184 protein-coding genes, 1 tRNA gene and 1 pseudogene (1 of these 186 running past the window's edge) are annotated in these 230,686 nt (G+C 41.5%); 95 read left to right on the forward strand and 91 right to left on the reverse strand.

The annotated features are described in order from the left end of the window. Nucleotides 1-141 precede the first annotated feature (141 nt). The 3 genes from PDL71_RS16405 (at nucleotide 142) to PDL71_RS16415 (ending at nucleotide 4,575) form a co-directional block, all read left to right on the forward strand. Nucleotides 142-684, forward strand: coding sequence for a heme NO-binding domain-containing protein (locus tag PDL71_RS16405; RefSeq protein WP_407523036.1), 543 nt, complete (start codon nucleotides 142-144; stop codon nucleotides 682-684). Continuing rightward, on the forward strand, nucleotides 684-3,806 hold the full coding sequence (locus PDL71_RS16410; protein ID WP_407523038.1) for a response regulator: 3,123 nt from the start codon (nucleotides 684-686) through the stop codon (nucleotides 3,804-3,806). The genes PDL71_RS16405 and PDL71_RS16410 overlap by 1 nt, the downstream gene beginning before the upstream one ends. 115 nt (nucleotides 3,807-3,921) lie before the next feature. Next, complete coding sequence (locus tag PDL71_RS16415; protein WP_407523040.1) at nucleotides 3,922-4,575, forward strand: response regulator; 654 nt, start codon at nucleotides 3,922-3,924, stop codon at nucleotides 4,573-4,575. A 24-nt stretch (nucleotides 4,576-4,599) separates the two neighbouring features. Here the strand turns inward: PDL71_RS16415 and PDL71_RS16420 are convergent, their stop codons facing one another. Further along, nucleotides 4,600-5,307: a LytR/AlgR family response regulator transcription factor gene (locus PDL71_RS16420; protein ID WP_407523043.1), complete on the reverse strand. Its 708-nt coding sequence runs from the start codon at nucleotides 5,305-5,307 to the stop codon at nucleotides 4,600-4,602. 409 nt (nucleotides 5,308-5,716) lie between these two features. On the opposite strand from PDL71_RS16420, the gene PDL71_RS16425 reads away from it, so the two are divergent. Beyond that, complete coding sequence (locus PDL71_RS16425; RefSeq protein WP_407523046.1) at nucleotides 5,717-6,388, forward strand: family 16 glycoside hydrolase; 672 nt, start codon at nucleotides 5,717-5,719, stop codon at nucleotides 6,386-6,388. A 61-nt stretch (nucleotides 6,389-6,449) separates the two neighbouring features. Here PDL71_RS16425 and PDL71_RS16430 read toward each other — a convergent pair whose 3' ends face one another. Further along, nucleotides 6,450-6,965, reverse strand: a complete 516-nt coding sequence (locus tag PDL71_RS16430; RefSeq protein WP_407523048.1) for a fasciclin domain-containing protein — start codon at nucleotides 6,963-6,965, stop codon at nucleotides 6,450-6,452. Between the two features lie 429 nt (nucleotides 6,966-7,394). On the opposite strand from PDL71_RS16430, the gene PDL71_RS16435 reads away from it, so the two are divergent. Then, nucleotides 7,395-9,902 carry a DUF5916 domain-containing protein gene (locus tag PDL71_RS16435; RefSeq protein WP_407523051.1) on the forward strand — a complete coding sequence of 836 codons (2,508 nt, stop codon included), beginning with the start codon at nucleotides 7,395-7,397 and terminating at the stop codon, nucleotides 9,900-9,902. 53 nt (nucleotides 9,903-9,955) lie between these two features. Here the strand turns inward: PDL71_RS16435 and PDL71_RS16440 are convergent, their stop codons facing one another. From PDL71_RS16440 to PDL71_RS16450, 3 genes are all read right to left on the reverse strand, one after another. Continuing rightward, a complete protein-coding gene (locus tag PDL71_RS16440) occupies nucleotides 9,956-13,030 on the reverse strand; it encodes a WD40/YVTN/BNR-like repeat-containing protein (protein WP_407523054.1) in 3,075 nt (1,024 codons plus the stop codon). A 136-nt stretch (nucleotides 13,031-13,166) separates the two neighbouring features. Continuing rightward, nucleotides 13,167-13,892 (reverse strand): hypothetical protein, encoded by a 726-nt coding sequence (locus PDL71_RS16445; RefSeq protein WP_407523057.1) that lies wholly within the window; start codon nucleotides 13,890-13,892, stop codon nucleotides 13,167-13,169. 68 nt (nucleotides 13,893-13,960) lie between these two features. Next, a complete protein-coding gene (locus PDL71_RS16450) occupies nucleotides 13,961-14,710 on the reverse strand; it encodes a hypothetical protein (RefSeq protein WP_407523060.1) in 750 nt (249 codons plus the stop codon). 185 nt (nucleotides 14,711-14,895) lie between these two features. Between PDL71_RS16450 and ade the strand changes: the two genes are divergently transcribed. From ade to PDL71_RS16465, 3 genes are all read left to right on the forward strand, one after another. Beyond that, on the forward strand, nucleotides 14,896-16,560 hold the full coding sequence (gene ade, locus PDL71_RS16455) for an adenine deaminase (RefSeq protein WP_407523063.1): 1,665 nt from the start codon (nucleotides 14,896-14,898) through the stop codon (nucleotides 16,558-16,560). A 97-nt stretch (nucleotides 16,561-16,657) separates the two neighbouring features. Beyond that, the gene (locus PDL71_RS16460) at nucleotides 16,658-16,861 is read left to right on the forward strand and encodes a hypothetical protein (protein ID WP_407523065.1); all 204 of its coding nucleotides are present in this window, start codon (nucleotides 16,658-16,660) and stop codon (nucleotides 16,859-16,861) included. Nucleotides 16,862-16,945: 84 nt separating this feature from the next. Beyond that, the gene (locus PDL71_RS16465) at nucleotides 16,946-17,317 is read left to right on the forward strand and encodes a hypothetical protein (protein WP_407523068.1); all 372 of its coding nucleotides are present in this window, start codon (nucleotides 16,946-16,948) and stop codon (nucleotides 17,315-17,317) included. Here PDL71_RS16465 and PDL71_RS16470 read toward each other — a convergent pair. Both PDL71_RS16470 and PDL71_RS16475 read right to left on the reverse strand, forming a co-directional pair. Beyond that, nucleotides 17,314-18,009, reverse strand: coding sequence for an SAM-dependent methyltransferase (locus PDL71_RS16470; protein ID WP_407523071.1), 696 nt, complete (start codon nucleotides 18,007-18,009; stop codon nucleotides 17,314-17,316). The two genes, PDL71_RS16465 and PDL71_RS16470, sit on opposite strands and share 4 nt — an antisense overlap. After that, nucleotides 18,009-18,770, reverse strand: coding sequence for an EI24 domain-containing protein (locus PDL71_RS16475; protein ID WP_407523074.1), 762 nt, complete (start codon nucleotides 18,768-18,770; stop codon nucleotides 18,009-18,011). The genes PDL71_RS16470 and PDL71_RS16475 overlap by 1 nt, the downstream gene beginning before the upstream one ends. Nucleotides 18,771-18,834: 64 nt before the next feature. Here PDL71_RS16475 and PDL71_RS16480 point away from each other — a divergent pair, with 64 nt between their 5' ends. Continuing rightward, a complete protein-coding gene (locus tag PDL71_RS16480) occupies nucleotides 18,835-19,458 on the forward strand; it encodes a DNA-3-methyladenine glycosylase (RefSeq protein WP_407523077.1) in 624 nt (207 codons plus the stop codon). Between the two features lie 16 nt (nucleotides 19,459-19,474). Next, on the forward strand, nucleotides 19,475-20,938 hold the full coding sequence (locus PDL71_RS16485) for an SLC13 family permease (protein ID WP_407523080.1): 1,464 nt from the start codon (nucleotides 19,475-19,477) through the stop codon (nucleotides 20,936-20,938). A gap of 23 nt (nucleotides 20,939-20,961) precedes the next feature. On the opposite strand, the gene PDL71_RS16490 is transcribed toward PDL71_RS16485, so the two are convergent. Beyond that, nucleotides 20,962-22,038, reverse strand: a complete 1,077-nt coding sequence (locus PDL71_RS16490; RefSeq protein ID WP_407523082.1) for a PorP/SprF family type IX secretion system membrane protein — start codon at nucleotides 22,036-22,038, stop codon at nucleotides 20,962-20,964. Nucleotides 22,039-22,052: 14 nt separating this feature from the next. Further along, nucleotides 22,053-22,703 (reverse strand): uracil phosphoribosyltransferase, encoded by a 651-nt coding sequence (gene upp, locus PDL71_RS16495; protein ID WP_407523084.1) that lies wholly within the window; start codon nucleotides 22,701-22,703, stop codon nucleotides 22,053-22,055. A gap of 76 nt (nucleotides 22,704-22,779) precedes the next feature. On the opposite strand from upp, the gene PDL71_RS16500 reads away from it, so the two are divergent. Together PDL71_RS16500 and PDL71_RS16505 are read left to right on the forward strand one after the other, a co-directional pair. After that, a complete protein-coding gene (locus PDL71_RS16500; protein WP_407523087.1) occupies nucleotides 22,780-23,364 on the forward strand; it encodes an anhydro-N-acetylmuramic acid kinase in 585 nt (194 codons plus the stop codon). A 64-nt stretch (nucleotides 23,365-23,428) separates the two neighbouring features. After that, nucleotides 23,429-23,833, forward strand: a complete 405-nt coding sequence (locus PDL71_RS16505) for a hypothetical protein (RefSeq protein ID WP_407523089.1) — start codon at nucleotides 23,429-23,431, stop codon at nucleotides 23,831-23,833. On the opposite strand, the gene PDL71_RS16510 is transcribed toward PDL71_RS16505, so the two are convergent. From PDL71_RS16510 to PDL71_RS16525, 4 genes are all read right to left on the reverse strand, one after another. Continuing rightward, nucleotides 23,834-24,574, reverse strand: a complete 741-nt coding sequence (locus tag PDL71_RS16510; RefSeq protein ID WP_407523091.1) for a LytR/AlgR family response regulator transcription factor — start codon at nucleotides 24,572-24,574, stop codon at nucleotides 23,834-23,836. Further along, on the reverse strand, nucleotides 24,567-25,619 hold the full coding sequence (locus PDL71_RS16515; RefSeq protein WP_407523093.1) for a sensor histidine kinase: 1,053 nt from the start codon (nucleotides 25,617-25,619) through the stop codon (nucleotides 24,567-24,569). The genes PDL71_RS16510 and PDL71_RS16515 overlap by 8 nt, the downstream gene beginning before the upstream one ends. Nucleotides 25,620-25,643: 24 nt before the next feature. Further along, complete coding sequence (locus PDL71_RS16520; protein ID WP_407523096.1) at nucleotides 25,644-26,027, reverse strand: DUF4288 domain-containing protein; 384 nt, start codon at nucleotides 26,025-26,027, stop codon at nucleotides 25,644-25,646. Between the two features lie 67 nt (nucleotides 26,028-26,094). Further along, entirely contained in the window at nucleotides 26,095-26,853 is a 759-nt protein-coding gene (locus tag PDL71_RS16525) for a LiaF transmembrane domain-containing protein (RefSeq protein WP_407523099.1), read from the reverse strand. Nucleotides 26,854-27,054: 201 nt separating this feature from the next. Here PDL71_RS16525 and PDL71_RS16530 point away from each other — a divergent pair, with 201 nt between their 5' ends. Then, nucleotides 27,055-28,608: a peptide ligase PGM1-related protein gene (locus PDL71_RS16530; RefSeq protein WP_407523102.1), complete on the forward strand. Its 1,554-nt coding sequence runs from the start codon at nucleotides 27,055-27,057 to the stop codon at nucleotides 28,606-28,608. A gap of 8 nt (nucleotides 28,609-28,616) precedes the next feature. On the opposite strand, the gene PDL71_RS16535 is transcribed toward PDL71_RS16530, so the two are convergent. Next, a complete protein-coding gene (locus PDL71_RS16535) occupies nucleotides 28,617-29,990 on the reverse strand; it encodes a M20/M25/M40 family metallo-hydrolase (RefSeq protein WP_407523105.1) in 1,374 nt (457 codons plus the stop codon). 108 nt (nucleotides 29,991-30,098) lie between these two features. Here PDL71_RS16535 and bshA point away from each other — a divergent pair, with 108 nt between their 5' ends. Beyond that, complete coding sequence (gene bshA, locus PDL71_RS16540) at nucleotides 30,099-31,235, forward strand: N-acetyl-alpha-D-glucosaminyl L-malate synthase BshA (protein WP_407523107.1); 1,137 nt, start codon at nucleotides 30,099-30,101, stop codon at nucleotides 31,233-31,235. On the opposite strand, the gene PDL71_RS16545 is transcribed toward bshA, so the two are convergent. The 6 genes from PDL71_RS16545 to porU form a co-directional block, all read right to left on the reverse strand. Then, the gene (locus PDL71_RS16545; RefSeq protein ID WP_407523110.1) at nucleotides 31,221-32,546 is read right to left on the reverse strand and encodes a murein hydrolase activator EnvC family protein; all 1,326 of its coding nucleotides are present in this window, start codon (nucleotides 32,544-32,546) and stop codon (nucleotides 31,221-31,223) included. The two genes, bshA and PDL71_RS16545, sit on opposite strands and share 15 nt — an antisense overlap. A gap of 68 nt (nucleotides 32,547-32,614) precedes the next feature. Then, nucleotides 32,615-33,427 (reverse strand): DUF4292 domain-containing protein, encoded by an 813-nt coding sequence (locus PDL71_RS16550; protein ID WP_407523113.1) that lies wholly within the window; start codon nucleotides 33,425-33,427, stop codon nucleotides 32,615-32,617. Nucleotides 33,428-33,441: 14 nt separating this feature from the next. Next, nucleotides 33,442-33,876 carry a dUTP diphosphatase gene (dut, locus tag PDL71_RS16555; RefSeq protein ID WP_407523115.1) on the reverse strand — a complete coding sequence of 145 codons (435 nt, stop codon included), beginning with the start codon at nucleotides 33,874-33,876 and terminating at the stop codon, nucleotides 33,442-33,444. A 5-nt stretch (nucleotides 33,877-33,881) separates the two neighbouring features. After that, on the reverse strand, nucleotides 33,882-34,358 hold the full coding sequence (ispF, locus tag PDL71_RS16560; RefSeq protein ID WP_407523118.1) for a 2-C-methyl-D-erythritol 2,4-cyclodiphosphate synthase: 477 nt from the start codon (nucleotides 34,356-34,358) through the stop codon (nucleotides 33,882-33,884). A 75-nt stretch (nucleotides 34,359-34,433) separates the two neighbouring features. Next, nucleotides 34,434-35,582 (reverse strand): type IX secretion system outer membrane channel protein PorV, encoded by a 1,149-nt coding sequence (gene porV, locus PDL71_RS16565; RefSeq protein ID WP_407523121.1) that lies wholly within the window; start codon nucleotides 35,580-35,582, stop codon nucleotides 34,434-34,436. 65 nt (nucleotides 35,583-35,647) lie between these two features. After that, a complete protein-coding gene (gene porU / locus PDL71_RS16570; protein WP_407523123.1) occupies nucleotides 35,648-39,064 on the reverse strand; it encodes a type IX secretion system sortase PorU in 3,417 nt (1,138 codons plus the stop codon). A 154-nt stretch (nucleotides 39,065-39,218) separates the two neighbouring features. Here porU and PDL71_RS16575 point away from each other — a divergent pair, with 154 nt between their 5' ends. Next, on the forward strand, nucleotides 39,219-40,775 hold the full coding sequence (locus tag PDL71_RS16575; RefSeq protein WP_407523125.1) for an SUMF1/EgtB/PvdO family nonheme iron enzyme: 1,557 nt from the start codon (nucleotides 39,219-39,221) through the stop codon (nucleotides 40,773-40,775). Between the two features lie 296 nt (nucleotides 40,776-41,071). Here PDL71_RS16575 and PDL71_RS16580 read toward each other — a convergent pair whose 3' ends face one another. Next, entirely contained in the window at nucleotides 41,072-41,698 is a 627-nt protein-coding gene (locus tag PDL71_RS16580; protein ID WP_407523127.1) for a hypothetical protein, read from the reverse strand. A gap of 115 nt (nucleotides 41,699-41,813) precedes the next feature. Here PDL71_RS16580 and murF point away from each other — a divergent pair, with 115 nt between their 5' ends. Together murF and PDL71_RS16590 are read left to right on the forward strand one after the other, a co-directional pair. Further along, nucleotides 41,814-43,094 (forward strand): UDP-N-acetylmuramoyl-tripeptide--D-alanyl-D-alanine ligase, encoded by a 1,281-nt coding sequence (murF, locus tag PDL71_RS16585; protein WP_407523130.1) that lies wholly within the window; start codon nucleotides 41,814-41,816, stop codon nucleotides 43,092-43,094. Nucleotides 43,095-43,236: 142 nt separating this feature from the next. Beyond that, entirely contained in the window at nucleotides 43,237-44,316 is a 1,080-nt protein-coding gene (locus PDL71_RS16590; protein WP_407523132.1) for a T9SS type A sorting domain-containing protein, read from the forward strand. Nucleotides 44,317-44,368: 52 nt separating this feature from the next. Here the strand turns inward: PDL71_RS16590 and mce are convergent, their stop codons facing one another. Then, nucleotides 44,369-44,770, reverse strand: a complete 402-nt coding sequence (gene mce / locus PDL71_RS16595) for a methylmalonyl-CoA epimerase (RefSeq protein ID WP_407523135.1) — start codon at nucleotides 44,768-44,770, stop codon at nucleotides 44,369-44,371. A 54-nt stretch (nucleotides 44,771-44,824) separates the two neighbouring features. Here mce and PDL71_RS16600 point away from each other — a divergent pair, with 54 nt between their 5' ends. Next, the gene (locus PDL71_RS16600; protein ID WP_407523137.1) at nucleotides 44,825-45,973 is read left to right on the forward strand and encodes a cysteine desulfurase family protein; all 1,149 of its coding nucleotides are present in this window, start codon (nucleotides 44,825-44,827) and stop codon (nucleotides 45,971-45,973) included. Nucleotides 45,974-46,066: 93 nt separating this feature from the next. Next, on the forward strand, nucleotides 46,067-46,393 hold the full coding sequence (locus PDL71_RS16605) for a HesB/IscA family protein (RefSeq protein WP_407523140.1): 327 nt from the start codon (nucleotides 46,067-46,069) through the stop codon (nucleotides 46,391-46,393). A gap of 48 nt (nucleotides 46,394-46,441) precedes the next feature. On the opposite strand, the gene PDL71_RS16610 is transcribed toward PDL71_RS16605, so the two are convergent. The 5 genes from PDL71_RS16610 to PDL71_RS16630 all read right to left on the reverse strand — a co-directional run bounded on the left by PDL71_RS16610 (nucleotide 46,442) and on the right by PDL71_RS16630 (nucleotide 54,739). Then, the gene (locus PDL71_RS16610) at nucleotides 46,442-46,855 is read right to left on the reverse strand and encodes a type II toxin-antitoxin system VapC family toxin (RefSeq protein WP_407523143.1); all 414 of its coding nucleotides are present in this window, start codon (nucleotides 46,853-46,855) and stop codon (nucleotides 46,442-46,444) included. Next, the gene (locus PDL71_RS16615) at nucleotides 46,855-47,094 is read right to left on the reverse strand and encodes a hypothetical protein (protein WP_407523145.1); all 240 of its coding nucleotides are present in this window, start codon (nucleotides 47,092-47,094) and stop codon (nucleotides 46,855-46,857) included. The genes PDL71_RS16610 and PDL71_RS16615 overlap by 1 nt, the downstream gene beginning before the upstream one ends. Nucleotides 47,095-47,298: 204 nt before the next feature. Beyond that, nucleotides 47,299-52,239, reverse strand: coding sequence for a T9SS type A sorting domain-containing protein (locus PDL71_RS16620; protein WP_407523147.1), 4,941 nt, complete (start codon nucleotides 52,237-52,239; stop codon nucleotides 47,299-47,301). Between the two features lie 373 nt (nucleotides 52,240-52,612). Next, a complete protein-coding gene (locus PDL71_RS16625) occupies nucleotides 52,613-53,374 on the reverse strand; it encodes a GDSL-type esterase/lipase family protein (protein ID WP_407523150.1) in 762 nt (253 codons plus the stop codon). Between the two features lie 12 nt (nucleotides 53,375-53,386). After that, nucleotides 53,387-54,739, reverse strand: a complete 1,353-nt coding sequence (locus PDL71_RS16630; RefSeq protein ID WP_407523153.1) for a hypothetical protein — start codon at nucleotides 54,737-54,739, stop codon at nucleotides 53,387-53,389. Between the two features lie 435 nt (nucleotides 54,740-55,174). Here PDL71_RS16630 and PDL71_RS16635 point away from each other — a divergent pair, with 435 nt between their 5' ends. The 6 genes from PDL71_RS16635 to PDL71_RS16660 all read left to right on the forward strand — a co-directional run bounded on the left by PDL71_RS16635 (nucleotide 55,175) and on the right by PDL71_RS16660 (nucleotide 62,865). Beyond that, on the forward strand, nucleotides 55,175-55,903 hold the full coding sequence (locus PDL71_RS16635; RefSeq protein WP_407523156.1) for an ABC transporter permease subunit: 729 nt from the start codon (nucleotides 55,175-55,177) through the stop codon (nucleotides 55,901-55,903). A 2-nt stretch (nucleotides 55,904-55,905) separates the two neighbouring features. Beyond that, the gene (gene gldG, locus PDL71_RS16640) at nucleotides 55,906-57,732 is read left to right on the forward strand and encodes a gliding motility-associated ABC transporter substrate-binding protein GldG (RefSeq protein ID WP_407523158.1); all 1,827 of its coding nucleotides are present in this window, start codon (nucleotides 55,906-55,908) and stop codon (nucleotides 57,730-57,732) included. Nucleotides 57,733-57,756: 24 nt separating this feature from the next. Beyond that, a complete protein-coding gene (locus tag PDL71_RS16645; protein WP_407523161.1) occupies nucleotides 57,757-58,713 on the forward strand; it encodes a TerC/Alx family metal homeostasis membrane protein in 957 nt (318 codons plus the stop codon). 18 nt (nucleotides 58,714-58,731) lie between these two features. Beyond that, on the forward strand, nucleotides 58,732-61,197 hold the full coding sequence (locus PDL71_RS16650; protein ID WP_407523163.1) for a bifunctional UDP-N-acetylmuramoyl-tripeptide:D-alanyl-D-alanine ligase/alanine racemase: 2,466 nt from the start codon (nucleotides 58,732-58,734) through the stop codon (nucleotides 61,195-61,197). A gap of 103 nt (nucleotides 61,198-61,300) precedes the next feature. Further along, nucleotides 61,301-62,002 (forward strand): lipoprotein signal peptidase, encoded by a 702-nt coding sequence (locus PDL71_RS16655; RefSeq protein WP_407523166.1) that lies wholly within the window; start codon nucleotides 61,301-61,303, stop codon nucleotides 62,000-62,002. Between the two features lie 14 nt (nucleotides 62,003-62,016). Next, entirely contained in the window at nucleotides 62,017-62,865 is an 849-nt protein-coding gene (locus tag PDL71_RS16660) for a hypothetical protein (protein ID WP_407523169.1), read from the forward strand. A gap of 72 nt (nucleotides 62,866-62,937) precedes the next feature. Here PDL71_RS16660 and PDL71_RS16665 read toward each other — a convergent pair whose 3' ends face one another. Both PDL71_RS16665 and PDL71_RS16670 read right to left on the reverse strand, forming a co-directional pair. Beyond that, complete coding sequence (locus PDL71_RS16665; protein WP_407523172.1) at nucleotides 62,938-66,717, reverse strand: hypothetical protein; 3,780 nt, start codon at nucleotides 66,715-66,717, stop codon at nucleotides 62,938-62,940. Between the two features lie 387 nt (nucleotides 66,718-67,104). Continuing rightward, a complete protein-coding gene (locus PDL71_RS16670) occupies nucleotides 67,105-69,870 on the reverse strand; it encodes a T9SS type A sorting domain-containing protein (protein WP_407523175.1) in 2,766 nt (921 codons plus the stop codon). An 814-nt stretch (nucleotides 69,871-70,684) separates the two neighbouring features. Here PDL71_RS16670 and PDL71_RS16675 point away from each other — a divergent pair. After that, nucleotides 70,685-73,357 (forward strand): PQQ-dependent sugar dehydrogenase, encoded by a 2,673-nt coding sequence (locus tag PDL71_RS16675; RefSeq protein ID WP_407523177.1) that lies wholly within the window; start codon nucleotides 70,685-70,687, stop codon nucleotides 73,355-73,357. A 65-nt stretch (nucleotides 73,358-73,422) separates the two neighbouring features. Next, on the forward strand, nucleotides 73,423-73,641 hold the full coding sequence (locus PDL71_RS16680; RefSeq protein WP_407523180.1) for a hypothetical protein: 219 nt from the start codon (nucleotides 73,423-73,425) through the stop codon (nucleotides 73,639-73,641). 30 nt (nucleotides 73,642-73,671) lie between these two features. Here the strand turns inward: PDL71_RS16680 and fumC are convergent, their stop codons facing one another. Continuing rightward, nucleotides 73,672-75,072: a class II fumarate hydratase gene (gene fumC / locus PDL71_RS16685; RefSeq protein WP_407523182.1), complete on the reverse strand. Its 1,401-nt coding sequence runs from the start codon at nucleotides 75,070-75,072 to the stop codon at nucleotides 73,672-73,674. Nucleotides 75,073-75,153: 81 nt separating this feature from the next. Here fumC and PDL71_RS16690 point away from each other — a divergent pair, with 81 nt between their 5' ends. Continuing rightward, a complete protein-coding gene (locus PDL71_RS16690) occupies nucleotides 75,154-76,575 on the forward strand; it encodes an alpha-L-fucosidase (protein ID WP_407523185.1) in 1,422 nt (473 codons plus the stop codon). A gap of 4 nt (nucleotides 76,576-76,579) precedes the next feature. On the opposite strand, the gene PDL71_RS16695 is transcribed toward PDL71_RS16690, so the two are convergent. After that, nucleotides 76,580-77,356: an enoyl-CoA hydratase/isomerase family protein gene (locus tag PDL71_RS16695; protein ID WP_407523187.1), complete on the reverse strand. Its 777-nt coding sequence runs from the start codon at nucleotides 77,354-77,356 to the stop codon at nucleotides 76,580-76,582. A 71-nt stretch (nucleotides 77,357-77,427) separates the two neighbouring features. After that, entirely contained in the window at nucleotides 77,428-78,114 is a 687-nt protein-coding gene (locus PDL71_RS16700) for a hypothetical protein (RefSeq protein ID WP_407523190.1), read from the reverse strand. 126 nt (nucleotides 78,115-78,240) lie between these two features. Here PDL71_RS16700 and PDL71_RS16705 point away from each other — a divergent pair, with 126 nt between their 5' ends. Beyond that, nucleotides 78,241-78,843 carry a trimeric intracellular cation channel family protein gene (locus PDL71_RS16705; RefSeq protein ID WP_407523192.1) on the forward strand — a complete coding sequence of 201 codons (603 nt, stop codon included), beginning with the start codon at nucleotides 78,241-78,243 and terminating at the stop codon, nucleotides 78,841-78,843. On the opposite strand, the gene PDL71_RS16710 is transcribed toward PDL71_RS16705, so the two are convergent. Next, nucleotides 78,840-79,247, reverse strand: coding sequence for a cobalamin B12-binding domain-containing protein (locus PDL71_RS16710; protein WP_407523195.1), 408 nt, complete (start codon nucleotides 79,245-79,247; stop codon nucleotides 78,840-78,842). The two genes, PDL71_RS16705 and PDL71_RS16710, sit on opposite strands and share 4 nt — an antisense overlap. Nucleotides 79,248-79,308: 61 nt before the next feature. Between PDL71_RS16710 and PDL71_RS16715 the strand changes: the two genes are divergently transcribed. Then, the gene (locus tag PDL71_RS16715; protein ID WP_407523197.1) at nucleotides 79,309-80,298 is read left to right on the forward strand and encodes an aldo/keto reductase; all 990 of its coding nucleotides are present in this window, start codon (nucleotides 79,309-79,311) and stop codon (nucleotides 80,296-80,298) included. A gap of 8 nt (nucleotides 80,299-80,306) precedes the next feature. On the opposite strand, the gene gltX is transcribed toward PDL71_RS16715, so the two are convergent. Beyond that, a complete protein-coding gene (gene gltX / locus PDL71_RS16720) occupies nucleotides 80,307-81,827 on the reverse strand; it encodes a glutamate--tRNA ligase (protein ID WP_407523200.1) in 1,521 nt (506 codons plus the stop codon). Nucleotides 81,828-81,962: 135 nt separating this feature from the next. Here gltX and PDL71_RS16725 point away from each other — a divergent pair, with 135 nt between their 5' ends. Together PDL71_RS16725 and PDL71_RS16730 are read left to right on the forward strand one after the other, a co-directional pair. Next, on the forward strand, nucleotides 81,963-82,904 hold the full coding sequence (locus PDL71_RS16725) for an ARPP-1 family domain-containing protein (RefSeq protein ID WP_407523203.1): 942 nt from the start codon (nucleotides 81,963-81,965) through the stop codon (nucleotides 82,902-82,904). Nucleotides 82,905-82,925: 21 nt separating this feature from the next. Beyond that, nucleotides 82,926-83,552, forward strand: a complete 627-nt coding sequence (locus PDL71_RS16730) for a polysaccharide deacetylase family protein (RefSeq protein WP_407523206.1) — start codon at nucleotides 82,926-82,928, stop codon at nucleotides 83,550-83,552. Nucleotides 83,553-83,667: 115 nt separating this feature from the next. Here PDL71_RS16730 and PDL71_RS16735 read toward each other — a convergent pair whose 3' ends face one another. Beyond that, a complete protein-coding gene (locus PDL71_RS16735) occupies nucleotides 83,668-84,573 on the reverse strand; it encodes a hypothetical protein (protein ID WP_407523208.1) in 906 nt (301 codons plus the stop codon). Nucleotides 84,574-84,818: 245 nt separating this feature from the next. Between PDL71_RS16735 and PDL71_RS16740 the strand changes: the two genes are divergently transcribed. Together PDL71_RS16740 and PDL71_RS16745 are read left to right on the forward strand one after the other, a co-directional pair. Continuing rightward, nucleotides 84,819-85,646 carry a TatD family hydrolase gene (locus tag PDL71_RS16740; RefSeq protein WP_407523210.1) on the forward strand — a complete coding sequence of 276 codons (828 nt, stop codon included), beginning with the start codon at nucleotides 84,819-84,821 and terminating at the stop codon, nucleotides 85,644-85,646. Nucleotides 85,647-85,678: 32 nt separating this feature from the next. Continuing rightward, nucleotides 85,679-85,765 (forward strand) — tRNA-Ser (locus PDL71_RS16745). A 284-nt stretch (nucleotides 85,766-86,049) separates the two neighbouring features. Here the strand turns inward: PDL71_RS16745 and PDL71_RS16750 are convergent. The 8 genes from PDL71_RS16750 to PDL71_RS16785 all read right to left on the reverse strand — a co-directional run bounded on the left by PDL71_RS16750 (nucleotide 86,050) and on the right by PDL71_RS16785 (nucleotide 92,909). Continuing rightward, nucleotides 86,050-86,469, reverse strand: a complete 420-nt coding sequence (locus PDL71_RS16750) for a hypothetical protein (protein WP_407523212.1) — start codon at nucleotides 86,467-86,469, stop codon at nucleotides 86,050-86,052. Between the two features lie 18 nt (nucleotides 86,470-86,487). Further along, the gene (locus PDL71_RS16755) at nucleotides 86,488-87,267 is read right to left on the reverse strand and encodes a hypothetical protein (protein ID WP_407523215.1); all 780 of its coding nucleotides are present in this window, start codon (nucleotides 87,265-87,267) and stop codon (nucleotides 86,488-86,490) included. 32 nt (nucleotides 87,268-87,299) lie between these two features. Continuing rightward, nucleotides 87,300-87,851, reverse strand: coding sequence for an RNA polymerase sigma factor (locus PDL71_RS16760; protein ID WP_407523217.1), 552 nt, complete (start codon nucleotides 87,849-87,851; stop codon nucleotides 87,300-87,302). Nucleotides 87,852-87,968: 117 nt separating this feature from the next. Then, nucleotides 87,969-88,928: a transketolase family protein gene (locus PDL71_RS16765; protein ID WP_407523219.1), complete on the reverse strand. Its 960-nt coding sequence runs from the start codon at nucleotides 88,926-88,928 to the stop codon at nucleotides 87,969-87,971. Between the two features lie 113 nt (nucleotides 88,929-89,041). After that, nucleotides 89,042-90,097 (reverse strand): UDP-glucose 4-epimerase GalE, encoded by a 1,056-nt coding sequence (gene galE / locus PDL71_RS16770; protein ID WP_407523222.1) that lies wholly within the window; start codon nucleotides 90,095-90,097, stop codon nucleotides 89,042-89,044. Nucleotides 90,098-90,125: 28 nt separating this feature from the next. Next, complete coding sequence (rfbA, locus tag PDL71_RS16775; protein WP_407523225.1) at nucleotides 90,126-90,992, reverse strand: glucose-1-phosphate thymidylyltransferase RfbA; 867 nt, start codon at nucleotides 90,990-90,992, stop codon at nucleotides 90,126-90,128. Between the two features lie 51 nt (nucleotides 90,993-91,043). Next, nucleotides 91,044-92,168: an inorganic phosphate transporter gene (locus tag PDL71_RS16780; protein WP_407523228.1), complete on the reverse strand. Its 1,125-nt coding sequence runs from the start codon at nucleotides 92,166-92,168 to the stop codon at nucleotides 91,044-91,046. 90 nt (nucleotides 92,169-92,258) lie between these two features. Next, on the reverse strand, nucleotides 92,259-92,909 hold the full coding sequence (locus tag PDL71_RS16785) for a DUF47 domain-containing protein (RefSeq protein WP_407523231.1): 651 nt from the start codon (nucleotides 92,907-92,909) through the stop codon (nucleotides 92,259-92,261). A gap of 178 nt (nucleotides 92,910-93,087) precedes the next feature. Here PDL71_RS16785 and PDL71_RS16790 point away from each other — a divergent pair, with 178 nt between their 5' ends. The 4 genes from PDL71_RS16790 (at nucleotide 93,088) to PDL71_RS16805 (ending at nucleotide 98,837) form a co-directional block, all read left to right on the forward strand. Further along, entirely contained in the window at nucleotides 93,088-93,447 is a 360-nt protein-coding gene (locus PDL71_RS16790) for a hypothetical protein (RefSeq protein WP_407523234.1), read from the forward strand. Between the two features lie 24 nt (nucleotides 93,448-93,471). Continuing rightward, nucleotides 93,472-94,557: a pyruvate kinase gene (locus PDL71_RS16795; protein ID WP_407523236.1), complete on the forward strand. Its 1,086-nt coding sequence runs from the start codon at nucleotides 93,472-93,474 to the stop codon at nucleotides 94,555-94,557. A 69-nt stretch (nucleotides 94,558-94,626) separates the two neighbouring features. Continuing rightward, complete coding sequence (locus PDL71_RS16800; RefSeq protein ID WP_407523239.1) at nucleotides 94,627-97,437, forward strand: outer membrane beta-barrel protein; 2,811 nt, start codon at nucleotides 94,627-94,629, stop codon at nucleotides 97,435-97,437. Between the two features lie 32 nt (nucleotides 97,438-97,469). Then, on the forward strand, nucleotides 97,470-98,837 hold the full coding sequence (locus PDL71_RS16805) for a hypothetical protein (RefSeq protein ID WP_407523242.1): 1,368 nt from the start codon (nucleotides 97,470-97,472) through the stop codon (nucleotides 98,835-98,837). A gap of 222 nt (nucleotides 98,838-99,059) precedes the next feature. Here PDL71_RS16805 and PDL71_RS16810 read toward each other — a convergent pair whose 3' ends face one another. From PDL71_RS16810 to PDL71_RS16820, 3 genes are read right to left on the reverse strand one after another with little or no spacing between them, the layout of a single operon-like run. Beyond that, nucleotides 99,060-100,319: an amidohydrolase family protein gene (locus PDL71_RS16810; protein WP_407523245.1), complete on the reverse strand. Its 1,260-nt coding sequence runs from the start codon at nucleotides 100,317-100,319 to the stop codon at nucleotides 99,060-99,062. Between the two features lie 31 nt (nucleotides 100,320-100,350). Further along, complete coding sequence (locus tag PDL71_RS16815) at nucleotides 100,351-101,409, reverse strand: sensor histidine kinase (protein ID WP_407523248.1); 1,059 nt, start codon at nucleotides 101,407-101,409, stop codon at nucleotides 100,351-100,353. A 24-nt stretch (nucleotides 101,410-101,433) separates the two neighbouring features. Then, nucleotides 101,434-102,120 carry a response regulator gene (locus PDL71_RS16820; RefSeq protein WP_407523251.1) on the reverse strand — a complete coding sequence of 229 codons (687 nt, stop codon included), beginning with the start codon at nucleotides 102,118-102,120 and terminating at the stop codon, nucleotides 101,434-101,436. Nucleotides 102,121-102,276: 156 nt separating this feature from the next. Here PDL71_RS16820 and PDL71_RS16825 point away from each other — a divergent pair, with 156 nt between their 5' ends. The 11 genes from PDL71_RS16825 (at nucleotide 102,277) to PDL71_RS16875 (ending at nucleotide 120,990) form a co-directional block, all read left to right on the forward strand. After that, nucleotides 102,277-104,466, forward strand: coding sequence for a hypothetical protein (locus tag PDL71_RS16825; protein ID WP_407523254.1), 2,190 nt, complete (start codon nucleotides 102,277-102,279; stop codon nucleotides 104,464-104,466). Nucleotides 104,467-104,642: 176 nt separating this feature from the next. Then, the gene (locus PDL71_RS16830) at nucleotides 104,643-107,903 is read left to right on the forward strand and encodes a SusC/RagA family TonB-linked outer membrane protein (RefSeq protein WP_407523256.1); all 3,261 of its coding nucleotides are present in this window, start codon (nucleotides 104,643-104,645) and stop codon (nucleotides 107,901-107,903) included. 19 nt (nucleotides 107,904-107,922) lie between these two features. Continuing rightward, nucleotides 107,923-109,515 (forward strand): SusD/RagB family nutrient-binding outer membrane lipoprotein, encoded by a 1,593-nt coding sequence (locus tag PDL71_RS16835; protein ID WP_407523258.1) that lies wholly within the window; start codon nucleotides 107,923-107,925, stop codon nucleotides 109,513-109,515. Nucleotides 109,516-109,608: 93 nt separating this feature from the next. Next, nucleotides 109,609-110,688, forward strand: a complete 1,080-nt coding sequence (locus tag PDL71_RS16840; protein ID WP_407523261.1) for a hypothetical protein — start codon at nucleotides 109,609-109,611, stop codon at nucleotides 110,686-110,688. 85 nt (nucleotides 110,689-110,773) lie between these two features. Then, nucleotides 110,774-113,212, forward strand: coding sequence for a bifunctional YncE family protein/alkaline phosphatase family protein (locus PDL71_RS16845; RefSeq protein ID WP_407523264.1), 2,439 nt, complete (start codon nucleotides 110,774-110,776; stop codon nucleotides 113,210-113,212). 13 nt (nucleotides 113,213-113,225) lie between these two features. Beyond that, nucleotides 113,226-115,244 carry a TonB-dependent receptor plug domain-containing protein gene (locus PDL71_RS16850; protein ID WP_407523267.1) on the forward strand — a complete coding sequence of 673 codons (2,019 nt, stop codon included), beginning with the start codon at nucleotides 113,226-113,228 and terminating at the stop codon, nucleotides 115,242-115,244. Between the two features lie 52 nt (nucleotides 115,245-115,296). After that, nucleotides 115,297-115,887: an HD domain-containing protein gene (locus PDL71_RS16855; RefSeq protein ID WP_407523270.1), complete on the forward strand. Its 591-nt coding sequence runs from the start codon at nucleotides 115,297-115,299 to the stop codon at nucleotides 115,885-115,887. A 112-nt stretch (nucleotides 115,888-115,999) separates the two neighbouring features. Beyond that, entirely contained in the window at nucleotides 116,000-116,674 is a 675-nt protein-coding gene (locus PDL71_RS16860) for an HAD hydrolase-like protein (RefSeq protein ID WP_407523271.1), read from the forward strand. Nucleotides 116,675-116,676: 2 nt separating this feature from the next. Next, the gene (locus PDL71_RS16865) at nucleotides 116,677-117,972 is read left to right on the forward strand and encodes a DUF5690 family protein (protein ID WP_407523274.1); all 1,296 of its coding nucleotides are present in this window, start codon (nucleotides 116,677-116,679) and stop codon (nucleotides 117,970-117,972) included. Further along, nucleotides 117,965-119,092, forward strand: a complete 1,128-nt coding sequence (locus PDL71_RS16870) for a TIGR03364 family FAD-dependent oxidoreductase (protein ID WP_407523277.1) — start codon at nucleotides 117,965-117,967, stop codon at nucleotides 119,090-119,092. The genes PDL71_RS16865 and PDL71_RS16870 overlap by 8 nt, the downstream gene beginning before the upstream one ends. Before the next feature lie 110 nt (nucleotides 119,093-119,202). Then, nucleotides 119,203-120,990, forward strand: a complete 1,788-nt coding sequence (locus tag PDL71_RS16875) for an ABC transporter ATP-binding protein (RefSeq protein WP_407523279.1) — start codon at nucleotides 119,203-119,205, stop codon at nucleotides 120,988-120,990. A 58-nt stretch (nucleotides 120,991-121,048) separates the two neighbouring features. Here the strand turns inward: PDL71_RS16875 and PDL71_RS16880 are convergent, their stop codons facing one another. Continuing rightward, nucleotides 121,049-121,348 carry a hypothetical protein gene (locus tag PDL71_RS16880; protein WP_407523282.1) on the reverse strand — a complete coding sequence of 100 codons (300 nt, stop codon included), beginning with the start codon at nucleotides 121,346-121,348 and terminating at the stop codon, nucleotides 121,049-121,051. Nucleotides 121,349-121,519: 171 nt separating this feature from the next. Between PDL71_RS16880 and PDL71_RS16885 the strand changes: the two genes are divergently transcribed. From PDL71_RS16885 to PDL71_RS16915, 7 genes are all read left to right on the forward strand, one after another. Next, entirely contained in the window at nucleotides 121,520-121,771 is a 252-nt protein-coding gene (locus PDL71_RS16885; RefSeq protein ID WP_407523285.1) for a hypothetical protein, read from the forward strand. Between the two features lie 78 nt (nucleotides 121,772-121,849). Next, nucleotides 121,850-122,977: a F0F1 ATP synthase subunit A gene (atpB, locus tag PDL71_RS16890; RefSeq protein WP_407523288.1), complete on the forward strand. Its 1,128-nt coding sequence runs from the start codon at nucleotides 121,850-121,852 to the stop codon at nucleotides 122,975-122,977. A gap of 86 nt (nucleotides 122,978-123,063) precedes the next feature. Continuing rightward, nucleotides 123,064-123,300: an ATP synthase F0 subunit C gene (gene atpE, locus PDL71_RS16895; RefSeq protein ID WP_407523290.1), complete on the forward strand. Its 237-nt coding sequence runs from the start codon at nucleotides 123,064-123,066 to the stop codon at nucleotides 123,298-123,300. 93 nt (nucleotides 123,301-123,393) lie between these two features. Then, on the forward strand, nucleotides 123,394-123,888 hold the full coding sequence (atpF, locus tag PDL71_RS16900; RefSeq protein ID WP_407523293.1) for a F0F1 ATP synthase subunit B: 495 nt from the start codon (nucleotides 123,394-123,396) through the stop codon (nucleotides 123,886-123,888). Nucleotides 123,889-123,963: 75 nt separating this feature from the next. Beyond that, the gene (gene atpH / locus PDL71_RS16905; RefSeq protein ID WP_407523296.1) at nucleotides 123,964-124,527 is read left to right on the forward strand and encodes an ATP synthase F1 subunit delta; all 564 of its coding nucleotides are present in this window, start codon (nucleotides 123,964-123,966) and stop codon (nucleotides 124,525-124,527) included. A gap of 24 nt (nucleotides 124,528-124,551) precedes the next feature. Continuing rightward, complete coding sequence (gene atpA, locus PDL71_RS16910; RefSeq protein WP_407523299.1) at nucleotides 124,552-126,132, forward strand: F0F1 ATP synthase subunit alpha; 1,581 nt, start codon at nucleotides 124,552-124,554, stop codon at nucleotides 126,130-126,132. An 81-nt stretch (nucleotides 126,133-126,213) separates the two neighbouring features. Next, nucleotides 126,214-127,215: a Fic family protein gene (locus tag PDL71_RS16915; protein WP_407523302.1), complete on the forward strand. Its 1,002-nt coding sequence runs from the start codon at nucleotides 126,214-126,216 to the stop codon at nucleotides 127,213-127,215. 88 nt (nucleotides 127,216-127,303) lie between these two features. Here PDL71_RS16915 and PDL71_RS16920 read toward each other — a convergent pair whose 3' ends face one another. Further along, nucleotides 127,304-130,666 (reverse strand): vitamin B12-dependent ribonucleotide reductase, encoded by a 3,363-nt coding sequence (locus PDL71_RS16920; RefSeq protein WP_407523305.1) that lies wholly within the window; start codon nucleotides 130,664-130,666, stop codon nucleotides 127,304-127,306. Nucleotides 130,667-131,111: 445 nt separating this feature from the next. Between PDL71_RS16920 and PDL71_RS16925 the strand changes: the two genes are divergently transcribed. Together PDL71_RS16925 and PDL71_RS16930 are read left to right on the forward strand one after the other, a co-directional pair. Further along, complete coding sequence (locus tag PDL71_RS16925) at nucleotides 131,112-131,867, forward strand: geranylgeranylglyceryl/heptaprenylglyceryl phosphate synthase (protein WP_407523307.1); 756 nt, start codon at nucleotides 131,112-131,114, stop codon at nucleotides 131,865-131,867. A gap of 50 nt (nucleotides 131,868-131,917) precedes the next feature. Beyond that, nucleotides 131,918-132,337, forward strand: a complete 420-nt coding sequence (locus tag PDL71_RS16930; protein WP_407523310.1) for a clan AA aspartic protease — start codon at nucleotides 131,918-131,920, stop codon at nucleotides 132,335-132,337. 7 nt (nucleotides 132,338-132,344) lie between these two features. Here the strand turns inward: PDL71_RS16930 and PDL71_RS16935 are convergent, their stop codons facing one another. The 3 genes from PDL71_RS16935 to PDL71_RS16945 all read right to left on the reverse strand — a co-directional run bounded on the left by PDL71_RS16935 (nucleotide 132,345) and on the right by PDL71_RS16945 (nucleotide 134,867). Then, a complete protein-coding gene (locus tag PDL71_RS16935; protein ID WP_407523313.1) occupies nucleotides 132,345-132,977 on the reverse strand; it encodes a peptidylprolyl isomerase in 633 nt (210 codons plus the stop codon). A gap of 82 nt (nucleotides 132,978-133,059) precedes the next feature. Beyond that, a complete protein-coding gene (locus PDL71_RS16940) occupies nucleotides 133,060-133,794 on the reverse strand; it encodes a LytR/AlgR family response regulator transcription factor (RefSeq protein ID WP_407523316.1) in 735 nt (244 codons plus the stop codon). 20 nt (nucleotides 133,795-133,814) lie between these two features. Further along, nucleotides 133,815-134,867 (reverse strand): sensor histidine kinase, encoded by a 1,053-nt coding sequence (locus tag PDL71_RS16945; protein ID WP_407523317.1) that lies wholly within the window; start codon nucleotides 134,865-134,867, stop codon nucleotides 133,815-133,817. Nucleotides 134,868-135,121: 254 nt separating this feature from the next. Between PDL71_RS16945 and dxs the strand changes: the two genes are divergently transcribed. Further along, entirely contained in the window at nucleotides 135,122-137,050 is a 1,929-nt protein-coding gene (dxs, locus tag PDL71_RS16950) for a 1-deoxy-D-xylulose-5-phosphate synthase (RefSeq protein ID WP_407523320.1), read from the forward strand. A gap of 610 nt (nucleotides 137,051-137,660) precedes the next feature. Here the strand turns inward: dxs and PDL71_RS16955 are convergent. Both PDL71_RS16955 and PDL71_RS16960 read right to left on the reverse strand, forming a co-directional pair. Beyond that, nucleotides 137,661-138,098 carry a hypothetical protein gene (locus tag PDL71_RS16955; protein ID WP_407523322.1) on the reverse strand — a complete coding sequence of 146 codons (438 nt, stop codon included), beginning with the start codon at nucleotides 138,096-138,098 and terminating at the stop codon, nucleotides 137,661-137,663. A 223-nt stretch (nucleotides 138,099-138,321) separates the two neighbouring features. Beyond that, the gene (locus PDL71_RS16960; RefSeq protein WP_407523325.1) at nucleotides 138,322-138,891 is read right to left on the reverse strand and encodes a hypothetical protein; all 570 of its coding nucleotides are present in this window, start codon (nucleotides 138,889-138,891) and stop codon (nucleotides 138,322-138,324) included. Between the two features lie 308 nt (nucleotides 138,892-139,199). On the opposite strand from PDL71_RS16960, the gene PDL71_RS16965 reads away from it, so the two are divergent. After that, nucleotides 139,200-139,826, forward strand: coding sequence for a murein L,D-transpeptidase catalytic domain-containing protein (locus PDL71_RS16965; protein ID WP_407523328.1), 627 nt, complete (start codon nucleotides 139,200-139,202; stop codon nucleotides 139,824-139,826). 48 nt (nucleotides 139,827-139,874) lie between these two features. Here the strand turns inward: PDL71_RS16965 and PDL71_RS16970 are convergent, their stop codons facing one another. The 4 genes from PDL71_RS16970 to PDL71_RS16985 all read right to left on the reverse strand — a co-directional run bounded on the left by PDL71_RS16970 (nucleotide 139,875) and on the right by PDL71_RS16985 (nucleotide 143,095). Beyond that, nucleotides 139,875-140,666, reverse strand: a complete 792-nt coding sequence (locus PDL71_RS16970) for a segregation and condensation protein A (RefSeq protein WP_407523331.1) — start codon at nucleotides 140,664-140,666, stop codon at nucleotides 139,875-139,877. A 191-nt stretch (nucleotides 140,667-140,857) separates the two neighbouring features. Beyond that, nucleotides 140,858-141,787, reverse strand: a complete 930-nt coding sequence (locus PDL71_RS16975; RefSeq protein ID WP_407523334.1) for a DUF3078 domain-containing protein — start codon at nucleotides 141,785-141,787, stop codon at nucleotides 140,858-140,860. A gap of 67 nt (nucleotides 141,788-141,854) precedes the next feature. Next, nucleotides 141,855-142,226, reverse strand: a complete 372-nt coding sequence (gene mscL / locus PDL71_RS16980; protein ID WP_407523337.1) for a large-conductance mechanosensitive channel protein MscL — start codon at nucleotides 142,224-142,226, stop codon at nucleotides 141,855-141,857. Between the two features lie 122 nt (nucleotides 142,227-142,348). Beyond that, nucleotides 142,349-143,095, reverse strand: coding sequence for a PPK2 family polyphosphate kinase (locus tag PDL71_RS16985; RefSeq protein WP_407523339.1), 747 nt, complete (start codon nucleotides 143,093-143,095; stop codon nucleotides 142,349-142,351). A 74-nt stretch (nucleotides 143,096-143,169) separates the two neighbouring features. Here PDL71_RS16985 and PDL71_RS16990 point away from each other — a divergent pair, with 74 nt between their 5' ends. Further along, complete coding sequence (locus tag PDL71_RS16990; protein ID WP_407523342.1) at nucleotides 143,170-144,036, forward strand: DMT family transporter; 867 nt, start codon at nucleotides 143,170-143,172, stop codon at nucleotides 144,034-144,036. A 136-nt stretch (nucleotides 144,037-144,172) separates the two neighbouring features. Here PDL71_RS16990 and frr read toward each other — a convergent pair whose 3' ends face one another. Both frr and PDL71_RS17000 read right to left on the reverse strand, forming a co-directional pair. After that, complete coding sequence (gene frr, locus PDL71_RS16995) at nucleotides 144,173-144,745, reverse strand: ribosome recycling factor (protein ID WP_407523345.1); 573 nt, start codon at nucleotides 144,743-144,745, stop codon at nucleotides 144,173-144,175. Nucleotides 144,746-144,830: 85 nt separating this feature from the next. Then, entirely contained in the window at nucleotides 144,831-145,976 is a 1,146-nt protein-coding gene (locus PDL71_RS17000; RefSeq protein WP_407523347.1) for an MraY family glycosyltransferase, read from the reverse strand. 169 nt (nucleotides 145,977-146,145) lie between these two features. Between PDL71_RS17000 and PDL71_RS17005 the strand changes: the two genes are divergently transcribed. After that, nucleotides 146,146-146,985, forward strand: coding sequence for a transketolase (locus PDL71_RS17005; RefSeq protein ID WP_407523350.1), 840 nt, complete (start codon nucleotides 146,146-146,148; stop codon nucleotides 146,983-146,985). 49 nt (nucleotides 146,986-147,034) lie between these two features. Here PDL71_RS17005 and PDL71_RS17010 read toward each other — a convergent pair whose 3' ends face one another. The 3 genes and pseudogenes from PDL71_RS17010 to arfB form a co-directional block, all read right to left on the reverse strand. Then, complete coding sequence (locus PDL71_RS17010) at nucleotides 147,035-147,421, reverse strand: hypothetical protein (RefSeq protein WP_407523353.1); 387 nt, start codon at nucleotides 147,419-147,421, stop codon at nucleotides 147,035-147,037. Nucleotides 147,422-147,432: 11 nt separating this feature from the next. Beyond that, complete coding sequence (locus tag PDL71_RS17015; protein ID WP_407523356.1) at nucleotides 147,433-148,467, reverse strand: cytochrome-c peroxidase; 1,035 nt, start codon at nucleotides 148,465-148,467, stop codon at nucleotides 147,433-147,435. Beyond that, nucleotides 148,468-148,857, reverse strand: a pseudogene (arfB, locus tag PDL71_RS17020) (alternative ribosome rescue aminoacyl-tRNA hydrolase ArfB); the annotation flags it as partial. A 70-nt stretch (nucleotides 148,858-148,927) separates the two neighbouring features. Here arfB and dtd point away from each other — a divergent pair. The 4 genes from dtd to PDL71_RS17040 all read left to right on the forward strand — a co-directional run bounded on the left by dtd (nucleotide 148,928) and on the right by PDL71_RS17040 (nucleotide 151,658). Next, nucleotides 148,928-149,380, forward strand: coding sequence for a D-aminoacyl-tRNA deacylase (dtd, locus tag PDL71_RS17025; protein ID WP_407523359.1), 453 nt, complete (start codon nucleotides 148,928-148,930; stop codon nucleotides 149,378-149,380). A gap of 33 nt (nucleotides 149,381-149,413) precedes the next feature. Beyond that, nucleotides 149,414-149,752, forward strand: a complete 339-nt coding sequence (locus PDL71_RS17030) for a nucleotide pyrophosphohydrolase (protein WP_407523362.1) — start codon at nucleotides 149,414-149,416, stop codon at nucleotides 149,750-149,752. Nucleotides 149,753-149,823: 71 nt separating this feature from the next. After that, entirely contained in the window at nucleotides 149,824-151,281 is a 1,458-nt protein-coding gene (locus PDL71_RS17035) for a glycine--tRNA ligase (protein WP_407523364.1), read from the forward strand. Between the two features lie 80 nt (nucleotides 151,282-151,361). Beyond that, nucleotides 151,362-151,658, forward strand: coding sequence for a hypothetical protein (locus PDL71_RS17040; RefSeq protein ID WP_407523367.1), 297 nt, complete (start codon nucleotides 151,362-151,364; stop codon nucleotides 151,656-151,658). Nucleotides 151,659-151,698: 40 nt separating this feature from the next. On the opposite strand, the gene PDL71_RS17045 is transcribed toward PDL71_RS17040, so the two are convergent. Next, a complete protein-coding gene (locus PDL71_RS17045; RefSeq protein ID WP_407523369.1) occupies nucleotides 151,699-157,098 on the reverse strand; it encodes a S8 family serine peptidase in 5,400 nt (1,799 codons plus the stop codon). Between the two features lie 146 nt (nucleotides 157,099-157,244). Here PDL71_RS17045 and mfd point away from each other — a divergent pair, with 146 nt between their 5' ends. From mfd to PDL71_RS17065, 4 genes are all read left to right on the forward strand, one after another. Continuing rightward, nucleotides 157,245-160,652 carry a transcription-repair coupling factor gene (mfd, locus tag PDL71_RS17050; protein ID WP_407523372.1) on the forward strand — a complete coding sequence of 1,136 codons (3,408 nt, stop codon included), beginning with the start codon at nucleotides 157,245-157,247 and terminating at the stop codon, nucleotides 160,650-160,652. Between the two features lie 38 nt (nucleotides 160,653-160,690). After that, on the forward strand, nucleotides 160,691-161,806 hold the full coding sequence (locus tag PDL71_RS17055) for a hypothetical protein (RefSeq protein WP_407523374.1): 1,116 nt from the start codon (nucleotides 160,691-160,693) through the stop codon (nucleotides 161,804-161,806). 42 nt (nucleotides 161,807-161,848) lie between these two features. After that, nucleotides 161,849-162,217, forward strand: coding sequence for a DUF4870 domain-containing protein (locus PDL71_RS17060; protein WP_407523377.1), 369 nt, complete (start codon nucleotides 161,849-161,851; stop codon nucleotides 162,215-162,217). Nucleotides 162,218-162,364: 147 nt separating this feature from the next. Next, the gene (locus PDL71_RS17065; RefSeq protein ID WP_407523380.1) at nucleotides 162,365-163,021 is read left to right on the forward strand and encodes a hypothetical protein; all 657 of its coding nucleotides are present in this window, start codon (nucleotides 162,365-162,367) and stop codon (nucleotides 163,019-163,021) included. 75 nt (nucleotides 163,022-163,096) lie between these two features. Here the strand turns inward: PDL71_RS17065 and PDL71_RS17070 are convergent, their stop codons facing one another. Together PDL71_RS17070 and gyrB are read right to left on the reverse strand one after the other, a co-directional pair. Continuing rightward, the gene (locus PDL71_RS17070; RefSeq protein ID WP_407523383.1) at nucleotides 163,097-163,294 is read right to left on the reverse strand and encodes a hypothetical protein; all 198 of its coding nucleotides are present in this window, start codon (nucleotides 163,292-163,294) and stop codon (nucleotides 163,097-163,099) included. 225 nt (nucleotides 163,295-163,519) lie between these two features. After that, nucleotides 163,520-165,526, reverse strand: coding sequence for a DNA topoisomerase (ATP-hydrolyzing) subunit B (gene gyrB / locus PDL71_RS17075; protein WP_407523385.1), 2,007 nt, complete (start codon nucleotides 165,524-165,526; stop codon nucleotides 163,520-163,522). A 232-nt stretch (nucleotides 165,527-165,758) separates the two neighbouring features. On the opposite strand from gyrB, the gene PDL71_RS17080 reads away from it, so the two are divergent. Both PDL71_RS17080 and PDL71_RS17085 read left to right on the forward strand, forming a co-directional pair. After that, the gene (locus PDL71_RS17080) at nucleotides 165,759-166,691 is read left to right on the forward strand and encodes a helix-turn-helix domain-containing protein (RefSeq protein WP_407523388.1); all 933 of its coding nucleotides are present in this window, start codon (nucleotides 165,759-165,761) and stop codon (nucleotides 166,689-166,691) included. Nucleotides 166,692-166,780: 89 nt separating this feature from the next. Further along, nucleotides 166,781-169,012 carry a TonB-dependent receptor family protein gene (locus PDL71_RS17085; protein ID WP_407523391.1) on the forward strand — a complete coding sequence of 744 codons (2,232 nt, stop codon included), beginning with the start codon at nucleotides 166,781-166,783 and terminating at the stop codon, nucleotides 169,010-169,012. A gap of 50 nt (nucleotides 169,013-169,062) precedes the next feature. On the opposite strand, the gene PDL71_RS17090 is transcribed toward PDL71_RS17085, so the two are convergent. Further along, nucleotides 169,063-169,779 carry a hypothetical protein gene (locus PDL71_RS17090; protein WP_407523394.1) on the reverse strand — a complete coding sequence of 239 codons (717 nt, stop codon included), beginning with the start codon at nucleotides 169,777-169,779 and terminating at the stop codon, nucleotides 169,063-169,065. A 211-nt stretch (nucleotides 169,780-169,990) separates the two neighbouring features. Here PDL71_RS17090 and PDL71_RS17095 point away from each other — a divergent pair, with 211 nt between their 5' ends. Beyond that, a complete protein-coding gene (locus tag PDL71_RS17095) occupies nucleotides 169,991-172,138 on the forward strand; it encodes a TonB-dependent receptor plug domain-containing protein (protein WP_407523397.1) in 2,148 nt (715 codons plus the stop codon). A gap of 7 nt (nucleotides 172,139-172,145) precedes the next feature. Next, nucleotides 172,146-172,823: an HmuY family protein gene (locus tag PDL71_RS17100; protein ID WP_407523399.1), complete on the forward strand. Its 678-nt coding sequence runs from the start codon at nucleotides 172,146-172,148 to the stop codon at nucleotides 172,821-172,823. A gap of 151 nt (nucleotides 172,824-172,974) precedes the next feature. Here the strand turns inward: PDL71_RS17100 and PDL71_RS17105 are convergent, their stop codons facing one another. After that, entirely contained in the window at nucleotides 172,975-173,439 is a 465-nt protein-coding gene (locus tag PDL71_RS17105; protein ID WP_407523402.1) for a PepSY-like domain-containing protein, read from the reverse strand. Between the two features lie 362 nt (nucleotides 173,440-173,801). Between PDL71_RS17105 and ileS the strand changes: the two genes are divergently transcribed. From ileS to PDL71_RS17120, 3 genes are all read left to right on the forward strand, one after another. Continuing rightward, nucleotides 173,802-177,221, forward strand: coding sequence for an isoleucine--tRNA ligase (gene ileS, locus PDL71_RS17110; RefSeq protein ID WP_407523405.1), 3,420 nt, complete (start codon nucleotides 173,802-173,804; stop codon nucleotides 177,219-177,221). A gap of 1 nt (nucleotide 177,222) precedes the next feature. Next, nucleotides 177,223-178,086 carry a TraR/DksA C4-type zinc finger protein gene (locus PDL71_RS17115; RefSeq protein WP_407523407.1) on the forward strand — a complete coding sequence of 288 codons (864 nt, stop codon included), beginning with the start codon at nucleotides 177,223-177,225 and terminating at the stop codon, nucleotides 178,084-178,086. Between the two features lie 639 nt (nucleotides 178,087-178,725). Continuing rightward, complete coding sequence (locus tag PDL71_RS17120; RefSeq protein WP_407523410.1) at nucleotides 178,726-179,736, forward strand: toxin-antitoxin system YwqK family antitoxin; 1,011 nt, start codon at nucleotides 178,726-178,728, stop codon at nucleotides 179,734-179,736. A gap of 1,081 nt (nucleotides 179,737-180,817) precedes the next feature. Here the strand turns inward: PDL71_RS17120 and PDL71_RS17125 are convergent. Then, complete coding sequence (locus PDL71_RS17125; RefSeq protein ID WP_407523412.1) at nucleotides 180,818-181,171, reverse strand: RNA recognition motif domain-containing protein; 354 nt, start codon at nucleotides 181,169-181,171, stop codon at nucleotides 180,818-180,820. A 219-nt stretch (nucleotides 181,172-181,390) separates the two neighbouring features. After that, a complete protein-coding gene (locus PDL71_RS17130; RefSeq protein ID WP_407523415.1) occupies nucleotides 181,391-183,214 on the reverse strand; it encodes an ABC transporter ATP-binding protein in 1,824 nt (607 codons plus the stop codon). A 52-nt stretch (nucleotides 183,215-183,266) separates the two neighbouring features. Here PDL71_RS17130 and rbfA point away from each other — a divergent pair, with 52 nt between their 5' ends. Both rbfA and PDL71_RS17140 read left to right on the forward strand, forming a co-directional pair. Continuing rightward, entirely contained in the window at nucleotides 183,267-183,629 is a 363-nt protein-coding gene (gene rbfA, locus PDL71_RS17135) for a 30S ribosome-binding factor RbfA (RefSeq protein WP_407523418.1), read from the forward strand. Nucleotides 183,630-183,684: 55 nt separating this feature from the next. Continuing rightward, the gene (locus tag PDL71_RS17140) at nucleotides 183,685-184,905 is read left to right on the forward strand and encodes an FtsX-like permease family protein (RefSeq protein WP_407523421.1); all 1,221 of its coding nucleotides are present in this window, start codon (nucleotides 183,685-183,687) and stop codon (nucleotides 184,903-184,905) included. Here the strand turns inward: PDL71_RS17140 and PDL71_RS17145 are convergent, their stop codons facing one another. After that, a complete protein-coding gene (locus tag PDL71_RS17145; protein ID WP_407523424.1) occupies nucleotides 184,906-185,550 on the reverse strand; it encodes a coiled-coil domain-containing protein in 645 nt (214 codons plus the stop codon). A 165-nt stretch (nucleotides 185,551-185,715) separates the two neighbouring features. Between PDL71_RS17145 and PDL71_RS17150 the strand changes: the two genes are divergently transcribed. Beyond that, nucleotides 185,716-187,230 (forward strand): lipopolysaccharide biosynthesis protein, encoded by a 1,515-nt coding sequence (locus PDL71_RS17150; RefSeq protein WP_407523426.1) that lies wholly within the window; start codon nucleotides 185,716-185,718, stop codon nucleotides 187,228-187,230. On the opposite strand, the gene PDL71_RS17155 is transcribed toward PDL71_RS17150, so the two are convergent. Beyond that, the gene (locus PDL71_RS17155; RefSeq protein WP_407523428.1) at nucleotides 187,221-187,547 is read right to left on the reverse strand and encodes a hypothetical protein; all 327 of its coding nucleotides are present in this window, start codon (nucleotides 187,545-187,547) and stop codon (nucleotides 187,221-187,223) included. The genes PDL71_RS17150 and PDL71_RS17155 overlap by 10 nt on opposite strands. 45 nt (nucleotides 187,548-187,592) lie before the next feature. Next, nucleotides 187,593-188,231 carry an MBL fold metallo-hydrolase gene (locus tag PDL71_RS17160; protein WP_407523431.1) on the reverse strand — a complete coding sequence of 213 codons (639 nt, stop codon included), beginning with the start codon at nucleotides 188,229-188,231 and terminating at the stop codon, nucleotides 187,593-187,595. Nucleotides 188,232-188,296: 65 nt separating this feature from the next. Here PDL71_RS17160 and PDL71_RS17165 point away from each other — a divergent pair, with 65 nt between their 5' ends. Further along, the gene (locus tag PDL71_RS17165) at nucleotides 188,297-191,758 is read left to right on the forward strand and encodes a hypothetical protein (RefSeq protein ID WP_407523434.1); all 3,462 of its coding nucleotides are present in this window, start codon (nucleotides 188,297-188,299) and stop codon (nucleotides 191,756-191,758) included. A gap of 103 nt (nucleotides 191,759-191,861) precedes the next feature. Here the strand turns inward: PDL71_RS17165 and PDL71_RS17170 are convergent, their stop codons facing one another. From PDL71_RS17170 to PDL71_RS17195, 6 genes are read right to left on the reverse strand one after another with little or no spacing between them, the layout of a single operon-like run. Beyond that, nucleotides 191,862-192,482 carry a DUF1361 domain-containing protein gene (locus tag PDL71_RS17170; protein WP_407523437.1) on the reverse strand — a complete coding sequence of 207 codons (621 nt, stop codon included), beginning with the start codon at nucleotides 192,480-192,482 and terminating at the stop codon, nucleotides 191,862-191,864. Between the two features lie 48 nt (nucleotides 192,483-192,530). Next, nucleotides 192,531-192,878, reverse strand: a complete 348-nt coding sequence (locus PDL71_RS17175) for a diacylglycerol kinase family protein (RefSeq protein WP_407523440.1) — start codon at nucleotides 192,876-192,878, stop codon at nucleotides 192,531-192,533. After that, on the reverse strand, nucleotides 192,875-193,315 hold the full coding sequence (locus PDL71_RS17180; RefSeq protein WP_407523442.1) for a hypothetical protein: 441 nt from the start codon (nucleotides 193,313-193,315) through the stop codon (nucleotides 192,875-192,877). The genes PDL71_RS17175 and PDL71_RS17180 overlap by 4 nt, the downstream gene beginning before the upstream one ends. Before the next feature lie 18 nt (nucleotides 193,316-193,333). After that, the gene (creD, locus tag PDL71_RS17185; RefSeq protein ID WP_407523444.1) at nucleotides 193,334-194,662 is read right to left on the reverse strand and encodes a cell envelope integrity protein CreD; all 1,329 of its coding nucleotides are present in this window, start codon (nucleotides 194,660-194,662) and stop codon (nucleotides 193,334-193,336) included. A gap of 59 nt (nucleotides 194,663-194,721) precedes the next feature. Further along, on the reverse strand, nucleotides 194,722-195,024 hold the full coding sequence (locus PDL71_RS17190; RefSeq protein ID WP_407523446.1) for a winged helix-turn-helix domain-containing protein: 303 nt from the start codon (nucleotides 195,022-195,024) through the stop codon (nucleotides 194,722-194,724). A 23-nt stretch (nucleotides 195,025-195,047) separates the two neighbouring features. Then, nucleotides 195,048-195,707: a hypothetical protein gene (locus PDL71_RS17195; protein WP_407523448.1), complete on the reverse strand. Its 660-nt coding sequence runs from the start codon at nucleotides 195,705-195,707 to the stop codon at nucleotides 195,048-195,050. Nucleotides 195,708-195,873: 166 nt separating this feature from the next. Between PDL71_RS17195 and PDL71_RS17200 the strand changes: the two genes are divergently transcribed. Then, entirely contained in the window at nucleotides 195,874-198,408 is a 2,535-nt protein-coding gene (locus PDL71_RS17200) for a DUF5686 family protein (protein WP_407523450.1), read from the forward strand. A 2-nt stretch (nucleotides 198,409-198,410) separates the two neighbouring features. Here PDL71_RS17200 and PDL71_RS17205 read toward each other — a convergent pair whose 3' ends face one another. Together PDL71_RS17205 and PDL71_RS17210 are read right to left on the reverse strand one after the other, a co-directional pair. Next, nucleotides 198,411-201,854: a TraB/GumN family protein gene (locus tag PDL71_RS17205; protein WP_407523452.1), complete on the reverse strand. Its 3,444-nt coding sequence runs from the start codon at nucleotides 201,852-201,854 to the stop codon at nucleotides 198,411-198,413. A 134-nt stretch (nucleotides 201,855-201,988) separates the two neighbouring features. Next, a complete protein-coding gene (locus PDL71_RS17210; RefSeq protein ID WP_407523454.1) occupies nucleotides 201,989-203,173 on the reverse strand; it encodes an aspartate aminotransferase family protein in 1,185 nt (394 codons plus the stop codon). Nucleotides 203,174-203,365: 192 nt separating this feature from the next. On the opposite strand from PDL71_RS17210, the gene PDL71_RS17215 reads away from it, so the two are divergent. Genes PDL71_RS17215 through PDL71_RS17225 form a run of 3 tightly spaced genes read left to right on the forward strand, consistent with a single transcriptional unit; the run spans nucleotide 203,366 to nucleotide 204,469 of the window. Beyond that, on the forward strand, nucleotides 203,366-203,899 hold the full coding sequence (locus PDL71_RS17215; protein WP_407523456.1) for a gamma carbonic anhydrase family protein: 534 nt from the start codon (nucleotides 203,366-203,368) through the stop codon (nucleotides 203,897-203,899). 26 nt (nucleotides 203,900-203,925) lie between these two features. Further along, complete coding sequence (locus tag PDL71_RS17220) at nucleotides 203,926-204,117, forward strand: hypothetical protein (RefSeq protein ID WP_407523458.1); 192 nt, start codon at nucleotides 203,926-203,928, stop codon at nucleotides 204,115-204,117. Between the two features lie 37 nt (nucleotides 204,118-204,154). Beyond that, nucleotides 204,155-204,469: a hypothetical protein gene (locus PDL71_RS17225; protein WP_407523460.1), complete on the forward strand. Its 315-nt coding sequence runs from the start codon at nucleotides 204,155-204,157 to the stop codon at nucleotides 204,467-204,469. On the opposite strand, the gene rsgA is transcribed toward PDL71_RS17225, so the two are convergent. The 5 genes from rsgA to PDL71_RS17250 all read right to left on the reverse strand — a co-directional run bounded on the left by rsgA (nucleotide 204,466) and on the right by PDL71_RS17250 (nucleotide 209,284). Next, nucleotides 204,466-205,392, reverse strand: coding sequence for a ribosome small subunit-dependent GTPase A (rsgA, locus tag PDL71_RS17230; protein ID WP_407523462.1), 927 nt, complete (start codon nucleotides 205,390-205,392; stop codon nucleotides 204,466-204,468). The two genes, PDL71_RS17225 and rsgA, sit on opposite strands and share 4 nt — an antisense overlap. A gap of 54 nt (nucleotides 205,393-205,446) precedes the next feature. Next, complete coding sequence (locus PDL71_RS17235; protein WP_407523465.1) at nucleotides 205,447-206,454, reverse strand: vWA domain-containing protein; 1,008 nt, start codon at nucleotides 206,452-206,454, stop codon at nucleotides 205,447-205,449. Beyond that, nucleotides 206,451-207,335, reverse strand: coding sequence for a hypothetical protein (locus PDL71_RS17240; RefSeq protein WP_407523468.1), 885 nt, complete (start codon nucleotides 207,333-207,335; stop codon nucleotides 206,451-206,453). Before PDL71_RS17240 ends, PDL71_RS17235 begins: the two co-directional genes overlap by 4 nt. Next, a complete protein-coding gene (locus PDL71_RS17245; RefSeq protein WP_407523471.1) occupies nucleotides 207,332-208,204 on the reverse strand; it encodes a DUF58 domain-containing protein in 873 nt (290 codons plus the stop codon). The genes PDL71_RS17240 and PDL71_RS17245 overlap by 4 nt, the downstream gene beginning before the upstream one ends. 78 nt (nucleotides 208,205-208,282) lie before the next feature. After that, nucleotides 208,283-209,284 carry an AAA family ATPase gene (locus PDL71_RS17250; RefSeq protein WP_407523474.1) on the reverse strand — a complete coding sequence of 334 codons (1,002 nt, stop codon included), beginning with the start codon at nucleotides 209,282-209,284 and terminating at the stop codon, nucleotides 208,283-208,285. 254 nt (nucleotides 209,285-209,538) lie between these two features. On the opposite strand from PDL71_RS17250, the gene PDL71_RS17255 reads away from it, so the two are divergent. The 4 genes from PDL71_RS17255 (at nucleotide 209,539) to PDL71_RS17270 (ending at nucleotide 213,314) form a co-directional block, all read left to right on the forward strand. Continuing rightward, on the forward strand, nucleotides 209,539-209,883 hold the full coding sequence (locus PDL71_RS17255) for a hypothetical protein (protein ID WP_407523477.1): 345 nt from the start codon (nucleotides 209,539-209,541) through the stop codon (nucleotides 209,881-209,883). Nucleotides 209,884-209,953: 70 nt separating this feature from the next. Then, a complete protein-coding gene (gene gcvH, locus PDL71_RS17260; RefSeq protein ID WP_407523480.1) occupies nucleotides 209,954-210,331 on the forward strand; it encodes a glycine cleavage system protein GcvH in 378 nt (125 codons plus the stop codon). Then, a complete protein-coding gene (locus tag PDL71_RS17265; RefSeq protein WP_407523483.1) occupies nucleotides 210,331-210,711 on the forward strand; it encodes a VanZ family protein in 381 nt (126 codons plus the stop codon). Before gcvH ends, PDL71_RS17265 begins: the two co-directional genes overlap by 1 nt. A 317-nt stretch (nucleotides 210,712-211,028) precedes the next feature. Then, on the forward strand, nucleotides 211,029-213,314 hold the full coding sequence (locus tag PDL71_RS17270; protein ID WP_407523485.1) for a DUF5916 domain-containing protein: 2,286 nt from the start codon (nucleotides 211,029-211,031) through the stop codon (nucleotides 213,312-213,314). A gap of 47 nt (nucleotides 213,315-213,361) precedes the next feature. Here PDL71_RS17270 and PDL71_RS17275 read toward each other — a convergent pair whose 3' ends face one another. Further along, nucleotides 213,362-213,940 (reverse strand): hypothetical protein, encoded by a 579-nt coding sequence (locus tag PDL71_RS17275; protein ID WP_407523487.1) that lies wholly within the window; start codon nucleotides 213,938-213,940, stop codon nucleotides 213,362-213,364. Between the two features lie 86 nt (nucleotides 213,941-214,026). Continuing rightward, complete coding sequence (gene prfA / locus PDL71_RS17280) at nucleotides 214,027-215,091, reverse strand: peptide chain release factor 1 (protein WP_407523489.1); 1,065 nt, start codon at nucleotides 215,089-215,091, stop codon at nucleotides 214,027-214,029. 132 nt (nucleotides 215,092-215,223) lie between these two features. Between prfA and PDL71_RS17285 the strand changes: the two genes are divergently transcribed. Next, nucleotides 215,224-216,399, forward strand: coding sequence for an amidohydrolase family protein (locus PDL71_RS17285; protein WP_407523491.1), 1,176 nt, complete (start codon nucleotides 215,224-215,226; stop codon nucleotides 216,397-216,399). Here the strand turns inward: PDL71_RS17285 and recO are convergent. Then, the gene (gene recO, locus PDL71_RS17290; protein WP_407523494.1) at nucleotides 216,396-217,136 is read right to left on the reverse strand and encodes a DNA repair protein RecO; all 741 of its coding nucleotides are present in this window, start codon (nucleotides 217,134-217,136) and stop codon (nucleotides 216,396-216,398) included. The genes PDL71_RS17285 and recO overlap by 4 nt on opposite strands. 74 nt (nucleotides 217,137-217,210) lie before the next feature. Then, nucleotides 217,211-219,508, reverse strand: coding sequence for a two-component regulator propeller domain-containing protein (locus PDL71_RS17295; protein ID WP_407523497.1), 2,298 nt, complete (start codon nucleotides 219,506-219,508; stop codon nucleotides 217,211-217,213). Between the two features lie 195 nt (nucleotides 219,509-219,703). Between PDL71_RS17295 and PDL71_RS17300 the strand changes: the two genes are divergently transcribed. From PDL71_RS17300 to PDL71_RS17320, 5 genes are all read left to right on the forward strand, one after another. After that, nucleotides 219,704-222,046, forward strand: coding sequence for an efflux RND transporter permease subunit (locus tag PDL71_RS17300; RefSeq protein ID WP_407523500.1), 2,343 nt, complete (start codon nucleotides 219,704-219,706; stop codon nucleotides 222,044-222,046). 190 nt (nucleotides 222,047-222,236) lie between these two features. Beyond that, entirely contained in the window at nucleotides 222,237-225,329 is a 3,093-nt protein-coding gene (locus tag PDL71_RS17305; protein WP_407523503.1) for a SusC/RagA family TonB-linked outer membrane protein, read from the forward strand. A 20-nt stretch (nucleotides 225,330-225,349) separates the two neighbouring features. Beyond that, on the forward strand, nucleotides 225,350-226,882 hold the full coding sequence (locus tag PDL71_RS17310; protein ID WP_407523506.1) for a RagB/SusD family nutrient uptake outer membrane protein: 1,533 nt from the start codon (nucleotides 225,350-225,352) through the stop codon (nucleotides 226,880-226,882). A 17-nt stretch (nucleotides 226,883-226,899) separates the two neighbouring features. Then, nucleotides 226,900-227,466 carry a hypothetical protein gene (locus PDL71_RS17315; RefSeq protein ID WP_407523509.1) on the forward strand — a complete coding sequence of 189 codons (567 nt, stop codon included), beginning with the start codon at nucleotides 226,900-226,902 and terminating at the stop codon, nucleotides 227,464-227,466. A 34-nt stretch (nucleotides 227,467-227,500) separates the two neighbouring features. Further along, nucleotides 227,501-228,520: a fasciclin domain-containing protein gene (locus PDL71_RS17320; RefSeq protein WP_407523511.1), complete on the forward strand. Its 1,020-nt coding sequence runs from the start codon at nucleotides 227,501-227,503 to the stop codon at nucleotides 228,518-228,520. A gap of 70 nt (nucleotides 228,521-228,590) precedes the next feature. On the opposite strand, the gene PDL71_RS17325 is transcribed toward PDL71_RS17320, so the two are convergent. Then, nucleotides 228,591-229,730: a redoxin domain-containing protein gene (locus PDL71_RS17325; RefSeq protein WP_407523514.1), complete on the reverse strand. Its 1,140-nt coding sequence runs from the start codon at nucleotides 229,728-229,730 to the stop codon at nucleotides 228,591-228,593. 25 nt (nucleotides 229,731-229,755) lie between these two features. Continuing rightward, nucleotides 229,756-230,686, reverse strand: partial view of an Asp-tRNA(Asn)/Glu-tRNA(Gln) amidotransferase subunit GatB gene (gene gatB, locus PDL71_RS17330; protein WP_407523517.1) — the 3' portion only. It continues 515 nt past the right edge of the window; the window shows 931 of its 1,446 coding nt (coding positions 516-1,446); the start codon falls outside the window, past its right edge; it ends in the stop codon at nucleotides 229,756-229,758.

Raw genomic sequence — 230,686 nt, forward strand, 5'->3', positions numbered from 1 at the left:
TAATGGATTATTGTAAGACCATTCATTAGTCGACGAAATGCAGGATTAATCGATGAAGACACAATACATGTTTTTAATGGCTTTCCCGTTTTATCTTTATGAACTTTTAAACCCATTGCGCAAACTTTTAAGAAAGAACCTATGTACGGAATTGTAAACAAAGCCATCGAAGAACTGGTAAAAGAAAATTATGGAATTGAAGTTTGGGAGCGCATTAAAAAAAGGAGCAATATTTCAGTTGATTTTTTCATCAGTAATGAAACGTATGACGACCGTATTACCTATGAACTTGCAGGTGCTGTTGCAGATGAACTGAAAACAGATCTTTCAGAAGTCCTCATCAGTTTTGGAGAATACTGGGTATTAAAAACAGGCCGTCAAAAATATGGAGCATTGCTTGAGGCAGGGGGTAGTACGTTAAAGGAGTTTCTTTGTAACCTGCCGAATTTCCATAACAGAATCATGCTGATGTACACGCATCTTACGCCCCCAGAATTTATGGTTTCCGATGTGGCTGACCGATCGCTGCATGTACACTATTATTCAAAAAGAGAAGGACTCCAGGATTTTGTACGTGGCCTTTTACAGGGGCTTGGTAAAATGTATAACACCCCTGTAACTATAGAACTGCTGCAATCAAGAGACGAACAGGCAGATCATGAAATCTTTAAAGTAAACTGGTAATGTCATTACAACTTACAACAGAGCAACTAAACAGGCTGTTTCCGTTTTTTATACAATTGAACAGGCAGTTGATCATTACAGCCTGCGGAAGCTCTGTTAAAAAGATAAGCACTATTAAAACCGGCAGTTCTTTTACTGATTTTTTTGAAATAATAAGACCCGGAACTGAAATTATCAATGATTCATCCATCCATGGTTTGCAGAACCAGCTTGTAATACTCCAAAGTGTAACTCCACCATCTGCAAAGCTGAGAGGGCAATTTGAAATTACTGATACAGGCGACTATCTATTTCTCGGCTCACCCTGGATCAGTGGCATGCATGAGTTAAAGAAGATGGGATTACTCCTTTCGGATTTTTCTTATCACGACCCGTTAATTGACTTATTGCATGTAATTAAAACAATGGAAATTGCCAATGAAGACATCAAAGAAATTGTAACGATATATAATGAACAGCGCATACAACTGAAACAGGCACTTAAAGAAAAAGAAGAAATGGCCATGTTTGCCATGCAAAGCCCCTTCCCTTTTTTCAGGATTGATACCAATGGAAGCATTCTTGTTCAAAACCCTGCTTCCGAACAGTTAAGCGGAACCATCTATTACGGAACTCAAAAGCTGTCGCTCAATGATTTTGCAGTACGTCTTGTTCAGGACCTGATGCAAAAAAAAGAACAGGGGCCTATCATCATAAAATCAAATAAAAGAATTTACTCACTGCTTTCAACTTATGTAGCTGATACCGGTTATTTTAATGTTTATGCCAATGATATTACAGAGCAACAACTGCTTCAAAGTGAAGTCATCAATTCTGCCAACCGTTTAAACACACTCATCACCAACCTGCAGTCAGGTGTACTTTTAGAAAATGAAAACAGAACCATAGCATTAGTAAACCGTCAGTTTTGCCGGCTTTTCGGAATTCCTGCACAACCGGAACAACTGCAAGGTGCTGATTGTTCTGATGCAGCCGAACAAAGCAAACATCTTTTTAAAGACCCTGATGCATTTGTAAAAAGAATCAATTTTATTTTAAAAGAAGCAAGGGTTATTATTGGGGATAAACTGGAATTAACGGATGGGCGTATTTACCAGAGAGATTTTATACCGATCTGGAATGAAAATGAGTACCTGGGTCACTTATGGGTTTACAATGATATTACAGAGGAAGAAACAGCAAAAAGCAGGATTGAAGAACAACGATTGTTTTACGAGGAAATTTTAAATAACATTCCTGCTGATATAGCCGTTTTTGATCCTGAACACCGTTACCTGTTTCTGAATCCAAGAGCAATAGCCAATCCTGAGTTAAGAAGCTGGTTAATTGGCAAAACAGATAAGGATTATATGGAGCTGAAAAAAAAGCCCCAGGCCATTGCAACTGAAAGAAGTCGTTTTTTCAGGAGCGTTATGGAGTCTAAAGAACTGAAAAGTTTTGAGGAAGAATTAATTACTCCGCAAGGAACTAAACAATACCATCTCCGCAATTTTTATCCTGTTCTTGATGCCGGTAAGAATGTATCCCTCGTAATAGGTTATGGCTTGAATATTACAGAACGTAAACTTATGGAAGATGAACTTCGGAAAGCAAAACAGGAAACAGAACAAACGGCTAAAGCAAAAGAGCAGTTTATAGCAACCATGAGCCACGAAATAAGAACACCACTAAATGGTATCATCGGCATTACTGAGTTGCTTGAAAAAACCATTCTTAGTCCGGCTCAGAAAAAACAAGTAGAGCTGTTGAAGTCTTCAGAAGATCAATTGATGCGAATTGTAAATGAAGTGCTTGAATACGAGCGTATCATTAATGGTCATGTACACCTTGAAGAAACCGGCTTTGATGTGGTGAAGTTAATTAATGAAATAGTAAAAACTTTTCAACCAAAAGCTAAGGAGAAAAAACTACTATTTACCGCTTCTTGTAATGTTGCCGGGCTTTCTGTAACCGGTGACCCCTTCCGGCTGAAGCAGGTCTTGGGAAACCTTGTAAGCAACGCACTTAAATTTACCAAAAAAGGGAAAGTTGAATTGGTGCTCGCTGTTAAAAAAACCAAGAATACAAAAGTACTTTTATCGTTTTCAGTTATTGATACAGGTATTGGTATTGAGAAAAAACACCTGGCTAATATTTTTGATCCCTATAAACAGGAAAAGGCATCTACTTCAAGAGAGTTTGGCGGTACCGGGCTCGGTTTGGCCATCAGTCAAAACCTTCTTAAGTTATTCAACAGTGAATTAAAAGTTACCAGCAATCCAAAATCAGGCTCAACATTCAGTTTTCGACTGCAACTTCCTATAAACAATAGCGTTCAACCCGCCAGGAAAACGGAGATGAAAGCAGGAGTTATGTTACCGGACCCTGCCCAGTCTCTCCATGTTCTGATAGCTGAAGACGATCCTATGAACCAATACATCATAGAACAAACCCTTCTTAACAGCCATATTAAATGCAGGATTGTAAATAATGGTAAGGAAGCGATTGATGTTCTCAGAAAAGAACATTTTGATCTTGTACTGATGGATGTGGAAATGCCGATAATGGGCGGTATGGATGCTACGGTACGCATCCGTAAAGTGAAAAATAAGAAACTCAGCCAAATTCCTATTATAGCTATTACGGCCAATGCTTTTAAAGAAGACAGGCAGGAATACCTGAGAGCAGGTATGAATGATTGCATTACCAAACCCTTTACACAAGAGCAGCTACTTTCTGTGATAGCTGCTTACAGCAACTATCAACCATTGAAAGAGTCATCGCCGGCAAAAACAGCTTCTACTAAACAGTTGTTTGACCTTTCGTATATAAAAAGTCTTTCAACGGATCCTTCGTTTATTGAGAAAAGCCTGGCTATTTTCTGTACTAATTCAGAGGAGCTGACAGAACAACTGGAACATGCCCTGCAAACAAACAAATTGAAAGAAATAACCGCCATTTTGCATAAACTCAAAAGTTCAGCAGGAGTAACGGGTATGCAGCGCACCAGAAATCTGATTCTGAAAACAGAATTAGATTTGAAAAAGAAAAAACTCAGTAAAGAAGCTATAAAAGTTATGAAGGAAATTATTGCTGATTTCAAAGAGTGCATACTAGCAATAAAAGGTAAATCGTACGGTTGATAAAGTATAGGTATATTATTTTATTATTTGTAAGCCGGAGAGGAAATTTAAATAAATATTTCAAAGAATTAAACCAAATAATAGAATTTATAGTTTATTTGCAAATAACGGAACTATGGAACAAAAAAGGATCGTATTCGCAGAGGATCATTCTCTCATCTCCGAAATGTGGGGAGAGCTGATCAAGAATACAGGGGAATTTGTAATACTGGCAAAAACAAAATCAGTAAAGGAGTCTTTACACTCAGTTTCCTCCCTGCAACCAGACCTGCTGATACTTGATGTTATGCTGTCAGACGGCTCTTCAATAGACAGTATCGAAACATTCAGGCAATCATCACCCGCTACAAGAATCCTGGTGCTTTCAGGAAACGCAGAACTTCATACTATTAAGAAAGCTTTTGGTAAGGGAGCTAACGGCTACATAACAAAAACCGCTGGTTATGAAGAAATCATGAAAGCCATATCACTTGTACTGGATGGTAAATCATATATGAGTTATGATGTTCAGCAAAAAATAACAAATCAGTTTACCGATACTGGCAACTCAATTGAGTTGTTATTAAACACCCTCACCAAACAGGAAATAAAAATCTGCAGGTTTATTTATAAAGGTCTGAGTTCTAAAGAAGTTGCAGAGGAGTTGTCAATCAGTGTAAAAACGGTACAGATTCACCGGCACAATATTTATAAAAAACTCAATATTCATAAACTGTCACAATTAATGCTGCTTGTTCAGGATCACCAATCATTTTTTGATACAGAATAAAATATTGACTGTAACCGTCTGTAATCAACGTAACCCTAAACTATTTTTAACGAGCTGCAAATAAATGCGGCTTACAGGAATTTTATTCTTACCCACAGAAAGCTCATTTCCTGAAAAATCTTTTATTTGGTTCTTATTAACGATGTAGGATTTGCCGGTACGTACAAATTTTTCGGGATCCAGTTTTGTCATCATTTCCTGCATCGTCATCAGTACCATGATGGACTGATCTGTTGTTACAATCCGTATATAATCCCTTGATCCTTTTAAGAAAAGTATATCACTGATAACTACGCTTTTAAAAACACGCCCCACTTTAAAAAACATCCTTTCATCCTCCTTATACGGGGTTGCTGTCGTGGGTTTTTCAGCAACATGTTTCAGCAACCGGTCAATTGACCTGTTAAACCGCTCTTTTGTAAAAGGCTTTTTTAAATAATCAATAGCGCCTAATTCAAAAGCTACAAAGGCAAACTCTTCATGCGAAGTGGTAAAAATAACATTGGGTCTCTGCTTCAGCTTTCTGAATAATGAAATACCGGACGATCCGTTTATATCAACATCCAGAAAAATAAGATCCAAATCATTGTGCATGGCTAAGAATGCTGACGCTTCTTCAACAGAGTTCAGTGAAGTGATCAGACGTAATTCGTTTCTCTGCCGGGCTAATTCCTGGAGTACTGAGCAGGATAACGGATCATCATCAATAATAATACATTTCAAAAGCTGCATTATTTGATTTTGTAAAAAGTAATGTGAAGGTAAATAAAAAAGGAGTTGAAGAATCAACTCCCGCTTATTATTAACCTATAAACCTATAAGAGAATCTATATTACTTTTTTATCAGCCGTTTTGTTTTACCAGGTTATGAATATTTTCAATCAATCGGACTGCCGAGTTTACAGGTTGCATAGGCGCCGTTAGTTAACAACTACTGTATCATCGGCTGGACAAAGAAATAACAGTATGCAATAGGGATACTGTTTAATCGATCAAATGAGCTTAAAAATCGATAACAGGAAGTGTAGCACCATCAAAACTGCTCATAATCAAAAGTTTATATTTCGTAAGAAGATAAAGTACAGTTAGTCTTATTATTTCAGAAAGCTTCCCTGCAGTAAAAAGGCAGTAAATTGCGGGTATGAACCGGATTATCATCAGCTTTTTATTCTTATTTGTCCTTACCTCATCTGCAATAGCACAAAAGATAAGGCCGGAAGAAAAAAATTTTACTGCCTCTAAAGTTTTTATGCATATTCAACCGGTGTATGGTTATAAAGCAATACAGGTAGTAAAAGACAGCAGCATAAAAGCTGTTGATGAACCTACGTTTGCCATCATCAACAACCTGGAGTTCAGCAATGGGAGTATTGAGATGAAAGTACTCAGTAAACGATTGCCTACTGCCGGGCCCAACGACCGGGGATTTATCGGCATTGCCTTCCGCATCAATGAAACCAAAACAAAATTTGAATGCATCTATATCCGTCCGGCCAATGGCAGAGCAGAAGAGCAGGTACGACGGAATCACTCCACACAATATTTTTCCTATCCTGATTATAAGTTTGACCGTTTACGAAAAGAAAGCCCTGAAAAATATGAGTCGTATGCTGATATGGGTTTGAACGAATGGATTACTCTTAAGATTGTAGTAAAAGGAAACAACGCCCGTTTGTTTGTAAACAACCGGGAAGAGCCGGCACTTATTGTAAATGATCTGAAACATGGCGCTGATGCTTCCGGTTCTGTCGGTTTGTTTGTAGATGTGGGAACAGAAGGTTATTTCCGTGATATTAAAGTAATAAAGGAATAATCAGACGCATAAAAAAAGAGAGAACAAAATTGTTCTCTCTTCATAATCAATGGGGGACTGATTATTTAGGCAACACTACTCCATCAATTACATGAATCACACCATTGCTGCCTTTTAAGTCAACAGCTGTAACAAAGGCAGTGCCTCCGTTCTCATCCGTTAATTTCACTTTTCCGTTATCTAAAGAAGCAGTGAGTTTACCACCACTTACAGTAGTTAACACGGCTTTACCCTTTCCTTTTTCAATAGCAGCTACTACTGCTTTTGAATCAATATTACCGGCTACTACATGGTAAGTAAGGATTTTTGCAAGAGTTGCTTTGTTTTCGGGTTTTAATAAGTTTTCTACGGTGCCTGCGGGTAATTTAGCAAAAGCATCATTCACTGGTGCAAACACAGTGAATGGTCCGGCAGATTTTAAAGTACTTACAAGATCAGCCGCTTTTACAGCAGCTACGAGGGTTGTATGTGCCTGAGAACTTACAGCAATGTCAACAATATCTTTTTGTTGTTTCACGGCCGCAACAGTTACTAAAAATGCAGCTGCAAGAACAGATGCCTGGAAAAACTTTTTCATACGCTTGAGTTTATTTTTTTGATGAGCATTAATGAACAGGATTCAGAGCAAAAGGTTTTGAAAATGCTGTTATGTTTTGAAGACTTTAGCAGTTGTGCGGGAGAAATCTCTTGATTCCACATTAAGCATTCCACAAAAAACAAGTAGAAAGCCGATCCTTAAAACAGTTCCTTACTGCCGTTCATCCAGATTCCTGATTTTTTTAACATCTGCTTACCGGATGCATGTGATTCCACCTTCACATTTATTTGTGCCTGTTTTTACAACTCATCCCTGTTATCAACCACTGATCAAGCTGTGTTCCTGACATTGAAAACCTGTATAACATTTCATCAATAGTTCGGTGCATTTCATCAAAGTTTCCCTTTTTTCAGCATGCAACATTTCTATTTTTACACCGACTCTTGATTATAAACCTTATCAATCATCATGAAGCAACTAACGCTTATTGCAGGCTTTTTGCTCACTGTGTGCAGTATAAATGCGCAAACCAGTGCAAAACCCAAACCGGAGTTTACCGGTAAAATTCCTCCCAAGCAACTTATAGCCAAACGAACGACACAAAAAATAGTTATTGATGGTGAACTGAATGATGAAGCGTGGAAGGATGCATCCATTGCTACAGACTTTGTGGAGTTTCGCCCTACAGTAGGCGCCCCCGAAGATGCTGCTGCAAAAACCGTTACTTACATCATGTACTCTGATGACGGTATTTACTTTGGCGGCTATGTGCACGAAAGAAGTAAAGACAGCATTGCTACTGAATTAAAAGGAAGAGATGGTTTTGGTAACAATGATTTCATCGGTTTAATTCTGGATACGTATAAAGACAACCTCAACGGTTTTGAATATTTTATTACACCGCTTAATGAACAATGGGATGCGAAAGTAGCTCCCAATCCTAATGGCAACCAGGAAGATTTCAGCTGGAATGCTGTGTGGCAAAGCGGCGCTAAGATTCATGAAGATGGATGGAGCTTTGAAATGTTTATTCCCTATGGCGCCATTCGTTTTGGAAAAAAAGAAGTGCAGGACTGGGGCATTAACATCACCCGCCGTCGTCAAAAAACAGGACAACAGTTTATGTGGAGTCCTATTGACCCCACGGTGAATGGTTTTTTAACACAGGAAGGTTACTGGAACGGACTTACCAATATTAAGCCGCCCATACGTTTACAGTTTTCACCTTATTTCTCTACTTATGTCAATCATTTTCCTGCCAATCAACCCGGCATCAAAAACACTACCACGCAGGTGAACGGTGGCATGGATGTGAAATACGGTATTAACCAGGCGTTTACTTTGGATGCAACATTGATCCCTGACTTTGGCCAGGTGCAAAGTGATAACCAGGTGCTCAACCTTACGCCGTTTGAAGTTCAGTTTAATGAAAACAGAACATTTTTTACGGAAGGAACAGAACTGTTCAGCAAAGGAAATCTTTTTTACTCCCGCCGCATTGGTGGTTCGCCGCTTCATTTGTATGATGTATATGGCCAGCTCAACAGTAATGAAAAAATCATCCGTAACCCAACGGAATCAAAACTCATTAATGCTTCAAAAATTTCCGGACGTACACAGAAAGGTCTAGGTATTGGTGTATTAAATGCCATCACCAAAGCACAGCATGCTACCATTGAAAATATCAACTCCAAAGAACAGAGAACCATTGAAACAGATCCGTTAACCAACTACAACATACTGGTACTGGATCAAACATTGAAGTATAACAGCAGCATTTCACTTATCAATACGAACGTAATGCGGAGCGGCAATGATTATGATGCCAATGTAACCGCAGGTCTTTTCAGCCTGAACGATAAGAAAAACACCTGGAATGTAAGTGGTAAGTTGGCTTACAGTCAGCTGTTAGGTTATTTACCGGAAGGCAAAAACAAAAACGGCTACAATCATAACCTGAGCTTTGGTAAAACCAGCGGTCGGTTAAATTTTAATGTATGGCAGGAATTATCTGATACCAAATACACACACCGTGACCTTGGTTATTTTACAAATAACAATTTTTTAGATCATGGTTTCTGGGCTAATTACAGATGGATTAAACCGAAAGATTGGTACAACCGCATCTTTCTGAACATGAACGGGCGTGTGAGCAAATTGTTTACTCCCTTTGAAGGCATTAAAGAAACCTATCAAAATGCCAGTTTGAATTTTAATGCTGAAGTGCAGAGTAAAAAATTATGGTGGATTGGTACATTCATCGGTTTTAACAGTAAGCAAAATGATTTTTATGAGCCACGTGCAACCGGTTATTATTTTACCCGCAAGCCAAGCCTGGCAATAGGCGGCTGGGTTTTCAGTAATGAAGCAAAGAAGTATTCTTTTTCCGCACAGGTGTTTACGAGGAGAATTTTCCAATTTTATAATTCACAGGGCGTAGATGTATTAACCAATCAAACGTACCGGTTTAATAACAAATTATCCGTAAGCAACCGTTTGAACTTTTTACCACGTTTTAATAATATTGGTTTCAGCGCTCTTGATAACGGCACTGTTGTATTTGCAAGAAGGAAAGTAAACACTATTGAAAATATTTTGAATGTAAAATACAGCTTCACTAATATGATGTGGCTTACCTTCCGTATGCGGCATTACCTGAGCAGTGTGGACAATAAAGAATATTTTACATTGGAGAAAAACGGTTTACTTACTGCTAATCCTTCCTTCAATAAGAATATGAACCGCAATGTAAACTTCTTCAACATTGATATGGTTTATACCTGGCAGTTTGCTCCCGGCAGTTTCCTGAATGTTGTATGGAAGAACTCCATCTTTACACAGGATTCATTTATTGAGCAGAACTATTTTAAAAATTTCGGCAACACATTGGAAAGTGATCAAAACAATAATCTTTCTTTGAAAGTGATTTACTTCCTCGATTACCTGCAACTGAAGCGAAAACCAAAACACTCGTAATAAAAAGAGCGGCGCCAAAGGCGCCGCTCTTTTTATTTATTCTGTAACCATCTTTAATTCTTAGACGGTACATTCACTGTAGGCCGTCTTGAACTTTCTTTTAAGATTGCATCTATTGCTTTCTTTTGAAACTGTTGCTGCAAGGCTGCATTTTGCTGCTCCGCTTTTTCTATCTCCGCTTTGAGTATTTGTACACGCTGCAGTTGTAAATTACCCGGTTTGGATTCCTGTGTAATTACAGCCACATATACATCTGTTATTTCATTACGCAAACGTATTAAATCGCCGGTGCCTTTCATTACCGGGGGTACCAGTGTTAAACGTAATGTTTCCAGTTTATCCCAGTACTCCTGCAGAAGTTTTTTGGTTTTTATATTTTGGATAGAGTCTATATTCTTTTTCAAAAAATTCTGTGTGGCCAGAATGCTGTCAACCAGTTTAGCCAGGCGTTCATGCATTCCACGTAACTCCATGCCGGTATTGTATTGAAGCTCCCGGTCCTGCAGTGTAAAATCCTTATTGGTAGCATCATGCACCAGTGTAATCGTTTGTGCGTACTCTTTACCGTTTAATTTGGTTTTGATTATATAATCACCGGGCAGTACCTGTGGTGCTATGGCTCCGCCAATTTCACGGCTATTGCCACCTTTAGCAACTTTTGGAGGAATACCACGCAGGTTCCAGGAAACCTTGTTATAACCACGGCGGTTAGTGGGCGACAATTTCTGAACCAATTTCCCATCCTTATCATATACTTCCATTGTAATTGAATTAGGACGGTCTTTTAAATAATACTGGATAGGTGTGATATTTCCTGAAAGTGAGCCACCATTCCAATCGCCCGATGCATTGGGAAATTGGCCGCCATATTTTCCGTTGGATAATGTAATGGGCTTCTCGTTGAGGAAAGCAATTTCTTTACCGGCCAGTTCCGGTGTAATGGCACGCATTGGTGATATATCCGGCACTACTATAATGCTGCGGCCATGCGTTGCCAGTACTAAATCATTTGTTTGTTCATGTATTTTAATATCACGCACCAAACAATACCAGGGAATGTTATTTTTCATACGGAACCATTCTTTACCACCATCAACACTTGCAAACAATCCCATCTCCGTTCCAAGGAACATGAGATTTTTATTTACAACATCTTCCTTGATCTTGTGTGCAAAACCGGTGAACTCTTTGCTTTCAAATTTCTTCCAGGTCTTACCCATGTCTGTACTTACACCGGCATAAGTTGCATGATCTCCATACATGTGATTATCAAACGTAGCATATACTACATTCTTATCAAACATGCTGGGTTCAATACTGCTTACCCAGGTTTGTTTGGGTATACCTGCAGCAGCATAGTTGTTTGCCATATTGGTCCATGTTTTACCTCCATCCGTTGTTAGTTGCAGGTTGCCGTCATCAGTACCCACCCAAATCATATTTTCATCCAGCGGACTTTCTGCAATGGTAAAAATGGTACAATGATTTTCAGCGCTTGTAACATCCATACTTAAACCACCGCTTTTTTCCTGCTCCTGTTTCTTTTTATCATTAGTCGTTAAATCAGGAGAAATTTTTGTCCAGTTGGTACCACGGTCTGTACTCTTGTACAGGTATTGTGATCCGGTATATAAGTTTCTTTTGTTTTTGGCACCAATCACTATAGGCGTATTCCAATTGTAACGAAGTTTTTCATCACCTGTAACTGCTTCCGGCTTTATGGAAACAGTCGTACCATTTTTCATATTGATGCGTGCCATCGTACCGCCTTGAGCTTCTGCATATACAAGAGACGCATCAAAAGCATCGGGCTGCACCCAAAATCCATCACCTCCAAAAACACTTTTCCAATCTCCGTTAAGCACACCACCGGGTACAGCACTTGGTGCATACCAACTGCCGTTATCCTGTAACCCCCCGTAAATTCTGTAAGGCTCCTGTGCATCTACACTCACATGATAGAACTGACCTACGGGCAGGTTATTACAAAACTTCCAGGTAACGCCTCTGTCTAAACTAAAATATACGCCGCCATCAGTACCTAAGTATAAAATGTTTGTATTATCAGGATTGATCCATAATGCATGATGATCGCTGTGCACCCATCCACCTTCATTGCTGGCTTCAGCAAAGGAATAGCCTCCATCAGTAGAGTATGAAAATGAAGTTGCAGGACGATACACCCGCTTGGGATCTTTAGGATCTACTTCCAAGGTTGAAAAATAAAACGGACGGGAACGGATGTTATCAGTTGCACTTTGTTCTTTCCAGTTTTCACCGCCATCCGAAGAAATGTATAAACCGGTGTTCTCACTTTCAACAATCGCTAATAAATTTTGAGGTGCAGAAGGTGCCAGTGCAATAGCTACACGTCCGAATGGTTTTTTAGGCAAGCCGTTTGACAATTCTTTCCATGTTTTACCACCATCGGTACTTTTATACATACCGCTACCATTACCACCACTGTTAAACGCATAAGGCAAACGACGGAACTCCCAGGTAGTAGCATATAATGTATTAGGATTGGTGGGATCTATTTCAAGATCAGCCACACCTGCTTTATCGCTGATGTATAAAATTTTTTCCCAGCTTTTGCCGGCATCTGTTGATTTATACAAACCACGGTGTGTACTGTTACTCCACAAAGGACCGGGTGCTGCCACATAGATGGTGTTAGAATTAGAAGGATCAATCAACACTTTGGAAATATGTTCGGTGCTGTCTAATCCAAGTTTGGTCCAGTTATCACCCGCATCAGTTGATTTGTAAATGCCATCACCAATGGAAACAGAGTTACGCATATTGCTTTCACCCGTGCCGGCATAAATGATTTTGGGGTTTTTCTGATCCACAGCAATAGCACCAATGCTTTGTGTGTATTTATCAAACACCGGTTTAAAGGATGCACCTGCGTTGGTGCTTTTCCAGATACCGCCACCTGCCGTTCCTATATAAATGGTTTTTCCGCCGTCATTATTTACACCTTGTATATCAGTGATGCGGCCGCTCATAGTAGCAGGGCCAATCTGCCGGGCTTCCATCATACCAAAGGTGGAAGCATTGATACTCACCTGTGCTGAGAGCGCCCCGGTAAGCAGTATAAAAGCAATAGAAAGAATCGGTTTCATATACAACTTGTTATTGGCTTAAAATTTTCAACAACCGAATAATGGATTGAAAAAATTTTACAGCTCTATGTACAAAAAGAGTGATTGAAAAAAAGCCCCGACGTTTCAGTCAGGGCGGAGAATATTTAAAGTTTTATTACTTAGCAGGTTTGAAGATGGATTCATCCACTGCTTTGTTGATTTCAACTTTTGAGATAGTAAGATCTACATTAAAACCGGGGCCTAAAGGAATGTTCATACTCATAGGTACCACAATACCTTCGGGCAACTTTTGATAGTTGCTGTAACTGGTAGAAAGCTCCGCTTCCTGGCCGTTTGCCTTCAAAGTACTTACTGATTTTACAAGGTAATAAGAAGACGCATCAATAAAGTAAGTGTCTGCTTTACCACCTTTGTGTGTTATTTTAAGTTTAAAGCAGTCTGTACCATCAACATCTTCTTTACCTAACAGTTCAACTGCATGACCTTTAGCTTTGTAATCAACCAATATACCTTGTGCATCCAGTCCGTCCTGTGATTCTTTTACATCATCAGCCGTCATTGCTTCCGGAGCCTGTTGGCCTTGTACAGGAAAAAAGCGCCAGCCTTCATTGGGGGTAATGATGATATAATTGTTCATCCCCATTGCATTAATATCCTGGCGGGAACCTTTACTGTTCAAAACTGTCATGGTAATATTGAGTTCCATACCCTGTACGGTCATTGAACCTGTTTGAACTACAGAGTTTACTTTTTTCCAGTTTTCCAAACCACCAATAGCCTGCACATGTTTATTAATGATTTCATCGGCTGTTTGTGCCTTTACAGCAGCTAAACTGAAAGAAGCTGTAAGGAATAAAGCGAATAAGCGAAGCGTTTTCATGTTCATTTGAGTTTTTGTGATTGATATGTAGTTGAAAATAAGAATATGTTACAGTGCCCTGAATTTTTTTATTGCATTACTTCAGGTTTGTAGGCCTTGGGGTCTACCGGTTTGTTTACTTCAATCTTTTCGTAAAAGATACCGCCGCCCATTCCTAATGGTGTTATTTTAAAGGGAAAGACAAAACCATCCTCTGTTTTTTTGAAATCAGAAAAGTCGGTACTGCGTTCCTGGTCAGCGCCTCCGGCACCACCACGGCCTCCACCGCCGCCCATTCCCATACCACCGCCACGGCCGGTCATGCGTATAATGTAATAAGTAGCCGCATCAAAAAAGAAGCTGGCTTCCTGTCCGCTTTTATAAGTGATTTTGATTTTATAAGCCGCCACGCCTTCTATATCTTCTTTGCCTATCAACTCCACCTTGTGCCCTTTAGCTGCATAATCCACAAAGGCCCCGGCACAATCCATTTGCACCTGCATATTAGCTACCTGCTCAGGTGTCATTGGTTCAAAAGCTCCGCCATTACGGGGATTCTGGCGCCAGCCTTCCTTATCTGTTACCACCATTGCAAAATTGAACATGGCGCTGTTAATTTCCTGGCGGTATAATTTGCCATCTACCTTCCATGTTTTCTGGCTTATTTCTGTACCGTTCTGCATCACGCTGGTTCCTTCCATGTAAATGCTCTTGATAGAAAGCAATTTAGCTTTACCGCCCATTGCTTCTATATGTTTGTTGATGATTTCATCAGCGGTTTGGGCTTTTACTGAAACAAACCCCGCTGCTGCGAATAAAAGCAAAGCAATCTTTTTCATTTCTGATTTTTTTGTGTGTACTCCGCAGGATACCTGTTTTCAATCGAAGATAGCCGGTATCCTTTATGAGCATTTCATTTTATAGAGTATTATTGCCAAACAAATGTAAGACAGGGCTGCCAACGAAAAATTGTTTTGTTCGATTAAATTGGCCGGCTCTTTTCAACCATCCAAACAAGGACGTTATGAGTGCTTTTACCGTTGCAGGTACGATTGTAAACATTTTTGAACGCAGTTTCTTTACCGGGGAAATAGTGGTAGAAAACGGAAAGATTGCCGCTATAAAAAATCTGGCCCCGGCAAGTGAACCGCTGCCTGGACCTTTTGTGCTACCAGGCTTTACAGATGCACATGTGCATATTGAAAGCTCTATGCTGGTGCCCTCAGAGTTTGCAAAGCTGGCGGTGGTACATGGTACGGTGTCCACCATCAGTGATCCCCATGAAATAGCAAATGTATGTGGTATGAAAGGTGTGGAGTTTATGATTGAGAACGGCAAAACCGTTCCGTTTAAATTCAATTTCGGTGCTCCCAGTTGTGTACCTGCTACAAACTTTGAAACCGCCGGTGCCACACTTACTGCTGCGGATGTAAGAACATTACTTGAAAGAGATGATGTATTATACCTGAGTGAAATGATGAACTTTCCCGGTGTGCTTCATGGTGATGAAGAGGTGATGAAAAAAATAAAAGCGGCACATGAGTTAGGCAAACCGGTGGATGGACATGCACCCGGGCTGCGTCCTCCATTATCAGACCAATACATAGCGGCCGGCATCAGTACCGATCATGAATGTTTTACGGCTGAAGAAGCACTGGATAAATTAAAATCCGGAATGAAGATCATCATCCGTGAAGGCAGTGCGGCCAAAAACTTTGAGGCGCTCATTGATTTGATAGATACACATGCACACATGCTTATGTTTTGCAGTGATGATAAACACCCTGACAGTTTAGTGGAAGGTCATATTAACCAACTTTGTGCAAGGGCTGTGGCAAAAGGCAAAAATGTTTTTGATGTACTGCAGGCTGCCTGTGTAAATCCCGTATTACATTATAATACCAATACCGGATTGTTACGCCCCGGAGATGCTGCTGATTTTATTGTGGTGGAAGACCTGCATCAATTTAAAGTACTGCAAACTTATGTACAGGGTATGCTGGTTGCTGAAAACGGCCAATCATTGATTCAAACAAAAAAAGCAACCGCTATTAATCAATTTCATTGTGATGAAAAAACGGTTCATGAGTTTGAATTCAATCTTAACCGTTTTGGTACTGCTGATGAAGAAAATTTTGAACAGGTATATGTGATAGAAGCGCTGGACGGACAGATTATTACCAATAAACTCAAAGAACCGATTTCATCCTTCTCCGTTAACAACGGTATTATCAATGCCAATACAGAAAAAGATTTATTATATATGGTGGTGGTAAACCGCTATCAAAATGCGCCTGTAGCTAAATGCTTTGTAAAAAACTTCGGTTTAAAAAAAGGAGCCATTGCTTCATCGGTAGCACACGACAGTCATAACATTATTGCCGTGGGTGTTGATGCTGAAAGTATTGCCCGTGCCGTGAACCTCATTGTCAAAGAAAACGGTGGAGTGAGTGCTGCAGACGAACATAGTGAACATATCCTTCCCTTACCTGTGGCAGGGTTAATGAGCGCTGATGATGGTTATAAAATAGCTGCTGATTACAGTCGGCTTGACCGGCTGGCCAAAGAGATGGGTTCTTCTTTATCAGCTCCTTATATGACACTTTCTTTTATGGCCTTACTGGTAATACCGCATTTAAAACTGAGTGATTGCGGCTTGTTTGACGGAGACGCCTTTCAGCTTGTGTAAAAACTGTGGAAGAAATCTTCCGCTTTTTTTGAAAAAAAGCAAACAAAATAAATCCATCGCTGTTTAGCATTTCCATTCCTCATCTAAACCAACCAAAATGGAAAAGTTATTACAGGACATTGAAGCCGTGGTGGATCTTTCCAAACACGAAACAGAATTGCTCATAGAAGCATTCAAACAATTCATTGACCGCAATTTCCAGGTAGATCCTTTGGTTTTAGAACAGGTTTTTACGCTTCGTCGGGGTGTTGTTTTAAATCAACAGGAAGATGAAGATAATCTCCATGCCCTTTGGTATTAATCCGGCCCTTTAAGGCCTTCCCTCGCTTCGTTGAATTTCCAATGTCAGATTAATGCATTATTTTGAGGCTGAAACGCTTAACACATGAAACGATTTGTGGGTATCTTCAGCCTCATTTTAGTTATCGGGCTCGCCCTTTTTATCTACTGGAAATATTTCTTTACCTACAGCACCGGCTACCGCAGCGGACTGCTTCAGAAATTTTCACACAAAGGCACCATTTTTAAAACCTATGAAGGAGAAATGATTCTCAGCAGCATACGCAGTAATGCTAACGTAGCGCTTGCCAGTGAAAAATTTCTTTTTTCTGTTACCAATGAACAGATTGCCAAACAAATGGAACTGTTACAGGGCCGCATGGTAACAGTACATTACAATAATAAAAACGGAACACTGCCCTGGCGGGGTGAATCAGCCTATATTGTAGATAGTGTAAAACTGGAAGAACTCCCCTAACCCATCAAACAAAAAATAACCGGCCGTTTATGCAAATCCGGTTTTTGGGTTTTCCATTGTGCAATGGTCTTGGTTTGTACCATCTCTTTGTCACCTGTGAGATCGGCAGCAATACAGAGTTTTGTGTTCGGTTTACAGGATTTTAAAATCGTATCCAGCAATTGATTATTTCTGTAAGGTGTTTCTATAAATACCTGGGTGCTGTTTTGTTTGGCTGATAGTTCTTCCAACTGCATCAATCTTTTTCTCCGCTGTTGTTCATCTACCGGCAAATAACCCGCAAAAGCAAACTGCTGACCATTCATGCCACTGGCCATCAAAGCCAATAAGACAGAACTTGGCCCCACTAATGGTTTCACCACAGCTCCCTGTTTATGTGCCACATCAACCAATAGCTGGCCGGGGTCAGCAATACCCGGGCAACCGGCTTCGCTGATGATGCCAATGGTTTGATCCTGTTTGATGGCGTTGATAAAATGCTGTTGTACTTCCTGCTCGGCTTTATGAATGGTATGCCATATAAAATCATCAATCACAATCTGCCGATCGAGTTTTTTTAAATAGCGCCGGGCAGTGCGTTCGTTTTCAACAAACAATACCTTACAGGATTTTATAGCTTGCAAAATATAAGCGGGAATCGGTTCCAGGTGTTCCTCATCCAAAGGAGCAGGTATTAAAAAAACAGTAGCCATCAGGGTTCATCATTTTGATGATACAAACTTAAAGTAGCAGCAATAACTGCATAAGCAGGAGCCAGTACCCAACCTAAAAACGGAATTAAATGCATCAGGTAAAATACCATACCATTGCCAATGGCCAATCCTTTGCGCTGCCCGATGAATTCAATACTTTGTGAGGGAGATAATTTATGACGCTCTGCACTGTAATCCATCATAGAGAAACCATAGTAATAACATTCCACCATAAAAGCTACCAACGGACTGATCCAGCCTACTACCGGAATTAATGAAAACAATAAGATGCTGATGGTGTACACAGTTTGCCACAATGTATTACGTAAGGCCAAACGAACTGCTCTTACAATATCATTCAGCAGTTGCTGTAAACTGATGGGGTATTCTTTGCCTTCAATGATGCTCTCCACTTTTTCGCTTAAATAAGCAAATACCGGCGAACCCACAATGAGGAACAGGTATTTAAACAGTGAAAAGTAAAAGAACATGAGGATGAGCTGAAAAATAATAGTACCAAAGATGAACAGAAAGTTGAGGAAACTATTATTCATGGCATCCAGCCAGCGTTTGATGCCTACTACATTAAACAACCAATCCAGGAAATCGCCGGTGGTGGTCCAGAAAAGATAAATACCGCCGCTGAACAGGAGTGCATAGATGAACCCCGGAATCAATATCCATTTCCATAACTTGTGCCGCTGAATAAAATCATGTGCACGGAAATAAGCCTGTATTGCTATGACCAGTTCTTTCAGCAAATCAAAATCAATTTAAATTGTACAACAGGCGTTTTGCAGTGATGCAACGCAAAATAACCATTAAATGCAAAAGCTCAACAAAGAATTTTACCTGCATACAGATGTGGCTTTGCTGGCCCGTATGCTGCTGGGCAAAGTAGTGGTTACAAAATTCAACAATACCTATACTGCAGCACGTATTGTGGAAACAGAAGCCTATGCAGGTATTGTTGACCGTGCTTCACATGCTTATAACGGAAGAAGAACAGAACGCACTGAAGTGATGTTTGGCGAAGGAGGTGCTGCTTATGTTTATCTCTGCTATGGCATTCATCACATGTTTAATATTGTTACCAATCAAAAAAATATTCCTGATGCTGTTTTGATAAGAGGCGTAGAACCATTGGAAGGAAAGCAATGGATGCTGCAGCGTTTCAACAAAACAAAAATGGAAACATCCATCGGCCGTGGTCCGGGTAATGCAGGAAAAGCGCTGGGCATTTTTACACAACACACCGGTCATTCACTTTTGAGCAAACAGTTTTTTATTGCAGATGATGGTTTTGCTTCCCCCGCAATTATGACGGGCAAACGTATTGGTGTTGATTATGCAGGGCTACATGCCCAATGGCTCTACCGCTTTTTTATTAAAGATCATCCGCAGGTAACAAAACATGCCTTTAATAAAACAGCGATTGAACTGCTGTAATACTTATTTTTAAACAATGGATCTGCTTAAAACCAAACAACAACTGCTTTCATTTTCGGCAGGATTAGTCCTGAGCCTGTTTTTATTTTTTGCAAACCCTTTTTCACTGCAACCAGATGCCTGTAAAGCTGTTGCCGTTGCAGCATTAATGATTTGCTGGTGGATACTGGAAGCAATGCCCATGCCGGCAGTTGCACTCATCCCTTTGTTTTTATTTCCCTTATTCAAAATTTCAACGATTGAAGAAACCAGTAAAGCTTACAGCAATCCTGTGATATTCTTATTCATGGGTGGCTTTATGATTGGCCTGGCCATTGAAAAATGGAACCTGCATAAACGGATAGCATTGCAGATTGTAAAACGTACGGGCACCGGTGGTAATAGAATTATACTGGGCTTTATTATTGCTACTGCTTTTTTGAGTATGTGGCTGAGCAACACTGCCACCACTATGATGATGTTTCCTATTGCACTGAGTGTAATTGCGGTAATGAAAGAGCATGAGCAGCCGGGTACTAACATGCAAAACTTTGCACTGGTACTAATGTTGATTGTAGCTTATGCCAGTAATATTGGTGGAATGGCCACAGTAATCGGTACACCGCCTAATGTTGCTTTTGTAGCCTTCATTGAAAAAAAATACGGTTACACCGTTGCGTTCAGTGACTGGATGCTGGTTTGTACACCTTTGGCCATTTTACTTTTACTGAGTCTTTATTATGTACTCACGAGGTGGATGTTTCCCAATCATATTAAAAGCAGTTCTGAAGCAAGAGTTTTCATCAATGATGAATTGAAAAGCCTGGGACCTGTTTCTACATCTGAAAGGAGAGTACTGCTTGTTTTTATTTTCACAGCCTTGCTCTGGATGTTCAAAGACCTCATCAACAAACAACCCTGGTTTAAGCTGGATGATAATATGATTGCTGTACTGGGCGGTTTATTACTCTTTGCCATCCCTGCCGCTAAAGATGAAGAAGGAAAGAACCGCATGCTGCTGGAATGGAATGATACTTCTAAAATGGCATGGGGCATTCTGTTATTGTTTGGAGGAGGTATTGCCCTTGCGAATGCATTGGAAAAAGCCGGAGTGATGGCACTGATCGGAAAAGGATTAGCCGGCTTTAGTACCGGAAACGGACTGTTACTGGTACTGCTCATAACCGTTGTATCTATATTTTTAAGTGAAGTGATGAGCAATATTGCCCAGGTGATTGTTTTATCGCCTGTACTGGCGGCCCTGGCTGATGCATTACATCTGGATCCTTTGTTATTAGGCATCCCTATGACGCTTGCTGCAAGTGCTGCCTCCATGTTGCCCATGGGTACACCGCCCAATGCAATTGTATTCAGCAGTGGTTATATAAAACTGAAAGACATGCTTAAAGCGGGACTGGTGCTGAACATCATCAGCATTATTCTTATTACAGCTTTTTGCTGGTGGGTATTACCAATGGTGATGCAGTTATTGAAACATTAATAAACGTTTCAGCATAATTGCTTTTAAAATTTAGGACAGGCCAGTTTCTTTTTATTGGGATCAGCGTGTTTGGTAATGTAGATCAATGATACTTCCATGCCACCTCTTCTTTGTGATGCGGCTGCTAAACGGGATGTGTTTACATCATACGTAATTCCCAACCGGAAATTACCTGTTTCCAAACCAATGTAAGGTATGATGGCATCGTTCCAGCGAACCCAGGAACCGGCGTAGAGTTCTGTAGCATTATCATAATCACTGTTAACAGTAAGACCCACCGCTGCACCAAAAATAGTTTCAGTAGCACCTGCCTGGCGTTGATGCAACGCACTGGCAAAAACGGTTGTACCATCAGCCACCGGAAAATAACCACCGCCATGTACGGTGAAACGTGGATTCATTAAATAGGTAGCCCCCTGGAAACTTACCTTGGGACGGTTGATATGGTATAAAGAAGCTCCGATGTAAAAATTGTTATAATCAGTAGTGGCACCGGTATATAAAAATCCGGCATTCACATCCATATAATTCACGTTTAAAAACTGTCCGTTACCGTTAAAGACTTCGCTGGTAACACCCGTAAAACCAAGTGATGTGAGCTCATCTTCAAAATTCAACTTGGAAAGATCAAGTCTTCTCTGAGCATAGTTCACACTAAAACCGGCACCCATGCTGTGGTACCCGTTTTCATCCAGTCCTTTGTGATAGGCCATGGATGCTGCCAGGTAACTGTTTTTCATCACCCCGGCGCCGTTTACATCATACATACCCATTACCCCCACACCAAATTGGTCAAACTCTGGAATACGGTTGGGAATAATATTAAAATCAGCCGAAGCAGTTCCGGTGCGGAAGGCTGTATTGATAGTAGGCCATTGGTTGCGGTAGTTAATTGCCAGGCGACTCACCCCGTTAAATTTGCCCGTCATAGCCGGGTTTAGGGTGAGCGGAGAAGCAAAAAACTGTGAAAAATTGGGGTCCTGCCCATAGGAGGTAGCAGCAACAAAAAGCAGTATCAGGAGTAAGGATCTTTGCATCAGGAATGGACGATTTTGGTTTCTGAGTTTTTTAGTTCCGGTATTTTTCAGGTTATAACGCATAAAATATTGTTTTCTTACATCTGGACTTTGGTTCCGTATGCTAAATCGCCGGCATCTCCTAATCCCGGTACAATATAACCCTTAGCGGTGAGCTCATCGTCAATGGCGCCGCACCAGATTTTTACTTTCGGTTCATTGCGTTTTACATATTCAATGCCCACCGTACAGGCAATAGCACAAACGATGTGGATTTCAGAAGGCTGCCCTTCATCCCGCAGATACTGCACTGTTTTTACCAGCGAACTGCCCGTTGCCAGCATGGGGTCGGAAATAATGATCACCCTGTTTTCCAGCGAGGGACAGCTTACATAATCAAGACTTATTTCAAAACTTCCATCCCGGTGGTGTTTGCGGTAAGCTGAAATAAAAGCATTATCTGCTTTGTCAAAATAATTGAGCAAACCCTGGTGCATGGGCAATCCGGCCCGTAAAATAGTGGCCAGAACCGGCTGGGCTTTCAGCATTTTGCAGGTAGCAGTTCCCAGTGGTGTTGTAATTTCTTTTTCTTCCCACTCCAGCAGTTTACTGATTTCATAACCGGCTACTTCGCCGATACGCTCCAGATTACGGCGGAAACGCATACGGTTATCCTGAACTTCTGTATCACGCAACTCTGCTACCCAATTACTCACTAATGAATGCTGCTCACTTAAATTAATCACCATAAAAAAAATTTGAAACGTAGAGCGTAAGGCTAACGTACTTTTACAAATCTAAACGGAAAAAAGAAAAACAGAAAAAATGGTTTACCGGGTTGCAGGAATTACAGAGCTGAACAACGATGCGCTACAGGTAGCATTGGTACAATTTGAAGTAAATGGTAAGAACTGGTCGTATGAAATAAAAGCTGTTTCCCAGTATCCTTATACTGATGACTGGAAGCAGCAACTCCAGGCTGCCATTGATTTACCACTCGCTCCTTTTTTTCAATTACACCAGTCTTATGGTGAATTGATGGCAAATACCCTGCTGGAGTTTATTGAAGCACATCAACTGCATTACCAGGTTCAATTAATTGCATGCCCCGGCAAACAATTACCCGCACCTGTTGATTTTTCACTGGGCGATGGCGGTGCTGTGGCGGCACTTACCGGCATTAATACCGTAAGCCATTTTACCAATATTGATACGGCCTTGGGGGGCAGCAATCAAGCGCTCTCCTTTCCTCAACTGCCGGCTGCAGGTACCCCATCAGAACAGGCAATTGTAAACAGTTGTTTTTTTGCAGTGCTCCGCTGGAGAGAAGAAAATAATCTACAGGCACAAGATACCGGCGCCTCCCGTAACAGCATAGGTGGTGCTGTTTGGATCGGGCAGGAATGGTAAACACTTTCCTTTTTTTACAGAAGCAACGTTTCTGTTCAAGCCCAAGTCATTCATAAAAAGGGTTATGAAAGAATTAATGCTTGCCGTATTGTTGCTGGCTTTTAGTTCCTGCACTAAAGAAAAGCTTGACCCCATTCAATTGAATCAACCTTTTACAATGAGTACAGGCAATAAACTATGTGCTGATGATAAAAGTTTCTGCCTTGTGATGGATCGTATAGCGGCTGATTCAAGATGTCCTTCTACAGCCATGTGCATCTGGCAGGGTGTGGCTGAAATAAATTTTACACTTATAAAAGACGGAACCGCTTATCCATTCAGCTTATATACAACTGAGTGGCAGCAATATTATACGGATACTACTGTGGCCGGTTATAATTTCAAATTACAAACTCTTACTCCCTACCCTGATGGATTAAAACCCATTGCACAGAAAGATTATAAAGCAGAACTCATCATCCGGAAATAATTACAAACCAAGTGCTGCTTTTAATTTAGGATACCCTGTTTTACTTACCGGCACTTTTGCGCCAGATTTTAAAACAGCTACATGATTTTCTTTTTCATAGGGGTCAATACGGGTGATGTATTGAATGTTGATGATATAGGAACGGTGTGTACGGATGAAATGCGTTGTATTTAGTTGCTGCTCCAGTAAAGACATGGTTTGCTTTTTGAGAAAACTTCCTTCATCCGTAAAAATTTTTACATAATCATCAGAGGCTTCGAGGTAATGCACCTGCTGCACCGGAATAATTTTGATCCTGCTTCCTGTTTTTACCACAATACGCTCTGCATGCAAGGGATGATGAACTGCTTGTGCCAATAACGCAGGAATAGAAGAAGATGCAGGAGCACTTGCTGCATCCCGCCATTTAGCAAGCGCTTTATCAAAACGATCCTGTGTAAATGGTTTTAAAAGATAATCAACGGCATTGGCATCAAATGCTTTTAATGCATACTCATCATAAGCTGTGGTGAAAATGACAGCAGGTGGCTCATCCAGTAACTCCAGCATTTCAAAACCGGTGATCTTGGGCATTTGTACATCCAGAAACACGAGGTCCGGCTGGCATTGCTGAATGGCTTTCACACCGTCCAATCCGTTACCGCATTCAGCTACTACTTCCAATTGCGGATGTGTTTGCAGATATTCTTTTACGACACTGCGGGCCAGGGGCTCATCATCTATGATAATAACTTTATGCATTGGCTTTATTCACCGGTTGAGGTATACAAACTGTTGTTTTAAATATATTTCCATTCACTTCTGTCTTCAGCAAATCACTCCTGTTATACAATAAAAATAAACGACGCTGTACCGAGCTTAATCCAAAACCGGTTCCTTTTTGAGGAAGACTCGTTGTGGCATCAAAAGGATTCTGAATGGTGATGATAAGATCGTTATTGATGCAGTTGGCAGTAAGCTCAATCAGTATATCATCGGTAGTATCATACAACCCGAATTTTATGGCGTTCTCTACCAATGGCTGCAATAACAATGGCGGCAGTTGTGCAGCATTGCAAGCTTCTGATGTGTGCACCGCAGCCGATAAACGATTACCAAAACGTACTTTTTCAATTTCTAGATACAACTCCAGAGTTTGCAGTTCATCACTTAACAGAATAAGCGTTTCCTTTTCTTTTTTTAAAGTATGCCTTAAAAAGTCACTTAACTGGTGCACCATAGTTCTTGCCTGTACCGGCGCCACTGTAATCAAGGCATTAATGGAGTTGAGTGCGTTGAATAAAAAATGCGGTTGTAACTGCTCCCTCAATTTAAAAAGCTCTGCTTCTTTGCTCAGTTGCAGTGCTTCGGCTTTCTGTTTTTCTGCAGCGGTTTGTTCCTGCCAGTTAAAGTAAGCATAAGCAATCACACTCATTACACTGTTTACTAAAAAACCAACAGCAGCCCGTAAAGGCCAGGAAGCAGAAAGCAGATCTGTGTACTGTTTATCGGGCAGAAAGCGAATCAACAACTGATGACAGGTAAAAAACCATGCAACAGTTAACAACACAATCCAGATAAAAATATTTAAAAAACCATGTGAACGGGGCAGGTAAAAACGAAAGATGGTGAATAACAGTAAGGCAATAAAAATCAACAGGCTATTGCTTATAATACTATCCGTTAAAGCAGTAAACCAACCCACACCCATGTAATACAATGCCAGTTGATGCACACTAATCCACACAATCCAACCGATGGAAAACGGAATCATGAATTGTGTGGATCGGAAAGGAGATGCAGCCATAATAAACAGTTAAGATAATAAGGTTTAATGGTATGGAATAAACTGCCTGTTTTGAAGTGCTTTTTGTTTTAACTCCTGTGTTTGTATAAAAGCGGCCCCGTACTCTGTTTCTGTAATTTGTGAAAATAACTCAGCGCCATCCATCAGGTTCGTGAAAAGATAGATATCGGTAATGGCCACAAATTTCCATACTACTTTTTCAAAAGGAATTCCTTCAGCTAAAATCAACTGTTTTGCTTTGTCAGTTGCTGCAACGGGTGATGCTGCTATAATCAACCGCAATTGTTCCTCAAACTGCGGCTTATGATTTCCGCTTCCGCAAATAATCTGAAAAACAATTTTTACCAGGTACCAGTTCTCAGCCGGTTGGTCAACAGCAGCTGACTGTATAGGTTGTTCTTTTCTCATACAACAGTTCGGTTAGAGTGTAGTTGGTTGCAGTGTTTATTTACACCACATCTTTTTATCAAAGTACTTAACGGCTTTTAATATCAATACCGCCAAACAAAACAAATCCTTCAATCATCAACACTTTATCCGTTTGTACAGCAGCCGGATCTCTGCGTTTATCTTCAATAGCACCCAGTATGGCTGCTGCTTCGCTCTTGATTTGCCAATGAGCCGGTACAATCAAGGTAGTTCCGCCAAATACATTTACAATCTCCAGTTTAGCAACACCTGTAAAGTCAGCGTACATCAGGTTGATTTCTGTACCACCGAAAATTGATACCACTTCTCCCCCTTTAAAATTTTTGGAGTAGATATTTTTTTTCACAGAACCGAAAATTGCTGCGGCATCCACCACTGTTTCATTTTCGTTGCCGGTTGTTGCTGAAGCGTTTGCATCAGCAGCAATAGGTTCAGGCGTGATGATTGTTTCAGGTTCTGATTCTTTTTTTCTGCTCTTGCCTTTACTTAATAAAACAGAAAGTCCAATACCAAAAATCAACAGTGGCCAGAAAAAATCGCCAAGATCAAATTCTTTTAATTGTCTGTTCAAGAGAAAAAAACCGCCGATACCCACCAATACCCACCATCCGTTATTCCGGAAGCCTTCCCGCAAACCTAAATACAGACCAATAACAATTAAAATCATGGGCCATGTAAATAAAAAGGAAGGAAACCAAAAACCAAGATTTCTTAAAAGCAGTAAAACGGCTGCACCAATTATAAATACACCTAAGAGTACACGATCATTCAATACTCCGCCTTTCTTTTTTGTTTGTTCGTTCATATTCTTTTCGTTTAATAATGCAAACCTACTGCTGCTTCTTTCTTCAGACAATAGAAGAGCGGCATACAAATGCTGCCCGTCGGTAAACAACAGGTTTTTATCGGTAAAAATGCAGGGGCAGTTACAACTACCTGCATCAGTGGTGCTGATGATGTGCATCATCAACTTACAAAAAACCTTGTTTTACTTTTCTAACTTCTTATGGGTACGGACAGCGTTCAGCAAATTCAGGGGTTTTCAACTGATGTTCAGGCTACGCCTGCGCAGGAGAAACTTATTTTCCATCAACTGCAATCCCAGTTTGTAGAACAGTTCCAAACCACTTTTCCTGATAAACTTGCGGAACGTACTGTAATTGTTGTACCCAGTCTTACACTGGACCAGGAAATTCTTTCTAAGATCAAAGGACATTTTTATTATGAGGAACGTTTGTTGTGCATGCTTATGCTCCTGCGTATGCCACGCACACATGTCGTTTATCTCACCAGTGTACCTGTTGATCCGGGTATTATTGATTACTATCTGCATCTGTTGCCGGGTATTACCGGAGAGCATGCCAAACAACGTTTAACATTACTTAGTTGTTATGATGCTTCCTCCCGTTCGCTCACAGAGAAAATACTGGAACGGCCCCGTCTTATGAAACGCATTCAGGAACACATACTGCCGCACCGCCCCGCTCATATCACCTGTTTTAATGTTACAAGGTATGAACGAACACTGGCTGTAAAACTTAACCTTCCTATTTATGGTTGCGATCCGGATCTTGCCTTCCTGGGAACAAAGAGTGCAGCCCGTAAGCTTTTTAAAAAATGCGGTGTTATTGTACCGGATGGTTTTGAAGATGTAACCTCCCGCCGGGAAGTAGTGGATTGCTTAACTCAATTAAAATACAAGTACCCTGCGTTGCGGAAAGCGGTGATAAAAATGAATGACGGTTTTAGTGGAGAAGGTAATGCAGTCTTTAATTACAAAGAAGCTCCGTTAGATGAAACACTGCATGCATGGATTACAGCCCACCTGTTCAGCAACCTGAGTATTGTGGCTGATAACCTGGATGCTGAACGTTTTTTTGAAAAATTTGAATGGATGGAAGGAATTGTAGAAGTGTTTTTAGAAGGCGAAGAAAAAGCTTCTCCCTCCGTACAATGCCGTATTAACCCTGCCGGTAAAATTGATGTGCTATCCACACATGACCAGGTGCTGGGCGGTGAAGATGGGCAGGTGTTTTTAGGTGCACGCTTTCCTGCTAATAAAGATTATGCAGCAGAAATAGGCAGTTATGGTGTAATTGTTTCAGAAGCATTACAGCACTTAGGGGTGCTGGGTCGCTTCGGAATTGATTTTATGAGTATTCAGGAAGAAGGCGTATGGAAACATTATGCTATTGAAATAAACCTGCGTAAAGGAGGCACTACACATCCTTACCTCATGCTTCAGTTTTTAACAGAAGGCGATTATGATGCAGCTACCGGAAACTACTATATGAAAGATGGCAAGCAACGATATTATTTTGCAACGGACAATCTGCAGCATGAATGTTTCAGAGGTTTAACACCTTATGATCTTATTGATATTGCCATGTGCAATGGTCTGCATTACAGCAATGCCACAGAGGAAGGAGTTATGTTTCATCTCATTACCACACTTTCACAATACGGCAAAGTAGGACTGGTGGCTATTGGCAGCAGCCCGGAGCGTGCCAAAGACTGGCATGATGAGGTGATTAAAGTATTGTTGAGAGAATGCAGGTAAACTGCCCCTTACAACCCATATTGATCCACTACGTACAAAAGCAACACCATATTCAACGCACCCAGTTCCAGTTCTCTCTTGCTCACCCATTCAAACGTATCATTGGCTGCATGATGATGATCAAAGTAACGTTGTGAATCAGGACGGAAACCGCACAACAAAGTACCCAACGGACGAAGCGGACCGATATCGGCACCACCACCACCTTCACTAAACTCATACACACCATAAGGTTTGAAAAGTGGTACCCAGTTACGTAATCTTGTTAATGTATCTCCACCTATGGAAAAACCGAATGCTCTTGGTGTAAAACCACCGGCATCACTCTCCAGTGCAAAGATGAATTTCTTATTCTCCGCTTTCGCCACTTCTGCATATTTACGACCACCACGCAATCCGTTTTCTTCATTCATAAACATCACAACACGAATGGTTCTTTTGGGTTTAATACCTGATTTCTTATACACGTTAATCACTTCCATACTCTGTACACAACCGGCACCATCATCATGAGCACCTTCTGCAAGATCCCATGAATCCAGGTGACCTCCTACAGTAATTACTTCATCAGGAAATTCAGTACCTCTTATTTCACCAACTACATTATAACTCTGTACATCAGGCAACATTTCACATTCTGTACGGAAATACAATTGCAATCCGTTTTTCTTTTTCAACTCATTGCTTACATACTCAGCGTGTCTTGTAGAAACTGCAATAGCCGGAATTTTTGGAAATGAATCATTATACGTAGTGGCACCTGTGTGCGGAAAATCATCAATATTACTGGCGAGTGAACGAACCATTACTCCAAGTGCTCCGTATTTAGCCGCCATGCTGGGACCCCGACCACGAAACTGTCCTGCTTCACCGTATGCACGGAAGGTTTCAATATAAGTTGGGTTCATCGGGAAATTATAAAACACAATTTTACCTTTTACCCCTTTCTCACCCAAACTATCCAGTTGCTTAAAAGAACGCACTTCAATCACTTCAGCTTTAATGCCCGCTTTACCGGTACCCACACTATTGCCCAGGGCACATACATTCAATGGAATGGATTGACCACCTGCATTCACCAATACTGCATTTTCTTTTGCACCACGTACCCAATGCGGCACCATGCAAGGTTGCAGGTAAACCGTATCAGCTCCCATTTCTTTCATCATCCTTAAGGTTTCTTTTACTGCTTTTTCAGCCTGTGGCGATCCGCTCAGGCGTGGCCCTACCTGTTTGCATAAGAAACGGAGATTTTCATATGCTTTTCCGTTGCTCAAAACAAGGTCGGCTATTCGTTTGAACATTAAAGAGTCTTTACTTGTTTGTGAATGCAGTTGCCCAGCAACGAAGAGACTGATGAGAAAAATGAAAACAATACGCATGATGAATGTTTTGTGAATTGTTACAAACCTACTTAAAGCAGGATTAATGGCAATGGATAAAAAAGGGCAGTGAATTTAAAATCCTAACTTCGTTTATTATTCTATAATATGAAAATCGGAATTGTTTGCTATCCCACTTTCGGCGGAAGCGGTGTTTTGGCCACAGAACTTGGAAAAGCCCTGGCAGAAAAAGGACACGCTGTTCACTTTATTACCTACCAGCAGCCGGTTCGTTTGAGCGGCTTTTTTACCAATATATTTTATCATGAAGTAAGGGTGCCGCATTACCCTTTGTTTGATTATCCGCCTTATGAAACCACACTGGCCAGCACCATGGTGGATGTGGTGCTCAATAATGATCTTGACTTACTGCATGTGCACTATGCCATCCCTCATGCATCTGCTGCCTATATGGCCAAGCAGATTTTAAAGAAGAAAGGAAAAGATATTCCGGTGATTACAACCTTGCATGGTACTGATATAACATTAGTGGGAAAAGATAAAACCTTTGAGCCGGTGGTAACTTTTTCCATCAATGAAAGTGATGCGATTACGGCGGTTTCAGAAAATCTCAAAAAAGAAACCTATCATAATTTTTCTGTTGAAAAGGAAATTGAAGTGATTTACAATTTTGTGGATGTAGAACGGTTTTCCAAAAAACCGCTGGATGCATTCAGAAAAGTATTGGCGCCTAATGGTGAAAAAATCATTGCCCATGCCTCTAACTTCCGTAAAGTAAAACGGGTAAATGATGTGATCCGGATTTTTCATGAAATCAATAAAGCCATTCCCAGCAAATTACTGATGGTGGGCGATGGACCAGACAGGCCCGATGCAGAAGAGCTTTGCCGTGAATTGAATTTGTGTGATGAAATCCGTTTCCTTGGTAAGCAACAGGAAATGGAAGAAATTCTTGCCATCTCTGATCTGTTTGTACTTACTTCTGAATATGAAAGTTTTGGATTATCAGCGCTTGAAGCCATGGCAGCAGGTGTGCCTGTACTTTCTACCAATGCAGGTGGTTTGCCTGAAATCAATCTGCATGGACAAACCGGTTATATGGCCAATGTGGGTGATATTAAAGCACTGAGCAAACTGGGTATTGATTTGTTGAAGGATGAAACAGAATTAGCAAGTTTCAAACAGCATGCAAAAGAACATGCGGCGCAGTTTGCCATTCATCGTATTGTACCGAAGTATGAAGAGTTATACGAACGGTTTGTACCCGCATCAACGACTGCGTAACCAACCTGTAGGATTGATGAATTGAAGTTCTCTTGCAAGAATAAAATTCAACTCTCCGTCACCATCGAGGTTTTCGCCTACTCTTCCTATTAATTGTCCCGTTTTTACCTGCTGACCTTTTGATACGGTTGCAGATGCAAGATTGCTGTAAGTAGTAAAATATTTTCCGTGCTTAATAGTAACAGCAGTCATTCCGCCCACATCATACACACTCATTACTTCTCCGTCAAAACAAGCTTTTACAGATGTACCAACAGGTGAAGTGATAGTGATAAAATCCTGTTGATATTTGACTGAAGTACCCGGTACTGTGTTTGTACCAAAGTTGCCGGAGATATAACCATTATCTACCGGAAAAGGCAACCGACCTTTATTGCTTTCAAAGCTGGCACCCAAAGCAATATCTTCTTTATTATACTCCAGGTAACTGGCCGGCTTTTTGGTTTCTTCTTTTTTTACAACGGTGGTTTTATTGGTAGTTGCAGCATTCGTATTAGGCGTGGTAACAGTTGTATTATTCTTTGCTTCCTCTTTTATTTTTGCTTCTTCGGCTTTCGCTTTGGCTGCCGCTTCTTTTCTTGCATTGGCAATTTCCCTGTTAATTACAGCAGTGATGGATGCCTGTAATTGTTGCGCCTGTTTCTTTTTAGCTGCAAGTGTTTTATTGATTTCTTTTTCCTTCTTTTTGATTTCATCTACCACAGCAGCCTGCTCGTTTTTATCTTTTACCAGCTCGCCCATTTCTTTGGTTTGTTCACCCAGCACCTGTGTTTTTTCTTTTTTGTTGTTGGTAAGCTCTACAATTTTTTCTTTATACAGTTTTTCTGTTTTTACAATGGCATCTAATTGCTGAGAGCGGTAGTTGCGGTAAGCACGCATGTATGAAATACGCCGGATGGCATCATTAAAATCACTGGCTGAAAAAAGGAAGTTGAGGAAATCATAACTGCTGCGGTTCTTGTAAGCATACACTACATTCTGTGCATAGTTCATCTTTAGTGTATCAAGATCTTTCTGCAGGCGACGCATTTCCTTATAGGAATTATTAATGTTTTGATTAATCACATTAACCTGTTTGTTGATATCGCCGATGATTTTATTACGCAGTTGCAGTTTCCGTTGTATTACTGCCAATTGACCAAGACTGGCCTTTTTGTTTTTTTTGATTTCGTTATACTGGTTGGTTAAGATGTCAATCTCTTTCTGTGTTTCTCTTTTTTTACGTTCCAGTTCGGCACGCTCATTAGGCTGCTGGGCAGTTGCAGATAATTGTATAGCTAAAAAGAGAACAAAGGCCAGTAAACGCTGCATAGGCTTGGGTTTAGTTACAAAAATAAGGCTTCCCTAGGAGAACGGCACCTGCAGTAAAATCGTATGCCTTATTGTATTCTTTTGAATTTTTTAGGAACTGTAAAAGGAAAACTCAGCTCTTCATTAAACCTGTAATCTTTAAACTTGAGCTGGATGTCCATTTTATTCTGCTGCGATAAAAACAATTCCCTGTAAGTAGAAAATACAAAACCGCTTTTTGTTTCATATTCAAAATAACTGAGATCAGCTGTTCTGTTACGCATTACATCTTTATCATCCAGTTTGCTTTTTTCAAAATTATAGCTGTTACTGAAGGACAAAAGATTTTTAAAAACATCGCCGGAACTGAGCAGGGTGTATCCTTTTTCTGTACGATTATACGCCACTACACTGTCCCTGTTAAAAAAAACAGGATTACCTACCAGCAGTTCCTGTAAATCAGTAAACGAAAACGGAATCTGTGCAATGTCCTGCAGACTTGTTAATGGTTTTACCTGGTAGGTATTGGCCAGTTTATCCATCACACGGATGCTGTCTTTATTTATGAGCACCCGAAAACCTTCAATACCAATATCATTACTGATGGAAATCCAGATGATGCTGTCTTTACGCATGCGTATATTGGCTACAAAGTCAGGCTGCTTTCCTTTACTGTTGAAGTAATCAACTTTTATTTTGGCAGCAAAGGTTTTGTATTCAATCGGTTTATAACCGTTAAACACATTTGCTATCAACTTGAGAGTGTCTTCATGTGTGGGCGTATCTACAGGAATAACTACAGCAACTGTATCTTTTTTCTCAATAGCCTTCTGAATGTTTTTGGTAGAGCGGCATGCAAAGAGCAACAATGCCATACAACCGGTAAAAATGAATACTCTCATGTGTTTAACTATGTTTAATGTTTGCCGGTACTGCCAAAGCCCCCGGTACTACGTCCTGAATCCTGCAACTGCTCAACCGGTTCCCAGCTTACCTGTTCTACTTTCTGAAACACCATCTGTGCAATACGCTCACCGCTTTGCACCACTTGCGTTTCTGTACTGAGGTTAATTAAAATAATTTTCACTTCACCCCTGTAATCAGCATCAATAGTGCCGGGTGTATTTAAACAGGTAATACCCTGCTTAATGGCCAGCCCGCTTCTTGGACGTATCTGCGCCTCATAACCTTGCGGTATTTCTAAAAACAAACCCGTAGGAATCAGGGTACGTTCCATCGGCTTCAGTTCCACCGGCACTTGTAAAAAAGCACGGATGTCCATACCACTGGAGCCTGTGGTTGCATACTCCGGTAAGGGGTTATTGGAATGATTGATAATTCTGATCTTCATGCATTTTATTTTTCAAGCAATACAGTAGCCTGTGCCATCAATCCTTCTTCTCTTCCCACAAAACCCATTTGTTCGGTAGTGGTAGCTTTTACGGATACATCAGTTACTTCAATTTCAAGAATGGAAGCGATGGCTTGCTGCATCTGAGCAATATAGGGTTTGATTTTGGGCGCCTGTAAAGAAAGGGTACTGTCTACATTAATCACCCGGTAGCCACGCTCTTTGATAAGGTCATAACTCCGTTGCAGTAATATGCGGCTGTCAATATTTTTAAACTCAGCAGAAGTATCCGGAAAATGAGTGCCGATATCACCCAATGCCAAAGCTCCGAGCAGGGCATCGCACACAGCATGCAGCAATACATCAGCATCGCTATGACCAACCGCTCCTTTATGATGCGGTATTTCTACACCGCCAATAAATAATTTTCTGCCTTCTGCCAGTTGATGATAGTCAATGCCCGATCCGATTCTCAATCCCATATACCTGTATTTATGCAAAAAAGCGAAGGTAACGTACCTCCGCTTTCTGCAAAACGTTTTTATGAATTGATTTTGTTATTCATCTCCATCACCACCTAAATCAAACAACAATGAAAAACGGGTGGTGTTGCTCAACGGGTTACGGTTGATACCCTGACCGGTAGGTACAAGGTATGAAAAGTTAAACCCGAGCTTATTGTACTTGATACCGGCACCCAAACTAAAGAAACGGCGGTTACCCTTTGTTTTATCTTCATAAAAATAACCGGCACGGGCAAAAAACAAATCATTGTAAGAATACTCAGCACCTACTGAAACCTGGAACTCTCTCATTTCTTCACCAAAACCACCGGGAGCATCTCCAAAAGAAGAAAACCAGCTTCCTACCACATTCTTGTTGCGGTATGCGGCTATTTCTTCAGGTGTGCGTACACGACCGGGAGGTGTTGGCACCATCAGTTTATTGATATCCATTCCAAAACTGAGTTTGCTGGTTTCATCAATTACTGCATGATACATCACACCTAAACCAAGATTAGCAGGGATATAATCTTTTGCATTTGCATCCTGTGTATACGTAATCTTGCTGCCCAGGTTGCTCATTACGGCACCGGCAGTTAAACCTTTGCCTGTTTCATTACGGCCATCATAAAAGAATGAAAGATCACCGGCAACAGCAGTACCGGGCTTTAAAGGCGTACCCTGGAACGTACCGTTACCAAGGTTGGAGTAAATAAAACGGAGGGCAACGCCCACACCTATTTTATCACTTAAGCGGCGGCTGTAGCCTGCATCAAAAGCCCACTCACGGGGTGTGAAGCGTTGCAGATCGTTACCGGCAAAATCTGTAAACTGAATATTACCAAGACTGAAGTAACGGAGTGATCCTGAAAGCGCCTGGTCTTCTGTAATCTGGTGATAACCGGCAGCAGAAATAAGATACACATCATTCAAACCCAGGTCTTTTAACCAGGGAGTATAAGTTACAGCAATCGCTGATTTTTGAGTGGCAAAAGGAATCTTAGCCTGGTTCCAGAAAGAAGCGTTGGCATCAGGCGTAGAGGCAATTCCCACATCGCCCATACCGCCTGCACGGGCATCCGGTGAAATACGTAACATGGGAACTGCGGTTGTAACCACATTGATGGAATCCTGTGCAAAGCCTGGGCTACTAAAAACGGAAAGGAAAAAACAACAGAAAAGCAGTTGGTTGATTTGTCTCATTAGCATATTTGATTTGGGCATAAAAATAGAAGAATTTAGATTTCAGCAATCAGCAGGGTACTTGTTTATAGTTTCACTAATTTTTGAAGGGCCGATTGCCTGTTACCGTTTGAATCTTTTACCTCCAGTTGGTAAATGTAGGTGCCACGCCCGATTTTGTTTCCAAAATCGTCTGTACCGTCCCAGTTCAACTCAAAAGAACGGTTTCCGGGGTTGTTTATTGTGCTGAAAATAGATTTCACCAGTTTTCCTGAAACAGTAAAAATGCGGAGCGTTACACGCAGGTCATCACCGGGCCGGTTATGCTCAAACATAAATGTAGTACTGGTAGTAAATGGGTTGGGATAGTTATACACCCGTTCCAGTTTCAACTCCCGGTCTTTTACCACCCTGAACTCCAGTTTATAATCGCTGCTGTTATTGGCCACATCCCATACTTTAATGGAAAGCTCATGCAATCCTTCTTCCAGTTTGGGCATTTGAAACCGTACTGTGCCACGTTGGTAGCTGTCAGCATCAGCCTCATAAAAATCATTCAGGATAAAAAAGCGGTTGTTACGGTCCAGCGTGGCAGTTATGTCGTGCCCGATTCCGGTACCAACCGTATTAATGCCGCTGGAATCAAACAGTTTCAGTACCAAAACAGGCTGCTCATTGGTAATACCACCGTTTACAAATTTCTCATCATTGAGAAATGCTTTTACCTGCGGACCTGTTTGATCAGTGAGTGGATTATTGGAGGCGCCACCTACAACAATAGTTGCTTCCGTACCATTACCATCAGTTAAACCATTTTCAGCATAATAACTGATTTTACCATTGCCGAACTGGTAGTTGATATCTTTCGGCACCACAAACGTATAGCTGAATTCCCCATTGGTCACTTTTGCTTTGCCTTTGAACACAACGTTGTTCTGCAGGGCAATATTCACCGGCAGACTACCCGGGTCATTGGCCAGTGTACGCACATTCAGCTCCTTATCATAAATAACAGGATACACATTTCCGTTAAAGGAGCTGAGCTTGATACCATTCCTGTCCGTTACTTCGCCTTTGATGGTGTAACGGTCTAATGCCTTGAGTGTATCGGTTGAAGGTGGCCTGTTATTGATAAGGGTGGTACGTACTTTCTGCTCGGGAAAAGCAATACGTACAGCAGGATCACCGAGCAAAGTAAACTTGCGGTTGTTAATGATATCACCAAAGTTGGTATAGGTAACGTTCTTGGTCAGGCGAACAGCATCTCCCAGAGCCGGGTACACACCGTTAGCATCCGGTGTAAGCGCCTGCTGAAAATAATTACTGTTGATGATGCGGTTGCTGAAGGCAAATACAACACGGGTAGTGGTCATTAATGCAATAGCGCCTGTACGTTCCCGTAATAGAATATTTTCTCCGATTGATGTAATGGTGGGATTATCATAAGGTGCAAAATCGCAGGTGGCTGTGATAAATAAAGGCAACTTATCAGGATTACTCCAACTGTTGACCATTTCCTGGTCCAGGATAGCTTCTTCTGCCAGTCTTCTGAAACCACCATGACCACTGTAATTCCAGATCAATGTTCCCGAAAAAATCCGGTTGTTGATGGCCTGGTTTACATCGGGATAACGGCTGCCGCCACTACCACTTTGCTGGCGAAAGGCATCGAGATAAATCTTATTCGTTTGAAACAGGTTTTTACTTTTGATAATGGAGGCGTGCAGCTCCGCATCATCCTGGTGCAGGTTATTATCTTCATCATCGGCTACCAATGTAATTTCATTACGCCAGGGTCCCATTGCTTCTTTTGTATGATAGCGGATGATTTTGTCCACTGCATTTTTAGCTTCTGCAGCCGTACGGGCAGGTATGCGTCCTATGCCGATGTCAAGCAAAGGTGCCGGGAAAAAAGAAGTCACATTATCTGCATCATCCAATAAACCAAAGAAATCATCAGACGTATAAGTTTGTAAAGGATCCAGTGAGGCATCACTTTCATAACAAGGCACCAGGTTGGTATTGCCTGCTGTTCGGTCTTTATAATCAAAGGAAGCATCCCCCATCAGGAGCAGGTAACGGGGCCGGTTGGCCGTAACAGTACCGGCTTTATCATAATACATTTTTACAAAATCACGAATGGCAGAAGGATCCGGCGTACCGGAGGCAAATTCATTGAATATCTGTTCGGTGGTAGCCACGAAGGTTGAGAGACCCCGCTGACGATGCCAGGCAGCCAGGCGTTGTGCTTCACTCAGTAATGAGCTATGGGTAACAATGAGGTATTGAACCGTTGTTGAATTGTGCAGGTCCTGGTTCGTAACCCTGCCAACTATTGAAGGCTTGGGTATGTTTTGATGATTTTGAAATGCGATGAATTCTTTCAACCGTTCGGTTGTTTGTGTAAACCTGAATTCACTTCCATTCAGATTTCCGGTTTGATTAGCGGGTGACAAAGGATTGGTAATATCCCAAATCATCACACCGTTTGTTGCTCCCTGTAACCTGAACTCAGTGCTATTACCGGGGCCTACCGTATTCCAATCCCTGAAGGATAATTGATCAACACCGTTTAAACTTAATTGCCGCTGCGGAAATAACTCAAACCAATTAAGCCAGCCCTGTGCGTTCACGCTGGTTGGCTGATACACATATTGTACAGAAAGCGCTGATTGGTTTACAGAAAAAGAAGCAGCATTTTCATTCACAATAGCAGCAGGGTCATAAATACCTGTGCCAATGGGATTGATGCTCTGAAGCAAAACGTTATTATTGTTCACCCGTACGGAAAAGCTGCTGCTGCTGCCGGTACTCCTTGCCAGCACCTGCGAAACTATATTAACCGGGCTGCCTGTAACGAGGTTGGGAAAATTAATCGTAAATGTTTTGGTTAAACTGCGTCCCGGCGCATTGCTGAATTCTTCTCCAAACCACTCCTTACCGCTTTTTAAAAAATTAAGACTGTCCAGTTCATAAAAATACCGGTCTCTGAAAACAGAAACCTGTCCATTGGGCAAAGCACTTATGGATTGATTGGATATTCGTAACCCGTTGCCTGCCGCACCTACTGTAAGAAAATAATAAGACTCAGATGCATAGAGATTTTTACGATGCCGGAATGTTTGATTGGCGGAGTCTTTTACCCAGCCATCAGGGCCGGGTGCATAAAATAAAAAATAATCAGTGCCATTAAATACCCCATCGCCGCCATCTACCATCCAAATGGCATTTTCAGCCAGATCATCATGACGAAAAACGGCATTGGCTTCGGGTAACATTTGCCCGCCATTTCCATACAAACGAATAGAGTTGCTTGAGATAGAAGTTGAAGTAATGCCCAGGGATTGCAGTAAAGGCAAATCCACTTTATAGATACCGGCTGTTTTAATGGCCAGTTTGTACCAGCTGCCCGTAGCCAGTACCGAACTGTTTTTATAGGTTCGCTGTGCCTGCGCCGGCAAGTAGAGGAACAGGGATATCAATAAAGCTAAAAAGCAGCGCATAATAAGGGATACCCTCAAAAGTAACTGAATTTTGGGCTGCAGATTTATTTTGATGAATAAAATGATTATGTTTGCTTTGCACCGGATTTTTAATACGGTGTTGAAATCCAATACAATAATTTTACAAGTCCCTCGTTAAACAAAAAACGAAAAGATGAAAAACCTTTTCCCACTGAAACTGACCGTATCCATTTTATGCGGCACCCTGTTGTTAGCCTCCTGTAAGAATGGAGGATTATTCAAGAAAAAGAAGTACGATAAGTCTACCAATACCGGATGGACCTATAATGATCCCAATGGTAGTGGCTTTCGTGTAGCCAAGGAAAAAGAGCAGGCCAAAGGCCCCGGTCTTGTATTTGTACAGGGCGGTACTTTTACCATGGGTGCAACGGAGGAAGATGTAATGCGTGACTGGAATAATATTCCCCGCCGTGTTACAGTTGCTTCTTTTTACATGGATGAAACAGAGGTAGCCAACGTACACTACCGTGAATATTTATTCTGGCTTAATAAAGTATTCCAGGATACAGCCATTACCAACCGTGCTTTACCTGATACACTGGTTTGGCGCAGTGAGTTGGCCTATAATGAGCCTTATGTGGAGTATTATTTCCGTCATCCTTCTTATAATAATTATCCTGTAGTAGGTGTAAGCTGGAAACAGGCTTATGATTATTGCTTATGGCGTACAGACAGGGTGAACGAAAACATTCTCTGGGATAAAAATATCGTAAACAAAAAAGCTGAAATACAAAAACAACTACAGGGCGGTGGCCAGGAGAACTTTAATACCAAGGCCTATTTGCTGGGTGAATACCAGGCAACTCCCGGTAAAGGTATCAGTACCTTCAAAGACCCTGTAACCAAGCAGGTTCCAACAAATATCAGTTTTGAAGAAGGTATCATCCTTCCTGATTACAGACTTCCTACAGAAGCTGAATGGGAATATGCTGCTTACGGTTATATCAACCAGAACCCTAACCCCCGCAAAAGCGAAAAACGCCGTGGTGAAGAGTTAACAGCCAACAAACAGGTATATCCGTGGAGCCAGAATGTAAATGGTTTGCGTGATGCACGTCATAGCACCTGGCAAGGTCAGTTCTTAGCCAACTTTAAAAGAGGTGCCGGTGATAATATGGGTGTGGCCGGTGGTTTGAACGACCGTTCTGCTATTCCGGGTCCTATCAAAGCTTTTTACCCCAATGGTTTTGGTTTGTATAATATGGCCGGTAATGTAAGTGAGTGGGTAGCGGATGTGTACCGTCCATTAAGTCCAACAGATGGTGATGATTTCAACTACTATCGTGGTAATAAATTCCAGCGTATGGATCTGAGCACCGGCAAACCGGAGAGAGATTCTATGGGCCGGGTTAAGTACCGTGATGAAACTGAAGATGAAGTAAAGAACCGCCGCAACTACCAGAAAGGTTATGCGATTGACTATCTTGATGGTGATTCCCTGAGCGGTGTTCAATATGGCTATTCTGTTACCACTTTAATTGGCGATAAGAGCCGTGTGTTAAAAGGTGGTAGCTGGAACGACCGTGCTTATTGGCTCAGTCCCGGTACCCGTCGTTTCCTTGAAGAAGATCAAAGCAGTTCTACCATTGGTTTCCGTTGTGCTATGACACGCTACGGCAGCCAGGAAGGAAACGGATTTAAAACCGGTAACTGGTTCCAGAAAAGAAAACAAAACAGCCGCAAACGCTGATAGAGGATATTGATAAAAGAATCCCTGTACAATTGTGCAGGGATTTTTTTTTCTCTCAACATTCCTAAGTGTATTGACAATAAATGGTAGTGATTGGTGCCGTTGTAAAAAGCCTCTCTTGTACCGCTATTCAGGCACTGTTGACAAATAAATATTATTGAATGTATCACCTGCTTAATAATTTCATTCATACCCTTAAGAATCATCCTTATTGCTTTATGTTACAGAAACTAACATAATAAAAGGAGCCGGATTCATAAGAACCCGGCTCCTTTACAAAAGAGATAAATGACTTATTAAAGTTCAAAACGAAGACCTGCGCCTAATGCAACTACATCAGCATTGGTCTTTACTTTATTTTCTGTAATACGTCCCCATGTTTTATCAAACGTCAATTCAAAACGAACACTTTTGGAGATTTTTAAATCTACGCCGATACCTGTAAATAACCCAAGACGGGTTTCATAAGCATCTACAAAACGCTGAGGGTTTGTTTTATAGGTTTCCTGTCCATTGTAGAAAATCAAACCAGGACCAACTCTTGTAATAAAGTTCACATCATGCTTGTCACTGATGGACAGAAAATTCTGAACAGCGAGTGATACCATTGATAAGCCTTCTTTTGATTCAAGTGCTACTCCATTGCTGGAACCTTCCGCTTTAGAACCAAAACGACTGTATATTACGGAGATAGCTGTTTTTTCAGTAAAACGATAGCCGATCTGAAGATTCGTGTTCATGCCGTTACGCAGATTTTTGTAATGCTTCTGGCCGGCGGCATCCAATTGAGGGGGGATCTGTGCGAGGCGTAAACCATAACCTGCACCTACCCTGATGAACAGGGCTGAGCCATCTTCTTTATCCTGGCTGATTGCAGTAATAGCAGGGAGAATAAGACCCAAAAAGAGTATTAATTTTCTCATAATAGTTTTTTTAGATGTGCGAAGATAAAGGATAAGCTCTTACAAAAAGCTTACAGTGATTTACAGTTTTTTTAAGGCCTCCCGCAGGAATAAACGGCTTCTTTATCTTTGACGCATGCAAACAGAACAACTCTACCGGCTTTTCCTCCAGCATCCTTCTGTACAAACAGATACCCGCCTGCTTCAACCCGGCGATTTGTTCTTTGCCTTAAAAGGTCCCAACTTTAACGGCAATCTTTTTGCAGGCCAGGCGCTTGAAAAGGGGGCAGCGGCTGTAATTGTGGATGAAGCCACCGGCATTGATTCTCCAAAGATTATCCGGGTAGATGATGCCTTAACTGCCCTGCAGCAACTGGCAAAACATCATCGCCTGCAATTCAAAATACCTTTTCTGGCTATAACAGGCAGCAACGGAAAAACCACCACCAAGGAACTGATTCATGCCGTTTTATCAACCCATTTTAAAACAAGTACCACGCAGGGAAATCTCAATAATCATATCGGCATACCACTTACTTTATTACGCATTCCCGCAGATGCAGAAATAGCCGTAATTGAAATGGGTGCCAATCACCAGGGTGAAATTGCTTCTTACTGCCAATATGTATTACCCACTTATGGACTCATTAATAATGTAGGTAAAGCCCACCTCGAAGGTTTTGGTGGTATTGAAGGTGTAAAAAAAGGTAAAGGCGAACTCTATGATTTTATACGTGCCGCCGGGGGCAGTATTTTCATGAATAATGATTACGATTATTTAAAAGATATGAGCCGGGGCATCACACTCTGCATCAGCTATGGCACTTCGGATGCCGATGTAACCGGGCATTTATTACAAAGTGACCCATTCCTGGCAGTTAGTATAGATAACAATCCGCAGCTCGCCCGTATTGATACTCATCTCGTGGGCGACTATAATCTACCCAATGTATTGGCAGCAGTAACGGTAGGTTTACATTTTGGAGTACCGGCTGAAAAAATCAAATCGGCTATTGAGTCGTACACACCCTCTAACAGCCGCTCCCAGCTTCTGGAATATAAAGGCAATAAAGTAGTGTTGGATGCTTATAATGCCAACCCCAGCAGTATGAAACTGGCCATTGAAAACTTTGCTAAACTCAACGCTCATCATAAAATATTAATGCTGGGCGCCATGGCCGAGCTGGGTGTGGAAAGCATTGCCGAACATGCTGCTATCGTTTCACTTTTACAGGAAACGAACTGGGATGCCGTGGTGCTGGTGGGCGGTGATTTCCTGAAACTCAATCATCCCTACCATTCCTTTGCGAATTCAGAAGAAGCAGGTAAATGGCTTCAGCAACAATCAGTTACAGACGCACACATTCTCATCAAAGGAAGCAGAAGTATGCGTATGGAAAAAATACTAGGCCAATAAATACAATTGCTTATAAAAAATACTATTTTTACACCCTCCCTCTCCGTATATCCTCCTGAAACATCAGTAATCCTTTTCTAAGAAATAAGCCGGAATACAATTCCTATGCAGAGCTATTTACACACAAAAAAAATAGTACTGTATGAAAAAAGTTTTACTCGTTTCGCTGTTTGTAACAGCATTTACCTCTTTGAGTTTCAGCCAAGGTATTAACTGGCCCTTCGCATTCTCCAAACCTACCTGCAGCAATATGCCCAATGCAGGAAGTAACTGTACCAAGTGGGTGGTGACTAACAATGGTGACTGGAATGATGGTTCTACCTGGAATGGTGGGACACTTCCCGGTCATATGGACATTGTTTGTATTCCTGCCGGCATGACGGTACAGGTAAACAATCCTACTTACAGCAATGGTGGTACCAATTGCCCTGTTGCCAATACAGCCGCTACTCCCACACTTTATGTATTTGTGTGCGGAACCATTGATTTTAAAGCCGGCGGTAAACTTTATACCGGCTGCGGTACAACTTTCAACGTGTTATCCGGTGGTAGAGTACTGGCTGCAAACGGTAACAGCGAATTGATTTCTATTTCCCCTACAGGTATTGTATGGGGTGGTTCTAACAACACTAACCTGGTTGGTCCTACCGCTTTAACTGCAACAGGTCAAGGTCCTTTGCCTGTAACGTTGGATAAGTTCAATGCAGATAATAAAGTTCCCGGCCAGATCCGTTTAACCTGGCTCACTTACCAGGAAATCAACTCACTGGAATTTGTAATTGAAAGAAGTGCTGATCTCAACAATTGGGAAGTACTGGGTTCTGTAGCTGCTGCCGGCAGTTCGGGCTCTGTTAAGAACTACAGCTTTACGGATGACCGTCCGATTAATGCTGCTGCGGTATTCTATCGTTTACGCCAGGTAGATGTGGATGGTAAGTTTGGCTATTCCGGTGTAGTGCGTGTAAGCAGCAAGGCAAAGATCAAGTTGTTGCTCTTCCCCAATCCTGTAGTAAACACTGTGAACGTACAGATTGGTGAAGGTATCCAGCGTAACCAACAGATCCAGATCTTCAGCACACAGGGTAAACTCATGAAAACAATTACTCCTACTTCCGGCAATCTTGTACAGATCAGTGTAGAAGGTATGCCTGTGGGCAGCTACTTCCTCCGTTTAGTGGAGAATGGTTCTACCCTGGAGCAGGTTGCTTTCATCAAACAATAAGCATTCAACTTTCTGCATAAAAAAATTCCGGCTGTATGGCCGGAATTTTTATTTATACGATTTCCTGGCAGATTTCGATGAGTACACTGTTGGTGGTTTTGGGATGCAGAAAAGCCACAAGCTTATTATCAGCCCCTTTCTTGGGTTGTTCATTCAGCAATATAAAACCGGCCTGCTGCAGTCTTTTCATTTCTGCTTCAATATCCTCTACTTCAAAAGCAATGTGATGAATACCTTCACCTTTCTTCTCAATGTATTTAGCAATCACCCCATCAGCAGTAGTACTTTCAAGCAACTCAATCTTGGTGGTGCCTTTCTGAAAGAAGGCCGTGTTTACATGTTCGGATGCTACCTGCTCCTGTTTGTAGCAGTTCGTATTGAGCAATTGTTCAAAGAGCGGAATGGAAACAGTAAAGTCTTTTACGGCAATGCCGATATGTTCTACCTTGAGCATGGTTTGATTTTGACGGAAAGTTACAACCAACGATGCTAACTTTGTTGCTCACACATGCAGGTTCCTGTTTACCTTGATTATTGCTCCACGACTCCCGTTGATGAAACGGTGGTGCAAACCATGCTTCCCTTTTTTACAAAGCAATTTGGCAATGCCGCCAGCAGCACACATGCTTATGGCTGGCAGGCAGCAGAAGCGGTTACGGTGGCCCGTGAGCAATTAGCTGCTTTGATTCACGCAGAAAAAGAAGAACTTCTTTTTACCTCCGGTGCTACGGAGAGTTGCAACCTGGCCTTGCGGGGTGTAGCCGAAGCTTATGCTTCCAAAGGCAATCATATCATTACCTGTGCTACAGAACATAAAGCGGTACTGGATACCTGTGCCGCTCTTTCCAAAAAAGGAATAGAGATAACCGTACTGCCGGTTGATAAAAATGGTTTGCCAGATCTTGAACTCCTGCAACAAAGCATCCGCCCCACTACCCTGCTTATTGCGATGATGTATGCCAATAATGAAACCGGCGTTATCAATCCCATTGAGCAAACAGGCGCTATTGCCAAACAAAACGGTGTACTGTTTTTCTGTGATGCCACGCAGGCCGTAGGCAAAATCTCAGTCAATGTGCAAACCGCCAATATTGATCTGCTGGCTTTTTCTGCCCATAAACTTTATGGCCCCAAAGGATGCGGTGCTCTTTATGTACGCCGCAAAAATCCCCGTGTGGTTTTGAAAGAACAAATAAGCGGGGGCGGTCATGAACGGGGTTTGAGAAGCGGCACGCTCAATGTGCCCGGCATTGTTGGTTTTGGAAAAGCAGGCGCTATTGCTGCTGAAGTAATGACAACGGAAGCGGCCCGTATGCAGCAACTGAGAGACCGTTTTGAAACAGCTATATGTGCAGCCACCGGCGCCATCGTTAATGGCGGAGGCCCCCAACGTTTACCACAGGTGAGCAATCTCTGTTTTCCCGTGCCTAATGGAGCCTCTCTGCTCACAGCACTCAACCGGGTGATGGCCGTATCAGCCGGCAGCGCCTGTACCAGTGCCCAACCGGCGCCCAGCCATGTATTAAAAGCTATGGGGTTGACGGATGCACAAATCAAAAGCAGTGTACGTTTTAGTTTTGGAAGAATGACCACGGAAGAAGAGCTGCAGTTTGCCATAGAACAAACCATCCGGATTGTACAGGAACAAATGGCCTGACAGAACTCCTGAAAACCGGTAACTTTGTGACAAATTGAGCAGGGAGCCGACAATGGCCTGCAACTTGCTCTTTATTTTTTAAATGGATGTGTTATGATTTATGTAAGTGAAAAAGCCAAAGAAAAAGTAAGGGATCTGAAACAACAGGCAGCCATCGGTGAAGATTATTTTCTCCGTGTTTCTGTTGTGGGTGGTGGCTGCAGCGGGTTGAGTTATAAACTGGATTTTGATAATGAAGATAAAGCCACTGACCAGGTATTTGAAGACAATGGTGTGAAGGTGGTTACTGATATGAAGAGCTTTCTCTATCTCTATAATACCACGCTGGATTTCAGTGATGGGTTAAACGGCAAGGGATTTCATTTCAACAATCCCAATGCCTCCCGCACCTGTGGCTGCGGTGAGAGTTTTGCGGTGTAATTTTCGGTTGAGTTTTAAAAAGAGTGTATACCGGGATGATTATTTCGGTTACAATTCTGATTTTCTTTTAAACCAGTTTTCCAACTTTATACCATCGAGTCGCTCAAAATCTTTGATATTATCTGTAACAAGAGTGAGTTTATGTTCAATAGCTGTTACACCGATTAGCAAATCAAACTCATCATTCATGGGCTTTCCTGCTTTTCTGAGCCTCACTTTTTCTTTGGCATAACGCTTTATAGAACCGTAGATGGGTATGATAGAAAGACCGCTTACAAATGCATCCACTGCCTTGTGTGATTTTGCAGGGGTATCGCTGTTTTCTGCCCCATAACGTAATTCAAGAACTGTAATCTCAGAAATAAAACAGTTTTCCAAACCTGCTTTCTTAATTATTTCATCCAGGTTAAGCTTTCCCCGCAAAAAGAAAACACAGGTACTCGTATCAAGCAGGTATTGCATCAGAGCTTTATTTGCTTTTTCGTGAATTTTCTGCTTGACTTTATATCTGCAATAATTGATTCAGCAGATTTTTTTGAAGAAAAAGCTCCGAACGATTTAAAGAATTTATGGTCACGGGTTTTCTTTCCCGTTTTTAATGACTTAGATAAATTTTCAATCAACTCCCGTTTACTTGTATCGCTAAGCCCGGCAAACAGACCAGCATAGGTTTCAACAATATATTTATCAGTATAAGTCATTCCCCTTTTTCCGTAAAGTTAGAAAAAATTAAGATTGATGGTTCGCTGTTAGTAAAAGCTTGTTGTTTGTACAGCCCGTGCATGCCTTACGCTTTAGAGTGGCCTTTGACTGGCCTTTGAGTGGGCTTTGACCGGGAGTTGACCGGCAACAAAAAATCCCGCCGGAGCGGGACTTTTTTCAGCAGTTGGTTTCGGGTGAGATCCTTATTGTTTTACGAACGTTTTGGTTACGGCTCCGTTTTTCCCGATTAAACGGATATAATAGATTCCTGCTTGCAGTGAGGAAACATTTACTTCATTTACAAAACTGATGGCCCTGAACTGTTGCAGCAACTGGCCGTTACTATTGACAAGCTGTATTTGTTGAATGCTGCTTGGGTCTGACAGATTAATGACAATTTTTTCTTTGGCCGGGTTGGGCAGCACACTCACCACCGCTTCTTTACCCCACCAAACTTTGATGATGGAAGAGCTGGCGGTTATATCCTGTTTATCACGGGCACGGAGGCGGTAATAGTTCCAGCCATTGAAAGGTTTGAGATCGTCCAATGCATAAGAAGCCGTGCGGGCTGCAGTAGCTGTAACAGTACCCACCGGTTCAAAGAATCTTCCATCCCGGCTGCGTTCAATGGTATAGGCTTCCTGCAAATCATTGTTGCTTACTTCCCAATCCAAAGTAATACGGTCTTTCTTACCGGTGGCACGGAAAGCATTGAGTTCAAAGGGCAATGGATTATCATTGGCATTGATAGAACCAAGAGCAAAAGGACCAAAGGCATTCACACCATTCCAGGTAATGGTACCGGCGCCGGTAGTACCGGTTGTAGTGTTGGCGCCAATGCGGTTCCAGTTTCCTGAACCGGTAACATAAGAGGTAGCATTATAAGTAGTAGAAGTATTACCTGCAATCACCAGTCTTGAAAGATTGGTTACATAGGAAATGTTACAGTTACTGCTGGCATTCCAGGAAAGGGTAACATTCACGGTTGCTGCAGCCGGTGTATTTTTTTCCAAACGCCAGTATTCACAGCGGCTCACCCAAACTAACTGCGGTGCCGCAGGTGCTACAATGGCACCAACAAGACCGGCACTCGCTACATAGAACTGTGCGGTAAATTCATCCGTTGTATTAGCCGGAGCTGACATTGCAATCAAACGATGACCACCCACGGGGCTGCCACCTAAAGGATTAGATGCATACAATTTACCAACGGGGAACACGAATGCATCGTTACCGATTTTTTTCATCGGGCCATTTACAAAAGAGTTATCGGAGCCGCCGGAGGTGAGCGTACCATAATTCATACCTGTCACCGTACTGTTATCATACATTACCAGTAAGTTGGTATTGCTGCTGGTAATGGTACCGTTTTGCAAACTGAGTTCATTATTAATACCCACCGGGCAATTCAATGTAAGATCAGCCGACGGCATTGATTTGTTCATGATTGCATAACTGAAATTCTGCGTGGGCACACCAGGTGTGATGGTTACATTGGGTGTATTCACCGTAGCATTAGCAGCGCCTATGAAAAAGATAGCCCGTGAATTATCTGTATAAAAACTGTTATTATAACGGGTGAAATTACCGTGCAACCATAAATCACCGCCGTTAACTGTTGAAAGCGTTAACTCCGAACTGTTGGCATTTGCATCAGTATTACCAATGGTGAGATTGCCACGTACCTGGAGCGGTTTAGCCATGCCTCCGTTTAATAATACTCTGCCATAACCGGTGCTGTTACCAAGTGTTAAGTCACCGGCAATAGATAATTCATTTGGTACAATCGGGTTTGTATTTAAGTTAACGATTGTATTAGCCTGCACAATTACATGATGCGGATAACCCTGTGCACTGGCACTGCCCCACTCTACGTTACGGTTATAAGTTCCGCCGGTACTATACACCAATGAAGAACCAGTGTTATAAAACGGTGCATCTGTTACATTGCTTCCTGCATTTAATTGCAAACGATTCAGAATGGTAGAAGAGTTGGTATTAGGATTACCATTAAAATCAACCGAACCATTTATGATAACAGAGTAGAGTTGTGGTAATCCCGGTGATGTGCCAATAGTTTGTCCGGCCCCTTCAAATACAATATTACCGGCTGATACGTTATCCGGATTATTACCGCCTGCACTGTACACTGTACCGTTATTGGCAATACGTAGATTGTTACCTGTACCTGCAAGGAATAAACCTGTATTTAAATTGATACGGTCAGTAAGTGTATTATTAGTAGTTAATGTAACCTGTGTGGGATTGGAAATGGATATCAAATTAACGGTGGCGGGCAGGCCGGTACCTGTAACCTGGTTTACTGATCCATTGTAGAGATAATGTGCATTGCTGATAAAGTTACGGGTTGTAGTACGCACATTACCTGCTGCAGTACCCGCTGTGGTTATACCTGCTGCCGAACCAATACCCAAGGTTGAATTTGCCTGTACTGAAAACGTACCTGTGCCCGTTACAATATTTTCATCTACAAACTCAAGACGACCATTTGATGCAACGGTAAGTGTACCGGTACAGTTGATATTCTTTTGTACTAATACAGCAGTTGTGTTTGAAACACTTATTGTTGAGTTTGTGTTGATGTTAATGGTACCTGCCCCTGAAATTGTTTGTGTAGCTGTACCCGATAAATTGATAGTGCCTGCACTTGAAGGTGTAAAATTCAATGTTGCTCCTGCTGCCACAGTGATATTACCACGAATTGCATGACCGGGCGTACCTGCAAGATCCAGATTTAAAGTTCCCTGAGTAATTGTAAGATTATCTACAATCATCGGGTTAGAAGATGCATTCATGGAAGCGAGTGCCCCGTTATAATTCAATTCAAAATTTGCATAGGTTACACCATTGGATGCCGGTAAATTCAAGACATTATGACGATACAGGCTGCCTGTTTGAAATACTACTTTTGAACCGGTTGGATTTGTTCCAAAAGGATTGGCACCGTCAAAATAATCATAGATAGAACCCGATGCAAAAACAACAGTATTGCTTACACCTGAATTGCCAAATGCATTTCCTGAGAAATTTGTCCCTGCTTCAAAGCGGCTACCGGACTGGAACGTAATTGCATTGGCTGCTTCACCTGTGAGACGATGTGCAGCAGCAGCCGTACCGCTGAAGACAATAGTGCCGCTTATTGTAGCTGTGAAACCTGATTTGATATTGAGCACAATATCATTGCCTGTTCCGGAGAAATTAAGTTGTTTACCTGCTGCCAGGCTAAACACAGGATTTGCCGCACCTGTAAAACCTACATTAACGGTACGGTTGGCGCTTGACTGCCATGTAACAGCACCTGCACCCGTCATGGTAACAGAACGGAGGTTTACAGAAGGCACTGCTGTAACAGTTACAGCAGTAGCATTGTTAAAAATAACTGCATCACCATTACCGGGGAAACCGGTGTTAGGCGTCCAGTTTGTATTTACATTCCATGCTCCTGCAGCACCGCCCGCCCACGTGTACGTTGTTGATACAGGAATGGAATAGGCAAAGTTGTTATTGGAGTTATCTGCCACACGCAGGGCTGCTAATGATTTATCACTTTCGCTGTAACCGGTAAGCGTGCCATTGGCAACAGTGGTACTGAAAATATAGTAATAAACCGTAGCTCCTACCACTTGTGGTGGAATATTAAAAGTTACAGTATTTAATGTGACATTACCCTGCACCAAAGAAGTACCTGCTGTAAAATCATTTGTGCCTACACGATAACGCAGATAAAAACTTTCTTGTAAAGAAGGATTTGCACTTAAAGTAGCATCTACCGTAAGCGAATAATCTCCGTTGAGTGTAACCTGTGTAGCTGTGGTATGCGAAATACTTACCGGTGCGGCTGCAGTATAGCCTACATAAAAATTACTGTTGGCATAACCGGCATCACGAAGTACAAAGGTGTAATAACCGGCGGTGGACATGTTTAATCCCATGTCTTCACTGCCAGTTGTATTAGACACATTGTACCAGTTGTTTCCGTTAACAACATCTCTCGTGGCAGAAGCAAGTCCTCCAAAAACCCATTTATTGTCATAGGTTCCAGTAGCCCCGCAAGTACCACCTGAAGTAAAAAGAAACCCACTGTTCGTACCACCAGTCATGTTGGTTGTGGAAACATCTGCACCACTTGCCTGTGCATTGAGCGTTGTAGTCCATTGACCACGACCATCTGAAGGATTGTTTGCGGTAGTTGCAACACGACGGTATTTTAAAACATAAGGGGATGTTCCGCTGCAATTGATGGGTTGTGCATAAGTTGTTGGTGTTTGATTAGAGCCTACCCAATTTATACCGGGATTAGAAGCAATATTCGTAGGCAAAGAAGTATATGATGCTGTCAGGGCAATATCATCCAAACCAAATTCATCTCTTGAACCAGCACCACCGACATCTGCACTTGACCAACGAATGTAAATGGAAGCACCCGGTGCAATATTCAATCCGGTGATAGTGGTAGAACGGGATGGAGCTGCACCGCCCACTAATACCCAACCCAAACCATCCGCAGCTATTATTGACGTATAGTCTAATGTACTTATTTGGGTATAAACAGCATCATCAACTGAATATGAGAAATTAAATGAATTACTTCTACCTTGATCATTACGTACAAAAAGATTATAGGAGACTGCAAGACTTGTTATAGGAGCAGTACCATTATTCACCATTCTTAAAGTAATTGTGCCGGGAGCAAAATCACTTCCACCGGGTTGCACCATTAAACAAGGATTTGCTGCAGATTGTGGTATGCCTGTATAGGCATAGATACCTCCAGTAGTTACGGCTACAGCTGTTGCACCTCTTGTAAAATCAGTAGTTGCTGTTGCTTGAGTTCCCCCAAAAGCTAAATTACCGTCACTCCAACCTGTAATTGCCCATGCATTGGAATTTAATCTGCCGGCTGTTGTTGGATTTGGCTCAAAACCACTTGCATTGAATGCAGATGAAGGATTGGAACCAACTGTACTTGGCATGCTGTTACTGAAGTTAATAGTAGCAGAAGGTGCTGCATTGGTAAAAAACACCTGCGCATTGGTAATCAAACCGACAAGCAAGAACCCCGCAAGAAGGCCTGCTTTTAAAAATGATACCCGTAAAAAAAGGGAGCGTAAAGTTTTAATCATAGCTGTTCAAAACGTTTTCTGTGTACGTGTAAAATGTGTGGATGATGAGGAGGAGTCTTTACACGGATTTGGTACAGCTACGGTTTTGAACAGGGTTGGATGGAGAAACCGAAAAAACGCTACGCAATATAAGTGTTTTTGTTTAGTACAAAAGCAGGCCCGGCAGTTTTTGCGGGCTGTTTTTAAAAATTTAATGCAGGGGCTCTGCGGGTAAAAAAACCGCCCCGTTGCCGGGGCGGAGTAAACCAAATCATCAAGTGAGGAGAGGCTTTTCACAGGAAGCCCCTGTGAACCATCGCACTGTAACCTTGCTTCTACCTCATTGCCCGTAGGTATAACAGGCTTATTGTAAAATTGTTTTCAGGAGTTAAAACTACAAACCCTCATACTTTAAGATTTTTTCTATCTCTTCTTTCCAAATCAGGTAAGCAGCGGCTGTAAAATGCACCCCATCCTTTTGTGCATACTCCGCTTTTAAACGGTTGCCTTCACTCAACCTTTCATTAAGATCAATTAAAGTTATCCTGTGTTGTACTGCTAATTGTTTTAACTCCCGGTTTAGTTCCGTTATTCTGAGATTAAATGAATCTGCATTCGTAAAAGGTGGTCTTACATACGTAATGGCTGTTAACACCGGCTTAATTCCGTTTTTATGAAACGTATCAATAAGTAAACGCAGATTATATACAATACTATCCTTTGGCACACGAACTCCTAAATCATTAACACCACCCTCAATAAAACAAATACGAGGTTTGAGTTTAAGAATTGTACCCACCCGTTTCACAAAACCTGCTGTAACATCAGATCCTATGCCCCGATTAGCAACATCGGGACGATTCAGCAATTCAAACCAGTTCATTCGAAATGTTATAGAGTTTCCCAGCATTACAATTTTTTTAGGTGTTTCAAAAAGACTATGAAATTCTGTCTGCTCCCAATAGCTATCATTTTCATGGTAAGAATAGCTAACTGGCGGTGTTGTTTGAACTACCGATTTAGAGCCTGTCAATTTACGGATTAACCTTTGATGATAGCCTCCATAAAAAAACAGCCACAGGAAAGCTGCAGCTGAAATGGTATTTGTTATAATTAGTTTTTGGGTTGATACAGGGTGTAAAAAGTTAAGCTTCATAGTTGGTATTATTTATTCCAATAAAGAGTAACTAAGCAGTAAAGTTTTGCCCCGTAAAACTATCCGATAAATTCCTTTCGTCAAAACAATTTTTTGATTGATCATAAACGTTCTGTTAGAACCGTCATGCACCAGGTTTTGGCTCCAAAGCAGTTGCCCGCTGTTGTTCATTACACTTAATTGATAAGTGCCTGCACGCACACCGATTAACTGCAGGGCCAGCGCATTGCCGGCCGGTATTACTTTGAATTGAGGTTTGGACTCATTACCCTCTACCCTCAAAAGCGGTGAGTAGCGAAGATTTCCATTAGCACCATGGGCTGCAATACGGTAAAAAACCTTGCCGCTGCCGGGCGCCTCATCCACCCATGTATAACTGCCACGGCCGCTGTTATTGCCCCGCTGCAGTTTCTGCACCGGGCTGAAACGGGTGGCATCAGCAGAGCGTTCCACTTCATAGTATTGAAGGGCTTCTGTTTCTTCGGCCTGCCAGCTCAGTTGCACGGTATTGCCGTTACGCTTTGCTTCCCACTGTGTAAAACCCACGGGCAGGGAACTGAAACCGGTAAAGAGTGTGGACGCCTGGCCGGAGAGATTGGCATCGCAACCGGGGTTGCCGCCGGTGATGGTGCCGGGAATGCTTTCATCACTCATAAAACCAAAGCCATTGGTAATAACTGCAAAAAAGCGAACCTGGTCTAAATAATTCACACCGGGTAAAGCGGTATAAGGAATCATCAGTTCAATGCCCCGCTCCGTTGCGGTAGAAGGATCATAATCATTACGGTAAGCAAAGATGATATTACCGGTACCGCCCAGGTTGAGTGCTGTGGTTACAGACCCGCCTGTTTGATTGGGTGTTTGCCCGATAAACGTAGTGGTGATATAGCCTGCACCGCCGCTGCCAAAACGCACCCCATCGAGAAAGAGATTGGAAGTACCATTGCCTTCGTTAAAAGCGAGGGCATAATCAGCATCAAAACCGGCATCCATGATGGCGCCGTTTAAACCACCGTTACCGCCGCAATCACCCGGCGCTGTACTGGTGCTGAACACACCGCTGCTGCTGGAAGAACTGCCGCCGAGTGTATTGCCTCCCCGGCCGTTGTAATTGTTGAAATCCATAAACAGCACAATATTGTTGTTGCTGTTGAGTCTTCCGGTAATGGCTACATACAATGCGGTTGTGGAGGCATAGGATTTAATCACACCCAGGTCGTTGCCGGTACCGAATCCGTTATTGGCAGAAGCGGTGCCCTGCACCGTGTAAAGAGCATCGTTGGTAACGCCATCTATAACCGGTTGTGAAAATGAGGTAAGCACACAGGCAAGCATGCCTGCGAGCAGGAGTAAAGGTTTGGTCATAATCAATATAAGTTTTAGTTTGACTGAGAATCTGTTTCAAATATAAAGGCCTCTATCATTTTTTCAAAAAGCCCCGGTGTTTGAAATAAGATATGGCTTGTAGTGGCTTTCAACGATTATTTTAAATCAAGGTGCGCTGTAAACCTGTTACTACATCAGCCGGTAAAGCATTTGATACTCTCAAGGAGTAAAGTCTGAGTAAAAAACAGGCCCATAAACGCTGTTCAACCCCTGCGGGGTTGAACAGCAAGTTCTCATAGTTTGTTATTCAATTTATACCCCTCCGGGGTAAGAAAAGCATTTAAAAATCTCAACTTCTTCCTTCAATTGAACGTGCATGAAAATTTTTAAAGCAGGACAGATGAAAACTTTAAACATTTTCTGTGCAAGAATGTTCGGGCAGCACAATGGTTTATCCATTATTTTTGCCCCTCTATGTGGGCCATCTGTAAAAAAGAATTCCGCCAGTTTTTTTCCAATCTCACGGGTTATATCACCATTATTCTGTTCCTGTTGCTGAACGGGCTTTTTCTGTTTGTGTTTTCTGATTACAACATACTGGACTATGGTTATGCCAGCCTGGATCATTTTTTTACACTGGCACCTTATGTACTGCTGTTATTGATACCGGCCATTACCATGCGCTTGCTGCCTGATGAATGGCGCAGCGGCACCATGGAAATTTTAAAAACCAAACCACTCACTGCCACGCAGATTGCAACGGGTAAATACACGGCTGCCTTGCTGGTAGTTGTAATGGCCCTGCTGCCTACGCTGGTCTATGTGGTGAGTTTAAGAGCACTGGCGGAGCAGGGCACGGTGTTAGATACCGGCGGGTTGATCGGTTCTTATACCGGGCTTTTGTTTTTAAGCGCTGCGTTTACAGCCATCAGTCTATGCACGGGCAGTTTTACCAATAACGCCGTGGTAGCTTTTTTAACGGCTGCTTTTTTCTGTTTTGTATTGTACAGCGGGTTTGATGCACTGGCAGGTTTGCCGGTGTTTCGTAACGGTGCTGATTATTTTATACAGCAACTCGGTATGCAGGAACATTACCGTTCTTTAAGCCGTGGTGTGATTGATGTAAGTGATGTGGTTTATTTTCTGAGTCTGCTGGTTTTCTTTTTAGTGATCACCATTCAACGCATCAGCCGCAAATCATAACGATGAAGAAACTTTTTTCGCATAAGTACAGTTGGTTGTTGGCAGCCGTTGTTCTGCTGCTGCTGAATTTTGCGGCATCACAACTTCGGGTACGTTTTGATATGACGGCGGAGCAACGTTATTCCCTCAGCGCTCCTACCCGCAGTTTGCTCAAAAATTTAAAAGAACCGGTTACAGTAGATGTGTTGTTAACGGGTGAGTTCCCTGCAGTGTTCCGCAAGCTGCAGAACAGTACCGATGATCTGTTGCATGAAATGAAGGCTTATGCCGGCAACCGCCTCACCATCCGTTATACCAATGTGGAGGAGATCATTCCTTTAGAGGCAAGGGAACAGTTGTTTTATAATTTCATCAATACACAACGGCAGCAAGGTTTTAATGTAGACAGTCTTTTGAAAGTACAACCCAACCTGCAGCAGGAAGTGATGCAGCAGATCATGAATGATTCGTTGAAAGCATTGGGTATTTTACCGTATAACCTGCAGGTGCAGCAAAAAGAAAATGAAAGCAGCCAGCGTTTGATTTTTCCTTCGGCTATTGTACGTACCGGTGATCAGTTGCTGGCGGTGGATCTGCTGAGTGGTAAAACCATTTTCAGTCCCAATCCTGTTACAGGTGTGAACGAACCTGACCCTGCAAAAACAATCGGCAATGCAGAAGCATTACTGGAGTTTAAGTTTGCAGATGCCATTGCCAAGCTGCAACGGAAACAAAAACCACTGGTGGGTTATTTAGTGGGCAACGGAGAACCTACGGGTCCTGAAACCTATGATCTTGTACAAACGGTGGAGAAGAGTTATCAATTCAACATCATCAATCCCAATACAGCGCCGGTAATACCTAAAGAGTTTGCAGCGGTGCTCATTGTAAAACCGGCTGTTCCCTTCAGTGATTCTGTAAAGATGAAACTGGATCAGTATGTGATGCAGGGCGGTAAGCTGTTGTGGTTTGTGGATATGTTGTATGCGGAGAAAGACAGTCTTGCTTTTACCTCACGTACGCTTGCGTATGACCGTGGTTTGAACATTGATGATTTATTGTTTAAGTACGGTGTAAGGGTGAACCGTGATTTATTGCAGGACCTGCAGTGTGATAAGATGCGTTTGGTGGTAGGTTTTGAAGGTGGCAAGCCACAGTTTGGTAATGTACCGTTTAACTATTACCCGCTTTTAACCGGCACCAATCATCCGCTTACCAAAAATTCAGAACCGGTGTTGAGCCAGTTTGCCAATACTGTTGATACGGTTAAAGCAGAAGGCATACAGAAGAGTGTAGTGCTTACTTCATCAGAAACAGCAAAGACACTCAGTACACCGGCGGTGATCAGTTTAGATGAATTAAAGACGGTTGAAACTCCACAACTTTATAAACAATCCTTTTTGCCCGTAGGTATTTTGCTGGAAGGAAAGTTTCAGAGTTTGTATGCCAACCGTGCCAGTGCTGAAATGAGAAGTTATTTTGAAAAGTATTACGGAAGCTTTGCTGTGGCAACGGCAGAAAACAGTCAGCAGTTAGTAGTAGCAGATGGTGACCTGGTGCTGAACGGTTATACACAGGAGCAACCGTATGGTATGGGTTTCAGCCCGGTGGCCAATATTACCTTTGCCAACAAAGGATTTTTACAAAATGCATTGGAGTATATGACGGGGAATGCTTCCGTTATTTCACTGCGCAGTAAAGAAGCAGCCGTACGTTTGCTTAATAAAGAAAAAGTGGAATCAGAAAAACTGCAATGGCAACTCATTAACATAGCAGCACCGGTGGTGCTGGTGTTGCTGGGAGCTTTTGTTTTTACCTGGTGGCGCCGAAAAAAATATGCAACTGTTTAAACACGTTGCGGTTTCTATACGATCATGACAACAACACAAATTACGTATCTCGTTTTTGGCATTGTATTAATCCTTGCGGTAGTATTTGATCTTGGATTGATGAGTAAGGGTTCTAAAACCATGACCATTAAACAGGCTTTGTATCAAACCTTGTTCTGGGTGGCGCTGGGTTTAGGTTTTGGTGCTTTTGTGTGGTTTGAAGAAGGTAAGCAAACCGCCCTGGAATATGTGAGCGCATACCTGATGGAATGGAGCCTGAGTATTGATAATATTTTTGTGTTTGTACTCATCTTCAGTTTTTTTAAAGTAAAAGAACAATACATTCCCCGTGCCTTACTCATTGGTATTTTATTAGCCATCCTGTTCCGTGTGATTTTTATTACGGTAGGTGTAGAACTGGTGAACCGTTTTCACTGGCTGCTGTACATTTTTGGTGCATTTTTGATTTACACCGGTTTTAAAATGTTTACCACGGATCATGATGATGAGTTTGATCCGCAGGATAGCTGGGTATTGAAACAACTGAAACGTTATCTGCCCATCACTTTGGAAGATGGGCATGGTCACTACCGCATCCGCCGCCATGGCAAACCGCTTTATACTGCGTTGTTTGTAGTAGTAGTGATGCTGGCTACCACCGATATTGTATTTGCCTTAGACAGTATTCCTGCTGTAATGGGCATCAGCCGTAATGTGCTGGTGATTTATACCTCTAATATTTTTGCGGTGCTTGGTTTACGCTCCCTCTTCTTTTTACTGCGTGGTGCGGTGAGCAAATTTGATTACCTGCAACAGGGCATTGCCATAGTACTGGTGTTCATCGGGTTAAAAATGCTGGGCGAAGAATTGATTGGTACGTTCGTTAATAAAAATCAGCAGGTAGTTATTTCATTGGTTGTTATTGTAGGGTGCATCGGCGGTTCCATTGTATATTCACTGTACAACCGCAAACCGGGTGTACCAAAAGACAAAGAAGAGTAACGCAGTTCACAACCATTCATGAGTCATTATTCCATTCATACCATTGCAACAGTTGTTCAGGCACAGGTGGTGCAGGAAGGAATGATGGATACACCCATTGAACATCTGTGTATTGACAGCCGCCGTATTATTGATGCACCGCACTCCGTTTTTTTTGCACTGCATACTTCCAAACGCAACGGTCATGATTACATCCATGCCTGTTATGAAAAAGGCATCCGTTGTTTTATTGTAGAGGAAGCAATTGATACATCTGTTTTAAAAGAGGCAACTGTTTTACAAGTGAGCAATTCATTGCATGCGTTGCAGCAATTGGCCGCTTATCACCGCCACCGTTTTTCTATTCCCGTGATTGGTATTACCGGCAGTAATGGTAAAACGATTGTAAAAGAATGGTTGTACCAATTACTGAGCGATCGGTTTGCGATTGCAAGAAGCCCCAAGAGTTATAACTCGCAGGTGGGTGTACCACTGAGTGTGTGGCAACTGCAACCGCATCATACACTGGGTATTTTTGAAGCCGGTATTTCGCAGCAGGATGAAATGGAGGCATTGGCTTTCATCATTCAACCTACCATTGGTGTATTCACGCATTTAGGCGATGCACACCGTGAAGGTTTTGAAAACAAAGAACAAAAACTGCAGGAAAAATGGAAGCTGTTTCAAAAAGCTTCCGTACTTATTTATTCACCGGATGTATGTGGCGGCGTAAACATTCCATCAACATCAATACAACAGTTGCAATGGGGCAAGGATGAAACCAATGAACTGCAGATCGTATCTGTAAAAAAAGAAACACAGCATACAGATATTGTTTTGAAATGGAAGCAACAAACACACCATTTGCAACTTCCTTTCACCGATGAAGCTTCTGTGCAGAATGCACTTACCTGTACCGCCGTATGTCTTTATTTAGAAATACCTGTAGAAGTTTTGCAGCAAAAGCTGCTGCAGTTGAAACCGGTGAGTTTACGATTGGAACTGAAGAAAGGAAGACATCAATGCACACTTATTAATGACAGTTACAGTGCCGATCTTGATTCCTTTGAAATAGCACTTAATTTTTTACAACAACAACAGCAGCACAGCCGCCGGAGCATCATCCTTTCAGATCTTGCCGTAGGCACCGAACAGGAAGCGGCTACTTATAATGCATTGGTTCGTTTGATTGCATCTCATCATGTACAAAGAGTGGTAGGTGTGGGAACGGTTCTGCATCATTACTTCAAAGAACAGCTACCCGCCACCGTAAGTTATCATGCATTTGGCAGTACGGAAGAACTGATTCATCAGTTGCCTTTATTACAACTGCAGGATGAAGCCATCCTCATTAAAGGTGCCCGCAGTTTTGAACTGGAACAACTGATGCCGTTACTGGAACAGCAGGTGCATCAAACTGTTCTGGAAATTAATCTTTCTGCTATTGCACATAATATACAAAGCATACGCCGCAGGCTGCAGCCCGGTGTAAAGCTGATGGCGATGGTAAAAGCATTTTCCTACGGCAGCGGCAGTTATGAAATTGCTAACCTGCTGCAATACCATGGTGTTGATTATTTAGCTGTTGCTTTTGCTGATGAAGGAGTGGAACTGCGGAGGGCGGGCATCCGTTTGCCTATTATGGTCATGAACCCCGAATCCGTTACGTTTGATTTATTAACGGCTTATAACCTGGAGCCGGAGTTATACTCATTGGAAATGACGGCTGCCTTTGCGAATTACCTGCAACAGGAAGGGTTTACGTATTACCCGGTGCATATAAAAATTGATACCGGTATGCACCGTCTTGGTTTTATGCCTGCAGAATGGACGCAGTTGTTGCAATGGCTGCAGGGGAAAGATCTGTTTGCAGTGCAAACCGTGTTCAGTCACCTGGCAGCAGCAGAAGATGCGAATGAAGATGATTTTACAAAAGCACAGGCCCGATTGTTTGATGAAGCCTGTACCTTGATAGCGCAAGCCACCGGTCAATCATTTTTGAAACATATCTGTAATACCTCCGGTATCATGCGTCACCCGCAACTGCAATATGATATGGTGCGGATGGGTATTGGTATGTTTGGTGTTACAGGCTTTGAACCAACAGAATTACAGGAAGCACTTTGTTTAAAAACCACTGTTGCCCAGCTCAAACAACTGCAACCGGGTGAAACGGTGGGCTATAACCGAAGAGGAATCATTGAGCAACCCTCTGTTATTGCGACGGTTCGTATCGGTTATGCTGATGGCTATCCCCGTAACCTGGGTAACGGAAAAGGATTTATGCTGGTGAAAGGTGTGCCGGCGCCGGTAATTGGTACCGTATGTATGGATATGACCATGCTGGATGTAACGCATATAGCCGGTGTAAAAGAAGGAGATGAAGTGATGGTGTTCGGGCCGCAGCTATCTATAGAAGAAGTTGCCAAAAGGAGTGGTACCATTGCTTATGAAATCATGAGTGGCATCAGCCAGCGGGTGAAGCGGGTTTATTTTGAGGAATAGTGAACGGGGCAGCAGTTCAGGTTGTTAAAAAGACGGTTCGCTGCAGGAAGCGGTATTCTGCAAACACTGAAAACTTATCTTTGCCGCACTAAAAACATTCCTTGTGAAATTAAAACATATAGCACTTCTTATTTTATTGATTCTCTGTGCAGACCAGGCCCTGAAGATCTGGGTGAAAACACATATGCTGTATCATGAAGAACGGTTCATTATCGGTAACTGGTTCCGTTTGTATTTCATCGAAAATGAAGGCATGGCTTATGGCTGGAAGATTGGCGGTGAGTGGGGCAAGATGGCCTTAACGCTGTTTCGCCTGGGTGCGGTGATATTCGGTACCTGGTACCTGGCGCATATTGTAAAAAAGAAATACCACAGTGGGTTTATTATCTGTGCCGGTTTGATTTATGCCGGTGCTTTGGGTAATCTTATTGACAGTTTATTTTACGGGATGATCTTTGACAAAGGAATGCGTTTTGATGCCGCCCTTATGAGCCAGATGCCTTATGAAGGGCTGGCTGCTTTTTCTGATAAAGGATATGCCGGCTTTTTACACGGCAACGTAGTGGATATGTTGTACGTACCCATTATTGATGGTAAGATGATGCCTTCCTGGGTACCTTTCCTCGGCGGTAAACCTTTTACTTTTTTCGCCCCGATATTTAACATAGCTGATGCTGCTATTTCTGTAGGTGTTATTGTAATATTACTGTTTCAAAAACGATTCTTCAGGCAGCGTACTGCAGAAGAAACAGGAACTACTGTAGAAACAAGCACCACGGTGAATGATGAAACACAGGTGCTCTGATAAACTAAATGACCATGCTTAAAAAAATCACCCTTGCTACCCTGCTGCTGGCTATGCTGGCCTCCTGTAAAAAAGAAAAAAGCCTGGATACCATCCGTGACGGTGAACCACCTGTATTTGTAGGTAATAACTGCACCATCAGCCAGATACTTACAGTTGATTCATTAACCGGCATCGGGCTGGAAGCACATAATATCAGTTTTAATGCAGCCGGTATTGCCAGTCGTGTAACTGTGATTGACAGTATTCTCAATGATGTGTATGTAGATGATATCCTCACCAACCGGAATGATACGATTATTGTAGGCAATCTTGGTTTTTTTGTAAAGAACAGTAACGGGCAGGTGCGTTTGTTCCGTTTTAAAGAAGACCCCACTGATCCTGCTACGGAACTGATTGATATGACCTTTTCGTATAACAGCGCCGGTTATCTTATCAAGACAGAATATGCGTATGCTGCTTCTTTCTTCCCGCTGCTGCGTTCTACATACACCTACACCGGAAATAATCTTACCAAGGCTGTAACGGAAAGTTTGTTTCCCGTAACAGAAAAAATCATTGAGTCTGATCTCACTTACAGTTCACAAACCGTACGCAATTTTATTTATACGTTTCCGGATGCGTTTTATACTGCTGCTTATTTGCCGGCGGTTCCGTTTGGTAATAAATCAGCCAATGCACTTCAGAAAGTAGCAACCCGTTATTATGACAATGGTACTGTTGTTGATTCTGCCATCACTACGTATAAAAATTACAAACTTTCCAATGATGGTTATGTGCTGGAGTTTTATGCAGATGGCGATTACCAGGATGGCATGGGTTTGTACTTTGAGCGTACGAAGTTTAAATATTTCTGCAGGTAATCATTCAATAGGATTGATAAAAAAAAGACCATGAATTGTTCATGGTCTTTTTTTATGCTTTCAGAAGTCTTATTAATGTTTCTGGATAATGCGGTTGATGGTACCCGAAGCACTTACCACCCGTAAGAGATAAGTAGCACGTTGCAGGTTTACCGGAAGATCAAGACGGATGGCATTGGATCCTTTATTCACCATCATTTTCTGTCCGATGATCTGATGGCCTAATGCATCCATCACCTGTACCTGTATTTCTTCTGTTGCTGAAGTGAGCAACTGGAAGGAAATCTTAGAATCAAACGGATTGATGAGGTTGGTAATTTCAATAGCTGATTTGATATTGCTTACAGAAAGAATATTACTGTAAGTGGATGTGTTATTGGAAATCAGTTTCAAACGGTAATAAGTTTTTGTACTGATATCTTCAGCGTCATTGAACAGGTAGCTGGCGCTGCCGCTGCCCTTTGCCGCTACGGTACCAACATAGCTGAAGTTACGGCCGTCCTTGCTTTTTTCCACTTCATAACGCAGGAGTCCCTCTTCATTACGGCTGTCCCAAGTTAACTGGGCTTTACTATTATTTAAACGGATGTTGAAATTAAGTACTTCCGCATTGAGAGGTACACAGTTAGGATCAACAGTAATGGTAATAACGTCAGAAGAATTATAGATTGAACAGTTATCATTTGAAAGATTGGCAATAATGGTAGCCGTTCTGATACGGTATTTATAACCGTTCATAGCCGAAGTGGCAATGAATGTGGGAACTGCTACGGTATCCCTGTAATCAGAACCGAAATTGGTATAAGTAAAGGTTTGTGTACCGGGCATTTCAGGTGCATTATGCCATGTAGCTCCCCCATCCGTACTTCGTTCCCATTGATAGTACAGGTAATTGTTATAGAAAGAAGATACGGCTACCGAAAGATCAATGGAGCCATTGCGGCAATAGGTTGGAGTATTGTTAGGCCGCATGGTTAAGCCCGGCAAGCAGGTAGCAACGGCAATGTCATCAATAGCCCAGTCATTACCACCACCACCTTGTGCACTGTTACGGATGGAGAAGGTAGCACTTGTTTGTGAGGGGCCTGTTAAGAATACAAATCCCTTTTTAATCCATCCAACAGTATCAATTTCACCTGTATTATAAATGTCCACATCATTCATGAGGAAAGAAAGATTGGGCAATACACCGGGATCAAATCTTGCCGTACCGGTTGAGTCTATACCACAGGTAGGACATACGTTTCGAACCCAGGCTGAGAATTCATAATAAGTGCTGGGACAAAGATTGGTAACGGTATGACGATAAATTTCTGATGATACATAATCAGCATTTACCAGCAGCATATATCCACCATTAGTAGTGGGGCCCGGAGGTGTAGTTCCTGCTGATCCGTTGGTGGTACCTCCATGATCACCATCAATATACCAGTGACCATTAAACATCCTGAAATTACAGGAATTGGGATCAGTTGGAGCCCAGGGGAAACAGGTTGCCGGTGGATTCCTTGCTGCATTCCGGTTGGTACCACTGCGTGGACTTATATTTTTTACAATAGCATACCGGCCATCGGGGATATTAACATTGGCAGACACATCGCCTATGAATGTATAGCCATCAATCGGATCGGTTAGATCTGTACTTCGGTTCAATGTTGTACCCGTGCCGAAAGTTCCTCCAAATTCAGATGCATTATTTATTCCTGTACTGTTAGAACACAAGGTTAATGGTGAACTGATCACAATTTTATAAGGTATTCCGGTAAGTGTAGTATCAACGCCTAAACCACCTTGTGCTGTATAAATAAATCGTGGTGGATTTAATGTAATGGTATCCCCCACAATACCGGTTACTCTTACCCTATAAGCAATAGCAAATAGCAAACCGCCTCCTGCAAAAGGTTTATCACTGTTAACAGTGGAGCCAAACGCAACCATTCTTCCTGTTGCAGAAGCAGATTCTGTAGCAGTATTATTAAGAGGAATACCTGGAGTGGTACCACCAAACCCTAAATTTAGACGAATATTAAATTCACCAAGACCAGGTGAAGCGACATAAGTAGCAGCGTCGTCACTTGCTGCCAGTGTATAACGTTTGTAGGTTAAACCCTCATTGGTACGGATCCAGATAGAATCATGACCACTACCCGCCGTGGCAATAGTTGTATTCGTTGGCACATTATCCACAAAGCGAATATTCTGCTTGATACCCTGTACATGACTGATGGTCATGCGTATTTCAAGAATATCATTCGGTTCTACCACACCACCTGTTGTACGCTTAGTAACGTTTACGTATGTATTACCATAACGTACAGGTGCATTACTTGTAGTAACACAAATATTAAAACGTGCATTCCCATTTTGCAAGGGTGTTGCTGTAGAATACACACGTATATAGTAGGTTTGACCGGGTACTAACCCCGTAGCATTTACAGGACTTGTACCACACGCAACTTGAGTAAAGGAACCGCAGTTACCGGAAAGTACCTGAATATTCCTATTGATGAAATTATTGGAATTCCCTACAGCAGCTAAGGTTACGGTAGCGGTTGTATTAACGGCCACAAACCTGTACCATACATCATAAGTAGCACCGGTGGCACAATTAGGCCCCACAATGGAAGTGGCTGATAAAGTAGCACCGCCCATATCACCCGGGACGTTACTACAGGTATTCCAGATAGGAAGATTCACAGCTCCGGAACAATTATCATTATGAGGGGGTGGTTCTACAGGATCCGTTACACAAATATTAAACCCCGCATTAGTGGAACTACCGGGAGCGGCACTTGTTGAATAAACCCTTACAAAATAGGTAGTACCGGGAGCTAAATAATCGGCATTAATAGAAGTTGTACCACAAAACAGAGAGGTTAAAGTACCTCCGCAAGTACCGGATAATAATTGCATACGGGGATTAACGAAAGCGCTTCCAATACTACTGAGTGTAATCGTAGGGTTTGTAGTTTGCGCTACAAAACTGTACCAAAGATCGTAGGTAACACCTGTTGCACAGTTTGGTGCGGCAACAGTAATCGCTGAAAGTGTAGCGCCAAAAACATTTCCTGCTGTGTTTACACAAGTGGTTCCGGAAAATAAAGGAATGGCATTTGTACATTCATCATTTGAAATCTGGCGCCAGCTTATTATGGTACGACGTGCATTCGTTGCAACAGAAGGGGTTTGGCTTACATTGCCTGTACCACCAGAACCACCTATTCTATATGCTGCTGAATGTCCTTGTAAACCTGTTCCATTATTTCTATACTCCGAAGAAAGACCTGCTTTTGTCCAACCAGCTGTTAAACTACCCCATGTAATGAGGGAAGCCGTGCTCCAAAACGCCATTGTTACAGTATTAGCACCACCATTAGTTACACCTGTTATGCTATTAGGAGATGTTGCTGAATTATTTGGACCCGGACTTTGATCAATGGCCCATGAAACCAAATTACTTGTAGGTCTATAAACATACATTGTAGCTGTAAGTGCATTGGTGTTACCCGACGGGACAGATATAATAGGATTTCCATTCCACGCACCATTGAAACGACACCATGCAACAAATGTACTCTGGTTTGCACCGTTTCCAGCCGAGTTAGTTGTCCAAGTTTGTCCTGCTGTATAACTAACCGATAAGGCTACCGCACCTCCGCTGTTATAATGGCCATACACAACTACCAGATCACCGTTTTGCATACCACCCGGTGGTACAATGGTTACATCAGGTCCGTTTTGTGTGCCGTTATCAGCCGGTGTGCTGGAGGCACCCACAAATGTCTGAGCATTCAGTTGCAACGAGTTGAATGCAAGAACAGAAATGATAAAAATTTTTTGAAATGGTTTCACAGGATTTGATGGTTATAGGGTTTGTAACTAGGTTGGTTAGTTGGTGTAATTAAGTATCGGTTCTTTATATATAGATACGAGCTATTGGATTTAGTTAGATTACTTTTTTGTTGTTGTGAGTAAAAAGCAGAAATGAAATGCCCGTTGTATAATACAAAAGCAGAATTATATGTACTGTTCTCAATGAAACAAGAGAATGCAGGCTCAGTAATAAAGCTACCAGGGCACATAGACATTTGTTTTACTCAGGATAATAGATAATACTTATGTAAAAGTAGAAATAGGCAGAGAGGGAGGCAATAGTAAATACCGCCTTTTTTGTGTAGGTAAATTTCACAAAAAGAAGGCGGTATGTACCGTAAAACCCCTCGTAAAACTTCAGTTTCTTTATTTTACCTGCAGCACCTGACTCAGTTTGCCGGTACTGGTAGTGATGCTTAATATATAAGTACCTTTTTGAAGTGATGCCGACACAGGAAATGCATGGGTATTTATTCCTTTGCGCAAACTTAACTTCTCCTGTTTTACACAACGGCCTGCTACATCCATCAACCTCAGTTCTACTGTTTCATTTTGTGGTGCTGAAACCTGGAAACGCAATTCCTCACGGAATGGATTCACCACATTGAGCAATTCAAAATTTTTAAGACCTCTTATCGAGAGTTGCAAAATATTGCTGTATTTAAATGTATTACCCGCAGCAGCAATCATTTTAAGACGATAATAAGCCTTGCCGCTTAATGCATCAGGATCTCTGAAATTATAATTTGACTCAACACCTCCCTTGACAGTTACAGTTCCGATCTTTTCAAATTGTACTCCGTCCAAACTCTTTTCAATTTCATAAACTGCAAGGTTATTTTCATTTTTAGCAGTCCAGTTCAACACACCATGCTCCTCATTAATAACAGCACTGAAATTGAGGAGGTCAATAGGCAGAATATCACAGGAAGATTTGATATCAAGTGTAAATACTTCGGCACTGTTATATACAGAACATCCGTTATTGTTGAGATTCACAGAAGAGGTTGCTGTTTTTACACGATACTTCCAGCCGTTCTTAGTAGCTTCTGATAAGAAGGATGGTAACGCAACAGTATCTTTATAAACACCTGCTGTATAATTATAAGAGTAATTACGAACGCCGGGCATTTCCGGTGCCGAGGTCCATGTGACGCCACCATCTGTACTACGCTCCCATTCATAAAACGTATAGTTGTTATAAAAGGAAGTTACAATTACTGAAAGATCTATCTGTGCATTCAAGCAATACGATGGATTAGGACCGGGTCTTAATTCCAGTGTAGGCAAACAGGTACCGAGGTTGATATCATCCATCACCCAGTCGTTACCACCACCACCCGGTGCATTATTACGGATCGTAAGTACCGCAGATGTTTGTGATGAATTGGTACGGAACAGAAAACCTTTCTTCATCCATCGCTTGTTATATGGAATACTTCCGGTGGTGTAATAATCCACGCCATCCACCTGGAAGGTAAGATCAGGTGTAACACCGGCACTGTCATCCAGGTTTTTGGGACCGGGTTTATAATTCTTAAATTGAGCACTACTCACACCACGTCCGGAGGTATCGCAACTGCAACCAATACAGATATTTTTAAACCAGCTTGTAAACTCGTAATAGGTATCTGTACATAATCCTGTAACTGTTTTTTGTACCGCATTATTAATACCATAAGCAGCATTTACCACCGCCATATAACCACCATTGGTACCATACGGAGTAGCAAAGTTTCCTGAGTCAACGTTAGCTGCGTTGGTATGATCGCCTATAATATCCCACAAACCAAACACACGGATGGTGCTGTTACCATAAGCCTGGTATTTATTGGTACTCAGGTTTACACTGCTGTTATTGGCCACGTTAAAGAAACCATCATTAGGAGCAGAGCTGGCAAAAGGTGCCCATGTATAACCGGGTGCAATGGTCAATTGAGAGCTATCATGTCTTGTAGCACCACGGCCGAAATCACCTCCGGTATAATTATTTAAACCCACTGCACTTTGGCACAGCAAGTTTGTTTCAGAAACAAATACGGAGAAGCGTGGCAGTTGCCGAACCACCTGCGGGAAGGTAATATCATTTGTATTACTGGTGGCTGTTTTATAACGGAAGGTACCAAAGGCTGTAGTAAAAATAGTTCCTGTAGCTGCTGTTACTCTTACACGATAGGTAATCATAACAATTGCTGTACCGCCATAAAAACTGGGGCGACCGTTGGAACGGATTTTTCCGCCACCTGTTGAAGCAGTTGTGATAGGCGTAGTGGCCGGTGATGCCTGGAAAACTGTTTGGCCTCCTGTGCGTGTTAAACTGGCCACATTCACACGAATAATATTACCTGAAAAAACGGCTTCATCATCACCCGATGCGTCGGTAAGATTTACAAGACCAGTGATGCCCGATTCATATTTCATGCCTTCATTCGTAGAAAATTTGAGTGAGTTGGGTATATATTGTAACCCGGTTGTAATTGTATCATTATATACATTATTATAGATAACACCACTGCTCACGGCAATTACGCTTCTGAACTCCAGCGTGTCTCCATTTTGTATAACACCACCAAAAGGTTTAGAAATGTTCGTATACGATTTACCTACCTGGATAGTAGGAGAATTGGTAACAGATGTGGTGGTAACACAAATACTGAAGCCACCGTTGGCTGTAATAGGTGTAGCGACTGTGTTAGAAAAGATGACCCTTACAAAATATTGTGTGCCCGGAGAGAGGTCAGTATTACTTAAAGCCAATGAGGTACCGCTGGTTTGCACGGCCGTACAGGCCACATATTGTAAGCCTGTACAGCTGCCCTGGTAAATCACCAGTTGTCTTCTTGTGAAAGAAGTACCATAACCGGAGATTGTAATGGTGTGGCTGGAACTTACAGCAGTAAAGGAGTACCAAACATCGTATAAGTTGCCACTGGTACAAGCGGCAGGTACACCTCCGCTGATGGTGGCATTGTTTAATGTACCGGTAGTATTAGTACATGTGGTGTTAGGTGTTAAACTTGTGGCACCTGTACAGTTATCATTAACAGGAGCCTGGGCATTAGTGTGGATGAAGAAGAATACAGCGAGTACACAAAACACCGCAAACCGGAGCAATACTGGATTCGTTTTCATAGTGATACGTTTCGGATGAACAATTGGTTTTGATCTGTATTCCGAATAAACCGGTAATACAAATACTGAACAGATCAGAAAAGAAACAATTCCTTCTGCAAAACCCGGTAACACCGGGTGGGCCTATTGTACATGGAAACAGAAACAGGAGAAAGTAAACTTAGTTTCATAAGGAATGGATTTATAAAATTGGTACGAATAATTCTTCTATAAAAGTACTGTGAAACCTTAAAATAAACTATAAGCAGTAACCCTCAATTTAAGGTACCGTAAATTGTGCATACCTGTCTTTTATATGTAAGAAAACCGCACCGTATATTCCGCATAAAATGTAATAATTGTACTATATGAACTAAATATTTCCTTCTATACCTTTGAAACATCCAATAATTCAATGTAAACCATGAAACAACTGACGCTGCTTCTCTGTACATTATTATTTCTTTCAATTGAAAGTATTTCCCAATCAAATGTATGTACCGCTCCAACGGCCATAACCTCAAATAGCTCATGTAGTTTTACTTCAGGTACCCTTGCAGGTTCAACCTATACTGCATTTCTAACTCCTTGTGGTAATTCAAGTGGGAACAGAAATGATGTTTGGTATAGATTTACAGCTGTTGGAAATCAAGCTACTATAACTATCAATAGCACTGGAACCTTAGGGGGAACTGCCGCACCAAGATTTCAGATTACTGATAATAACTGTACTAGCCCAACGACTGTTTACTGCAGCAACAACAATATTGGAACTGTTACAGGGCTTTCGAATGGGACACAATATCTGTTGAGAGTATACTGTAACAATAACCAAATGACCACTTTTAATATTTGTGTTCAAAGCCTTCCTGATAATCCATTACCTACCCGAATGAATGAAGTATTTAAGACAGAGGTGTTAACGATTTCTCCATCCAACTCTGGTGTTTTAGGTGGAGGCGCAGACAATAATGGAGCATGGGAGATTACCTATTTACCCGGTGATGACTCTTTGTGGGTAACAGAGAACAGAACATACATCATCCGTAAAGTTCATCCGGGCAATGGCGGATCAAGAGTTGTTGCAAACTTTGCCAGTACAGCTGATGGAGGAACCATTACTCCCACCGGTTTCCGACGTGTATTTAATTCAACACAGGCAAATTGGCCTCAGGGAGGCATGATGGGCATGGCTATACATCCTGAGTTTATGACCAACGCTGCAAAACGTTTTGTTTATGTAGCTTATGTGCATACTTATGATGGAGATTTATGGACATTATCAGGCAACACGCAGACAGGTTATAAATACACGAGCAGAATTGTGAGACTTACTTACAATACTTCAAACGGGCAATTAGAAAGCCCCGTTAGCTTATGTGATACACTTCCCGGAAGTAACGATCATAACAGCGGGAGAATGATTATAGCACCCGTAGGTGGTACTGATTATCTGTTTTACACATTAGGCGACGTTGGTGCCGGGCAATTTGCAAATGTTGCCAGAACTATTAAGTCACAACTACTCAATAGCTATGAGGGAAAAGTATTACGATTTAATCTTGAAAGTACGGGTAGTGGTACAGGTTTAGACCCATGGATACCGGATGACAATCCTTATAATAATGTAGCCCCGGTAACCGGTAAGAGTGCCGTTTGGAATATTGGTCACAGAAATATTCAGGGTTTTGCATTCGGAAATAACAGATTATATGGCTCTTCACACGGTCAGTTCAGTGATGATGAAGTAAACGTATTAGAAGCTAATAGGAATTATGGTCACCCAAGAATCCAGGGATTTGCAGATGGTAACTATAATAACTGTCATGCCTCACTTCCTACAACTGACCCTGACGGTGGTGCCGGCCCTATTCCTACACAAAACACCTCGTTACCTTTCATTACAAATGAAGTGACTGATGCCGCAACCATTCCTAATTACCAAGATCCCATCTTTTCCTTTTTTGCAGCACCTAATGGACCCGACGGAACAGCAGGCACAGTGCGGAATATTTATACAACTAGCCCACCTAATTCAGGATGGCCTTCCATAGCACCTTCCGGTATGGACTTGTACTCCGGCACTAAGATACCAGGCTGGAAAAATTCATTATTACTAGCTTCACTTAAGCGTGGCTATATGATGCGTCTTAAATTAAACGCTGCCGGTTCTGCTGTAATACCAACCGCAGGGTTTGATACTGTTTCTGTGTTTAATACACAAAACAGGTTTAGAGATCTCGCTATCAGTCCGGATGGAGGAACTATATTCGCAACCATTGATAAAAAGGGAAGTACATCCGGCCCAACTGCAACCAATTCAGTAAGCAGTAACTGTTCCGGTTGTATCCTTAAATATACCTTCCTTGGCTATGCACCTTCAGGAACATCGCCTTTCCCAAGTACAATTCCAACAAGTATTCCTATTGATTCCAGTACCTCTGCAGGATGTGTTACAGCTACAGCAGTAACCATCAATAATGCTAATAACAATACCAATCTTTGGGTACCCATTACCGGACCTAACGGTAATATCATTGCTGAAATCAACGCTAATGGAAATGAACTTGGTGCAGTGTCCACTTCTTTCTTTACCAGAACTGGTGTACCCGTGAGAAGCTGGGGATCAAATCATTATCTTAACAGAAACGTTACGATAAACGTTGCTACACAACCGCAACCTCAACCCATTCCTACAAACCCCGTGAGTGTGCGTCTTTATATTACAGCAAAAGAATTAGCAGATTTAGTTACTTCCTCAGGCGGAACTATTTCAACTGTTAATGATATTGGTGTATTTAAAAATAATGATGCCTGCGGAACCGTTTTTGGCAATGGCGAAGAAACAGGACAAACTGTAACGGGAAGATATACACAATCAACTTTCGGCCACGCTATTCAGTTTAATGTAACTTCTTTCTCCAGCTTTTATTTCTTCAGAAACGGTATTACGCTTCCCTTTGAGTTAATTACACTCAACGGTAAAGCGGTAAACGATGCCGCAAGATTAGAGTGGATTGTGAAGAATGAAAAAGACATAAATAATTATACCATTGAACGCAGTGCTGATGGTGTACAGTTTACACAAATCGGTACCGTTACCGCTAAAAATGGTTCAGGTGAGTTGAAATACCAGTTTACTGATTTTAATGCAGCTAAAACAGGTACGCTTGTTTATTACCGCATCCGTTCCAATGAAGCTTCAGGAGTTGGAAAATATACCAATACCATCAGTGTAAGCTTTGCAATTGTATTGAAAACATCACTGGCCGTAGCACCTAACCCGGCGAAGGATAAGACTACAGTAACTATACAATCAACAGCTGATGAAACAGTTCAACTGAAAGTAATTGATAACACCGGACGTTTAATAAAAGTACTCACTGTAAACCTTGTAAAAGGTAAGAACAATCTTATACTGGAAATGAGTGATCTCAAAGCCGGCTTGTACTACATAGATGTCACCGGAAAATCTATCAACGAAAAAACAAAACTCATCAAACAATAACACCTGATCTGACTCAGCCTCCTGCCACGTGCAGGGGGCGGGTTATTTATCCGAAACCCTTTGTTATGCATCAACAGGTATTACCCTCTGCACTCATTAATCATGCTTTTAAAGCGCAGGTAAATGATGCCCTTCAGAAAATAGTTACCCGTAAGAACAACAAGGCTGTTGCTTCTTATTTGCACAGCTTATTATTTGAAAAGGTTGAAATGATGCATGAAGCCGAACGGCAACAGCTGAATGATGAACAGGAAGATCCAAATGAATTCAACAGTTATGAATAAAAAAGGAGCAGATGAACTGCTCCTTTTTTATTATCCGATTTTTCCAACCATGTTTGCAGGTACTACCCACTCATCAAACTGTTCGGGTGTAACATAGCCCAGCTTCACGGCCATTTCTTTTAAGGTTGTCCCTTCCTTATGTGCCTTCTGTGCAATTTCAGCAGCCTTGTAATACCCAATTTTTGTATTGAGTGATGTAACGAGCATCAAACTGTTATTTACATGCTTTTTAATATTAGCCTCGATAGGTTCGATGCCAACTGCACATTTATCATTAAAGCTTATACAGCCATCGCCAATCAATCTTGCACTGTGGAGGAAATTATAAATCATTACCGGTTTAAATACATTGAGCTCAAAATGTCCGGTAGCTCCGCCAATATTAATGGCTACATCATTCCCCATTACCTGTGCCGCAATCATGGTTAACGCTTCACACTGTGTGGGATTTACTTTACCGGGCATAATGGAAGAGCCGGGTTCATTGTCCGGAATAAAAATTTCGCCTATGCCACTACGTGGCCCTGAAGAGAGCATACGGATATCGTTTGCGATTTTCATTAAACTCACGGCTACCGTTTTTAAAGCACCGTGGGCTTCAACGATTGCATCATGGGCAGCCAATGCTTCAAATTTATTCTCCGCCGTTACAAAGGGTAATCCTGTTAATGCTGCAATATGTTTTGCTACATTCTCTGAATAGCCTTCAGGAGTATTGATGCCGGTTCCTACGGCAGTTCCGCCTAAAGCTAACTCACTCAAATGTGCCAATGTATTTTTAATAGCCTTTAAACCATGATTGAGTTGTGATACATAACCGCTGAACTCCTGCCCCAGTGTTAAAGGAGTAGCATCCATAAAATGGGTACGACCAATCTTTACCACATTCATAAACGCTTTACTCTTGGTCTCCAATGTATCTCTCAACTTCTCAATTCCGGGGATAGTTGTCTCCATCAAAATTTTATAAGCCGCAATATGCATGGCTGTGGGGAAAGTATCGTTTGATGATTGTGATTTATTAACATCATCATTGGGATGAAGAAATTTTTCTTTGTCTTCCAGTTTGCCTCCATTAAGCACATGACCCCTGTAAGCAACTACTTCGTTTACATTCATATTACTTTGTGTACCGCTTCCTGTTTGCCATACAACCAGGGGAAAGTAAGCATCGAGTTTGCCATCGAGAATTTCGTCACATACTTTGCCAATCAAATCAGATTTTTCTTTAGAGAGCACACCTGCTTCAAAATTGGTAATGGCAGCAGCTTTTTTGAGATACGCAAAAGCACGAATGATTTCTTTCGGCATACGGTTGATATCCTGTGCAATTCTGAAATTATCAATGCTGCGTTGTGTTTGTGCACCATAATAGGCATCCACAGGCACTTTTACTTCACCCATGGTATCTTTTTCTATCCTGTATTCCATAACCTGAATTTTATATTTTTGAAGGAGCACAAAGGTAGGAGTTATGAAAATTCAATTTCCTGCTCAATTTTTCTATTTCGCATGACACGAATACATTGTTTTCTGATTGCTGTTACTGTATTATCAAAATCTGTGTTCAGCCAGGATGTTCTACCCGTACCATCGCAGCAACAGTTAAAATGGCATCAAACCGAGTTCAATCTTTTTCTTCATTTCGGCCCTAACACATTTACAGATAAAGAATGGGGCGAAGGTGATGAACCCGAAGATATCTTTAATCCCACCAGGCTTGATTGCAGGCAATGGTGCCGTATTGCCAAAGCTGCCGGGGCCAAAGGCATCATCATCACCGCCAAACATCATGATGGATTTTGTTTATGGCCCAGTAAATATTCCAAACATACGGTAAGGGAAAGTAAATGGAGAAACGGTAAAGGTGATGTTTTGAAAGAACTATCAAAAGCCTGTAAAGAATACGGTTTGAATTTTGGAGTTTACATTTCACCCTGGGACAGGAACCATCCTGACTACGGAACAGAGAAGTACAATACCATCTTCATGAATATGATGAAGGAGTTGTTTACACAGTACGGCCCCATCCATGAACTGTGGTGGGATGGTGCTAATGGCGAAGGCCCCAACGGCAAAAAACAAATCTATGACTGGAAAGCATTTGTATCAACTGTCCGTTCACTTTCTCCTCAAACAGTAATATTCAGTGATGTAGGTCCGGATATCCGCTGGATCGGAAATGAAAAAGGATTTGCGGGAACCACTAACTGGAATTATCTGAATACAGAGGGATTTACACCGGGCATCGGCGCACCTCCAACTGATACATTAAATACAGGAAATAAACATGGCGCCTATTGGATACCCGGCGAATGTGATGTAAGCATCAGGCCCGGATGGTTTTATCATGCCCATGAAGACGACAAGGTAAAAACGCCGGAGCAGTTGTTTGATATTTATTTAAAATCGGTTGGTCGTGGTTCTGTATTACTACTGAACGTACCACCGGACAGAAGAGGCCTTATTCATAAAAATGATTCTGCTGCGATAATGGCATTTAAAAAACTGCGGCAGCAATTGCTTCCCTCGGCCGGGATTATTGAAAACAGTTCTGTCAATGACTTTGCATTTCGTTTTCAAAAACCGGAGGCATTCAACCTTGACGATAAAACACAAACAATTGAAATCAGTGACTTTGAAGACAACTATATTTCTGCTGACTTTAAAAAACCAATTGAAGTGAATTGTATAGTACTGAAGGAAAATCTGGGCAAGGGTCAAAGAATCGAAGAATTTTACATTCAGATTCTTGATACAGCCAACAGAAGTTACTTTATTAAAGGCGCCACTATTGGCCATAAAAGAATCCTTACATTTCCAAAGATTAAAACACAACTAATCATTCTCAGGATTACAAAATCAAAGGGAAACCCCATGTTGCTTCCCTTTGATTTTTACCTGATTGATGATAAGCTTGTAGAAAAAGAGTAAGCTTTTAACTGAAATCAGGTTTTCTTTTTTCCATGAAAGCGGCTACTCCTTCTTTCATTTCATCCGTTCCAAAACAATCGCCAAAGAGTTTAATTTCTTCTGCAAAACCGTTTTTGCTGTTATCATAGTAAGCGTTCACAGCTGCAATCACTTTACCAACAGCATAGGGGCCTTTGGTCATGATGATTTCGAGTATGTTTTTTGTTTGATTGAGCAATGTATCTGCTGTGGTTACATGATTCACCAGTCCGAGTAGTTTGGCTTCATTGGCATCAATCATGTGGGCCGTCATCATCAGCTCCATCGCTTTCCCTTTTCCCACCAGTTGTGTTAAACGTTGTGTGCCGCCATAACCAGGAATCAAACCTAAGTTCACTTCCGGCTGACCGAATTTTGCATTTTCACTTGCCAAACGAAAATGACAACTCATCGCCAATTCACAACCGCCACCCAATGCAAATCCATTAATAGCTGCAACAATCGGCTTCGGGCAATTCTCGATTGTATTGAACACCATGTCCTGTCCTTTTGCAGCAAGAGCGGCACCGCCATTGGCATCCAGACTTAAAAACTCAGTAATATCAGCACCGGCTACAAAGGCTTTGGGTCCTGCGCCTGTAAGAACAGCACATTTGATTTCTTTATTTTGATATACTTCATCAACAGCAGCACTTAATTCTTCAATCACTGATTTATTCAGTGCATTTAATTTATCCGGACGATTGATGGTAATTGTAAAAATTCCGTTTTCAAGTGAAGTGAGTAATGTTTCGTATGGCATCGTTCTGATTTTTTGATAAAGATAAGGCGGGAAATTATCCCGCCTTGCTTCAAAAAAGAAGAAAAAAATATTTATCGTCTCGTGCTGCCGCTTACAAATTCACGCATGGTAAAATCATAACTGAGTGTAATGAAAAACACGTTTGTTTCCATGCCTGCAAAGGGTCTGCTGTTGTCTTTTATAAAATCCTGGTTGAAAAAGTTGTTAGGAAAATACTGTGCCTTTAATCCTACTTTCTTACTGGTGCGGAAGCCTGCAAATACTGAAGGCATAAAAAGCGGTGTTTGCTTGCCAAACCAGTCGTTGCTTTTAGAAACCTTATCACCATTTACAAATTTTTTCTCTTTGTAGTTAATGGCCAGATCAGCCTGTGCACCGATGTAGAAAAAATTACCTTTCTCAAGATTACCGAATTTAAAACCTGCTGGTACACCCAGGAGTAATACCCTTCTTTTCCAGCGGGTATTGGCGGTATCATCATATATAACACCAATGTTTTTTCCGTTGATACCGGTAAAAAAACCAACATGCTTACTGAAGTCAGTATTAAAATTGGTACCCGTATTTAAAAAAGCTGTAAAGCGTGGTACGTTGTTGAGCATTTTTCCGTTGCGGCTTACATTGGAAAAAGATACCAAACCAGCATCACCGCCACGGGTGGTGTACCATTTCTTTTTTTTGGGTTCAGAACTGTATTGTGCTGCTGCCTGTAAAATAACTGCTGTTAAGAGTGTAATTGTAAAAATGATTTTTTGCATATTCATCTGGTTTGAAGGTAATACGATTACCTGTACTGAATGTTACAGTGCTTTCTTAAAAATTAAACTGCCTAAATATCCTTAACATTTTATTAGTAGCCAAGCCGGGCTGTATATTTGGTGTGTATGACACTGCTCACCATCATTACCTACCTGGGTACATTTGTATTTGCCCTTACCGGTGCCTTTAAAGCACGTACGGCAAAGATGGATGTGTTTGGTGGCTTGGTGCTTGCCTTTGCAACAGCTTATGGCGGCGGCACTTTAAGGGACCTGCTCATTGGAAGAACACCTGTTAACTGGATCAATGATAATATAGCGTTGCTGCTGGTGGTTGCCGGAACCTCTTTTACATTTCTGCTGAAAGAAAATGTGAACCGCTTTAAGCGGACCATCTTTTATACGGATGCTATTGGATTAGGATTGTTTACTGCTGCCGGTATAGAGATCAGCATTACTTATGGTTTGAATGAATTGTATGCTCTGGTGATGGGTGTTATCTCCGCCACATTTGGCGGATTGATTGCTGATATTCTCTGCAATGCCGTTCCTAACTTATTAAAACGGGGAGAGCTTTATGCTACTGCCTGTGCCATTGGTGGAACCGGCTACTTACTACTTAAACAAATACCGCTGGAGTATAATCTCAACCTGTTTGTTTGTGTAATCGTAGTAGTAGGTATCCGAATTTATTCGAAGCGGAAACGATTAACCTTACCGGAAATTTAGAAACTGCGGTGCTCTGCTACCCACTGTTTAATATAATCAGCTATTTCATGCGTATGGGTTCCGGGATGAAATAATTTTCCAACACCCATCTGCTGCAGGGCCTGCATATCCTCTTCCGGAATGATACCACCCCCGGTGAGCAGCACATCATTCATTTCTTTCTGTTTCATCAACTCCATTACTTTAGGAAAAACGGTCATATGTGCACCGCTGAGGATGCTGATGCCAATGGCATCCACATCTTCCTGAAGAGCGGCATTCACCACCATTTCAGGCGTTTGACGAAGACCGGTATAAATGACTTCCATACCGGCATCTCTTAAAGCAGTAGCAATCACTTTGGCACCACGGTCGTGACCATCCAATCCAACTTTGGCAACCAATACACGAACAGGTCTGTTCATAATTCGGCAATTGAGAGCGCTAAAATACAGGGTTTCATCCAACAGATTGGTAACTTCGGTCATGCAATACAGAAATTTTGGTTCTACAGACTTACAGGTAAGTGAAATTGGTTTTGGTGCCTGGGCCATTGGTGGTGGCACTATGATTGGTACTACAGCCATTGGCTGGGGTGATGCAGATGATACCGTTTCCATCCAAGCCATTCATGCGGCTGTTGATGCAGGTATTAATTTTTTTGATACAGCAGATATTTACGGTCTCGGACATTCAGAAGAATTAATCGGTCATGAACTGGGCGCAAACAAAAGCATCCTCATTGCTACCAAGGTGGGCAATGTTTCCCGCAACGAACAATTTACAATTGACTATTCCAAAGAATATATCCTTACCGCCTGCGAAGCATCATTGAAACGCCTATGCAGAGATTATATTGATTATTACCAGTTGCATACTGCACGTATGATGCATTTGCAAATCGGTGAATGTATAGAAGCGATGCAATTACTGCAACAGCAGGGAAAGATCCGTTACTGGGGATTATCGCTCAACACATTTGAACCGGTTGCAGAAGCAGAATATCTCATGAATGAAAACCTGGGTCATGGTTTTCAACTGGTGTACAATATCATCAATCAAAAAGCAAGACCGCTGTTGCAAATGGCAAAAGAAAAAGGTTATGGTATTATTGCTCGCATGCCTTTACAGTTTGGATTACTTACCGGCAAGTTTGATAAAGCCATTCACTTTACTGATAACGACCACCGCAAAAACAGGTTAACGAAAGAAGTGATTGATGCTACTTTAAAAGCAACGAGCCCCGTTTGGCAATTATGTGAAAAATATAATTGTACCAAAACGGAATTAGCACTGAGTTATATTCTGAGTTATGACGAAGTGAGCACCATTATTCCAGGCATCCGTACACCGGAGCAGGTGCAATTGAATACAACGGGATTTTTCAAATTAGAAAATGCCGACCGATTGCTTATTGAACAATTGGGCGCAACGGAGTTTGTTGATTTGATGGAGTTGATCAGAAGGCAAGGTTGATAATGCGTCTATGCTTCTAATAAATGAAGTGCCTTCTCTACCCGCTTTACCGTTTCCTCCTTCCCTATCAGCTCCGCAATCTGAAATACTGCCGGGCCAAACTTGCCACCCACCAGCATCACACGCATGGGCAACTGTAGTTCACCGGGCTTGATATTTTTTTCTGTTGCCAGGTTTTTAAATACCGTTTCAATTTCAGCCATATTCCAATTACCAAGCGACTGCAACTGCTTTCCAAATTCAATAAAGAAGTTTTTCTTCTCTTCATTCCACTTAGGTTTTACGGCATCTGCATCAATTGTTTCAGGCGCTTTAAAAAAGAAACCGGCCTGTTGTACAAAATCTGTCAACAATGTGCAACGTTCACGCACTAATTCAATTACTTTTTCAAGAAACGATTCATCATTTACGGGAATGTTATTTGCTTCAAGAAGATTTCGTACATCGTACATCATACTTCGTACTTCTTTCTTCTTCATCCATTCATGATTGAACCATTTTGCTTTTTCATAATCAAACTTAGCGCCTGCTGCATGCACACGCTCCATAGAAAAGTTTTCAATCAACTCTTCTTTGGTAAACACTTCCTGCTCTGTACCGGCATTCCATCCCAAGAGTGCCAGCATATTAATGAATGCTTCCGGCAAAAATCCTTTTTCCTTAAAACCTTCCGTGAACTCATTGCTGCGGGGATCTGTCCAGTTCATGGCGAATACCGGGAAACCGTATTTGGCACCATCACGTTTGCTCAACTTTCCATTAGGCCCGAGTATCAATGGCAGGTGTGCCCATTGCGGCATCTGTTTTTCCCAGCCCAGATATTTCCAGAGTAATAAATGCACCGGTGCACTGGGCAGCCATTCTTCACCACGGAAAGCATGAGTAATTTTCATGAGATAATCATCTACCACCACCGCTAAATGATACGTAGGCATACCATCAGCCTTGAGCAATACTTTATCATCCACGAGGTTGGTATCAAAACTGATTTCTCCCCGGATCATATCCGTAAACTGTATTACTTCATTCTCCGGCATTTTAATACGGATCACATGCGGCGTATTTGCTTCCAGCAACTCTTTTACTTCGTCATCCGTTAAGTTGAGACTGTTCCGCATTTTTTTGCGGATGCGATGGTCGTACTGCGGGCTTGGGTTTTCTGCTGTTTTATTCGCTTCACGCATCTGCTCCAGTTCTTCTTTGGTATCAAATGCATAATAGGCATAACCATGCGTTACTAAAATTTCAGCATACTTACGATAGCTTTCTTTGCGTTCACTTTGCTTATACGGGCCATACTCGCCACCGTGTAATACACTTTCATCAGGTTCCAATCCACACCACTTCAAACAATCAAAAATGTATTGTTCCGCACCTTCCACAAAACGTGTTTGATCCGTATCTTCTATACGAACAATAAATTTTCCGCCATGATGCCGGGCAAATAAATAATTGTACAATACGGTGCGTACACCACCCAGATGCAAACCTCCCGTGGGGCTGGGAGCAAAACGAACTCTTACACTCATGCGGCAAAGATAATGAGGTAAGTTGCTTGGTCAATTCTAAAAGTTTAAATCGGGGTAAGAGAACACGGCTTTTGTGTTTCACTATTATCATATTACAATTCGTCAAAACAATGCAAATAATTATCTTCATTATTCATGACACATCGCTTTGTTTTTATCCTGCTGTTATTGTGCCCGCCATTATATGTTGCTGCGCAGGCGGAGTTTCAAAGTCCGCAGGTTCGTGTGGAGTATGATAGTGTAGTTACAGCTTGCAAACTGCAACTCTTCCCCCTCAAAAGAATGGAACTGATGATGCCGGCTGATACCATTGTCCATCATTCATCTGCCATTACACTTAAACAGGGTATGCAGCAGAAAACAGTACGTGTAAAAGAGCATGGCAACTATATTGTAAACGATATTAACTGGTTACTCATTGAAAATAAAAGCGGAAAAGACCTTATTATCAAAAGCGGAGAAATGGTTGCCGGCGGCAGGCAGGACAGGGTATTTGCAAGAGACACTGTTTTATCTCCTTCTAAATTACCGCACAAAGTACCTGTTTATTGTATAGAAGAAAACAGGTGGAGCAGTTCAGAAAAAAAGTTTATCCATCGTGGTCATATATCCAGCGGGTTACAGAAAATTATTGACAGCACACACAATCAAACCAAAGTGTGGGATGAGATCCGTAAACTGTTGAAGCAGAATAATCAAAACTCCGGCTCCTCTTATGCCATTTTACTTACCAGTAAAAAAATAACAGATACAGCCTACCGCTGCAATTATGAATTATTTCAAAAACTACGTAATGCTGACAGCAGTTATGTTGGCTTTATTGCTGTTACCGGAAACAGAATTTTAGGAGCAGAGCTGTTTATCAATTCAACTTTGTTTTATCAAACATTACCTTTTTTACTGGAAAAGTATGGTACCGAAGCAACCTGGTTCGGGAGCACCCCATCAGCAGGTAAAGAGAAAGTTAAAAACTATGCTGACCAGTTACTGTTGCCAAACAATCAAACAGATTTCATTAATAAACAGGGTAAACGTTTTTTTTACAGAGGGGTGCTTATACAACTCTCGTCTTATTAATTTACTGCCTAACTTCATTCCATGCGTTATATTGTTTCTACACCCTGGTGGTTGCGTTTGTTTTTTCCCCTAGATCTTATCTGGGAATTACCCACGCAGGAAAAAGTAATGTATCTCACTTTTGATGACGGACCACATCCTGAAGAAACAAGCTTTGTTTTAGATGAATTAAAAAAATACAACGCAAAAGCTACTTTTTTCTGCATCGGAAAAAATGTAAAGGATTATCCTGAATTGTATAAACGCATCTTACTTGAGGGCCACCGCACCGGTAACCATACGTTTCATCACCTGAATTGCAAAAAAACAGATGATGGAGTTTGGCTGGAAGATGTAAAAAATGCTGCGGGATGGATTGACAGTGATTTACTGCGCCCGCCTTATGGCCGTATTAATGCATTTTGTGCAAAGGTGTTACAGCAGGCACAGCCCTCTTACCGCATTATCATGTGGACCGTGATCAGTGCAGATTTTGATACAAAACGAACCGGGCAACAATGTTTTGAAGCTGTAAAAAAGCACGCCGGCAAGGGGTCCATTGTTGTTTTTCACGACAGCGAAAAAGCAAAGCCCCGTTTAAGGGAGGCTTTGCCAATGACGTTAGAATACTTTGCTAATCAAGGCTTTGTATTTAAGGCAATTTCTTAGGAACTTCCACAAAAAAGGAAGGGCTTGGGTAGAAACCCAAGCCCGTTTTTAATCCGTACCCTATGAAAACTGGGACTAAGGTACAATTTCTTTTACGTTATTTCCAAACGTTTTTTTATCGGGGTAAGGTGATTTCAACTGTTCTGCCATTCACTGTAAGTGTGGCTTTATTATCACAATCACCATTTCCATAATTAAGCAAACCTGTATTGCTGTTTACCCTGAAACGGATCACACCTTTTGAAATCCAGCGACAAGTGAATTTCTTGATCAAAGGCTCTGTGATTTCATGTGCCCAGGAAGCTCCACGGCTGTTTTCGCCACGACCGGCACCTGTGATTGAGAAAATATCATCCAGCGGGAACATGGGAGAACCGTTACCTTCTACCTGCAACACTGTTCTGGTGCTTGACCATTTAACCCAACGGCCGCTATCCCATGTGAGTTGACCGTTAATTACCTTGGTAGTAAGGCTCAGGTTGTTAGAAGTGCTGGTATTCTGCACCTCGTGTACACCCTGTACCTGTACGCTATCTACTTTATAGCCTACAAACTCAGTAGTGGCTTTGCTGCCGGGTATACGCATCGGGCCGGTATAAATTGTTACAATTTTACCTTTTCTCAATTTACCATCACGACCGAGGCAACCCGTAGTACCGAAATCAATGGTTACGGTTTTGGGAAATACGCCACGTACCTGGGGAAATACGGTTACTGTAAAGCAGCGCTGTGTACTGTCAACACGGCCGGTTATATCTCCATTGGCCATGCGACCGGCAAAAACACCGGCACCGGCAGTAATACCCAATTCTTCGCCACCGGCTTCGGCGCCAATGCCCATAGTGGTATTAAATACTTCATCATAAGCACCATCTGCTTCGGCATCGCTTACTGTACTTTCCACAGTTGCTTCTACTTCTGCACCGGCAGTGCTGTTTTCTTTTTTACACGAGGTAAAGAGCAGGCCTCCCGTGAGCAAAATCGCAAGAGCACCTTTTGTGAACATGTTTCCTGTTTTCATGATATACGTTTTTAGGTTTTTAAAAATGAAACGAACATTAAAGAGACGTTGAAAGAAGGGGCTGGTTTAAGCGTTGTTAAAATATTTTTTTGGAAGAATGGTTACAGAGTCGGTTATGGTGCATTTTGGCCTTTTTACGGGTACAGGAGCCCTAAAAGCTCCTTTTCATTGATTTTTAACGGGTTTAGGGTCGGATTATCCTGTTAATAACGCCCGGTTCCGGTTTCTATTTTGCAAAAATTGGTTTGCCGCCCGGTTTCTTTGAGCCCGGGTTTGATGTAGCCCCAACTTTTACCTTTGCAGCCATGTACATGATTGATACCCATACCCATCTTTACCTCGAGGACTTCAAAGAGGATATGGATGCCGTTTTACAAAGAGCGAAAGAAGCAGGAGTAGAAAAATTCTACCTTCCGAATATTGACAGCAGTTCCATTGATGCCATGCTGCAACTGGAGCTGCAATATCCCGGAGTTTGTATGGCGATGATGGGTTTGCACCCCTGCTCAGTAAAAGAAGATTATAAAGAAGAATTGAAGATGGTGGAGGAATGGCTTGGCAAAAGAAAGTTTGCTGCCGTGGGTGAAATTGGATTGGATTACTACTGGGATCAAAGTTTTGTGGCACAACAGAAAGAGGCTTTTCATCTGCAGATTGAATGGGCCTTGCACTACAATTTGCCCATAGTAATTCACAGCCGCAACAGTATGCAGGATTGTATTGATATAGTGAGACAATATCAGAAAGGAAAACTCCGTGGTATTTTTCATTGTTTTGGCGGCACGATGGATGAAGCAAAACAAATCATGGATTTGAATTTTTTGATGGGCATTGGCGGTGTGGTTACGTATAAAAAAGCGGGGCTGGCAGAACTGCTGAAAGAGATTCCATTGAATTCATTGGTGCTGGAAACAGATGCTCCTTATCTGACACCTGTTCCTTTCAGAGGTAAGCGTAATGAACCTTCTTTCTTAACTTATGTGGCTGATACCATTGCAACAGTTAAAAACTGCAGTTCAGTTGAGGTTATACAAGTTTCTACAGACAATGCCTTAAAATTATTCAATACCTGAACAGGAAACTGTTATTTTTGCTCCCCGTTTATGGAGACGTGTCCGAGTGGTTGAAGGAGCACGCCTGGAAAGTGTGTATACGGGAAACCGTATCAAGGGTTCGAATCCCTTCGTCTCCGCCCCAATAAAAAAAGCCCGGCATGCCGGGCTTTTTTTTGCCACTACCTTACGTATTTAAAGCATTTGAACCGATTGTAAAAAAGCTGCTCCTGCTAACGGAGGAAGACACCTGCACTTAAAGGACCATCTGATGAAGCACCGCCTTGTAATAATTGAAAAGGGGAAACAATTGGGAGGAATACTTACATATAAAAAAATAGGCCAACCCTGAAAAGAGTCGGCCGTTGCTAACCTATGAAAAACACCTATTCGCAAATTAAGAATAAATAATATTATTTTCCAATTAATTTCTGCCCCTTCGTTGCAACATTGGCCTTTGGGGGTTATTTTTTAACCGATTCATTAATGCACGTCTGAAATCACCTTCTGCCTGGAAGAATGTTCGCACTCTCGGCTGACCAATCACACCTGCAAAACGATCACGATACCGCATTTTGATATCAATGATTTTTTTGTCCTTCTCCAATATATCAGCATCCGGATTGTTGCGGTAATTCTTCATCACATCTCTCACATCCCGTTTATAATCATTGTATATGGGCCAGAATTTTTGTGCTTCGTCTGTACTGAGGTTGAGCTTTTGACTGATGTAACCTACTTCCATCGCCTTAATTTTTTCTTCGGCCTTGGGATCAGGTTGTTCCTGCGCATAAGTAGCGGTTACGGCAGTTACAAAAAGTAGTAATGTAAATATCTGTTTCATAATATCGTTTTATAGTTACTAATTGGTGTTCGTATTTGTTTCAGGCATTGCATCCAGTTCATTAAGAATGCTTTGCAAAAGTTCATCTTCCTGTCCTTCTTGCTGTACTGCCGGTTCGTTTATGGCATCTTCACCGGTAATAGAAGCGATGGTTTCAGCATCATTACTTTGTGCAGTTGCCTGCAGGTAAGACACAAGTTCATCTTCACTTATACTTTGTAAACCTTTATCAAACTGCTCTCCGGTGCCATATTGCTTTAATCCAAGGCGAACGTATTGATCTAATTGTGCTGCGGGACGATTGAACAACAAATAAGCGCCGGTTACCATCATGATTACAAACGAGGCCGCTATGGAAAGACGGACCCATTGTTTTCTTACTGAAAGCTTTACAAGTTTTGCCTGTGGTTGCAGTGAAGCAGTAATATCTGAAGAAACTGTTTCAAAATAACCCTCCGGCACGGTGTAAACATTGGTTTTATGGATGGAAGCCAGTACCGGCGAAAGCTGCTGCAACTCATCAGCAACAGATTGCAGCCCCGCCTGTTTCACCTTTGAAAGAATGGAATCGCTCAGTTGTTCAAAATAGTTTTCAGGTACTTCAAAAGGTGTTGATTTGCCTGCCACACTTACTACTGTGTTCTCTTCCTGGCCTCCGGCAATAATGCGGGCCATGATTACTTCACTAAGGTTATTAAAGTAACCGGCAGGCAAATCATAAGGCACAACGGCACTGATTTCAGCAACGGCCGGGCTTATCGCCTTTAATTCATTTAATATGTCAGAATTCCGGGTCATCAAATAAATAGATTGCTTTTTTTAGTGGAGGTTTAACGATTCAGAATAAAATCCTCAATTTTCTTAACGGCATGATGATAACTGGCTTTGAGCGCCCCTTCGCTGGTTTCCAGCACACGGCTCATTTCCTCGTAGGGCATTTCATCATAATACCTCAGGTTAAACACAACTCTTTGTTTTTCAGGCAACTGCTGTATGGCCAACTGAAGCTTCCACTCCAGCCTGTTGGCATCAAAATGCTTATCCGCCTTGATGGTATTGGAAAGTCCGGTTTCCACACTGCCATCAATGGAAATAGCCGCTCTCTTTTTTTGTTGTTCCAGAAAAGTGAGGCTTTCGTTGGTGGCAATACGATAGAGCCAGGTGTACAGTTGGCTATCTTCACGGAAATTTTCCAACGCATTCCAGACTTTGATAAACATGTTTTGAAGTACATCATTAGCATCTTCATGATCTACCACCATGCGGCGGATATGCCAATACAGTTTTTCCTGGTATTTTTTGATAATACGGGTGAAGGCCCGCTCCCGGGTGGCAGCATCCCTGAACAGGAGCAGCAGTTCTTTGTCTTCGGTTTGTACCATACGAATAGCAGTTTATAGGTTTGGATTTATTGATTTTATGTTGAGCATTCAAGATCTGCCATAAAATTAAAAAACCCATCAATCTGACGGGTTTTTAATATAAAAGTTTAATGTGCTTTATTTTCTGCTGATGGCTTTTTCAGCGGCGGCGATAATATCCGGCACATCCAGACCATATTTTTTCAGCAATTCTACCGGCTTACCGCTTTCGCCAAATGTATCTTTTGTACCTACATATTCAATAGGTACCGGGAAGTTTTTAGCTGCAACCTGTGCAATACTATCACCCAAACCACCAATGATATTATGTTCTTCAGCCGTTACTGCACACTTGGTTTTACGGAGGGAGTTTAATACTGCTTCTTCATCCAAAGGCTTGATAGTGTGAATATTAATCACTTCAACCGAGATGCCTTTTTCTTCCATTGCAATACCTGCCTGTACGGCATTCCAAACCATATGTCCGCAGGCAAAGATGGTGACATCGGTTCCATCACTCAGCTTTTGTGCTTTGCCGATTACAAACTCATCTTCAGGCTTTGTAAAAATAGGCCATACCGGGCGGCCAAAACGCAGATACACGGGACCTTCAAAATCAGCAATGGCCATGGTGGCCTGTTTGGTTTGATTATAATCAGCCGGTACAATTACCGTCATACCCGGCAGCATTTTCATTAACCCGATATCTTCCAAAATCTGGTGCGTAGCGCCATCTTCACCCAAGGTAAGACCGGCATGAGAAGCACATATTTTTACATTCTTACCGCTGTACGCAATACTTTGACGGATCTGATCATACACACGACCGGTACTGAAGTTGGCAAACGTGGTGGTATAAGGAATTTTACCGCCGATGGTTAACCCGGCGGCAATACCCATCATGTTTGCTTCTGCAATACCGCATTGAATAAAACGCTCCGGGAACTCTTTCATAAACTGGTTCAGCTTTAATGAACCGGCGAGATCGGCGGTAAGCGCTACAATATTGGGATTGTTGCGGGCTGCTTCAGCAATGCCATCACCAAAACCACTGCGGGTATCTTTATTACCGGTAACCTGAATATCTTTCAATGCCATGTGAAAATGAAATTAGAAGGGGTATAAAAATTTGCTGCAAAGAAAAGGGAAAGTTTTCAGTTGACTTGAATTAATGATGCCTTAGAAATGCACACTGAATATTTGTAGCCTTCTTAGTTGAGTTCGCCCTTCTGTGTAGCATAAAAATCTTCATCGCTCCTGATATTCTGCTCCCATTGCCAGGCAGTTTTCATCATTTCATCTAATGAAAAGTTGGCCTCCCAGCCCAGGAAATCCCGTGCTTTATCATTATTGGCATAAATGGCCACTACATCACCGGCACGACGTGGGCCCAACTGGTAATTGAGTTTTTGACCGGATACCCTTTCAAAAGCATGAATAGCTTCCAAAACAGTTACTCCGTTACCGGTACCGAGATTGTAAACTTCACAAGGCGAAAAGTTTTTTAAGCTGATGAGATAGTCGAGCGCTAATGTATGTGCATGTGCCAGGTCACAAACATGAATAAAATCACGAACACAGGAACCATCCCTCGTTGGGTAATCTGTTCCAAACACCGTTAACTGCTGAATTTTTCCAATAGCAGTTTGGGTAATGGCAGGCACGAGGTTTTGTGGTTTGCCCACAGGAAGTTCACCAATCAATCCGCTGGGATGTGCGCCTACCGGATTAAAGTAGCGTAAAAGTATCGCTGTAGATACGCTGTGTTTTATAGTTTCACTCACAATCTGCTCACCCATCTGTTTTGTATAACCATAAGGACTCTCTGCGGGTTTGGGTGGTGTTTCTTCAGTTACCGGTATTATATCAGGATTACCATAAACAGTACAGGAAGAAGAAAATACAAAGTGCGGAATCTTGAATTCATCCACACATTTTAATAAGTTGATGAGGGAAAGCAGGTTGTTTTCAAAATAAAGCAAGGGCTGTTCTACACTTTCACCTACAGATTTATAAGCTGCAAAATGAATGATCCCTGCCAGGTCAGCATTCTCCTGGATCACTGCATAGGTATCATCATAATTACAAAGATCAACTTTATAATTTTTGATGCTTTTACCAACAATACGTTCTACACCCTCCAAGATTCTGGACGATGAACGGGAGTTATTATCAATGGAGATTACTTCATAGCCATGCTGCACCAGGTCCACAATAGTGTGGGAACCGATATAACCGCAACCTCCTGTAACTAAGATCTTTTTCATGTGTTGCTGCTTACTAAGAAGCGGGATTTTATTTTTGGTTGATAAGATTCATCAAGTATTGACCGTAACCGCTTTTTAAAAGCGGCTGTGCCAGTTCTTTCAACTGTTCTGTTGAAATGAAACCTTTGCGCCAGGCAATTTCTTCAATGCAGGCAATCTTAATACCCTGGCGTTGTTCAATTACCTGTACAAACTGAGAGGCCTGCATGAGTGAATCAAAAGTACCGGTATCCAGCCATGCCGTACCACGATCTAAAATGGAAACTTTCAATTTACCCCGCTTGAGGTATTCTTTATTTACATCTGTAATTTCATATTCACCTCTTGGGCTGGGCTGCAGGTTTTTGGCAATAGCCACTACATCATTATCATAAAAATATAAACCCGGAACTGCGTAATTGCTTTTTGGTGTTGCCGGTTTCTCTTCAATACTCAACACGTTATTTTCCTTATCAAACTCCACTACCCCATAACGCTCCGGATCGCTTACATGGTAGGCATAAATAATTCCACCATCAGGATTGGTATTATTGCTGAGCAATGTACCAAGACCGGCACCGTAAAAAATATTATCACCCAGCACCAGTGCTACTTTATCATTACCTATAAATTCTTCACCAATTACAAAAGCCTGTGCCAATCCGTTAGGCACTGCCTGCTCTGCATAGGTAAATGAAATGCCGAGGTTTTTACCATCACCCAACAGGCGTTTGAAATGCGGCAAGTCATGTGGAGTGGAAATAATCAGAATTTCTTTGATGCCCGCCATCATTAAAATGCTGAGCGGATAATAGATCATCGGCTTATCATAGATAGGCATGATCTGTTTACTGATGGCATACGTAATAGGATGCAATCTGGTACCGGAGCCGCCTGCGAGAATGATTCCCTTCATATTCAATGGTTGTGCGGCAAAGATGCTGAAAACTGGTTAAAATTTCAGTCTTTAGAAAATAAGATTGTAGAGGTAAAAACACAAAGCAGCTAGTACTCCGCTAACCGGAATGGTTAGTACCCATGCCCAAACAAGATTTACAGTAACACCCCAGCGTACAGCGCTTAAACGTTTGGTGGCACCTACACCAATGATGGATCCTGTAATGGTATGTGTTGTACTTACGGGAGCTCCCAGGTTAGCTGCTGTAAACAATGTAATAGCGCCTGCTGTTTCAGCACAAACACCTTCCAGTGGTGTAACTTTTGTAATCTTGGTGCCCATTGTTTTTACAATCTTCCAGCCGCCGCTCATGGTGCCCAGACCAATAGCAGCATAACAGGCAATGGGTACCCAATTAGGCATTTGATCAAAGGTTTGTATTTGTCCGCCGGCGATTAAAGCAACGGTGATAATACCCATCACCTTTTGCGCATCATTACCACCATGACCTACACTAAAAGCAGCAGAAGAAACCAACTGCAGGGATTTGTACATATTAGCCGTGCGGTAAGCAGATTCTCCTTTGATATGATTATAAAAATAAGAAGCAACAAAAATCACCCCGATGCCAAGCAAGGCCCACTTTTCAAAATCCTTTTTAAATGGAATCAAAAACACACAGGCTCCTATCAATACAGTTATGATTCCTATTTTGAGCCAGAAATTTCTTTGTAATGTTACCACCGTAATGAACATGGAGATGAACATACCAATCAAAGGTGCCAGTATAATAAATAATAGTGTTTTGTAAATACTTGCCTGGTCAATACTGTCAAAACCGGCATGTGCTACAGCAGCTCCCGCAAAACCACCGATTAATGTATGTGATGAAGAAGAAGGAATACCGTACCACCAGGTAAGCAGGTTCCAGATGATGGCTGCAATTAAACCGCACAATACTACGGGTAATGTAATCTGATCAGCATGCACGGTTTTAGCAATGGTATTGGCCACTGCATGATCACTGAAAATAAAAAATGCAATCGAGTTAAAAAAAGCTGCCCAAACCACCGCCTGAAAAGGCGTTAATACCTTGGTAGAAACAATGGTGGCAATGGAATTGGCTGCATCATGAAAACCATTGATATAATCAAAAATGAGTGCGAGCGCTATGATGATTACAACTAAAGTCATGTTTTGGAATTTGAAAACTCAGAGATTTGAAAATTTGAAAACAGGTCAGCAGTTGAAGCCTGTTTTCAAATGAATAATTTTCAAATTTCGTTACGCATATTTTACAATGATTGATTCAATAACATTAGCCGCATCTTCGCACTTATCCGTTGCAATTTCCATTACCTGGTAAATCTCACGTTTTTTGATCACCTCTTTGGCATCAGCTTCGGTAGCAAAAAGACGTTCAATACTCAAATCAAAAATATCATCCGCCTGGTTTTCAATGCTGTTCACCCGTACCAGCGCATCAGTTATCTGGCGCATGTTCTTCATATCTTTTAACTCACTTACAGCTTTGGCAATATTGTCGCAACCCTGAACAATCAGCTCCGCCATTTTGCTGAAACTTTCATGAAGCGGATCTACCCTGTAAAAATTGATTTTTTTGGCGGAGGCGAAAATATAATCAGCCACATCATCCATGGCAGAAGCCAGGTAGTGGATGTCCTCACGATCAAAAGGGGTAATGAAATTCCGGCTTAACTCAGTGAAAATCTTATGAGTTATATCATCATTCTTATGTTCCAGGTCTTCTATTTCACGTAAGATTTTTTCACGCTCATCAAAAGAAGGTTCGCTCACCATTTTCTTCAACAATCTTGACATTTCCAGGCTTGTTACTGAAACCTCTTCAAATAACTTGTAAAATATTTTATCCTTCGGCAGGAATAATTTCATGAATGAATTAATAGCAGACATATCCTGTTTTTAAAATTTGAGCAAAAATAGGCTGTTCCATTCCCCAAGCAGCCAAACCCGTTCAGTTAATAATTTCTTAACATAAGGAAAGGTAAGATATTTTATAAGTCAGCTACTTTACTGCCTTAAGTCATTTCCCCCATGCCTGTCAAATTGTTTTTTAGCTAAAATCTTCATTTTGAAAACTTCAAAAAAAAAGAAGCTGGTTCATGAGCTGGAGCTTATAGATCAACTCATGAAATGGGCTGAAAAAGATTTTCTGAGTTATATCGCCAAAGTACATCCTTCTAATCACTTAAATGCTATTAACCTTTTGCACTACCTGGTTTTAAGAAACCTGGATATTCGAAAAGTACAGGATGAATTACATGAATATGGCCTTTCCTCATTAGCCAGTTCTGAAAGTCATATAAGAGGTCAGTTATCAGCTATATTGGAACGCCTTGGAAGTAAACACCCGCAAAGAGGCAATTTATGCACCTATCAAAAAAGTAAAGAATCGCAATTGCGTAAGCTCAATGGTTTATTCGGTAAATAAAGTCTTGAATCCATACCTTATATAATGGTAACCCTGGATGAAAAACATGCTGATGATTATGCAAGCATCAAGGGTCTTTTGCAATCCGGTATGAACGTTGCCCGTATCAATTGTGCACATGATACGGAAGCAGTATGGTTCAGGATTATACAACATATCAAAAGAGCTTCTAAAATAACCGGACTTCATTGTAAAATATACATGGACCTGCCGGGCCCAAAAATCAGAACTGTTATTAAAGGCGGAGAGAAAATAAAAATAAAAGAAGGTGAAACACTGGTTTTTGCCAATAAGAATTTCCGTGCTGCCACTAATGAAAAAGTTATCCGCTGCTCGGCATCACAAATTATATCCCAGTTACAGGTAGGAGAAAGAATTTTGTTTGATGATGGATTAATAGAAGCCAGAGTGGAGCAGTGTTTATCAAAACATGTGCGGATTCAGGTGTTGCGTATTTCCTCCAGGAAGCCCTTTATAAAGGCAGAAAAAGGAATTAATTTTCCCGACTCCTTTTTACAAATAGCTTCCTTAACAGAGTTTGATTTAAAATGTCTGCCTTTTATTCTGAAACATGCTGATATGGTTGGTTATTCGTTTGTTAGGAATGAAAAAGACGTAGCCGCACTCAGAGGGAAAATCCATACCTCCAAAAAAATAGCTGTTATTATAAAAATTGAAACTCCTGAAGCTGTAAAAAATTTGCCGGCCATCCTGTTTGAAAGTTTAAAAGATGAAAATACGGGTGTTATGATTGCCCGTGGCGACCTGGCAGTTGAAATAGGATTTGAAAGAATGAGTGAAATACAGGAAGAAATTTTATGGATTTGCGAAGCGGCACATGTGCCTGTAATATGGGCTACGCAGGTACTGGAAAACTTAAATAAATCCGGCATCGCCACCCGTTCCGAAATTACAGATGCTGCTCATGCAGCCCAGGCCGATTGTGTGATGATTAATAAGGGGAGTCATACCGTAAAAGTCATTGAAACACTACGGGATGTTTTAGAAAGGATTGGAGGGCATCATGTTAAAAAACGTTACACCTTCAGACCGCTAACGATTGCGAAAACTTTCATGGCATCAAAAGCGCCTAAGAAAACAATCAGTTAACAATTCCTTAATACGGGGTTCACTTTGGCGTAATATAGCGAAGGTTCCTTTGCGGCATAATTTGAAACTATGTTAAGGAATGCTTTTGGAAAATCGGTTTTAACCCTCCTTTTATTACTCGGAACCCTCATCGCAACTGCCCAGCAAATTAAATTATCTGGCCGTGTGCTGAACCAGAAAAACGAACCCGTGGCAGGTGCCACTATTGCTGTTTCGGGCATCACCAAAAATATTGCAGCGGATGTAGAAGGACGTTTCAGCCTTACATTGGAACAGGGTAAAAAATATATCATCACTGTTTCTGCTGTGGGTTACCAGGCAAAAGAAGTGAGTGAAGTGGAAGTAAAAGCCGATGACGATAATGTGATTACCATTGTAATGGAAGTAGCGGCAAAGGAAGTAGGTGAAATTGTAATCCGCAGTACAGCCCGTAAAGAAAATACATCCGGCTTATTGAACTTTCAACGTAATAACGTATCCCTTTCCAGCGGTTTGGCGGCTGATTTCATCCGTCGTACACCCGATAAAAACACCAGCGAAGTATTACGCCGTGTAAGTGGTGCTTCCATCCAGGATAATAAGTTTGTGGTAGTACGTGGTTTGAGCGACCGTTACAACCAGGCTTTGATTAATAATGCCATGCTCCCTTCTTCTGAGCCTGACAAAAAAGCATTTTCGTTTGATGTGATTCCTTCCCAGTTAATTGATAATATCATTATTAATAAAACAGCAACTCCTGATTTAACTGGCGAGTTTGCAGGTGGACTGGTACAAATCAACACCAAAGATATTCCTGCCAAAAACTTTGTAACAGTGGGTATCGGTTTTGGATTTAACACACAATCGATCGGTAAAGATTTTATCAGTAACGAAAGAGGCCAATATGACTGGCTGGGATTTGATGACAGAAGAAATATTCCCGCCTCCTATCCTATGAAATACGGAGTGTATAATACCTTACCTGTTGAACAAAGAAGACAAATAGCTGCTGATTTCCGTGATGATGTTTGGAATGAAGTTACATCTGTTGCCGGACCTATTCAATCGTATAATATTACATGGGGCAATTCTGTACGTGGTAAAAAGGGTGGCACTTTTGGTTCAGTTGTTGGTGTTACTTATCGTAATTCCAAATTGTTGTACACGGCTACTAAAGAATTGTTTGAACGTGGCCAGAACAGCCAGGAGTTTTTTGATTTTACTGACCGCCAAAACAAATACAGCACTAACCTGGGCGGTATTGTAAATCTTGCCTGGACAAAAGGAAAAAATAAAATTGCCTTCAAGAATCTCTTCAACCAATTGTTTGAAGATAACTATTATCAACGTACCGGTATCAATACAGAAAACCTTCAGGATGTAAGTCTTCGTTCTTCTGTACTGAATCAAAGAACTTTGTTCTCCTCACAATTAGAAGGTACACATACATTCTTCAGCAAGTTAAAATTCAACTGGAATTTCAACTATTCATATAACAATAAAGAACAGCCTGATCTGCGTGTTATTACATACGGAAAAAGCATTGGCACTAACAATCCTTTCCAGGTGAACCTCCGAGGTAACAATACCAACCGTTTCTTCAGCAATCTTACGGATCATGCTTTTGGAACCAATGGTTCAGTTGCCTATGATTTTAAAATAGGCGAACAAAAGCAAACAGTTAAAATTGGCGGAAGTGCTACCGTTCGTCTGCGTGATTTCAGAGCTACTATTTTCGGTTATTCAGAACCATCTGATATTTCACTCATCAACCTTCCTTACAATACCATTTTCAATAAACAAAACTTTACCAAGAATAACAGTTTTGAAATGATTACTGCGTTGCAAAACCCGCAGGATAAGTATTACGGTATTTCTGCATTGTCTGCAGGTTATGTAATGTTTGATAACAAACTGGCTGATAACTGGCGCCTGATCTGGGGTTCAAGAGTTGAAAATTTTGAACAGTTCCTTAAGTCAAACCAGCAGGGTTCAGATAAAGCACAGATTGTACTCACTCAAAAATTTGACTTCTTACCTTCTGCCAATCTTACGTTTAATGCGGGCAGCAAATCTAACCTGCGTGCCGGTATTTCCAGAACAGTAGCCCGTCCTGAATTCAGAGAAATTGCACCATTTGCGTTCTTTGATTTTGAAGTGATTGCTTCTACTGCCGGACAGCCAAACTTAAGAAGAAGCAGCATCATTAATGCTGATCTCCGCTACGAGTGGTATCCCAAAGCAGGTGAAGTTATTTCAGCAGGTGTTTTTTATAAAGATTTTACCGATCCTATTGAGTTGCGTTTAAACAGTGCCAGTGTGGCCACACGCCGTCAATATGAATTCCAGAATGCGGCACAGGCTACTTTGTACGGAACAGAGTTTGAATTCAGAAAGAATTTATCCTTCCTTTCCAAATCAAAGCAATGGCTGGAGAAATTATTCTTTACCGGTAACGTATCTGTTATTTATTCTGAAGTATTGCTGAGCAATGTTGATGTTAATGGTAATCCAGCTGCTCCTACTGCCCGTCCGCTGCAAGGTCAATCGCCTTATCTTATCAATGCAGGATTTCAATATGATTCAAAAGGCGGAAGCGGATTTTCACTCTTATACAACAGGATCGGTCAACGTTTGGCTTTAGTAGGTAACTCCGATTTTGGTGATATCTATGAGCGTCCCCGTCACCTGCTCGATTTCCAGTTCACTCAAAAAATACTGAAACGTAAAGGCGAATTACGTCTTACCATTAGTGATCTCTTTAATCAGCCTGTTGAAACTTACGAAAACAGGAATGAGCAAAAAGCATATAACAGTGACGTTGATAAAACCTTCAGCTCTTTCAAACCTGGTACGACATTTACCATTGGATTTACATACGACTTTGATTTTAAAAAATAAGCAACAACTAAAAAAACAATAAACAGGATATTATGAAACAAGTCCTTACTTCATTAGCAGCCATCAGCCTTTTTGCAATTACTTCATGTATAAAGGTTGATATTGATGATTCTGTAACTAACTCAGGTACTAATACCCCTGTAGGTACAACTCTTCAGGAACGAATCATTTCATCAAAGATTTTAACCGGCAACATCAATGAAAACGTAGAGTTGCCTAAAGGTAAATACACACTGAAAGGTTATGTGTATGTAAACAACCGTGCCCGTTTAACCTTTGCACCCGGTTCCATCATTGTCGGTGATACCATAAATAAAGGTGCATTAATTATTGAGCAAAACTCAAGATTAATTGCAGATGGCACTGCAGCAGAACCTATCGTATTTACATCCGGTAAGCCGGCAGGACAACGCAAACCCGGCGATTGGGGTGGTATTGCCATTGCAGGTAACGCTCCCACAAATCGTACTACGCCTCCATTGCTTGAAGGTGGTATTAATGCTGTGTATGGTGGAAGTTTAGCAAATGATAACAGCGGTATTCTCCGTTATGTACGTATTGAATTTGCAGGTATTGCTGCTGACCCCAACTCCGAGATTAATGGTCTTACATTGGGCGGTGTTGGTAGTGGTACTATCATTGAAAATGTTCAGGTATCTTATGGTAATGATGATGCTTTTGAATTTTTTGGCGGTACCGTAAATTGTAAAAACCTGATTGCCTTTGCAACTGCAGATGACGATTTTGATTTTGACTTTGGCTATGTAGGCCGTATTCAGTTTGGTGTTTCTTTGCGTGATCCTTTGTTTGTGGATGGTGGTGATGCTGGAAATGGTATTGAGTGCGATAATGATGGTGCAGGTACCACAGCTTCTCCAAGAACACGTCCTGTATTAAGCAACTTTACTTTCTGCGGACCTAATGGTGCAGCAGGCACATTAGCTAATCACAACTTTAATACACGCTTCCGCCGTTCTACTCATTTTGTGCTAGTTAACTCTATCCTGATGGGTTATCAAAAAGCAGGTTTCCAGTTTGAAAGTGATTCAACAGCTGCTGCTTACTTAGATGGTCGTTCCCTTTTCCGTAATAACCTGGTTCATGCAGTAACTGAACCTTATCGTGTAAACTCTACCACATTAACGAATGCTGCAACTGTACGCACACAAGCAGAAGGACAAGGTTGTATCACTTATACTGATTGGAATGCAATTCAATTAGAAAATCCTTTCAATCTTGCTGCTCCTAACTTTTTACCTAAGGCAGGTAGTCCTGCTTTAAGTGGAGCCAGCTTTACAGGCATCACAGGCTTTACTGCTACTACTTATGTTGGCGCCTTTGGTACCACTAACTGGGCTGCAGGCTGGGCCAGTTTTACACCGCAAACAAACGTGTACTAAAAAAATATAAACAATTTTTCCTTAAGCAAGTATCCTTTAACGGCCCCCTGTTCCCAGGGGGCTTTTTCATTATAAGAATTCATCATTCGTTCATCCGCAGTTAATAATAGCATTACACAGGCATTGCAATTTTACACCGGCAAGTTTTCTCATACAACGGTTTTCATCAGCAACTCTTTTTCTCATGAAACCTACCACCTGTATTTTTATACGGGTGTTTTTTTACCATAACAGTTTGCCCTGCTTTACCCGTAACTGAATCTTGAAAACAGTTTGAAAATGTTCCAACGGATTTTCTTTTAGCACCAGGAAGCTGGCTTCATATCCTTCCTGTAGAGCTGCAATTTTGCGATCAGGAAAAATAACCTGTGGTGTGGTGATGCACCACATATTCAACAGTTCACGGTTAGTATATACGCCGAGCTGGTATAAATATTCTGCTTCTGTTTTGGATGTTTGGTTATAACTGTCGCTGGCAATAGTTAAAGGCACAGCAAAACGTTTCAGCAATCGCAGGTTCTGTTGTTGTACCTGCCGGCGCATCCGGTACTGTGCGGAATCTGTTTCTATCAGCTCTGTTGCTGCCAGAGAATAAGTAGGATCAGCATGAACTCCCTTTTTCTTCATTTTTCTTACCAGCGAAGAAGTTAACGTATAATAGGAAGCAGGGTATCCTTCTTTCCATAGAACCTGGTAACCGGGCAGGTGATTGATTTCATCCACACCTGCTTTTACTGCATACCATACATCTTTTGGTGTTTCAATATGGCAACTTACTTTGAGCCCGGCACTATGAGCTTTGCTTACCACGAGTTGTAAAAGCTTTGGATTCATCCCTTTTCTTCCGTTATACAACGTATCGTTTTTTCTTTGTTCATACTCCTCACTGTTCAGCAAATACACTTTTATAAAGCCGGGTTTATCATTGAGGATGAAAGGCCATTTTTTTTCAAGGTCTTCTTTTGAATCAATAATATAATAAGCATTGCCTTCCATGCTCCTGTACGTCCACCCTTTGATGGCTTCTTTGTACCTCGTTTCAATCATGTATTTATAAAGAGGAACCGGGTGCCCGCCGCTACCGGTAAGTCCGCCATTGGCAAAAACAACATCCACTGAACCGGGTTGATTGATACGATGGGCAATTTTTTGTGTAGTGAAAGGAATACTGTTAGGATTTTTAATATAAAACACTCCATCACTTAAATAGCGTTCATTAAAAATATCAAACTCAATTTCGGTATCGGGGGAATGATTGTGTGCTTCACCAAAAGGGGGAATAATGTATTGCTGCTTCAGATCAATGATGGTATCAACTGTTCCGGGTTTTGTTTTTGTAAGCAATCCATTTACACTGTAAAAAGTTTGCGGTTCAAAACTATTACCGTTATACCAATAACCATTTGTAAACAGGATCGTTTTCTGTTGCGAAAAAACGCCGGTACAAAAGAAACAGATGCAGCAGGTAATCAAGTACTTCATAGTTGGTACTATAAAGTAACTAAAAAACTTTTTACGCTGCTGTTCTGGATTTACTGTCCAGTGTAAATCCGAAGGTAGAACCTACATCAATGGTGCTGCGTACATGAATGCTCTTGCCGTGTGCTTCAATAATATGTTTGCAGATGGCCAGCCCCAAACCGCTTCCTCCTTCCTTACGGCTGCGGGCAAGGTCAGTTCTGTAAAAGCGTTCAAATATACGGTTGAGATGTTCTTCTGCTATGCCGTAGCCGTCGTCGCTAATTTCAATCAGTACAAGATCGTTGGTGGTTTTATATGCGCTGAAAATAATATGACCGTTTTGTTTGCCGTACTTAATGGCATTATCCACCAGATTAATAAGCACCATTCTTATTTTTTCTTTATCAGCATAAACGGCAATGGGCAACTCGCATCCTTTTTTAATAGATGTTTTGATGTTTTTTTCTGTTGCTTTAATACTCAGACTTTCAAAAATATCTTCCACCAGTTCCTGGATAATGAAATTTTGTTTCTGAAGTTGGAGCTGACCGCTTTCGAGTTTTGAAATTTCATCAAGGTCGCCCACCAGGTTTACCAGTCGCTCAATATTACGGGAGGTGTTGAGGAGAAATTTCCGGGCCACTTCTTCCTTATTCATTGCTCCGCTGAGTAATGTATCCACATAGCCCTGCACGGCAAAGATGGGCGTCTTTAACTCATGGCTCAGGTTTTGCAAAAATTCTTTGCGGTATTGTTCGTTCTGCTGGAGTTGCTCCACTTCCTGCTTTTTCTGCTCGGCCCACTCTTCCACTTCGGCACTTACTTCCTGCAGACTTTTTTCAGGCAACACTGATTTATTAAAAAACTCTTCCCTTTTAGTAGCCTTGGTTTGCGCAATGAATTTGTAAATGAGTTTGATATGGCGGTAAATAAACCGTTCCGTAAAATAGCGGATGAGCAGGTAAGAAATGAGAAAAAGAATCAGGAATGTAAGAAGCGCAATCCACCAGTTGTGAACGAAAAAAAAGTTGGCCAGACCTACCAGTAATGAAATAGCAAATGCATTGATAGCAGCTATTTGTACCGGTGTTAAGTATCCTTTATTAAACATGATTGTAACAAAGGTAATAAGCCGTTAAGAAGCGGAAAGCTCAAACTTATACCCAACTCCTTTTACCGTGGTAATACAATCCACATTGAGTTTTTGGCGGATTTTACGGATGTGTACATCAATGGTACGATCGCCCACAATTACATCGTTACCCCATACCTGGCTCAGGATTTCATGACGCAGAAATACACGGCCGGGCTTGGAAGCCAGCAGCGCCAGCAGTTCAAATTCCTTTTTAGCTAAAACAATATCTTCTCCTTTATATTTTACGAGGTATTGTTCTTTATCAATCTGCAGTTCGCCCAGCTTAATCAATGAATCATCTGACCGGAAGCTTCTGCGAAGCAAAGCATTTACACGGCTGATGAGCACTTTGGGGCTGATGGGCTTGCTTACATAATCATCTGCACCCATTTCCAATCCTTTGATATGGCTGGCTTCATCATTTAATGCGGTCAAAATGATGATTAATGTTTGCGCATACTGGGGCTGGCTGCGCAGGATCTGGCAAACTTCCATCCCGGTTTTACGGGGCATCATCACATCCAGGATCATTAAATCCGGCTGATGCAGTTTGGCAAGATCTAATGCCTCATCACCGTTTTTTGCTTTGACTACCGTAAATCCTTCTGCCAATAAATTGTATTCCAGGATCTCCAGTATATCGGGCTCATCATCAGCAATGAGGATCTTTTTTCCTTTGGGTTCCATTGTTGGTTGCAAATTTAGCGGCAGCAACCCAAGCTTACCAAAACATAATATTATGTTATTGTTAACGCAACAGCGGCGGTAGCTTTTGGCTTGCAAAGCATCTGTAAAGGAAGCGTTTATAAACGGAATGTATTTTGAAGCTAATTTTGCGTGAGTATGCAAAAAATCCTTATTCTGGTTCTAACCCTTTTTTGCCAGGCCGGTCTTGCCCAAACCCGTGTTGCCTCGTTTGATACATCAGGCCCCATTGAGATACCCATGAGCAGGGTGCTGCGGCATGAAAATATTATCAAAGAACAAAAACGGATTGACAAACTGGATGGCAAAGTAGATCAGTTCATCAACCTGAGTGCTAATGATGATATCAACACACAGGTTACCGATGTGATTTACCGTAAAACGGATGTGATGCGTTATGAAATTGAACGCATGACGGCCGATAACAATACGAAAATCGGCTACCTGCGTTCCCTGCATGAGCTGCTGCAGGCGATTGGTTTGAATGTAAAAAACAAAAAAGAAATACTGCCTTCTGTGCCGCTGATGTTTGAGAGCTACAAAAGCATTATGCAGCTAACGGCCGAACAGAAGACCATTGTACCTGTTTTTGAACAACTGCCGGCAGAAGCGGGAGAATTGTTGCTGCCACTTTTATTACAGAACAAAGAAGAACCCGCCATCAGAAAGCTCCTCTTTCTCAAAAAAGTAAAAGCAGATCCTTCTAATATCATCCAGGGTATTGATGCGTTTATGAATGATCCCTTTGCAGATAGTTTAATTTCTGTAGCAGCGGTTAAAATTCCTTTGCAGGTGTACACTTATGCACAGGCTACAAGAACCAATGCCTCAAAGATCATACGCCGCAGCTCAGATCCTAAAGTGCAGATACTGGTTCAGCTGAGTGACCTTACCAACGGTACTTTGTACCTCCCGTTCCTGGATGAATTGCTGAGTAAAAATTTAACCATTGATGATATAAAGGCTGTGGCCGAAAATGAATTGCTGTATTACCGTCTTTTAGTAAAAACACAGACGAAGTATTTTATGCGGATGAATAATGCCGACACGCCGCTACTGGCAAAAGAACTTTTTAATATGCTGGAGCGTAAAGCCACCGATGCTTTTGTGAATGTGATGAATGAACTGCATGATTCACCTGACCCTGTGCGTATGCGTGTAAGCGACCCGTTAACATCAGAAGAAATTTACTACCTGCTTGTAACCACGGAAGAAATTATTTATACCAGCACTTATACGAAGTTGTATGATCGTATGATGACCCGTTTTTCAAACAGGCGTGGTGATTCCCTGCTGATGGCGGTACATTTTGATAAGTTTAAAAAGTTTATCAAGATGGCAGCTAACTATAACCGGCTCGATGATTTTTTAAAATCAATGCCGGAGATCAGAAGCAATCAATTGATGTTTGCGTTTGTACAAGGGCTCCAAAAAACAGGCACACTGGAAGATGCAGTAGATGTAGCAGACAGTTATGGAAGTATTACTGATGTAAAACTGCAAAACTTCCTGATGGACCAGGTGAAAGAAAACTATGAAACGAGTTTAAAGAAACAGGACCGCAGGGGTGAAGTGATTTATAATATTCTGCAAACACTGTTCCGCTCTTCTTTAGATTCTACATTGAATCTTTCTACAGCACTTGGCATACCACCTGTTTATAAAGTAGATTACAACAGTATTGCAGACAGCACAGGAAAAGTAGTGCAGCAGGTTTTCTTTTATGGTGATGAAGATGGTATTATTTCTTTCAGAAGTTTTATGGGTTTATTTAACGGCAAACCGGAATGGAATGTAGCAATGGGACCTGAATGGGTTACCATCACTGCCACCAAAGGAAAGCCTTATGTGATTTATGCCAATCGTCCGCTTGATTATAAACAGGACCTCGATCAACAGGCACAGGAGCATTTAATTGACTATTTAAAGAAGAATAAAATCAACCCCACATTTGTAGTACACCGTGGTCATAGTTATCATTTAAAATACACCATTCAGCAAATGATGCCTTCCTCCCGTATTGTGATGCTGGGCAGTTGCGGAGGTTATCAAAACCTGGCGAAGATTTTAAATGTGAATGAAGATGCACATATCATTTCTACCAAGCAGGTGGGCAGCTTTAGTGTGAATGAACCGATTCTGCGTGCCATCAATGATAAAATAAGAAACGGAAACAGTATTGAATGGATTCCGTTATGGCAGCAAATAGGCACTTCCGTAAAAACGGATACCCGTGCTACAGAATTACTGAAAGATTATGTGCCGCCACATAAAAATCTCGGTGCCATTTTTATTAAAGCCTTCCGTAAAGCAACCGGTGAAATGTAAAATCGTTTTCATTGTTATGTGAAGAAATTGTTTACGAAATCATTAATTGTTGAATTGTTTTAGCTCAACGCCTGTTTCAGTAATGATTTGTTAATTGCAACATAACCTGTTGCTAATATTCCCGTCACAGGCTGGTAACATCAGATGTCAAGTTTTGCATCACAAAACTTACATCTATGACTCTTAAACTGCCGATGAGAAAACTGTTAGCAGTGCTTTTTCTCACCGCATTTTCATTTACTGCTTATTCGCAACAGGTTACCGGTAAAATTATTTCCAAGGTTGATGCTGCAGCTATTGCCGGGGCTTCAGTAGAAGTAAAAGGTTCTTCAAAAGGAAGTTCCGCTGATCCTTCCGGTGCTTTTACTATCAATGCCAAGCAAGGTGATGTACTCATCATTTCTGCACTTGGTTACAAACAAATCAACTATAAGGTTGATCAAACATCCGGCATTCTCATTGAAATGGAAGCTGATGCCAAGTCGCTCAACGAAGTAGTAGTAACAGCTCTTGGTATTAAAAAAGAAACCAAGAAACTGGCCTACGCTATCCAGGAGGTAAAAGGCGCTGATCTTGTGAAAGCCCGTGAGCCCAACCCCATCAACAGCTTAAAAGGTAAAGTAGCCGGGTTGATAGTAAACATCAACAGTGAATTGCTGCGCCAGCCTTCTATCAACTTTCGTGGACAGGGTAATATTTTATTTGTAGTAGATGGTGTTCCCATCCGTACAGATACCTGGAACATCAGCCCGGATGATATTGAAAGCTACAGTTTCTTAAAAGGACAAACCGCCGCCGCCTTGTACGGCAGTAATGCTGTAAACGGCGCCATCATCATCAACACTAAAAAAGGAACCAAAGACAAACGTGGTTTTTCCATTGAGTTTAACTCCAGCACCATGTTTGAAAGCGGCTTTCTTGCTTTTCCTAAAGTGCAGGATCAGTATGGCCCCGGCTCTACCGGTAAGTATGCATTTAAAGATGGTGTAGGTGGTGGTGTAAATGATAACGACTATGATATTTGGGGTCCACGATTTGACGGACAGTTGATCCCTCAATACGACGGACAGTTTACACCCGGTCAAACTCATACCACAACGTTTGCTGATGGTTCTACTTTCACCGGTAACATCAGACCCACACCCTGGTTAGCAAGAGGTGTAAATAATCTTGGCCGTTTTTTACAAACAGGATTGTTAAGTACCAATCATCTTTCCATCGCTTCACAAACGGATAAATATGATCTGCGTTTTGGTATGGGTCATACCTATCAAAGAGCCATCATCCCTAATATGGGATTGAATATTACCAATTTTAACATGGCAAGTGGCTATAACTTTTCAAAGAAAGTAAGGCTGAGTGCAAACATTAACTACAGCCGTCAATATTCTCCCAACTTTCCGGATGTGAACTATGGACCTAACAGTTTAATCTACAATATGTCCATCTGGGCAGGCAGTGACTGGAATGTAGATGATATGCGGAACTACTGGCAGGATGGTAAAGTAGGTATTCAGCAGAAGTATGCAGAATACCAGCGTTACAACAATCCCTGGTTTATGGTGAAGGAATGGCTGCGTGGTCATTACAAAAATGATTTGTATGGCTACATCACACTGGACTGGAAGTTTGCACCGCATTTTAATTTCATGCTGCGTCCCGGTATTTCTACTTACAACTTAAGCCGTACAGAAAAAATGCCATACTCAGCAGGTTCTTACGGACGTGACGACCGCCGTGGTGATTACCGTGAAGACAACCGCAATCTTTTTGAATCAAATAACGAAGTACAGGTACGCTATAACAACAAACTGTTTAACCGTTTACAGATAGATGGTATGGTTGGTGGCAACCTGCAAAACGTACGTTACAACAGTGTGTATGCTACTACCAATTATTTAAATGTACCCGGTGTATATAATTTAAATAACTCCTTACTGCCTTTACGTTCATTCAACTGGCAGGCAGAGCAAACCGTTGTAAGTGGCTATTATTCTTTTGATTTTGGTGTTGATAAATATCTCACCATTTCAACAACAGGAAGATTGGATAAACACTCTAACCTGCCCGATAATAAATACAAGCAACAATACTTCTATTTTTCAGCAGGTGGTGCTACTGTTGTTTCTGATTATGTGAAACTGCCGGAAGTGATTTCATTTTTGAAATTTAAAGGCTCTTATGCTACCGGTCGTAATCCTCAAACTTTTGCTACTATTGGACCACTTGGTTTCTTAGGTGGCAACCCGCTTGATTATGGTGATACTTATCAATCACCGTATGGTTTAGGTGCATATTCTTTTGCAAAATATACGTACAGCCTTGGCTTTGGATATAACAATGCAGTAGGTGCTGCATTCAGTAACCGCTTAAACGATCCGGACATTGCTGCAGATAATCGCAAAACAACCGAGTTAGGTGCTGATATCCGTTTCTTTAAAAATCGTTTGGCATTAGATGTTACCTACTTTAATACCATCAATGAAATCTTAGGTAACAGAAGTATTTCTGCTGCTACCGGTTATGACGCCATTACCGTAAACAGTGGTAAGATTCGTACACGTGGTGTGGAAGTAGTATTGAATGGTACCGCCATTCAGAAAAAAGATTTTACATGGAATGTGCTGGTAAACTGGAGTACGTTTAAAAGAATATGGGTTGAAAATCCCAATCCTACTCCGTGGATCAAAAATGGCGACCGTGTAGATTTAGTAGTAAGTCAAGGCTTTGTAAAACTGCCTGATGGTCGCTATTTGCACAATACCGATGGATTGCTCATGCGTATGCGTGATGCTGTGAATGGTGGCCAGGCACAGCGCATCTTTGGTCATGGTGATCCGGATTTCATTTGGGGTGTTACCAACACATTTAAATACAAAAACTTCTCACTTGGTTTTCAGTTTGATGGTGTAGTAGGTGGTTTGTTGTGGAATCAAATCAGAAGAAGAACGATTTCAGGTGGTCGTCACATTGAAACTGTTGAAGGTGAGTGGGGCGTGCATCGTCCAAATGATGTAACCGGTGGTTCTTATGTGGCCAATGGTGTTACATGGACAGGCGTAAGACCAATTGTTGATCCAATTACAGGTGAAATCACCAACTTAAAAGACCTCACGTTGGTTCCCAACACAAGAAGAGTAACCGTTCAAAACTATGCCAGCCGTTATGCCAGCAGCAGTGAGCGTGAGTTTATGTACCAGGATAAAACCTTTGCCAAGCTGCGTGAAATAACCTTAACGTATAACGTGCCGCAGAAATTTCTGAAACATATTAAAGGCATCAATTCAGCCAACATATCGTTTGTGGGTCGCAACCTCTTCCTCTTCTATGGTGGCAGCAAAGATGTGGATCCGGATCAGTTTACCCAGCAGGTAAACTCTGACATTCAAACACCATCAACCAGGAGATTTGGTTTTAACGTTAACATCATCTTCTAACACATAAAAATTAACTGAGATGAAAAAAATAAGTTTAATGGGTATGATGATTCTCTTCATCCTGTCCATTCAATCATGCAAAAAGCGATTTGAAGATTTATTGATCAACCCCAATCAACCGGTAAGTGTACCGCCCTACCTGGTTATGGGCAAAGAGCTGAATGATATCGTAAACAATATTGGCGGCAATGCGCCTTGGGACGCTGTTATGCGTTACAACCAGTATTATTGCCGTAACTATCAGTACTACGGTGATAATGCTTACAGTTTTTCAGGAACATTTGGAAATTATTCCAATGACCTCAAGAACATTCAGCAAATGGAAATTGAAGCAGCCAATGCAGGTGCACCTGCACGTAATGCCTATGCTGCTGTTGGTAAGTTTTTGAGAGCGTATTATTATTATCACCTCAGCTCTTTAATGGGTGATGTACCGATGAGCGAAGCGCTGAAAGGCTTAACCAATATTTCAGGGCCTAAGTATGACACGCAGAAAGATGTATTTCTGCAAATATTAAAATGGCTGGATGAAGCCAATGATGATTTTAATGCATTGAAAGGAGAAGCAAGCGACAGAAATTTCAACAGCAATGATATTTATTACAAAGGTGATTTAGCCAAGTGGCAGAAAATGGTGAATGCATTTAAACTGCGTGTTTTAATTTCATTGAGTAAAAAGGCCGGTGATGCAGATTTAAAAATCGGCCAACGATTTACTGAAGTGCTCACAAACAGTACCAAATTTCCATTGTTCAGCGGCATGACAGATAATTTCAGCTACAAGTACAATGCTGATTTCAACCGCTACCCGTTAAACCCATCCAACTTTGGTTTTGATGCACTTCGTTTGAATATGGCAGGCACTTGGGTAAGCAATCTTACAACATTACAAGACCCACGTGTGTTTGCTACCTGCGAGCCAGCGTATAAGTTGATTGACCAGAATGGTTGGAGCTTAACTGATTTCCGTGCATTTGCGGGAAGCCCTACTGCAGAAAATCAAACTGACATGGAAAACAAAGCACAAAGTGGTTTGTACAGTTTGATTGGACGTTATCGTTATTACAGAACCTTTACTGCAGAGGAAGGAATCATTGTGGGCTATCCTGAAATGTGTTTCAACATTGCTGAAGCTATTAACCGTGGATGGGCTGCCGGTGATGCAGAGCAATGGTACAGAAACGGTATTGATGCCATGATTAAGTTTTATGGCATTGCAAATGGCAACAATACTTTTTATTTCCTGAGAAGCGGTAATCCCACCAACCTGGCTGATTACAGAACAGCTGTTTACAATTTTGATTTCAACACTTACTACAACCAGGCCACTGTAAGATATGAAGCAGGTACAGCAGGTTTAAATAAGATCTTATTGCAGAAATACCTGGCCTTCTTCATGAACTCAGGATGGGAAGCTTTCTTTAATCAAAGAAGAACAGGCATTCCCACTTTTTCAGTGGGTGCCGGTATTGGCAATGGCGGTGTATTACCTAAAAGATGGACTTACCCTGTAGCAGAACAAAACGTAAACAATGCTAATTGGAAAGCGGCAGTTGACCGTCAGTTCAGCGGACAGGATGTTGTAGGTGGTGAATTATGGATAAATAAATAAAGCAGTTTTTTCTCATAATCAATAGCAGTCTTTCTTAACAGACATCGGCGGAATTATTCTTAGTTCCGCCTTTTTTTAAACCAAATAATTTTTATGAAACAAGTACTCATTTCATTATTACTCATTATAGCCTTGCATACAACAGCACAACAAAAAACGGAGAATGTTATCGTCATTACGCTGGATGGCTTTCGCTGGCAGGAAGTGTTTGGTGGTGCAGACAGCATACTCATCAACCATGATAAATTCACAGAAGATAAAAAAGGATTACAGGAAAAGTTCTGGGCAGCTACAACTGATGAACGCAGAAAAAAACTGCTCCCCTTCTTTTGGAATACGATTGCACAACAGGGACAACTCTATGGCAACCGCTGGCATAACAATTTTGTAAACAATGCCAACCCTTACTGGTTTTCCTATCCCGGTTACAATGAAATTTTTACCGGCATTCCTGATACGGCTGTTAACTCCAATGATAAACGCTGGAATAAAAATGAAAATGTACTGGAGTTTATCAACAAACAAAAAGGATTTGAAAACAAAGTAGTTGCTTTTACTTCCTGGGATGTTTTTCCGTGGATATTACATGAAGAGCGCAGCAAAGTATATGTAAACAGTGCATTTGAAAGAATCGGGTTTCAATCACCCACCTTTAATTTGCTTAATGAAATGCAGATGACAGCTCCACGTTTTTTAGGTGATGGTGTTCGTCCTGATTTACTTACCTTCTACATCGCCAAAGAATATCTAAAAACTTACAAGCCACGTGTGCTGTATATCGGTTTTGATGAAACAGATGATTTTGCACATGGTGGTAAATATGACATGTACCTGCACAGCGCTTATATGGTAGACCAGTTGATTGCCGACTTATGGGGATGGTTGCAAATAGACCCGCACTATAAAAACAAAACTACTATCCTCATTACTACTGACCATGGGCGTGGTGATGCTAAAAAAGAACAATGGACCAGTCATGGCGCAAAAATTCCTGATGCCGGGCAAATATGGATGGCAGTGATGGGCCCTGATACAGAAGCAAAAGGCGAATTGAAAACAAAAGGTCAGTTATACCAGAAACAGATAGCATCAACCATTGCTTCCTTTCTGGGTTTTACATTCAAATCAGCTAAAACAGTTGCAGAGCCTGTGAGTGATATGTTGAGCAAATAATCACATAGAAATAATATCAAATCTGTAAAGCAATTTTTCCGAAAGGTTAAATTGCTTTACCTTTTTATCCCTTAATCAACACAACATGAAACGAATTTCAGTACTGCTGCTTTTGTCGTTTATTTTCAGCAACTCGTCATTTGCTCAAAAACAAGTTCAGCTCCCTAATGGCTGGAAACTTTCGCCTGCAGGAAGAAGTTTGCCGCTGGGAGATTTGCCTTTGAACATTGCTGTAAGCAAAAGCAAAAAGCTGATGGCTGTCACTAATAACGGGCAGAGTACCCAAAGCCTGCAACTCATCAATCCTGCAACAGAAAAAGAATTAGACAGGGTTATCATTCCCAAATCATGGTATGGCTTAAAGTTCAGTGCTGATGAAAAGTTTTTATATGCAAGCGGCGGTAATGATAACTGGATTTTGAAATACAGCATCATCAGCAATAAATTAAAATTGATTGATTCTATCAAGCTCGGTGCCAAATGGCCTAATAAAATTTCACCGGCAGGTATTGAAATAGATGATGCAAAACAAATCATGTATGTAGTAACCAAAGACAATTTCATGCTTTATGTTATCAATCTTGCTAACAAGCAAATACTGCATGAACAAAAGTTGGGTGCGGAAGCTTACACCTGCGTTTTATCAAACAACAAAAAAGAACTCTATGTTTCTTTATGGGGTGGCGATAAAGTTTTGGTGTATGATGTAGATGCAAAAAGCATTACAGGCGAAATTGCAGTGGGTGATAACCCCAATGAACTATTGCTCAACAAAGCCGGAACTGTTTTATATGTAGCCAATGCCAATGACAATTCCGTATCAGTCATTGATACCAAACAAAAGAAAGTACTGGAAGTATTAAATGCCGCCTTGTATCCAAATGCACCGCAAGGGAGTGCCAGCAATGGACTTGCATTGAGTGCAACTGAAAAAACATTATACATCGCCAATGCTGATAATAATTGTTTAGCTGTATTTGATGTGAGTAAACCGGGCTTCAGTAAATCAAAAGGTTTTATTCCTGTGGGCTGGTATCCAACCAATGTAAAAGTAATCGGCAAAAAAATATTTGTAAGCAATGGAAAAGGATTTGAAAGTTATGCCAATCCTTACGGACCAAACCCTACACGCCGAAGAGAAGAAGTAGTTTATCAAAAAGGTGACCCAACTAAAAAACAGGAAGTACAATACATTGGTGGTTTGATGAAAGGGATGATGAGTATTATTGATGAACCAACAGATGCATTATTAGCAACGTATTCCAAAAAAGTTTATAACAACACACCTTACACAAAAGAAAAAGAAACAATTGCTGAAGGTGAAGCAGGCAATCCTGTTCCCATGAAAGTAGGCGACCCGTCTCAGATTAAATATGTGTTTTACATCATCAAAGAAAACAGAACGTATGACCAGGTGTTGAGTGATGTACCTGGTGGTAATGGTGATACAAGTTTGTTATTGTTTGGCGAACGCATTACACCCAATCAACACAAACTGGTAAAGGAATTTGTATTGCTTGATAATTTTTATGTAGATGGTGAAGTAAGTGCTGATGGTCATAACTGGACACTCGGTGCCAATGCAAATGATTATTTAGAAAAAAACTGGGTTACAAGCTATGGCGGTCGTGGTGGTACCTATGATGCAGAAGGCACAAGAGAAATTGCCAATAACAAAATGGGGTTCATCTGGGATTTTTGTAAACGTGCCGGCATCAGCTACAGAACCTATGGTGAGTTTGCTGATGATTACAAAGCCAACATTCCTGTGTTGGAAAATCATTTCTGTCCTTATTTCACCAGTTGGGATGAAAGTGTAAGAGATACTACCCGTTTCTATCAATGGAAAAGAGAATTTGATTCTTTGCTTGCACAAAATGCAGTGCCTCGTTTTAATTCGCTACGTTTCATTAATGACCATACAGAAGGATTACGTATTGGCCGCCCCACTCCTTTTGCACATGTGGCTGATAATGATTGGGCAGTGGGTTTATTTGTGGAGTATTTATCAAAAAGCCCCATCTGGAAAGAAACGGCCATTTTCATAGTAGAAGATGATGCACAAAACGGGCCCGACCATGTAGATGCTCATCGTACTACCGCTTATGTTGCAGGTGGTTTTGTTAAACGAAATTTTGTGGACCATACCATGTACTCCACTTCATCTATGCTGCGAACCATTGAATTGATTTTGGGTTTACCACCTATGACACAATATGACGCAGCAGCCACACCTATGTGGAGATGTTTTTCATCCACTCCCAATCTTACACCATTTGTATCTGTTGCACCGAATGTGAATCTGAATGATGTGAATCAAAAAGTATCAGCCTGGAGTCAATTGAGCGAAAGTTTTGATTTCACAAAAGAAGACCGCATTCCTGATTTGATTTTTAGCGAAGTAATTTGGAAAGCAGTGAAAGGCGAACACAGTGTTATGCCTGCACCACGCCGAAGTGCATTTGTAAAAACTATAGAAGAGGAAGAAGAGGAAGAAGAAAGAAAAGTCAAAATGAAAAAGTAAAAAATGGCTCACTATGAACGCAGGCATTCTTTTAGCTTTTTACTTATTACTTATTACTTCTACTGTTATTGCACAGGAAGACACGACCGTTCAATCATTATCAGAAGTTGTAGTGTCAGCAACACGTACTCAACAGCAGGAAATACAACTTCCCTATGTAACCAATACCATCAAACGAAAAGAACTTAACCGTTTTCAGCCACGCACTACTCCTGAAGCATTAAACGGAATGACGGGTGTGTTTGTGCAAAAAACAAATCATGGCGGCGGTTCAGCATTTATTCGTGGGTTAACAGGTAATCAAACATTGCTATTGATAGATGGTATCCGATTAAATAATTCCACGTTTCGTTTTGGCCCCAATCAATACCTCAATACCATTGACATGTTTACCATTCAGCAAATTGAAGTGGTGAAAGGAACAGGTTCTGTACAATACGGCTCTGATGCATTGGGCGGAACTATTCAGGTGCTTACAAAAGATGCAGTACTGAGCGAAACAAAAAAATGGGACGGTGCTGCACAGGCGAAGTTCATGAGCGCCGGCATGGAGCAAACAGGCAGAGGGGAATTCAATTACAGCAGCAGCAAATTGGCGGTAACAGGCGGCATTACCTACAGGAACTTTGGAAATCTTTTAAGCGGCGATACAACAGGATTTCAAAACCCAAGCGGATATAAAGAATTGGCTTATGATGTAAAGCTGAAATTTCTATTAAAGCAAAACATAGAGCTTACAACAGCACATCAATTACTGCAACAAAAAAATGTTCCTGTTTTTCATAAAGTAAGATTGGAAAATTTTTTACTCAACGAAATGGACCCGCAGCAACGCATGCTTTCTTATGCAAAATTGAAAATTCAAAACACAAATCCACTCATTAAAACTATTGAATTCACTGCTTCACATCAGCAAACAAAAGAAGGAAGAAACAGTCAGAAAAACGGCAGTGCTGTTTTAAGAAAAGAATTTGACAAAGTGAATACGTTTGGATTTACTGCCGATGTACAATCTGTTTACAACAAATACTGGAGTTCTAGCTCAGGAATAGATTTGTATATGGATAAGGTGAACAGTATAAGGGATGATATCAACACCATAACACAAGCTGCAGTTTCAAAACGTGGTTTGTATCCTGATGAATCAGTGTACGGTAATTATTCATTGTTTTCGCTTCATCAACTGCAGTGGCGCAAACTTCGTGTGCATGGCGGCATCCGTTATAATCTGTTCAGCATAAGCCTCAGCGATACCAGTTTGGGAAAAGTGCAATTAAATCCTGCTGCATTCGTATTCAATGCAGGACTTGTTTACAACATCACAGCACATCAATTTGTATTTGCATCATTCAACAACAGTTTTCGTGCACCCAATGTGGATGATATGGGTACGCTGGGTATTGTTGATTTTCGATATGAACTGCCTGCATACAATTTGAATCCAGAACGTTCATACAACTATGAAGCGGGTTATAAGTTCCGTAGCAGCAAATTCAATCTCACCGCTACTGCTTTCTACATGCAGTTGCAGCAACTTATTACAAGAGTTCGTAAGCAAGGTGAGCAAATCAGCGGTTACAATGTCTATATAAAAGAAAATACGGACCGTGCTTTTATCCGTGGTGCCGAAGCAGAAGCAGATGTTGAACTCATGAAAGGTTTTCGTTTGCAAGGCGGTGTAGCTCATGCATACGGACAAAACAAAACACGTAATGAGCCCCTGCGCCGCATTCCACCATTCAATGGAAGACTCCGCAGCACTTACACAAACAACAAATGGTTTGCGGCGGCTGAATATTGGTTTGCATCCAAACAAAATCGTTTGGCGCAGGGAGATAAAGATGACAACCGCATACCTCAGGGAGGTACGCCGGGTTTTAATGTGTTTAACACGGTAGTTGGTTATGAGTTGAAACAGGTACGTGTGCAAACAGGCTTGCAAAATCTGTTCAACAAAGATTACCGCACGCATGGCAGCGGTATGAATGGTTATGGCCGAAGTGCATGGCTTCACATACAATTCATGTTTTAGTAACACAGAGTTGATAATGTCATTATAGTTTTCGGTTTTAAATCAATGTGCAATGAACAAAGAAAAAGCCATGAGTTATGCTGATGAAATAATGGAGCTCTATCAAAAACACGGCGGCAATGAATACTATGGCGAAGCAGTTACACAACTGCAGCACGCCTGTCAGAGTGCAGAACTTGCAAAACAGCAGGGTTGTGATGATGAAATGATACTGGCTGCATTCCTGCACGACATCGGGCATATATGTGTAGCGCATCATAACGTACAGGTGATGGATAACTATGGCGTGATGAACCATGAAAAAATAGGCGCTGCTTTTTTGCGCAACAGAAAATTTTCTGAGCGATTGATTGAATTGGTGCAGGCGCATGTAAGTGCCAAACGATACCTTACTTATAAAGATGAGAATTATTACAAGCAACTTTCAGAAGCGAGTAAAAAAACATTGGAGTTCCAGGGTGGCAAGATGAGCAGAGATGAAGCATATATTTTTGAAGGCAATCCATTGTTTGAACAAATGATTGCCATGCGCAGGATTGATGAACTGGCAAAAGACGAAACCTTTGAGACTGGTGATTTAAACTATTATCATCAATTAATTATTCGCCATTTAACCGAGCAACCATCACCTGTAACATTTTAATCCGTGAGTAGCAAGATGTCTATCCCCTCCAAGGAGGGGCGGCTGGGTGTTACACATAAAAGATGATTAACAGGGGTGGGTTTCATCAGAACAAAAATTTTAAAATAAAAATATGTCTAACTACTCTCTCGTTGTTTTTGATATGGCCGGTACCACAGTTCGTGATAAAGGCAATGTAGCCGAATCTTTCATGAAAGCATTAGCTCAGCACAATATTACCGTGCCGTTAGAAGAAGTAAACAAAGTAATGGGCTGGCGCAAAAAAGAAGCCATTAAAATACTGTTACAGAAATTTCATACGGTTGATGAAGCGTTGATAGAAACATTGCATGAGCAGTTCACCCAAAACATGATTGACTTTTATAAAACAGATGAAACCCTGCAACCACTTCCCTTTGCTGAAGATGTGTTTGCAACACTTCGCCATCAAAACATCAAAGTAGCGCTGAACACAGGTTTTACAAGAGCTATTACTGATGTACTGCTGGAACAACTCAACTGGCAAAACGGAAACATGGTGGATGATGTGATTGCAAGCGATGAAGTGCAGGAAGGAAGGCCGCATCCTTTTATGATAAATGAACTGATGAAACGACATAATATAACTGATGCAGCTACAGTGGCAAAAGTGGGTGATACGGAAGTGGATATACTCGAAGGAAAAAATGCAGGATGCGGTTTGGTGATTGGCATTACCACAGGCGCTTATACAAGAGACGCATTGCAACCATATCAACCCGATAAAATTATTGACAGCTTACATGAGCTTCCTTCCTTAATTTTATGAGCGTGAGTGTAACACAAACTTCTTCATCATCATCGCTTTCATCCAAACAAATTCAAACGGCTTTGTATGCAGCGTTGATTGCATTTTTAACGTATGCATCTGTGTATGCGTATCGCAAACCGTTTACAGTTGCAGGCTTTGGCGACTTGCAATACTGGGGCATCCGCTATCAAACACTGCTTATTATTTTCCAGGTAATCGGCTACATGCTCAGTAAGTTTTACGGTATCAAGTTTATTTCTGAGTTAAAACGCATGGGGCGGTGGAAAACAAGTATCGTGCTGATTGGTATCGCCTGGCTCAGTTTGCTACTCTTCGCCTTACTGCCGCCGTTAGCAGGGTTGTTTTGTTTTTTAGTGAATGGATTTGTACTTGGCTTTATGTGGGGTATTGTGTTTAGCTATGTAGAAGGAAGAAAGGCAACTGATTTTATCGGTTCGGCCATGGCAGTGAGTTTCATCTTTGCAGGAGGTTTCACCCGCAGTGTAGCCAAATGGTTATTGGTAGAATGGAAGGTGAGTGAGCACTGGATGCCATTTTTTACAGGGTTGATTTTTGCTGCTCCGTTAGCCTTATTCATTTACCTGTTGGAAAAAATTCCTGCACCATCAGCAGATGATGAAGCAGAACGCACCAAACGTGTGCAAATGACAGGTGCAGACCGTAAACATATTTTGAAACTATTTGGTGGTGGTGTTATTATGATTACGGCTACTTATGCATTTCTCACCATCATCCGTGACCTGCGTGATAATTTTATGGCCAATATCTGGAATGATTTAGGTTATGGCAGCAACTATAAAATTTTTGCATCTACTGAAACGATTACCTCCATTGTAGTGCTACTTATTATGAGTCTGCTAGTATTGGTTCGCAGAAATATGAAAGCATTTCGTTTGATTCACCTGGTGATACTGGCAGGTTTTTTATTAGCAGGTATTTCTTCATTTCTTTTCAAATTCGATATGCTGGATGGTGCATTATGGATGCAGTTGGTGGGCATGGGTTTATACATGGCTTATATTCCGTTCAACTGTATTTTTTTTGAACGGATGATTGCTGCGTTTAAAATCAGTGGCAATGTTGGTTTTTTAATTTATATAGCTGATGCGTTTGGTTATTTAGGAAGTGTGCTTGTAATGCTCAGTAAAGAGCTGTTGCATATTGAAGCTAACTGGTCATCATTTTACAGCAATGCTGCCTTACTCTGCGCTATCATTGGCATTGCAGGAACGTTCTTTTCACTTTCCTATTTCAATAAAAAATATCTGAAAAGCAAATCACCTTATTATGAGTAGCAAACAGGCAATTGTAATTGGTGCAGGCATTGTGGGTTTAGCTACTGCACGTGCGCTGGCATTGAAGGGTTTTAGTGTAAAAGTTATTGAACGCAGCAGTAAAGCAGTTGGCGCTTCAGTTCGCAATTTCGGAATGGTGTGGCCTGTTGGTCAGCCTGAAGGTGAATTGTATGAACGTGCATTACGAAGCAGAAGTATCTGGAAAGAATTTTCGGACAAAGGTGTATTCTGGAGCGATGCAGTTGGAAGTATGCATGTAGCTTATAATGAAACAGAATGGAAAGTGTTAAATGAATTATACGAAGTTTATAAAAAAGACCGACCCTTACAACTGTTGCATCCTGATGAAGTTTTAAAAAAATCAGAAGCTGTAGTGCCATTGAATTTAAAAGGAGCTTTGTACAGTGCTGATGAATTGATTGTGGACCCACGTGAAGCCATTGGCGCTTTGCCCGCTGTGTTAGAAGAAAAGCATCATGTAGAATTTCATTGGGATAAATGTGTGAGTTATATTTCTGACGGTACCGTGTATATTGGCAATGAGGAACAGTTTGAGGCTGATATAATATTCATTTGCAGCGGTGCTGATTTTGAAACACTTTATCCTGAATCGTTTAACGAATACCCGCTTACCAAATGCAAACTGCAGATGATGCGTATGGCAGCACAGCCCAATGACAGGCGTATTGGTCCTGCATTATGTGGTGGTTTATCACTCATTCATTACAACAGTTTTAAAGCAGCTCCATCCTTGCCTGAGTTAAAAGCAAAGTATGAAGCGGAGATGAGTGATTATCTTGAATGGGGTATTCATGTAATGGTTTCTCAAAATGGTGCAGGTGAATTAACAGTAGGCGATTCGCATGAATATGGTACTACACTTGAGCCCTTTGATAAAGCATTTATCAATGAATTCATTCTGGATTACTTAAAACGATTTGCACAGTTTAAAGACAGTCGTGTTATTGAAACATGGAATGGCATCTATCCCAAACTCACCAATGGGGATACGGAGTTATTTTTTTCACCTGAAGCAGGCGTGTATGTATTGAACGGATTGGGTGGCGCAGGTATGACGTTGAGTTTTGGACTGGCAGAGGAAGTGGTGAAAGGATTGTAATTTATAATTGAAAGAATTTAAAACCGTTCATCCACAGCAATTCCCATCAGCAACAGATTTCAATCATAAGCTTCAAAGCATTTACCTTTGCCCATTAAATTTGAAAGGCTTTGAGCGATAGTACAGGTAAGAAAAAATTATTTGATTTCAGTTTGCTGCGGCGCATTCTGGCCTATGCAGCACCTTACAAAAAAAGATACCACGCCTCTATTGTATTGGCGATTGTGCTGGCGGTAATGTCGCCCCTGCGTCCATGGCTCATCAATAAAACGGTGAATGATTATATCCAGAACAACGTGGCGCAAATGGTGATAGTCATTACCATAATTCAAATCGGCATCATCATCATTGAAACAGTGCTTCGCTTTCTGTTTTCCTATTTTACTGCATGGCTGGGGCAAACCGTGGTAAAGGATTTGCGTACACAGGTGTTTCAGAAAATTCTGCATCTCAACCTGCGGCAGTTTGATAAAACACCCATCGGCACGCTTACTACCAGAACAGTAAATGATATTGAAACCATCAGTGATATTTTTGCAGAAGGCTTTATTCCCATACTTGCCGATCTGCTCACCATTATTGCCGTGCTCTTCACTATGTTCTTTCTCAACTGGCAATTAACCCTGGTGTGTTTGATTCCGTTTCCTATTCTCATTATTGCCACATATTATTTCAAAGAAAGTGTGAACAAAAGTTTTCATCGTGTACGGAATGCAGTGGCTGCTCTCAATGCGTTTGTACAGGAGCATATTCAAGGCATGCAGGTAGTACAGGCTTTTGCTGTAGAAGAAAAAGAGTTCAATAAATTTCAGAAGATTAATAAGGAACATCGTAATGCCAACATCAAAGCCATTTTTGCATACTCGGTGTTCTTTCCTGTGGTGGAGATTATTTTAGCCGTTTCATTAGGTTTATTGGTTTGGTACGGTGCCGGTCAATCCATCGGCAATATCAACACCAACGGTACCAAACTGGCAGGTGAAGTAATGGCCTTTATTTTATTGCTGAATATGTTATTCCGTCCGCTGCGGGTGATTGCGGATAAGTTTAATGTATTGCAAATGGGAATGGTAGCGAGTGAACGGGTGTTTGGTGTTTTGGATAATAAGGATTCTTTAAACCCACCCGCTCAGGGTTACAACCAGGCTGCACAAATCACCAATGGTAAAATTGAATTCAGCAATGTATGGTTTGCGTATGCAGATGAAAACTGGGTGTTGAAAAATGTTTCCTTTAAAATTAATCATGGTGAAACGGTTGCTCTTGTAGGTCATACAGGCAGCGGCAAAACATCCATCATCAGTTTGCTCAACCGTTTGTATGAAATTCAGAAAGGAAGTATTTTAATTGACGGTCATTCTGTTTCCACCTTTGAGCCTGATGCCTTGCGGAGTAAGATTGGAGTTGTGCTGCAGGATGTGTTTTTGTTTGCAGGAAGTATTACTGAAAACGTTACGCTTCGTAATGAAAACATCAGCAAAGAAAAAGTAGTAGAAGCTGCCAGGCTCATCGGCATGCATGATTTTATTATGCAGTTGCCAAATAACTACGATTACAATGTGATGGAGCGTGGCGCTACCATCAGCCAGGGACAACGACAGTTGCTGAGTTTTATGCGTGCACTCTTGTACAACCCCTCTGTTTTAATTTTGGATGAAGCTACTTCATCTATTGATACCGAATCAGAGCAATTGATCCAGCATGCCATTGATACATTAATTGAAGGAAGAACGTCCATCGTTATTGCCCATCGTCTTTCCACCATCCGCAAAGCAGATAAAATCATTGTGCTGGATAAAGGTGAAATCAAAGAAATGGGTACCCATGAAGAACTTTTGCAGCACAACGGGCATTATGCAAAATTGTACAACATGCAGTTTGCAAAAGCTATGGCATAAAAAAGTCATCCCGCAGAAGCGGGACGACTATCAAACACTGCTTATGGAGTAAACAATATTATTTGAGTTGTTTTTCTGAAATAAAGCCACCTGCTGCACTGAATATGGCCTGCCATCTTTGAGCGCCTAACCAGAATTTTACTTTATAAGTGTTACCATCCTCCCGCTGCCATTCAATTTCGCCACCGGCGTTGGGGTATTTTGCTTTAAATGCATCCATTACTGCGGCAGGTACCTGTGCAGTTGATAAAGCAACAGATCTGGAAGAAGAATCATCAACACCCGCCGGGTTATCAATACTTTTTGAGCAGGAAGTCATAATCAAGAGGAAACCAAGCATCGCTAATAAGTTTTTCATGTTTTGAAGTTTAAAAGTTGTAAATGAAAGAACACTGTAAATGTAAAAGCGCTTACAAACCGTAACAACTGATTCGAACTGAGCGGGAAGAGCAAGAACTTTAACAGGAGAAAAACCGGTATGAAAGTTTAATAGCCGTAAAATATCATCAGGATTTTATAATTTGTAACAATGCCAGAAAAAGATGAAAATAATAAAAACCAAAAGCCACATGTCATTTCCATCAAACATATTCCTTTTGAAGAGCAGGGAGCATATGAAATCGAAAGAATAAGAAAAGCAATTTTAATGAGTGATATGGAAAAGTTTCGGTTATTCTGCCGTATGCTCAGAATTGGGATTATGTTCAAAAATGCTATAATAACCCACAAAAAAGAATGGGTAGAAAATGACCTTAAAACGCCTCCTGATTCCCCTGAATAACTTTTTTCAACTTTCCCCGTTTCCGCCCCTTTTTTTCACACGCCCACCCTTATCTTTGCGCCAAATTTCAGAACGGGTATGCGTCATTTGAGTTTCAAATCCTTACTGGTAGCGGTTTTCAGCACAATTTTCATGTTTTCTACGGTTACTGTTTCAGCTCAGCATGAGCCGGAAGGGCACGAACCTGCCACCCATGAAACCGGGCATGAAGGCGAGCACGCCCCAAAAAAGGAAGGATTTGATGCCAAAGAAGTGATTTTTGGCCATATCATGGACGGTCATGACTTCCATTTTTTCGATTGGAACGGCCATCCGGTTGGTTTTCCCCTTCCCGTAATTCTTTATTCCCAGCAAAAAGGTCTTTCCGTGTTTCTCTCCTCTAAGTTTGAACACGGCCATGCTGAATACAAAGGTTACAAGCTGGTTAAAGAAGAAATCGGCGAAAAGATCGTTTCAACGGATCCCGCTGAACAGGTGTACGACTTCTCCCTTACCCGTAACGTGGTGCAGATGATTATCGCTTTGGTATTGCTGGTGTGGATCATGGTAAGCATTGCCGGTTCTTACAGCAAAGGACAGGGTGTGAAAACAGCGCCTAAAGGCAAGCAGAATTTCTTTGAACCCATCATTACTTTTGTTCGTGATGAAGTGGCAGTGCCAAACCTGGGGCCAAAAGCATCAAAATATCTGCCTTTCCTTTTAACCGTATTTTTCTTTATTCTTATCAATAACATTTTTGGGTTGGTCCCCGGCTCGGCTAACGTAACGGGCAATATCGCCTTTACAGTGATCCTGGGTGTAATTTCTTTCATCGTAATTCTTTTCAGTTCCAACCGTCATTACTGGGGTCATATCTTCAATCCGCCGGGCGTTCCTTTGGGTGTGAAGTTCATCCTCGTACCGGTGGAATTGCTTAGTGCGGTGCTCATCAAGCCGGGTGCATTAATCATACGTCTTTTTGCCAACATGGTGGCAGGACATATTATCATCATCTGTTTGATCTCGCTGATCTTTGTGTTCACCGAAAAATTAGGACAGGGCTTCGGTATCGGTTCTACTGTTATCTCCATCCCCTTCACCATTTTCATTTATTTCATTGAAATATTAGTTGCATTTCTTCAGGCCTTCATCTTTACCATGCTCAGTGCTGTATTCATCAGCCAGGCCATGGAAGGTGAACATCATCATGAAGAAGGAGCGCATTAGCCTCTATCCCCTCAAGGGGGGCGAAAGGCAACATTGAAATAAAGCATAAACTGTTTTTTATTTTTCACAATTATAAATTCACAAACATGGATTTAATTCTTTTAGAAGCGGTAGCAAATGCTGGTGGTGCTGTAGGTGCCGGTTTAGCAGCTGTAGGTGCCGGTATCGGTATCGGTCAGATTGGTAAAGGTGCTTTGGAATCAATTGCACGTCAGCCGGAAGCTTCCAATGATATCCGTGCAAACATGATCTTAACTGCGGCCCTCGTAGAAGGTGCTGCCCTGTTTGCTATTATCGTGGGCTTCCTTGCAATGGTACTCTAATCATTGCCGCTTAAACATTTTACTGCATCCAATGCACAGGGCGGCGGATGCAGTATTTTAAAAAAACGTTGAACGATTTAAAATAAAAAAATCATGGGTTTACTTACTCCTGCTTTTGGTTTGTTATTCTGGACCTTATTGGCTTTCCTGGTTGTGTTTTTCATTTTGCGTAAATACGCATGGCCTGCCATCATCAAAGGATTGAGTGAAAGAGAAAAAGGCATTGCTGATGCGTTAGAAACTGCTGAAAAAGTAAAAGCTGAAATGGCGCAGTTGAAAAACGAAAATGAAGCCTTGCTGGCGAAAGCCCGTGAAGAAAGAGCGCAGCTTTTAAAGGAAGCACGTGAAACAAGAGATAAGATTGTGAACGAGGCGAAAGAACAAGCCAAGGTAGAAGCCAATAAAATTATCACCGATGCACAAGCTGCCATCAACCAGCAGAAGATGGCTGCTATCACTGATTTGAAAAATCAGGTAGGTAACCTGGTGATTGAAGTGAGTGAAAAAGTATTGCGTCGTGAGCTCAGCAATAAGAACGAGCAGGAAGCTTACATCAACACGCTGGCGAAAGAAGTTAAATTAAACTAATTTGAAGATTTGGAAATTTGAAAATGTCTTAATTGATTTTCAAATTTTCAAATTGATAAATTTTCAAATTCAAACATGCAAAATCCCCGTCTTGCAGGCAGATACGCAAAGTCACTGGTGGTGATAGCCCAGGAGCAAAACCAACTGGAAACGGCGTATGCTGATATGAAATACTTACAGGATTTGTGTAAACAAAGCAAAGAGTTTGCAAATGTGTTACGCAGCCCTGTTATCCGTGATGAGATCAAAGAAAAAGTACTTACAGAAGTAGTGAGTAAGAATATCAGCCCTTTAACCAATTCATTTTTGAAGTTACTGGTTAAAAAGAATCGTGAAGCAAACCTTGCTGAAATTGCCGGAGCTTTTGTAGATCAGTACAATGAAATCAAAGACATTCACCGTGTGAAGCTCACTACTGCAGCACCCGCAAGTGAAGAAGTGAAAGCGGCGATCATTGCTAAAGTAAAAGCAGATGCAGGCCTGGCCAATGTTGAATTAGTAACAGAAGTAAAAGAAAGCATCATCGGCGGTTTTCAGTTGGAATACAAGGGAAACTTGATTGATGCCAGCATTGCACGTGATCTGAGAGATATCCAAAAGCAGTTTCAGAAAAATATATACGTTCAGAATATTCGTTAATCAAACTTTTTAAAATAAAGCGTCATGGCAGATATTAAACCAGATGAGATTTCAGCGATACTTCGCCAGCAGTTAAGCAACTTTAACGTTGGTGCTGATTTGGAAGAAGTAGGAACCGTATTACAGGTGGGTGATGGTATTGCCCGTGTATATGGATTGAACAATGTACGTTACGGTGAACTCGTTGAATTTGAAAACGGTGTTCGTGCAATTGCATTGAACCTGGAAGAAGACAATGTGGGTGTGGTAATGATGGGTGAAGGCAAAAACATTAAAGAAGGTTCTACTGTGCGCCGTACAGGTCAAATCGCCTCTATTAAAGTAGGTGAAGGCATGAGTGGCCGTGTGATCAACGTATTGGGTGAACCTATCGATGGTAAAGGTCCCCTCACAGGTGAGTTGTATGAAATGCCATTGGAGCGTAAAGCGCCGGGTGTAATTTACCGTGAGCCGGTAAAAGAACCACTCCAGACTGGTATCAAAGCCATTGACGCCATGATCCCCATCGGCCGTGGTCAGCGTGAGTTGATCATTGGTGACCGTCAAACAGGTAAAACAGCCATTGCTATTGACACCATCATCAACCAGAAGGAATTCTATGATGCGGGTAAGCCTGTGTACTGTATCTATGTAGCTATTGGTCAAAAAGCTTCTACCATCGCCGGTGTAATGAAAACACTGGAAGATAACGGAGCAATGAAATATACTACCATTGTTGCCGCTTCCGCCAGCGATCCTGCTCCCCAGCAGTTCTACGCTCCTTATGCAGGTGCAGCCATTGGTGAATTCTTCCGTGATACCGGACGCCCTGCTTTGATCATTTATGATGATCTTTCTAAGCAAGCGGTAGCTTACCGTGAGGTATCTCTGCTGCTGAAGCGTCCTCCGGGTCGTGAAGCATATCCTGGTGACGTTTTCTATCTCCATAGCCGTTTGCTGGAAAGAGCTGCCAAAGTGATTGGTGATGATAACGTAGCTAAGAATATGAATGATGTTCCTGACAGCATCAAGCATTTGGTGAAAGGTGGTGGATCTTTAACGGCATTGCCAATCATTGAAACACAAGCGGGTGACGTATCAGCTTATATCCCTACAAACGTAATCTCTATTACAGATGGTCAGATCTTCCTGGAAAGTAACTTGTTCCTTTCCGGTATACGTCCGGCCATTAACGTAGGTATTTCTGTAAGCCGTGTGGGTGGTAACGCTCAGATCAAATCCATGAAGAAAGTGGCAGGTACATTGAAACTTGACCAGGCACTTTACCGTGAAATGGAAGCTTTCTCTAAGTTTGGTGGAGACCTCGATGCTGCTACAAAGGCTGTAATTGACAAAGGTGGACGTAACGTAGAAATTCTGAAGCAGGCGCAATACACTCCATTCTCAGTAGAAAAGCAAATTGCGATCATCTACCTCGGTACAAATGGTTTATTGAACGCCGTGCCGGTTAAGCGCATCAAAGATTTTGAAGAACATTTCTTACAGGAAATGGATAACAAACTTCCTGATGTATTAGCTGAATTCAAGAAAGGTGCATTACCGGAAGATGGTATTAAGAAAATGGTGGATTTAGCTAACAGCTTAATTCCCCAGTACAAAGCTTAATTCATTTTTTGAAATAATACAGGAGCGTTTATAAAACGCTCCTTTTTTTTGGTCACTTCTTTAATATCGGATATTATAATTATGAATTTATCCGATTATTTTTATCTTTGTGGGGTGAACGCTGACTTAAGAAATATTGCTCCTTTAGAATCTTCCATTGAGCGGCTCTTTGAAAAACGCAGCCGGATTCAAAAAGGAAGGCCTTTGCCCAGTGCTTCCGTAAATCGAATACGGGATGATTTTGCGATGGAATGGACATACAACAGCAACAGCATTGAGGGTAATACACTTAGCCTGAGAGAAACCATTATGGTGCTGAAAGATGGTATTACAATAGGCGGCAAATCATTACGGGAGCATTTTGAAGCTATCAATCATGAAAAGGCCATTGATTATCTGTACAGTATTGTAAACAGCAAGTATGTGCTGCGCAGTATTGATATTTTAAATCTTCACGGCCTGGTGATGAAAAATATTGAAGATGAATTTGCAGGCCGCATCCGAAATGGTGCTGTACGTATTGTAGGTGCCAATTTTACCCCGCCTAATGCTTCCAGAGTTTCGGACCTGCTGGATGAGTTGATTGAATACATTAATACAAACCCACAGGGTTTAAATGATGTATTGCTGGCTACAGTATTTCACCATAAGCTGGTTTGGATACATCCGTTTTTTGATGGCAATGGAAGAACCGTTCGCCTGGCAATGAATCTACTGCTTATACGTACCGGCTTCCCTCCTGCCATCATTTTAAAAAATGACCGTAAGAAATATTACGACGCTTTGAATACTGCTAATAAAGGTGATTATTCAAAGTTGGCATTACTCATGATCCAGGCATTGGAACGTTCACTCAATATTTATATCAATGCCATTCCGGGTAATGATGAAACCTATGAATTGATCTCCAATATTGTAAGTGAAGACCAGGCTCCTTATGGCCAGGAATACATCAGCCTGCTTGCAAGACAGGGCAAAATTGATGCATACAAAGAAGGACGTAACTGGCTTACTACCAGAAAAGCGGTAGAAGCATACATAGAAGGAAGAAAACGAAAACGTGTGGTGAAGAAAACGAAGTGATTTCTTACTCTTTAGTCAAGCCCCACTTAACAAAAAGCCCCCTGCAAAAGCAGAGGGCTTATACCTATAAGGAACCAAGAATCGTCTATTAACTGCAACCCATACTGTTACCACAATTCAAACACTTATAACAGGTACCGCTGCGGATGGTAATGTGACCGCAGGTGTTACAGGCAGGCGCATCGCTTTGCATGCTTTTCGCTGCCATGTTTACTGCATCCAAACCCACTTCAGCTTTTACAGTGCTTGAGTAACGCTGTGTTTTCTGAACCTGTGGTGTTGTGGGCACCGCACCTACTACTCTCACATCACTTAACTCCGGAGTTTTTTTTTCGTATTCCAGACCCGTAGGCACATCATCCCAATCATCCATACCTGTGTTCATTACATCGGGCTTATCCAATACATGAACTAAGTCTGTACGACCTAAGTATTCATATGCCAAACAACGGAACACAAAGTCAACGATTGAAGTGGTTGTTTTAATGTTCGGATGGTCTACCATACCGCTTGGTTCAAACTTGGTGAACACAAACTTCTCTACAAACTCTTCTAACGGTACACCGTATTGCAAACCTACTGATACAGCGATTGCAAAACTGTTCATCAAACTGCGGAGTGTGCTTCCTTCCTTCGCCAGATCAACAAAGATTTCACCTACCGTTCCATCAGCATACTCACCGGTACGCAGGAAGAGTGTTTGTCCGTTGATCTTTGCTTTTTGTGTAAAGCCACGACGCTTCGCCGGTAATGTTCTGCGTTCTACAATGCGTGCCAGCTGACGCTTCAATTTTGTATCAGGTGATGCCTGTACACGGTTGTGCAATTCTTCCAGCAGTTCTTCTACTGTGAGTTTGCCCATATCAATCATCATGCTTTCAGTAGCAGCAGTTGTTTCTTCAGCCGCTGCATCTGTTTTCTCTTTCTTCTTATCACTCTTGGTGCTGAGTGGCTGAGAGAGTTTTGAACCATCACGATACAGTGCACATGCTTTTAATCCCATCTTCCAGCTTTCGTAATACGCTTCGGCAATTTCTTCCACACTTGCTTCATTGGGCAGGTTGATGGTTTTAGAAATAGCACCGCTTAAAAAAGGTTGTGCTGCTGCCATCATACGGATATGACCCATGTGGTGGATGTAACGCTCACCTTTCTTACCGCACTTATTGGCACAATCAAAAACAGGATAATGTTCTGCTTTGAGGAACGGAGCACCTTCCATGGTCATGGTGCCGCAGATATAATCATTGGCTTCTTCAATCTGCTTATCAGTAAAGCCCAATGCTTCTAATAAACTCCATTCAAAATCATTGTATTGCTCTGCACTGAAACCGAGACGTTGCAAACACTCTTCACCCAAAGTGAATTTATTAAACACAAATCCAATTTCAAAAGCAGAAGCCATAGCAGCATCCAGCTTTTTAATTTCTTCAGCAATAAATCCTTTTTCGCTGAGTGATTGTGGATTGATGTGTGGCGCACCATTTAATGAAGCAGCGCCTACTGCATATTTTACAATCGCATCAATTTCTTTTTCACTGTAACCAAGTTTTACCAAAGCTGCAGGCACAGATTGGTTGATGATTTTGAAATAACCACCACCGCTCAGTTTCTTAAATTTCACCAATGCAAAATCAGGTTCTACACCGGTTGTATCGCAATCCATTACAAGACCAATCGTTCCTGTAGGAGCAATTACTGTTGTTTGTGCATTACGGTAACCATGCTTTTCACCAAGCGCTACAGCATCATCCCAGCTTTTGCAGGCACTTGTCAACATATAATCAGGACAATATTGTGCTTTGATACCTTGTGGTTTGATGCTCAGTCCAACGTATGCATCTTCTGCATCATACGCAGCAGCACGATGGTTACGCATTACACGCAGCATATCTTCCGCATTTTCTTCATAGCGTGGGAACGCACCGAGGAAGGAAGCCATTTCAGCTGATGTTTTGTAAGAGATACCCGTCATGATAGCGGTGATAGCACCGGCAATACCACGGCCTTCTTCACTATCATAAGGAATACCCATTACCATCAACATAGAACCGAGGTTGGCATAACCAAGACCTAATGTTCTGTAATCGTAAGAAAGTTGTGCTACTTCTTTGGATGGGAACTGTGCCATCAATACAGAGATTTCCAGCACAACTGTCCATAAGCGACATACATATTCAAAACCTTCTACATCGAATGTTTGTGTTGCTTCATCAAACAAACGACGAAGGTTTACTGATGCCAGGTTACAAGCTGTATTATCAAGGAACATATACTCACTGCAAGGGTTAGATGCATTGATGCGTCCGCCCTTAGGTGAAGTATGCCATTCGTTAATTGTTGTATCATATTGTGTACCGGGGTCAGCACAACGCCATGCAGCATATGCAATTTGATTCCATACTTCCTGAGAAGGAATCTTTTTCATGGTCCGTCCGTCTGTACGTGCTTTGAGTTCCCAATCTTCACCTTTTTCCAGTCTTTCAAAAAACTCGTTGGGGATACGAACAGAGTTGTTACTGTTTTGTCCGCTCACAGTGCGGTAAGCTTCCCCTTCATAATCATGAGAATAGCCGGCAGCAATCAAGGCACCTACTTTCTTTTCTTCTTCCACCTTCCAGTTGATGAAGTCCATGATTTCCGGATGATCTAAATCAAGGCAAACCATTTTGGCAGCACGACGTGTAGTACCACCGCTTTTGATAGCACCTGCAGCACGGTCGCCAATTTTCAAAAAGCTCATCAATCCGCTGGAAGTGCCGCCTCCGCTGAGTTTTTCACCTTCGCCACGGATAGTAGAAAAGTTAGTACCTACACCTGAACCATATTTAAAAATGCGTGCTTCACGAACCCAGAGATCCATGATGCCACCATCGTTTACTAAATCATCGCTCACACTTAAGATAAAGCAGGCATGCGGCTGAGGACGTTCGTAAGCTGATGTTGATTTCTTTAACTCACCGTCATTGGCATCTACATAATAATGCCCCTGTGGCTTACCCTTAATACCATAGCTTTCATACAAACCTGTATTAAACCATTGCGGGCTGTTGGGCACACAAACCTGGTTGAGGATACTGTACACCAGTTCCTCATAAAAAATCTGTGCGTCCTGCTCGCTGTTAAAATAGTTATAACGCTCACCCCATGCTTTCCAGCAATTGGCCATACGATGTGCTACCTGCTTGGAGGAGGTTTCTCTTCCGAGAGATCCATCTGCCTGGGGTACTCCGGCCTTACGGAAATATTTCTGGGCAAGGATATCCGTAGCAATCTGACTCCAGTGCTTGGGTACCTCCACATTATTCATTTCAAAAACCACCTCACCGCTGGGGTTACGGATAATAGAAGTACGGTAGTCGTACTCAAACTGATCGAAGGGTGAAACTCCCTCCTTTGTAAAGCGACGCTGGAACTGCAACCGCTGCTGATTTTTTTGTTTGCCTGCCATAATGGTAATATCGTTTTGGTTAGTAAGGTTACGAAATCGTTAACGAACGAAGACAACGAAAATATTTTTTGATACGATACAGGCAAAACCCTAAATATTAACAAGGTGTGGAAAATAGCCAAAACCCTTGCCAGCATTGAATTTTTAAGTTTCTGCTTAAATTTTTTTGGCAGATACCATCAAATTTTCTAAAAGTAAGCCCGTACGGATGCGAATTGCTGCCGCCCTTGCCAGTATTGGGTTTGAGAGGCAGTGTAGTCGAAAAATATACTAACGGTTTTTATCAGGCGAAATATGTGCCGGCAGCTTTCAACCGGGTTGAGTTTCATGCCGGTAACCTTGCTCTGCTTTTTCATTCAAGTAAAAATTTACCGTTTCTTAGGCATGAAATTAAGATTGGTCAGGTAGCCCTTTTTTTGCATTTTTGCAGGGATCAGAACCATTAATGAATAACAGCATCTACCATATTCTCACCTCCCGCAAGCAAAACGGACAAAAATCTTTTGCCGTACTCATTGATCCCGATAAAGTGGATGCAGGTGCGGTGCAGCAATTGGTACAATTAAGCACAGAAGCAGGCGTGGATTATTTCCTGGTAGGTGGCAGCCTTGTTATTTCGAACCGGCTGGATGAAGTGGTGCAGCATATCAAAGCTTCCTGTAACATACCGGTCATTCTCTTTCCCGGAAGTCCTTCGCAGATTTCAAAATATGCAGATGCGTTGCTCTATCTTTCACTCATCAGCGGACGCAACCCGGAACTGCTGATCGGTCAGCATGTAATCTCAGCGCCTTTTGTAAAGCAAAGCGGGCTGGAAATTATTTCTACCGGTTATATGGTGGTAGATGGAGGTGCTCCTACTACTGTTTCCTATATCAGCAACGCCACTCCCCTTCCTTCCGATAAAAATGAAATAGCCATGTGTACGGCTATGGCAGGCGAAATGCTGGGCATGAAAGTAATTTATATGGATGCCGGCAGCGGTGCCAAACGCCCCATTACTGAAAGCATGATTCAAAGTGTGGCTAAAGAGATTACAGTTCCGCTTATTGTAGGTGGCGGTATTACGGATCCTGAAAAAGCATACCGCAATTGCAAAGCAGGTGCAGATGTGATTGTGATTGGTAACGCTATTGAAAAAGATGCTTCACTTATTAAAGAGATGGCAGCTGCCATTCATAGTGTGCCGGTGAAAGCATAACACAACTTATTTTCCTTTTTATTTTTTGTAACTTTATTCAAATTGCTTTTATGGGCTTAGTATATGCAGAAATAGAGTTGATAAATGGCGAAGACCTTGCACTGAAAAGAAAACACATTATCGGAGAGGATGAAGTAAAGCGCATGACCGTTTCCGCTTTAGTTGATACAGGAAGCTATATGCTTTGTATCAATGAAAACATACAGGAGCAATTACAACTGCCGGTAGTTGAAAAAAGAAAAGCTCAATTAGCTAACGGAGAAATTGTTCAGTGTGATGTAGTGGCACCCGTAGAACTTCGATTTAAGAACAGAGCTACTACCTGCAGGGCTATGGTATTACCGGGAGATAGTGAAGTTTTATTGGGAGCTATTCCCCTGGAAGATATGGATGTATTGATACATCCGCTCAGACAAGAGTTAATTGTAAATCCTGATCATCCCTACTTCGCACAAATGAAATTGAAATAAAAACAAATCATTTGTTTTTTCTTCTAACCAAATACGCCTTCTTCACTACATCCAGTTTCGGAAACTTTTTAAAGAACGCTTCTTTGTTTCTGTACATCGTATCCAATTGATTCATGGTAGTACCTCCATAACCATTGTATAAAGAATCAACGGTTTGCATGCCTTCCACTACTTTACCCAGCACCGGAAATCCTTTTACACCATTGTAGTTAATAGTATCCAATCTTGGATTATCAACAAGGTTGATGAACAGAACCGTACCTCTTGTTTCTTTACCACTTCGTGCATAACTGATGGTGCCACGAACATTGCTTGCTTTTACTTCTTCATCAGGCAGCTTGAATTTGCTCCATGACTTCTCAAGTGCTGTATCACCCGTGCCGAACTGTGCTACAAACTTCGGCACTACCCGGTAAAACACAACACTGTCAAAGAAACTGTGTTTTATTAATTGATATAACCGATCAGCACCCGCAGGTGATAACTCTCTTTTAATTTCAATATCAAAGTTTCCTTTGGTGGTTTCGAAGCGGGCCCAAAAAACAGCAGGAGCTGTTTCTTTGGTCCATTTTTCTTTGAACACCGGCCTGGAGCAGGAAGCGAGGACCCATAAGAAGAGCAGAAGAAATAATCGTTGCATAATAAACATGACAGCATTAGTAAAAAAAATCCCGTCGCATATGAATGTAAGACGGGATCGGAATATCTGAAAGTAAAACTGATTACAAACTCATCATCTCCTTAAACTTCACTGCCTGTCTTCTACTCACTTCAATTTTATCGCCGCCATGAATTTCCAACAGTAAACCTCCGTTAAAATAAGGTTCTACTTTTTCAATCATGCGCAGGTTTACAATGTGCTTACGATTAGCACGGAAAAATACTTTTTCATCCAATCGTTCTTCCAGTGCATTGAGTGATTTTAAAATCAAGGGCTTGTTAGGACCAAAGTAAACTTTGGCATAGTTGCCCACACTTTCAAACAAACGGATTTCACTGAGCTTTACAAACCAGCAACGTTCACCATCTTTTACAAATACCTGGTCACTCTCACTGAGGATACTTTTGTTTACGGATGCCGTAATTTCTGTTTCTTCAGCCGCATCTTCTTCTTCCAGTTTATGAATAGCATCAGCAAGGCGTTTAGGTTCAATGGGTTTTAATAGATAGTCTAAAGCATTTACTTCAAAAGCACGTAAAGCATATTCATCATAAGCCGTGGTGAAAATTACTTCGGGTGTGCGGTTGAGTTCACGCAGGAGATCAAAACCGGTTTTACCGGGCATTTGTATATCCAGGAAAATCAAATCAGGATTTTGAGCTTCAATTTTCTGAATACCCTCATCTACATTGGCTGCTTCATCCACCACTTCTATCTCAGGATACTCACCCAGCAGTTTTTTTAACTCGTTGCGGGCCAAACGTTCATCATCAATTATGATTGCTCTTTTATGCATGGATTAAAGTTTTCTGAAAATTATACATTCACAGGCATTTGTACAATGGCTTCCACCTGTGTATCATGAGTATTTTTTAAAACAAAGGATGCTTTATCGCCAAACATCAGCTTTAACCGATCCATTGTACTGCTTACGCCAAATCCTCCGTTATTATAACTGCCGTTGAGTTTACCCGTGTTCCGCACAATCAGTACATGATGGAAATTATTGAACCTTGAAACAATCTGCACTTCACCACCTGCAATATTTTTACTGATACCATGCTTGATGGCATTTTCCACCAATGTTTGCAGCATCATAGGAGGCACCGGCTGGTCCAGTGTATCTTCGTCAATATCAAACTTCACCTTGAGCCGTTCTTCAAAACGCATCTGCTCCAGTGCCAGGTAATCTTTTACAATATTGAGTTCTTTTTCAAAAGGAACTGTTTCGGCTTTCTCTGCCTGCATACTGCTGCGTAAAATATTACTCAGCTCTGTAATGGCGGTACGTGCCCTGCTTGGGTTTTCATCCACTAATGCACGGATACTGTTGAGCGAATTAAAAATAAAATGCGGATTGATGTGCGACTTAATCGTTTGCAACTGCAAATCACGAATGAGCGATTCTGCCTTTAATGATTCAATCTGCTGATTACGTACACGCTCCACATAGTGATAAATAAAGTAAATGAGATTCCACACCAGCAGGGTTACAAAAGAATTAAATGTATTACCAATTAACCGGCTGGTAAAGCTGAATTTTATTTCGTTGGGTTCATACAGGTTAAACTTACTGTAGCACATCTGTTGCAGGAAGGCCAGTAAAAAAGAAACCGAAGCAGTAATGGCTACAAAATAAACAGCCTGCTTTTCAAATGATTTCTGCAACACATTCAACCGCAGCAATACCGCACGCATGAGGTGTGTGAGTACTAATCCAAGTGTTGTAAGAATCAAAACCCGCCACAAAAACAAAGTTGTTATTTCGCCCCGGAAGGTCCAGGAAAAGAACACATTCACCAGCAGGTTAGCACCCCATCCGGCAATCTGGCACCACCAGTAAGCTGATATTTTTTTTAAAGCCTGCATAAATTAAATCCTCATTCAGTTTGGTACGGGTAGCTGTTTTAAACCTGTTATCTGCAAAGCTACCCTCACCCTCCGCAACAGAGGGTTTAAATGTACAAAGGGTTGATTACTTTTGTAAATGGAATAAATGAGGGATAAGACCCTTAAAAAGAAGCCGGCAGTTTTACAACCTTTATAGCGATAGGTTGTTAAATTATGCTCCCGCTGTAAAAAGGCGCTCATTTTTTCTATTTTTACCACTTATTCAACTCATTATGGAAATTAAACCCGGATCGTTGCTCAGTAAAATCAATAACCCGGATGATCTGAAGCAGCTCTCCATGGACCAACTGCCCCGGCTTTGTGATGAACTGCGTCAATACATTATTGATATCGTAAGTGTGCACGGCGGGCATTTTGGTGCCAGCCTGGGTGTGGTGGAACTTTCTACAGCCCTGCATTATGTGTACAACACGCCGTACGATCAACTCGTATGGGATGTGGGTCACCAGGCCTACGGTCATAAGATACTCACCGGCCGCAGGGATAACTTTCATACGAACCGTAAGTACAAAGGCCTGAGCGGTTTTCCTAAACGCAGCGAAAGTGAATATGATACGTTTGGCGTGGGTCACTCTTCCACTTCCATTTCTGCAGCACTGGGTATGGCCATGGCCGCCAAACTGAAAGGTGAAGACCGTAAAGCGGTAGCCGTAATTGGTGATGGCGCTATGACGGCCGGTCTGGCTTTTGAAGCCATGAACCATGCAGGCGTGGCAGACAGTGATGTGCTCATCATCCTTAATGACAACTGCATGAGCATTGACCCCAACGTGGGCGCTCTCAAAGAATACTTAACTGATATTACTACTTCACCGGCTTATAACCGTTTGAAAGATGATATCTGGAATGCCCTGGGCAAATTACCCGTAGGCAAAAACTTTACCCGTGATATGGCCAGCAAGCTGGAGCACAGCATCAAGGGTTTTGTAAACAGGAACAGTAACCTGTTTGAAGCGCTCAAGCTCCGCTACTTTGGTCCTATTGACGGTCATAATATTACCAAGCTGGTAGATACGTTGAAGGATCTCAAAAATATTCCCGGCCCCAAGTTGCTGCATATTGTAACCGTTAAAGGAAAGGGTTATGAGCTGGCCGAAAAAGATCAAACCAAGTGGCATGCACCCGGACTGTTTGATAAAGTAACCGGCGAAATCCAGAAGAAGAAGTTTGATACACCTCAGCCGCCCAAGTACCAGGATGTGTTTGGTCATACCATTATTGAGTTAGCTGAGAAGAATGAAAAGATCGTTGGTGTAACACCTGCTATGCCCAGCGGTTCTTCTTTAAAGTTCATGATGGATAAAATGCCGCACCGTGCTTTTGATGTGGGCATTTGTGAGCAGCATGCGGTTACACTCAGTGCCGGTATGGCTACGCAGGGTATGAAAGTATTCTGCAATATTTACTCTTCCTTTATGCAGCGTGCTTATGATATGGTGGTGCATGATGCAGCCATTCAAAAACTGCCGGTGATCTTTTGCTTAGACCGTGCCGGTCTTGTAGGTGAAGATGGACCTACCCATCATGGTTGTTATGATATTGCTTATATGCGTTGTGTGCCTAATATGATTGTAGCCGCTCCTATGAACGAAGCGGAGCTGCGGAACATGATGTACACAGCTCAGTTAGATACCCATACATTACCCATCTCTATCCGTTACCCTCGTGGTGAAGGTGTGATGCCGGAGTGGCGCACAGAAATGAAGGAGATTGAAATCGGTAAGGGACGTAAGCTGAAGGATGGAGAAGGTATTGCCATTCTTTCGTTTGGTCACCCGGGCAATTTTGCGGCCAGTGCTATACGTGAGTTAAAGAACGATGGTATTAACCCGGCGCATTATGATATGCGTTTTGCCAAGCCGTTGGATGAAGCATTGCTGCATGAAGTGTTTGCAAAGTATGAGAAAGTAGTTACGGTGGAAGATGGTTGTGTACAGGGTGGATTTGGCAGTGCGGTGCTGGAGTTTATGGCCGAACATAATTATAAAGCCGAAGTAAAGATCCTGGGCATACCTGATCGTTTGGTAGAGCACGGCACACCTAAACAGTTGTATGATGAAATTGGTATTGATGCCAATGGTATTGCAAAGACGGTACGGGAAATGATGAACGTAACGGTGAAGGTGCTGGTGAATGGATAATTAATTGCATTGATGATAATGATGTCCCGGAGTTGAAACAGCTCCGGGATTTTTTATGATGGTTCGTAGCAGTTACATTAACTTTTGTTCTTTCGTTGTTTTTCTTACTGGTTGGTGTCTTCACCAACTACATCAAATCATAAACATTTCTTACGCCGTTGTTGGTCGCCTGACCAATCAACAAGTAGACGGAAATAATTTCCCGGCGGTTCCCTCCTAACGTCGGGATGACAGCTCTGTGGGGCTATGAAACAATTATTAAATGTTGTACAAACTCAATCTTGTTTGTACTGCTGAATACTTACGCCGTTGTTGGTCGCCTGACCAATCAACAAGTAGACGGAAATAATTTCCCGGCGGTTCCCTCCTAACGTCGGGATGACAGCTCTGTGGGGCTATGAAACAATTATTGATTGTTGACAAACTCAATCTTGTTTGTACTGCTGAATACTTACGCCGTTGTTGGTCGCCTGACCAATCAACAAGTAAACGGAATTAATTTCCCGGCGGTTCCCTCCTAACGTCGGGATGACAGCCCTGCGGAGCCATGAAACAATTATTGAATGTTGTACAAACTCAATCTTGTTTGTTCTGCTGAAAACTTCATCCATCAATACACCAATACAGGAACTCCGCTGCTGCAATCAACTGCTTTGGGCTCCGGCAGTACACGGCAATCAGAGCCTACTGCATACTTTACATTATAGAAGCTTTGTTGCTCGTTGTAGTGCCTGATTTTTTTCATGAGGCAATCTACATCTCCATTCAAACGGTAGGGCAGGTAAGTCCAGGGACCGCCGCAGGGTTTAGCACCCACGGGTGTAATACCCCAGCCATTGGCCCGCTGGCAGGTTGCCGAGCCGGAGAGCGCTACAATATCATCCCAAAGTTGATTGAGTAACTGTTGATCCTGCTGCACTGTACTTACAGCAGTAATAACCTGTGCAGGAATACATTCATCTGTTTTGGTTTTGCCTGTATTTTCTTTTTCGCAGGAACTGAGCAACGCAAGGGTCAGCAGTGTGAGCAGCAGGTATTTTAAGTTCATGAGCTTTTTATTACCTAACAGTTGCAGGTGAGGGAACGTTGCATGGTTTTCGTTTTTTATAAAGATGCTGCTCCTGCAACGCATCCGGATTATCACTTAAGATGGTACGCAGGTTTTTCTTCCGTTTGTGCTGCAGCACCAAGAAAGGTGAAAAGAAAAACAACGAGCAGCGATTTTACAGCATGTGAATGATGCTTTAAAGAAAGTTTATGAATGTAAGGGCTTAAAACACTCCCGAAAAAGTCAACCCAATCGCATTGGCTGAGTAAGAACGGGAGGTGTTGTCTTTATACGTCATGAAGGTATAAGAAAGCGCCACCAATCCATAGCCTGCTTCTACTACAACACCGGGCGAAGAAGTAAGTTTAGCATTCTCTCCTAAACCATCAAAGTTGATACGGATGGCTTGGTGCGTTACCAATCCTGCGGCCACTCTTATTTTATCAGGTGATATATAGTTAGCCGTTAGTTGCAGGGGAATACGGGTGAGACGGATATGAGCATTATCAGCTTTAGTGGTTACATATTTAATACCCACACTGCTGCGCAGAAAGAAGGTTTCTTTTTGATTGAGCCGGAACTGGGCACCTGCATAAACAGTTCCACCCTGCCCTGCTTTAATGTCTTGTGTACTGCCATCTGTAAAATAAACTTCGGCTACTTTATCACCCCCCAGCTCTAAGGCGCCACCTAATAAAAAACGAACCGGCTTATTAGTGTTTTTCTTTTGCTGTGCGGTTGCTGTAGTTACAAGGGCTGAGATCATTAAAAGGGTCCAACAGATTTGTTTCATGGTATTTAATTAGGCTGCAAAATAAAGGGAAGTTTCACAGGCCTGTAAAAATGTTCAGTCCTTTTTATTCATTTACTGTTTGATGGCCTTAACAACCAGATTGGAATCATTATTGTTTTATCCTGCACTCCATCACCTGAAAAAAAATTTGGAACGCCGTCAGACGAGGGCGTCAGACGTCGACAGTTCCTTTTTTAAATCCTAACACCCTCTTCTGAATTATTTTCTTAACGAGAGTTTAAGAAGCTAACCTGTATTGGTTTATGGAATAGTTACGTTTTGGTATCTCCGCTTTCAACCAACCGATTATGTTGTACAAACTCTGTTTTGCATTGCTGCTGCTTGCCTGCATTCATTGCTCCGGCAGAAAAGAATCCAACACCAACCGTAAAAGAACTGCTCCTGCTGCCACCATAAAACCTGCTGATGAAGAGCAAAAGGTTCAGAACTATGCCAACCAACTGCTGGCCTATGCCAAACAGAATAACTATGCTACGGATTATGCGTTCCTGTTTGATGTAAAAGCCCACAGCGGCAGCAAACGTTTTTATGTGTACAGTTTCAGAAAGAATAAGATCATTCACAAAGGATTGGTAACACATGGCAACTGTGGTGAAGCTTTTTTAACAGGCCGCAGGTATAGGAATACTGTTGGCTGCAACTGCAGTTCGCTGGGTAAATACAAAATCGGCAACAGTTATTACGGCAGGTTCGGGCTTGCTTATAAACTTCATGGATTGGAAAGCAGCAATAACAAAGCCTTTGAACGGTTTGTGGTTTTGCATGCACACAGTTGTGTGCCGGATGATGACGTGAAGCCTTACCCCATTTGCCAGAGCAATGGCTGCCCTACGGTGTCGCCCGGCTTTTTACAAACGCTGGCAACTTATATTGATAAAAGTAAAAAGCCGCTGCTGTTGTGGATGTATGAATAAAAAATGGTTCCAATTTACAGGAACCATTAAATCATTTATTCAAAACAATTAATTCAACTCCGGGTTGATAATAATCTCTGCAGCATCAGGCTCCCGGTTCTCATTCCATTCAATGATGAAATTGTTTTTGCCTTCGCCTACCAGGAGTGTCATATAACGTTGTTGTGAAAGCTCCAGTAATGATAAAAAAAGGAAGATGGCATGGATGCGGTTTTCGCACACTTCAAATAACTTTTCAAAAGCCATCGTCTTTTCTTCCTTCACCATGTGGAGCATATAATCACGGCTGCCCTCCATGGTGTAGTTGTACTGCACTACGGTATGCACCGGTTTATTATTACGGTCGTGCTGCTTCTTTATCACCCGCTCAAATGTTTTCATCAATTTGAACAGTGTGATGGTTTGTATTTCTGTTCCCTCACCGGCTTCTTCACCAATCTGCGCCAGCTCTTTGGTGATGTTGCCACGTTTTACCATGTACATACGCTGGGCTTCCATTTCGGCCATTTGCAGACTGGCTTCTTTAAAGCGTTTGTACTCCAGGATTTTATCCACCAGTTCCTGGCGGGGGTCAATTTCATTGCCCTGCTCATCCAGTTCTTTACGGGGCAGCAATAATTTCGCTTTAATACGCATGAGCGTGGAGATGAATAAAATAAACTCACTGCTGAGTTCAATATTCAACTCTTCACTGGTATGAATGTAGTCCAGGAAATCGTTGATGATTCTGGTAATGGGAATATTGTAGATGTCCAGTTCATCCCGTTCAATGAAAAACAATAACAGGTCAAAAGGACCTTCAAACTGGGGTAATTTAATCTGGTAAGCTTGTGTATGCACGAATCAAAAAATTTAAAGGTTCAGCAACCGGCCGAACCTTGCAAATGTAGGGGAAGCGGCTTAAGAAAAGAGGGTGGGTTTTCCCCATAAAAAGAGGCGGGTTTGAAACCCACCCCTTTTCATTCCCCTGATTTTTTAAGCGTTCTCCTCCCCTCCCTGGAGGGGACATATAGCCTGCAAATGCGAGGGTTTTAAAATGTTGCTGTGAAACCAACACCCAATAAGGATTTCCATTGCGTGCCCAGTTTGCGGCCGGGACGTTTGGCATCATTTACATCATCATCATAAATTAAATCGAAGTTGTAGGTAACACCGATGTATTTATTCACCTTCATGCCAATTACATTGGTCCAGAACACATCTACATTTTTTGGATTGTTGCGGTAGTTACTGAACAGATCCAGGCGGCTGGTAAGGTTGATGTTTTTGGCAATATCCCTTTTGAGATTGGCGGTTAAAAAAGCACCGATTTCATTGATAGAGGATTTGGTGGTATCTGTAAAACCAAAGATGCGGCGCAGATCTTTATGACCACCACTTACCACTACCCAGCGGGAAGTAACCGGAGATAGAAACACATCAAATGTTTTATTAGGCTTGTACATTAAACCCGGTGAAAGCAATACATAAGCAGGTGCAAAAAAAGCGGAGTTCTGCTTTTTAGGTGTGGCGGAGTAATCAAAACCATCTGTAAACTGTGTACGCACATTACCCAATACAGATACATACCATTTGGGATTTTTCAATTGGTATCCGTATTTGCTGAGCAGGTCAATACGATCATCATTTTTACGGGTGCCAATGCTGGTGGCATTTACAATACCGTATTGCAGGTTAGCCGTATTATCCCAGATATTTCTTCCTTTTTTATAATAAGCAAAGCCATTGGTAATTGCATTGATGGAGAAGGAAGCACGCTCTGCACCAGCTGCCCAGTTACGGCTGGCGCCCTGTGAAAGGTTAAGGTTGAATACACCACCTTTGGTCCAGCCTTCTTTTTGTTGTTCTTCTTTTTTTACTTCACGGTTGGCTTCTTTTTTCATGTTTTCCACCTGTTGATCCTGTGCGAATGTCATCAATACAAGAAACAAGGCAGTTGAGGTGAGCAAAATCTGTTTCATAAAATCTGTTTTGAATTATAAAAAAACGGCAATGGCTACGCCGTTGCCGTAAAACAATACTGTTACATTATTTTCTGAGTGCGTCTCTTATTTCACGCAGGAGCACAATATCTTCCGGTGTGGGAGGTGGTGCGGCCGGTGGTTCTTCTTTTTTGGTTTTGTTGAGTGCTTTAATAATTAAAAAGAGGAAGAAAGCAATTACAACAAACTTAACGGTGGCGGATATGGCCATACCGTATTTAAGTTCTGCTTCTCCCACTTTTACAGACAAGGCATCAAAATTAATGCCGCCTGTAAGCATCCCCACAACGGGCATTAAAATGTGATCAACAATAGCACTTACGATGGCGCCGAAAGCACCACCAATTACTACGCCGACTGCAAGGTCGACTACATTACCTTTCATAGCGAATTCCTTGAATTCTTTAAGCATACCCATAACGATTGGTTTTTGTTGGTTAATAAAATGTATGTGTTGAGATGAGAAGGTCAGCAGTTAACAAGTGGGAGGGATGGTACAAATCTTACAAAAAACAAACCAAATTGCAAATCTCAAGGCCATCATTTTTTTAAACCGGGGTATTGCATCCTCAATGCTTTGAGTGTATCGTACACTTTTTGGGCCACCAGGTATTCTTTATACCAGTTCTGATCTGCCGGAATAATATGCCAGGGAATACGGTTGCACTGATTGAAGCAGACTTCATAATACTTCAGGTATTGCTTCCACAATTTTGCTTCTTCAAAATCTTTTTCGTTGTACTTCCACATTTTGCGGGGGTCGTGGGTGCGTTCTTTCAGTCGCTCCTGTTGTTCCTTTGGTGAAATATGCAGATAGAACTTGAGAATTTTGGTACTGTTATGCTCCGCCAGCAACTGTTCAAAATCATTAATGGATTTGATCCTTTTTTCAGCCGTTGCATCATCACACCAACTATGTACACGGGTGATGAGAATATCTTCATAATGACTGCGGTTGAAAATTTTGATCATGCCTTTGGCGGGTGCTTCTTTATGTATCCGCCATAAAAAATCATGACTCAGTTCTTCGGGTGTGGGTGCTTTCCAACTGGCTACTGAAACACCGAGTGGATTTAAAGAACCAAATACGTTCCGCAGTGTGCCATCTTTACCGCTGGCATCCATTCCCTGGATCACCACCAGCAGTGCATGTTTGCCTTCCGCAATCAAACGGTTCTGCAACTCATCCAGTTCTTCCAGCAGCTTTGCCGTTTTTGCTTTTGTTTTTTCTTTATCGAGACCTTTGGGAGCTCTTGTGCTGATGGAAGCGAGTTTGATGGATGCCATGGTTGCTGTTTGTGCTACGAATATAAATAATCCATCTTGCCATTCCGTGTATTTCGCCCACCTTTGCAGCTTCTATGAACGGAAAACTCATCAGCTGGGCTTTGTTTATTGTACTCTGTATCATCTGGGGCAGTTCTTTTATTCTGATGAAAGAAGGACTGCAACAACTAACTGCCTACCAGGTAGCAGCTGTGCGTATGCTCAGTGCCGGTGTAATTTTATTGCCCTTTGCTTACCAAGGTTTTTTGCAGGTAGAACGGAAGAAACTGGGTTTGATTGTACTCACGGGTATCATCGGCAGTTTTATCCCGGCCATACTGTTTTGTGTAGCCGAAACAAAGATTGACAGCGCTCTCGCCGGGATGCTCAACGCTTTAACACCACTCTGTGTGATTTTGATTGGTGTACTTTTTTTCAAAAGCAAAACTGCCTCTAAAAAAATTGCCGGTGTTATTGTAGGTTTTGCCGGTATGGTGTTACTATTTCTTACTAAAGAAGCAGCTGCACAGGATATGCATTGGTTTTATGCGTTCCTCGTTTTTCTTGCCACGCTCAGTTATGGTTTGAATGTAAATATCCTCAGTCAGCATCTTAAACAGGTTTCATCGCTGCACATCGCTTCCATTGCGTTTGTATCACTCATCATTCCTGCAGTAGCTGTATTGTGGGCTGATGGTTTTTTTAATCATTCCTTTACGCAAAAGAAAGTGTTATGGTCAGTTGGTGCCAGTGCGGTGCTGGGTGTATTTGGCACCGCCATTGCTTCTGTTTTGTTTTATATGCTTATGAAAAGAGCCGGGGCTTTGTTCAGCAGTATGGTTACCTACGGTATTCCTTTTGTGGCCGTAGGCTGGGGTTTGATTTATGGCGAAAGTATTACACCGCTGCAACTGCTGGGTTTACTTATTATTCTTTGCGGAGTGTACATTGCCAATAAATAATTCTGATTCCTCATGTTTTGAAGCTATTGGTGTCAGGACGCCGTGGAGGCGTCAGACACTTTGAACGAAAAGCAATATCTATCAAAAAAAAAGGAGATGCAGTGCACCTCCTTTCCTCAAAATAAATTCTTATTGATTATACGCTCATGATTTCTTTATCCTTCGCTTCAAGGTGTTTATCAATCTGAGCGGTGTATTTGTTGGTTAAGTCCTGGATGTCTTTTTCTGCATCTTTAGCAGCATCTTCACTCAAACCATCTTTCTGTAATTTCTTAATATGTTCAATGGCATCACGACGGATGTTGCGGATGGCTACCTTGGTATGCTCTCCTTCCCCATTCACTCTTTTTACCAGTTCTTTCCGGCGTTCTTCTGTAAGCGGGGGTAAAAACAAACGGATGATATTACCATCGTTCTGCGGTGTTAAACCAATATTGGCATTGATGATGGAACGCTCAATAGGCTGCAGCATATTTTTTTCCCAAGGTTGAATGGTGATGGTTCTTGCATCACTCACACTGATGTTTCCTACCTGGTTGATGGGTGTAGGTGAGCCGTAATAATCCACTACAATTCCATCCAGCATATTAGGATTAGCTCTTCCCGCACGGATTTTCACTAATTCTGTTTCCAGGTGCTGGATTGCTTTTATCATATGCTCTTCTGCATCGTTGAAAACCAAGGTCAACTGGCCACTCGTATCTGACATATAAATTTTTTTTGAATTGCAAACCTAATAAAAACATGCTATTCTGCCGCAGGAGTAGAACTGAAAATAAGAAACTGCAACAGGATTATTTTGCCATTTCCTCCGCTTCCATACCGGTTGTGCCGGTTTTGAGCGTGATAACCTTGGTTTCAATATCCAAGCCTTTTTCACCACGGAGTGTATGATACAACTGGCGGCGTTTGGTACGGTTGGTATAGATGAGCAGGCTGATGGTGGAGAAACCAATACTAACAAGACCTAAAAGCAAAATGGTATTACCTAATGTGCGGCTGAAAAACGTAAGGGCAATGATGAGCACATTAAAACTCACGGCCAAAAAAGCAACCATGTTATGACTGCATCCTTTTTCCAATAACAAATGATGCACATGGTTACGATCGGGACTGAACGGTGAGCGGCGTGATAAGATGCGATAGGAAAAAATACGAAGTGTGTCAAATAAAGGAACAAACAACACTGCAAAACCGATGGCCGGAGCAGCCGGCAAATAAATAGCAGCCGTTGGCACGGTTGCAATCTGTATAAACTTGATGACTAAAATTGAATTAACAGTACCCAGCAATAAGGAGCCCGTATCGCCCATGAAAATTTTGGCGGGAGAAACATTGAAAATCAAAAACGCTGATAAAGCTCCTGCCATACTGAAAGCCATTACGGAATACAAATGCTGGTTTACCAGGAAAAAGTAAACTCCTAAACAGGAAGCAGCTAATAAACCAAGTGAACCGGCCAGCCCATCTACCCCATCAATCAAATTAAAAGAGTTGGTAATAACGATGATGGTAAAAATGGTAATAGCTACACTAATGGCATATGGCATTTCATGAATTCCCAGGAAACCATGCATACTGTTAATGAGCACACCGCCTTTAAAAACAAGAATAGCTGCTGCTACTACCTGGCCCAAAAACTTTTTGAAGGGAGTTAACACCACAATATCATCTTTAATACCCAGGAAGAAAATCACCATAAATGCAGCGGTCATAAACTGGAGTTCCAGTCCGCCAAAAGGCACAGCCATTAAAAGCGCTAATATGAATCCGGCAAAAATTCCGATACCACCCAAAGAAGGAACAGGGTTTGCATGAAGTTTACGGTCGTCATCGGGCACATCAAACAAATGCTTCATCTCGGCCACCCTTATAATAATTGGTATAGCAGAAAACGTAATAAGAAACGCTATAACAGAGCCAATCAAAAGGTGATCCATACAGTTGTTTGTTTTGGGACTATAACGGCAAAGCTATAAATATAATGTCAATATCAAAATCCAACTACGGGATTTAGGTGCAACCATTTACTCACATGATCCCCTGAATGTTGAAAAAGTTTCCTCACCCCGCTAATTTTCCTATAGATTTGCCGCAATTTTTAAAAACATGCCCGAATTAAAAGAAATAGCCACCCAACTGCGTCGTGATATTGTGCGGATGGTGCATGGCTGCCAGAGCGGACACCCCGGCGGCTCCCTGGGTTGTACTGAGTATTTTACTGCCCTTTATTTTAAAGTGATGAAGCATAACCCGTCTTTTGATATGGATGGGCGTAACGAAGATTTGTTTTTCCTGAGCAATGGGCATATCACTCCTATTTATTATCCGGCGCTGGCCAGAAGCGGATATTTTCCGGTGGAGGAACTCAAAACCTTCCGTCGGCTGAACTCCCGTTTACAGGGCCACCCTACCACGCATGAGCACTTGCCCGGGGTACGTATTGCATCCGGTTCATTAGGCCAGGGAATGAGTGTGGCTATTGGCGCAGCACTTGCAAAAAAGCTCAATAATGATCCGCATATTGTTTATTCCTTACATGGCGATGGCGAGTTGCAGGAAGGCCAGGTTTGGGAAGCTGTGATAGCGGCAGCGCATCATAAAGTAGATAATCTTATTTCAACAGTTGATTGGAATGGACAGCAGATTGACGGGCCCACCAGCAAGGTGATGAATATTGGCGACTTGGGTGCAAAGTTTTCAGCGTTTGGCTGGGAAGTGCTGCACGTAGAGGATGGTAATGATATGGACCAGATGGTGGCCGGCCTGGAAAAAGCAAAAACTTATGTGGGCAAGGGCAAGCCGATTGTGATTTTGATGAAAACAGCCATGGGCAAGGGTATTGATTTTATGGAAGGCAGTCATGAGTGGCATGGCATTGCACCCAATGATGAGCAACTGGCAAAAGCATTGGCTCAATTAGGTGAAACCAGTTTGGGTGATTATTAAAATGGTTTTTGATTGAAATAGAAAATCCGCTTGATAAAGGCGGATTTTTTTATTGTAGGTATCGAATAGCACTTTTTACTTTGAATGAATAAAAGTGTTGTCTTTTTTCTGAAGAGCTAGGGAGTTGATAATTTGATTGAGACTTAGGATTATATATTACTGTTACTATATAAGTTCCAACCATTAGATTGGGAGAATGACTTCTTTCGTTAACAAATTGAAGATTTACTTTTTCACCCCATAAAATCTTATCCGATTCACGAACTATTTCTGCTGTAAGATTTAAAGGCATTTGACCATAACAAGAATTAGAGTAATTTGAGGCAGGCCAATATGATAATTTTACAACTAATGTAAACTGCTTTTCTGAACTATCTGTAATTTGTGCATTAGCATGACTAAAGAATAGATAGGAAATAAAAATAAAATACTTCATAGCCAATAGTTTTAATCTATTTTCCAATACCTACCGTCCCTCACAAACTTCTCATCCGTTAAGGTTCTTAAAAAAACAATCAGTGCATTTTGTTCTGCTGCAGAAAGCGGAATTCCATTTTTTAAACTTGCGTCCAATGTAAAACTTTGCTGCACACCCGAGTTGTAATGGTCAAACACCTGGCTGAACGCAACAAATCTTCCATCATGCATAAATGGATAACTGTAAAACAAATTGCGGAGTGATGGCACACGAAATTTTAATGAGTCTTCTCTTTTACCAGTAACATCCATTCTTCCTTTATCATTGATGGCAGTATTTATTGGCAACCCGATATTCCTGAAACTATCATCTGCAAACAATGGTTCTTTATGACAGCTACTGCATTTGTTTTGAAACACCGTATAACCTGTTTGCTCAAGAAATGTATATGTGGTAAGTCCTTGTTTTACTGAATCGTATTTTGTTGCTGCGCTCACCATTGTAGCGGTAAATGTTGCAAGCGCATTGAGTAAACGTTCTTTGGTAATATCATTACTTCCATAAGCTGCTTTGAAATAGGGTTGGTACTTATTCAATGCTTCCAGTTTAAGATGTGCATGCTGTGCACTACCGCCCATATCAATATGACTGTTGAGATGTGCTTCAATCATATCTTCCATGCGGTTGTAACGTCCGTCCCATCCAAAAGATGTGCGCCATAATAAATTAAACAGCGGCGGTGCATTGCGGTTGCTGTGTGCACCATTGATGCCGTGACTTAAATCATGATCATAAGTTCCAAATGTTGCTACCTGCTGATGACAACTGCCGCAACTGATGGAACCATCAGCTGAAAGAGCTCCTTCATAAAATAATCTTCTGCCCAGCTCAATGCGTTCTCTGGTCAACGGTGTTGTTGTAAACTGCACCTGTGCAGGAAAGCCGGGCGGATTGGGAATGGTTACAACAGTGCCGCCTTTGTAGTCATCTTTTCTGCACGCATCTGTTACCATTGCCATTGCAAATGCAACTACTAAAAACAATATGGTGTTTTGTTTGCTCACTCAAAAATCTCCTGGTTTTAATTTTCTGCGACTGGCTTTTTGTTCACCCTGTTTCTTTTTAGACTCAAAACGTTTTTCTTTTGCTGCTTTGGAAGGCTTGGTTGCAATCCGAGCTTTCTTGGGTGTGAGCGCCTGTGAAACGATGTAATTCATCTTCACCACTACTTCTTCCTTATTACTTTGCTGGGTACGGTGTACCTGGCTTTTTATCTGTAGCAATCCTTCTTTGGTAATACGGTTGCTGAGTTTATGCAGCAGCAGTTCTTTTTGTTCATTCGTAATGAATGCAGAAGCAGCAATGTTCCAATAGCCCATCACCATGGTTTCTACTTTGTTTACATTTTGTCCGCCGCTGCCGCCGCTTCGGGCAGTGGTGAATTGTATTTCGCTGCTGATGTCTATGTTCATGCTGCTGAACCCTTAATTTTAGGCATTAAAAATACAACGAAACATTGGCAACATGCGAGCAGTAATACAAAGAGTCAACAAGGCCTCTGTTACAGTAGAAGGAACCATTACCGGACAAATTGAAAAAGGATTGCTTGTACTGCTGGGTATTGAAGATGCAGATGGCAAAGAAGATATTGAATGGCTGAGTAGTAAAATCTGCAACCTCCGCATTTTTGATGATGAACAGGGCGTGATGAATCTAAGTGTGAAAGATGTTGGTGGAAGCATTTTATTGGTGAGCCAGTTTACATTACATGCTTCTACCAAAAAAGGAAACAGACCATCTTACATACGAGCCAGTAAACCGGAGATGGCCGTTCCTATGTATGAGCAGATGCTGCAACAGTTGAAGATGGATCTCGGCAAAAAAATTGAAGCGGGAGTTTTTGGTGCTGATATGAAAGTGGAACTGCTGAATGATGGTCCTGTGACGATTGTGATGGATACGAAGAACAAAGAATAATTGATAATTGGTTAACGGATAAATGATACTATTATGAATGCAGACTTAACAATAAAACAAGCGCAGCAACAAGTTGATGAATGGATTAAGACTGTGGGTGTGCGTTACTTTAATGAATTGACCAACCTTGGTATTTTGATGGAAGAAGTGGGTGAATTGTCACGGTTGATGGTGCGTACCTATGGTGAACAGAGTTTTAAAGAAAGTGATAAAGGCAAAGAGCTGAGTGATGAAATGGCAGATGTGTTGTGGGTACTGATTTGCCTGGCCAATCAAACCGGTGTTGATTTAACCACTGCACTGCAACAAAATTTTGAAAAAAAGATGAACAGGGATAAGGAGCGGCATCAGCAAAATGAAAAGTTGAAATAAAGCTTTCCCTTTCTTTCCATCGCTCCCCTTGCCTTCAAACGCTTATCTTTGCCACCTTTAAAAAGTGATACATGGCAAGCGAAAAACTCTTTGCAAACATCATCTCCCACGCCAAAGAATACGGCTATATTTTTCAATCATCTGAAATCTATGATGGTTTAAGTGCCGTATATGACTACGGCCAATACGGTGCCCAGCTCAAAAAAAATATCCGTGATGCCTGGTGGAAAAGTATGACCCAACTCCACGACAATATCGTTGGTATTGATGCGGCCATCTTTATGCATCCTACTACGTGGAAAGCCAGTGGTCATGTGGACAATTTCAGCGACCCGATGATTGATAACAAAGACAGCAAAAAACGCTACCGTGTTGATCATTTGATTGAAGCACATGCGGAGACACTTCCTAAAGAGCAAGGTGCTGCACTCATTGCTGAAATGGAACAATTGTTGAGCAAAGATGATTTTGCGGGTATCAAACAACTCATTGAAACCAATAAAATCAAATGTTCCGTAAGCGGCACCAGCAACTGGACCGATGTACGCCAGTTTAACCTCATGTTTTCAACAGAGTTTGGTGCGGTGAGCAGTGATAACCCGGATGATAATATTGTGTACCTGCGGCCGGAAACGGCACAGGGCATTTTTGTAAACTTCCTCAATGTGCAAAAGACCGGTCGTATGAAAATTCCGTTCGGCATTGCACAAACAGGTAAGGCCTTTCGTAATGAAATTGTAGCCCGTCAGTTCATCTTCCGTATGCGGGAGTTTGAGCAGATGGAAATGCAGTTCTTTGTTCGTCCCGGTACAGAACTGGATTGGTACGCCAAGTGGAAAGAAACTAGAATGCAATGGCATAAAGACCTGGGCTTACCGGCAGAGAAACTTCGTTTTCATGATCATATCAAATTGGCACATTATGCCAATGCAGCTGTAGACATTGAATTTGAATTCCCGTTTGGATGGAAAGAATTGGAAGGTATTCACTCACGTACGGATTATGATTTACGTCGCCACCAGGAGTTCAGCAAAAAGAAACTACAGTATTTCGATAATGATTTAAATGCAGATGGTAAACCCTATGGCAATTATATTCCGTATGTAGTAGAAACATCGGTTGGTTTGGATCGCCTGTTCCTCACGGTACTCAGCAATGCGTATCATGAAGAAGTGGTGCCTACGGCTGAAGAAGGAAAAACAGATACAAGGGTGGTGTTGCGTTTACCAGCCAAAATCGCCCCCATTAAACTGGCTGTTTTTCCGCTTACTAAAAAAGACGGGCTTCCTGAACTGGCTGATTCAATTATTAATGATTGCCGTCCTCATTTTCATTGTTTTTATGAAGAGAAGGATGCCATTGGCAAACGTTACCGCAGGCAGGATGCTATTGGTACGCCCTTTTGTGTAACAGTGGACCATCAAACAAAGGAAGATGGAACTGTTACCATACGTGACAGGGATAGCCTGGAGCAACAACGCATACCTGCAACCGCTGTAAAACAATATGTTATGAATAAAATTGTATAATTGACGTTCATGGGCTTACTTTGCACCTAAGCGTACGGCAATAGAATCAACCCTGTTAAATTCACTAAACCCAATTAAAAATGAAACTTGCCAGTTCAACACTCGAAATTCACCTGCTTATTTTCCTCGGCTTTATGTTGGTTGCTGTGATCATTGGCTACCTCATAGGCAAGCGAAAAGAAGCTCAATTAAACAAAAGAATCCTGGAAGTGGAAACAGAAATGTTACATGCCAACAGTGAAGTTTTGCAGTATGCTGAAATCAATAAACAATTAACAGATGCATTGGAAAAGGCAAAAGTACCATTGCCTTCGATTGCCAAGCATAAAGAGGAAGAAGAAAAATTACGTTCCATCCCTCTCGGTAAAATAGGTTAAAATAAAAAACCCCGCCGCTGGTGGGGTTTTTTATTTACGGTTATTGTTTAATAAACTTTTGTGTAAATACATCTCCTTCCCTGCTTCTTATTTCAATAAAGTAAATACCGGCAGCCAGCGAATTGATGTTGATGAATGCATTACTGTAATTACGCTGTTGTTGTAATACTGTTTGCCCGGCAGCAGTAGTAATACGGATATTCATTTCACGGATGCCTGTTTTAGTTCCTGTTACTATCTGCAATTGTGATCCGCTGTTATTGTATACGTTTTCAATAAACATTCCGTTTGATGAAGATTGTATTGTTACAATTGGTGAATAGCTGTACTTGCCATCGAGGTCTACCATTTTCAAACGGTATTGTAAACGCTGCCCTTTTAACAAAGCATCTTCATCGGTATAAGCATAGTATTGAGGTTGTGCCGTAGTGCCCGCTGCTTTTACTTCTTTTATTTTTTCAAAATTGGTTACAGCATCAATACGTCGCTCCAATTCAAAATGACTGGTGTTGTTTTCAGTTTGTGTTTGCCATTTCAGATCCACATGCGATAAACGTTTGCTGCCGGTGAACTCAACCAATGTTACCGGCAACGGTGTGGATTGATTGCTACCGCCGCTGTTAATCCAGAACTCAGAAAAACTCCGCACTTTAAACTCCGCATAGTAGCCATTGTTATACGGAATGATATCCACTTCTGCAGGAGTTAAGAAGGCATAGCTGCCGCTGTTATTATCCAGCAATGTTCCGTTTTCTGTAGACGGATTGGAACCGGTGAACTTGGTAACACCCGCAATAAATGCATCCGTAATATTGGTACAGGTACCACAATTCGTAGCATTGATCATAGTTGTTGCTTCCTGTTCTGTAAAATAAAAACGTACCGCTACACTATCTGTAAGCGGATTCGCAGGTTTAATTACGATGTTACGATCCAGGTAATATTGATTGTTTGCAGTTCGAACTACACCGCTGGTATTAAAATAAACACTCGCTGTTGTATTACCGAGGTTTTGACCGAGCGGATTAATAGCGGCAATCATATTACCACCGCTTGTAAATGGAATCCAGTTGTTGCCACCTGTAATATTCTGCGTTAAACCGTTAACATCTGCCCCGGTATAAATCGTTTGAGCTTCACCAATGTGAATGTCATCAATACCAATACCTTCCCGCTGAACAAGCACATCAGAATAAAGCAGAAAGCGAAAACGTACAGAAGATGCCGTGGTTGGTATGGCTACACTGGAAACATGCCAGCGTTGTAAACTGGTGAGCCATGTATTTACCGGAGAAGTAAACCAGTTGGTACCGCCATTCTGTACCCCCAACCGCTGCCAGGTAACACCATTATCAATAGTATATTCAACTGTGTGAAAATCGAAGTTATCTTCCTGCTGAGATATATGTGCAAAGCTCAGAACAGGATTGGTTAAGCTGCTTAAATCATAACAGGGTGAGTAGAGATATGAGTTTTCATTGTTCTTATACGTACCGGACAAAGCAGTAAACCATGCATTGTTACCATTGGCAGCCCTGCGTAACCTGCTTCTCGTAAGAGGATCTGTTTGCCCCCATTTCCAGGAACTGTAACTACCTATTGTAAAAAAGTTTCCGTCATTGGCTTCAAAACGTTGGAGGTAAGGATAAGAATTGATAACAGGACTGTTATATACTTTCCAATTGTTAACACTATCATTCAATGGATAATTATCTGATGGCAGTTGCGTCCATGCATCAATTTCATAAGTTCTGAATTGCGAAAGATCAGCCGAGGTAGTAAAGCTGTAATCAATGGTACTGTTACCGGCAATTGCAGGAATGGTACCGGCCACAGCTACTCCATTATCAATACGATAATAAACAGGAACATTGTTAAATGTTGTTGCCGATGTATTCTGAACTCTGATAGTGATCGTAGCAGCAGCACCTGCACTGCAATTGAAAACGGAAGGAGCAACGATTTGCGTTACGGTTAAATCATTCACAGCAGCACTGATCCGGACATCATCAAACGAAAAACCATCATCAATATCCGATCCTTCGGCCAGGTACGTACCATTGTTAGAAGAAGCCATTCCTGTTTGATCAAATCTTAATTGAAAACTGGAGCTGAGACTTTGCCCGGCATTAGCCAATAGTTCTTCTATATTCAATGACACTTGTTTTATTTCACCGAGTTCACCCTGGTTATTGCTGAGGTTGTAGGCTAATACCCATGGCTGATTGTCCTCTCCACGCATCCATACACCTGTTGCATTCAGGTTTAACTGTCCCTGGTTGCGGAATTTAAAATCAAGCCGCAAACCGGGCGTTGCCAGGTGATTGGTCATATTGTAAGTGGCCAGTAAGCTATTGGTATTTAATGTGCCGATAAACTGATTGGCATCGAGGTACAAAGAACGGTTGCCATTGATCTGCATCGAAGAATTGATATAGGTACGCAATCTTCCATTGGTAGTATTGGGTTGAAAATCGAAACGCTCTGCATTGGTTAACCCGATCCTGTTTGTTCTGTAGATGTCATCACCCGTGCTTTCAAAGCCATCGATATGAGGCAAAGCAACAGGAGCGTTATCCAGATGACGGACCGAATAAACAACCTCATCATTTTCTGTACGCAGATCATTAATTTGTTTTACAAACACACGGAGTGAATAAATACCTGCTGCAGAAAAATCATAGGTAGCGCTGAACGTATAATCAAGCGTTCCGCCGGCCGCAATACTGATACCCGGATTCTCATTTACAATAGCTCCCCCATTTACCTGGTAAGAAACCGTATAAGTTGCAGATGAAGCAGCGTTATCCAGGTTTTTAATCCGTACAGTTACCGGATGTGCAGCGTTGAGTGCAGTAGAAGTAAGTCTTCTTCCAATAATGGAAGAAAGAATGGTATCTATTTTAAGATCATTATCAAAAAATGCATCCGTACAGGGAGAACTGCTCCTCGGCAAAATACTTCTTGCATCAGCTCTTCTTGAAACAGAATCTGTTAATCGGGGGCGGATCGAAAACCAATAAGTTGTATTTCTGTCAAGACCACTCACACGATGATTAAGCGATGCAGTGGTAGCAACATTGGTTAACACACCGTTTACCAACTGCATCACCTGGTAATCTGTAGCACCCGTTACTGCTGACCAGGTAAGATCCACATATCCTTCGCAGGGTACGGTAGCCGAAAGTGTGGGTTGATCGGCAATAACAAAATTGCCGGGTGATGTTGAATAAACAGAGCCTGAAGTTCTCTTGATACGCACTTTAGCTTTGTTACTGTTTACGGCAGGTACCGTCCAGAAATAACGGAAATCAGTAGCTGCAATACCATCAGCAATTAATTGCCAGGTACCACCATCATCCAGTGAATATTCCAAACGATACGTATCAGAGCTTCCATCATTTGCTTCCCAACTGATTGCTTCCTGTCTTCCGGAAGAAGCAAATGAACTGAACCGTTCGCCACCGTAAGGATAAAGCAAGGTAAGCTCAGGTTGAATGAATTCGTACGTCACAAAAAACTCCTGCGAGCCTGTAACATTAAATCCATTTACATTAATGCTTACAGAAGTGCCGGGATTATCAATAGTTACCTGTTCAATATTGTTGAGATGATCTGCTCCTCTTACTGCATTGTTATTGACGGAAGCAGGTGCCGGATTGAGAATCCATGGCTCATAAACAGATCCATCCGTAACCGTAAGATCCAGATCATTTTCCAATGCATTCATATTATTGGGTAATCCTTCACGGTCGTGCCAGTAAAGCATTAGTTTCAATTGTTTGGTACCTGCCGGTACTGCAATCACCTGTGTATGATTTCCACCTGTTGATACTGAATTGCTGTAATACCTGTTTTGCTCCAGCATCTGCACAGCACGTTGTGCATTTACAAAACCAAAACCGGCACGGTAATCAGGACCGGGATTACCGATATCGTTAGCTGTATTACACAAAACATTTTTTAATAATCCTGATTTGGGATTGCTTCCATTCAATTGTTTGTAACGTTGTGTGAGCAAAGTCCAGATACCTGTTACACCGGGTGCGGCAAAACTGGTTCCTGTGTTATTGTAATAACCATTGTTGATATTAGTTCCCTCAACTTGTCCGCCTGAAGCAAGAATCTCCGGTTTGATACGACCATCATTTACAGGTCCTTTACTGGAGAAACCGGAAATAACATTTACGACTACATTATAACTTCCAACAGATAAAACATTCTTGGCAGCCTGGTAACCGCTTTTTACTGTACCAAAACCGGTGGGATATGGTGTACAGGTCAATGTTCCATCATTACCCACTGCAAAAATGTGCTGCAGGTAAGGATTGGCAAACAGTTGACCATCGATATACGCACTGAGTTCATTGTAATCTCCGTTACCATTACAACCGCTCAACCCATTAAAGTAGGAGTTATTGGTTACCGTTAGTCCATAATCTGTTACATAAGTGGGCGATTTGGTTACAATGAAATCAAAAAAATCAGTGATAAGAAAACTGGCCGGCGCCACACCTGTTAACCGCTCCTGTATAATACCATCTCCTGAAACTACACTGCTCACCAGGGTACCATGTGCAGAGCTGCTAATGAGCGATGGATTTCGGTTAACAGCATTGGTTGTGTTATCAAGATGCGAAGTTGGATCTGCATTATCACCTACACCCGCTGTTATTCCACTACCATTCAATTGACGGGCCACCCCCTGGTTTGCTGTGAGCGCTGTTAAACCATACACTGCACGCTCCCGGTGATTTAATTGCTGTGGCGTAAAATGAGCCTGGTTGAGATAACTGATAAAAGGCAGTGATGCAATTTCTTTGACATTGGTGCCGGAGATGGTACCAACTAATAAACCACGATTGATGAACTGATCACTGGTAAGCGAAAAACCGGATTGCTTTAAAACAGGAAGCGCTTCTGCAACATCAACACCGGGCATGAGTTGTACACTTAGCTTAACGGTTGAAGCTGTAAGAAAGGGCTGTTTTAAAAACAAAGACAACGCTCTTCCGTACTTATATTCACCGGGCAACTGCACCACACTTTTTACACCGGCATCTTTTAACACCACAGCTGATGGATACACTTTGCTGCGAACCTGGTAAGCATGGTCAGGAAGATAGTGCAGGAATTCAACACCATTTACTTCCAAACGTTTCAATTGTTCAGCTCCCGGTTTTGCATCAAAGACCAAAATGAAATAACCTTCCTTCTTCCACCAGCCTTTTTTTACTTCGTTCCGCACACCTTCTTCCGAAGTATTTTCTTTTATGAGCACATCACCCTGTTTGAGATGCAATGATCCAATTGCTTTTTGAGCATGAAGTAAGGAGGAGGAACTTAAAAGAAAAAGTAGAAGAGAAAAACGTAAGATATAAACACGTACATAGCTGAACATGTACATAAGATTTGTAAGAGGATTGGATTTGTAATTCATAGCTATCTGGATTTACCGGAAATTGGTAGCAGTAAAAGTACTCAAATAAGCCAAAAAAGATAATATTTCCGCTGTTTTTATTCTAGTTACGATGGTTAGTTCAAAACAGGGTTTCATTATCTTTGCACCCCGTGAATTTTGAATCGTTGCTGAAGAAATTTTCTGATGATCCCCGTGTTTTTCAACTGGCGGACAGGCTCTCTTTTTCCTCTACGCAACGTATCTGGCTGAAAAACCTGCAGGGAAGTGCTTCGCAGTTTATTGCAGGCGCTGTATTTAACCATCCCAGCCAGGAGCAAACGAATCATTTGTTTATTCTTAATGATGCAGAAGAAGCTGCTTACTTCCACAATTCACTGGAAAGTATTACCAAGGAGCTCAACCTGTTTTATTTTCCATCTTCGTTTAAACATCCCAAAAACTTCAAGCTGCTCAACGCTTCACATGTAATGTTGCGCACAGAAGCGCTCACTAAATTTTCAATGCCTACCGGTCAACGGGTAGGAGCGATGGTTACCTATGCTGAAGCTTTGTTTGAAAAAGTAGTACTGCCCAAAAAATTACAGGGTAATATGCTGCTCATTAAAACCAATGATACATTGGATGTAGATGGCATCATGCAGTTTTTAGTTGATCTTGGGTTCAGCCGTACTGACTTTGTGTATGAGCCTGGGCAGTTTGCATTGCGTGGCGGGATATTGGATATTTACTCATTTGGAAATGAAAAGCCTTATCGTGTTGAATTGTTTGGTAATGATGTAGACAGCATCCGCATTTTTGATCCGGAAACACAGCTGAGTGAACGGAGACTGGCACAGGTAAGTATCATTCCCAATGTAGAAACACAATTTGAAAGCGGTGAAAAAGTTTCATTGTTTGATTTTCTTCCGGAGAATACAGTTGTATGGCTGAAAGACTGGGATGTGATTAAAGAGCGGCTGTTAACGATGGAAGAAGAGCTGGAGCAGTTTTTAAAAATTGCTGCTGTTCCATCCAGAAATCAATACGAGGAGGAAGACCGGCTGGAGAAAACAGAAATAACAGCTGCAGATTTTATTACTGCAGAAACAGCAGAGCAACAGTTGCAGCGAATGCATACGATTGAGTTTGGTTATGAACCGCATTTGCTGTCAACCGTTGATGAAACAAACCAGGTTACCATCAGATGTCATACCAAACATCAGCCGGCGTTTAACCGGCAGTTTGAATTACTCATCAAAGACTTGAAAGGATGGGAAGCCAAAGGATTTGAAGCATTCATTTTTGCCGAGAATCCAAAACAACTGGAACGCCTTTACAGCATTTTTTCCGATTTAAAAGCTGAGATACAATTTACTCCCATCAACAGTGCGATTCATGAAGGCTTTATTGATGAAGACCTGAAGATGGTGTGTTATACCGATCATGAAATTTTTCAACGGTATCATAAATATAAAGTAAAGCAGGCTTACAATAAAAGTAAGGCGCTTACCATTCGTGCACTGAAAGAATTACAACCGGGTGATTATGTTACGCATATTGATCATGGTGTGGGTGTGTACAGTGGTTTACAAAAGATTGATGTAAACGGTGTGATGCAGGAAGCAGTGCGTTTGATTTATAAAGACAGTGATATTTTGTATGTGAACATTAATTCACTGCACAAAATTTCAAAGTACACGGGTAAGGAAGGAAGTGTACCCAAGGTGAATAAACTGGGCAGTGATGCCTGGAACCGACTCAAAGAAAAAACCAAGACCAAGGTTAAAGAAATTGCTTTTGATCTCATTCAACTCTACGCACAACGTAAAGCACAGGAAGGTTTTGCACATACACCTGACAGCTATTTACAAACAGAGCTGGAAGCTTCGTTTATGTACGAAGACACACCGGATCAAAGCAAGGCAACTGCCGATGTAAAGAAAGATATGGAATCACCATCGCCTATGGACCGGTTGGTATGTGGTGATGTTGGCTTTGGCAAAACAGAGATTGCCATCCGTGCTGCATTTAAAACCGTGTGTGATGGAAAGCAGGCAGCCATAATGGTGCCCACTACCATTCTTGCCTTTCAACACTATAAAACATTTAAAGAACGGTTGAAAGATTTTCCTGTGACGGTTGATTATGTGAATCGTTTTAAAAGCGCCAAAGAGAAAAAAGAAACCTACGAAAAAGTAAAAGAAGGCAAGGTTGATATCATTGTTGGTACCCATGCACTTTTGGGTAAAGAAGTAAAGTTTAAAGATCTTGGTTTGCTGGTGGTGGATGAAGAACAGAAGTTTGGTGTGGGGCACAAAGAAAAAATCAAAACTTTTAAAACAAATGTTGATGCCCTTACACTTACGGCCACGCCCATCCCAAGAACATTGCAGTTCAGTTTAATGGGTGCACGAGATTTAAGTATAATGAATACACCCCCGCCCAACCGTCAGCCCATTCAAACAGAAGTGCGGGTGTTTGAAGAAGATTTTATCCGTGATGCAGTTTACTTTGAAACGGAAAGAGGCGGCCAGGTTTTTTTCATTCACAACCGTATTGCCGGTTTGGCGGAAATGGCAGCGATCATTCAGCGATTGTGTCCGGATTTGAGTATTGGTTTTGCACACGGGCAAATGGAAGGTCATGAACTGGAAGAAAAAATCTTAGACTTTATTGATCAGAAATATGATGTATTGGTTTGTACCAATATTGTGGAGAGCGGGGTTGATATTCCCAATGTAAATACCATCATCGTTAACAATGCCCACCAGTTTGGTTTGAGTGATCTGCACCAGTTGCGTGGTCGTGTAGGCCGTAGCAATAAAAAAGCATTCTGCTATTTACTGGCACCGCCGATGAGTACCTTGCCGAACGACAGCAGAAAGCGTTTACAAACCCTGGAACAACACAGCGAACTGGGCAGCGGTTTTCAAATTGCCATGCGTGACCTGGACATACGTGGAGCCGGCAATTTATTAGGTGGTGAGCAAAGTGGTTTTATGGCAGAGATTGGTTTTGAAATGTATCAAAAGATACTGGATGAAGCCATTCGTGAACTGAAGCGTACGAAGTTCCGGGAACTGTTTAAAGAAGAAATTCAGCAGCAGGAAGATTATGTGAAAGATTGTTTGATTGATACTGATCTTGAGATTTTGATTCCTGATGCGTATGTGGAAAGTATTACCGAACGTTTGAGTCTTTATACCCGGTTGGATAATTGTGAAAACGAAGAAGAGTTACAGGCATTTCATACCGAATTACAGGATCGTTTTGGTGCTGTTCCTCCGCAGGTAGAAGATTTGTTTACAACCGTACGCTGCCGCAGGCTGGGTGTAGAACTTGGTTTTGAAAAAATGACCTTGAAAGACAAAACACTTCGTTGCTACTTTATCAACAATCCTGACTCTCCCTATTTTGAGTCAAATATTTTCCAGGGCATCATGCAATTTGTACAAACAGGATTGAACAAAGCCCGTTTAAAACAAACAGGCAAACTGTTTTTATTGATTGTAGAAGATATTTCTTCGATGGAGCATCTATTAAGACTGCTCACCCGTATGCATCAGTCCATCATGAGTTCAGCAACAGCATAATTGTTTTGCTGCTATTTTGTTACTTTACCAAAAAAAGAATGCGGAAGCTATTGAAGTTAATCGGTATTAACCTGCTGGTATTGATCGGTTTGATTCTTATTGCCGATTTAACAGCGTTGATTCTATTTTCCATTCAGGATGCCCGTGCCGCTAAAAAGAAACAACAACTAAGGGAAGAAGGTATTACTGCCATCACTTCACTATCTGCTTATAAAAATGTGAATTGGGCCAAAGATCAATTGAAAGAAGAACTGCAGCAAAAATTTGTGTACCGTTCTTTTGTAGGCTGGCGCAAACTTGCCTTTGAAGGACGCACCATACATGTTGATTCCAACGGCATCAGAAGAACCATTCAAAGTGAACCCGGCAGTGACAGTGCTGCTACCGTGGTATTCCTGGGCGGTTCAACCATGTGGGGTGATAATGTGCATGACTCCTGCACCATCCCTTCTTACTTCAGCCTCTTGTCAAAAGGAAAATACAGGGCGGTTAATTTTGGTGAAGACAGTTATTGTGCTTACCAGGGATTTTTGTTTTTACAGATGCAGTTGCTGCAGGGATTACAACCCAAAATTGTTGTTGCTTATGATGGCGTAAATAATGCACCGGGCATGGTGCTGCGTCCTTTCTCACATCGCCGGGAAGAGCAGATAGCTTATCATATTGATGGTGCAGACCAAAAGAAACCGCATCCCAAATTCAGTGATTACTATTTAAAACCAACCAGGGAATTATTACGTATTGCTCATCAAAAGATTTTCAGTAAAGAAGATTTGCAACCAATTGAAACCAATACCGGAACCATGAGTGATTCTGCCGCAGCCATTTATTTACTGGACTCCTGGTTGGCTGCAAAACAATTATCCAACCTGTATGGTGCAAAATTCATTTGTGTGTTACAACCGAATATTTACACCGGCACGCCCATCATCAGTGAATTAAAAAATCCGGTACGCATTAATTACAGTTACTACAAATTAATTCCGGGTTTACTGCAAACATCTAAATACGAATCACTCAAAGAAAGCTTTCTTGATTTTACGCAGTTGTTTAATAACAGGGAAGGGATTTACATTGATTTTTGTCATCTTGGCCCAGAAGGCAACCAAACCATTGCTCAACAGTTACTCCTGCACCTGGAAAAAAGAAACTGAAACTTCTGATTTTTATTTACCTTAAAGCAATAAAAAAGCTATATGGAACAACAAAACTTTTCGCAATCAAGTGAAACAAGATATACCAATGTAAGCAGCGACGAAAGGACCATGACTATTTTAGTACACATCCTTTCTATCTTCTTCTGGATTTTTCCGGGGCTTATTATTTACCTGCTTAAAAAAGATGAATCATCTTATGTAGCGGAACACGCAAAAGAAGCGCTGAACTTTCAGATATCACTTACTATTTTTTATGTTATCAGTGCAGTATTAATGCTCTTACTGGTGGGTATCTTGTTTTTTGTGATTCTTTATTTTGCCAATATCATACTCTGCATTATAGCTACAGTAAAAGCAAATGACAATATCCTGTACCGTTATCCTTTCAGCATCCGCTTAGTAAAATAAAGCGATCGTTATTTCCACAGGTAGTTTTACGAAGCTGTTAAGCATTTTGTAAAGCAGTTACAATAACTGCTCCTTTCATTCGTTTGGCATAAGTGTTGAATCTTCAAATGTGTACACATTGTATTATTCACATTTAAAACCGAGCTTATGAACCGTACTTTACTCATTCTCCTTTCCATTATTATTTTGGCCTCCTGCGCCCGCAGGCGTACCATGGAGCGGGTACAGAGTTATGGAATCCGCACTATTGCCATTCTGCCCATTGATTTAACGGTAGCAGGTACCAAGCCAACTAAAATCAGTCCGGAAGAATACCAGAAACGGATTGAACGTAACCGCAAGTACATGTACAATGCATTGTATATTGACCTTGTACAATTTGCTGATATCAGGCTCCGCAAATATTCCCAAGCTGAGTTTCAATCACTGGATAAAACAAGACAGCTTTTGGAAGAAAAAGGTATCACTGATTCAGTTGCTCATTTAATGGATGCGGAAGAACTGGCAAAGATCCTAGGTGTTGATGCCATTCTCAAAACAAATATTACACAAAACCGTGTACTGAGTGATGAAGCTGCTTTTGGTGTGGATGTCATTGGTGGTGTTATAAGAAGCACCGGTGCCAATCTTCCATTGCCCACAGGCGCTGCACGCACCAGTGATATTTTTGTAAGCTGTGCTTTAATTAAAAGAGGTTATGCAGTTTGGAGCACCCGTTTCAATAATTCTACTGACTGGAACTACCCGGTAGAAGTAGCCATGCAGGATGTAACAAGAGGTATTGCAAGAAGATTCCCTTTGTAAACATAACCCATTTTAAACAGAAACGTCGTTCTGCATAGCGGAACGACGTTTCTGTTTATACTTGATACGATTGAATTAATCCCATCCTTTCTTTGCAGTACCGGCCGCAATAGCCGCCAGTGCTTTTGCCTCACTCAGCAAAGAAGTGAGTTTGTTGCCTTTACCATCATTACCCTGTGCCATATATCCGCCTCTTGCAGTTTTAGTAATTACGGCGTCAAGCATAGGAACATTCTTTTCTTTTGTCTTTACGTTATAAGCTGTGATTTGCATACGTATTAATTTGAGTTAGTGAATAATATGTTTGTATCAAGGGCCGGCAACGGCTTTTGATTCAGAGCAAAAGTAACAGTTCAGGGCCAAAGGGGGTAATGAAGCTTTTCCACAGTTCTAAACAACTGAAAATCAAATAAAAAAGCGACTTTTCAGTCGCTTTTGCAAGTATTTTATAATGCGTTGAGGCTTTCCGAACCAGCCTGAATGCCCTGCACAGATCCCTTATGCATCAATTTTCGCATACTTCGCATGGCTTTCTATGAATTCCCTGCGGGGCGCCACTTCATCACCCATGAGCATACTGAACACACTATCGGCCTCAGCCGCACTTTCAATAGTTACTTTTTTGAGGGAACGGGTAGCCGGGTTCATGGTTGTTTCCCACAACTGGTCGGCATTCATTTCACCCAAACCTTTATAGCGCTGGAAACCTACATTATCTTCCTTACCACCGCCAATTCTGATGGCAATCGCTTTACGCTCTTCATCCGTCCATGCATAAGCTTGCTCTTTTCCTTTTTTCACCAAATACAAAGGTGGCTGGGCGATATAGAGATACCCTTGCTCTACCAACTCCTTCATATAACGGAAGAAGAAGGTAAGAATCAACGTAGCAATATGACTTCCGTCCACATCAGCATCCGTCATGATGATGATTTTGTGATAACGCAGCTTGCTTAAGTCCAACGCCTTGGGATCTTCAGGTGTACCAATCTTCACACCCAATGCGGTGAACATATTACGGATCTCTTCATTATCATAAATCTTATGCTCCATTGCTTTCTCCACGTTCAAAATTTTACCACGTAGAGGAAGAATAGCCTGGAAACTTCTGTCTCTGCCCTGCTTGGCTGTACCACCTGCTGAATCACCCTCCACCAGGTATAACTCACAACGTTCAGGATCACGGTCAGAGCAATCTGCCAGTTTACCGGGCAAACCGCCACCGCTCATTACGGTTTTACGTTGTACCAGTTCACGGGCTTTGCGTGCTGCTGCCCTTGCCTGTGCGGCCAGAATGATTTTCTGAACGATGTTCTTGGCATCTCTTGGATTTTCTTCGAGGAATGCTTCTAATGTTTTACCAACCGTACTCTCTACAATACCTGCTACCTCACTGTTACCCAGCTTGGTTTTAGTTTGACCTTCAAACTGCGGCTCCGGAACTTTTACAGAAACAATAGCAGTTAACCCTTCACGGAAATCATCTCCTTCCACATCCACTTTTGCTTTTTCAAACAAACCTTCCCGTTTGCCATAGGCCGTAAAGATTCTTGTTATAGCACGACGAAAACCTGTAACATGTGTACCGCCTTCAATGGTGTTGATATTATTTACGTAGGAAAAAATATGCTCGTTGAAAGAAGTGTTGTACATCATGGCCACTTCCACAGCTACATTGGTAGCCTCATCACGGCCTTCCATATACACTACCTTTGGAAGCAACGCATCACGCTTACCATTCTTATCAATCAACTCTACAAATTCAATAATACCACCTTCGCTGTAAAATGTTTTGCTGTAAGTGGAACCATCATCATTCACTTCACGCAAATCATTCAGGTTAATGCGGATGCCTTTATTCAAAAACGCCAGCTCACGCAAACGTGCTTCCAGAATTTCTTTCTTGTAAGTAGTTACGGTAAAGATGGTCGCATCAGGCCAAAAGTGAACACGTGTACCTGTTATTTCACTGGTGCCAATTTCACGTACGGCATATTGCGGAATACCAATGTTATATTCCTGCTCAAATATTTTGCCTTCACGCTGTACGGTTACATGCAGTTTGGTAGAGAGTGCGTTTACACAACTCACACCCACACCATGCAAACCGCCTGATACTTTATAAGAACCTTTATCAAACTTTCCACCTGCATGCAAAACGGTCATTACTACTTCCAGCGCTGAACGCTTTTCTTTACTGTGCATGGCGGTGGGAATACCACGGCCATCATCCTGCACGCTGATGCTGTTATCTTCATGAATGTTTACGGTGATATTTTTACAATAACCCGCCAGCGCTTCATCAATGGAGTTATCTACTACTTCATATACCAGGTGATGTAACCCTTTTTCACTGATATCGCCAATATACATGGCAGGGCGCTTCCGAACGGCTTCGAGTCCTTCAAGAACCTGAATACTGTCGGCTCCGTAATTTTTTTCCTGGTTCACTGCGCTGTTAATGGGGGTTGTTGTTTCAATTGTATCCTGCAATTCTGTGCTCATAAAATGCGTCTCAAAAATCTTGATTGGTGAGAGAAAAAACGATTCTGACAAAAGTAAGGAAAAGGCATGGGTTGACCCGTTTTAAAGGGCTCTTTTTCGCTCTTAAATTTCCCCATTTTTCAAACAGTAAATCCGCAGCAAAAACACTGCGGATAGCGCCTTGGAAAGATGACAAAACAGTGTCATTCAGGTCTCATCATCTACCCTTTGTTTCGCTTATCTTTGCCGGCTGATGGAGCAGTTAAATGAACTTCTTTTATTAGCCAGCCGCAGCCCGGTTCTTACCAGCGAACTGGAGCTGGTATATGAGCAGGAAAAACAAATTCCGGGCTCCGTCAACTACGGCATTTACCGCTATAAGTCGCTGCCCCATATTACCCCGGAAGATACTGCCTTGCTGGTGTACAATTATGCAGCCGGGCGTACCGGTGAAAAAAGCATAGAACTGCGTTTCTGTGTAAAAGGAAATCAATACTGCAGCAGCAAACAATGCAGCAACGGGGTTTGCAAGAAAAGCTCTGCTGACTGCGAAGCAGCACCCACCATTGATCTGTTCTTTTTCCGTTTTTCCCCGGCATATCTAACACCTTTTGTAAAAGGAAGAACCCTCAGCACCAAGAGCGACCGTGTGATTGCATTTAAAGAAAAAGAGTCCTTTACCACTACGGTAAATCTTTGCAACAGAATCAAAACGGTGTTGGATAACCTGCTGCAGCACAATTACAGCAATGCGCTGGAAAATATTTACGTAAACAGCCAGTTGCAAACACTCCTGCTGTACGGACTGGAATGTCTTACAGAGCAGAAAGCCGAAGAAAGCTTTGTATGCCGGTTCCTGGCTACTGATACAGCAAGGGATACGATTCTGCAGGCCCGTGAAATTCTGTTGCAGCGTATTGGCGAACCCATTACTATTAAAGAGCTGAGCCGCAAAGTAGGCACCAATGAATGCTATCTCAAGAAAGGATTTAAGGAGATGTTCGGCACTACCATTTTTGAGTTTTATCAAACACAACGGATGGAGCATGCTAAATACCTGCTGTATGAAAAAGGACTGAGTGTAACAGAAGTGAGCGCTCTGCTGGGCTATTCATCCATCTCTCATTTTTCCACAGCGTTTAAAAAACATACGGGGCTAAAGCCTTGTGAACTCTTATTCCGCTAATTCTTCCCGATCCCGTAAACCCTTTTTCCCATTCCGTAACAATCAGTTCATAGTACTGAATCAAATTTGCGGCGACAAAAATTGATACTATGAAGCATTTGATGATTGGATTAAGCCTCGGATTAATGACCACAGGCAGTTTTGCACAGGAAGTTCAAAGGGATACGGTTCGCACTCACACCAAGTATTTATCAGACATAACCATTGTTGGTCGTAATACAAGAGCTGATATTCATTTCTTACCTGAAATAGTAGGCACCCAAATCAACGCCGGTAAAAAGAACTCATTGATTGTGATGGATAATGTACAGGGCAATGTGGTTACCAATACCATGCGCCAGGTAATGGCCAAAGTACCCGGTATTCAGATCTGGGAAAGTGATCCCAGCGGTATTCAGATCGGCATTGGTGCAAGAGGTTTGAGTCCCAACCGCAGTTGGGAATTCAATGTTCGCCAGAATGGTTACGATATCAGCAGCGATCCTTTCGGTTACCCCGAAGCGTATTATACACCACAATTAAACTCAGTACAACGTATACAGGTAGTACGTGGTGCCGGCAGTTTGCAATACGGTCCGCAGTTTGGCGGCATGGTGAACTTCATTATGAAAAACGGAAGTGAACTCAACAAACCCTTTCAGTTTGAAACACAACAAACTGCCGGAAGTTTCGGACTCTTCAACACTTATAATGCCATTGGCGGTGAAACAAACAAAGCACATTATTATGCGTTCTGGGATAAACGATTGGGCAACGGTTCCCGCCCCAACAGTCGTTTTGATGTAAGCACGGGCTTCGGTTCTTTTACCTGGAAAGCCAGCAATAAATTAAAACTGGGTATTGAGTACACACATTTCAACTATGTGGCGCAACAGCCGGGCGGTTTAACGGATGCACAGTTTGCTGCAGATCATTTACAAAGTTTACGCTCCCGTAACTGGTTTAATGTACAGTTTAACATTCTTGCCCTGAATGCTGACTATACCATTACTGATAACAGCCGCATTAATATAAAAGTATTTGGAATGACGGGCGACCGTAACAGCAATGGCTTTATGTCAACACCTAATATAAAGGATACGGTGAATGCTGCTACCCTTCAGTACAATAACCGAAGAGTAGATATAGACAGGTACCGTAATGCAGGTGCTGAGTTGCGTTACATCAATGAATACAAAATCGGTTCGCTCAAGAATACAGTAGCAGCAGGTGTTCGTTATTTCAGAGGCAATACTGCACGAATGCAAAACGGAAGAGGTGATACGGGAACTGATTATAACATTAATACATCAGCTCCGTTTGGAACGGATCTTGACTTTGTTACGTCCAATACTGCTTTTTTTGCTGAAAACATTATTCATATTGGCAAGAAGCTCATTTTAATTCCGGGTGTACGCTATGAAACGATCCGCAATACGGCTGAAGGAAGAATCAGCTTTAACAGCAACGGAAGCGAAAACAAAGTGAGTAATGAAATCCGTAACAGGAATTTTGCGTTGCTCGGTGTTGGTGCAGAATATCATATCGGCAATACAGAATTGTATGCAAACTGGAGCCAGGCTTACCGCCCTGCATTGTTCAGTGATTTAACGGCCAATCCTACTACGGATGTAATTGATGAGAATTTAAAAGATGCCAAAGGTTATAATGCTGATCTTGGATGGCGTGGCAGCATTAAAGAATTTTTGTTCTTTGATGTGAGTGGTTATTACCTGAAATACAATAACCGTATCGGTTTAATTGCACAGCAACGTACTGATGGCAGTTTTTATAACTTCAGAACCAATGTGGGCAACAGTACCAGTAAAGGCGCAGAGTTACTTGTGGAGTTCAGCCCGGTGAAAGCGTTTGTAAAAAATTCAACATTCGGAAATATTACGCTCTTTGCTTCATTGGCCTTTATTGATGCCCGTTACGGCGATTTCAGAGTGGTAACCAGGAGCGGGAATACATTAACGGAAACCACACTCAAAGACAAACGTGTAGAGAATGCACCACAGCGCATCTTCCGTACCGGTGTTACCTACGCCTACAAAAAGTTAACCGCTACTGTTCAATACAATTACACCGGTGATGCGTTCAGCGATGCAAACAATACGGTTGCACCTGTTACAACAGGTGTAAATGGCCTGATTCCTTCTTACCAGATTGTGGATGTATCTGCTACTTACAAATTCACAGAACGTTTCTTTGTAAAAGGAGGATTAAACAATCTCTTCAACGAAAAATATTTTACAAGAAGAGCGGGAGGTTATCCGGGACCCGGCATCATGAGTGCTGATCCAAGAAATTTCTTTTTAACGATCGGAGCAAAATTTTAAAGCATATAGTTTATAAAAAAAGCCGGGGATCTGAATTCCCGGCTTTTTTATTATGCAGTCTGTAATTGATTAGCGTATAGAGAAGTTGAACTGTCCTTCCGCATGTACATGTACCCTGCAAAAATCAGAATCAATCCTAAAAACTCCGTTACATATAACACCTCAGTAAAACCTGCTTTTGAATAAGAGCCGCCAATACCGGGCAACAGCCCGCCCGCAGCAATGAGCAGGTTACCTGCAAAGCGAACTTTAAATTGTTTTGATTTTGAATATTGAAATGCAGAATAAACAGCACCACCCACCAGAAATATAAATGCATACAGATTAATAAATGGTGTCATATATCTTATGAACTTCCACTCCAGCACTTTGCCGGTTAATTTATTACCCTGTTGTAACTCCAGGTTAAGCGGAGATAAAAAAGTAAGTATTGCGGCCGCAGCAATAATAATGAGAAACAAGCGTGTCATTCGTTTGGCAGTCCTTTCCTTCATCATTAAATAAACAGTGCCGGTTGCCAATGGCCATCCACCAAGCAATGCTCCGGTGATGTACCATAGTCTGAATTTTAAAGGGCTCCATCCCATCAATGTGTTTAAACTTTCAACAAGTGTTCCTGCACCATAACAAGCTACGCCAATCATCCACCATAGTAAATAGGTTGCTCCCGTCTTTTCACGGTAATGCTTTAACATGATTGCGAAAAAAACAACAGAAAGCACGGTGGTTGCAAGAGGAATAAAGTCAATCATTCTTTTTTGCTGCAAATTTTTATAGAAAGTTTTTTACAACAGGTCATGTTACCGTCAGAATTCAGAAAGAAAGAATTGTTTTTACGTTCAATGATTGTTATCATTTTTCAAACTGATTGATGCACAAAAAATGTCATTTGATTGTCAATCCTTCAAAGCAGCTCACATCATGACAAAACTGTGATAAACATTCCCGTGCCACGTTTCACTTTTGCAGCAATTATTTATGCTGCGAAAATTATTATTTATTCTATCCGTCATTCATTCTGTTCACAGCTCTGCACAACAGAATGAAAACAATCTTTCAGATTCTGTAAAATCGTTGTCAGAAGTTGTGATTACTGCCACACGTACTGAAAGAAAGCTGGGCAATGTGGCGGTACCGGTAACCATTATATCTCAAAAACAAATTCAACAGGCGGGTTCTTTGCGGTTGCGGGATATTTTGCAGGAAACAACAGGGCTCTTCTTAACAGCAGGATTTGGAGCAGGTGTGCAAATGCAGGGATTAAATCCTGATTACACATTGATATTGATAGATGGTGAGCCATTGATTGGCCGTACAGCAGGTGTGCTGGACTTAAACCGGATTGCTATAGGCAATATTCAAAAAATTGAAATTGTAAAAGGGCCATCTTCAAGCCTCTATGGTTCTGAAGCTATGGCAGGTGTGATCAATATTATCACAGATCACAGCCGAAAAAAGCAACTCAGCTCATCGCTGCGTTACGGCTTTGGTAATCCTGATAAAGGATGGGCCAGTCCATGGGGCAGCAATACATTCAAACAATCAGACTTTAATCTGAATGCCGGTACCTACTGGAAAAAACTTTCACTCAAGTATGCAGGAAATGCATTTTATAATGATGCCATCACAACCAGGCCGTTTTCAATTGAACGACAGCCACAACCGGTGAACCGTATCACGAACCAGCTTCAACTGGCTTATACGTTTAATGAAAAAGCAAAACTCGATCTCACTGTAAGAAATGCATACGATTACATAAAGAAAGAACTGGCGGTAACCAACAATGGCAATATCAGCTCATCTTACGGAAGAGAAATTAATAACGACTGGAATTTTAATCCTGTTTTTACCTATCGTTTTAATCAAAAATTAAAATCAGCTTTAAGAGTTTATCATACCCGGTTTAATGGTTCGGAAAAGCTCAGGTTCAGAGAAAAGCCCGATAGTATTTATTATGATGCCTTCAGCCAGCGTTTTTACAGAGCAGAAAACCAAACGGATTTATCGTTTAAAAAAGTAACACTCACTGCCGGTGCCGGTTATATTATTGATGAAGCAACATCAACCCGCTATGATAACAGCAGCAGTGTAAAGCAAAATAAAATTGTATATGGCTTCCTGCAGAATGAATGGATGCCGGTTGAAAAAATTACCATTATCGCCGGAATAAGGTATGACGATAACCAGCTCTTTGCGTCTGCATTCAGTCCAAAACTGGCCATTCGTTACGCTGTACATCCAAAGCTTAAATTCAATGCGTCTGTTGGTCGTGGATTTAAAGCGCCGGATTTTCGTCAACTGTATCTCAACTTCACCAACGTGGCAGCAGGGGGATACTCAGTGTTCGGATCAGTGGATGCTGTAAAAATCATCACACAATTACAGCAAAGAGGAGAGATTTCTGAATTGTTGAGTGATTACGCCTTACTTACGAATCTCACACCTGAGTACAGTACAGGTTTCAATTTCAATATCCATTATTCGCCATTGAAAAAAGTAACTGTAAAGCTGAATGTTTTCAGGAATGATATTGATAATTTAATTGAAACAAGACAGGTGGCAACCCGTACAAACGGCTCACAAATTTTCAGCTATGTGAATGTAAAGAAAGCTTACACACAAGGCCTTGACGCTGAAGTGAGCTGGAACATCATCAAAAACCTTACACTAAACGGCGGATACCAATTGCTGTTCACTGCTGATAAAGAAGAACTGGAACGCATCAAAAGCGGTAAGGAATCAGTGAGAGATGCAAACAACATCAGCCGCACACTTTTAAAAAGTGAGTACATCGGCTTGCCAAACCGCAGCCGCCATATGGCCAACCTGAAATTAACTTATGAGAACGGCGAGCGCTTTTTTGCTACCATCAGAAGTATTTACAGAAGCCGTTGGGCCATCAGCAATACAAGCGGAAACAGTGTGTACGATGTAAACGATGAATTTGCAAACGGGTTTGTCCTCATCAATATCTCTGCCGGTAAAGAATTAAAAAAAGGGTTTCGCCTGCAGGCGGGTATGGACAATGTGTTCAATTACCAGGATAGAAACTTTCTGCCCAATCTACAGGGACGAGTGATTTATACCAGTATCACTTACAATTTTTTAAACAACAAAAAAAAATAGATCAAAAATGAAAAAAGCGGTTCAAACAAGTGTTGTAGTAATGGCTGCATTATTCGCATTAGCAGCATGTAAAAAACAAAAAACAGAAGCTCCCAAAACAGAAGATGCAGGAGCGTTTAAAGTAGAAGTATCCGGTAGCATTGTTACAGTAAAAAATCTTCCGGCTGATACAATTATCGGATTATCCTCACAAGGACAGCCTTTTGGTGCCGGTAAGTATTCTTTCTTTAGTCTTGAAACAAATAGCTGGGTTCCAAACAGTGATTCGGCCACTACCAAATGGGATTTAGCATTTGCAGGAACCGTTATACGTGTTAATAATGCCACCAGCGGACCCGGAGCAGGCGGTGCATTTGTACAGGTTGCCAATTTTAGTGATGTTACAAGTGTATCAAATGACTCTACTTTCAGAATTGATAACCATCCTGTAAGTTATGCTATACCACGTGGCTCTGGTCGTGCCTGGTACAACTATGATGGTGTAAATGTTTTATTAACACCTATTGCAGGCCGTACGCTCATCATCAGAACTGCCAGTGGCAAATATGCTAAAGTGGAAATCCTGAATTATTACAAAGGTGGTATTACTCCTTCTGTTACAGCATCGGATGCCGACAAAACTTATAAGCAACGTTTTTATACGTTCCGTTATACGTTCCAGGCTAATGGCTCTAAAAACTTTTAATCAGTTTATCTCATTGCAACAAAAATCCCCGCACCATTCGGTGGGGGATTTTTTGCATCTGTACCCTACAAACTATCAATTCTTTTACAGATAACCGGATGCTTCAAAGGTAAGTTACACTGTAACCGGAGTTTCAAAGGAATCAATACGATCAACTGCTGATGAAACCGGCATCATTTATATACACCGTCTTTGTCTCTTTATCTTTTGTAAGCGTTACTTTATAAAAAACAGAGATGCCTTCACGTTCAATTTTTTTCACTTCAGCTATCTGCATCTCTGCATATTGCTCTTTAAGTTTTGTTTGAGCCGCTTCGCTCAACTGATCAGCCGTGAGCATTGTTTGCGTACTCAGCCATTTGCCTTCTGCATTAAACTCTGCAATTTGTTTGAAACCGTTCTGCTCCACCGCTGCTACAAAATTTCCGTTGGCTTTTTTACTCCATTCAACAACTGCATCCGCCGTATATTTTTGAGTAAATGCATTCAGCACTGCTTCCGGTGGTACTATTTTTTCAATTTTTTGAATCGCTTGTTTTTTGGCAACCGTTTTCTGTGCCATCGTAACACCTGCACACAGCATAGTCATGAGCAGAAGAACAACTGTTTTTTTCATAATGAATCAATTTAAGATGTTTAGAATGCGGCGCCGGGTAATTACTTTTCAGAAACCATGCCAAGCCGATTTTTTGTGGAAAACTTGAAGGATGAACCACAAAGACACAAAGGCACTAAAAAGAAAAGGTCAGGATACAGTTTTTTGATACCTGCTATTTGTTCTATGGGCATCTTCGTTGCGTCGCAATCCTTTCATCGTTCCGTTTGCTATGGCATCTGTGGTCTGCTGCCGTATGGTTATAACTGAACACTTACATCCTGCTATTTCACGCAGTGAACTTTGTGTCTTTGCGGGCCACCAAAACCTTCCTGCATTTTCTTACCTTTGCCCTCCTTAAAAACAAGACAGGATAAGGATTTATGAGCAATAAGTACAGGGAATTCACCCAACTGAACCTGCCCACCATTGAGCAGGAAATTTTAGCCAAATGGGATGCAGAACAGGCCTTTCAGAAAAGTATTGAAGTGCGGGAAGGGGCCAAGCCTTTTGTATTTTACGAAGGACCGCCCAGCGCCAACGGTATGCCCGGCATTCACCACGTTATATCCAGAACGCTCAAAGACCTGGTATGCCGCTATAAAACCATGAAAGGTTATAAGGTGAGTCGCAAAGGCGGATGGGATACACATGGATTGCCTATTGAGCTCGGCGTAGAAAAAGAACTCGGCATTACTAAAGAAGATATTGGTGTAAAGATCTCCGTTGAAGAATACAACAGGAAATGCCGTGAGGCGGTACTGCGTTTCAAAGACAAGTGGGATGATATCACCAAGAAGATGGGCTATTGGGTGGATTTGAATGACCCTTACATCACGTTCAAAAACGAATACATTGAAACCTTGTGGTGGTTGCTCAAGCAATTGTACAACAAAGGACTGTTGTACGAAAGTGTGAGCATTCAGCCGTATTCTCCTGCTGCCGGCACAGGTTTAAGTTCTCATGAATTGAATCAACCCGGTACGTATAAAGATGTAAAAGATACCAGTGCCACTGTAATGTTTCGTGCTGTGCAGAATGAAAAAAGTAAATTCCTTCATGATGCAGTACATGGCGCTGAAGTATTTTTTATGGCATGGACTACTACACCATGGACTTTACCAAGTAATCTCGGCTTAACGGTGGGAGGAAATATTGAATATGCATTGGTGCAAACCTTCAATCCCTACACCCATCTGCCTGTATATATTGTATTGGCAAAAGACCTTGTACATAAGTATGTAAAAGCTGAAGGTGAGAATGGAAACTTTGAAGAATACAACGGCGAACAGAAAATTATTCCCTGGAAAATCATTACAACCTTCAAAGGTTCACAATTAGAAGGCTTGCATTATGAGCAGTTGTTGCCTTACGAAGCAAACAGCATGGAAGTGATCAAAAGCATTTCTCCTGATGCTGATCCGTTCCGTGTTTTAGTGGATACGTTTGTTACTACAGAAGATGGTACCGGTATTGTACACACCGCTCCTGCTTTTGGTGCAGATGACTTTAAAGTGGGTAAGAAATACGGCATCGGCATTTTAACCATGGTGGACAGAGAAGGAAAGTTTGTGGATGGCTTGGGTGAGTTCAGCAACCGATATGTAAAAAATTATAAAGACGACCCCAACTATGTAGATGTGAATGTTGACATCTGCGTAAAACTAAAAAAAGAAAACAGGGCATTTAAAGTTGAGAAATACGAGCACAGTTATCCGCATTGCTGGAGAACAGATAAGCCCGTGTTGTATTATCCGCTGGATGCATGGTTCATCAAAACCACTGCACTAAAAGATAAAATGGTGGAGCTGAATAAAACCATCAACTGGAAACCTAAGTCCACCGGCGAAGGAAGATTCGGCAACTGGTTAGAGAATATGGTGGATTGGAATTTGAGCCGCAGCCGTTTTTGGGGCACAGCCTTACCCATCTGGAAAACAGAAGATGGTGAAGAAGAAAAATGCATCGGCACGATTGATGAGTTAAGAAGTGAATTACAGAAGTCATTCGATGCAGGATGTATGAAGTATGAAGCAGGGATGAAAGACACGGACAATCTTACATCTTACATCTTACATCTTACTTCAGACCTTCACAAGCCATTTGTTGACGACATCATTTTAGTAAGCGATAGCGGCAAACCCATGCGTCGTGTTCCTGATCTGATCGATGTTTGGTTCGACAGTGGTGCCATGCCTTATGCCCAATGGGGACTGGATTATGAAAAAGTAAAACGTGGCGAAAAATATCCGTTCAAACTTCCTGCAGGTGTTGAAAAGTTTGAAAATCTCTACCCTGCTTCCTTTATTGCAGAAGGTGTGGATCAAACACGTGGCTGGTTTTATACTCTGCATGCGATTGCATCACTGGTGTACGAAAGTGTAGCTTATCAAACCGTGGTGAGTAATGGTTTGGTGCTGGATAAGAACGGCAACAAAATGAGTAAGCGTTTGGGGAATGTGGTTGATCCGTTTCATACCATCAGCACGTATGGTGCCGATGCAACAAGATGGTATTTAATTACCAATGCTTCGCCTTGGGATAACATGAAATTTGATATTGAAGGCATCAAAGAAGTACAACGCAAGTTCTTTGGCACCCTTTACAATACCTATCAATTCTTTGCACTCTATGCCAATGTGGATGGCTTTGCATTTAAAGAAGCAGCCATTCCGTTGAATGAACGTCCGGAGATTGATCGCTGGGTTCTTTCCTCCCTGCACACACTCATCAAAAAAGTGAATGCAGCTATGGATGATTATGAACCCACGCAGGCAGGAAGATTGATTGAAGAGTTTGTTGATGAACATTTGAGCAACTGGTATGTGCGTTTGTGCCGCCGTCGTTTCTGGAAAGGTGATTATGAAGCTGACAAGATCAGCGCTTATCAAACTTTATATGAATGTCTGGAAACTGTGGTACGTTTGATTGCACCAATCTCTCCTTTCTTTAGTGATGCACTCTTTAATAATCTCAATGCCATCACCAAACGTTTTGATGCCGCATCTGTTCATCATGTGTTATTTCCTTCGGCTAACGAAACCATGATTGATGCAGATCTGGAAGAACGTATGCAACTGGCGCAGGATACTTCCTCACTGGTATTATCACTTCGCAAAAAACAAAATATCAAGGTTCGTCAGCCTTTGCAGAAAGTGCTCATTCCTGTGCTTAACCTGCATATGAAAGAGCAGTTACAGTTGGTGGAAGATTTGATTAAGACCGAGGTGAACGTAAAAGAAGTGGAATACCTCACGGCGGATAACAGCTTCATCAAAAAGAAAATCAAACCCAACTTCCAAGCATTGGGCAAAAAGCTCGGGGCAAAGATGAAAGCGGTGGCAGCAGCCCTTTCACAGTTCAGCCAGGAGCAGATTGCGGCACTGGAAAAAGAAACTGTGTATAACCTGTTGATTGATAATGAAACTGTTCCTATATATTTGAACGATGTTGAAATTTCGAGCGAGGATGTGCCGGGTTGGTTGGTAGCCAATAAAGGAAGCTTAACGGTGGCACTAGATGTCACCATTACGCCGCAACTCGTCAACGAAGGCAATGCCCGTGAACTGGTAAACCGCATTCAGAAAATCCGCAAGGACAGTGGTTTTGAGCTTACGGACAGGATTGATGTTCAACTGGCAGGGGCCGAAACGTTGGCCGCCTCCATCACTGAATATAAGTCCTATATTTGCGCCGAAATTTTGGCAGACAGCCTTGAGTTAGTGCAGGAAACGGCCAACGGCACTGAAGTTGAGGTAAACGATTTGCTCATTAAAGTACAAGTTTCCAAAAAAGGAGGATAACATGGCTACAAAGAAGAAAGCAGCCAAGCCGGCAGCAAAAAAAGCGGCAAAACCGGCTCCTAAAAAGGCAGCCAAGCCGGCAGCAAAAAAACCTGCGGCCAAACCTGCCCCCAAAAAAGCAGCTCCTAAACCTGCAGCTAAAAAGCCGGCAGCCAAGAAGCCTGCTCCAAAACCAACTCCTAAAGTAACCAAACCGGCCAATAAACCTGTATCAAAAACCCCCGTTAAACCCGTGGCAAAAAAAGAAGAGAAAAAACCGGCACCCGCTCCTAAACCCGTAGTGGAAACAGCCATTAAACCAACCGTAAAGCAAGCCATTCAGAATTTGAAAAAAGAAGCCAAGGAAAAAGCAAAAAAGCCGGCTGAATTAAAACCGGTGAAGACTTCTGTTTCAACTTCTGTTAAATACCAGCCTGATTTTACCCGTTCTGTACTGGATCAATCCCGTGAGGAAGAGAAACCCCAGGGCCCTATTGTTCGTTACAGTGATGCTGACCTGACTGAGTTCAGGGAGCTGATACAGCGTAAGCTGGAAGCGGCCAAAAAAGAACTGGTGTACCTGCAGGGATTGATTACCCGTAAAGATGAAATGGGTGGTGATGATGGTGATGGACGTTATATGACCATGGAAGATGGCAGTGTAAGTATGGAGCGTGAACAACTGAGCCAGATGGCCAGCCGCCAGATCACTTATATTGATCACCTGGAAAAAGCGCTCATGCGTATTGAAAACAAAACCTACGGTATCTGCCGTGTTACCGGTAAGTTGATCGACAAAGCCCGTTTGCGTGCTGTACCACATGCTACCCTGAGCATTGAAGCAAAGATGGGTGTAGTGAAAGGCCCGCAGCCAATTGGTGATTAAGATTCAAAAGCACATTGATACAAATCCCTTCCTCTACCCGGAAGGGATTTTTTGTTGACAGGAAGATGAATTGTTATAGAGCGAATTTGCGACGCTCCTTTCAGGGTTCTGTTTCCAATGGAGCAATGGGGTTCATTCACTTTAATTCTTCCCTCTGCGACTAAAGATTAGTCATTGCATACAAACGATTAGAATCAACTGATCAAAACATATTCATAGCCGATGTCTCCGCCAACGAGCTTTGTGTGTGGGTGGCGGGACTTGGCTTGTTGATTGTTGTATGTTGCTCACGAATTGGTTGCAGTGGGCTTCGGTCTTCGTAATGCGGCAAGTCGTGCAGCTATCACACAAACCCATCCACACAGACGTCGCCTGCGAACGTACGGGTAGGTTCACTCGCCAGAAATAAAATGACCTTGTCAGATCTGTAAAAAAATGCATATCGTATTTTTACCTAAATTTTTAAAAAAATTAATAATTTCAGATTTAATCTCCATCAAAAATAAAATATTATCAGAATAAAGATGTTTAAACCTATTATGCTATAAATGTAAATAGCCAGCCAAGTGAATAAAATTTATTTAGTATAGGGAGAAATAAAAGTATTTTATTTATCAACTAACCATTTCAATATTAACCATGGACAAACTTATCTATTTAGCATTTTTATTTTTACTTATTTCATGTAGTACTGAAAAACAAAATATAGAACATCTGATTTTTAAAAATGAAATTGCATTTAAACCAGATAGTGATAAGCCTTATACAGGAGCTGTGTTTCAATTAAAAAATAATGGCAAGATAGATTTTGAAGGGTACTTTGCCAACGGCAAAAAAGATGGTGAATTTATTACGTATGGAGAAAATGAACTTATAAAGGAAAAAGAAAATTACAAAGATGGAAAGAGACACGGTGAATCTCTTTCTTACTATGAAACTGGCGAACTATGGAATAAAAAGAGTTATATAAATGATCATGAAGATGGATTATTTGAAAGGTATGACGAAAATGGCAACAAAATTTTTGAGGGAAGTTATTCAAAAGGATTTGAAATTGGGAAACATAAGTATTGGTTTGAAAACGGCAACCAGATTCGATTAGAACTGGAGTACTCAGAAGGGTTGATTATTATTGAAAGTGTAAAAGAATATTATATTGAAGGGAAAATTAAATCTGAATTTAAACGGCTTGCGAAAAATCACTTTGAGATGATTGAATACCATTTAAATGGAAATATTAAGCATTACCTCAAATATTTATACGAATCAGATGCATGCGGTATAGGCTGCAGATTTTTCACTTTTACCAACTCGGCTACTATCCATACTCAGGGAGTCTCTTTTGATATAGGAAGTTTTTTTACCAAAAAAATTGATGACGAATACTTTAAAAATGAGTCTGGGAAAATTATTGAAATGACAAAACATTTTTACCCTAATTACGGCTCAGTATCTAAAAAGAATTATTTCGGAAAAACCGATATTAATGATGGTGTAACTAGGTACTCTGAATACTTTGATAATGACGGAATGCTAATAAAAAAATGTGTTCGTTATTATTGGACTGCGGAATTAGATTGTGTTCCAAATAACTGGGAAAAAACTAAGTTGGATGATATACAATTAGTAGGAGTCTCTGGTGGTAAGTAGAAATGTTTCGTCGGATAATTAAACGTATATGATTTTTACCCTTTTTAACCCTGCCGGAATAGAGTGTATTGAGTGAATTCGAACATTTCACCAACAACACATACAAACTTCAAACAACTTTCAACTTCTTTCTTTAATCATCGTTTACTAATACCAGTTTTATTTGTTTAGAATACTGATATCGGGGTAGATGTTGAATTTTTTGTGTTCTACCTAATTAAAAAAAATAAATTTAAGCTTATGAAATCGTACATTCAAATAGTAATTATTGACTCTAAGAATAACTCAAAATGGAAATCGCCTAAACACAGCGAAAATCGAAAAGCAGATGATTTCCATAGAGAAGTAAAGCCAATAATCATTAAAGATATCTGTAGAAAATTGATTGAAATATATGGCACTAATTGCGACATTGAGATTCATGATGGCCTGATAGTTCTAGTGTCAAAAAAGAACACAAAGTCTTCCAAAAAAAGAAAAATTACTAATCTACCTGCAGAGAACTATTTTGATAAAATTAAATACAAGACCATTATCTCCGTACTTAATATCTTTCAATCAATCCAAGTTGACATTTTAAAAATTCAAATAAAAACAATTCCAAATAAACAAGTTAAATTGCGATTTTATTATCAACCCTGAATAAGATTATTTTGTAAACCTAATTATCTACGAAGAAATAATTTTTTGTATTTGTTGTGCTTGCATTTCGTCTTTGCATCTGTTTGTTCCTTTGTTGGTTTAGCACAAAGTTAATCACTTTTCAATAGTTAAAATTTTGATGAAAGTACGCCGTCGTTGTGTGTTTTCACCAACGACACATGCACACAAGTATTTATTAAACACAGGCAATTTTATTCTCTTTTATTTACTTGTAATTTAAAATATTTATTTCAACTATGTAATTATGAATTCCTCGTTGGTGATAACACACAACGAGGGCTGTGTAATTTTTTCATCAGTCTATCAATCATCAACATATAAAAAAAGAGCAAATAAAAACGCCATCAAACATCACCCCATAAAAAAATCCTTCTTTGCAGAAGGATTTTAAAAATATGCTGAGCTGTATCAATCAAGATTAGAAATCTCTGTTGTAGCCACCGCCACCGCCTTTGTAGCCACCGCCGCCACCGCCACGGTAACCGCCGCCGCCACCGCCTTTGCGGAAGCCGCCACCGCCACCACCGCCGCCGAAGCTGCGTTTCTTAAAGCCGCCATCATCTTTTTTAGGCTGGGCTTCATTCACCACAATCTTACGACCCTGAACGTCTGAATCGTTCAGCCCGTTGATTGCAGCCTGTGCTTCTTCAGCATTGTCCATTTCAACAAAGCCAAAGCCTTTGCTGCGACCGCTGAATTTGTCAGTAAGAATTTTGGCAGATGCTACTGTTCCGAATTGCTCAAACAGTGCAGAGAGATCCTCGTTTGTCATTGACCAGGAGAGGTTTCCAACGTAAATGTTCACTTGTAAAAAATTAAAACCAAAAAATCATGAACCAGGTGAGCAACTGAAAACCTTGGGAAAATCAAATACTTTAGAAAATCCTGGTTCAGAAAGGCTGACTGAATTCACATTAACATTTTAAAGATAGTGTAAATTCTTTACCTGCAAGGGTTTCAGGCTTTTTTTCGCAAAAAAATTTACCCTTATTTACTTCACTTCCTGCATTTCTACCAGGCGTTTGTAAAAGCCGTTCCTGGCTACCAGCTCATCATGGGTGCCCCGCTCCACAATTTCGCCCTTCTTTAATACAATGATTTCATCGGCATGCCGTACAGTGGAAAGTCGGTGGGCAATCACCAGGCTGGTACGGTCTTTCATGAGGGTATTGATGGCATCCTGTACCAGGCGCTCACTCTCTGTATCCAGCGATGAGGTGGCTTCATCCAGGATTAAAATGGGTGGGTTTTTAAGCACGGCCCGGGCTATGGTAATCCGCTGCCGTTCGCCCCCACTCAACTTACCGCCCCGCTCTCCAATGTTTTCATCATACCTGTTATCCTTACGGATGATAAACGCATGGGCATTGGCAATTTTGGCCGCATGTTCAATCTCCTCCGGGCTTGCCTCCGGTTTGCTCAGGGCAATATTATTCGCAATGGTATCATTAAAAAGAATGGGTTCCTGGGTTACAATACCCATCAGTTGCCGCAAACTTTCAATAGAGTAGTTTTTAATGTTGATGCCATCAACCAGTATTTCACCGTCCGTTACATCATGAAAACGGGGTACCAGGTCTGCCAGTGTGGATTTTCCGGAACCGCTGGAGCCCACCAGTGCAATTGTTTTTCCTTTATACAGTTGGAGGTTGATGTTTTTAAGTACCGGAACATCATTATAAGCGAAGGATACATTTTTAAACTCAATGCTCGTTTCAAAGGATGGAATGAGAACCGGGTTGGCCGCTTCTTCCACCACCACCGGTGCATTAATAATTTCTTCAATACGTTCAATGGCCGCACTGCCTCTTTTGGTATTGTAATAAGCAGAGGAAAGTGCTTTGGAAGGATTGATGATCTGACTGAAAAAGAGGATATAGGTAATAAATCCTTCTGATGTTAAATCGCCGGCATTATTCCCCAGTACGAGTTTGCCGCCAAACCAAAGCACTGCACTCAATACCAGCACACCCAATACTTCACTAAGTGGTGAAGCCATATCCTTGCGGAAGTTGATCCTGTTGCGGATATGATTGAGTTCCGCATTCATGCGGTGAAAACGGTTACCGATTAATTTTTCAGCGGTAAATGCCTTGATTACCCTGATGCCGCCTAATGTTTCATCAAGTATAGAAAGTACCATTCCGTTTTTTTCACCTGCTTCTGTTGATTGCTTTTTGAGTGATCGGCTTACACGGCCAATGATCAAAGCCATTACCGGCAGAAACACCAGCAAAAACAAAGAAAGCTGCGGACTGATCACCACCATCATCACCAGGTAAAACAGAATGTTCAAAGGCTCTTTAATGAGTACTTCCAGCGCCATCATTACGCTCCACTCCACTTCGTTCGCATCATTACTCATGCGGGACATCAGGTCGCCTTTACGTTGCTCTGTAAAAAACCCAACCGGCAATTGAAGCACTTTATCATACAAATCGCCCCGTAATCTTGTAAGCACCCCGTTACGCATAGGCGCCAGGATGCGGTAGGATAAATAGAGAAAAACATTCTTGAGCAGGATTGCCACCACAATCACAATACAGATAAAGAACAAAGCAGATTCAGCTCCGTTTTCACGAATGAGTGTACTGATATGGTAGAGTAAAAAATCAAGCACATCAGAAGCGGAAAGAATGTTTTCCGGTTTTGTGAGCACAAGATTTTCCTGGTTGAATAAGAGTTTGAGAAAGGGTGCCAGCATCGCCAGCGAAACCATGGAAAAAACAATGGAAAGCAGGATACACAAAAAGTATAAAAGGATTTGTACGCCGTAACCCCGCAGGTATTTAAAAATTCGTTGAAACTGTTTCATGCTGTTAAACCCCGCAAAGTAACTACTTTTACAGCGTTTAAACGTTGCAGATATGTTAGAAGGAAAAAGACAGAAGCAGGTGGCCGGAGTAATTCATGAAGAACTTACGACTATTTTCACCAGGCTGAGCTTGAATATTGTGGATGGCGGACTGGTTTCTATAGCCTCCGTTAAAGTAACACCGGATTTGCTGGAAGCCCGTATTTACCTGAGTGTGTTCCAGGCACAGAACAAACAGGATGTACTCCGTAAAATTGAGGATCGTTCACACGAAATAAAAAGAGAACTGGCGGCTAAATTAAAACACCAGTTACGGCGCATACCGGAAATAAAATATTTCCTGGATGATACGTTGGACCATGTGTTTAAAATGGAAGAATTGTTTAAGAAGATTGATGAAGAGAAGAAGCCCTGAGAATGCAGCCGGTAGTAGAAAGTCATTCGTTATTATCCCATTATAAATTACCGCTTTGAATTTTTTGTTTGCCTGGCGCTATTTCCGTTCCAAAAAAAGTACCAATGCCATTAATATTATTGCATGGGTAACCGTTGCGGCTATGGCAGTAGGTACTGCAGCGCTGGTAATTGTGCTGAGTATTTTTAACGGGTTTGAAGGATTGGTAAAAGATCTCTACTCCTCCTTTTATCCTGATATCCGCATTACTTCTGCTACACAAAAACTGATTACGGTTGACAGTACCACCAGGACATTTATTGCACAACAAAAAGATATTGCTGCCTTTTGTTTTACGGTTGAAGAAAATGCACACATCCAGAACGGAAGCTTTCGTACCAATGCTATACTAAAAGGAGTGGATGATGAATATGCAAGGGTAAGCGGTGTGGCACAACATATTTCCAATGGTGTTTATGAAACCGGGAACATGGAAACACCGGGTATGATATTCGGCAGTGGTATTGAAAATGCACTCAACCTTATGAGTGATCGTGCCATTACTCCTGTTACAGTGTATTTGCCCAAACGTGGTGTACCTGCCGGTGCCGGGCCATTGGAATCCATCAGTACTGTGAATTTTCAACCGAGAGGTGCATTCACCATTCAACAGGATTTTGATAATAAATACGTCATCTCTAACCTGGCTGCCGTGCAGCAAATGATCGGTTTAAAAGAACATGAATACACTTCAGTAGAAATAAAATTGCAAAAGGGTGTGGACGAAAAAAAGATGGTGCAAACATTGCAACAGGGTTTAGGTAATACGTACCTGGTAGAAGACAGGTACCGCCAGAACAGATCATTGTTTGCTGTGATGCAGTTGGAGAAATGGGCCATCTATGGTATCCTTTGTTTGATTCTGATTGTAGCTGCTTTTAATATGATCGGAGCGCTTACTATGCTGGTGCTGGAAAAACAGCAGGATGTACAGATATTAAAAGCCATTGGCGCTACCAATGGCTTTGTACAGATAATATTTTTAAGCGAAGGTGTATTGCTGGCTATGACGGGCAGTATAATCGGCATTATACTGGCGCTTTTGTTTTGCTATCTGCAGGTAACCTTCAAACTTATTCCTTTGCAGGGGTCTTTTGTAATTGATTATTACCCTGTAAAAATATTGATTACAGATTTACTGATGATACTGGCAACCGTTTTATTCATTGCTATCATAGCATCGTGGCTTCCTTCAGCAAAAGCGGCGAAACAACAACTTTCGTTGAAGGCACAGTAACTATACTTTACGTTTTGACCTGAGTATATCCAGTGCTTTACGCTGGTTTTCTACTTCTGCTTTTTGCTTTTCAATATTCTTTTTATTCTCTTCAATATCATCCTGCAGTTTCTTCAATCGTTTTTGTAAACTTTCTGATTCGCTCTGCAAGTCATCCGCTTTCTTTTCAGCACTCTTCAGTTTATCTTCCTGGCCTTTTATTTCACGTTCCAGTGCTTCGGCTTCGGCCCAACTATTGAAGTTGGATGTGTAGGTATGAATCCCTTTTATAAATTCAGCATCACTGTCTTGCTTAACAAAATTTTCATACCCACGTGCCACTGCAAAGTAAACTACAGATTCATCTTTTTCTTTCCGGCTTTTGCGTTCTACTTTCAGGTAAAGATCAACCGTTTCACTGCTTATTTCAGGGATGCGAACAGCTTTGTACACTGTAACACCTTTTGTTTCTTTTCCGTTGTAACCTAACTGGGCCAGTTTTTGTTTGATAGCAGCTTCTGTGGCTGATGCTGATTGGGGAACTTCAATAATGGTAGCCGGTATTTTTGTTTTTTGCCATTCTAATTCACCAAAGCTTTGTGCAGCTGTAAAAAGAACCAACGGCAAAGAAGTGGTTAACAGAATCAGTTTTTTCACGTGTTTCATATTTGTCTTTTAGATTAGAGTTCTTATAAAAATTGAATGAAAGCAGTCTTATGATCAGAAGTATATTATGGTATTTTCATCCGGTACACTAAGATAGTTAACAATAAATAAAGGGTTGCATGCTTTTTGGTAATAAGTTTGAATATTTTTGAGTGATTAACAAGCATGAGCAGTATCAAGCAATTAGCCGGGCAAACAATTTGGTATGGAGTACCCACCATTGCCAGTCGCTTTCTTGGTTATTTAATGAACATGGCCCTGCCTTTCCTGTTTCAGCAACCGGAAAAAACGGCTGATCTTACACAGGTATATGCGCTCATCCCTTTTCTGAATATTTTATTTACTTACGGAATGGAAACGGCCTTCTTCCGTTTTCATGCAGAAAAAAACCGGCAACAGTTATACAATACGCTCAGTGTATCGCTCATCGGTTCTACAGTATTGCTGAGTATTTTTTTATACATCGCAACACCGTGGCTCACAAAAGCAACAGGGTTAGAAGCACACCCGGAGTACCTGCACTGGATGATCCTGATTCTTCTGTTTGATACCTTATCCGTTTTACCCTTTGCGGTATTAAGACAGGAGAACCGTCCTAAAAAATATGCGTTTGTAAGGGTTGCAGGTATTTTAATCAATATCCTTGTTGTGATCATCGGTTTGGGAATTATTCCCTCCTTTACAAAAGACCATCCGGATCATTGGATCAACGGGTTGTTACCGGCAGATATTGGTATCGGTTATTATATCATTGGCAATATTTGCGGTGCTGCATTCACCTGGCTGCTTTTGTACAAAGAGTGGAAGCAAATAAAGTTTGAATGGAACGGAACACTATGGAAAGAAGTGATGCAGTACAGTTATCCGCTCATCATTGTGGGTTTGGGTGGCATGATCAATGATATGCTCAGCCGGTTGGTGTATCAGCATGTGGTAGATGTGCCGCAGGAGCAGGCCCGTCATGAGCTGGGCATCTTTGCCAATCTTTACCGTATAGCGGTTTTAATTACGATTATGATCCAGGCGTTCCGCATGGCAGCGGAACCCTTCTTCTTTAAACAGGCCAAAGAAGAACAGGCGCAAAAAACCTATGCAAGGGTGATGAAGTTTTTTGTACTCGCCTGCTGCTTTATGTTCCTGGGCATTGGTTTATACCTCGATGTACTCAAATGGATTATTACTTTAAAATCAAAAGCATGGGGAGAAGGTATGAACGTAGTATTGCTGCTGGCGATGGGCAATATTTTCCTCGGTATTTATTACAACCTCAGCATCTGGTACCGGCTCACCAATAAAAATCTGTACGGTGCTGCTATAACAATTAGCGGAGCTGTTATTACCATTGCATTAAATATTGTTTTGATACCTAAGCTACATTACTGGGGTGCGGCTATTGCAACTTTTACCTGTTACCTGTTTATGATGATTGTAAGTTATTGGTTAGGGCAGAAATACTACCCGGTGCCATATGCCCGTAAAAAAATCATCGCCTATCTTGTATTGGTAACCCTCATAGTTTTATTGCATAAAGGAATTTTAATGCTCTATGCACCGCTATGGTTCAGTACACTCACCGGTACATTATTTCTGTTACTGTTTACACTCTTTGTTTTAAAAGTGGAGAAGAAAGATTTACAACGTTTACCCTTCATCGGTAAATATGTGCAGGCCTATTTATAAAAACCTTCCTGCGTTAAAACTTCCTCGGAGCCTGAAATAACGGTGATCACATAAACACGACCGGAAGGACAGGTGCAGGCAGCACAATAAACAACACCGGGCGGTGGTAATGTGAGTTCTGCATTCTCAACTTTTACACCTCTTGAGGCAAGATAGCTGGTCATATTCTTTAGTGTTTCTTCATCAGAGCTGCCTCTTGCCCAGTTATCACCACTGCATTGTAACTGCCCTTTATAGAAAAGGGTATTCTTTACCCCATTTTCTTTTTCGCAGGCAATCAAAAACAATAAAGAAATAATTACAATTAATTGTTTCATAGATGCGCTTTACCATTTGAGCTTAGCTGTTTTTAAAACGTTGCATCAACTTAAAAACGGGTTATGCTTTTTTTCATGACCAATGGTGGTGGCAGGGCCATGTCCGCTGTAAACAACTGTTTCATCGGGCAGGCAAAAAAGTTTATTCTGAATGTTGCTGATTAAAGTAGCATGGTCACCTCCCGGTAAATCAGTACGACCGATACTTTCATAAAACAGCACATCACCGCCTATCAGAAATTGTTGCTTTTTGCAGTAAAAACAAAGATGGCCGGGCGAATGACCCGGTGCGTAAATGAGCACCAGTTCATCCTCGCCTAACTGCAACCGTTCGGCTTCATTCAAATAAACCGGTTCACCTGTATAATTATCAAACGGAAGTCCCCACATTAAACCACTGGCCGGGGCATAATCCAGCACCTGTTTTTCATTGGGGTGTATATGAAGCAGCAGATTCCATGTTTCATGAATCCATTTATTTCCAAACACATGATCCAGGTGGCAATGGGTATTGAGCAGGAGTACCGGCCGGAGTTGGTTTTGTGTAATAAAGCTGTGCAGAACATCTCTCTCTTCCTGAAAATAACATCCGGGGTCAATAACAATCGTCTCCCCCTGTTCGTTATAAAGAAGATAGGTATTTTCCTGAACGGGACTGAAGGTAAAAGCTTTAACAGTGAACATACCTTGAATTTTGTACTTTTAAAAACGAATTAACCTCAAACTTGCATTATCTACAATACGAAAATATGCGAATTGAAAAGAAGAACGTAGTTAGCGTAGCAGTATGGCTCCTCCTTTTGCTCTGGCACCACAATCCTGCAACAGCCCAGGTAAACATGGTGGAATTCGGAAAGAACCGGGTACAGCATGTAAAATTCAAATGGCAGTTTTATCAAAGTCCCAACTTTAATGTGCACTACAATCAAAACGGCCTGGAGCTGGCTAAGTTTGTAACACAGGCTGCTGAAGAAGAGTTGCCCTCACTGGAAGATTTTATTGAATACAGTATTCAACGACGGATCAATATTGTTCTGTACAACAGTTTTAATGATTACAAACAATCCAATATCGGCATCGGGCTGGATTGGCCCAACGCCGGTGGTGTTACCAAACTGGTGAACAATAAGATGATCGTTTTTTACAATGGTGATCATAATGATCTGCGCCGCCAGATCCGTGAAGGTATAGCTCGTGTGCTGGTTGAAACCATGCTGTTTGGTGATGACCTGGGCGAGTTTGCTCAGAACCAGGCCTTGCTTGATTTACCCAAGTGGATGGTAGATGGTTATATTTCTTATGCCGCTGAACCCTGGAGTACAAAAATTGATAATGAACTGAAAAGTGCCATGCTGGGTTTTCAGTATAAAAACTTTTATCATTTTGCATTTGAACAACCCAAACTGGCAGGTCATGCTTTTTGGTATTATATGGAAGAAAGATACCGTAAAGAAAATGTAACCTACCTGCTTTACCTAAGCCGTATTTACAAAAATGTAAACCGTGCCACGCAAACCATCGCCAAGAAAAAACTGAAAGATGTACTGAAAGATTTTATGCAGTACAACCGTGATAAATATTTCAAAGACATCCGTGCCCGCCGTAATGTGCCCACCGGACGGTTAACTGTTCCTAAAGAAATCGGTAAAACAGATTACTTCCGTTTCCAGGCCAATCCAAATCCCAAAAGTTTTACCTACGCTGTTGTGGAGTTTAAGCGTGGTCTTACAAGAGTGATCCTGAATGAAAACTTTATTTCAGAAAAAGTATTATGGAAAAGTGGTGTGCGTAATCTTGAGGAAAGACCTGATCCTAATTATCCGATGCTGGCATGGGATCCTAAAGGAACCCGTATTGCAATGGTTGTATGGGAAAAAGGGAAAACGCTGTTGAGTGTTTATGATGCGTTCCGCCGCATCAAAACTATCAAGAATGTACCTCTTCCGTTTGAGCAGGTTACAGATATGCAATACATGCTGGACCCTAACACGCTGCTCTTTAGTGCGGTAAAAGGCGGACAGAGCGATGTATTTGTTTATAAAATTGACGGACAAAAACTGGAGCAGATTACCAATGATGTTTATGATGATAAGGATGCCAGTTTTGTTGCCTTCCCCGGTAAAACCGGCATCATCTTCTCCAGCAACCGCCCTGCACCGGATGCCCCAACTGGTGATACTGTGTTACCTAAAAGCCGTTACAATATTTTCCTGATTGACAACTGGAATAAATCTGAATTTAAACAGATCTCCCAGCTCACGAACATCAAATACGGTAATGCCCGCTACCCAAGCCAGTACAATACCAATCACTTTACTTACATCAGTGATGAAAACGGAATCGGTAACCGCTGGGCCGGTTTCTTCCGCACACAGGCAGCAGGCATTGACACACTGTACCGCATAGGCGAAGACATCCTGCGTAACCCGGAGCGGGCAGAACTGGATTCTACTTTAAAAGCCTGGAACAAATCAGAACCTGATTCAATCGGCTTTTTCAGAATTACCAACGACAGTACTTATACCTTCCCCATTACTAACTATCAAAGCAGTGTACTGGAAACAAGAGTTGCCGGTGAAAACGGACAGGTAACAGAAGTAAACCGCCAGGGTGAGTTTAAATTCTTATATAAACTGAAAGTAGATGAAAACACACTTCGTAAACGGAATGTAACAGCAAGACCAACAGAATTCATTAAGCGTACCTCCCGCCTGGAAAAAACAATGAATGAAGATACAAGGGAGCGGTCTGATCTTGTGGACAGTGTTTCTAATAAACCCGTTACAGTCACTTCTGATTTCTTTGAATCAGAGTTTAAAGTTGATACATCTGCAGCAGGAGCCAAATTAATTGGCAATACAGCACCACCAAGGGATGAAGTGCTGAATAAAATGCGGCTGTTTCCTTACAACAAAAAATTTGCGGTTGATAATATTACTACCAATTTCCTGAGTAATAATGTATTGTTCATTAACCGTTTTCAACCTTATAGCCCGGGACGATTTGTAGTGGATCCAAATGGCTTTGGTGCACCGCAGGTAAATCTTGCAAATGGTAATTCCTTAAATGCACTTACAAGAGTGGGTGTGCTGGAGCTGATGGAAGATTATAAATTCACCGGGGCTTTCCGTTTAAATTATGGTTTCCAGGATAAAGAAATACTGGTACGTTTTGATAATCTGAAACGCCGTATTGATTGGGGTGCTACGTATTACAGAAACACAATTACGGCCAGCACTACGCAGGGTTTTGATGTACGTATTCTCACCAATATCTACCAGGGAAATGCTACCTATCCGTTTAATGAAGTACAGAGTATCCGTTTAGTGGCAGGCTTGAGAAGAGATCAATATATTACCCGTAGTGATGACCTGGTGCCCGGCTCTTTACAACAGCCCACCTTAGACGAAAACTTTTTAAATACCCGTTTAGAATATGTGCATGATAATACCATCAACCCTGCAACTAATATCTGGAACGGTTTGCGGTTTAAAGGATGGTTTGAACTCTTTAACCGGCTTGGCGGAAGTTACCAGGGCGGCGGACGAAGTGCCGGTGGTGACTTTACGTTTAACGTTGGCTTTGACGGCAGAAACTATGTAAAGCTGTACCGTAATATTATCTGGGCCACAAGAGTAGCCGGTGATTTTTCATTTGGTGATAACAAAGTGCTCTATTACCTGGGCGGTACGGATGGCTGGTTTATGCCCGGTAACAATTTCAGAGTTAGAAACAATGTACTGAAGCAACGTTACTTTAATGCGTTCAATACTCCTGATCCGGATGCATCGTATGTTTATGAATCACTGGCTGTAAACCTGCGTGGCTTCCTCCAAAACTCTGCTAACGGTAATAATGCAGTTGTGATTAACAGTGAAATAAGAATGCCTGTATTTGCTACGTTGTTTAACAAACCAATCAACAATGCATTCCTGAGAAATTTTCAACTGGTGCAGTTCTTTGATTTTGGTAGCGCCTGGAACGGAAAGTTTCTTGACTTTAAACGTCCGGAGTTGATTTTTGCAGAACCCGGCAACCCGGTAAATGTTGTTGTTAAAGCGCCCGGTTTAGGACCATTGCTGGGAAGTTATGGTTTTGGTGCCCGCAGTACACTGTTAGGTTATTTCATTCGTTTTGATGCAGGCTGGCAGATGAGTGGTTTCTTTAATACCAAGCCTTTATTACATGTTTCGCTTGGTTTGGATTTTTAAAATTTAAATACCAATAAAAACAAAGGCAGATGTTCATGCATCTGCCTTTGTTTTTTATCAACATCAATTCTTAAACAATTTACAGCTTTGCTTTCTTAGAGTTTTATCGTTGTGATACTGACTGAAGCTGACGCATGGTTTGATACATCAACCATAGTGCTGCTCCAAATAAAACAGTAACGGCCCATGTATGCAGATGTTGCAGTGGCTGCAGCGTATAACGGATGATATCAGTTGCGAGGTCAAATGGCTGTGTAATGATATGCCAACTGTTATACCGGTCAAATCGTCCTAAATAAATACCAAAACCACAGAGCAGAAACAAAACAAAGATGATGCTGTTTACTTTCCATTTGTCAAAGTACATATTCAACTGCCGTTCTATTTGCTGAAAAGAAAGCAATCCCAGTAACAACCCGTTCCATGCCGCAGAAAAGAGCAACACAAGATCAAAGTAATAAGGCACGTAGGGTCTCGGTTCCAGGTGTACAAGATCTGTAATGAGATAGGGTGCATTCGGTAAAAACAAAAGCCAGGAACAAAACCACAGTAATTTCACAGGTATAGTCTGCTCACTTTTCATTTTTGTGCTGAAGTAAAAGGGCAGCCATGCCAGAAATAAATTCCAGGGAATAAAAAGAAACAATAAGCTTCCTGTATAGACCACCCGTACCAAGTATAAGGCAATAGTAAATCCAACCGAAAAAAAAAGAATCCGTTTCATAAAAAGTTTATTAAGTGTTTGAACTCATAAAGAGGATCATATAATGTTCTATAAAAACAGAACGATGATTTTTGGAATAAAAATGATACCGCCTGTAATAGCACTTGCTATTGCTGCCACCAGTACAGCACCTGCTGCCATATCTTTTGCATGACGTATGAACGGGTGAAATTGAGGAACAGCTGCATTACATACATACTCCAGTGCCGTATTCATCAACTCCATGGCAATAACAAAGGAAATGCAGAATAGCAGTATCATCCACTCTGTTTGTGATAGCTTGAAAAAAAAGCCCGCAGTGATTACCAGCATTGCTGCTGCAATATGAATCCGCATATTTCTTTCGCTGCGGACAGCGATTAATAATCCCTGCAGGGCGTAGTGGATGCTTTTCATAAGTTGCTTTCAGTTTTTGCATGAATTTCGTTTTCTAAATCTACCAATGCAAATTCATCCTCATTCAGGATATAAGTTCTTATAGTTTGCCTTGAAAGAAAAATAGAAATTACAGCTGAAGCCCAACCGGCAACAGGAAACAATATCCATTCAACAAATTCATTCCATGGATTTTTGAATGATGCAAAATGCCAGGCAGCACCATATGTGCAAAGAAAGGTTATAAAAAATCCAATGATTACAATCGAAGGAAAATGAAACCACTGCATTCTTTTTTGCAGATACAACAAGCAATGAAATAATGGTAAAGCAAGTGCACCCCAAAGCCAGGCATAAAACTCTGCAAACAAAAACATGGGTGGTAATACAAGTGTTGGTAGCATTAACAAAGCAAAAATGCCTTGTGCTTTTAACCAAATACTGAATGACGTAGTCATAAACTGATATTTAGCTGATTAATTAATTTGCTTTCTGTTCCCATACCAATCAATCTTACGGGAGTAATACATAACCAATGCCAGTATCACAAACAAACCAATACTGCCAAACAAAAGGGAACCATCCTGTAACTGAATGAGTACATAGATCATGCCGTATAGAACAGATAAGAAAACAGCAAACACAACAGCAACACTCCATTTATCAAAAACACTTTTGATGTAAGCCGTAATCAGGGTTACCGTTGCTGCAGCTGCAATGAGATAGGCTAATGTAAATCCGAGGTACTCACTTACTGATAGAAGGAGTGTATAAAAAATACTGAGGGCAAATCCAACCAGTACATACTGCAACGCATGCACAGTTCTTTTTTGCAGTACTTCAATAAAAAAGAAGAGACAGAAGGTTAAAGAAATAAACAGCAACGCATACTTTACACTCCGCATCGTTTTAGCATAGGTATCAACTCCCTGTAAAAGCTCTACACCAAAGGCTGCCTCATCAATACCCGTTTTCTCATCATTCCAGCTTTGCGGAAAACTCCTGGTGAAATGAGAAATACTCCATTTGGCATTAAAACCATTGGTAGAGTTAGAAGGTGTAACGGGCAGGTAATTACCGGCAAATGAAGCGTTGGTATAAGAAGACTTAAGTTCTACCTGGGTTTGTTTACCAACCGGTGTAAAGTATAAACGCTCTGAGCCGTTGAGTTTTAAACGGATAGAAAACGTACAACCTTTGTTTTCATTAAGCAACGCCTGTGGTACTATTGCTGTAACGCCGGTGGAGGCAATACCATTGGCCGGCAAATCAGGATCCATAGCTGCTGCTGAATCATCTAATTGTAACTGTAATTGCTCTGCAATACCCCTGTTATCTGTAAGCCCGATGCAGAACCTTACTTCATTCCAAAGTACAGCAGATGGATTAATGCCCAGCGCTGAAAAATTCAACGGATTGAATGTTCCGCTCAAATTGAGATCTGTTTTGTATAAAACAACTTTGTAAATACTCCGCTTCCGTATTTCAGGAAACAGAGTGCCGTTAACCAAAAGCTTTTCCGGCAAAAAATAAGCGTTGCGTTTTACCTCTGTTACTACACCCTTTTCATTTTTTTCAGCAGTGAGATAAGGTACCAGCAAAAAGGGCCCGCTGATTTTTTGACCTAATGCCCATTTGGAACTTACCTCGGCTATCACCTGCTCCTGCCGCTCCTGCCGTTCCTGTACAAGACCTTGTATAAAAGCAGAGGGAATTAAAAGCACAAGAATCAGGAATCCTACCACAATAGCTTTGATCATGATACTGTTTCGTTGCCAGAACGATGGCGTTTGTTGTGTGTCCATTATTGAGATTTTATATTTTAAAAAAGTACTTTGAATTTCAAAGTTTATGGATAAAAAAATTATTTCCCCATTTGACGGATCATTTGTTCCAACGCTTCCAGGTGCTGCCGGAAGGAACGCTCTCCGGCCTTGGTTACTGCATAAGTTGTGTTGGTTTTACGTCCCACAAAGCCTTTGTTTACTTTAATAAGCCCATTTTCTTCCAGCGCTTTTAAATGACTGGCCAGGTTGCCATCAGTTACCTGGATGAGTTCTTTAAGCTCATTAAAGCTTACCGCATCATTCACCATCAGGGCGCTCATGATGCCCAGCCTTATGCGGCTGTCAAATACTTTTTGTAACTGGTCAATCGGATTCTTCATGAAATCACATTGCGTTTCGCAAATTAATTACGTTCATATTTATTCCACATTATGATGCCATAAAGTATATGACAAATACCAAAACCTGCTGCCCAGAAATACAAACCGTAACCCGGAAACCAGCAGTTAATGATACCGAGCAATAAAATGGTGTAACCGAGATAACGCACTTCGCCCAATGTAAATTTGCTGCCGTTGATTAAAGCGAGCCCGTAAAAAATGAGGCAGCCCGGTGCTATTAATCCAATCACACCGGCTTCAATCAACTTCAACAGAAAAATACCACCCACCATCATGGGCAATAATACATTCCAAACCAGCCTGCGTGCCATAATGCCCCAAACGGGTATCTGTTGCTTACGGCTGCGGATATAGGTAAATAAAAAAGCAAGAACAAATGCTGAGAGAAAGGTACCGGCTGCTATCAGGAATAAACGATCGCCCATAAACGAACGCAGGCCAGGAATACCTGCATCAGTTAACACATAATCCCGGATTGCACCGGATCGCTTTGTTACACCTGCACCACCATTGATTACACCATAAGCAAACCATGCCCCGGTAAGAGCACAAAGCCCTGCAGCTACGCCGCTTAAACCACTAAGACTGATAAACCGGCTGCTGCGGTTCATCATTTCCCTGATTTCCTGTAAGGTTTCGATGGATTGGTTTTGATCGTTCATAAAAGCACTTTGTTTTACAAAGTAAAGACAAGTTTTCGGATATCTCCAAATCCTCAGCCTCTTTTTTAACAGCTTCTTGCATCTTTTACACTTGCCTGTAAAATAAAAGACAAGCAGCAACAGGCAGATTATTTACTTTTACTGTTCATTTAACCCTTGGCTGTACATGCGGAAAGCACTTTGCTTTACTTTACTATTCTGGATCAACTGTTCGGCTGTTGCACAAACTAAAATCATAGCCGGTCTTATTAAAGATTCACACTCTGAGGAACCGATCCCTTTTGCATCTGTCCAAATGAAGAACAGTGGCATCGGAAAATTATCTGATTCTGCCGGTCGCTTTTTTCTTCGGCTCACTACGGAGCAATTTGCTGACTCCCTTACGGTAAGTTATGTGGGCTATACTTATTTTGCCCGAGTACTCTCAGTACCAGCGGGTGATACCCTCTTTTTAACGATCAACCTGGAGCGGGGGTCTATACAAAAAGAAGTTATCATAAAATCTAAAAAAACAAGAGGCTGGTATTTGTGGCGAAAGATTGTACAAAAGAAAGCTGAGAATGACCGTTACCGCTTTGAAAACTTTGGCTATGAACTTTATAATAAGTTAGAAGTAGATCTGAACCGGATTAATACAGATAAGTTTAAAAACATCCGGCTGCTCAGGCCGTTTGGATTTATCATTGAGCAAACAGTGGACAGCACCAGCGAAGACAAACCATTTTTACCCGTATTTCTTACGGAAACAATTTCTGATTACTATTTTCAAAAAACACCGCTTAAGCGAAGAGAAGAAATTAAAGCCAGCCGCACTTCAGGATTAAAAAATGAAAGTGTACAAAAACTGCTGGGCGGCATGGATCAGAATGTGAATGTATATAACAACTATATTCCGGTTTTTGATAAACGATTTGTAAGCCCCATTTCAGATAATGGAGATGCTTTTTATAACTACCGCTTAACAGATACACAATACATTGGCGGTAAACGTTTTTTCCATCTTGTATTTGCTCCCAAACACCAGGGAGAAAACACATTTCTTGGTGATTGCTGGGTGCATGATTCCAGCTTCGCCATTCAAAAGATGAACCTGCGCCTTGCAGATGATGCCAATGTAAACTTTGTGGAGAAGCTCAGCATAATACAGGAATACAAACTCGTAAAAGACAGTATCTGGTTTTTAAGCAAAGACAAATTTGTGATTGATGTGGCCCCCATCGGCAAACAGAAATTTGGAGTAACCGGTCGAAAGACCACCACCTATCAAAATATTTCCATCAATGCCGGATCAGTTTGGGAAGCATTGCAAAAAAATAAAAAGCTGGAAGAAACAGTTTTACTGCCGGGTGCTTCAGAACAAACAGAATTATACTGGCAACAACAAAGACATGATACACTCAGCAAAAACGAAAAAGCCATTTATGCGATGGTGGATACGTTACAGAAAATGCCTTTGTTCAAAAAATACACTAACACCATCACCTTTTTAGCTACCGGCTATAAACCAATCGGTAATTATGAATATGGCCCCTGGTTTAATGTAATCAGCTATGATCGTATTGAAGGGATCCGTCCACGTTTTGATTTTGGTACCAGTACAGCCTTCAGCAAAAAATGGTGGTTGCGTGGTTATTTAGCTTATGGAATTCGTGATCAGCAATTCAAGGGTCGTTTTGAAATAACACATCTCTTCAAAAAAAATCCAAGAGAACGATTGTATCTCTCCTACCTGAATGATTATGATTTTGGACAGGCTTATTACGACGAAGTAGGCCAGGATAATATTTTTTCGTTAGCCATACGCAAACAGGGAGTTCCGCTAAAGTTTTTGAAGATTGAACAACAGAAGATTGAATACTCCAAAGAAACGAGCAGTGGTTTTACATTTGGTGTTATTGCCACACACAAACAATTTAATCCTGTAAGAGCATTACCGTCACTTTCTTATTTTGATGAACCGGGCAACGGTGGCACATTGAATAATACAGAACTCACTTTCAGAGTCCGCTTTGCATATCTTGAACGTTTTGTGGAAGGAACGTTTTTACGCAGCAGCCTTGGAAGCCCCTATCCTATTGCTGAATTACGCTATTCCAAAGGCATTGCAGGTGTATTCAACAGTAAATACAATTACAACAAACTCTCACTATCCATTAATGATTACCAGAAGATAGGAGGTGCAGGAGAAATCTATTACAATATTTATGGCGGTCGTGTATTCGGCACCTTACCTTTTACCATGCTGGAAATTCATCCCGGCAATGAAATTTATTACTACAATAAGTATGCATTTAACCTGATGAACCGCTTTGAGTACATCAGTGATCGTTATGCAGGCATCAACTTTGAGCATAATGTAGGCAATGGAATGTTTCGTTTGATTAAACCTACCCGCAGTTTAAAACTCCGCCAGTTCTGGACAGCAAAAGTATTGTGGGGCAATTTGAGTGACGCTAATAAAAAACTCAACTACACAGATCAGTATTATGATGCCACTGCTATGAAATTTGATGCTGCCACCGGTAAAGGTTGGTTTCCCTTTCAAACACTGGGCGATAAAACCTATATGGAGTTAGGCACCGGTGTTGATAATATTTTTAAAGTGCTTCGGTTAGACCTCATCTGGCGGGTATTACCCAGCGATACTGCACCTGCACAAAAAAGATTTGGTGTATTTGGCAGTTTCAGAATTCAGTTCTGATTTCAATCCAATTCTTTTTCTGCAAAGAATGCTTCAAACTGTTCCTCTACTTTTTTTGATTGAAACACATCCGTCCAGTAAATACCACCATCATCATTGGAAGCATTCAATCCAACTATTTTTGAATCTGCAGCATAAGCTCCGGATATGCCGAGGAAAGTTCCTTCTTCTGTTATTACTTTAAAGAGATAATACAATTTGGTTTCGCCATTCACTGTACGTTTTTTGGTTTGCAGGTACACAACCTCTTCTACTTTGTATTCATCGGATGCCATGCCGTATACATCTGCTTCAGCAATCATTTTTTGTGTTCTGTATTTGGCAGGAAACTGCTTTTGCAGATTTTTTTCTTCCAGCCGGCGATAAAACTGAAAACGGGTAGCAATATCTGCTGCCGCTTCTTCTATCAATGCCGGGGAAACATTATACCCGTTATTTAAAAGGTCAGGAATAAGATACATGTTAAACTGATGATGATTCAATGCAGCCAGTTTTGCCAGCGATGCATTCCCTTCAGCAATATTTAACCTTGCCAGTAAACGCAACACCGGATAGTAATAGGCAACATTATCTTCTGTACCTGCTTTGTACTTTTCATAAATAAATGCAGCAATCTCCAGCAGGTTTTTTTCATAAGGCTTGATGATGTCAAGCTTTATTTTGCCGCTGTCGAGCAAACGGTTTGCAAGAAAACCGGTGAACTCACAGTAGTTGGTATCGCTGCTCAAGCGCATAAGATCAGGAAACAAGGTAGCTGTAAGCTCCAGTGAATCCGTTATGTATTGTTTTACAGGATAGAGATAGCTGGTATACGGTGGCTGGCTCAGTAATAAATCTTTAAGAACTGAATAACTTTCTCTTGTAGTAGTAAGCGCCAGTAAACGCAGCATGGCAACACGTTGTGCTTCGTTATCCAGCTTTACTGAAAAATAATTTTTATTGATAAATGTTACAATGCCTGAATCCTGCAGGTTGTATAACTCATCAGCAAGATTGTTATAAATTTCTGTAAAATCATTTTCAGCATGATCATACTGCTTGAGTAAGGATTCCTTCAGTTGAGGGATTTCTTCTTTTACAAAATTGATTTTAGAAAGACGGGTAGCCGCTTTTGCAAAACGAACTGAGTCGCCCGACCACAGATCACCGAAAAACTCATTAGTCTTGCGTACACTCAAGGTAGTAGGCACGGGTGCTGCATTGAGCCTCCATTCCTCAAAATATTTATTCACCTCCGGCTTATATAGTTGTGAAGGATGCAGAAACGCATACACAGCATAAACTGTATCAGCATTCAACACAAAACGCATTCTGCGTTGGAGTGGTGTTCCTTCCATCTGCAGTACTACTTCCTGCGACTGAAACGGACCATTCTTCGTCATCTTACGTTCAAGAACGGAATCTGTATAAGATTTGATGGCATACAAAGCATCATTAAAAATGGCGCTGTCAGAATTTCCATAATAATAATCAACAAAGGTGATGGGCTGCATTTCATAAGTAATTGCCGTTGCAGAATCATACGATAGATAAGACCATGACTCCGGATCATCTTCTTCTTTCTTTGTACTTTTTTTACGGATTACCGATGGCACATATGCTGAGTATACTTTATCAGGTGATTGCCTCAGTTTCCAATCAGAACCTGCATAATCCAGCAGGCGGAAAGATTGAAAGAACTGATCAATTGCCGGATGATTTTCATTTCCTTTTTCAGCTCCTGCAATGAGCAGGTAAGAACGGCTGCCACGGTTCACCGTCATTGTACGGGTAACAATTTTTTGTTTCCCATCAGCCCGCATCATATCATAACGCATACCTGCGTACCCGCCCATATAAAAGAATTCTTCCTTCAACTTTTGAAACCCTCCGCCACTCCAGTTTTCTTTTAATAATGAAAAGTAATTAGAGTCCCCATCCAGGTAATAACCCGGCACTGTACTTTTTACATTCACCATAAAATACACCTGGCTTTTACTATCAAGACTGTTGAAGCTTTGCGTAATCCATTCAGCACTTGTTTCCGGTTTGGTTACAGAAGGTTTGCCGGGGAAAGCCACAGCAAATGCCAGCTTTTGATTAGTGTATTCCTGCCAGCCTTTTACAGCAGTAGCCTGTTGCGCCAATGGTTGAAATGAAGAAAAAAACCTGGATGCATAATCACCGCTCAAAACATCTTTTTTGGAATCGTGCCCCATCACCAGCAGGTACACATAAGCATCCGATACATAGGCCTGAACTTTTAAGAACGCATCATTTTCAATAATCACTTCCAATCCATTCATTCCATTCAAATCCAGTTTCTTTTTTTCCTGCACTTTTCCTTTATCTGCAAATGCCTTTACCATCTGATCCAGCATCTTCTCTTTATTTTCACCCATTCTTAAATTGGGCAGACTTGCAGAGATATAAAACGTAGAGCTGGGCAGGTCCATACACATTTCCATTTTCACCAATTGCTCTGCCATATAAAAAGTACCGGTGCCTGATGGATAACTTACTTTGTAACTACTGTCTGCCGCAAAAAATGTTTTCCAGTAATCTTTTTTGGTTTTAATGATGTACTCTTCAGGTTTGAGTTTATTGTTTGAAAAAACAGGATCTAATTTATAGCCACGTTTTAAAAGAAGTGAAATAAGACCGGTATCACCTGCAAGATGAGCAGCGCCTACTGCAAAAAAGCCGGAGCGGAGTTGCAAAAGACTATCGATACGAAAAGCCATTTTTTGATTTCGTTTTACCAGCAGTTCGTTTCGTTGTTGATCATCCAGACCGGCAGCATATTGATAAATTTTTTCAATATCACCTGCCAGGTAGGTTTCCACCATTTCATTGAGGGATAATTTTAAAAGCTTCAAATCCGGAAAGAGATCATTGAAGCGGTTGCCTTTCATTTCGGATGCAATTAACCCCATCTGGTCTTCTATATCTTCAATGCCACCGGTCCATTTACCCTGCTGGCGGGCAATGTGGTAGAGGTACACATCCATAAACCCGGGCATATCATCCTGCTTTGTTATTTCATTCATCCAATCGTTACGTGAAAGAAAAAGCTGGCGACGGGTTAGTTTATCTAAACGGGATCCGAATCTTTTTTCCAGTTTTTGCTTAATGCGTTCATAGGTTTCTTTGTCCACTTCATCCTTTACAAACCCGCTGGTATCTTTTGACATAAAACTGCGGATAAGTTCGCCACTCATGGCATCAGGATCCAGCTCAAGAGCAAAGCCATCTGTTTTTTCAATGGCTGCATACAATGAATCTGTAAAATGAAAGATGCGGCGGTCTTTTAAATGAAGTGTACCAAAAAGATACGATGGTTGCTTTAGTCCTTTGCCGCTGATGCGCCAGAGCATGGTTTTAGCCAATGGCTGTTTGTGTTGGGCGGAGGAAACAAGAACAAAAAAAATACAGCAAAGGAAAAGGGCAGGGCGAATGAATTTCATCTGTTTATTAATTAATTGAATCTTATTTGTAACCTTACTGTGTTGCCTGTACAAACGATTATACTATGAATCTTCATTTGATAGAATGCAGTCAGCAGATAGGTTATTTGATGTTAAAAGGTTAAAACTCTAATCTATGGCAATTCATTTAAAACAGAAAGAATTGTTGAACACGCTTTCATAATTTCTTCATCAGTAATGGTTAGCGGTGGTGCAATACGCATACTGTGAGCAGCAAATAAAAACCAATCTGTAAATACACCTTTGGCAATGCATGCGTCAATGATTTGTTTACTCTGCTCAAAGTTTTCAAATTCAACCGCCATCATCAATCCCCTGCTTCTCACGGCTTTAATTTTCGGGTGATGTAAAAGAGAACGGAACAATTGTTCTTTTTGATACACTTTATTGAACAGTTCTTCCTGTAACAACACCTGCATAGCCGCCATGCCTGCTGCACAGCAAACCGGGTGACCACCAAACGTAGTGATATGACCCAACACCGGTTTGTCAGTTAAAGCATCCATCAATTGCTTGTCAGCAATAAATGCACCCAATGGCATGCCGCCGCCCAATGCTTTGCCCAGCAATAAAATATCCGGCACCACACCAAACTGTTCAAAAGCCCATAGCGTTCCGTTCCGTCCAAAACCACACTGTATTTCATCCAGAATCAAGAGTGTACCGGTTGCTGAACATTTATTTCTGAGGGCTGTAATCCATTCTTTCAAAGGAGCATTTACACCCGCTTCTGCCTGTATGGTTTCAGCAATAACACAGGCGGTTTGGTGCGTAATTAAATCCAAAGCCTCCAACGAATTATAAGTGGCATGATGCACACCGGGCAATAAAGGACGAAACTCCCGGCGCCAGTACTCATCGCCCATCACACTTAAAGCACCTTGTGTACTGCCATGGTAGGAATGTTGAAAGGCAAGTATTTCTGTTCTTCCGGTAACACGTTTGGCCAGTTTCATGGCTCCCTCAGTTGCTTCTGTACCGCTGTTTGTAAAATAAACCGAGTTCAGTGTTGATGGAAGATGTTCTATTAACAACCTTGCATAGTGCACCTGAGGACTTTGCACCAGTTCTCCATAAACCATAATGTGCAGGTATTTATCCAGCTGCTCCCGTATAGCTGTAAGAACCCGTGGATGCCGATGCCCCACATTGCATACACTGATGCCGCCGATCAGATCAATATATTCCTTTCCGTCAGCATCCCATAAGCTGCAGCCTTCTGCTTTTACCATTTCAATGGCAAGAGGTGCTGTGGAAGTTTGAGCATTATGCTGCAGAAACAATTGACGCTGATTCATGTAGAGAAACTTATAAAAGACAAATGTAAGTTTATCGTAGAATTACCTATGAGAGGCGGGGAAAATGACAGATATTTGAAGCCTCATCCCGACCTTCTCCAAAGGAGAAGGCCATCTGAGCACAGCCCTCACTTATTAAAGATGATTACATACAAAGGGTTGTTGAAATTTGAAAAGGTTTAAATAAAAATTATGGCTTTAATTCTTCCGGTTGAAGGAGTGTATCCAAAGATGGGCGATGATTGTTTTATTGCACCCAATGCCACTATTGTAGGCGATGTAATTATGGGTGATCAGTGCAGTGTTTGGTTTAATGCCGTGGTGCGGGGTGATGTTAACAGCATACGGCTGGGTAATAAAGTGAATATCCAGGACGGGGCTGTGCTGCATGCCACATACCAAAAAACCAAAACCATCGTTGGTAATAATGTAAGTATTGGCCACAATGCCATCGTTCATGGTTGTACACTGCACGATAATGTACTGATAGGCATGGGCGCCATTGTAATGGATAATGCAGTGGTACACAGCAATTCCATTATTGCTGCCGGGGCTGTGGTGCTGGAAGGAACCATTGTACAGGAAGGAAGTATTTATGCAGGGGTACCGGCAAAAAAAGTGAAGGACATCAGCAAAGAACTGATTCACGGCGAAATCAACCGTATTGCCAATAACTACATTAAATACAGCGGCTGGTTTAAAGAAACCGCTGAAAATTTAGGATGATTATATAAACCTTTTTTGAAAACCAAATGTCTTATAAAAAACCAGTTATGATAAACCTTTTGAAAGCAGCGATTCTTATTGTGAGCGTGTCTTTGCTAACAGGATGCAATGTGTTTAAAAAGCCAAAAGAGGGTTGCCCTACAAATGGCAAAAACGTAGGAGCTGAGAAATTGTTAAGCGGCGAAAAAGTACCCAAGGCAAAGAAGTTCAAAAGTTGACGAAGAGCATTATTTGATAACCATAAAATACCGTGCTATGAACCCAACTCTACGAAACCACATTGGCTACAATGAAGCGATCCTTGATGACACTGCCAGTTTTGAAAACTTTTTTCAATGGGCTGATTTACTGGCTGAAAAACTCAACATTTCCTTCACCCGCAAACTGGATGATTTTGAAGCCCTGTACTGGGATTTTTTGTACAAAGGCACTACCCTCACTCTCAGCTACAATATCTTCAACGGTATTACTGTTTTTCCGGCGCTGGAAGAACGAAGCGATTACTTTGAAAATGCTGCTATTGCTGAACTGGTAGACCAGTTGAAAGATGCCAGCCCGGATGAGGTTTAATACTTCTTTTCTTCAATAGAATCAAGGATGTTTACATAGCTGATGTAACGCAGCGGATGTATGTTTTCCTGTTTCAATGCTTCTTTAACGGCACAGCCCGGTTCATCCAGGTGCAGACAATTATTAAACTGGCAATCCTGTATTAAATCACGCATTTCCGGGAAATAGTGAGAGAGTTCCTGCCTGCTTATATCTACCAGTCCAAATTCCCGAACACCGGGTGTATCAATGATTCTTCCGCCAAAAGGCAGATCAAACATTTCTGCAAAAGTGGTGGTATGCATGCCTTTACCGCTCCAGCCGCTTACTTCAGTTGTTCGTAATTCCAGTTCCGGCATTACATAATTAATAAAAGTTGATTTACCAACACCTGAATGACCACTGAGCAATGTTGTTTTGTTATGAAGCAGTTCTTTAAGTTCATCTACACCCTGCAGGCTCTCCATAGAAATCAGGAACACCCTGTACCCTATTTCTTCATACATTTGTTTCCACTCTTCAAAAGTTTCCATTTCCTTTTTGCGGTACACATCTGCTTTATTAAAAACAATAATGCTGGGTATATGGTATGCCTCTGAAGTGATGAGAAAACGATCAATAAAGCCCTGCGATGTTCTGGGTTCTTTCATTGTGGCAAATAATAAGCTCTGATCCAGGTTAGATGCCACGATATGATGCTGGTACTTACGGTGCGGGCTTTGACGGTTAATATAATTCCGCCGTTCATGAATGGCAGTGATGATGTATGTATTTTCAATATCATGCTCCAGCTCCATTTCCACTACATCACCTACAGCAATAGGATTGGTACTGGTAATATCATCTATTTTGAATTTACCTTTCAGCCGGGCCTGCACAAAGCTACCCTTTTCAGATTTTACCGTGTACCAGTTGCCTGTTGATTTATAAACTAAGGACTGCATTAATGCAAAGAAAATACTTTTAACCCACTAATTATTTTACAGGGAAGCAGCAGCTCAGGGAAACTTGCGAAATACTTTGTAACGAAGCCAAAGTTCAATTAATAATAACACAGCAGCAGCAATGGCTAACCAATAAAACTCTTCAGCATATTTAGCAAAGCGGCTGGTTTCAATTTTGGTTTTTTCGAGTTGATCAATTTGTGAGTAGATATTTTGCAAACTTTCATTGTCAGTAGCCCGGAAATAAGCACCGCCTGTTTGTCTTGCAATTTCTTTCAGGAGTTTTTCATCAATATTTACTTTTTCCTGTGTTCTTGTAATACCGCCGCCTGCAGATTGCTGCGGCATCGTTGCAAACCCCTCTGTACCTACACCAATGGTATAAACTTTTACATTAAATGTTTTGGCAATTTCCATGGCAGTAGCAGGATCAATTAACCCTCCGTTGTTTTCACCATCCGTCAATAAAATCACCACTTTACTTTTAGATTCACTTTTCTTTAAGCGCTCCACACCTGTAGCCAAACCTGAGCCTATTGCTGTTCCATCCTGTAACACTCCGCTTCGCACACCATATACCTGGCTGATTAAAACGCCGTGATCCGTTGTAAGAGGACATTGTGTAAATGATTCACCTGAAAAAATGACCAGCCCGATACGATCTGTTTTTCTTCCTTCAATAAACTTTACTGCCACTTCTTTAGCAGCTTCCATACGGTTTGGTGTAAAATCTTCTGCCAGCATACTGCCGCTTACGTCCATACAAAGCATAATATCAATGCCTTCGCCTTCTACCCGCTCTTCATCATTTTTGGATTGAGGTCTTGCAATTGCCAATATCAATAACGTAACAGTAAGTAACCGGATTACAAAAGGCAGATGAATGAATGTATTCTTAACGGTAGACTGCTTTTTATAAATAGAAAGTGTTGACAGCTTTAAGGCTGATTGCTGTTTTTTTTGTTTGAGAACATACCAGGCAATCATTAATGGCAGCAACAGCAATAACCAGAGCAACCATGGGTAGGCGAAATTGATATGGTGCAGCCAATCGTTAATCATTGTTTCTGCTGTTGATGGATTTGTTGAATAGCTGTTGTTACACGATGCAGGGCGGCAATACAATCCTGTTCAGGTGCTGCAAATTTTGCAAACTTCACCGCATCGGCCAGGCGAAGCACCTGTACAATTGCATTGGTTTCATCCCTGCCTGCTGAAGCAGCGAGATGAAATTGTGTTTCATCGGTTGTATACTTTGTAAAGGGCTGTTGCAGTGTACGCTCCGCATAACGCCTTGTACTGGCACTGAGCTGAGAAAAGAATTCTTTCTGTTGCTCTTGTGTACCCAAGCCTGCCTGCTGTAATTGTTGAATGGCTTTTTCAAATTCTTCCCAGGCACCCAAAGGCGGTTCAAAAGCGGTAACAGTTGATTGTTTTTGCTTCCATTTACGGAAAAGATAAATGAGCAATAATAAACTTAAAACAGCAACTGCCACCACCAGGTAAGCAATCCATCGTTCACCTGTCTGATCGGCTTCAATAATTGGTTTAATATCATTTAACACAGCCTTTCCGGTAGTATCATACTCTACCTGTATGGTAACAGGTGCAAAGGTCAGCGTAACTGGTTTACCGGTTGCATTGGAAGGCACGGTTACTTTCACTCCTTCAAAATTCCAGGCACCGCTGTCCCAACTGGTGATGGTAAGCTGGCGTTTCAATACATCAGACGTATCATATTGCATCAGCTCAAAATGAGCAACACTATCCGGAAAGCGCCATTGAACAGAAGCGTTTCTTTCAATGGCTTTTAATTCAAATGTGAGCAACAGTGGTTCCCCAATGAGAATTTTATTCTTGCTGCCGCTTACCACGGGTGTTATCTGCGCCTGTGTAAGCAGACTCACAAAAAAACTCAGTATCCAGATACATCCTTTCTTCATCGGCTACGGTTAATAAAAAACTTTTGAAGCACTTTTACATAATCATCTCCGGCACGCATGTGCAGCAAATCAGCACCTGCTTTTTGAAACACCTCTTTCACATAATTGTTATGACGATGAAAATCCTGCTCATACTCATGACGCACCAGGGCATTGGAAGTATCCAGCAATCGTTTAGTTCCTGTTTCAGCATCGGCCACTTCCAGCAAACCGATTTCCGGGAGCTTCATATCCAACGCATCATAGATTTTAATACCGATAACATCATGCTTACCTGCTGCCACACGAACCGCTTCTTCAAAACCCGTACCCAGGAAATCACTGATTAAAAAACAGATACTTCTACGGCGGTTGAAATTATTGAACATACGAAAAGCATCTGTGTAATTGGTAGCACCTGCAGCAGCATCTTTTGTGAGCATTTCACGTACGATGTACAAAGTATGCTGCTTTCCTTTTTTAGGCACAATGAGCTTTTCAACTTTCTGACCGAACAGAATAGCGCCTACTTTATCCTGGTTGTTTACCGCACTGAACGCCAGCACTGCTGCAATTTCTGTTACCAAGTCTTTTTTCCGTTGCAGGTGTGTTCCAAAACTCATGCTGCTGCTGTTATCAACCAATAAGAAAACAGTAAGCTCTCTTTCTTCTTCAAACACTTTACTGAAAGGGTGTGCATAGCGTGCACTTACATTCCAGTCAATAAACCGCACATCATCACCCGGCTGATACTCCCGCACTTCCTTATAACTCATACCCTGACCTTTAAAAGCAGAATGATACTCACCCGTAAACATATGATTGGTGAGCCGCTTACTTTTAATTTCAAGCAGACGAACTTTTTTTAATATTTCTTCGGTTGTAAGCAAGGAAAACTTATTGCGTTATTAAATAATTAATGATGTCTTTTCATTAGCAGATTAGCACATTATCAAATTAGCTAATTATCATGGCACTTTCACCGCATTCAACACCTGCCTGATTACTTCTTCTATTGAAATGTTCTCCGCCTCAGCTTCGTAGGTGAGACCAATTCGATGGCGCAAAACATCAGCAGCTATTGAACGTACATCTTCGGGCAGCACATAACCCCTTTTGTTCAGGTAAGCCATTGCTTTTGAAGCAAGTGATAAATTAATGGTAGCACGTGGAGAGCCTCCGTAACTGATCAATGGTTTAATGCTGCTCAACCCATATTGATCAGGATAGCGTGTGGCAAACACAATATCAAGAATGTACTGCTCAATTTTTTCATCCATATAAACAGAACGAACCAATTGTCTTGCATCCAATATTTCACGAATAGCTACCACCGGGTTAACAGGAGCAGCTACAGTTTGCTGTGTATTTTGACGGAGAATGATTTGCTCTTCCTGCTTGGTGGGATAGCCAATCACTACCTTCAACATAAAACGGTCTTGCTGTGCTTCCGGTAGCGGATAGGTTCCCTCCTGTTCTAAAGGGTTTTGAGTAGCTAACACCAAAAAAGGTTCTTCTAAAGGATACGTATGCTCGCCAATGGTTACCTGGCGCTCCTGCATAGATTCCAGCAAGGCACTTTGTACTTTAGCCGGGGCACGGTTAATTTCATCTGCCAGAACAAAATTGGCAAACACAGGCCCCTTACGCACGAAGAATTTATTTTCCTGCTGGTTGTAAATCATGGTACCGATTACATCCGCCGGCAACATATCCGGTGTAAACTGTATGCGGCTGAATTTGGCATTTATGGCCTGGCTTAAACTTTTAATAGTAAGTGTTTTTGCCAGACCCGGCACACCTTCCAGCAAAATATGGCCATTACCCAACAAGCCAATTAAAAGCCGGTCTACCATGTATTGCTGACCCACCAAAACCTTATTCACTTCCGTACGTAACCGATCCAGGAAAGCACTGTTGTGCTGTATTTTTTGATTGAGCTGTTGAATGTCTTCAGCGGTTGGTAACATCTTGTTGATTTTAGGGTGAAAATACAAACTCCCCGTTTGTAAATGCAGTATGCATATGATAAACGGTTAGGTTTGAAAAATAGTTTGTTTGCAAAAACAAAGCCATTTTTGAACTCAGTCGGTAGCCTGTAGCCGATAGTCAATAGCAGTTCAAGTAAATTTTCTAGTCGCCTCTGTATTGACTATTGACTAACTACGGCCGGCTACAGGCTTACAACTATCGGCTTTAGACTTGCTTCAGCTATCTTTGCACCATGGATGTATCAAATGATTTGTTTGTACGCTGGATGAATTTAGAACAAAGGCTGGTAGAGCGTTTTGGAAAAAAACCTGACCTGGAATCAGTGCTTTTCCTTATTGGCATCCAGGAGTTTGGAGCCATTAAAAACAAGTTTACCAAAGAACAGAAACAGGATCTCATCCATGTAGCTGTTTGCAGCCTCCTGAGCCAAAGCGGTTATTTTGAATATGAGCGAACGGATGAAGATGGCTGGCCGCATTTTAAGCAGCTCAAAGCTATTCCTTCCATGAGCCTGAAAGACCAGGAAGATTTTATAAAAGACCACGTGTTGCTTTATTTTCAGCAAAGCGGGTTTTAATTGAAATTTTATTTTTCTTATTCACCCGAATTTTTGAATTTAGCGGCCTCATCACACAAAACAAAAAAGCATGAACTTTCCAAGTAATCTCCGCTACACTAAAGACCATGAATGGATTCAACTGGATGGAAATGTAGCTACCATCGGCATTACTGATTTTGCCCAGCGGGAATTGGGTGATATTGTTTATGTAGATATCAACACTGCCGGACAGAGCTTAGAAGCTGAAACTGTTTTTGGCACAGTAGAAGCGGTTAAAACGGTAAGTGATTTGTTTTTGCCCGTAGCAGGTACTATCACCGAAGTTAACAGTGCTTTGAACGATAAACCTGAAAGTGTAAATAACGACCCTTACGGCGAAGGCTGGATGATTAAGATGACTGTAAATAACCCTGCTGATGTGGAAGCATTAATGGATGCTGCTGCTTACCAGGCAAGTGTAGAATAATGTTTCGTAAGATCAACGCATACCTTCAAACAAAATGGCCGACCATCACCTGGTCGGCTATTGTTTTTGTATTGCTGGCATTTCCTATAAAACCGTTACGGGAAAAGAAAATGCTGCAACTGCCTGAAATGGATAAACTGGTACATGCTTTTTTATTCTTTGTACTGGTTTGGCTTTGGGCAAAATATATCAGTGGGGGGAAAAAACTTGCTTCAGCTACTCTTTTGTACATAGCTGCAGCAGCTACCTTGTACGGTATTTCAATGGAGTATATCCAATTATTTACAGGCAGGGATTTTAGCGTGGGCGATATGGTGGCAGATGGAGCCGGGGCTTTTTGGGCAGCTGTGTTCTTATGGGCAAAAAATAAGCCCCGGTAGAAACCGGGGCCGCAACCAAAACTAACTGCTTATGAGAAAAAAGATTTATTAAATTCTTACTGCAAAGTTCCTGCTATTTGTTCATTCTGCTGCTTATCACTTTGTTAAAGTCATGTCAGGTTTTTGTCACAAGGTTGAAGTTTTTAAAATGGGTCCCGATAGAAATCGGGACCGTAACCAAAACTAACTGCTTATGAGAAAATTTGACTGCTTTAAAGAACTTATAACTAATAGACGCAAAATGGGTTCCTGAGTTTATTTTCTACCTGTTAAAAAATTCTGAAACCATCCGTCACATACATACCCGGCCCAAAATCATGCCAAAGCCTATTTTTGGAGATAGCCAAAAACGATCAGCATTGAGAAATCTTACCCGGCACTTTCTGTGGTGCCTGTTTCTTTTTTTTACAGGGTTCTGTTTTGCCCAGGAAGAAACCTTCAACGAAAAAAATTTCCGTTGCAGCATCAGCAAAACATCAGAAGCCATTAAACTGGATGGATTGCTGATTGAAGCGGCATGGGCAAACTCCCCTATCATTACCCGGTTTAAGCAAAGCTTTCCATTTGATACTTCTTATGCCTTATCCCGCACTGAAGTAAGAGTGCTGTTTGATGATAAATTTTTGTATGTAGCCGCTGTTTGTTATCAACCCAGAAAATACACTGTACAATCCCTGCGCAGGGATTTCACCGATGGTACCACAGACCTTTTTTTAGTAAGCATTGACCCGTTTCGGGATAATCTGAATGGTTTTTACTTTGCCGTAAGCCCTTACAATGTGCAGAAAGAAGGTTTGATTTCAAATGGCAACGGGGTAAGCTTTGATTGGGATAATAAATGGTTCAGCGCAGTAAAAAATTATGATGACCGCTATGAAATTGAAATTGCCATTCCGTTTAAAACACTTCGCTATAAAATTACAGCAGGCGAAAATTTGTGGAATATCAATTTTGTAAGAAACGATCTGCTCCGCAATGAACGCAGTGGTTGGGCACCTGTACCAAGAGGATTCAGAATGAGTGACCAAACTTTTAGTGGTACATTGGAATGGAAAGAACCGCCACCACCTGCCGGCACAAACATTTCCTTTATCCCCTACACCATTCTTGAAACCAATAAGGACAAAGTAAATAACACCGGTAAAACGCTGGCCAATGCCGGTTTTGATGCAAAAGTGGCTGTAACACCTTCCCTGAATCTTGATTTGACGATGAATCCTGATTTCAGCCAGGTAGAAGTAGACCGGCAGGTAACCAACCTCAGCCGCTTTGAGTTATTCTTTCCCGAGCGCCGCCAGTTTTTTATTGAAAACAATGATTTGTTTAACAGCTTTGGTGATGGCAGCACCAATCCCTTTTTCTCCCGCCGCATCGGCATTTTTAATAATACCAAAACAGGTTTGGCTGAAAAAGTACCCATCCTCGGCGGTGCACGCCTCAGCGGACGCATCAACAAAGACTGGCGTATTGGTTTTTTAAACATGCAAACGGCTTATGTAAAAAGCGATAGTACACCCTCCACCAATTTTTTGGTGGCTACTTTGCAACGGCGCATTTTTACCAGAAGTAATATTGCTTTTCTTTTTGCCAATAAAGAAAATATCATCAATGAAAAAACCCGGCCCATCAATCAATACAACCGTGTGGCGGGTTTGGATATGAATATGGCATCGGCTAATGGTTTTTGGCAAGGCAAATGGTATTATCATCAATCCTTTCAACCCAATCAACCAAAAGGTGCTTACTCTTCCGGTGCTCTGGTACGATTTTCAAAACCTACTCTAAATTTCGAAGTCAATAACTATGCTGTAGGAAAAGGCTATCGTGCCGAAATGGGCTTTGTACCCCGCACCGGCTTTTTAAGAAGTGCGTCTACAGCCAACAGAGTATTCTTTCCAAAAAATGGTTTATCAAAAATCATCAATAACTGGAGTGTAGGTTTGGATTATGATATCATCTACAGCTTGTTTGACAATCGTATTACTGACTGGGATGCCAATCTCTTGTTCAACATCCGTTTTCAAAACCTGGCTCAACTGAATGCACGCCCATTCCGGAGAGAATACACCTACCTGTTTGATGATTTTGACCCGACAAATAAAAACCAACCCGGTTATTTGATATTGAAAGAAGGTACTTCTTATTATTACAACACTACACGTATTACGTACAACTCTAATTTTCGTAAACCATTCTTCTATAATATTCAGACAAGGATTGGCGGCTATTTTAACGGTAAGATTCAAAGTGTAACGGCTGATATCAATTATCGTTTTCAACCCTGGGCATTGGTACAGTTAAGTGCTACGTACAATCGTATTCGCATGCCGGCGGGTTATAACAATGCTGATTTCTGGATTATCGGACCAAGAGCTGATATCACTTTTTCAAGAAGTATGTTCTGGACTACGTTTGTACAGTACAACAATCAAATCAATAACATCAACATCAACACCCGTTTTCAATGGCGCTTTAAACCAATGAGTGATTTGTTTATTGTTTACACCAATAACATGTTTGCCGAAACCGTAGGAGCCGATAATCGTTTTCAGCAGAAAAATCATGCATTAGTAGTCAAACTCAACTACTGGTTTAACTTATAAAAAAACGCCGCTGAAAAATCAGCGGCGTTTTAATTTCATGCAGCATCTTATCTGCCAAATAATCCTTTTGCAATATCCATCAATCCTCCACCGCCGCTTTGCTGTGAAGCACCACCCTTCACCATATTAATTACATCATTCAAATCCGTATCGCCATCACCATCTCGGTCAAGCCCGCCTTGTGTTACTTTGCCCAGCAATCCCTGAATATCCAATCCTTTACTGCTACCTCCGGTAAGCGAACTGAAAATTCCCTGCAAATCAAAACTGTTATCATTCGGGTTATTGGTTTTAGAAATAAAATTCTGTAACACACCGGGTAACAGGTTGCTTACAATACCTCCCGCCTGTCCTTCATTTAATCCGAATTTATTCATGAGGTTACTAACTGCATTACCGCTTAATTGAGATGCCAGCGAATTGTTTTGCAAATCACCTCCTGCACCGCCCAGCAATTTCAGTACATCTTTAAACTGACCGCCTGCCAATGCATTTTGCAAACCACCGGCAATACTGTTGGTTACTTCACCCACTGCTTCGTCGTTACGTTCATTGGGAATATCAGGATTATTAATAATGGCACTGCCTGCCTGTTCTTTTACAAGGTTAAATAGTTGTTCTAACATAGTTGTAAGTTTTAGGTGAAAAATAGAAGCAGAAAGGTAGCCTAAAAAGCTACCTTTTATAACGAACTCAAAAAAAAATTCTCAAATTAATTTTGTGTTGCCAGCTTCTCTGCATTTTCAGCAAACTGAAGTGCATCAATCAGCTCTTCAATTTCGCCGTTCAGCACCGCATCCAGGTTGTAGAGCGTTAAGCCGATACGATGATCCGTAACCCGGCCCTGCGGAAAATTATAAGTTCGGATTTTTGCTGAACGGTCACCTGTGCTCACTAAACTTTTACGCTGCCGTGCAATTTCTTCCTCCTGCTTACGCACCTGTTCTTCATACAACTTGGTACGAAGCATCTGCATCGCTTTTTCCCGGTTAGCCAGCTGTGTACGTTCTGTTTGGCAAATCACCACAGTACCAGTGGGCAGGTGGGTGAGCATTACTTTTGTTTCAACCTTGTTTACATTTTGTCCACCGGCACCACCACTTCTGGCCGTTTCCATTTTTACATCACTCTCTCTTAATTCAAAATCTATTTCTTCCGCTTCGGGCATCACAGCTACAGTAGCAGCGCTTGTATGTACACGACCGCTGCCTTCCGTAGCGGGCACACGCTGTACACGATGCACACCGCTTTCAAATTTTAAAATACCATACACATCATCGCCCGTCACTTCCAGTTGCACTTCTTTATAACCGCCCACCGTTCCTTCATTCTCACTCAAGATGGCAGTTTTCCAACCACGCTTTTCACAATACTTAATGTACATACGCAACAAGTCTCCTGCAAACAAACTCGCCTCATCACCACCCGTACCTGCACGAATTTCAAGAATCGCATTCTTATCATCCTGCGGGTCTTTCGGAATCAAGAGTTGACGTATGTATTTTTCTGTTTGTTCTTTCTGTTCTTCCAGCCCCGGCAATTCTTCTTTGGCCAGCTCCCGCAATTCTTCATCATTTCCATTCAACGCTTCTTTATAACCGGCCACATCATTAATCAGTTGCAGGTATTCTTTGCGGGCCTTCACAATTTTTTCCAGACTACGGTACTCCTTACTGAGTGCAGAAAATTTTTGATTGTTGCTTACAATCTCCGGATTGGTTAAAGCAACTCCTACTTCATCAAAACGTGCCTGTATGGCTTCTAACTTATCTAACATTAATCGCTTATTTTTATGTTTCCGGCTGAAGTGCTGATAAGTTACATTCGTTGCGTCGCACTCTTGTGCTGCATCAACTCTATTCAGCTTTTTTCGTGACCGAAGGGCAGCAAAGTTAACAGAAATCAACGCATGGCATACAGGAAATTCAAAGCAACAAAACTATTTGACGGTTATCGTTTCAGAAATGAAAACGAAGTGCTTATTACTACAGAAGAGGGACTCATTGAAGCAATTGTTTCAACAGATGAAGCAGGTGATGATATAGAACATTTAGAAGGCATTCTCACTCCGGGATTGATTAACTGTCATTGTCATCTGGAATTGAGCCATCTTAAAAATGTGATTCCCCCGCACACAGGTTTGATTGAATTCTTATGTTCTGTAGTTACCAAGCGTGGCTTTGAACCTCACATCATACAGCAGAAAATTGAAAAAGCGGAAAAGGAAATGTTTGACAATGGTATTGTGGCGGTAGGCGATATTGGCAACACTGCTGATACTGCATCTATAAAAAGTAAAAGCAAGATCCGCTGGCAAAATTTTGTAGAAGTTTTAAGCTTCACAGATGAAAAAGCAACTGAAAATTTCAATCACTACAAACAAATAGCGAGTGAAATGGAGGAGGCACTTCGTACTTCGTACCTCTTACATCGTACTTCTTTGGTTCCTCACGCTCCTTACAGCATTTCGCCCAAAACATTTGAGTTGATTAATGCCGCAACAAAAAATCAAATCATTTCTATACACAACCAGGAACATCCGGCAGAAGATGAATTATACAAAACAGGCGGTGGTGATTATTTAAAGTTGTTTAAAATATTTGGTATGGATGCCTCACCATTTCCTGTTACAGGAAAGAGCAGCATCCGTTCCGTGTTACCGCATTTCAACAACGGCCAAACTATTTTCTTAATTCACAACACCTACATGCCGGAAGAAGATATTGTTTGGGCCAATGAATATGCAGCAAAAAACAATCTCAAACTCATCTATTGCTTTTGCATCAACGCCAATCTGTATATCGAAAATAAAGTGCCACCGGTGGAATTGTTTTTAAAACACAATTGCCAAATGGTGTTGGGTACTGATAGTTATAGCAGCAACTGGCAATTAAGCATCGCTAAAGAAATGCAATCCGTCTTACAACACACATCACTTACACAAGAACAGATTTTGCAAATGGCAACCGGCAAAGGTGCCGTAGCATTGCAATGGGATGATGCATTGGGAAGTTTTGAAAAAGGGAAGAAGCCGGGGAATGTATTGGTGAAAGATGATTTCACTTCATCAAGAAGAATTATTTAAGCCAGAACAGTTTGCAACACCTGCAATGTTTTCATTTTTCCAAACTCAGGAAGATGCAAGGCATAAAATGTTTCCAGGGCTTCCAGTACAGCCCTGCGTTGTAAATGATTCATCGGTACTTCACTGAGTTCGGCAGGTTGCATTACTTTGAGCAGTTCAAACAGGAGCGACGCAGTTTTACCATCCACATAGTACGCATGTTGCGGATACGACTCTGTAAATTTTCCTTCCTGCAAATCCAGCACCGGTAACTGTTCTTCATCATTCAATTGAAACCCAAAGAAAGTAGCCAGGTGCAATGCAAAATAAATAGACATTCCGGCTGTCTCTGTTTCATCAGCAACATCCAGGTGCTTCAGGGCCTCTTCAGCAAAATAAAAAAGATCAGGATTGTTTTCCGGTTGTTTAATACACTTCTGTAACAGTTCAATCATATACAGCAGTACACAATTTTTAATCACATCACTCATCACCCGTTTGTACAAATAGCTCCACTTAAATTCTTTGATGTGCTGCAGATGTTTGAGTTCATTATGATAAACCACCAGTTCCAGTACAGCACCCGGTTGAAAATAATTGGCTTTGCCCGATCCTTTTTTGGTAGCCGTTCGTACGCCTTGTACTATATAACTCTGCAATCCGAATAACTCTGTATAGGCAGTTACAATCAAACTGGTTTCACCATACTTTACTGCACGTAGAATAATAGCCTTTGTTGTATGTAATGGAGTACTCAAAAGAAATGATTGCGATTCATTAATATGGGACTGATATAAAGCACTGCTATCGACCGTCGACTGTCGTCTATGGACTACTTCACAAACACAATCTTTGTTCTTGCTTTTTCTATACCTGCTTCATCTATAACCAATACAAAGTAAACACCACTGCTTACTCGTTGTCCTTTGTAATCATTCCCATTCCACACAGCTTGTCCGCCTAATGCTCTTGTTTGATAAACAAGCCGTCCGTTGAGTTCGGTAATTTTTACAAATGAATTATTCGCTAATCCACGAACAGCAATCTGTCCTTTGTATCCGCTTGGTACAGGATTGGGAAATACTAAAACATTTTCATTTTTTTCAGTGCCTACAGTAGCAGTACTTCTGTAACTGCATATACCGTTGAATGTAGAAAAAAACACTTCACCGCTTACAGGATCAATGGCAATTCGTATGATTTCATTGCTCAGCAGCGGACTGTTTTCGGCAGTGAAACGCTTAATCACTTTTTCGCCATCAGGACTAATAAGCCAAATACCATTACGGGTGCCCACCCATTTACGGTTAGCTCCATCCACCGCTAATGCTCTTACTTCTTCATCCTGGAAAAGTAAACCGGCAAAATTATCAAACTGTACTACCGGTTGAAACGTTTCGCAGGCATTAGAGCTGAACACTTCGCCCGGGCATTGTACAATGCCGATGCCTTTATCAGTACCCAGCCATATAAACCCATCTTTATCTTTTACGATATCATTCACCACATTACTCGGCAGGTTACCATTACCTCTGCCCGTGCGGAACCATTTCCAGCGGTCATCACCTGTATTATCAATGGAACTGCCATGATTAAACACATAAACACCATTACCCTGCGGCACCTGTATCCATTTTTGATTGGCATCATCAATTACAATTTTTCCCACCATATTATCCTGGATCACAAAAGGCACCCGCATTTGTTTCCAGGTACCATCAGCTTTCTTCACTACAAAATTGTTAGGTGCCCCAAAATTGCTGATCCATAAATTGTTTTCTTCATCAAAAGCCAAACCTCCTACCCTGTAACTGCCGGGATCACCAATTGTTTCGCCAATAACAGAACCCTGTTTATAAATTTTATATTTCGCAGCACTTTCAAATTCCACCAATCCACCCCGGAAAGATCCTGCATATATTTTTTTATCTCTCGGGTCAACAGCCATTGTTATAATATCCTGTACCGTATCCATCCAGGGAAGATTATTACGGCTGTAATTGGTCCATGTATTATTTTGATAAGTAAAAAAGCCTGTATAGTTAAACCGGTAATTCCAGGATTCATTAATACTTCCTCCGCCTACAAACAATGTGTTATTGGTAAAAAGCATGCCACCATCCAAAGGACCAAATGGAGAATTCAAGGATGTTACAGAAGCATTTGTTCCTTTAAACCGAACCAGGCCTTTGCCAAAATCTGCCACCAGTAATTCTGTTCCGTCTTTGATAGCATGATAAGGAAACTGCAGTACGTTATTATTGGTTATAACATCAGTATAAGTATTAAGAGTGGTATTAAAAACAAGAATGCGTCTGAATGCCCAGTTGACACGCTCTTCACAAATAAGAATTTCATTGCCCGCAACCGTAGTACTTACCCAACGATGATCATCTTCAAATACCTGTGACCACACAGTACCATTAAGCACAAACAAACGGCTTCCCTGGTGTGCATATAATTTATTATTTACCCATAAAACATTTTGCACAGCTCCGGCCGGTATGCCATTACTCAGCAATGTCCAGTTACGGTAGTCAGAAAGATTGGGAGCTGTTTGTACCGCAACTTTTACTCCTTCATCAGTAGCGGCATAAAAGCGTGTTGCATCAGCCGTAAACCCGTTTACTTTTACAGCCGCTCCGTTATTGCCGATGTAATAGGTATTGCTGATTTCATATTTTTTGAGATCAACTACAATCACACCCAGTCCGGTTGATAAATAAGCTTTATCGCCCAGGAAAAAAATATCCTGTATGCGTTTATCGCCGGTTACATTGCTGCGAAGGATGTAGGGAATATTTACAACACTGTTTTTATTCATCACATCCAGGTTGCTGTTGTTGTAAGCAATGAGAAGCTGCTCCGTAGCATTATTGTAACGGATAGTGCTGATGCCGATATCATTCAACCCGTTTACTTTGGAAAAACGTTCTATAACATTATCTGTTTTGTCAACACGAAAAATCCCAAACTTAGAAGCCGCATAAATATGATCAGCTGATGCTGCAACTCTTAATGCAGGTTGAAATTCCAGGTGTTCTCTCCATTCACCTACCGGCTGGAGCTGTGCAAAAACACCGGAGGCTGAAAAAACAAACAGTAAACAAATGAGGTAGCGAATAATCATCCCTTCAAAAGTAATTTTTTTTAGCGATGGTGCTGATTTGTTTTAATGGTTACACTATTGAATCTCTCAGTTGATTCAACATAACCAGACTATAAAACTGTAATGATACCCGTTTATTGGGAAGCCTCACGGCGATTGGGCAATATTCCGTACAAATGCCGTTTCTTTGCCCTGCTTTTAAACAATCAATCTGTTATGTGGTATCAATTAGGAAGATGGATTTTGAAGAATCGTTTGTGGATGTTGCTGCTGGTTCTGGCATCAACGGGTGTAATGACTTTTTTTGCTTCAAAAGTGCAGTTGAGTTATGAGTTTGCTAAAGCGATTCCTGTAAACCACCCTAAGTACAAAGAATATGTTGCGTTTAAACAGCAGTTTGGTGAAGATGGCAACCTGCTGGTAATGGGTTTTGAAAATAAATCCATTTTTGAAGCTTCTTTCTTTAATGATTTTGTACAACTGCAGAAAAACATCCGGCAGGTGCCGGGTGTAGAAGATGTGCTGAGCATCAGTAGTATGGTAGAACTGGTAAAAGACAGCGCTTCTGAAAAATTAAAAGCTGTTCCTGTATTTGCAGATATGATTCTCAGCCAATCAGCTATTGACAGTGCCATTGTAAAAATGGAGCAACTTCCTTTTTTCAAAAACCTGCTCTACAATCCGCAAACAAATGTTTACACCATTGGTGTACGCATTAACAAAGAAGTGCTCAATTCAAAAAAACGAAATGCAGTTGTTGCCGGCATTAACCAACTGGCAGAAGCGTTTGAAGCAAAACATAAGATTGATATTCACCTGAGCGGATTGCCATTGGTACGTACAGTAATGAGCACCCGTATTGCAGATGAGATGAAATTGTTCCTGCTGGGTTCTGTGTTACTCTCGGCTGTTATTCTGCTTTTGTTTTTCCGCTCCTTCAGCGCTATGTGGCTGAGTATGGCAGTAGTAGTTATGGGTGTTATCTGGAGCCTTGCCACCATGGTATTGTTTGGTTATAAGATTACCTTGCTCAACGCCTTAATTCCGCCGTTGATTGTAGTAATTGGTATTCCCAACTGTATTTACTTTCTCAACAAGTTTCATACAGAGTATAAAGCTACCGGTGATAAACAACGATCACTCATTAACATGGTAGGCCGCATGGGTGTGGTTACTTTGTTTTGCAATATTGCAGCTGCTATCGGCTTTGCCGTATTTGCATTAACAGATAGTGCCGTATTAAAAGAATTTGGTATAGTAGCCGGCATCAATATTATGGTGTTGTTTGTTATTTCATTTCTGTTCATTCCTGTTGTGCTGAGTTATTTACCTGCACCCAAACCAAGACATGTACGTTACCTGGAAAATGAACGTTTAAATAAAACGTTGCTGCGTATAGAAAACTGGGTTTTTGATCATCCTAAATACATTTACTCGGCCACCATCATTGTGATTGTGTTTTCAGTCCTTGGCATCATGCGTTTAAAAAGTGTGGGCTACATAGTGGATGATTTACCTAAAAAAGATGTGCTCTATACCGATCTTAAGTTTTTTGAAAAACATTTTGGAGGTGTAATGCCACTTGAAATTGTGGTAGATACCAAACGCAAACAGGGAGTTACCCGTCAACTGCAAAACCTAGTGCGGATTGATTCGCTTGTACAATACCTGCAGCAAAGACCGGAAATGGGCAAGCCCCTTGCCGTAACCGAAGGACTTAAGTTTGCCAAACAGGCTTATTATGACGGTGATACACTCAATTACGCCTTACCCAATGAATTTGACCTTGCTTTCCTGGCGCCTTACCTGCAAACAAAAGGGGATACAAGCGCCAAAGCCACTAACCTTGGCAAACTGGTAAGCAGCTTTATGGATAGTTCCAAGCAGCGGGCACGCATCAGCGTAAGCATGGCCGATGTTGGCAGCGATAGTTTACCTAAAATTCTAAAAGCAATTCAAACCCGAACTGACGAGTTGTTTGATACGGCCCGTTACAATGTGCAATTAACCGGCACGAGTGTTACCTTTTTAGAAGGCAGCCGGTTTATCATCAATGGTCTTAAGGAAAGTATCATTTGGGCTTTTGTACTCATCGCCTTATGTATGCTGTACCTGTTCCGGTCCTTTCGTATTCTTGTTTGTTCGTTAATTCCCAATATTGTTCCCCTGGCCTTAACGGCCGGCATCATGGGCTGGGCAGGTGTGCCGCTCAAACCCAGTACCGTGTTGGTGTTTAGTGTGGCATTGGGTATTGCCATAGATGTAACCATCAGGTTTTTAATCAATTACAAACAGGAACTCCCGGCTAATAGTAACCAGGTAGTACCTACCGTACAACAAACCATCCGCCATACCGGCATCAGCATCATCTATACATCGCTGGTTTTGGTGGCAGGCTTTGTGATCTTTTGTTTTTCTGATTTTGGAGGTACACAGGCCCTCGGATGGCTCACATCTTTAACCTTATTGGTAGCGATGGTTACCAATTTGATATTATTGCCCGTATTACTCCTTACAACCTCTGGCTATAAACGTCAAAAAAAGCAGGAAAATGGCTGATTTTCAATGCAGCAATGTTTCTAAAAAATTGTCTTAAGTTAAACAAAACTTTAGCAAAACCTGTTAAATTCGCAAGACTTTTGGGAAGCTCGTCTTCCGCCAACATTTTTTGAAGCAAGTATATCGATTGGCTAACTGTAAATCACCCTTTTAGATTGTAAACAATTTTCATTTAAAAACCCAAACGAGTATGAGAAAACTTGTATGCCTCTTGTCGCTGTTTGTAGTATGCGCATTGCATCTTACAGCACAGGACAAAACTGTTACAGGAAAAGTAACAGATGAGAAGGACGGCTCTCCTCTTGCAGGAGTATCCGTAACGGTGAAAGGTACTAACACAGGTACCACAACAAACTCAGACGGTACGTTCCGTTTGAGCGTTCCAGCCAGTGCCAAAACACTGGTATTTTCATTTGTAAACTACGACAATGTGGAAGTTGCACTGGGAAGCAGAAGCAATTTCAACATTTCACTTACTTCTAAAGACAAAAGTCTGCAGGAAGTAGTGGTAGTAGGTTACCAGCAGCGTAAAAAAAGAGATGAAGGTGGTGCCATTTCTTCCGTAAAAGGAAAGGAAATTGCCAATCTTCCCAACGCATCTGTGGATCGTGCCCTCCAGGGTCGTGCTCCAGGTGTATTGGTTCAGGCGAACAACGGTATCCCCGGTGGTGCTATCAACGTACGTATCCGTGGTACAGGTTCTTACCTCTCCGGTAACCAACCACTTTACATTGTGGATGGTGTACAGGTAAACGTAAGAAACGATGCCTCTTTTACACAATCAAACCCGCTTGCATTTTTAAATCCTAACGACATTGAAAGTATTGATGTACTGAAAGATGCGGCAAGTGCTGCCATCTATGGTGCACAAGCCTCTAACGGTGTTGTGATCATTACTACTAAAAAGGGTAAGGTAGGTAAAACAAAGTTCAACTTCAATGCTTACTATGGTACTGCAGATCTGATGCGTAAATTGCCGGTGCTGAACTCACAGCAGTTTACTGAAATGCGTGCAGATGCGATCTTTAATTCCAGCATTCAAACAAACCCTGCTTTTACTTATTTACAGGCTCAACGTAATGCATTGGCTTTATATGCGGGTGTAACAGGTGTTAGCCAGGCAACTTTAAATACGTTTGATCAAAAAAGAGTTGATTCTTTTTACTCAGCTCTTCCAAACTATGACTGGCAGGATCTGGCTTTTCAACGTGGCCAGATTCAGAACTATGATTTAAATATGAGTGGTGGTAATGATAAAACCACTTTCTATTTAGCAGGTTCTTATAGCTATCAAAGTACAATTGTAAATAAAGTTGACTTTAAGCGTTATACTTTGAATTCAGACATTACGCATAAAGCAACTGATAAGCTTACTGTTACTTCCAAAATCAACCTCAGCTCATTTGAGCAGGCATTGCCTTTTGGTGTGAGCGGTTCTTTCCTGGGTAGCCCTGCATTTGCAGCATCTACGATCATTCCTGTAAACCCTGTTCGAAACGCTGATGGCTCTTATTTTGGTTTGCCTCCCGGACAAGCTTTGGCAGGTGTATTAAACCAGAATATTATTGCTGTAAATGATTTCAACTCCGGTTTCCAGCGTACGAATCAGTTAGTTGGTTCAATCAGGCTTGATTATAAAATCAACAACTGGTTAAGCTATGGTTCTTATTTTGGTTTGGACTATAGATTGGTTCAGGGTAATCTTTACCGTGATCCCCGTACCAATGATGGTTTTGGTGTAAGAGGCCGTGGTACTGTACAAAGTACATGGAATACCAACTTCCTCACTACTCAAACCCTCAACTTCAATAAAACCTTTAACAAAAACAGGTTTGATGGTCTTTTAGGTTTAGAATATCGTCGTGATATCCAGGAGTCAATCAGCGCTGCAGGTGTTGGTTTCCCTTCTTTCCAATTTACAACCATCAATGCTGCAGCTACACCTGAAAGTGTAGGCCAGTTCTGGACAGGTTACAAGCGTGTAGGTTATTTCGGACGTTTGAACTATGCTTACGATAATCGTTATGCATTGTCATTTGTATTGCGTCGTGATGGTTCTTCCCGTTTCGGTGCCAACTTCCCCTTTGGTTGGTTCCCGGGTGTAATTGCCAGCTGGAATATTGACAATGAAAAGTTCATGCAGAATGCCAACTGGGTAAGCACACTCCGTCTTCGTGGTTCTTGGGGTGAAACCGGTAACGACCAGATTGACAACTTTGCTTCCAGAACTTTATATGGAATTATTGGTGGTCAAGGTCAGTACAGCCAGGCACAGGGTATCAATTACACAAGTTTAGGTGATCCCAATATCCGTTGGGAAAGAAACGAAACCATCAACATTGGTGTGGACTATGGTTTCTTCAGCAACCGTATTACCGGTTCAGTGGAATTATACCGTCGTCGTTCTAAAGACATGCTTTTACCTCGCCAGGTTAGTTGGTTAACAGGACAAAATGATGTGGTGCAAAATGTAGGTGTGATGGACAATAAGGGTGTGGAACTTGGTTTAACCGCTGAGATCTTCCGTCCTAAAACAAGTGATGGATTCCGCTGGAGCACTACCTTCAACTTTACCTTTAACTACAACTCTGTTGTAAGCATCTATGGTGGTAATAAATTCCTTCCCGGTGATCAATCATTTGCTGTAGGTCGTTCTATTAACAGTGTTTATACCCAGTTATCTGCCGGTGTAAATGCCGCTACAGGTCGTCCAATGTGGATTGATACTTTCGGAAATATTACCTATAACCCCTTGTTACGTGACCGTCGTTATATTGGTGACCAGGAGCCTGATTTCTTTGGTGGTTTAACTAATACCTTAAGCTTTAAAGGATTTACACTGGACGCTTTATTGACTTATCAATACGGTGCCATATCAACAGATGGCCAGGTAAACTTTATGCTGGAAAACTCGGCCCGTCTGGCACTGAACTCTCTCATTAACACTTATAATGAGCGTTGGAAAACGCCAGGACAGGTAACCGGTTACGGTCGTCCTATTAATGGCGGTGCTGAGCAGGCAGGTGCACAGTTAGCAGCAGGTGCCAGCCGCTTATGGCGTAAAACTGACTGGGTTCGTTTGAGAGATATCCGTTTGAGTTATGACGTATCACCAAGTGTGTTGAGGAAACTCAAACTGAATACACTGCGTGTATATGTACAAGGTCAAAACCTCTGGACACGTACTATCTGGTTGGGTTATGATCCTGAGTTTGTGGGGGCCGCTACAGGTATTATCCCTCAAACCAAGAACTATAATTTCGGTATCCAATTAGGATTTTAATCATTTAAAGAAGAAAGTATATGAAACATATTCGTTATAAATTCCTTTGGTTGGTTGCCCTGGTTCTGGCATTTTCGTCTTGTAAAAAGACACTTGAAATTGATCCAAGGCAGTCCATTGATATCAAAGATGCATTCAGCAGCAGGGATAATATTAATGCTGCGATTACCGGCATCTACGGCCGATTAAAAAACCTTCGTGTTTATGGTCGTGATTTAATTGCATTACCAGAAGCTTTAGCTGATAATGGTTTTGTAACTCAAAAATCCGGTCGTTTAATCGGTGAAACAATTAATAACCCCGGTGCTCATTTTACAGGCGGTTTATACCAGCAATCCTACTATGCAATTGCTGAAATTAACCTGGCTTTAGCAGCAATCCCATCTGTACAAGGTACACCTGCCATTACACAGGCAGAACGTGATAACTGGGAAGGCCAATTGCGTTTTTTAAGAGCTTTATTCCTGCACAACCTGGTTCGTGTTTATGCTTATGATCCGGGTATGGGTGTTGCCGGTCAGGACAGAGGTGGTATTCCTATTACGCTCAGTACACCTACGACAGTAGAAGAAGCTGTTAAAGTATTAGGACCCCGTGTAACAGTTGACTCTATTTACAATGTAATCTACAATGATTTAAACAGAGCAAACACACAACTTGCCAACTCATCTTCTGCAAGCGTATTTCCACAGTTTGCAACAAAAGTTGCTGCACAAGCATTATTTTCCCGTGTAGCACTTTACCGTAGGGACTATACAAACTGTAAGCGTTGGGCAGATAGTGCCATTAATTTTGCAGGCAGTCGTTTAGTTACTGCGAGCTCTGTTGTGCAATCATGGAGAAACCCGGTGCATTCAGAATCTCTGTTTGAAATCCGTTTTGCCAACCAGGCTGAAAATAATGGTGTAAACGAATCGCCTCAAACAACCTTTACTACTCTGTTGATTCCTGGTAACCCGGGTGTAGTAGGCGGCTTTGGTGACCTGGTACCTCCTCCTGCACTTCGTACGGAGTTGGGTATTGCCGGTGCCTTTGGTCCTGCTACCATTACCAGCCGGACAGATGATGCAAGAAACCTTTTATATGAAGTAGGTTCTCCTGCCCGTGGGACAGCCTATGTAGAATGTACCAAGTTCATAGGCAAAAATGGTTTCCCGAATCTTGATAACATTCCAGTAATAAGAATACCGGAAGTGTTTCTGAACAGAGCAGAAGCGATGTCTACTCCTGGTTCACCTGTATTTGATGAAACAGCTGCCCGTAATGATCTGATCAGATTAAAACAAAACCGCTATACATCTTATGCTACCTCTCAGCAAACATTTGATGCCGGTTTAACAGGTTCAGCACTTTTTGAAGAAATCATCCGTCAAAGAAGATTGGAATTTGCCTACGAAGGGCACCGCTTCTTTGATCTGAAACGTTTGGGTCGTGATATTATCAACAAAGCTCAAAGTGCAAATCTTTTATATACAGACTTCAGAATTTTGGCGCCGTTCCCAGTTCGTGAAGCGGATTTAAATCCCGGTCTGTTACAGAATTTTGGTTACTAATTTTAAAATGATCTGATATGAAGAATAAATTAAAAATATATACAGCAGCTGCGGTTCTGATGGCATTCCTGTTCAGCAGTTGTATTAAACACGAAGAGCCAATCTTTACCGGCAGCATTGTGGAATTAGATTTGGCAACCTGGACTGCCAAAACCGGAGGCAATCCTTTTCCAATTGTAAACCGTATTCCTACGTCATTCGGAAGGGCTTTATTAACTACTAACAATCCTGCCACAGGTTTGCCTTGGGATCCTGTAGTTAATCGTGCCAATGTAGCCCCTAATGATACTGTACGTATGCGAATTAATGTGGTAGGTCCTCAAAGTTCAACACCGCAGGTGATTAATGTAAGAGTTGCTTCTAACTTCTCTACTGCTACACCGGGTGTGCATTTTGATTTACTGGATACACAGGTAACTATTCCTGCTAACTCCAGTTTTGGTGTGGCACGTTGGGTTATCCGTAACCCAGGGCCTCCTACAGTTGCAGGTACAGCAGTACTGGCCGTATTTGAACTTGTTGGAAATGATACTTTTAAACCCAGTGAAAACTTTAAATATCTGGGTTGGCTCATCCAACAATAATCTGCCATTCATTAACAGTTAAATGAAATTGAATATGAAATTGAAATTAATCGTAAATAGCCTGGTGGTAATGGCAGCACTGCTTTCCTTTACGTCCTGTGATAACAGGGAGCAGAATGTTACATATGCACCGGCCTTAACAGAAAATCTTTTTCAGACCGCTGAAAAAGAAGGAAACCTCACCATTTTTACTGCTGCCGCAAAACGTGTAGGCATTGATCAGGATTTAAAGTTCCTGGGTACTTACACTGTGTTTGCTCCTACTGATGCGGCTTTTACCGCAGCTGGTATTACCGCAGCTGCAGTTAGTAGTATGCCCATTGACCAGTTACGTGCAGTATTAAGAAACCATATGCTGAGTGGCCGTATCCTTTCTACGGATCTGGCTCCCGGTCCTAATGCTGTTTATGTTACATTACAAAGAGAAGTATTAAACTGTTCCTTTTACAGCAATAGTTATTTTCTTAATGCCAAGCGTGTGAACAAAACAAATATCAGAACACTGAATGGTGTGTTACACACCATTGATGGTGTTTTGGTGCCACCGGTAAATACGCTTACTGCTACAGCTGCTACCAATCCTAACCTCAGCTTCTTTGTTGCTGCAGTGAACAGGGCAGGCTTAGCAACTGCATTAAACGCATCTACTACCCTGCTTACAGTATTTGCGCCTACGAATGCTGCATTTATTGCTGCCGGCTTTCCTGATATAGCTGCTATCAATGCTGCTGATCCTACTACATTAGGTAACATTCTCCGTTACCATGTAATACCCAGCAGCACGCTTATCAACAGTACCATTACCTCTCCTTATAACAGGGCCGGTCGTGCATTTTCTGTTGATTTAACCAGCAACACATATGTTACTGCTTTGGGAGCTACCCCTACAGTAACTGTTGCTGTAAGCGGGACTGGTGTGACTGTTAGAGGTGCCAGCAACACTGCTGCTGCTACTGTAACAGCAGCTGATATTCTCTATTTTGCAGGATCTCCCGGTGCAAATGGAGTTCGTCCAGGTGTATTACACATCATCGACAGAGTATTGCTTCCTTAATTTATAACAGGAATCATAAAAAGAAAACCTCCGCAGTTGCGGAGGTTTTCTTTTTATAATCATCGGGTGGTTATTTCAACACCTGCCCCAATACATTTTCCAGGTTACTACCTCTCAACTCTGTTGCTATAATCTTTCCATCCGGATCAATTAAAACATTGTAAGGAATACCGTTAATACCGTACAAGGGAACTACAGCACTTTCCCAAAACTTAAGATCACTGATATGTGTCCAGGTTAAACCATCTTCTTTAATGGCCTGTAACCAGGGTTCCTTGGTTTTATCCAAGGAAACACCCAAGATGGTAAAGTTTTTATTTTTAAACTTATTAAATGCTGCTACTACGTTTGGGTTTTCTGCCCTGCACGGACCGCACCAACTGGCCCAGAAATCAACCAATACATACTTGCCTTTGAAGCTGCTGAGGGAAATGTTTTTTCCGTTTTCATCAGGTAATGAAAAATCAGGAGCTATGCTTCCAACACCCGGTTTTGATTCCTGCGCTTTTTGCTGATTGTTAGCATTGGCAACTGATTCACGGAATTGCTTTACTACCGCCTGTACACCGTTATGTTTGGGAAAGCGTTTTAATAAATCATTATACGCTGCTTCATTTTCCGGAAGTGTTTTGCCGGTGTTTAAAGAAACAGCAAACATACTTACCACGGGACTTTTATCTTCTGATGCCGTTTTAGTAACATAGCTGGTAAATCCATTTACAATCTGTTCGGCTTCTCTTTGCATCACCTGCTTCATGCTATCCGGCAAAGCAGTGTCTTGCTGAAGTTGTGTTTGTATGCCGAATATTTTTTGTTGTGTTACAGTAAGTGAATCTACAAAAATGCGCAAGCGTTCAGATGCTGCTGATCCTGTAATGCGTAACGAACGGCCATCCGTCCAGCTTCCTTTGAAGTTGATACTGCCTGCATCACTTACAACAAACAAAAGTGGTGCTGTTTGCTCATTGGGAAAACGGATCTGCAACAATGATTCTTCTGTAGTTTCTCCTTTAAGTGTAAAGGTTCCGTTGGTAACAGTAGCACTGTCAATAATACGGGGTGGCATATTATCATAGTTTACTAACTCCAGGTAAGCAAGTGTGGAAGGCGCATCTTTCAATTCTGCTTTAATGGTAAACTCCTTTTTACCGCTGTTATTACAGGCCATGAGTGCCATGCAAACAGCACTTGCTACTACAATTTTTTTCATGTGTGAATTTTATAGTTGTGAGTCTTTATTGTGATAATTTTTCTGTTACTAACTGATTCAGCAATTTAGGATCCGCTTTGCCTTTTGATTTCTTCATCACCTCACCTACAAACAAACCGATCAATCCTTTCTTACCTTTTTTATATTCCGTTACTTTCTCCGGCATGCTGCCGAGTACATCATCGATTAGCTGTGTGAGTGCATCTTCATTCCGCTCCTGCAGCAAATTCAAATTTTGTGCTAACTGCATGGAAGATTGGTCGGTGCCAATCATAGCCGGGAATAATTTCTGCACGGCCATGGTATGACTTACTTTTCCTTCTTCTACGATTGCAATCAATTCAGCCAACTGTTCATGCTTTAATGAAAACTGTTCCAACTCAAACTCCCGATCATTCAAATATGATTTTACAGGACCCAGTAACCAATTGGCGATTTGCTTGAATGAGGATGTATGTTTTGCGGTTGCTTCAAAATAATCACTCCATGCTTTGTCTTCTGCCAGCAAAGCTGCATCATATTCCGGAAGTTGGTATTGTGTCTTCAACCGTTCTTTACGTTGTGCCGGCATTTCGGGCAGGGAAGCACGAACTTTTTCAATAAAATCTTCTGTAATTATAAAAGGCGGCAAATCAGGATCGGCAAAATAGCGGTAGTCATTGGCATCTTCTTTAGTGCGGATGGCAAAAGTAGTTTCATCTTCGGCATTGAAACTCCTTGTTTGCTGCACCACCGGTTCTCCCTTTTCATGCAGTTCAATCAAACGCATCACTTCAAAATCAATCGCTTTCTTTAAAAAGCGTATGGAGTTGAGATTCTTCACTTCTACTTTCGTACCCAATTTTGTTTCACCTTTCAAACGAACTGAAATATTTGCATCGCAACGCATACTGCCTTCTTCCATATTACCATCACACACGCCCAGTGTACGAACCATTTTACGCAGCTCCGTTAAA

Source organism: Lacibacter sp. MH-610 (assembly GCF_045780045.1).
GTDB lineage: Bacteria > Bacteroidota > Bacteroidia > Chitinophagales > Chitinophagaceae > Lacibacter.

What these genes read in the sequence shown, in the direction of transcription:
- PDL71_RS16405 (WP_407523036.1), top strand. Translation starts at nt 142, where the DNA reads ATGTACGGAATTGTAAACAAAGCCATCGAAGAACTGGTAAAAGAAAAT.
- PDL71_RS16410 (WP_407523038.1), top strand. Translation starts at nt 684, where the DNA reads ATGTCATTACAACTTACAACAGAGCAACTAAACAGGCTGTTTCCGTTT.
- PDL71_RS16415 (WP_407523040.1), top strand. Translation starts at nt 3,922, where the DNA reads ATGGAACAAAAAAGGATCGTATTCGCAGAGGATCATTCTCTCATCTCC.
- PDL71_RS16420 (WP_407523043.1), bottom strand. Translation starts at nt 5,307, where the DNA reads ATGCAGCTTTTGAAATGTATTATTATTGATGATGATCCGTTATCCTGC.
- PDL71_RS16425 (WP_407523046.1), top strand. Translation starts at nt 5,717, where the DNA reads ATGAACCGGATTATCATCAGCTTTTTATTCTTATTTGTCCTTACCTCA.
- PDL71_RS16430 (WP_407523048.1), bottom strand. Translation starts at nt 6,965, where the DNA reads ATGAAAAAGTTTTTCCAGGCATCTGTTCTTGCAGCTGCATTTTTAGTA.
- PDL71_RS16435 (WP_407523051.1), top strand. Translation starts at nt 7,395, where the DNA reads ATGAAGCAACTAACGCTTATTGCAGGCTTTTTGCTCACTGTGTGCAGT.
- PDL71_RS16440 (WP_407523054.1), bottom strand. Translation starts at nt 13,030, where the DNA reads ATGAAACCGATTCTTTCTATTGCTTTTATACTGCTTACCGGGGCGCTC.
- PDL71_RS16445 (WP_407523057.1), bottom strand. Translation starts at nt 13,892, where the DNA reads ATGAAAACGCTTCGCTTATTCGCTTTATTCCTTACAGCTTCTTTCAGT.
- PDL71_RS16450 (WP_407523060.1), bottom strand. Translation starts at nt 14,710, where the DNA reads ATGAAAAAGATTGCTTTGCTTTTATTCGCAGCAGCGGGGTTTGTTTCA.
- ade (WP_407523063.1), top strand. Translation starts at nt 14,896, where the DNA reads ATGAGTGCTTTTACCGTTGCAGGTACGATTGTAAACATTTTTGAACGC.
- PDL71_RS16460 (WP_407523065.1), top strand. Translation starts at nt 16,658, where the DNA reads ATGGAAAAGTTATTACAGGACATTGAAGCCGTGGTGGATCTTTCCAAA.
- PDL71_RS16465 (WP_407523068.1), top strand. Translation starts at nt 16,946, where the DNA reads ATGAAACGATTTGTGGGTATCTTCAGCCTCATTTTAGTTATCGGGCTC.
- PDL71_RS16470 (WP_407523071.1), bottom strand. Translation starts at nt 18,009, where the DNA reads ATGGCTACTGTTTTTTTAATACCTGCTCCTTTGGATGAGGAACACCTG.
- PDL71_RS16480 (WP_407523077.1), top strand. Translation starts at nt 18,835, where the DNA reads ATGCAAAAGCTCAACAAAGAATTTTACCTGCATACAGATGTGGCTTTG.
- PDL71_RS16485 (WP_407523080.1), top strand. Translation starts at nt 19,475, where the DNA reads ATGGATCTGCTTAAAACCAAACAACAACTGCTTTCATTTTCGGCAGGA.
- PDL71_RS16490 (WP_407523082.1), bottom strand. Translation starts at nt 22,038, where the DNA reads ATGCGTTATAACCTGAAAAATACCGGAACTAAAAAACTCAGAAACCAA.
- upp (WP_407523084.1), bottom strand. Translation starts at nt 22,703, where the DNA reads ATGGTGATTAATTTAAGTGAGCAGCATTCATTAGTGAGTAATTGGGTA.
- PDL71_RS16500 (WP_407523087.1), top strand. Translation starts at nt 22,780, where the DNA reads ATGGTTTACCGGGTTGCAGGAATTACAGAGCTGAACAACGATGCGCTA.
- PDL71_RS16505 (WP_407523089.1), top strand. Translation starts at nt 23,429, where the DNA reads ATGAAAGAATTAATGCTTGCCGTATTGTTGCTGGCTTTTAGTTCCTGC.
- PDL71_RS16510 (WP_407523091.1), bottom strand. Translation starts at nt 24,574, where the DNA reads ATGCATAAAGTTATTATCATAGATGATGAGCCCCTGGCCCGCAGTGTC.
- PDL71_RS16515 (WP_407523093.1), bottom strand. Translation starts at nt 25,619, where the DNA reads ATGGCTGCATCTCCTTTCCGATCCACACAATTCATGATTCCGTTTTCC.
- PDL71_RS16520 (WP_407523096.1), bottom strand. Translation starts at nt 26,027, where the DNA reads ATGAGAAAAGAACAACCTATACAGTCAGCTGCTGTTGACCAACCGGCT.
- PDL71_RS16525 (WP_407523099.1), bottom strand. Translation starts at nt 26,853, where the DNA reads ATGAACGAACAAACAAAAAAGAAAGGCGGAGTATTGAATGATCGTGTA.
- PDL71_RS16530 (WP_407523102.1), top strand. Translation starts at nt 27,055, where the DNA reads ATGGGTACGGACAGCGTTCAGCAAATTCAGGGGTTTTCAACTGATGTT.
- PDL71_RS16535 (WP_407523105.1), bottom strand. Translation starts at nt 29,990, where the DNA reads ATGCGTATTGTTTTCATTTTTCTCATCAGTCTCTTCGTTGCTGGGCAA.
- bshA (WP_407523107.1), top strand. Translation starts at nt 30,099, where the DNA reads ATGAAAATCGGAATTGTTTGCTATCCCACTTTCGGCGGAAGCGGTGTT.
- PDL71_RS16545 (WP_407523110.1), bottom strand. Translation starts at nt 32,546, where the DNA reads ATGCAGCGTTTACTGGCCTTTGTTCTCTTTTTAGCTATACAATTATCT.
- PDL71_RS16550 (WP_407523113.1), bottom strand. Translation starts at nt 33,427, where the DNA reads ATGAGAGTATTCATTTTTACCGGTTGTATGGCATTGTTGCTCTTTGCA.
- dut (WP_407523115.1), bottom strand. Translation starts at nt 33,876, where the DNA reads ATGAAGATCAGAATTATCAATCATTCCAATAACCCCTTACCGGAGTAT.
- ispF (WP_407523118.1), bottom strand. Translation starts at nt 34,358, where the DNA reads ATGGGATTGAGAATCGGATCGGGCATTGACTATCATCAACTGGCAGAA.
- porV (WP_407523121.1), bottom strand. Translation starts at nt 35,582, where the DNA reads ATGAGACAAATCAACCAACTGCTTTTCTGTTGTTTTTTCCTTTCCGTT.
- porU (WP_407523123.1), bottom strand. Translation starts at nt 39,064, where the DNA reads ATGCGCTGCTTTTTAGCTTTATTGATATCCCTGTTCCTCTACTTGCCG.
- PDL71_RS16575 (WP_407523125.1), top strand. Translation starts at nt 39,219, where the DNA reads ATGAAAAACCTTTTCCCACTGAAACTGACCGTATCCATTTTATGCGGC.
- PDL71_RS16580 (WP_407523127.1), bottom strand. Translation starts at nt 41,698, where the DNA reads ATGAGAAAATTAATACTCTTTTTGGGTCTTATTCTCCCTGCTATTACT.
- murF (WP_407523130.1), top strand. Translation starts at nt 41,814, where the DNA reads ATGCAAACAGAACAACTCTACCGGCTTTTCCTCCAGCATCCTTCTGTA.
- PDL71_RS16590 (WP_407523132.1), top strand. Translation starts at nt 43,237, where the DNA reads ATGAAAAAAGTTTTACTCGTTTCGCTGTTTGTAACAGCATTTACCTCT.
- mce (WP_407523135.1), bottom strand. Translation starts at nt 44,770, where the DNA reads ATGCTCAAGGTAGAACATATCGGCATTGCCGTAAAAGACTTTACTGTT.
- PDL71_RS16600 (WP_407523137.1), top strand. Translation starts at nt 44,825, where the DNA reads ATGCAGGTTCCTGTTTACCTTGATTATTGCTCCACGACTCCCGTTGAT.
- PDL71_RS16605 (WP_407523140.1), top strand. Translation starts at nt 46,067, where the DNA reads ATGATTTATGTAAGTGAAAAAGCCAAAGAAAAAGTAAGGGATCTGAAA.
- PDL71_RS16610 (WP_407523143.1), bottom strand. Translation starts at nt 46,855, where the DNA reads ATGCAATACCTGCTTGATACGAGTACCTGTGTTTTCTTTTTGCGGGGA.
- PDL71_RS16615 (WP_407523145.1), bottom strand. Translation starts at nt 47,094, where the DNA reads ATGACTTATACTGATAAATATATTGTTGAAACCTATGCTGGTCTGTTT.
- PDL71_RS16620 (WP_407523147.1), bottom strand. Translation starts at nt 52,239, where the DNA reads ATGATTAAAACTTTACGCTCCCTTTTTTTACGGGTATCATTTTTAAAA.
- PDL71_RS16625 (WP_407523150.1), bottom strand. Translation starts at nt 53,374, where the DNA reads ATGAAGCTTAACTTTTTACACCCTGTATCAACCCAAAAACTAATTATA.
- PDL71_RS16630 (WP_407523153.1), bottom strand. Translation starts at nt 54,739, where the DNA reads ATGACCAAACCTTTACTCCTGCTCGCAGGCATGCTTGCCTGTGTGCTT.
- PDL71_RS16635 (WP_407523156.1), top strand. Translation starts at nt 55,175, where the DNA reads ATGTGGGCCATCTGTAAAAAAGAATTCCGCCAGTTTTTTTCCAATCTC.
- gldG (WP_407523158.1), top strand. Translation starts at nt 55,906, where the DNA reads ATGAAGAAACTTTTTTCGCATAAGTACAGTTGGTTGTTGGCAGCCGTT.
- PDL71_RS16645 (WP_407523161.1), top strand. Translation starts at nt 57,757, where the DNA reads ATGACAACAACACAAATTACGTATCTCGTTTTTGGCATTGTATTAATC.
- PDL71_RS16650 (WP_407523163.1), top strand. Translation starts at nt 58,732, where the DNA reads ATGAGTCATTATTCCATTCATACCATTGCAACAGTTGTTCAGGCACAG.
- PDL71_RS16660 (WP_407523169.1), top strand. Translation starts at nt 62,017, where the DNA reads ATGCTTAAAAAAATCACCCTTGCTACCCTGCTGCTGGCTATGCTGGCC.
- PDL71_RS16670 (WP_407523175.1), bottom strand. Translation starts at nt 69,870, where the DNA reads ATGAAAACGAATCCAGTATTGCTCCGGTTTGCGGTGTTTTGTGTACTC.
- PDL71_RS16675 (WP_407523177.1), top strand. Translation starts at nt 70,685, where the DNA reads ATGACCACTTTTAATATTTGTGTTCAAAGCCTTCCTGATAATCCATTA.
- PDL71_RS16680 (WP_407523180.1), top strand. Translation starts at nt 73,423, where the DNA reads ATGCATCAACAGGTATTACCCTCTGCACTCATTAATCATGCTTTTAAA.
- fumC (WP_407523182.1), bottom strand. Translation starts at nt 75,072, where the DNA reads ATGGAATACAGGATAGAAAAAGATACCATGGGTGAAGTAAAAGTGCCT.
- PDL71_RS16690 (WP_407523185.1), top strand. Translation starts at nt 75,154, where the DNA reads ATGACACGAATACATTGTTTTCTGATTGCTGTTACTGTATTATCAAAA.
- PDL71_RS16695 (WP_407523187.1), bottom strand. Translation starts at nt 77,356, where the DNA reads ATGCCATACGAAACATTACTCACTTCACTTGAAAACGGAATTTTTACA.
- PDL71_RS16700 (WP_407523190.1), bottom strand. Translation starts at nt 78,114, where the DNA reads ATGCAAAAAATCATTTTTACAATTACACTCTTAACAGCAGTTATTTTA.
- PDL71_RS16705 (WP_407523192.1), top strand. Translation starts at nt 78,241, where the DNA reads ATGACACTGCTCACCATCATTACCTACCTGGGTACATTTGTATTTGCC.
- PDL71_RS16710 (WP_407523195.1), bottom strand. Translation starts at nt 79,247, where the DNA reads ATGAACAGACCTGTTCGTGTATTGGTTGCCAAAGTTGGATTGGATGGT.
- PDL71_RS16715 (WP_407523197.1), top strand. Translation starts at nt 79,309, where the DNA reads ATGCAATACAGAAATTTTGGTTCTACAGACTTACAGGTAAGTGAAATT.
- gltX (WP_407523200.1), bottom strand. Translation starts at nt 81,827, where the DNA reads ATGAGTGTAAGAGTTCGTTTTGCTCCCAGCCCCACGGGAGGTTTGCAT.
- PDL71_RS16725 (WP_407523203.1), top strand. Translation starts at nt 81,963, where the DNA reads ATGACACATCGCTTTGTTTTTATCCTGCTGTTATTGTGCCCGCCATTA.
- PDL71_RS16730 (WP_407523206.1), top strand. Translation starts at nt 82,926, where the DNA reads ATGCGTTATATTGTTTCTACACCCTGGTGGTTGCGTTTGTTTTTTCCC.
- PDL71_RS16735 (WP_407523208.1), bottom strand. Translation starts at nt 84,573, where the DNA reads ATGAAAACAGGAAACATGTTCACAAAAGGTGCTCTTGCGATTTTGCTC.
- PDL71_RS16750 (WP_407523212.1), bottom strand. Translation starts at nt 86,469, where the DNA reads ATGAAACAGATATTTACATTACTACTTTTTGTAACTGCCGTAACCGCT.
- PDL71_RS16755 (WP_407523215.1), bottom strand. Translation starts at nt 87,267, where the DNA reads ATGACCCGGAATTCTGACATATTAAATGAATTAAAGGCGATAAGCCCG.
- PDL71_RS16760 (WP_407523217.1), bottom strand. Translation starts at nt 87,851, where the DNA reads ATGGTACAAACCGAAGACAAAGAACTGCTGCTCCTGTTCAGGGATGCT.
- PDL71_RS16765 (WP_407523219.1), bottom strand. Translation starts at nt 88,928, where the DNA reads ATGGCATTGAAAGATATTCAGGTTACCGGTAATAAAGATACCCGCAGT.
- galE (WP_407523222.1), bottom strand. Translation starts at nt 90,097, where the DNA reads ATGAAAAAGATCTTAGTTACAGGAGGTTGCGGTTATATCGGTTCCCAC.
- rfbA (WP_407523225.1), bottom strand. Translation starts at nt 90,992, where the DNA reads ATGAAGGGAATCATTCTCGCAGGCGGCTCCGGTACCAGATTGCATCCT.
- PDL71_RS16780 (WP_407523228.1), bottom strand. Translation starts at nt 92,168, where the DNA reads ATGACTTTAGTTGTAATCATCATAGCGCTCGCACTCATTTTTGATTAT.
- PDL71_RS16785 (WP_407523231.1), bottom strand. Translation starts at nt 92,909, where the DNA reads ATGTCTGCTATTAATTCATTCATGAAATTATTCCTGCCGAAGGATAAA.
- PDL71_RS16795 (WP_407523236.1), top strand. Translation starts at nt 93,472, where the DNA reads ATGGTAACCCTGGATGAAAAACATGCTGATGATTATGCAAGCATCAAG.
- PDL71_RS16800 (WP_407523239.1), top strand. Translation starts at nt 94,627, where the DNA reads ATGTTAAGGAATGCTTTTGGAAAATCGGTTTTAACCCTCCTTTTATTA.
- PDL71_RS16805 (WP_407523242.1), top strand. Translation starts at nt 97,470, where the DNA reads ATGAAACAAGTCCTTACTTCATTAGCAGCCATCAGCCTTTTTGCAATT.
- PDL71_RS16810 (WP_407523245.1), bottom strand. Translation starts at nt 100,319, where the DNA reads ATGAAGTACTTGATTACCTGCTGCATCTGTTTCTTTTGTACCGGCGTT.
- PDL71_RS16815 (WP_407523248.1), bottom strand. Translation starts at nt 101,409, where the DNA reads ATGTTTAATAAAGGATACTTAACACCGGTACAAATAGCTGCTATCAAT.
- PDL71_RS16820 (WP_407523251.1), bottom strand. Translation starts at nt 102,120, where the DNA reads ATGGAACCCAAAGGAAAAAAGATCCTCATTGCTGATGATGAGCCCGAT.
- PDL71_RS16825 (WP_407523254.1), top strand. Translation starts at nt 102,277, where the DNA reads ATGCAAAAAATCCTTATTCTGGTTCTAACCCTTTTTTGCCAGGCCGGT.
- PDL71_RS16830 (WP_407523256.1), top strand. Translation starts at nt 104,643, where the DNA reads ATGACTCTTAAACTGCCGATGAGAAAACTGTTAGCAGTGCTTTTTCTC.
- PDL71_RS16835 (WP_407523258.1), top strand. Translation starts at nt 107,923, where the DNA reads ATGAAAAAAATAAGTTTAATGGGTATGATGATTCTCTTCATCCTGTCC.
- PDL71_RS16840 (WP_407523261.1), top strand. Translation starts at nt 109,609, where the DNA reads ATGAAACAAGTACTCATTTCATTATTACTCATTATAGCCTTGCATACA.
- PDL71_RS16845 (WP_407523264.1), top strand. Translation starts at nt 110,774, where the DNA reads ATGAAACGAATTTCAGTACTGCTGCTTTTGTCGTTTATTTTCAGCAAC.
- PDL71_RS16850 (WP_407523267.1), top strand. Translation starts at nt 113,226, where the DNA reads ATGAACGCAGGCATTCTTTTAGCTTTTTACTTATTACTTATTACTTCT.
- PDL71_RS16855 (WP_407523270.1), top strand. Translation starts at nt 115,297, where the DNA reads ATGAACAAAGAAAAAGCCATGAGTTATGCTGATGAAATAATGGAGCTC.
- PDL71_RS16860 (WP_407523271.1), top strand. Translation starts at nt 116,000, where the DNA reads ATGTCTAACTACTCTCTCGTTGTTTTTGATATGGCCGGTACCACAGTT.
- PDL71_RS16870 (WP_407523277.1), top strand. Translation starts at nt 117,965, where the DNA reads ATGAGTAGCAAACAGGCAATTGTAATTGGTGCAGGCATTGTGGGTTTA.
- PDL71_RS16880 (WP_407523282.1), bottom strand. Translation starts at nt 121,348, where the DNA reads ATGAAAAACTTATTAGCGATGCTTGGTTTCCTCTTGATTATGACTTCC.
- PDL71_RS16885 (WP_407523285.1), top strand. Translation starts at nt 121,520, where the DNA reads ATGCCAGAAAAAGATGAAAATAATAAAAACCAAAAGCCACATGTCATT.
- atpB (WP_407523288.1), top strand. Translation starts at nt 121,850, where the DNA reads ATGCGTCATTTGAGTTTCAAATCCTTACTGGTAGCGGTTTTCAGCACA.
- atpE (WP_407523290.1), top strand. Translation starts at nt 123,064, where the DNA reads ATGGATTTAATTCTTTTAGAAGCGGTAGCAAATGCTGGTGGTGCTGTA.
- atpF (WP_407523293.1), top strand. Translation starts at nt 123,394, where the DNA reads ATGGGTTTACTTACTCCTGCTTTTGGTTTGTTATTCTGGACCTTATTG.
- atpH (WP_407523296.1), top strand. Translation starts at nt 123,964, where the DNA reads ATGCAAAATCCCCGTCTTGCAGGCAGATACGCAAAGTCACTGGTGGTG.
- atpA (WP_407523299.1), top strand. Translation starts at nt 124,552, where the DNA reads ATGGCAGATATTAAACCAGATGAGATTTCAGCGATACTTCGCCAGCAG.
- PDL71_RS16915 (WP_407523302.1), top strand. Translation starts at nt 126,214, where the DNA reads ATGAATTTATCCGATTATTTTTATCTTTGTGGGGTGAACGCTGACTTA.
- PDL71_RS16920 (WP_407523305.1), bottom strand. Translation starts at nt 130,666, where the DNA reads ATGGCAGGCAAACAAAAAAATCAGCAGCGGTTGCAGTTCCAGCGTCGC.
- PDL71_RS16925 (WP_407523307.1), top strand. Translation starts at nt 131,112, where the DNA reads ATGAATAACAGCATCTACCATATTCTCACCTCCCGCAAGCAAAACGGA.
- PDL71_RS16930 (WP_407523310.1), top strand. Translation starts at nt 131,918, where the DNA reads ATGGGCTTAGTATATGCAGAAATAGAGTTGATAAATGGCGAAGACCTT.
- PDL71_RS16935 (WP_407523313.1), bottom strand. Translation starts at nt 132,977, where the DNA reads ATGCAACGATTATTTCTTCTGCTCTTCTTATGGGTCCTCGCTTCCTGC.
- PDL71_RS16940 (WP_407523316.1), bottom strand. Translation starts at nt 133,794, where the DNA reads ATGCATAAAAGAGCAATCATAATTGATGATGAACGTTTGGCCCGCAAC.
- PDL71_RS16945 (WP_407523317.1), bottom strand. Translation starts at nt 134,867, where the DNA reads ATGCAGGCTTTAAAAAAAATATCAGCTTACTGGTGGTGCCAGATTGCC.
- dxs (WP_407523320.1), top strand. Translation starts at nt 135,122, where the DNA reads ATGGAAATTAAACCCGGATCGTTGCTCAGTAAAATCAATAACCCGGAT.
- PDL71_RS16955 (WP_407523322.1), bottom strand. Translation starts at nt 138,098, where the DNA reads ATGAACTTAAAATACCTGCTGCTCACACTGCTGACCCTTGCGTTGCTC.
- PDL71_RS16960 (WP_407523325.1), bottom strand. Translation starts at nt 138,891, where the DNA reads ATGAAACAAATCTGTTGGACCCTTTTAATGATCTCAGCCCTTGTAACT.
- PDL71_RS16965 (WP_407523328.1), top strand. Translation starts at nt 139,200, where the DNA reads ATGTTGTACAAACTCTGTTTTGCATTGCTGCTGCTTGCCTGCATTCAT.
- PDL71_RS16975 (WP_407523334.1), bottom strand. Translation starts at nt 141,787, where the DNA reads ATGAAACAGATTTTGCTCACCTCAACTGCCTTGTTTCTTGTATTGATG.
- mscL (WP_407523337.1), bottom strand. Translation starts at nt 142,226, where the DNA reads ATGGGTATGCTTAAAGAATTCAAGGAATTCGCTATGAAAGGTAATGTA.
- PDL71_RS16985 (WP_407523339.1), bottom strand. Translation starts at nt 143,095, where the DNA reads ATGGCATCCATCAAACTCGCTTCCATCAGCACAAGAGCTCCCAAAGGT.
- PDL71_RS16990 (WP_407523342.1), top strand. Translation starts at nt 143,170, where the DNA reads ATGAACGGAAAACTCATCAGCTGGGCTTTGTTTATTGTACTCTGTATC.
- frr (WP_407523345.1), bottom strand. Translation starts at nt 144,745, where the DNA reads ATGTCAGATACGAGTGGCCAGTTGACCTTGGTTTTCAACGATGCAGAA.
- PDL71_RS17000 (WP_407523347.1), bottom strand. Translation starts at nt 145,976, where the DNA reads ATGGATCACCTTTTGATTGGCTCTGTTATAGCGTTTCTTATTACGTTT.
- PDL71_RS17005 (WP_407523350.1), top strand. Translation starts at nt 146,146, where the DNA reads ATGCCCGAATTAAAAGAAATAGCCACCCAACTGCGTCGTGATATTGTG.
- PDL71_RS17010 (WP_407523353.1), bottom strand. Translation starts at nt 147,421, where the DNA reads ATGAAGTATTTTATTTTTATTTCCTATCTATTCTTTAGTCATGCTAAT.
- dtd (WP_407523359.1), top strand. Translation starts at nt 148,928, where the DNA reads ATGCGAGCAGTAATACAAAGAGTCAACAAGGCCTCTGTTACAGTAGAA.
- PDL71_RS17030 (WP_407523362.1), top strand. Translation starts at nt 149,414, where the DNA reads ATGAATGCAGACTTAACAATAAAACAAGCGCAGCAACAAGTTGATGAA.
- PDL71_RS17035 (WP_407523364.1), top strand. Translation starts at nt 149,824, where the DNA reads ATGGCAAGCGAAAAACTCTTTGCAAACATCATCTCCCACGCCAAAGAA.
- PDL71_RS17040 (WP_407523367.1), top strand. Translation starts at nt 151,362, where the DNA reads ATGAAACTTGCCAGTTCAACACTCGAAATTCACCTGCTTATTTTCCTC.
- PDL71_RS17045 (WP_407523369.1), bottom strand. Translation starts at nt 157,098, where the DNA reads ATGAATTACAAATCCAATCCTCTTACAAATCTTATGTACATGTTCAGC.
- PDL71_RS17055 (WP_407523374.1), top strand. Translation starts at nt 160,691, where the DNA reads ATGCGGAAGCTATTGAAGTTAATCGGTATTAACCTGCTGGTATTGATC.
- PDL71_RS17060 (WP_407523377.1), top strand. Translation starts at nt 161,849, where the DNA reads ATGGAACAACAAAACTTTTCGCAATCAAGTGAAACAAGATATACCAAT.
- PDL71_RS17065 (WP_407523380.1), top strand. Translation starts at nt 162,365, where the DNA reads ATGAACCGTACTTTACTCATTCTCCTTTCCATTATTATTTTGGCCTCC.
- PDL71_RS17070 (WP_407523383.1), bottom strand. Translation starts at nt 163,294, where the DNA reads ATGCAAATCACAGCTTATAACGTAAAGACAAAAGAAAAGAATGTTCCT.
- gyrB (WP_407523385.1), bottom strand. Translation starts at nt 165,526, where the DNA reads ATGAGCACAGAATTGCAGGATACAATTGAAACAACAACCCCCATTAAC.
- PDL71_RS17080 (WP_407523388.1), top strand. Translation starts at nt 165,759, where the DNA reads ATGGAGCAGTTAAATGAACTTCTTTTATTAGCCAGCCGCAGCCCGGTT.
- PDL71_RS17085 (WP_407523391.1), top strand. Translation starts at nt 166,781, where the DNA reads ATGAAGCATTTGATGATTGGATTAAGCCTCGGATTAATGACCACAGGC.
- PDL71_RS17095 (WP_407523397.1), top strand. Translation starts at nt 169,991, where the DNA reads ATGCTGCGAAAATTATTATTTATTCTATCCGTCATTCATTCTGTTCAC.
- PDL71_RS17100 (WP_407523399.1), top strand. Translation starts at nt 172,146, where the DNA reads ATGAAAAAAGCGGTTCAAACAAGTGTTGTAGTAATGGCTGCATTATTC.
- PDL71_RS17105 (WP_407523402.1), bottom strand. Translation starts at nt 173,439, where the DNA reads ATGAAAAAAACAGTTGTTCTTCTGCTCATGACTATGCTGTGTGCAGGT.
- ileS (WP_407523405.1), top strand. Translation starts at nt 173,802, where the DNA reads ATGAGCAATAAGTACAGGGAATTCACCCAACTGAACCTGCCCACCATT.
- PDL71_RS17115 (WP_407523407.1), top strand. Translation starts at nt 177,223, where the DNA reads ATGGCTACAAAGAAGAAAGCAGCCAAGCCGGCAGCAAAAAAAGCGGCA.
- PDL71_RS17120 (WP_407523410.1), top strand. Translation starts at nt 178,726, where the DNA reads ATGGACAAACTTATCTATTTAGCATTTTTATTTTTACTTATTTCATGT.
- PDL71_RS17125 (WP_407523412.1), bottom strand. Translation starts at nt 181,171, where the DNA reads ATGACAAACGAGGATCTCTCTGCACTGTTTGAGCAATTCGGAACAGTA.
- PDL71_RS17130 (WP_407523415.1), bottom strand. Translation starts at nt 183,214, where the DNA reads ATGAAACAGTTTCAACGAATTTTTAAATACCTGCGGGGTTACGGCGTA.
- rbfA (WP_407523418.1), top strand. Translation starts at nt 183,267, where the DNA reads ATGTTAGAAGGAAAAAGACAGAAGCAGGTGGCCGGAGTAATTCATGAA.
- PDL71_RS17145 (WP_407523424.1), bottom strand. Translation starts at nt 185,550, where the DNA reads ATGAAACACGTGAAAAAACTGATTCTGTTAACCACTTCTTTGCCGTTG.
- PDL71_RS17150 (WP_407523426.1), top strand. Translation starts at nt 185,716, where the DNA reads ATGAGCAGTATCAAGCAATTAGCCGGGCAAACAATTTGGTATGGAGTA.
- PDL71_RS17155 (WP_407523428.1), bottom strand. Translation starts at nt 187,547, where the DNA reads ATGAAACAATTAATTGTAATTATTTCTTTATTGTTTTTGATTGCCTGC.
- PDL71_RS17160 (WP_407523431.1), bottom strand. Translation starts at nt 188,231, where the DNA reads ATGTTCACTGTTAAAGCTTTTACCTTCAGTCCCGTTCAGGAAAATACC.
- PDL71_RS17165 (WP_407523434.1), top strand. Translation starts at nt 188,297, where the DNA reads ATGCGAATTGAAAAGAAGAACGTAGTTAGCGTAGCAGTATGGCTCCTC.
- PDL71_RS17170 (WP_407523437.1), bottom strand. Translation starts at nt 192,482, where the DNA reads ATGAAACGGATTCTTTTTTTTTCGGTTGGATTTACTATTGCCTTATAC.
- PDL71_RS17175 (WP_407523440.1), bottom strand. Translation starts at nt 192,878, where the DNA reads ATGAAAAGCATCCACTACGCCCTGCAGGGATTATTAATCGCTGTCCGC.
- PDL71_RS17180 (WP_407523442.1), bottom strand. Translation starts at nt 193,315, where the DNA reads ATGACTACGTCATTCAGTATTTGGTTAAAAGCACAAGGCATTTTTGCT.
- creD (WP_407523444.1), bottom strand. Translation starts at nt 194,662, where the DNA reads ATGGACACACAACAAACGCCATCGTTCTGGCAACGAAACAGTATCATG.
- PDL71_RS17190 (WP_407523446.1), bottom strand. Translation starts at nt 195,024, where the DNA reads ATGAAGAATCCGATTGACCAGTTACAAAAAGTATTTGACAGCCGCATA.
- PDL71_RS17195 (WP_407523448.1), bottom strand. Translation starts at nt 195,707, where the DNA reads ATGAACGATCAAAACCAATCCATCGAAACCTTACAGGAAATCAGGGAA.
- PDL71_RS17200 (WP_407523450.1), top strand. Translation starts at nt 195,874, where the DNA reads ATGCGGAAAGCACTTTGCTTTACTTTACTATTCTGGATCAACTGTTCG.
- PDL71_RS17205 (WP_407523452.1), bottom strand. Translation starts at nt 201,854, where the DNA reads ATGAAATTCATTCGCCCTGCCCTTTTCCTTTGCTGTATTTTTTTTGTT.
- PDL71_RS17210 (WP_407523454.1), bottom strand. Translation starts at nt 203,173, where the DNA reads ATGAATCAGCGTCAATTGTTTCTGCAGCATAATGCTCAAACTTCCACA.
- PDL71_RS17215 (WP_407523456.1), top strand. Translation starts at nt 203,366, where the DNA reads ATGGCTTTAATTCTTCCGGTTGAAGGAGTGTATCCAAAGATGGGCGAT.
- PDL71_RS17220 (WP_407523458.1), top strand. Translation starts at nt 203,926, where the DNA reads ATGTCTTATAAAAAACCAGTTATGATAAACCTTTTGAAAGCAGCGATT.
- PDL71_RS17225 (WP_407523460.1), top strand. Translation starts at nt 204,155, where the DNA reads ATGAACCCAACTCTACGAAACCACATTGGCTACAATGAAGCGATCCTT.
- rsgA (WP_407523462.1), bottom strand. Translation starts at nt 205,392, where the DNA reads ATGCAGTCCTTAGTTTATAAATCAACAGGCAACTGGTACACGGTAAAA.
- PDL71_RS17235 (WP_407523465.1), bottom strand. Translation starts at nt 206,454, where the DNA reads ATGATTAACGATTGGCTGCACCATATCAATTTCGCCTACCCATGGTTG.
- PDL71_RS17240 (WP_407523468.1), bottom strand. Translation starts at nt 207,335, where the DNA reads ATGAAGAAAGGATGTATCTGGATACTGAGTTTTTTTGTGAGTCTGCTT.
- PDL71_RS17250 (WP_407523474.1), bottom strand. Translation starts at nt 209,284, where the DNA reads ATGTTACCAACCGCTGAAGACATTCAACAGCTCAATCAAAAAATACAG.
- PDL71_RS17255 (WP_407523477.1), top strand. Translation starts at nt 209,539, where the DNA reads ATGGATGTATCAAATGATTTGTTTGTACGCTGGATGAATTTAGAACAA.
- gcvH (WP_407523480.1), top strand. Translation starts at nt 209,954, where the DNA reads ATGAACTTTCCAAGTAATCTCCGCTACACTAAAGACCATGAATGGATT.
- PDL71_RS17265 (WP_407523483.1), top strand. Translation starts at nt 210,331, where the DNA reads ATGTTTCGTAAGATCAACGCATACCTTCAAACAAAATGGCCGACCATC.
- PDL71_RS17270 (WP_407523485.1), top strand. Translation starts at nt 211,029, where the DNA reads ATGCCAAAGCCTATTTTTGGAGATAGCCAAAAACGATCAGCATTGAGA.
- PDL71_RS17275 (WP_407523487.1), bottom strand. Translation starts at nt 213,940, where the DNA reads ATGTTAGAACAACTATTTAACCTTGTAAAAGAACAGGCAGGCAGTGCC.
- prfA (WP_407523489.1), bottom strand. Translation starts at nt 215,091, where the DNA reads ATGTTAGATAAGTTAGAAGCCATACAGGCACGTTTTGATGAAGTAGGA.
- PDL71_RS17285 (WP_407523491.1), top strand. Translation starts at nt 215,224, where the DNA reads ATGGCATACAGGAAATTCAAAGCAACAAAACTATTTGACGGTTATCGT.
- PDL71_RS17295 (WP_407523497.1), bottom strand. Translation starts at nt 219,508, where the DNA reads ATGATTATTCGCTACCTCATTTGTTTACTGTTTGTTTTTTCAGCCTCC.
- PDL71_RS17300 (WP_407523500.1), top strand. Translation starts at nt 219,704, where the DNA reads ATGTGGTATCAATTAGGAAGATGGATTTTGAAGAATCGTTTGTGGATG.
- PDL71_RS17305 (WP_407523503.1), top strand. Translation starts at nt 222,237, where the DNA reads ATGAGAAAACTTGTATGCCTCTTGTCGCTGTTTGTAGTATGCGCATTG.
- PDL71_RS17310 (WP_407523506.1), top strand. Translation starts at nt 225,350, where the DNA reads ATGAAACATATTCGTTATAAATTCCTTTGGTTGGTTGCCCTGGTTCTG.
- PDL71_RS17315 (WP_407523509.1), top strand. Translation starts at nt 226,900, where the DNA reads ATGAAGAATAAATTAAAAATATATACAGCAGCTGCGGTTCTGATGGCA.
- PDL71_RS17320 (WP_407523511.1), top strand. Translation starts at nt 227,501, where the DNA reads ATGAAATTGAAATTAATCGTAAATAGCCTGGTGGTAATGGCAGCACTG.
- PDL71_RS17325 (WP_407523514.1), bottom strand. Translation starts at nt 229,730, where the DNA reads ATGAAAAAAATTGTAGTAGCAAGTGCTGTTTGCATGGCACTCATGGCC.